212 protein-coding genes (1 of these 212 running past the window's edge) are annotated in these 223,702 nt (G+C 67.9%); 119 read left to right on the top strand and 93 right to left on the bottom strand.

The features are described 5' to 3' along the window. The first annotated feature begins 27 nt into the window (after positions 1 to 27). Positions 28 to 456 carry a PRC-barrel domain-containing protein gene (locus WT24_RS09110; RefSeq protein ID WP_059499544.1) on the top strand — a complete coding sequence of 143 codons (429 nt, stop codon included), beginning with the start codon at positions 28 to 30 and terminating at the stop codon, positions 454 to 456. A 56-nt stretch (positions 457 to 512) separates the two neighbouring features. On the opposite strand, the gene WT24_RS09115 is transcribed toward WT24_RS09110, so the two are convergent. From WT24_RS09115 to WT24_RS34255, 9 genes are all read right to left on the bottom strand, one after another. Continuing rightward, positions 513 to 1,265 carry an SDR family NAD(P)-dependent oxidoreductase gene (locus tag WT24_RS09115; RefSeq protein ID WP_060032854.1) on the bottom strand — a complete coding sequence of 251 codons (753 nt, stop codon included), beginning with the start codon at positions 1,263 to 1,265 and terminating at the stop codon, positions 513 to 515. Positions 1,266 to 1,305: 40 nt separating this feature from the next. After that, entirely contained in the window at positions 1,306 to 1,821 is a 516-nt protein-coding gene (locus tag WT24_RS09120) for an Ohr family peroxiredoxin (protein WP_060032857.1), read from the bottom strand. Between the two features lie 25 nt (positions 1,822 to 1,846). Next, entirely contained in the window at positions 1,847 to 2,602 is a 756-nt protein-coding gene (locus tag WT24_RS09125) for an SDR family oxidoreductase (RefSeq protein ID WP_060032860.1), read from the bottom strand. A 205-nt stretch (positions 2,603 to 2,807) separates the two neighbouring features. Further along, the gene (locus WT24_RS09130) at positions 2,808 to 3,812 is read right to left on the bottom strand and encodes a LysR family transcriptional regulator (RefSeq protein WP_060032863.1); all 1,005 of its coding nucleotides are present in this window, start codon (positions 3,810 to 3,812) and stop codon (positions 2,808 to 2,810) included. Between the two features lie 110 nt (positions 3,813 to 3,922). Beyond that, the gene (locus tag WT24_RS09135) at positions 3,923 to 4,327 is read right to left on the bottom strand and encodes a cupin domain-containing protein (RefSeq protein WP_059499539.1); all 405 of its coding nucleotides are present in this window, start codon (positions 4,325 to 4,327) and stop codon (positions 3,923 to 3,925) included. Between the two features lie 63 nt (positions 4,328 to 4,390). Next, positions 4,391 to 4,870 carry a carboxymuconolactone decarboxylase family protein gene (locus WT24_RS09140; RefSeq protein WP_059499538.1) on the bottom strand — a complete coding sequence of 160 codons (480 nt, stop codon included), beginning with the start codon at positions 4,868 to 4,870 and terminating at the stop codon, positions 4,391 to 4,393. 185 nt (positions 4,871 to 5,055) lie between these two features. After that, entirely contained in the window at positions 5,056 to 5,943 is an 888-nt protein-coding gene (locus WT24_RS09145; RefSeq protein ID WP_060032865.1) for an RNA polymerase sigma-70 factor, read from the bottom strand. Then, positions 5,940 to 6,749, bottom strand: coding sequence for a diaminopimelate epimerase (dapF, locus tag WT24_RS09150; RefSeq protein WP_060032869.1), 810 nt, complete (start codon positions 6,747 to 6,749; stop codon positions 5,940 to 5,942). The genes WT24_RS09145 and dapF overlap by 4 nt, the downstream gene beginning before the upstream one ends. 275 nt (positions 6,750 to 7,024) lie before the next feature. Next, the gene (locus WT24_RS34255) at positions 7,025 to 7,756 is read right to left on the bottom strand and encodes a lysozyme inhibitor LprI family protein (RefSeq protein WP_156440257.1); all 732 of its coding nucleotides are present in this window, start codon (positions 7,754 to 7,756) and stop codon (positions 7,025 to 7,027) included. Between the two features lie 412 nt (positions 7,757 to 8,168). Here WT24_RS34255 and WT24_RS09160 point away from each other — a divergent pair, with 412 nt between their 5' ends. The 3 genes from WT24_RS09160 (at position 8,169) to WT24_RS09170 (ending at position 11,295) form a co-directional block, all read left to right on the top strand. After that, the gene (locus tag WT24_RS09160) at positions 8,169 to 10,247 is read left to right on the top strand and encodes a carbon starvation CstA family protein (RefSeq protein ID WP_060032875.1); all 2,079 of its coding nucleotides are present in this window, start codon (positions 8,169 to 8,171) and stop codon (positions 10,245 to 10,247) included. Positions 10,248 to 10,259: 12 nt separating this feature from the next. Next, the gene (locus WT24_RS09165; RefSeq protein WP_011881067.1) at positions 10,260 to 10,466 is read left to right on the top strand and encodes a YbdD/YjiX family protein; all 207 of its coding nucleotides are present in this window, start codon (positions 10,260 to 10,262) and stop codon (positions 10,464 to 10,466) included. Between the two features lie 208 nt (positions 10,467 to 10,674). Then, positions 10,675 to 11,295 carry a hemolysin III family protein gene (locus tag WT24_RS09170; RefSeq protein WP_059499534.1) on the top strand — a complete coding sequence of 207 codons (621 nt, stop codon included), beginning with the start codon at positions 10,675 to 10,677 and terminating at the stop codon, positions 11,293 to 11,295. Positions 11,296 to 11,340: 45 nt separating this feature from the next. Here the strand turns inward: WT24_RS09170 and WT24_RS09175 are convergent, their stop codons facing one another. Together WT24_RS09175 and WT24_RS09180 are read right to left on the bottom strand one after the other, a co-directional pair. Continuing rightward, complete coding sequence (locus WT24_RS09175; RefSeq protein WP_060032879.1) at positions 11,341 to 11,775, bottom strand: nuclear transport factor 2 family protein; 435 nt, start codon at positions 11,773 to 11,775, stop codon at positions 11,341 to 11,343. Positions 11,776 to 11,929: 154 nt separating this feature from the next. After that, positions 11,930 to 12,283: a DOPA 4,5-dioxygenase family protein gene (locus WT24_RS09180; protein WP_060032882.1), complete on the bottom strand. Its 354-nt coding sequence runs from the start codon at positions 12,281 to 12,283 to the stop codon at positions 11,930 to 11,932. A gap of 119 nt (positions 12,284 to 12,402) precedes the next feature. Between WT24_RS09180 and WT24_RS34260 the strand changes: the two genes are divergently transcribed. The 4 genes from WT24_RS34260 (at position 12,403) to WT24_RS09195 (ending at position 14,281) form a co-directional block, all read left to right on the top strand. Beyond that, on the top strand, positions 12,403 to 12,717 hold the full coding sequence (locus WT24_RS34260; protein ID WP_156441777.1) for a hypothetical protein: 315 nt from the start codon (positions 12,403 to 12,405) through the stop codon (positions 12,715 to 12,717). A 52-nt stretch (positions 12,718 to 12,769) separates the two neighbouring features. Beyond that, complete coding sequence (locus WT24_RS09185) at positions 12,770 to 13,147, top strand: hypothetical protein (protein ID WP_059499531.1); 378 nt, start codon at positions 12,770 to 12,772, stop codon at positions 13,145 to 13,147. Between the two features lie 223 nt (positions 13,148 to 13,370). Continuing rightward, on the top strand, positions 13,371 to 13,850 hold the full coding sequence (locus WT24_RS09190; protein ID WP_060032885.1) for a hypothetical protein: 480 nt from the start codon (positions 13,371 to 13,373) through the stop codon (positions 13,848 to 13,850). Positions 13,851 to 14,020: 170 nt separating this feature from the next. Further along, complete coding sequence (locus WT24_RS09195) at positions 14,021 to 14,281, top strand: hypothetical protein (RefSeq protein ID WP_006485063.1); 261 nt, start codon at positions 14,021 to 14,023, stop codon at positions 14,279 to 14,281. Positions 14,282 to 14,432: 151 nt separating this feature from the next. Here the strand turns inward: WT24_RS09195 and hpnH are convergent, their stop codons facing one another. Continuing rightward, positions 14,433 to 15,593, bottom strand: coding sequence for an adenosyl-hopene transferase HpnH (gene hpnH / locus WT24_RS09200; RefSeq protein WP_006480287.1), 1,161 nt, complete (start codon positions 15,591 to 15,593; stop codon positions 14,433 to 14,435). 12 nt (positions 15,594 to 15,605) lie between these two features. Then, on the bottom strand, positions 15,606 to 16,547 hold the full coding sequence (ispH, locus tag WT24_RS09205; protein WP_034205903.1) for a 4-hydroxy-3-methylbut-2-enyl diphosphate reductase: 942 nt from the start codon (positions 16,545 to 16,547) through the stop codon (positions 15,606 to 15,608). Between the two features lie 401 nt (positions 16,548 to 16,948). Here ispH and WT24_RS09210 point away from each other — a divergent pair, with 401 nt between their 5' ends. Continuing rightward, positions 16,949 to 18,136, top strand: coding sequence for a glycosyltransferase (locus tag WT24_RS09210; protein ID WP_060032888.1), 1,188 nt, complete (start codon positions 16,949 to 16,951; stop codon positions 18,134 to 18,136). A gap of 120 nt (positions 18,137 to 18,256) precedes the next feature. Here WT24_RS09210 and WT24_RS09215 read toward each other — a convergent pair whose 3' ends face one another. Next, positions 18,257 to 19,624 carry a hypothetical protein gene (locus tag WT24_RS09215; protein ID WP_060032891.1) on the bottom strand — a complete coding sequence of 456 codons (1,368 nt, stop codon included), beginning with the start codon at positions 19,622 to 19,624 and terminating at the stop codon, positions 18,257 to 18,259. 108 nt (positions 19,625 to 19,732) lie between these two features. Continuing rightward, positions 19,733 to 20,740 (bottom strand): hopanoid-associated sugar epimerase, encoded by a 1,008-nt coding sequence (hpnA, locus tag WT24_RS09220; protein WP_060032893.1) that lies wholly within the window; start codon positions 20,738 to 20,740, stop codon positions 19,733 to 19,735. 152 nt (positions 20,741 to 20,892) lie between these two features. On the opposite strand from hpnA, the gene WT24_RS09225 reads away from it, so the two are divergent. The 3 genes from WT24_RS09225 to WT24_RS09235 all read left to right on the top strand — a co-directional run bounded on the left by WT24_RS09225 (position 20,893) and on the right by WT24_RS09235 (position 23,639). Continuing rightward, positions 20,893 to 21,189 (top strand): acylphosphatase, encoded by a 297-nt coding sequence (locus WT24_RS09225; protein WP_059499629.1) that lies wholly within the window; start codon positions 20,893 to 20,895, stop codon positions 21,187 to 21,189. Between the two features lie 16 nt (positions 21,190 to 21,205). Then, positions 21,206 to 22,105: an EamA family transporter RarD gene (gene rarD, locus WT24_RS09230; RefSeq protein ID WP_060032896.1), complete on the top strand. Its 900-nt coding sequence runs from the start codon at positions 21,206 to 21,208 to the stop codon at positions 22,103 to 22,105. Positions 22,106 to 22,514: 409 nt separating this feature from the next. Further along, positions 22,515 to 23,639, top strand: a complete 1,125-nt coding sequence (locus WT24_RS09235; protein ID WP_060032899.1) for an OpgC domain-containing protein — start codon at positions 22,515 to 22,517, stop codon at positions 23,637 to 23,639. A gap of 42 nt (positions 23,640 to 23,681) precedes the next feature. Here the strand turns inward: WT24_RS09235 and WT24_RS09240 are convergent, their stop codons facing one another. Continuing rightward, a complete protein-coding gene (locus WT24_RS09240) occupies positions 23,682 to 23,888 on the bottom strand; it encodes a hypothetical protein (RefSeq protein ID WP_059499525.1) in 207 nt (68 codons plus the stop codon). A gap of 120 nt (positions 23,889 to 24,008) precedes the next feature. Continuing rightward, on the bottom strand, positions 24,009 to 25,526 hold the full coding sequence (locus WT24_RS09245) for a peptide MFS transporter (RefSeq protein ID WP_059793025.1): 1,518 nt from the start codon (positions 25,524 to 25,526) through the stop codon (positions 24,009 to 24,011). Positions 25,527 to 26,023: 497 nt separating this feature from the next. On the opposite strand from WT24_RS09245, the gene WT24_RS09250 reads away from it, so the two are divergent. The 7 genes from WT24_RS09250 to WT24_RS09280 all read left to right on the top strand — a co-directional run bounded on the left by WT24_RS09250 (position 26,024) and on the right by WT24_RS09280 (position 33,908). Then, on the top strand, positions 26,024 to 26,602 hold the full coding sequence (locus tag WT24_RS09250) for a cupin domain-containing protein (RefSeq protein WP_011548888.1): 579 nt from the start codon (positions 26,024 to 26,026) through the stop codon (positions 26,600 to 26,602). A gap of 178 nt (positions 26,603 to 26,780) precedes the next feature. Continuing rightward, positions 26,781 to 28,391: a peptide ABC transporter substrate-binding protein gene (locus WT24_RS09255; RefSeq protein ID WP_060032902.1), complete on the top strand. Its 1,611-nt coding sequence runs from the start codon at positions 26,781 to 26,783 to the stop codon at positions 28,389 to 28,391. Between the two features lie 11 nt (positions 28,392 to 28,402). Then, positions 28,403 to 29,341, top strand: a complete 939-nt coding sequence (locus WT24_RS09260; RefSeq protein WP_060032905.1) for an ABC transporter permease subunit — start codon at positions 28,403 to 28,405, stop codon at positions 29,339 to 29,341. A 13-nt stretch (positions 29,342 to 29,354) separates the two neighbouring features. After that, entirely contained in the window at positions 29,355 to 30,257 is a 903-nt protein-coding gene (locus WT24_RS09265; RefSeq protein WP_059499523.1) for an ABC transporter permease, read from the top strand. Position 30,258: 1 nt separating this feature from the next. After that, entirely contained in the window at positions 30,259 to 31,251 is a 993-nt protein-coding gene (locus tag WT24_RS09270; RefSeq protein ID WP_059499522.1) for an ABC transporter ATP-binding protein, read from the top strand. Further along, positions 31,248 to 32,267 (top strand): ABC transporter ATP-binding protein, encoded by a 1,020-nt coding sequence (locus tag WT24_RS09275; protein WP_060032908.1) that lies wholly within the window; start codon positions 31,248 to 31,250, stop codon positions 32,265 to 32,267. Before WT24_RS09270 ends, WT24_RS09275 begins: the two co-directional genes overlap by 4 nt. A gap of 168 nt (positions 32,268 to 32,435) precedes the next feature. Beyond that, positions 32,436 to 33,908, top strand: coding sequence for an OprD family outer membrane porin (locus WT24_RS09280; RefSeq protein WP_060032912.1), 1,473 nt, complete (start codon positions 32,436 to 32,438; stop codon positions 33,906 to 33,908). A 54-nt stretch (positions 33,909 to 33,962) separates the two neighbouring features. On the opposite strand, the gene WT24_RS09285 is transcribed toward WT24_RS09280, so the two are convergent. From WT24_RS09285 to WT24_RS09295, 3 genes are all read right to left on the bottom strand, one after another. Further along, positions 33,963 to 34,958 carry a DedA family protein/thiosulfate sulfurtransferase GlpE gene (locus tag WT24_RS09285; protein WP_059499519.1) on the bottom strand — a complete coding sequence of 332 codons (996 nt, stop codon included), beginning with the start codon at positions 34,956 to 34,958 and terminating at the stop codon, positions 33,963 to 33,965. Between the two features lie 153 nt (positions 34,959 to 35,111). Further along, the gene (locus WT24_RS09290) at positions 35,112 to 35,381 is read right to left on the bottom strand and encodes a hypothetical protein (protein ID WP_006480304.1); all 270 of its coding nucleotides are present in this window, start codon (positions 35,379 to 35,381) and stop codon (positions 35,112 to 35,114) included. A gap of 271 nt (positions 35,382 to 35,652) precedes the next feature. Next, the gene (locus WT24_RS09295; RefSeq protein WP_060032915.1) at positions 35,653 to 38,004 is read right to left on the bottom strand and encodes a phosphocholine-specific phospholipase C; all 2,352 of its coding nucleotides are present in this window, start codon (positions 38,002 to 38,004) and stop codon (positions 35,653 to 35,655) included. A 587-nt stretch (positions 38,005 to 38,591) separates the two neighbouring features. Here WT24_RS09295 and WT24_RS09300 point away from each other — a divergent pair. Both WT24_RS09300 and WT24_RS09305 read left to right on the top strand, forming a co-directional pair. Continuing rightward, positions 38,592 to 39,092 (top strand): GNAT family N-acetyltransferase, encoded by a 501-nt coding sequence (locus WT24_RS09300; protein ID WP_034205918.1) that lies wholly within the window; start codon positions 38,592 to 38,594, stop codon positions 39,090 to 39,092. 257 nt (positions 39,093 to 39,349) lie between these two features. Further along, positions 39,350 to 40,945: a thioredoxin family protein gene (locus WT24_RS09305; RefSeq protein ID WP_060032918.1), complete on the top strand. Its 1,596-nt coding sequence runs from the start codon at positions 39,350 to 39,352 to the stop codon at positions 40,943 to 40,945. A gap of 34 nt (positions 40,946 to 40,979) precedes the next feature. Here the strand turns inward: WT24_RS09305 and WT24_RS09310 are convergent, their stop codons facing one another. Both WT24_RS09310 and WT24_RS09315 read right to left on the bottom strand, forming a co-directional pair. Continuing rightward, complete coding sequence (locus WT24_RS09310; protein ID WP_027781686.1) at positions 40,980 to 41,231, bottom strand: DUF4148 domain-containing protein; 252 nt, start codon at positions 41,229 to 41,231, stop codon at positions 40,980 to 40,982. Between the two features lie 299 nt (positions 41,232 to 41,530). After that, positions 41,531 to 42,934 (bottom strand): GntP family permease, encoded by a 1,404-nt coding sequence (locus WT24_RS09315; protein WP_059499514.1) that lies wholly within the window; start codon positions 42,932 to 42,934, stop codon positions 41,531 to 41,533. 316 nt (positions 42,935 to 43,250) lie between these two features. On the opposite strand from WT24_RS09315, the gene WT24_RS09320 reads away from it, so the two are divergent. From WT24_RS09320 to WT24_RS09340, 5 genes are all read left to right on the top strand, one after another. After that, the gene (locus WT24_RS09320) at positions 43,251 to 44,738 is read left to right on the top strand and encodes a sigma-54-dependent Fis family transcriptional regulator (protein ID WP_059499513.1); all 1,488 of its coding nucleotides are present in this window, start codon (positions 43,251 to 43,253) and stop codon (positions 44,736 to 44,738) included. A gap of 54 nt (positions 44,739 to 44,792) precedes the next feature. Beyond that, on the top strand, positions 44,793 to 45,320 hold the full coding sequence (locus WT24_RS09325; RefSeq protein WP_059792779.1) for a BON domain-containing protein: 528 nt from the start codon (positions 44,793 to 44,795) through the stop codon (positions 45,318 to 45,320). Between the two features lie 61 nt (positions 45,321 to 45,381). Continuing rightward, positions 45,382 to 45,654, top strand: coding sequence for a hypothetical protein (locus tag WT24_RS09330; RefSeq protein ID WP_082742140.1), 273 nt, complete (start codon positions 45,382 to 45,384; stop codon positions 45,652 to 45,654). A gap of 103 nt (positions 45,655 to 45,757) precedes the next feature. Continuing rightward, positions 45,758 to 46,063 carry an H-NS family nucleoid-associated regulatory protein gene (locus WT24_RS09335; RefSeq protein ID WP_059792781.1) on the top strand — a complete coding sequence of 102 codons (306 nt, stop codon included), beginning with the start codon at positions 45,758 to 45,760 and terminating at the stop codon, positions 46,061 to 46,063. 582 nt (positions 46,064 to 46,645) lie between these two features. Further along, the gene (locus WT24_RS09340) at positions 46,646 to 49,003 is read left to right on the top strand and encodes a GNAT family N-acetyltransferase (RefSeq protein WP_060032921.1); all 2,358 of its coding nucleotides are present in this window, start codon (positions 46,646 to 46,648) and stop codon (positions 49,001 to 49,003) included. Between the two features lie 651 nt (positions 49,004 to 49,654). Here the strand turns inward: WT24_RS09340 and WT24_RS09345 are convergent. Both WT24_RS09345 and WT24_RS09350 read right to left on the bottom strand, forming a co-directional pair. Then, the gene (locus tag WT24_RS09345) at positions 49,655 to 50,206 is read right to left on the bottom strand and encodes a hypothetical protein (RefSeq protein WP_059499509.1); all 552 of its coding nucleotides are present in this window, start codon (positions 50,204 to 50,206) and stop codon (positions 49,655 to 49,657) included. A 176-nt stretch (positions 50,207 to 50,382) separates the two neighbouring features. Further along, positions 50,383 to 51,204, bottom strand: a complete 822-nt coding sequence (locus WT24_RS09350; protein WP_059499508.1) for an IclR family transcriptional regulator — start codon at positions 51,202 to 51,204, stop codon at positions 50,383 to 50,385. Between the two features lie 663 nt (positions 51,205 to 51,867). Between WT24_RS09350 and WT24_RS09360 the strand changes: the two genes are divergently transcribed. Next, positions 51,868 to 52,716 carry an ureidoglycolate lyase gene (locus tag WT24_RS09360; RefSeq protein ID WP_059499507.1) on the top strand — a complete coding sequence of 283 codons (849 nt, stop codon included), beginning with the start codon at positions 51,868 to 51,870 and terminating at the stop codon, positions 52,714 to 52,716. A 186-nt stretch (positions 52,717 to 52,902) separates the two neighbouring features. On the opposite strand, the gene WT24_RS09365 is transcribed toward WT24_RS09360, so the two are convergent. Further along, a complete protein-coding gene (locus WT24_RS09365; protein ID WP_027781675.1) occupies positions 52,903 to 53,286 on the bottom strand; it encodes a VOC family protein in 384 nt (127 codons plus the stop codon). Between the two features lie 276 nt (positions 53,287 to 53,562). On the opposite strand from WT24_RS09365, the gene WT24_RS09370 reads away from it, so the two are divergent. Continuing rightward, positions 53,563 to 54,189, top strand: a complete 627-nt coding sequence (locus WT24_RS09370) for an ABATE domain-containing protein (RefSeq protein ID WP_257127460.1) — start codon at positions 53,563 to 53,565, stop codon at positions 54,187 to 54,189. 15 nt (positions 54,190 to 54,204) lie between these two features. Here the strand turns inward: WT24_RS09370 and prpR are convergent, their stop codons facing one another. Then, the gene (prpR, locus tag WT24_RS09375; RefSeq protein WP_060032929.1) at positions 54,205 to 56,178 is read right to left on the bottom strand and encodes a propionate catabolism operon regulatory protein PrpR; all 1,974 of its coding nucleotides are present in this window, start codon (positions 56,176 to 56,178) and stop codon (positions 54,205 to 54,207) included. Positions 56,179 to 56,348: 170 nt separating this feature from the next. Between prpR and prpB the strand changes: the two genes are divergently transcribed. The 7 genes from prpB (at position 56,349) to WT24_RS09410 (ending at position 64,233) form a co-directional block, all read left to right on the top strand. Continuing rightward, a complete protein-coding gene (gene prpB, locus WT24_RS09380) occupies positions 56,349 to 57,242 on the top strand; it encodes a methylisocitrate lyase (protein ID WP_059499503.1) in 894 nt (297 codons plus the stop codon). 40 nt (positions 57,243 to 57,282) lie between these two features. Then, positions 57,283 to 58,455 carry a 2-methylcitrate synthase gene (gene prpC / locus WT24_RS09385; RefSeq protein WP_034205934.1) on the top strand — a complete coding sequence of 391 codons (1,173 nt, stop codon included), beginning with the start codon at positions 57,283 to 57,285 and terminating at the stop codon, positions 58,453 to 58,455. A gap of 83 nt (positions 58,456 to 58,538) precedes the next feature. Further along, complete coding sequence (gene acnD / locus WT24_RS09390; RefSeq protein ID WP_060032932.1) at positions 58,539 to 61,133, top strand: Fe/S-dependent 2-methylisocitrate dehydratase AcnD; 2,595 nt, start codon at positions 58,539 to 58,541, stop codon at positions 61,131 to 61,133. A 24-nt stretch (positions 61,134 to 61,157) separates the two neighbouring features. Continuing rightward, positions 61,158 to 62,348 (top strand): 2-methylaconitate cis-trans isomerase PrpF, encoded by a 1,191-nt coding sequence (gene prpF, locus WT24_RS09395; RefSeq protein WP_060032935.1) that lies wholly within the window; start codon positions 61,158 to 61,160, stop codon positions 62,346 to 62,348. 194 nt (positions 62,349 to 62,542) lie between these two features. Further along, positions 62,543 to 63,595 carry a CaiB/BaiF CoA-transferase family protein gene (locus WT24_RS09400; protein ID WP_060032938.1) on the top strand — a complete coding sequence of 351 codons (1,053 nt, stop codon included), beginning with the start codon at positions 62,543 to 62,545 and terminating at the stop codon, positions 63,593 to 63,595. A 118-nt stretch (positions 63,596 to 63,713) separates the two neighbouring features. Beyond that, entirely contained in the window at positions 63,714 to 63,962 is a 249-nt protein-coding gene (locus WT24_RS09405; protein WP_034205945.1) for a type II toxin-antitoxin system Phd/YefM family antitoxin, read from the top strand. Beyond that, positions 63,952 to 64,233: a type II toxin-antitoxin system RelE/ParE family toxin gene (locus WT24_RS09410; protein WP_059780124.1), complete on the top strand. Its 282-nt coding sequence runs from the start codon at positions 63,952 to 63,954 to the stop codon at positions 64,231 to 64,233. Before WT24_RS09405 ends, WT24_RS09410 begins: the two co-directional genes overlap by 11 nt. 56 nt (positions 64,234 to 64,289) lie before the next feature. On the opposite strand, the gene WT24_RS09415 is transcribed toward WT24_RS09410, so the two are convergent. After that, a complete protein-coding gene (locus tag WT24_RS09415) occupies positions 64,290 to 64,733 on the bottom strand; it encodes a PaaI family thioesterase (RefSeq protein WP_059499490.1) in 444 nt (147 codons plus the stop codon). 277 nt (positions 64,734 to 65,010) lie between these two features. On the opposite strand from WT24_RS09415, the gene WT24_RS09420 reads away from it, so the two are divergent. After that, a complete protein-coding gene (locus WT24_RS09420) occupies positions 65,011 to 66,630 on the top strand; it encodes a methyl-accepting chemotaxis protein (RefSeq protein WP_060032941.1) in 1,620 nt (539 codons plus the stop codon). Here the strand turns inward: WT24_RS09420 and WT24_RS09425 are convergent. Further along, positions 66,603 to 67,712 (bottom strand): AGE family epimerase/isomerase, encoded by a 1,110-nt coding sequence (locus tag WT24_RS09425; protein WP_059499488.1) that lies wholly within the window; start codon positions 67,710 to 67,712, stop codon positions 66,603 to 66,605. The genes WT24_RS09420 and WT24_RS09425 overlap by 28 nt on opposite strands. 114 nt (positions 67,713 to 67,826) lie before the next feature. Between WT24_RS09425 and WT24_RS09430 the strand changes: the two genes are divergently transcribed. The 4 genes from WT24_RS09430 to WT24_RS09440 all read left to right on the top strand — a co-directional run bounded on the left by WT24_RS09430 (position 67,827) and on the right by WT24_RS09440 (position 70,927). Beyond that, positions 67,827 to 68,525, top strand: coding sequence for an MgtC/SapB family protein (locus tag WT24_RS09430; protein WP_060032944.1), 699 nt, complete (start codon positions 67,827 to 67,829; stop codon positions 68,523 to 68,525). Between the two features lie 92 nt (positions 68,526 to 68,617). Then, entirely contained in the window at positions 68,618 to 69,985 is a 1,368-nt protein-coding gene (locus WT24_RS09435; protein WP_060032947.1) for a hypothetical protein, read from the top strand. 175 nt (positions 69,986 to 70,160) lie between these two features. Further along, positions 70,161 to 70,316: a hypothetical protein gene (locus WT24_RS34845; protein ID WP_011548928.1), complete on the top strand. Its 156-nt coding sequence runs from the start codon at positions 70,161 to 70,163 to the stop codon at positions 70,314 to 70,316. A 131-nt stretch (positions 70,317 to 70,447) separates the two neighbouring features. Further along, positions 70,448 to 70,927, top strand: a complete 480-nt coding sequence (locus WT24_RS09440; RefSeq protein ID WP_060032950.1) for a GNAT family N-acetyltransferase — start codon at positions 70,448 to 70,450, stop codon at positions 70,925 to 70,927. A 143-nt stretch (positions 70,928 to 71,070) separates the two neighbouring features. Here the strand turns inward: WT24_RS09440 and WT24_RS09445 are convergent, their stop codons facing one another. Then, positions 71,071 to 74,124, bottom strand: coding sequence for a heavy metal translocating P-type ATPase (locus WT24_RS09445; RefSeq protein WP_082742141.1), 3,054 nt, complete (start codon positions 74,122 to 74,124; stop codon positions 71,071 to 71,073). A gap of 468 nt (positions 74,125 to 74,592) precedes the next feature. Between WT24_RS09445 and WT24_RS09450 the strand changes: the two genes are divergently transcribed. Next, positions 74,593 to 76,029, top strand: coding sequence for a DUF1254 domain-containing protein (locus WT24_RS09450; protein ID WP_059499484.1), 1,437 nt, complete (start codon positions 74,593 to 74,595; stop codon positions 76,027 to 76,029). Between the two features lie 151 nt (positions 76,030 to 76,180). Further along, positions 76,181 to 80,008, top strand: a complete 3,828-nt coding sequence (locus tag WT24_RS09455) for a DUF748 domain-containing protein (RefSeq protein ID WP_060032953.1) — start codon at positions 76,181 to 76,183, stop codon at positions 80,006 to 80,008. Positions 80,009 to 80,060: 52 nt separating this feature from the next. Here WT24_RS09455 and WT24_RS09460 read toward each other — a convergent pair whose 3' ends face one another. Further along, positions 80,061 to 80,282, bottom strand: a complete 222-nt coding sequence (locus WT24_RS09460; protein ID WP_011548933.1) for a hypothetical protein — start codon at positions 80,280 to 80,282, stop codon at positions 80,061 to 80,063. A gap of 251 nt (positions 80,283 to 80,533) precedes the next feature. Between WT24_RS09460 and WT24_RS09465 the strand changes: the two genes are divergently transcribed. Then, a complete protein-coding gene (locus tag WT24_RS09465) occupies positions 80,534 to 82,210 on the top strand; it encodes an alkaline phosphatase family protein (protein ID WP_060032956.1) in 1,677 nt (558 codons plus the stop codon). Positions 82,211 to 82,287: 77 nt separating this feature from the next. Here WT24_RS09465 and WT24_RS09470 read toward each other — a convergent pair whose 3' ends face one another. Then, positions 82,288 to 83,205 (bottom strand): LysR substrate-binding domain-containing protein, encoded by a 918-nt coding sequence (locus WT24_RS09470; protein WP_060032959.1) that lies wholly within the window; start codon positions 83,203 to 83,205, stop codon positions 82,288 to 82,290. Positions 83,206 to 83,367: 162 nt separating this feature from the next. Here WT24_RS09470 and WT24_RS09475 point away from each other — a divergent pair, with 162 nt between their 5' ends. From WT24_RS09475 to WT24_RS09510, 8 genes are all read left to right on the top strand, one after another. Beyond that, positions 83,368 to 84,219 carry an ABC transporter permease gene (locus tag WT24_RS09475; protein WP_060032962.1) on the top strand — a complete coding sequence of 284 codons (852 nt, stop codon included), beginning with the start codon at positions 83,368 to 83,370 and terminating at the stop codon, positions 84,217 to 84,219. 7 nt (positions 84,220 to 84,226) lie between these two features. Next, a complete protein-coding gene (locus WT24_RS09480) occupies positions 84,227 to 85,270 on the top strand; it encodes an ABC transporter ATP-binding protein (RefSeq protein WP_059499479.1) in 1,044 nt (347 codons plus the stop codon). 26 nt (positions 85,271 to 85,296) lie between these two features. Beyond that, on the top strand, positions 85,297 to 86,385 hold the full coding sequence (locus WT24_RS09485) for an extracellular solute-binding protein (protein WP_059792821.1): 1,089 nt from the start codon (positions 85,297 to 85,299) through the stop codon (positions 86,383 to 86,385). Between the two features lie 10 nt (positions 86,386 to 86,395). Continuing rightward, a complete protein-coding gene (locus tag WT24_RS09490) occupies positions 86,396 to 87,226 on the top strand; it encodes an ABC transporter permease (RefSeq protein ID WP_060032965.1) in 831 nt (276 codons plus the stop codon). 61 nt (positions 87,227 to 87,287) lie between these two features. Next, positions 87,288 to 87,758 (top strand): TIGR00725 family protein, encoded by a 471-nt coding sequence (locus tag WT24_RS09495; RefSeq protein ID WP_095211607.1) that lies wholly within the window; start codon positions 87,288 to 87,290, stop codon positions 87,756 to 87,758. A gap of 122 nt (positions 87,759 to 87,880) precedes the next feature. Continuing rightward, positions 87,881 to 88,075 carry a YqaE/Pmp3 family membrane protein gene (locus WT24_RS09500; RefSeq protein WP_059792823.1) on the top strand — a complete coding sequence of 65 codons (195 nt, stop codon included), beginning with the start codon at positions 87,881 to 87,883 and terminating at the stop codon, positions 88,073 to 88,075. Between the two features lie 113 nt (positions 88,076 to 88,188). Continuing rightward, positions 88,189 to 89,505 (top strand): type II toxin-antitoxin system HipA family toxin, encoded by a 1,317-nt coding sequence (locus WT24_RS09505; RefSeq protein WP_059792825.1) that lies wholly within the window; start codon positions 88,189 to 88,191, stop codon positions 89,503 to 89,505. Between the two features lie 15 nt (positions 89,506 to 89,520). Continuing rightward, positions 89,521 to 89,805 (top strand): helix-turn-helix domain-containing protein, encoded by a 285-nt coding sequence (locus WT24_RS09510; RefSeq protein WP_059499474.1) that lies wholly within the window; start codon positions 89,521 to 89,523, stop codon positions 89,803 to 89,805. A 125-nt stretch (positions 89,806 to 89,930) separates the two neighbouring features. Here WT24_RS09510 and WT24_RS09515 read toward each other — a convergent pair whose 3' ends face one another. From WT24_RS09515 to WT24_RS09525, 3 genes are read right to left on the bottom strand one after another with little or no spacing between them, the layout of a single operon-like run. Then, a complete protein-coding gene (locus WT24_RS09515; protein WP_059792827.1) occupies positions 89,931 to 90,110 on the bottom strand; it encodes a hypothetical protein in 180 nt (59 codons plus the stop codon). Further along, a complete protein-coding gene (gene cydB, locus WT24_RS09520; RefSeq protein WP_059499472.1) occupies positions 90,082 to 91,089 on the bottom strand; it encodes a cytochrome d ubiquinol oxidase subunit II in 1,008 nt (335 codons plus the stop codon). Before cydB ends, WT24_RS09515 begins: the two co-directional genes overlap by 29 nt. A gap of 29 nt (positions 91,090 to 91,118) precedes the next feature. Beyond that, positions 91,119 to 92,540: a cytochrome ubiquinol oxidase subunit I gene (locus WT24_RS09525; RefSeq protein ID WP_060032967.1), complete on the bottom strand. Its 1,422-nt coding sequence runs from the start codon at positions 92,538 to 92,540 to the stop codon at positions 91,119 to 91,121. Positions 92,541 to 93,009: 469 nt separating this feature from the next. Here WT24_RS09525 and WT24_RS09530 point away from each other — a divergent pair, with 469 nt between their 5' ends. The 3 genes from WT24_RS09530 (at position 93,010) to ltaE (ending at position 95,027) form a co-directional block, all read left to right on the top strand. Continuing rightward, complete coding sequence (locus WT24_RS09530; protein WP_060032970.1) at positions 93,010 to 93,333, top strand: hypothetical protein; 324 nt, start codon at positions 93,010 to 93,012, stop codon at positions 93,331 to 93,333. Positions 93,334 to 93,346: 13 nt separating this feature from the next. Continuing rightward, complete coding sequence (locus tag WT24_RS09535) at positions 93,347 to 93,898, top strand: YMGG-like glycine zipper-containing protein (protein ID WP_060032974.1); 552 nt, start codon at positions 93,347 to 93,349, stop codon at positions 93,896 to 93,898. A 115-nt stretch (positions 93,899 to 94,013) separates the two neighbouring features. Then, positions 94,014 to 95,027 carry a low-specificity L-threonine aldolase gene (ltaE, locus tag WT24_RS09540; RefSeq protein WP_060032976.1) on the top strand — a complete coding sequence of 338 codons (1,014 nt, stop codon included), beginning with the start codon at positions 94,014 to 94,016 and terminating at the stop codon, positions 95,025 to 95,027. Between the two features lie 110 nt (positions 95,028 to 95,137). Here ltaE and WT24_RS09545 read toward each other — a convergent pair whose 3' ends face one another. Together WT24_RS09545 and WT24_RS09550 are read right to left on the bottom strand one after the other, a co-directional pair. Beyond that, on the bottom strand, positions 95,138 to 95,350 hold the full coding sequence (locus WT24_RS09545) for a DUF1059 domain-containing protein (RefSeq protein WP_060032980.1): 213 nt from the start codon (positions 95,348 to 95,350) through the stop codon (positions 95,138 to 95,140). Positions 95,351 to 95,503: 153 nt separating this feature from the next. Continuing rightward, positions 95,504 to 96,409, bottom strand: coding sequence for an HTH-type transcriptional regulator ArgP (locus WT24_RS09550; protein WP_059821927.1), 906 nt, complete (start codon positions 96,407 to 96,409; stop codon positions 95,504 to 95,506). Between the two features lie 316 nt (positions 96,410 to 96,725). Between WT24_RS09550 and WT24_RS09560 the strand changes: the two genes are divergently transcribed. Beyond that, the gene (locus WT24_RS09560) at positions 96,726 to 97,796 is read left to right on the top strand and encodes a rhodanese-like domain-containing protein (protein WP_060032987.1); all 1,071 of its coding nucleotides are present in this window, start codon (positions 96,726 to 96,728) and stop codon (positions 97,794 to 97,796) included. 125 nt (positions 97,797 to 97,921) lie between these two features. After that, positions 97,922 to 98,581 (top strand): glutathione S-transferase family protein, encoded by a 660-nt coding sequence (locus WT24_RS09565; protein ID WP_059499464.1) that lies wholly within the window; start codon positions 97,922 to 97,924, stop codon positions 98,579 to 98,581. A gap of 97 nt (positions 98,582 to 98,678) precedes the next feature. On the opposite strand, the gene WT24_RS09570 is transcribed toward WT24_RS09565, so the two are convergent. Further along, positions 98,679 to 99,371, bottom strand: coding sequence for a phosphatase PAP2 family protein (locus tag WT24_RS09570; RefSeq protein WP_060033237.1), 693 nt, complete (start codon positions 99,369 to 99,371; stop codon positions 98,679 to 98,681). Between the two features lie 423 nt (positions 99,372 to 99,794). Further along, positions 99,795 to 101,027, bottom strand: coding sequence for an MFS transporter (locus tag WT24_RS09575; protein ID WP_059499623.1), 1,233 nt, complete (start codon positions 101,025 to 101,027; stop codon positions 99,795 to 99,797). A gap of 101 nt (positions 101,028 to 101,128) precedes the next feature. On the opposite strand from WT24_RS09575, the gene WT24_RS09580 reads away from it, so the two are divergent. Beyond that, the gene (locus WT24_RS09580) at positions 101,129 to 102,112 is read left to right on the top strand and encodes a LysR family transcriptional regulator (protein WP_082742142.1); all 984 of its coding nucleotides are present in this window, start codon (positions 101,129 to 101,131) and stop codon (positions 102,110 to 102,112) included. A 30-nt stretch (positions 102,113 to 102,142) separates the two neighbouring features. Here WT24_RS09580 and WT24_RS09585 read toward each other — a convergent pair whose 3' ends face one another. Both WT24_RS09585 and WT24_RS09590 read right to left on the bottom strand, forming a co-directional pair. Next, on the bottom strand, positions 102,143 to 102,781 hold the full coding sequence (locus WT24_RS09585; protein WP_060032990.1) for a 2-hydroxychromene-2-carboxylate isomerase: 639 nt from the start codon (positions 102,779 to 102,781) through the stop codon (positions 102,143 to 102,145). 144 nt (positions 102,782 to 102,925) lie between these two features. Next, positions 102,926 to 103,744, bottom strand: coding sequence for an IclR family transcriptional regulator (locus WT24_RS09590; protein WP_059499461.1), 819 nt, complete (start codon positions 103,742 to 103,744; stop codon positions 102,926 to 102,928). Between the two features lie 172 nt (positions 103,745 to 103,916). On the opposite strand from WT24_RS09590, the gene WT24_RS09595 reads away from it, so the two are divergent. The 4 genes from WT24_RS09595 to WT24_RS09610 all read left to right on the top strand — a co-directional run bounded on the left by WT24_RS09595 (position 103,917) and on the right by WT24_RS09610 (position 108,703). Beyond that, a complete protein-coding gene (locus tag WT24_RS09595; RefSeq protein ID WP_060032994.1) occupies positions 103,917 to 104,903 on the top strand; it encodes a hydroxymethylglutaryl-CoA lyase in 987 nt (328 codons plus the stop codon). Further along, positions 104,900 to 106,195 carry a CaiB/BaiF CoA-transferase family protein gene (locus tag WT24_RS09600; RefSeq protein WP_060032996.1) on the top strand — a complete coding sequence of 432 codons (1,296 nt, stop codon included), beginning with the start codon at positions 104,900 to 104,902 and terminating at the stop codon, positions 106,193 to 106,195. Before WT24_RS09595 ends, WT24_RS09600 begins: the two co-directional genes overlap by 4 nt. A gap of 83 nt (positions 106,196 to 106,278) precedes the next feature. Next, on the top strand, positions 106,279 to 107,586 hold the full coding sequence (locus WT24_RS09605; protein ID WP_060032999.1) for an MFS transporter: 1,308 nt from the start codon (positions 106,279 to 106,281) through the stop codon (positions 107,584 to 107,586). Between the two features lies 1 nt (position 107,587). Then, on the top strand, positions 107,588 to 108,703 hold the full coding sequence (locus tag WT24_RS09610; RefSeq protein WP_060033002.1) for an amidohydrolase: 1,116 nt from the start codon (positions 107,588 to 107,590) through the stop codon (positions 108,701 to 108,703). A 15-nt stretch (positions 108,704 to 108,718) separates the two neighbouring features. Here WT24_RS09610 and WT24_RS09615 read toward each other — a convergent pair whose 3' ends face one another. The 3 genes from WT24_RS09615 to WT24_RS09625 form a co-directional block, all read right to left on the bottom strand. After that, the gene (locus WT24_RS09615; RefSeq protein WP_059793031.1) at positions 108,719 to 109,195 is read right to left on the bottom strand and encodes an SRPBCC family protein; all 477 of its coding nucleotides are present in this window, start codon (positions 109,193 to 109,195) and stop codon (positions 108,719 to 108,721) included. 119 nt (positions 109,196 to 109,314) lie between these two features. After that, positions 109,315 to 109,800: an SRPBCC family protein gene (locus tag WT24_RS09620; protein WP_059499455.1), complete on the bottom strand. Its 486-nt coding sequence runs from the start codon at positions 109,798 to 109,800 to the stop codon at positions 109,315 to 109,317. Next, positions 109,772 to 110,137, bottom strand: a complete 366-nt coding sequence (locus WT24_RS09625) for a helix-turn-helix transcriptional regulator (RefSeq protein WP_060033004.1) — start codon at positions 110,135 to 110,137, stop codon at positions 109,772 to 109,774. The genes WT24_RS09620 and WT24_RS09625 overlap by 29 nt, the downstream gene beginning before the upstream one ends. 204 nt (positions 110,138 to 110,341) lie before the next feature. Between WT24_RS09625 and WT24_RS09630 the strand changes: the two genes are divergently transcribed. Both WT24_RS09630 and WT24_RS09635 read left to right on the top strand, forming a co-directional pair. Further along, positions 110,342 to 110,872, top strand: coding sequence for a GNAT family N-acetyltransferase (locus WT24_RS09630; protein ID WP_060033006.1), 531 nt, complete (start codon positions 110,342 to 110,344; stop codon positions 110,870 to 110,872). A 25-nt stretch (positions 110,873 to 110,897) separates the two neighbouring features. After that, positions 110,898 to 111,476 carry a hypothetical protein gene (locus tag WT24_RS09635; RefSeq protein WP_060033009.1) on the top strand — a complete coding sequence of 193 codons (579 nt, stop codon included), beginning with the start codon at positions 110,898 to 110,900 and terminating at the stop codon, positions 111,474 to 111,476. 39 nt (positions 111,477 to 111,515) lie between these two features. On the opposite strand, the gene WT24_RS09640 is transcribed toward WT24_RS09635, so the two are convergent. Further along, positions 111,516 to 112,100 carry a TetR/AcrR family transcriptional regulator gene (locus WT24_RS09640; protein ID WP_060033012.1) on the bottom strand — a complete coding sequence of 195 codons (585 nt, stop codon included), beginning with the start codon at positions 112,098 to 112,100 and terminating at the stop codon, positions 111,516 to 111,518. A 345-nt stretch (positions 112,101 to 112,445) separates the two neighbouring features. Here WT24_RS09640 and WT24_RS09645 point away from each other — a divergent pair, with 345 nt between their 5' ends. Continuing rightward, on the top strand, positions 112,446 to 113,150 hold the full coding sequence (locus tag WT24_RS09645) for an SDR family oxidoreductase (RefSeq protein WP_059793033.1): 705 nt from the start codon (positions 112,446 to 112,448) through the stop codon (positions 113,148 to 113,150). A 49-nt stretch (positions 113,151 to 113,199) separates the two neighbouring features. Here WT24_RS09645 and fabV read toward each other — a convergent pair whose 3' ends face one another. Continuing rightward, the gene (gene fabV, locus WT24_RS09650) at positions 113,200 to 114,402 is read right to left on the bottom strand and encodes an enoyl-ACP reductase FabV (RefSeq protein ID WP_060033015.1); all 1,203 of its coding nucleotides are present in this window, start codon (positions 114,400 to 114,402) and stop codon (positions 113,200 to 113,202) included. Positions 114,403 to 114,565: 163 nt separating this feature from the next. Here fabV and WT24_RS09655 point away from each other — a divergent pair, with 163 nt between their 5' ends. The 6 genes from WT24_RS09655 (at position 114,566) to WT24_RS09680 (ending at position 120,130) form a co-directional block, all read left to right on the top strand. Further along, positions 114,566 to 115,099, top strand: a complete 534-nt coding sequence (locus tag WT24_RS09655) for a GbsR/MarR family transcriptional regulator (protein WP_050012168.1) — start codon at positions 114,566 to 114,568, stop codon at positions 115,097 to 115,099. An 88-nt stretch (positions 115,100 to 115,187) separates the two neighbouring features. Beyond that, a complete protein-coding gene (locus WT24_RS09660; protein ID WP_060033240.1) occupies positions 115,188 to 116,507 on the top strand; it encodes an SDR family oxidoreductase in 1,320 nt (439 codons plus the stop codon). After that, positions 116,504 to 116,974 (top strand): DUF2269 domain-containing protein, encoded by a 471-nt coding sequence (locus tag WT24_RS09665; protein WP_060033017.1) that lies wholly within the window; start codon positions 116,504 to 116,506, stop codon positions 116,972 to 116,974. Before WT24_RS09660 ends, WT24_RS09665 begins: the two co-directional genes overlap by 4 nt. Positions 116,975 to 117,068: 94 nt before the next feature. Then, the gene (locus WT24_RS09670; protein ID WP_060033020.1) at positions 117,069 to 117,938 is read left to right on the top strand and encodes a thiol-disulfide oxidoreductase DCC family protein; all 870 of its coding nucleotides are present in this window, start codon (positions 117,069 to 117,071) and stop codon (positions 117,936 to 117,938) included. Then, positions 117,935 to 119,434: a TIGR01777 family oxidoreductase gene (locus tag WT24_RS09675; protein WP_060033024.1), complete on the top strand. Its 1,500-nt coding sequence runs from the start codon at positions 117,935 to 117,937 to the stop codon at positions 119,432 to 119,434. The genes WT24_RS09670 and WT24_RS09675 overlap by 4 nt, the downstream gene beginning before the upstream one ends. Before the next feature lie 72 nt (positions 119,435 to 119,506). Further along, entirely contained in the window at positions 119,507 to 120,130 is a 624-nt protein-coding gene (locus WT24_RS09680) for a glutathione S-transferase family protein (RefSeq protein ID WP_060033026.1), read from the top strand. 75 nt (positions 120,131 to 120,205) lie between these two features. Here WT24_RS09680 and WT24_RS09685 read toward each other — a convergent pair whose 3' ends face one another. Then, positions 120,206 to 121,627, bottom strand: a complete 1,422-nt coding sequence (locus tag WT24_RS09685) for a serine hydrolase (RefSeq protein WP_060033029.1) — start codon at positions 121,625 to 121,627, stop codon at positions 120,206 to 120,208. 242 nt (positions 121,628 to 121,869) lie between these two features. On the opposite strand from WT24_RS09685, the gene WT24_RS09690 reads away from it, so the two are divergent. From WT24_RS09690 to WT24_RS09710, 6 genes are all read left to right on the top strand, one after another. After that, positions 121,870 to 122,289 (top strand): HIT family protein, encoded by a 420-nt coding sequence (locus WT24_RS09690; RefSeq protein ID WP_011548975.1) that lies wholly within the window; start codon positions 121,870 to 121,872, stop codon positions 122,287 to 122,289. Between the two features lie 248 nt (positions 122,290 to 122,537). Further along, entirely contained in the window at positions 122,538 to 122,714 is a 177-nt protein-coding gene (locus WT24_RS34850; RefSeq protein ID WP_179949331.1) for a hypothetical protein, read from the top strand. Positions 122,715 to 122,874: 160 nt separating this feature from the next. After that, on the top strand, positions 122,875 to 123,534 hold the full coding sequence (locus WT24_RS09695) for an isoprenylcysteine carboxylmethyltransferase family protein (protein WP_059792870.1): 660 nt from the start codon (positions 122,875 to 122,877) through the stop codon (positions 123,532 to 123,534). A 375-nt stretch (positions 123,535 to 123,909) separates the two neighbouring features. Further along, on the top strand, positions 123,910 to 124,371 hold the full coding sequence (locus WT24_RS09700; protein ID WP_060033030.1) for a hypothetical protein: 462 nt from the start codon (positions 123,910 to 123,912) through the stop codon (positions 124,369 to 124,371). 16 nt (positions 124,372 to 124,387) lie between these two features. Next, a complete protein-coding gene (locus WT24_RS09705; RefSeq protein WP_060033031.1) occupies positions 124,388 to 124,678 on the top strand; it encodes a hypothetical protein in 291 nt (96 codons plus the stop codon). A gap of 558 nt (positions 124,679 to 125,236) precedes the next feature. Then, positions 125,237 to 126,073, top strand: a complete 837-nt coding sequence (locus WT24_RS09710; protein WP_034206005.1) for a bifunctional allantoicase/(S)-ureidoglycine aminohydrolase — start codon at positions 125,237 to 125,239, stop codon at positions 126,071 to 126,073. A gap of 80 nt (positions 126,074 to 126,153) precedes the next feature. On the opposite strand, the gene WT24_RS09715 is transcribed toward WT24_RS09710, so the two are convergent. Beyond that, positions 126,154 to 126,948, bottom strand: a complete 795-nt coding sequence (locus WT24_RS09715; protein WP_060033033.1) for an aminoglycoside phosphotransferase family protein — start codon at positions 126,946 to 126,948, stop codon at positions 126,154 to 126,156. A gap of 242 nt (positions 126,949 to 127,190) precedes the next feature. Here WT24_RS09715 and WT24_RS09720 point away from each other — a divergent pair, with 242 nt between their 5' ends. Together WT24_RS09720 and WT24_RS09725 are read left to right on the top strand one after the other, a co-directional pair. After that, positions 127,191 to 129,314 (top strand): penicillin-binding protein 1A, encoded by a 2,124-nt coding sequence (locus WT24_RS09720; protein ID WP_060033036.1) that lies wholly within the window; start codon positions 127,191 to 127,193, stop codon positions 129,312 to 129,314. Between the two features lie 8 nt (positions 129,315 to 129,322). Further along, positions 129,323 to 129,934, top strand: coding sequence for a trimeric intracellular cation channel family protein (locus tag WT24_RS09725; RefSeq protein ID WP_059499443.1), 612 nt, complete (start codon positions 129,323 to 129,325; stop codon positions 129,932 to 129,934). Between the two features lie 31 nt (positions 129,935 to 129,965). Here WT24_RS09725 and WT24_RS09730 read toward each other — a convergent pair whose 3' ends face one another. From WT24_RS09730 to WT24_RS09780, 10 genes are all read right to left on the bottom strand, one after another. After that, on the bottom strand, positions 129,966 to 130,355 hold the full coding sequence (locus WT24_RS09730) for a VOC family protein (protein ID WP_060033038.1): 390 nt from the start codon (positions 130,353 to 130,355) through the stop codon (positions 129,966 to 129,968). Positions 130,356 to 130,462: 107 nt separating this feature from the next. Beyond that, positions 130,463 to 131,293 carry a heme ABC transporter ATP-binding protein gene (locus WT24_RS09735; protein WP_060033041.1) on the bottom strand — a complete coding sequence of 277 codons (831 nt, stop codon included), beginning with the start codon at positions 131,291 to 131,293 and terminating at the stop codon, positions 130,463 to 130,465. Between the two features lie 19 nt (positions 131,294 to 131,312). Then, a complete protein-coding gene (locus tag WT24_RS09740; RefSeq protein ID WP_059792883.1) occupies positions 131,313 to 132,401 on the bottom strand; it encodes an iron ABC transporter permease in 1,089 nt (362 codons plus the stop codon). Positions 132,402 to 132,416: 15 nt separating this feature from the next. Next, positions 132,417 to 133,334 carry a hemin ABC transporter substrate-binding protein gene (locus tag WT24_RS09745; protein ID WP_060033044.1) on the bottom strand — a complete coding sequence of 306 codons (918 nt, stop codon included), beginning with the start codon at positions 133,332 to 133,334 and terminating at the stop codon, positions 132,417 to 132,419. Then, positions 133,331 to 134,422: a hemin-degrading factor gene (locus WT24_RS09750; RefSeq protein WP_060033047.1), complete on the bottom strand. Its 1,092-nt coding sequence runs from the start codon at positions 134,420 to 134,422 to the stop codon at positions 133,331 to 133,333. Before WT24_RS09750 ends, WT24_RS09745 begins: the two co-directional genes overlap by 4 nt. Before the next feature lie 49 nt (positions 134,423 to 134,471). Beyond that, a complete protein-coding gene (locus WT24_RS09755; RefSeq protein ID WP_060033050.1) occupies positions 134,472 to 136,745 on the bottom strand; it encodes a TonB-dependent hemoglobin/transferrin/lactoferrin family receptor in 2,274 nt (757 codons plus the stop codon). Between the two features lie 233 nt (positions 136,746 to 136,978). Further along, positions 136,979 to 137,206 carry a hypothetical protein gene (locus tag WT24_RS09760; protein ID WP_034206014.1) on the bottom strand — a complete coding sequence of 76 codons (228 nt, stop codon included), beginning with the start codon at positions 137,204 to 137,206 and terminating at the stop codon, positions 136,979 to 136,981. Between the two features lie 210 nt (positions 137,207 to 137,416). After that, positions 137,417 to 137,800, bottom strand: coding sequence for a DUF6232 family protein (locus WT24_RS09770; protein ID WP_059499434.1), 384 nt, complete (start codon positions 137,798 to 137,800; stop codon positions 137,417 to 137,419). 124 nt (positions 137,801 to 137,924) lie between these two features. Further along, on the bottom strand, positions 137,925 to 138,185 hold the full coding sequence (locus WT24_RS09775) for a DUF2866 domain-containing protein (RefSeq protein ID WP_011548992.1): 261 nt from the start codon (positions 138,183 to 138,185) through the stop codon (positions 137,925 to 137,927). 221 nt (positions 138,186 to 138,406) lie between these two features. Next, positions 138,407 to 139,564, bottom strand: a complete 1,158-nt coding sequence (locus WT24_RS09780; RefSeq protein WP_034206016.1) for a porin — start codon at positions 139,562 to 139,564, stop codon at positions 138,407 to 138,409. 306 nt (positions 139,565 to 139,870) lie between these two features. Between WT24_RS09780 and WT24_RS09785 the strand changes: the two genes are divergently transcribed. Continuing rightward, on the top strand, positions 139,871 to 140,677 hold the full coding sequence (locus tag WT24_RS09785) for a MetQ/NlpA family ABC transporter substrate-binding protein (protein ID WP_060033053.1): 807 nt from the start codon (positions 139,871 to 139,873) through the stop codon (positions 140,675 to 140,677). A 152-nt stretch (positions 140,678 to 140,829) separates the two neighbouring features. Here the strand turns inward: WT24_RS09785 and WT24_RS09790 are convergent, their stop codons facing one another. The 4 genes from WT24_RS09790 to WT24_RS09805 all read right to left on the bottom strand — a co-directional run bounded on the left by WT24_RS09790 (position 140,830) and on the right by WT24_RS09805 (position 145,114). After that, positions 140,830 to 141,945, bottom strand: coding sequence for a succinylglutamate desuccinylase/aspartoacylase family protein (locus tag WT24_RS09790; RefSeq protein ID WP_059499622.1), 1,116 nt, complete (start codon positions 141,943 to 141,945; stop codon positions 140,830 to 140,832). Positions 141,946 to 142,168: 223 nt separating this feature from the next. Beyond that, on the bottom strand, positions 142,169 to 142,951 hold the full coding sequence (locus WT24_RS09795; protein WP_059792892.1) for an ABC transporter substrate-binding protein: 783 nt from the start codon (positions 142,949 to 142,951) through the stop codon (positions 142,169 to 142,171). Positions 142,952 to 143,177: 226 nt separating this feature from the next. Beyond that, complete coding sequence (locus WT24_RS09800; RefSeq protein ID WP_060033058.1) at positions 143,178 to 144,098, bottom strand: LysR substrate-binding domain-containing protein; 921 nt, start codon at positions 144,096 to 144,098, stop codon at positions 143,178 to 143,180. A gap of 68 nt (positions 144,099 to 144,166) precedes the next feature. Next, positions 144,167 to 145,114 (bottom strand): GlxA family transcriptional regulator, encoded by a 948-nt coding sequence (locus WT24_RS09805; RefSeq protein ID WP_059499430.1) that lies wholly within the window; start codon positions 145,112 to 145,114, stop codon positions 144,167 to 144,169. 106 nt (positions 145,115 to 145,220) lie between these two features. Between WT24_RS09805 and WT24_RS09810 the strand changes: the two genes are divergently transcribed. Then, on the top strand, positions 145,221 to 145,529 hold the full coding sequence (locus tag WT24_RS09810) for a DUF3817 domain-containing protein (RefSeq protein WP_060033061.1): 309 nt from the start codon (positions 145,221 to 145,223) through the stop codon (positions 145,527 to 145,529). Continuing rightward, entirely contained in the window at positions 145,526 to 145,927 is a 402-nt protein-coding gene (locus WT24_RS09815) for a CopD family protein (RefSeq protein ID WP_060033064.1), read from the top strand. The genes WT24_RS09810 and WT24_RS09815 overlap by 4 nt, the downstream gene beginning before the upstream one ends. A 204-nt stretch (positions 145,928 to 146,131) precedes the next feature. Here WT24_RS09815 and WT24_RS09820 read toward each other — a convergent pair whose 3' ends face one another. Together WT24_RS09820 and WT24_RS09825 are read right to left on the bottom strand one after the other, a co-directional pair. Further along, positions 146,132 to 147,520 (bottom strand): NCS2 family permease, encoded by a 1,389-nt coding sequence (locus WT24_RS09820; protein ID WP_059792898.1) that lies wholly within the window; start codon positions 147,518 to 147,520, stop codon positions 146,132 to 146,134. Positions 147,521 to 148,044: 524 nt separating this feature from the next. Then, the gene (locus WT24_RS09825; RefSeq protein ID WP_059499426.1) at positions 148,045 to 148,722 is read right to left on the bottom strand and encodes a TetR family transcriptional regulator; all 678 of its coding nucleotides are present in this window, start codon (positions 148,720 to 148,722) and stop codon (positions 148,045 to 148,047) included. A 36-nt stretch (positions 148,723 to 148,758) separates the two neighbouring features. Between WT24_RS09825 and WT24_RS09830 the strand changes: the two genes are divergently transcribed. Then, a complete protein-coding gene (locus WT24_RS09830) occupies positions 148,759 to 149,424 on the top strand; it encodes an O-methyltransferase (RefSeq protein ID WP_060033067.1) in 666 nt (221 codons plus the stop codon). Between the two features lie 122 nt (positions 149,425 to 149,546). Here the strand turns inward: WT24_RS09830 and WT24_RS09835 are convergent, their stop codons facing one another. From WT24_RS09835 to WT24_RS09860, 6 genes are all read right to left on the bottom strand, one after another. Further along, positions 149,547 to 150,065, bottom strand: coding sequence for a DUF3455 domain-containing protein (locus WT24_RS09835; RefSeq protein WP_060033070.1), 519 nt, complete (start codon positions 150,063 to 150,065; stop codon positions 149,547 to 149,549). 219 nt (positions 150,066 to 150,284) lie between these two features. After that, positions 150,285 to 151,400, bottom strand: a complete 1,116-nt coding sequence (locus tag WT24_RS09840; RefSeq protein WP_060033073.1) for an alkene reductase — start codon at positions 151,398 to 151,400, stop codon at positions 150,285 to 150,287. 68 nt (positions 151,401 to 151,468) lie between these two features. After that, positions 151,469 to 152,275, bottom strand: coding sequence for a 2,5-didehydrogluconate reductase DkgB (gene dkgB, locus WT24_RS09845; protein WP_060033077.1), 807 nt, complete (start codon positions 152,273 to 152,275; stop codon positions 151,469 to 151,471). A 150-nt stretch (positions 152,276 to 152,425) separates the two neighbouring features. After that, a complete protein-coding gene (locus WT24_RS09850; RefSeq protein WP_059792908.1) occupies positions 152,426 to 153,376 on the bottom strand; it encodes an LLM class oxidoreductase in 951 nt (316 codons plus the stop codon). 14 nt (positions 153,377 to 153,390) lie between these two features. Then, positions 153,391 to 153,714 carry a hypothetical protein gene (locus WT24_RS09855; protein ID WP_060033081.1) on the bottom strand — a complete coding sequence of 108 codons (324 nt, stop codon included), beginning with the start codon at positions 153,712 to 153,714 and terminating at the stop codon, positions 153,391 to 153,393. A 28-nt stretch (positions 153,715 to 153,742) separates the two neighbouring features. Continuing rightward, positions 153,743 to 154,945 carry an MFS transporter gene (locus WT24_RS09860; protein WP_060033084.1) on the bottom strand — a complete coding sequence of 401 codons (1,203 nt, stop codon included), beginning with the start codon at positions 154,943 to 154,945 and terminating at the stop codon, positions 153,743 to 153,745. A gap of 101 nt (positions 154,946 to 155,046) precedes the next feature. On the opposite strand from WT24_RS09860, the gene WT24_RS09865 reads away from it, so the two are divergent. Continuing rightward, a complete protein-coding gene (locus WT24_RS09865; protein ID WP_060033087.1) occupies positions 155,047 to 155,988 on the top strand; it encodes a LysR family transcriptional regulator in 942 nt (313 codons plus the stop codon). 72 nt (positions 155,989 to 156,060) lie between these two features. On the opposite strand, the gene zwf is transcribed toward WT24_RS09865, so the two are convergent. Further along, entirely contained in the window at positions 156,061 to 157,536 is a 1,476-nt protein-coding gene (gene zwf, locus WT24_RS09870; protein WP_059499417.1) for a glucose-6-phosphate dehydrogenase, read from the bottom strand. A gap of 201 nt (positions 157,537 to 157,737) precedes the next feature. On the opposite strand from zwf, the gene WT24_RS09875 reads away from it, so the two are divergent. Next, positions 157,738 to 158,316 carry a TetR/AcrR family transcriptional regulator gene (locus tag WT24_RS09875; RefSeq protein ID WP_060033090.1) on the top strand — a complete coding sequence of 193 codons (579 nt, stop codon included), beginning with the start codon at positions 157,738 to 157,740 and terminating at the stop codon, positions 158,314 to 158,316. 152 nt (positions 158,317 to 158,468) lie between these two features. Next, a complete protein-coding gene (locus tag WT24_RS09880) occupies positions 158,469 to 159,344 on the top strand; it encodes an SDR family NAD(P)-dependent oxidoreductase (protein ID WP_060033093.1) in 876 nt (291 codons plus the stop codon). Between the two features lie 295 nt (positions 159,345 to 159,639). On the opposite strand, the gene WT24_RS09885 is transcribed toward WT24_RS09880, so the two are convergent. The 3 genes from WT24_RS09885 to WT24_RS09895 are packed head-to-tail and all read right to left on the bottom strand — an operon-like array spanning position 159,640 to position 162,067. Next, entirely contained in the window at positions 159,640 to 160,434 is a 795-nt protein-coding gene (locus WT24_RS09885) for an SDR family NAD(P)-dependent oxidoreductase (RefSeq protein ID WP_060033097.1), read from the bottom strand. A 55-nt stretch (positions 160,435 to 160,489) separates the two neighbouring features. Continuing rightward, positions 160,490 to 161,323, bottom strand: a complete 834-nt coding sequence (locus tag WT24_RS09890) for a type 1 glutamine amidotransferase domain-containing protein (RefSeq protein WP_257127461.1) — start codon at positions 161,321 to 161,323, stop codon at positions 160,490 to 160,492. A 30-nt stretch (positions 161,324 to 161,353) separates the two neighbouring features. Then, complete coding sequence (locus tag WT24_RS09895; protein WP_060033100.1) at positions 161,354 to 162,067, bottom strand: type 1 glutamine amidotransferase domain-containing protein; 714 nt, start codon at positions 162,065 to 162,067, stop codon at positions 161,354 to 161,356. A 121-nt stretch (positions 162,068 to 162,188) separates the two neighbouring features. Between WT24_RS09895 and WT24_RS09900 the strand changes: the two genes are divergently transcribed. From WT24_RS09900 to WT24_RS09910, 3 genes are all read left to right on the top strand, one after another. Further along, positions 162,189 to 163,097 carry a LysR family transcriptional regulator gene (locus tag WT24_RS09900; RefSeq protein WP_060033104.1) on the top strand — a complete coding sequence of 303 codons (909 nt, stop codon included), beginning with the start codon at positions 162,189 to 162,191 and terminating at the stop codon, positions 163,095 to 163,097. 301 nt (positions 163,098 to 163,398) lie between these two features. Next, complete coding sequence (locus WT24_RS09905) at positions 163,399 to 164,589, top strand: M20 aminoacylase family protein (RefSeq protein ID WP_060033108.1); 1,191 nt, start codon at positions 163,399 to 163,401, stop codon at positions 164,587 to 164,589. Positions 164,590 to 164,645: 56 nt separating this feature from the next. Continuing rightward, the gene (locus tag WT24_RS09910; RefSeq protein WP_059499410.1) at positions 164,646 to 165,977 is read left to right on the top strand and encodes an MFS transporter; all 1,332 of its coding nucleotides are present in this window, start codon (positions 164,646 to 164,648) and stop codon (positions 165,975 to 165,977) included. Between the two features lie 42 nt (positions 165,978 to 166,019). On the opposite strand, the gene WT24_RS09915 is transcribed toward WT24_RS09910, so the two are convergent. Then, positions 166,020 to 166,940 (bottom strand): LysR family transcriptional regulator, encoded by a 921-nt coding sequence (locus WT24_RS09915; RefSeq protein WP_060033111.1) that lies wholly within the window; start codon positions 166,938 to 166,940, stop codon positions 166,020 to 166,022. Positions 166,941 to 167,076: 136 nt separating this feature from the next. On the opposite strand from WT24_RS09915, the gene WT24_RS09920 reads away from it, so the two are divergent. Both WT24_RS09920 and WT24_RS09925 read left to right on the top strand, forming a co-directional pair. Further along, positions 167,077 to 167,850: a transporter substrate-binding domain-containing protein gene (locus WT24_RS09920; RefSeq protein ID WP_060033114.1), complete on the top strand. Its 774-nt coding sequence runs from the start codon at positions 167,077 to 167,079 to the stop codon at positions 167,848 to 167,850. Between the two features lie 55 nt (positions 167,851 to 167,905). Beyond that, positions 167,906 to 169,021 carry a succinylglutamate desuccinylase/aspartoacylase family protein gene (locus WT24_RS09925; RefSeq protein WP_060033117.1) on the top strand — a complete coding sequence of 372 codons (1,116 nt, stop codon included), beginning with the start codon at positions 167,906 to 167,908 and terminating at the stop codon, positions 169,019 to 169,021. Between the two features lie 241 nt (positions 169,022 to 169,262). Here WT24_RS09925 and WT24_RS09930 read toward each other — a convergent pair whose 3' ends face one another. Then, the gene (locus tag WT24_RS09930; protein ID WP_059499406.1) at positions 169,263 to 170,051 is read right to left on the bottom strand and encodes an IclR family transcriptional regulator; all 789 of its coding nucleotides are present in this window, start codon (positions 170,049 to 170,051) and stop codon (positions 169,263 to 169,265) included. A 226-nt stretch (positions 170,052 to 170,277) separates the two neighbouring features. On the opposite strand from WT24_RS09930, the gene pcaF reads away from it, so the two are divergent. Continuing rightward, positions 170,278 to 171,480 (top strand): 3-oxoadipyl-CoA thiolase, encoded by a 1,203-nt coding sequence (pcaF, locus tag WT24_RS09935; protein WP_059499405.1) that lies wholly within the window; start codon positions 170,278 to 170,280, stop codon positions 171,478 to 171,480. 100 nt (positions 171,481 to 171,580) lie between these two features. On the opposite strand, the gene WT24_RS09940 is transcribed toward pcaF, so the two are convergent. The 4 genes from WT24_RS09940 to WT24_RS34265 form a co-directional block, all read right to left on the bottom strand. Then, positions 171,581 to 172,108, bottom strand: a complete 528-nt coding sequence (locus tag WT24_RS09940) for a DUF523 domain-containing protein (RefSeq protein WP_082742145.1) — start codon at positions 172,106 to 172,108, stop codon at positions 171,581 to 171,583. Between the two features lie 84 nt (positions 172,109 to 172,192). Next, a complete protein-coding gene (locus WT24_RS09945; protein WP_059499403.1) occupies positions 172,193 to 172,753 on the bottom strand; it encodes a GNAT family N-acetyltransferase in 561 nt (186 codons plus the stop codon). Next, the gene (locus WT24_RS09950; protein WP_060033120.1) at positions 172,750 to 173,607 is read right to left on the bottom strand and encodes a bifunctional 2-polyprenyl-6-hydroxyphenol methylase/3-demethylubiquinol 3-O-methyltransferase UbiG; all 858 of its coding nucleotides are present in this window, start codon (positions 173,605 to 173,607) and stop codon (positions 172,750 to 172,752) included. Before WT24_RS09950 ends, WT24_RS09945 begins: the two co-directional genes overlap by 4 nt. A 35-nt stretch (positions 173,608 to 173,642) precedes the next feature. Continuing rightward, complete coding sequence (locus tag WT24_RS34265) at positions 173,643 to 173,918, bottom strand: hypothetical protein (RefSeq protein WP_156440575.1); 276 nt, start codon at positions 173,916 to 173,918, stop codon at positions 173,643 to 173,645. Here WT24_RS34265 and WT24_RS09955 point away from each other — a divergent pair. After that, positions 173,917 to 175,461 (top strand): PAS domain-containing methyl-accepting chemotaxis protein, encoded by a 1,545-nt coding sequence (locus WT24_RS09955; protein ID WP_060033123.1) that lies wholly within the window; start codon positions 173,917 to 173,919, stop codon positions 175,459 to 175,461. The two genes, WT24_RS34265 and WT24_RS09955, sit on opposite strands and share 2 nt — an antisense overlap. A gap of 116 nt (positions 175,462 to 175,577) precedes the next feature. Here the strand turns inward: WT24_RS09955 and gabD are convergent, their stop codons facing one another. Together gabD and WT24_RS09965 are read right to left on the bottom strand one after the other, a co-directional pair. After that, on the bottom strand, positions 175,578 to 177,047 hold the full coding sequence (gene gabD, locus WT24_RS09960) for an NADP-dependent succinate-semialdehyde dehydrogenase (RefSeq protein WP_060033125.1): 1,470 nt from the start codon (positions 177,045 to 177,047) through the stop codon (positions 175,578 to 175,580). 87 nt (positions 177,048 to 177,134) lie between these two features. Further along, entirely contained in the window at positions 177,135 to 178,418 is a 1,284-nt protein-coding gene (locus tag WT24_RS09965) for a 4-aminobutyrate--2-oxoglutarate transaminase (RefSeq protein ID WP_095211605.1), read from the bottom strand. 126 nt (positions 178,419 to 178,544) lie between these two features. Between WT24_RS09965 and WT24_RS09970 the strand changes: the two genes are divergently transcribed. Continuing rightward, positions 178,545 to 180,053, top strand: coding sequence for a PLP-dependent aminotransferase family protein (locus WT24_RS09970; RefSeq protein WP_060033128.1), 1,509 nt, complete (start codon positions 178,545 to 178,547; stop codon positions 180,051 to 180,053). Between the two features lie 251 nt (positions 180,054 to 180,304). Here the strand turns inward: WT24_RS09970 and WT24_RS09975 are convergent, their stop codons facing one another. Next, positions 180,305 to 181,141, bottom strand: coding sequence for a DMT family transporter (locus WT24_RS09975; RefSeq protein ID WP_060033131.1), 837 nt, complete (start codon positions 181,139 to 181,141; stop codon positions 180,305 to 180,307). Positions 181,142 to 181,269: 128 nt separating this feature from the next. Here WT24_RS09975 and selD point away from each other — a divergent pair, with 128 nt between their 5' ends. From selD to WT24_RS09990, 3 genes are all read left to right on the top strand, one after another. Continuing rightward, a complete protein-coding gene (gene selD, locus WT24_RS09980) occupies positions 181,270 to 182,334 on the top strand; it encodes a selenide, water dikinase SelD (protein ID WP_082742150.1) in 1,065 nt (354 codons plus the stop codon). Positions 182,335 to 182,420: 86 nt separating this feature from the next. Next, positions 182,421 to 183,014: a LysE family translocator gene (locus tag WT24_RS09985; protein ID WP_060033137.1), complete on the top strand. Its 594-nt coding sequence runs from the start codon at positions 182,421 to 182,423 to the stop codon at positions 183,012 to 183,014. A 231-nt stretch (positions 183,015 to 183,245) separates the two neighbouring features. Further along, positions 183,246 to 184,325, top strand: a complete 1,080-nt coding sequence (locus tag WT24_RS09990) for a purine nucleoside permease (protein WP_059499394.1) — start codon at positions 183,246 to 183,248, stop codon at positions 184,323 to 184,325. A gap of 213 nt (positions 184,326 to 184,538) precedes the next feature. Here the strand turns inward: WT24_RS09990 and WT24_RS09995 are convergent, their stop codons facing one another. Both WT24_RS09995 and ceoR read right to left on the bottom strand, forming a co-directional pair. Next, positions 184,539 to 184,832, bottom strand: a complete 294-nt coding sequence (locus WT24_RS09995) for a DUF4148 domain-containing protein (RefSeq protein ID WP_060033139.1) — start codon at positions 184,830 to 184,832, stop codon at positions 184,539 to 184,541. Positions 184,833 to 185,248: 416 nt separating this feature from the next. Further along, positions 185,249 to 186,253: a putative multidrug efflux transcriptional regulator CeoR gene (gene ceoR / locus WT24_RS10000; RefSeq protein ID WP_059499392.1), complete on the bottom strand. Its 1,005-nt coding sequence runs from the start codon at positions 186,251 to 186,253 to the stop codon at positions 185,249 to 185,251. A gap of 173 nt (positions 186,254 to 186,426) precedes the next feature. Here ceoR and WT24_RS10005 point away from each other — a divergent pair, with 173 nt between their 5' ends. The 4 genes from WT24_RS10005 to opcM are packed head-to-tail and all read left to right on the top strand — an operon-like array spanning position 186,427 to position 193,314. Then, entirely contained in the window at positions 186,427 to 187,287 is an 861-nt protein-coding gene (locus tag WT24_RS10005) for an alpha/beta hydrolase (RefSeq protein WP_034206051.1), read from the top strand. A 31-nt stretch (positions 187,288 to 187,318) separates the two neighbouring features. Beyond that, the gene (gene ceoA / locus WT24_RS10010; protein ID WP_060033142.1) at positions 187,319 to 188,536 is read left to right on the top strand and encodes a multidrug efflux RND transporter periplasmic adaptor subunit CeoA; all 1,218 of its coding nucleotides are present in this window, start codon (positions 187,319 to 187,321) and stop codon (positions 188,534 to 188,536) included. Between the two features lie 46 nt (positions 188,537 to 188,582). Further along, entirely contained in the window at positions 188,583 to 191,768 is a 3,186-nt protein-coding gene (gene ceoB / locus WT24_RS10015) for a multidrug efflux RND transporter permease subunit CeoB (protein ID WP_060033145.1), read from the top strand. A 10-nt stretch (positions 191,769 to 191,778) separates the two neighbouring features. Further along, positions 191,779 to 193,314: a multidrug efflux transporter outer membrane subunit OpcM gene (gene opcM, locus WT24_RS10020; protein WP_060033250.1), complete on the top strand. Its 1,536-nt coding sequence runs from the start codon at positions 191,779 to 191,781 to the stop codon at positions 193,312 to 193,314. A gap of 339 nt (positions 193,315 to 193,653) precedes the next feature. On the opposite strand, the gene WT24_RS10025 is transcribed toward opcM, so the two are convergent. After that, complete coding sequence (locus WT24_RS10025) at positions 193,654 to 194,505, bottom strand: alpha/beta fold hydrolase (RefSeq protein ID WP_060033148.1); 852 nt, start codon at positions 194,503 to 194,505, stop codon at positions 193,654 to 193,656. A gap of 414 nt (positions 194,506 to 194,919) precedes the next feature. Between WT24_RS10025 and WT24_RS10030 the strand changes: the two genes are divergently transcribed. Both WT24_RS10030 and WT24_RS10035 read left to right on the top strand, forming a co-directional pair. After that, positions 194,920 to 195,501 (top strand): PAAR domain-containing protein, encoded by a 582-nt coding sequence (locus tag WT24_RS10030; protein ID WP_060033152.1) that lies wholly within the window; start codon positions 194,920 to 194,922, stop codon positions 195,499 to 195,501. Then, positions 195,494 to 196,129, top strand: coding sequence for a type VI secretion system amidase effector protein Tae4 (locus tag WT24_RS10035; protein WP_060033157.1), 636 nt, complete (start codon positions 195,494 to 195,496; stop codon positions 196,127 to 196,129). The genes WT24_RS10030 and WT24_RS10035 overlap by 8 nt, the downstream gene beginning before the upstream one ends. A 368-nt stretch (positions 196,130 to 196,497) precedes the next feature. Here the strand turns inward: WT24_RS10035 and WT24_RS10040 are convergent, their stop codons facing one another. The 4 genes from WT24_RS10040 to WT24_RS10055 all read right to left on the bottom strand — a co-directional run bounded on the left by WT24_RS10040 (position 196,498) and on the right by WT24_RS10055 (position 201,615). After that, on the bottom strand, positions 196,498 to 196,827 hold the full coding sequence (locus WT24_RS10040) for a DUF3579 domain-containing protein (protein WP_060033160.1): 330 nt from the start codon (positions 196,825 to 196,827) through the stop codon (positions 196,498 to 196,500). Positions 196,828 to 196,854: 27 nt separating this feature from the next. Then, the gene (locus WT24_RS10045; RefSeq protein WP_060033163.1) at positions 196,855 to 198,216 is read right to left on the bottom strand and encodes a sigma-54 dependent transcriptional regulator; all 1,362 of its coding nucleotides are present in this window, start codon (positions 198,214 to 198,216) and stop codon (positions 196,855 to 196,857) included. Next, positions 198,206 to 200,092 (bottom strand): ATP-binding protein, encoded by a 1,887-nt coding sequence (locus WT24_RS10050; protein ID WP_060033166.1) that lies wholly within the window; start codon positions 200,090 to 200,092, stop codon positions 198,206 to 198,208. The genes WT24_RS10045 and WT24_RS10050 overlap by 11 nt, the downstream gene beginning before the upstream one ends. Positions 200,093 to 200,250: 158 nt before the next feature. Then, the gene (locus WT24_RS10055; RefSeq protein ID WP_059499385.1) at positions 200,251 to 201,615 is read right to left on the bottom strand and encodes a 2-hydroxycarboxylate transporter family protein; all 1,365 of its coding nucleotides are present in this window, start codon (positions 201,613 to 201,615) and stop codon (positions 200,251 to 200,253) included. 492 nt (positions 201,616 to 202,107) lie between these two features. Here WT24_RS10055 and WT24_RS10060 point away from each other — a divergent pair, with 492 nt between their 5' ends. The 11 genes from WT24_RS10060 (at position 202,108) to WT24_RS10110 (ending at position 213,173) form a co-directional block, all read left to right on the top strand. Further along, a complete protein-coding gene (locus tag WT24_RS10060; protein ID WP_059834448.1) occupies positions 202,108 to 202,950 on the top strand; it encodes a MetQ/NlpA family ABC transporter substrate-binding protein in 843 nt (280 codons plus the stop codon). A gap of 11 nt (positions 202,951 to 202,961) precedes the next feature. Continuing rightward, positions 202,962 to 204,374 (top strand): LLM class flavin-dependent oxidoreductase, encoded by a 1,413-nt coding sequence (locus tag WT24_RS10065; protein WP_060033168.1) that lies wholly within the window; start codon positions 202,962 to 202,964, stop codon positions 204,372 to 204,374. Between the two features lie 17 nt (positions 204,375 to 204,391). Continuing rightward, the gene (locus tag WT24_RS10070) at positions 204,392 to 205,570 is read left to right on the top strand and encodes a methionine ABC transporter ATP-binding protein (RefSeq protein WP_060033172.1); all 1,179 of its coding nucleotides are present in this window, start codon (positions 204,392 to 204,394) and stop codon (positions 205,568 to 205,570) included. Next, on the top strand, positions 205,563 to 206,219 hold the full coding sequence (locus WT24_RS10075; protein ID WP_027781522.1) for a methionine ABC transporter permease: 657 nt from the start codon (positions 205,563 to 205,565) through the stop codon (positions 206,217 to 206,219). Before WT24_RS10070 ends, WT24_RS10075 begins: the two co-directional genes overlap by 8 nt. Positions 206,220 to 206,272: 53 nt before the next feature. Continuing rightward, positions 206,273 to 207,115, top strand: a complete 843-nt coding sequence (locus WT24_RS10080; RefSeq protein ID WP_060033175.1) for a hypothetical protein — start codon at positions 206,273 to 206,275, stop codon at positions 207,113 to 207,115. Further along, positions 207,112 to 208,323 (top strand): acyl-CoA dehydrogenase family protein, encoded by a 1,212-nt coding sequence (locus WT24_RS10085; protein ID WP_060033178.1) that lies wholly within the window; start codon positions 207,112 to 207,114, stop codon positions 208,321 to 208,323. The genes WT24_RS10080 and WT24_RS10085 overlap by 4 nt, the downstream gene beginning before the upstream one ends. A 154-nt stretch (positions 208,324 to 208,477) precedes the next feature. Next, positions 208,478 to 209,686, top strand: a complete 1,209-nt coding sequence (gene zigA / locus WT24_RS10090) for a zinc metallochaperone GTPase ZigA (RefSeq protein WP_059499378.1) — start codon at positions 208,478 to 208,480, stop codon at positions 209,684 to 209,686. 60 nt (positions 209,687 to 209,746) lie between these two features. Further along, positions 209,747 to 210,667, top strand: coding sequence for a GTP cyclohydrolase FolE2 (gene folE2, locus WT24_RS10095; protein ID WP_179949332.1), 921 nt, complete (start codon positions 209,747 to 209,749; stop codon positions 210,665 to 210,667). Next, entirely contained in the window at positions 210,661 to 211,242 is a 582-nt protein-coding gene (locus tag WT24_RS10100) for a 6-carboxytetrahydropterin synthase (RefSeq protein WP_060033184.1), read from the top strand. The genes folE2 and WT24_RS10100 overlap by 7 nt, the downstream gene beginning before the upstream one ends. Continuing rightward, positions 211,239 to 211,799, top strand: a complete 561-nt coding sequence (locus tag WT24_RS10105; RefSeq protein ID WP_034206075.1) for a carbonate dehydratase — start codon at positions 211,239 to 211,241, stop codon at positions 211,797 to 211,799. Before WT24_RS10100 ends, WT24_RS10105 begins: the two co-directional genes overlap by 4 nt. 3 nt (positions 211,800 to 211,802) lie before the next feature. Continuing rightward, positions 211,803 to 213,173: a dihydroorotase gene (locus tag WT24_RS10110; RefSeq protein ID WP_060033187.1), complete on the top strand. Its 1,371-nt coding sequence runs from the start codon at positions 211,803 to 211,805 to the stop codon at positions 213,171 to 213,173. On the opposite strand, the gene WT24_RS10115 is transcribed toward WT24_RS10110, so the two are convergent. Beyond that, on the bottom strand, positions 213,170 to 213,634 hold the full coding sequence (locus tag WT24_RS10115; protein WP_059780030.1) for an Lrp/AsnC family transcriptional regulator: 465 nt from the start codon (positions 213,632 to 213,634) through the stop codon (positions 213,170 to 213,172). The genes WT24_RS10110 and WT24_RS10115 overlap by 4 nt on opposite strands. Positions 213,635 to 213,800: 166 nt before the next feature. Here WT24_RS10115 and WT24_RS10120 point away from each other — a divergent pair, with 166 nt between their 5' ends. Next, positions 213,801 to 214,427: a LysE family translocator gene (locus WT24_RS10120; protein WP_060033190.1), complete on the top strand. Its 627-nt coding sequence runs from the start codon at positions 213,801 to 213,803 to the stop codon at positions 214,425 to 214,427. Between the two features lie 30 nt (positions 214,428 to 214,457). Here WT24_RS10120 and WT24_RS10125 read toward each other — a convergent pair whose 3' ends face one another. Next, positions 214,458 to 215,306: a helix-turn-helix domain-containing protein gene (locus tag WT24_RS10125; protein ID WP_059499373.1), complete on the bottom strand. Its 849-nt coding sequence runs from the start codon at positions 215,304 to 215,306 to the stop codon at positions 214,458 to 214,460. A 199-nt stretch (positions 215,307 to 215,505) separates the two neighbouring features. On the opposite strand from WT24_RS10125, the gene WT24_RS10130 reads away from it, so the two are divergent. Then, positions 215,506 to 216,459, top strand: a complete 954-nt coding sequence (locus WT24_RS10130) for a DUF2167 domain-containing protein (RefSeq protein ID WP_060033193.1) — start codon at positions 215,506 to 215,508, stop codon at positions 216,457 to 216,459. After that, positions 216,456 to 217,181 carry a site-2 protease family protein gene (locus WT24_RS10135; RefSeq protein ID WP_060033196.1) on the top strand — a complete coding sequence of 242 codons (726 nt, stop codon included), beginning with the start codon at positions 216,456 to 216,458 and terminating at the stop codon, positions 217,179 to 217,181. The genes WT24_RS10130 and WT24_RS10135 overlap by 4 nt, the downstream gene beginning before the upstream one ends. Positions 217,182 to 217,245: 64 nt before the next feature. Here WT24_RS10135 and WT24_RS10140 read toward each other — a convergent pair whose 3' ends face one another. Beyond that, entirely contained in the window at positions 217,246 to 218,637 is a 1,392-nt protein-coding gene (locus tag WT24_RS10140) for an MFS transporter (protein ID WP_060033199.1), read from the bottom strand. A gap of 238 nt (positions 218,638 to 218,875) precedes the next feature. On the opposite strand from WT24_RS10140, the gene WT24_RS10145 reads away from it, so the two are divergent. Beyond that, positions 218,876 to 220,453 (top strand): aldehyde dehydrogenase (NADP(+)), encoded by a 1,578-nt coding sequence (locus WT24_RS10145; protein WP_060033203.1) that lies wholly within the window; start codon positions 218,876 to 218,878, stop codon positions 220,451 to 220,453. A 374-nt stretch (positions 220,454 to 220,827) separates the two neighbouring features. Then, positions 220,828 to 221,382 carry a hypothetical protein gene (locus WT24_RS10150; RefSeq protein ID WP_059792997.1) on the top strand — a complete coding sequence of 185 codons (555 nt, stop codon included), beginning with the start codon at positions 220,828 to 220,830 and terminating at the stop codon, positions 221,380 to 221,382. Between the two features lie 116 nt (positions 221,383 to 221,498). Here the strand turns inward: WT24_RS10150 and kdgD are convergent, their stop codons facing one another. After that, positions 221,499 to 222,413 (bottom strand): 5-dehydro-4-deoxyglucarate dehydratase, encoded by a 915-nt coding sequence (gene kdgD / locus WT24_RS10155; protein WP_059499367.1) that lies wholly within the window; start codon positions 222,411 to 222,413, stop codon positions 221,499 to 221,501. 226 nt (positions 222,414 to 222,639) lie between these two features. On the opposite strand from kdgD, the gene garD reads away from it, so the two are divergent. After that, positions 222,640 to 223,702, top strand: partial view of a galactarate dehydratase gene (garD, locus tag WT24_RS10160; protein ID WP_034206086.1) — the 5' portion only. 491 nt of this gene lie beyond the right edge of the window; only the first 1,063 of its 1,554 coding nucleotides appear in the window; its start codon is at positions 222,640 to 222,642; the stop codon falls past the right edge of the window.

A 223,702-nucleotide genomic window follows, 5' to 3' on the forward strand; every position in this document is an offset into this window, starting at 1 on the left:
CAACAACCGAACCGGAGTGCAACGCATATGAAGTTCTACAAGACCCTCCTCGCAGCAACCGTCCTCGCCTCGAGCGTCGGCGCGCACGCGCAGATCGCGGGCGCGCAGCCGATCAGCGTGACCGTCGAGCAATCGCAGGCGCTGCTCGAAGGCTGGAGCGTGAAGAAGAGCGTGCTCGGCAAGACCGTGTACAACGACGAGAACCAGAAGGTCGGCAAGGTCCGCGACCTGATCGTCGCGCCGGACGGCTCGGTGTCGGCCGCGATCGTGTCGGCCGGCGGCTTCCTCGGCGTGGCCGCGCACGACGTCGCGGTGCCGATCGCGTCGCTCGACGTGCGCAACGGCAACATCTATCTGCCCGGTGCGACCAAGGATGCGCTGAAGGCCACGCCGGCGTTCCAGTACGCGAAGGTGCCGTCGCCGCCGAAGCCGAAGAAGCTCGACGAAAAGCACTGATTGGCCATCTCGCGCGGCACGCGTCGTACGTCGCGTGCCGCGCGTCCTCGCGACGGTCAGGTTGCGTCGAGTCCGCCGTCGACCGTGATCACCTGCCCCGTCATCCATGCCGCCTGTGGCGACGCAAGCGACACGATCCAGTTTGCGACGTCCGCGGGCTCGCCGCGCCGGCCAAGCGGAATGCGCGTGCGCTCCTGCGCCTTGATCGCTTCGATCTCGGGTGCCGACAGCTTCATCCGTTCCGACAGGAAGTCCGTTTCCGTCGGGCCTGCCGCGACGGCGTTCACGCGTACACCCGCCGATGCGAGCTCGAGCGCCCAGCAGCGCGTCAGATGCTCGAGCGCGGCCTTGCTCGCTGCATAGTGCGACAACAGCGCCGCGGCCTTGTGTCCGAACGTGCTCGACACGTTGACGATGCTGCCGCGGGCTGCTTTCAGGTGCGGCAACGCGGCGGTCGCGAGCATCGACGGTCCGAGCGTATTGACCGAAAAAATCGCGCTGATCGTTTCGAAGGTAGCCTGCTCGAGCGGCAGGATTGCACCCGCGCCCGCATTGTTGACCAGCACATCGAGCCGCCCCGCCAGTGCGACCGCTTCGTCGATCGTGCGCGCGGCGTCGGCCGGATCACCGGCATCCGCGACCACGTAGTCGATGCCTGGCGCGCTGCGCGCGGCTGCGGACAGCGCATCTTCGCGGCGGCCCGTGATGACGACGCGCGCGCCTTCGCGTGCGAACGCGACGGCCGCTGCCAGCCCGATGCCGGCACCGCCGCCGGTAATGAGGACCACCTTGTTGTCGAATGACTGCATGACTTTCCCGTGAAGACGATGGGTTGAATGTGCGTGCCGTTTAGCGTTCGGGCGCATCGTCCGCTGGCGCGAGCGCCACGACGTGGCTGATTCCCTCGTGCGCCATCTTCGTGTACGGACAGAAACGCTCCGTATTGCGGACGAGTTCTTCTGCCACCGCGCGTTCGACGCCCGGCAACTGCACGCGAATGGTCGCGTTCAGCATGAACAGCCCGTCCATCGGATCGCGACAGAAGTCGATCGATGCGGATACCGATGCGCCGGCGATCGACACGCCCGCCCGTGCAGCCAGCAGGCTCAGCGCGCCGTGAAAGCACGCCGCATAGCTGGCGGCGAACAACTGCTCCGGGTTCGGGCCGTCGCCGGGCCCGCCCAGCGCGGACGGCAGGCGCAGCTCGATGTCCAGGCGTCCGTCGTCGGAACGGGCGACGCCCGATGCGCGGCCGTGCTCGGCCGCCCCGCCCGTGACGGTCACCGTCGTCGAGTACAGCGTCTGCGGTTCCCGTCCGCGATACCGGTCGAGCAGCGACAGCGGCGGCGGGCGCAGCGGCGTCATGGCGTGCGTGATCCGGCTGCGGCGTTCAGCGCACGAGCGCGTTCTGCCGGAACCATGCGTCGAAGGTCGTCGCGCCGAGGCGTGCACCGGGCGCCGGCACGAGGGTGTCGTCCTGCAGCAGCGCGCCGAAGTAGTCGGCCTCCGCATCGCGCGTCACCGTCCGCGCATCGTGCGTGGCCGCCAGGAAACGCTCGACCAGATCCGCGATCCGCACGCGCTCGGGGCCGCCGATCTCGGCGATGCCGTTGCGCGGCGCGTCGAGCGCGAAGTCGGTCACGGCGGCCGCGACGTCGTCCGATGCGATCGGCTGGAAGTGCGCGGTGGTCAACCGAACCGTGTCGCCTTGCGTGCCAGCCTGCGCGATCGCCCCGACGAATTCGAAGAACTGCGTCGAGCGCACGATCGTGTACGGCACGCCTGCGTCGCGGATCAGGTTTTCCTGAATGATCTTGCCGCGGAAATACGCGCTCTGCTGCAGCCGGTCGGTGCCGACCACCGACAGCGCGACGTGATGGCGTACGCCGGCCGCGCGCTCCGCGGCGAACAGGTTGCGCCCCGACGCCTCGAAGAAGGCCTTCACGGCCGCTTCCTCGAACGACGGCGAATTCGCGAGATCGACGACGACTTCCGCGCCGGCGAGCGCGTCGTCCAGCCCCGTACCCGTGATCGTATCGACGCCGGTCGACGGCGCGGCCGCCACCGCGTCGTGGCCACGTGCGATGAGGTTCCTGACGACCTTGCTGCCGATGAGGCCGGTACCGCCAATCACGACGATTTTCACGATTGCTCTCCTTGAACGGGCGCGCGACATGCGCGCCGCTTGAACCTGCCGAAACCGGCGTCCGTCGCGCTCGCGCGATCGGGCCGGTGTCTTGCCGAACGGCGCAGCGCCGTACTCGCGTGCGTGTCGAACAGCCCGCATCGTAGGCATGCGCCGCGTGATCCGGTAGAGGCCTGCAAGCCCTCACCGTGTTGCTGCGAATGCATCAATCGACCGTCTCCAGCGGCACCATCGTCGTCATCGTGGTCGGGCACTGCAGGTCGCGCGCACGCGTCTGTTCGATCATGTAGTCGATGAATACGCGGATGCGCGTGGGCAGGTGCTTGCGGCTCAGGTAGCAGAGGTAGTGGCCGCCGTCGTCCGGCGCATGCTGGCCGAGACAGCTCACCAGCCGGCCGTCGGCGAGCAGGTCGCACACCTGGTACGCAGGCAGTTGCGCGATGCCGAGCCCGTCGAGCGCCGCGCGCACGACGAGATCGATGTCGTTGAACGTGTGATGCGCGGCGATCTGGCGCTGTTGCGTCAGTCCGTCGATCCTGAATTCCCATTCCGTCACGCGGCCCGACGCGGTGCACAGGTTGATGCAGCGATGCCGAGCGAGGTCGTCGACGTGGCGCGGCAAGCCGTGCCGGTGCGCATACGACGGCGACGCACAGACGATCATCTGCATCGGAATCAGCCGGCGCGCGACGATCGCGCTGTCCTCCATGCGGCCGTCGCGAAACGCGACGTCGATGCGGTCGGCCGAGAAATCGGCCGGCCGGTCGTTCAACAGCAGGTCGAGCGTGATGTCCGGATACCGCGCATGGAAATCGCGCAGCAGCGGCGCGACGACTTTGCGGCCGAAACCCGGCGTCGAGCCGATGCGCAGGTGCCCGCTCGGCGGCCCGCTGCGCAGCTCGCGCATGTCCTCGAGCGCCTGCGCCAGATGCTCGATGCCGGGCCGGCAGTTTTCGTAGAAGAGCTCGCCTTCGCGCGTCAGCGACACGCTGCGGGTCGTGCGCTGGAACAGGCGTGCGTCGAGCCGGTCCTCGAGCCGTTGCACGTGGCGGCTGACGGACGAGCGGCCGACGCCGAGGCGATCGGCGGCGCGCGCGAAGCTGCCTTCGGTGACGACGGCCAGAAAGGTGACCACGCCGGCATAGCAGGTCGAGAAACTGCGCGCGAACGGATCGTCGGCATCGGGGCGGCGAATGGAGGTGTCGGGCATGGAGGCGCTGGAATCGTGGTGTCCGTATGCGACTAGACGTTTCAGCGTTGCCGCCTGTGACACCGCCCGCCGCATTTTTTCGAAAAGGGTGCGGGCGACGTGCGAGCCGGCTATTTTTCCGGCACGAGCACGGGTGCGCCCTTGTCCTTCAACAGCAGCACGATGAACTTCGCGGGCCGGGTCCGGCTCGCGTTGCGTCCGACCGTGTGCAAGTCGTTCCGGCCCTCGTAGAAGGTCTCGCCCGGCTTCAGCGTGACGGGCTCGCCGCCCTTCACCTGCATCACGATCGAACCCTCGACCACATAGACGAACGCGTCGGCGTGGTGGCGGTGGACGGGATCGACCGCGCCGGGCGGGTACTCGACCGAGATCATCAGCGCTTCCTTGCCCGGGTACGCGTCGAGCGGCTTCGTCATCAGCGGCGTGACGATGGCCGAGGGCGCCGCGCGAACGGCGCCGGTCGCGGCGCCCGCGACGACGAGCGCGGACGCGATCACGTGTTTCATGCGAATCATGGTGGTGGCTTCCGGTGGGCCGCCGGCCGACGGCCGGCAGCGAAGGAGGGCGGCGGGAGGCCGTTAAGCGAGATTCGCCTTGTCGAGGCCGAACGCCTTGTCGGACGACCCCGGCACGGTCCGGAACGCGACGTTCGCGCGGTTCCAGCCGTTGATCGCCATCACTTCGAACGTCAGGTCCGACAATTCCTTTTCGGAGAGCTGGCCGCGCACACGATCGTAGAGATCGTCCGGCACGCCGTGCTCGGGCAGTTTCGTCAGCACTTCGGTCCATGCGAGCGCGGCCCGCTCGCGCGGCGAGAAGAGCGTCGATTCGCGCCACGTCGCCAGATGGTGCAGGCGCAGTTCGCGCTCGCCGTGGATGCGCGCTTCCTTCACGTGCATGTCGACGCAGAACGCGCAGCCGTTGATCTGGGATGCGCGGAGCGACACGAGATCCCGGATCGATTCCTCGATCGCGCTGTTGCGCAGCTGGTTGCTGAGTTCGAGGAATGTCCTGAACAGCTCGGGCGACTGTTGAATGTAGTTGATACGCTGCGTCATGATTTCTCCTGGCGACGAAGAGGCTGGCCCGCGCTGCGCGGGTGTCGTGGGCGGCAGGGCGCCGCGCGAAATCATCTTAGGAGTGTGCGCCGGTGCGCGGTAGCCACGCACGGGGACGCATCGTGTTGCGCGCGCTGCACCAATCCGCGCTCGACCGTGGCCGCGGCCGGCGCGCGATGCACGCGTCAGCCGGCGGCGGAGGCAGCCGCGATTCGGGCGAGCTTGTCGGGGTTGCGTTGCACGAGAATCCGGCCGATGCGCGTACCGTCGGTCTCGAACGACATCGCCGCTTCGAGTCGTCCGTCGATGAAGCGCAGCAGCGCCCACTGGCTGTTGAGCACGACCGGCCGCATCTCGACACCGCTGCCGCAGCGCAACCACGTCGCATAGAACAGTTGAGCGATCCGCCGGCCGCCGACCATCGGCTTCGGGAAGCTCTGGACGTGACCGCCGCCGTCGCCGATCAGCATCGCATCTTCGGCGAGCAGCGCCTGGATCGACGGGAAGTCGCCTTGCGCGAGCGCCTGCGTGAACGTCTGCAGCAGCCGGCGATGCGTTTCGTGCGGCACCGCATGCCGCGGCAGGGTATCGTCGCGCAGCCGCGCCCGGGCCCGGCTGACGAGCTGCCGGCACGCGGCTTCGGTCTTGCCGACCGCCTCGGCGATCCGGTCGTAGTCGAACTCGAAGATTTCATGCAGCAGGAACGCCGCGCGCGCTTCCGGCGTCAGCCGTTCGAGCAACAGCAGGTACGCCACCGACACGTCGTTCGCGCGCTCCGCCATTTCCTCGGGCGTCGCGGGCGATTCGCCGAGTTCCGGTTCGGGCAGCCAGATACCCGTGTAGTGCTCGCGCCGGAGCTTCGCCGCGCGCAGGCGATCGATCGACGTCCGCGTCGTGACCGCGACGAGCCATGCCTCGGCGTTCTCGATGCTGTCGCGCGCCGCGTCGTGCCAGCGCAGCCATACGTCCTGCACGATGTCCTCGGCGTCCGCGACGGAGCCGAGCATCCGGTACGCGATCTTCTGCAGGCGTGGGCGCAGCGCGTGGAAAGTTCGTGCGTCGTCGGGCGTCACAGCCACACTCCGTCGAACCCGAACGTCACGGGCCCGCTCAGGAACGCGCTGCCTGCGCCGTCCCATCGAACCGTGACGTCGCCGCCGTCGCACGTCACTCGCACGGTGTCGTCGAGCAGCCCGCGCCGGATCCCGTTGACCACCGCGCCGCACGAACACGAGCCGGAGCCGAGCGGCACGCCGCCGCCGCGTTCCCAGATGCGTAGACGGATATGCGTGCGGCTGACGATCTGCACGAAATGGACGTTGGTCTTCAGCGGAAACAGCGGATGGGCTTCGATCGGCGGGCCGAGCGCTTCGATGTCGAGCGCGGCGACGTCGTCGACGAAGAACGTGCAGTGCGGATTGCCCATGCTGCATGCGGCCGGCGCACCGGGCAGCGGCAGCGCGAGCGTGTCGACGGCTTCCGAGAGCGGCACGTCCTGCCAGCCGAGCCGGGGCGCGCCCATTTCGACCGCGATCAGCCCGTCCGCCTCCTGCGCACAGTGCAGGCGCCCGCGATTCGTGCGCAGCACGACCGATGCCGCGCCGGTTTCCCGCATCAGCTTCCATGCGACGCCGCGCGTCGCGCTGCCGCAGGTATCGAGCGCCGAGCCGTCGGGATTCCAGAATGCGACGCGCGCGGCTGCGTCGTCGCCGTCCGAGATCACCGCGAGCTGGTTGAAACCGATGCCGCGACGCCGATCGCCCATGCGCCGCACGAGGTCGCGATCAATGCGCTGCGCGGGATCGTGTTCCCGGCCGCGCAGGTCGACGATGACGAAGTCATCGCCATTCGCGTTCATCTTCTGAAATCCGATCGGCATGGCGGTTCCGGAATGGAGGCAGGTGAACACTGTACGGGGTGCGCGGGCCGCGATCAATGCCGTTCGGGCACGGCGCGGCGCCGGAAGATTCGATGCGCCCGACGTCCGGCGGGCTGCCCGATTGGCGGTCACGTCGTTGCATCGACGACCCGGTTTGACACGCGCTCGGTTCCGCGACGCGGGATACATTCGATTCGCGCTGGCGGCCGGCATATCCGATGCCCGCCGTTTTGCCTCATGCCGCGTGCGGAAGCCTTGGCGTGACGATGAATTGGCTACTTGTCGTCGCCTTCGAGAATATCGAGCCGATCTTCAGTCGCCAGCCAGCGGCAACGTTCGGGCTCGCCATCATCGCGACACTCCTCCTCCTTGTGGTCTACCCAGACCCGCTCCGAGAGGCGCAAACCGCGAGCCTGAGCCTCATCGCTGTTTTTTGCATAGCGGGAAAGAATGCGGCGGTAGGTATCGTTGAGCGCCCGATCGGCCCGTTGATAGAGCCAGTCGTGGGGACGTGCGGGATCGAATGACGGGAAATTGCCGAACGGGAAAGCTTCTTCCGGATTGTTGGAATACCAGCCGTTGGCTACGCCGACGATCATTTTGACCGACCGCTGCGAACGTGGAACCGCAAATTCGGAATTCCACGTCAAGACCATCCAGTTATGGTCGCCGTGTGTATCCAGAACGCGCACGTTGACCGTCTTGACAGGGTTCCCGTTTTCCCGGATGTGCACTGCGGCACACGGCCCCACCCGGTGCTGTTCGTCACCGTCGAACCGCGCAATGCAAGTACCCGGCGGGGGAAGCGACGTTCCGGTAACCTGACCGAAGTTGTCCTTGCTGGCGTCAGTATCCGTGACCTTCACAAGCAGCGACACGCGCGGTGAATTTTCGTCCACATGGGCTGCTTCGACATCAAGATGCAGCGTGCCCTCCGCCAGCGCGTTCGTAGAGAAAAGAGCACAGAAACCGGCGAGCGTCGTAACGGCAAGTCGAGTGAAGTGCATGACCGATGATCGAAGGTTGAAAAAAGTGCGGCACCAAGCGCCACGATCTTAAGTCGCGTGAGCGGGACTTTCAAAGTATCGTGCGCCCGGCACCGGTCCTTGCGCGTGCGCCGCCCTCGCGGGATTCGCCGAGACGGACTGATCGTTTCGACGAAAACATGAACGTTTGTGAACGTCGCTGGCAAGGCACGCGTCCATGCAAACCGACGCTTCCCGAATGCTTCGCGCGCATCTACGTAATTCTACGTAGATCCTCATACGTAGTTATCCGCTTGTAAGGGGCCCCCGTCGCGCGGAATACTACGGCCCATCGCCGCGGTCTCTGCGAGGCCGCGGCACGACGCATCGACGTCACGCGGGTTCGGCCCCTCGCCGCATCCACTCAAAAACACATTGGAGACCAGGAGACGCCATGAATCGGGCTTCCAGTACCCTGCTCTGGATCGCGGTCGCGCTGCTCGGCGCGTTCGCATTCGGCACGATCGCGCTTGCACACGGCGAGCGCGTCAGTGCCCTCTGGATCGTGATCGCCGCAGTCTGCGTGTATCTGATCGCGTATCGCTTCTACAGCCGTTTCATCGCCAGCAAGGTCATGCAGCTCGACGGGCTGCGGATGACGCCGGCGGTCAAGTACAACGACGGCCTCGACTACGTGCCGACCAACAAGTACGTGCTGTTCGGCCATCACTTCGCCGCGATCGCCGGCGCCGGGCCGCTGGTCGGCCCCGTGCTCGCCGCGCAGATGGGCTACACGCCCGGCATGCTGTGGATCCTGGCCGGCGTCGTGTTCGCCGGCGCGGTGCAGGACTTCATCGTGCTGTTCATCTCGACGCGCCGCGACGGCCGTTCGCTCGGCGACCTCGTCAAGATGGAGCTCGGCACGGTGCCCGGCGTGATCGCGCTGTTCGGCGCGTTCCTGATCATGGTGATCATCCTCGCGGTGCTCGCGCTGATCGTCGTGAAGGCGCTGACCAATTCGCCGTGGGGCACGTTCACCGTCGCCGCGACGATTCCGATCGCGCTGTTCATGGGCGTCTATACGCGCTACATCCGCCCGGGCCGCATCGGCGAAGTATCGATCATCGGCTTCGTGCTGCTGATGGCGTCGATCGCGTTCGGCCAGACCGTGCACGACTCGCCGGCGCTTGCCGCGTGGTTCACGTTCAGCGGCACGCAGCTCACGTGGATCCTGATCGGCTACGGCTTCGTCGCGTCGGTGCTGCCGGTGTGGCTGCTGCTCGCGCCGCGCGACTATCTGTCGACGTTCCTGAAGATCGGCACGATCCTCGGCCTCGCGATCGGCATCCTCGTCGTCGCACCGGAACTGAAGATGCCCGCGCTGACGAAGTTCGTCGACGGCACGGGCCCGGTGTGGTCGGGCAATCTGTTCCCGTTCCTGTTCATCACGATCGCGTGTGGCGCGGTATCGGGCTTCCACGCGCTGATCTCGTCGGGCACGACGCCGAAGCTGATCGACAACGAAACCAACGCGCGCTTCATCGGCTACGGCGCGATGCTGATGGAATCGTTCGTCGCGATCATGGCGCTGGTGGCCGCGTGCGTGATCGAGCCGGGCATCTACTTCGCGATGAACGCACCGGCCGCCGTGCTCGGCTCGACGCCGGAAGCCGTCGCGAACACCGTCACGCAATGGGGCTTCGTGCTGACGCCCGACATGCTCACGCAGACCGCGAAGGCCGTCGGCGAAACGACGATCATCGCGCGCGCGGGCGGCGCGCCGACGCTGGCCGTCGGCATGGCGCACATCCTGCACCAGGTGATCGGCGGCGAGGCGATGATGGCGTTCTGGTATCACTTCGCGATCCTGTTCGAGGCGCTGTTCATCCTGACGGCCGTCGATGCGGGCACGCGCGCGGGCCGCTTCATGCTGCAGGATCTGCTCGGCACGTTCCACCCGGCGCTCAAGCGCACCGAGTCGTTGCCCGCGAACCTCGTCGCCACCGCGCTGTGCGTGGCCGCGTGGGGCTACTTCCTGTACCAGGGCGTGGTCGATCCGCTCGGCGGCATCAACACGCTGTGGCCGCTGTTCGGCATCTCGAACCAGATGCTCGCCGCGATCGCGCTGGTGCTCGGCACCGTCGTGCTGTTCAAGATGAAGCGCGAGCGCTATGCGTGGGTGACGATCGTGCCGACCGTGTGGCTGCTGATCTGCACGCTGACGGCCGGCTGGCAGAAGATTTTCGACGCGAACCCGAAGGTCAGCTTCCTCGCGCACGCCGCGAAGCTGCAGGCCGCGGTGGACGAAGGCAAGGTGCTCGCGCCGGCGAAGTCGATCGCGCAGATGAAGCGCATCATCTTCAACGACTACATCGATGCGGCGCTGGCCGGGCTGTTCATCTTCGTCGTGCTCAGCATCGCGGTGTACGGGCTGATCGCCGTGCTGCGCGCGCGCCGCGAGTCGAAGCCGACCGTGCGCGAGACGCCGTACGAAGCGATGCCGGCCGCGCAGGCGCTCGGCAGCGGACGTTGATGGGAGGCCGCGATGTTCACCGATCTCGGCAGCGACCTGCGCAGTGCGGGGCGTTACCTCGGGCAGGCGTTGCGGCTGATGGTCGGCCTGCCCGACTACGATACCTACGTCGCGCACATGCGCGACACCCACCCGGACCGCGAGCCGATGACGTACGAGGAATTCTTCCGCGAGCGTCAGAATGCGCGGTACGGGTCGGGAGCAGGGAAGTGTTGCTGAACCGGGCCGTTGCAATGCACTGACGAATCGGTTCGGTATCGAAACGGAAAGCGCCGCGATGGCTATCGCGGCGCTTTTTCTTTGGCGGGCCGGCGGCGCGCATCGCACGGCGCCCGCGCGCCGTTTGCCCGGCCGCAGCGCGGCGGCATCCAGCCGCCAGTATCATGAGGGCTCTTTCTTTTCCCGATGGACCGCAGGAGAACACGTCGTGCATGTCGGTGAGCGTTTCAACAGCATTTCCCATCTCGTCGGCGCGGTGCTGTCGGTGGCAGGTCTCGTCGCGCTCGTGACGATGGGCGCGCTCGAAGGCGATCCGTACAAGGTGGTGAGTTTCAGCGTGTACGGCGCGATGCTGATCCTGCTCTACGCGATCTCGACGGCGTATCACAGCGTGCGCAACCCGCGCCTGAAGGCGATCTTGCAGAAATGCGATCATTCGGCGATCTACCTGCTGATCGCCGGCAGCTACACGCCGTTTACGCTGGTCACGCTGCGCGGCCCGTGGGGCTGGTCGCTGTTCGGCGTGAGCTGGGGGCTCGCCGTGTTCGGCATCGTGCAGGAACTCACGCTCGGGCGCCGCACGCGCCTGCTGTCGATGATCCTGTACGTGCTGATGGGCTGGCTCGCGCTCGTCGCCGTGCGGCCGCTGATCCATGCGCTGCCCCCGATCGGCACCGCATGGCTCGTGGCTGGCGGCGTGATCTACAGCGCGGGGATCTACTTCTTCATCAACGACGAACGCATTCGCCACGGGCACGGCATCTGGCATCTGTTCGTGCTGGCCGGCAGCCTGTGCCAGTTCGTCAGTGTCGCAATGTATGTCGCGTGAGCGGCGCGCCGTGCCGCATGGACGAGCGCTTCGGCGCGATGGCGGTCATGCGCGCTCGGCCGTCGATGCTGCGCCGCGCAGCACGTTGAACCCGACCCATCCCCAGTAGACGCGATGATGAGCGATCAGCCCGTCGCGCAGATCCATCACCTCGACGAGATCGACCTGATCGCCTTCCGGCGTTTCGCGCGGATATTCCCACGTCAGTTGCCGTCCGTTCGAAAAGAACACGCCGGTGCGGTACCAGCGTCCGAGCCGGTTTCCCAGATTACGCAGGCCGGCCGCGAAGAATTCGCCGATCGCCGGCTTGCCGTGCAGCATGCCGGAGCCGTGGCCGGGCAGCGCGACGACGATCAGCGGTGTTTCGAGTATCGCGTCGTCCGCGTAGAGCGACATCAACGCGTCGAGATCGTGTGCGACGACGGCGGCGTGCCAGTTCTGATGAATGCGGTGCGCATCGGTATGGTCTGCGAGGGTCATGGCGATGGCGGCAAGCGTGGATAACGGAACCACTGTATCGACGCCCTGCCGCCGGACGTTTCAGCGTGGGCCGAAACGTGGATGCTGCATGTGCCGGACACGATCGTGCGGCCTGCGAGCCCCTCGCTCCGCAGACCTCTCGGTCCGGAGGCCCTCAGCCGCCCAGCGCGCCGAGGTTCAGCTCATGCGACTTGCCGATCCACACCGCGCAATCGCGATGGTCGCGCAGATCGTCGCCGGTATTCGGATGCAGGAAGATGTCGAGCGCGCCGTGATTCAGCACGAGCCACGGCACGATGTCGTCGAATCGCGCGGCGCCGAACGCGATCTGGTACGACCAGGCCGGATGCGGGCCGACGAGGCGTTCGTGAAAGCGCCCGAGTTCGATGGTCGTGCCGAACCGCGCGTCGACGACCTGGCGAAATGCCCAAGCCGCGTCGCGGCTCGCCGCATCGAAATAGACGTGCGCGTGCCAGCTGTCGATGGCGGTAGTGTCGAAGGCGGCCATGGAGAGACTCGATTAAAAAGGGGAATGCCAGAGATGCCGTGCGAAACGGCCGATGCGTGATTATCGCGCGTCCTCGCCGATTGCGTCGTGTCTCAATCCGGCAAGCCGATGCAGATGATTTGTCCTATATCGAAGAATCGGCTGATCCGATGAGGTCGTCTCGGCAGTATCCGCATGCGCGATATCACGCCGACGCCTTGTGGGCGGGCACAGCGACCGGAATCGCACAGGCAACACGTCATTTCCGAAATCGAAAGAGCGGAATGAGCACCCGTCGAATCGCCGATAAAAATCCGATCAGATCGTTGAATGAAATAAAGAAATTCCATTTCGACGGGATTCGCGAGCGGCGCCGTTCGTACGCCGAATGCGCGGCTGAAAATAACAATTTCGGATTCGGCTATTCAAGCGACATGCGCCCCGACATACGATGATTTCAACGCATCGATGATGGATCGATGCGGGGACAACCATCTGGAGGCCACTATGCGATCCCTCGTTCCCGTTGCCGTTCTTTCCTGCGCACTCGCTGCGCTGCCGGCCGTCGGCTTCGCGCAGTCGATCGGTGCCGGCGACACGCCGCATGCCGCGCCGTTGACTTGGTCGGCGGCGCGTGCCGAAACCGATGTGCAACTGATGCAGATGACGCGTGCCGGCTATCGCGCGACGGCGGCCGGCAACCAGAACTACCCGCTCGCGATGCAGCGGGCGCTCGAGCGCGTGAACAACCCGATGCCCGACCGGTGGCGCGACGAAAAGGCCGCGATGGAAGCGCGGGCGGCCCGCGACGCGCAGAGCGGCCATCCGGTGAAGGCGTTCTTCGTGAAAACCGCGTACTACCTGAAGGGCGAGAACACGTTTTGACGCAGGAGACGAATATGGCATGCTCCGACCGATGGTGCGGCGTGTTGCGTGTGTCGGCGATACGCAGGCTGCCGCAAGCGTGCGCGACGCGACGGCGCGCCGATGTGCACGGCATGCGACATCGGGCGAACACCCTGCGCGACGCGGGCCGCAGCGCTGTCGTGTGCCGCAGTGTGTGGCCCGGGTCGGCGGAGGGCGGCGCATCCGCGAGCGAGGGCGAATCATGAAGGCTGCCCGGAAAGGCCGTCGCCATTCGCCGTTGACGCGCGAATGGCTGCTGCCGCTGCCGCCCGCGCATGCACGCGACATCTCGCTGAAATGCCATATGGCGCTGGTCGCGCTGCGCGGCGAGCACGGTAGCGAAGCGTTGCTGATGCGGCTGCGCACGAGCGTGTATCTGGTGTTCCTCGCGCTCGACGATGCGGTCTCGCCCGACGCGACCATCGACCTGTGCGTCGACGCGGAGCGCGTGCTGGACGCGAGCGTGGCGCGCGCTGCGCAAAGCGGTGCCTGGACGTTGCACGACGACGAATGCGCGGTGCTCGAACGTGTGCTCGCGGCGAACGACGCATGCGTCGCGACGCTCACGCGCCATCGGCTGGCGGAGCTGTGGCGTCATGTCTGCACTTTCGCTTCAGCCGAACAGCCGGGGCTGGTCGCGCAGGCCGCGGCGAAGATGCGGGCGCCGGCCGTTCTGCATTGAGTGGCGGCCCGCGGGCCGTGTTTCATACGCGTCTCATTTCATCGCGCGGCCGCGTGCCGTCTAATGACATGACTGGAACCCCGGCGAGCCGGGCGACGACGATTCATCCTCGCGTTGACGACGAACGTGCGTGTCGACGCGAACGTATTCGTTTCAGTCAGGGAGGAGCGATGGCGCTATACAGGAGCGGCGGCTACTTCACGTGCGGAAGTGGCCGCGCATTCAGCGAGAACCTGCCGCCGGGCAGCAAGGTGACGGTGGCGGGCATCTATCGATGCACCGTGTGCGGCGACGAAATCGGTATTGCGAAAGCGCAGACGTTGCCGTCCGAGGAAGCGCATCCGCACGATCTCGATCCGCCGTCCGACCCGCTGCTCGATCCGGGGCCGACCGCCTGGCAACTGATCGCCGCGGCGGAGTCGCGAAGCTAGGCAATCGACGGCGCGCTTCTGCGCGCAGGCGCGCAAGCGCAATGCGTGACTCGGCGCCCGCCAAAACAAAAAGCGCCACGGAGCGAACTCCGTGGCGCTTTTCGATGCGTGGCCGCTGCGAAGGCGCGAACCTTCGCACGGCGCAACGCGCTTAAGCGGCCGTCGCCGACTTCGCCGGCTTCTGCAGCTTGCCCTTGCCGGCGCGCTGGATTTCCTCGAGCTTGATCTCGACATGGCGTGAGAACACGTACTCGGCCGGACGCTGCTTCGCGATCGAGATGTCCGGTGCGAACGGGCCGTCGGTCTTGATGCCCTTGCGGCTCACGCGCAGCGCCTTCAGCGGGTTGGAGATCGTGTCCATCACGGCCGTGGCCTCGAAGCCGCAGTGGACCATGCAGTCCGCGCACTTCTCGTAGTTGCCGACGCCGTAGTTGTCCCACTCGGTCGTTTCCATCAGTTCCTTGAAGGTCTTCACGTAACCTTCGCCGACCAGATAGCACGGCTTCTGCCAGCCGAACACCGTACGCGCCGGGTTGCCCCACGGCGTGCACTTGTACGTCTGGTTGCCGGCCAGGAAGTCGAGGAACAGCGACGACTGGCTGAACGACCAGCGCTTGCCGCCTTCGCCGCGCTTCAGGATTTCGCGGAACAGGTTCTTCGTCTTGTCGCGGTTCAGGAAGTGCTGCTGATCCGGCGCGCGCTCGTATGCATAGCCCGGCGACACGGTGATGCCGTCGACGCCGATCGGGCCCAGCGTGTCGAAGAACTTCGCGACGCGCTCGGGGATCGCATCGTTGAACAGCGTGCAGTTGATGTTCACGCGGAAGCCGCGGCGCTTCGCTTCCTTGATCGCCGCGACCGCCTTGTCGTACACGCCTTCCTGCGACACGGAATGGTCGTGCATGTCCTTGTCGCCGTCGAGGTGGACCGACCAGACGAAATACGGGCTCGGCTGGTAGTCGTCCATCTTCTTTTCCATCAGGAGCGCGTTCGTGCACAGGTACACGAACTTCTTGCGCTTCATGATGCCCTTGACGATTTCCGGCATCTCCTTGTGGAGCAGCGGCTCGCCGCCGGCGATCGACACGACGGGCGCGCCGCACTCGTCGACGGCCTGCAGGCATTCCTCGACCGAAAGACGCTGGTTCAGGATCGGATCCGGATAGTCGATCTTGCCGCAGCCGTTGCACGCGAGGTTGCAGCGGAACAGCGGCTCGAGCATCAGCGCGAGCGGATAGCGTTTGTTGCCGGACAGGTGCTGGCGCACGATGTAGGCGCCGACACGGACTTGCTGGAGCAGCGGAATAGACAAGGGATGTCCTCCTTAAACTTCGCGGGCGACAGCTTGCGTGAGCTTCGCCGGCAACTTGAATTCGACTTTTTCTTCACGGCCCGCCATCGTCGCGACATCGACGGGCCCCAGCGCGCGCAGCGCGCCGATTACATCCTCGACCATTTCCTCGGGCGCCGACGCACCGGCGGTCAGGCCGACCGTCTGCACGCCCGCGAACCATTCGGGCTTCACTTCCGAGCCGTCGGCGACGAGATAGCTCGGCACGCCGCTTTCGGTGCCGATCTCGCGCAGGCGGTTCGAGTTCGAGCTGTTCGTCGCACCGACGACGAGCAGCACGTCGACCTGTTCGCTCAGCTCGCGCACGGCGGCCTGGCGATTCTGCGTGGCATAGCAGATGTCGCGCGTGTCCGGGCCGACGAGGTCGGTGAACCGGCGCTGCAGCGCTTCGATGATGCCGCGCGTGTCGTCGACCGACAGCGTGGTCTGCGTGATGTACGCGACCGGCGTATCGACGGGCAGCGTCAGCGTATCGACTTCGGCTTCGCTCTGCACGAGGATCACCTCGGCCGGAATCTGGCCGATCGTACCCTCGACTTCCGGGTGGCCCGCGTGGCCGATCAGGATCAGCCGGCGGCCCGCCGCGACGTACTGGCGGCCCTGCACGTGCACTTTCGTGACAAGCGGGCAGGTCGCGTCGAGCACGTCGAGCCCGCGCGCTTGCGCGTCGTGCTCGACCGTCTGGGCGACACCGTGCGCGCTGAAGATCGCGACGGCGCCGTGCGGCACCTCGTCGAGTTCCTCAACGAATCGTGCCCCTTTATTACGCAGATTTTCGACGACATGCCGGTTATGCACGATCTCGTGACGCACATAGACCGGCGCACCGTGCTGTTGCAGCGCGCGATCGACGATCTCGATCGCACGGACAACCCCCGCACAGAAGCCGCGGGGCTGGGCAAGGATGACTCGCATAAGTGAGCGAACTCCGACGACAGACGCCGGGGTTCGAGGCGCTGGCACACGCTTGCTCGCCCCGGCTTGATGTTATGAAGGCAGGAACGAACCGGCCGGCCAGGCCCCGGAACCCCGAATTAATCGCGCATTTTAACCCTATCGCGCCGTCCTTGCTTCGGTGCCGTGTCGAACCGTTGCAATTGCGGGAGAGCTGCGTCGGCGCTGGCGCGCGCGGAACCCGGTAAACTGCGCGGTTTCGCGGTCGGCCGCTCCGGCTGCCCGCCATCGCGCTCATTTCAAGGCCATTCGATGACCGTCGATTCTTACGCGTATTGCCCGTCCGCCCGTGCGGGTTTGGATGTTTCGTTTCCGACCCTTATTCGTGCCGTCGAAGCCGTCGCCCGGCGGGAGGCAGGCCGATGATGCTGGCGATCGCTTTCCTGGTGTCCGGCCTGTCGCTGGTGATCTGGATCGTGCTGCTCGTCGCGCGCGGCGGCTTCTGGCGCGCGCAGCCCGCGCGGCCGCTGCCGCCCGACGCCCGCGGCGCCGCGGCCGAAGCCGGCTGGCCGGCCGTCGTGGCGGTCGTGCCGGCGCGCAACGAAGCCGACGTGATCGCCCGTGCGGCGACTTCGCTGCTCGAGCAGGATTATCCGGGCGAGTTCCATCTGATCATCGTCGACGACCACAGCGACGACGGCACCGCCGATGCGGCCCGCGCGGCCGCGCTCGCGATCAACCGCGCCGACCGGCTGACGGTGCTGAGCGCGAAGCCGCTGCCGGCCGGCTGGTCGGGCAAGGTGTGGGCGCAGTCGCAGGGGATCACGGCGGTGCAGACGCTCGGCCTGCCGGCCGACTACCTGCTGCTGACGGATGCCGACATCGGCCATCCGCCCGACGCCGTCGCGCAGCTCGTCACGCGCGCACAGGCCGAGAATCGCGATCTCGTGTCGCTGATGGTGCGGCTGCGCTGCGACTCGTTCTGGGAAAAGGCGCTGATCCCGGCGTTCGTGTTCTTCTTCGCGAAGCTGTACCCGTTCTCGTGGATCAACGACCCGCGCAACCGGACGGCCGGCGCGGCCGGCGGCTGCATGCTCGTGAAGCGCACGGCGCTCGAGGAAGCGGGCGGCATCGAATCGATTCGCGGCGCGCTGATCGACGACTGCAGCCTCGCCGCGCAGATCAAGCATCGCGGCAGCGGCCGCCATCCGATCCGGCTCGATCTCGCCGATCGCAGCGTGTCGCTGCGCCCGTACGACAGCTGGCGCGACATCTGGAACATGATCGCGCGCACCGCGTTCACGCAACTTCACTATTCGCCGCTGCTGCTGGCAGGCACGCTGCTCGGGATGACGATCATCTACCTGGTGCCGCCCGTCGCCGCGCTCGCCTACGGCGCGCGCGCGTGGCCGGCGTGGCTCGCGTGGGCGTCGATGTGCGCCGCGTATGCGCCGATGCTGCGCTACTACCGTCGCTCGCCGCTGTGGGCGCCCGCGCTGCCGCTCGTCGCGCTGTTCTACGTCGGCGCGACGTTCGCGTCCGCGTGGCGTTACTGGCGCGGCAAGGGCGGCCAGTGGAAGGCGCGCGTGCAGGCGCCGGTGGAGCGCTGACCATCAACGGCGGATACCGGCCGTCCCGATAAACCGGAACGCTGAAAACACACAGCCCGGATCGACGCAAGCCGATTCGGGCTGTTTGCTTTCCGGCCGGTTTCAGGCCGACGCGCGCGCTTACCGCTGCGTCAGCATCATGTACATCTGGATCACGACGTCCGGCGAGAACGTGAACGGCACCCAGCCGTAGCCCGTATGGCGGGCGACCAGCAGGCGGTCGCCGTTCGACTGCTTCTGCACGGCCATCATCGGGTTCTTCGTCGTCACGAAACGCCAGCCGGCCGGAATGCCGGGCGGCGGCTCCGGCTGCATCGACGCGCGCGCGTGCGCGAGTTCCTCGATCAACTGGCCCAGTTGCTCCGGATGCAGCGTGATCGATTCGCCGTTGATGGTCAGCGTGAGTTCATTCTGGGACGGGCGCGCGACGTGCAGCGTCGCCTTGTCGGCCGGCGCGGCAGCGGTGCCGGCTTCAACCGCGATTTCGGCTTGTGCTGCCGGGACCGGTGCGGTCTCGGTATCGGCCGGGGCGGCGGCTGCTTCGACCGCTTCGACCGTTTCGGCCGCTTCGGTCACCGCTGGTGCGGCCTCGTTTACGGGCGCTTGCGCCGCCGCTGCCGGCTCGACGACGTCGGCTGTCGCGGCCGAGGCGGTAACCGCACTCGTCGCGGCTTCCTTGACGACGGCCTCGACCAGCGCTTCGGCGTCGGCGACAGCCTTCGCGTGGTGCTGCGCGGCCGCTTCGGCCTGGGCGATCGCTTCGGTATGACGCCGCGTAATGGCTTCGGCTTCGGCGGTGGCTTCGGCGTGGCGTTGCGCGGCGGCTTCGGCCTGGGCGATCGCTTCGGCGTGACGCCGCGTGATGGCTTCGGCCTCGGCGGTGGCTTCGGCGTGACGCTGGGCGGCCGCCTGCGTGTCGGCGAGCGCCTGCGTGTGACGCTGAGCGAGCGCCTCGGCCTCGGCGATCGCGGCCGCGTGGCGTTGTGCGGCGGCTTCGGCTTCGGCGGTCGCCGCGGCATGGCGTTGCGCGGCCGCTTCGGCTTCGGTCGCGGCGGCGTGATGACGCTGCGCGGCGGCCTCGGCTTCGGCGATCGCGGCCGCGTGGCGCTGCGACGCGGCTTCGGCATCCGCGTGACGTTGCGCGAGCGCCTCGGTCAGCGCGGTGGCTTCCGCATGGCGCTGGGAAGCGGCTTCGGCTTGCGCGGCTGCATCCGTATGACGTTGGGCGGCCGCTTCGGCGGCGGCGGTGGCGTCGGCGTGGCGCCGCTGCGCGGCTTCGGCATCGGCGGCAGCGGCCGTGTGGCGCTGCGCGGCGGCCTGCGCTTCGGCTTCCGCCGCCGCGTGACGCTCGGCCGCGGCCCGGGCTTCCGCCGCCGCGGCGCGCGCGAAGGCTTCCGCGCTGCGGGCCGCCTGCTGGGCGGCGTGGTGATCGTGGAGGAGCTGATCGACGCCCGTGGCGAGCGAAGCGATCTGATCGTTCAGGTTCATGCGTGTCTTCTCTGCGTAAGACCCGCGATTTTAACCGCTGCGCCGATACCGGTCCGCGCGCGACGTGTAACAAAGTGCGCGAAGCGGCGCGAGATGCGCCGCTTTGTGTTACTTCAGGTAGCCCGCCGAGCCGAACCAGTCCAGCGCATCGCGCAGCCCCTCGCGGTACGGGCGCGCACGGTAGCCGAGCTCGCGCTCGGCCTTCGCGGACGTGAAATACATCTTGTTCTTCGACATCCGCAGCCCGTCCACGGTGACGAACGGCTCCTTCTTCGTGAACTTCGCGACCGCTTCGGCGCCGACCGCGAGCGGGTACAGCGGCCAGCGCGGCAGCGCGATCGTCGGCGCCTTGCGGCCCGTCATCTGCGCGATGTCCGCGAGCATCTGCTGCAGCGGCAGGTTCTCGCCGCCGAGGATGTAGCGCTCGCCGATCCGGCCGCGCTCGAGCGCGAGGAAATGGCCGTGCGCGACGTCGTCGACGTGCACGAGGTTCAGCCCCGTGTCGACGAACGCGGGAATCTTGCCGAGCGCGGCCTCGACGATGATGCGGCCGGTCGGCGTCGGCTTGATGTCGCGCGGGCCGATCGGCGTCGACGGATTGACGATCACGGCGGGCAGCCCTTCGTCGGCGATCATCCGCTCGACCGCGCGCTCCGCGAGCACCTTGCTGCGCTTGTAGACGCCGATCGCTTGCTCGGCCGTGAGCGGCCGGTTCTCGTCGGACGGGTCGCCGGCGCTCGTCACCTTCAGCGTCGCGACGCTGCTCGTGTAGACGATCCGCTCGACGCCTTCCGCGCGGGCGGCGCGCATCGTCGCGACCGCGCCTTCGAGGTTCGCGCGCTCGATCTCGTCGGGGTCGGGCGCCCACAGCCGGTAGTCGGCCGCCACGTGCAGCAGGTAGCGCACGCCGCGCAGCGCGGCGCGCATCGACGCCTCGTCGCGCATGTCGCCGGTGACGATCTCGGCATCGAGATCCGCGACGTTCGTGCGCGGGCTGGTCGGGCGCACGAGCACGCGCACCGCATAGCCTTTCTGCTGCGCGATGCGCGCGACGGCCGAGCCGACGAAACCGGACGCGCCGGTGACGAGAACGAGATCGCGGGAAGTATCAGTCATGCGTTTCCTTCAGGGCCGCGCGCGCGGCGCGGCGGTTGGGCATCGGCGAGATTGTACGTGGTCGGCGTGCGCGGCGACGCCCGGCCGGCGCGTGTGCGAAGCGGCCGACGCGACTACAATGCCGGGCTTGAATGCAACGGGAGGGCGACGCGATGAGCCGCAATGAACTGGACGAACGGATCGAGACCTACTACGTGCGGGTGCGCGGCGTCGTGCAGGGCGTCGGCTTTCGTCATGCGACGGTGCGCGAGGCGCATGCGCTGAAGCTGCGCGGCTGGGTCGCGAATCTCGAGGACGGCACCGTCGAGGCGATGATCCAGGGGCCCGGCGCGCAGATCGACCGGATGCTCGCATGGCTGCGTCACGGGCCGCCCGCCGCGCGCGTGACCGAGGTGACGTTCGAGGAACGCCCGACCGAGCGGCGCTTCGAGCGCTTTCAGCAGCAGTAAGCGGCACGGCACGATCGTGACGGGGTATCCGGAAGCCGGGCGCGGCCTCACGCTGTCGGTGATGGCGTCGACGCTGTTCGCGTTGATGTCGGTTTACGCGAAACTGCTCGCGCCGCTCACGGGGCTCGACATCTTCGCGTGGCGCGTGGTGTGGACCGCGCCGGGCGCGCTCGCGCTGCTCGCGCTGCGCGGCCGCTGGCCGGCGCTCGTCGAGCTTGCGCGGCGCGGTGCGCGCGACTGGCGCTTGCTGATCGCGCTGCCGGCGAGCGCGGCGCTGCTCGGCGTGCAGCTGTGGCTGTTCCTGTGGGCGCCGCTGCACGGCCGCATGCTCGAAGTGTCGCTCGGCTATTTCCTGCTGCCGCTGACGATGGTGCTCGTCGGCCGCTTCTACTATCACGAACGGCTCGACCCGCTGCAATGGGCGGCGGTCGCGTGCGCGGCGCTCGGCGTCGCGCACGAGGTGTGGGCGACGCGCGCGTTCGCGTGGCCGACGCTGGTCGTCGCGCTCGGCTATCCGCCGTATTTCGTGCTGCGCCGGCGCATCAACGCCGATTCGCTGGCCGCCTTCGCGATCGAGATCGTGTTGCTGTGCCCGATCGCGCTGGCGATGGTCGCGACGAGCGCGACGCGCGTCGACGGCCATCCGCTGCTGTGGGCCGCGTTGCTGCCGGGGCTCGGCATCCTCAGCACGCTCGCGCTCGCGAGCTATCTGAAGGCGAGCCGGATGCTGCCGATGGCGCTGTTCGGCATTCTCGGCTACGTCGAGCCCGTGCTGCTCGTCGTGGTGTCGCTGCTGCTGCTCGGCGAGACGCTCAGCGTCGCGCAGCTCGCGACGTACGGGCCGATCTGGGTCGCCGTCGCGCTGACCGCGTGGCACAGCGCGATGCTGATGCGGCGCCTGCCCGCGTGCGGCTAACCGCATCGTCGCGATGTGCCGGCCGTGCGGAACGTGCCGGGCATCGCGTGCATCGTCGACCATCGAAAAGCGCTCGTTTCCCTGCCGAATCCGTCGATACTGACCGTCAACTGGCGCCTCGCTGACGCGAATCTGGCGATGCTGCCTGCTTCGCCGCGCAACGCGCGCGCTTGTAATCGAAGAGAAGATTCGGTTGCATTTTGTTACTTAGGGTCTCCCCCGATCGGTCATTAAACTGATCTGACCGACTTCCCTTCGTATGCAGCTTTTCAATGAACGGTCACCTCCGTGCCGGGCCGGCCGGGTTGGCGCGATGCGAGCATACGCGTATCGCCGCCGATCGCGCTCGCCTGCTTTTTCCCGATCCCTTCTCCGGTGCGCGGCGCACCGCCGCCGCACAGGTGCGCTCATGTCGTTGAGCCCGCTGCACTCCGCCACGGTGCAGTCGTCGCGCAGCGGCCGCCTGATCGAAGTCGATTTCTTCCGCGGGCTCGTGCTGTTGATGATCGTCGTCGATCACATCGGCGCGAGCGTGCTGTCGCGCGTGACGCTGCATGCGTTCGCACTGTGCGATGCGGCCGAGGTGTTCGTGTTCCTCGGCGGCTTCGCGACCGCGAGCGCGTACGGCGCGATCGCCGAGCGGCACGGCGCGCGCGCCGCGCAACGGCGTTTCGTGCGGCGCGCGATGCAGATCTACCGGGCGTTTCTCGCGACGTCGACGCTGATGCTCGTCGTGTCGGCCGTGCTCGACCACTACGGCATCGATGCGCCGAACCTCGCGCTCGACGACGTCAGCGTGATGCTCGCGTCGCCGCTCACGGGCGCAGCCGAGCTGCTGACGTTCCAGCGCCAGCCGTATCTCGCGTCGGTGCTGCCGATGTACGTGCTGTTCGCGCTCGCGTCGCCGGTGCTGGTGCCGTTCGCGCGGCGCCAGCCGTGGCTGCTCGTCGCGATCAGCGCCGCGTCGTGGCTCGCGGCGGGCTGGCTCGGCCCGGAGCTGCTCGATACCGACGGCTTCCGCTGGAGCTTCAACCCGTTTGCATGGCAACTGATGTTCGTCGCCGGCGTGCTCGCGCGCTGCCAGCCGTTCTACCGGCACATCGCGCTCGGCCGCTGGGGCGCCGCGGCGACCGGGCTCGCGTGCGCGATCGTGCTCGGCTGCGCGAGCTACAAGCTGTTCTCGGGGCTGCCGGTGCCCGAAGGCGTGCTCAAGCGCGATCTCGCGCTGCCGCGCGTCGTGAGCTTCGCGGCCGTCGCGTGGCTGATGGCCGATTGCGTGCGCTTCGGCTGGATCGCGCGGATCGCGCAGGGCGTGCGGCCCGTCGTCGCGGTCGGCCAGCGCGGGCTGATCTGCTTCGTCGCGGGCGCGGCGATCTCGCTCGTGATCGATTCGATGCTGCATCCGGTTGTGCGCAGCGCCGATCTGCGGCATGTCGGCGTGGGCCTCGTGGCCGACGCGTGCGCGCTTGGGCTGATGATGGCGGTGGCCGGTTCGGGAACGTGGATCGCGCGATGGCGTGGCGCGGTGGCGTAGGCGCGAGCGAGGGGCATGCGGCGCGGCAGGCGCCGCGCGGCGTTAGTGAGGTGAGCCGATACGGGAGCGGGGCGGGGCGGTTGCGTCGTCGGCTTCGGCGTCGTCGCGTTGGTCCTGCGCCGGGTCGTCGCGCTCCGCGAGGACCGCGTCGGCTTCGGCCGCGGCCCGGGCGGCGCGCATCGCGGTGCAGCGCTGCGCGTGCCGGATGTCCGACAGGATCCGCAAAAGCCGCGTCGTCTTGCTTTTCATCGTGCTCTCCCACCAGTGCGCATCTCGCGAAGCGGATGCATTGCCTGCAACCAGTGTAGGACGCGTTCGCGCACTTGGCGGGAGAATGTGGCGTGCAAGCCGCACGCCGAGGGATAGTACTTACTGCGCGGCGGCGACCTGCGCCTGCAGCGCTTCCTCGCGGCGCTCTTCCGCGCAGCGCTGATGCTGGCGCGACAGGCGGTTCATCAGCGGCAGCAGCAGCAGCGCGAGCAGCATGCCGATCGCGGCGAGCCAGCCGAGCTTCTCGAACAGCGACAGGTAGAGCGGCAGCGATTCGGTGGCCGGCAGTTCGTGCGACGGCATCTGCGCGAAGTTCGCGACGACGCTGCCCAGATACTGCGACACGCCCGTCGCGACGAAATACGCACCCATCATGAAGCCGCTCATGCGCGCCGGCACGTAGCGGGCGATCATCGCGAGGCCGAGGCCGCTCACCAGCAGCTCGCCGAGCGAGTACAGGCCGTAGCCCCACACCATGAACCACGACGACACGCGGCCGTCGACCGCATAGCGGCCGCTGATCGTGAACACCAGGTAGCCCGCGGCGACCGCGCCGAAACCGAGCGCGTACTTCGCGGCGACCGGCAGGTCGCGGCCGCCCTTCGCGACGGCGTTGTAGACCCACACGAGCACCGGGCTCAGCAGCATGATCCAGATCGGGTTCAGCGCCTGGAACTGCGCGGCGCTCCACGTGAACAGCGTCGTGCCGAACAGCATGAAGCGCGGGTCGACGTTGCGCAGCGCGAACAGCGTCAGCGACGTCGACATCTGCACGTAGAAGATGAAGAACAGGATCACCTGGCCGATCAGCACGAGCGCCGCGATCAGGCCCGCGCGCTCCGAGCGCTCCGACTTCGCGATCATGTACGCGAAGATCGCGAGGATCGCGAACGCGGCCGTCCACACGCTCGCGACCGCGAGCTGCTTGTGCTGCAGCACGTACAGCGTGATCAGCGCGAGCGCGACGCCGCCGGCCGCGACCGCGCCGAGGCGCTTCCAGCGGATCGGTTCGTCGTCCGGCTGCGAGCCGATGTGCGCGAGCGTACGGTGCATCAGCATGAAGTTGAGGATCGCGAGCAGCATGCCGCCGCAGCAGACCGCGAACGCGGTGTGCCAGCCCCAGTGATCCTTGATCCACGGCGTCGCGAGCATCGACACCGTCGAGCCGATGTTGACCGCCATGTAATAGATCGTGAACGCGCTGTCGATGCGCGCGTCGTCGCCTTCGTAGATGCGGCGCACGAGGTTTGCCGCGTTGGCCTTGAACAGGCCGTTGCCGACGACGATCACGCCGAGCGATGCGTACATGTACGCCAGGTGATCGTTCGGCACCGCGAGCATCAGATAGCCGGCGCACAGCACGGACGCGCCGATGATCATCGTGCGGCGCGCGCCGAGCACCTTGTCGCCGATCCAGCCGCCGATCGACGGCGCGGCGTAGACGAGTGCGGTGAACGCCCCCCAGGTCAGGTTCGCGTGGCTGTCGGTGAAGCCGAGGCGGTCGACCATGAAGAGGACCAGAAGCGCGGCCATGCCGTAGTAGCCGAAGCGCTCCCACATTTCGATGAGGAAGACCGTCGTAAACGATCGGGTCTGTGAAACAGGTGCGTGCATCATCAATCTCGTTTGAAACGGACGGCGCGGATCGCGCGTCGCCATGGGGGTCGAACTGGCGCCGGAGCACTGTGGCCGGGTAGGCTTGCGTCGGCGATGGAGCAGTCGGGCGGTTGGCCCGGGCCGGGGTCGGACTCCGCCCGACAAGGCGGAGCGCGGCCCCGACCGGCGCGCGAATGGTAACGTTTGCCGGTCCGGTGCGTCAGGTCCGCGCCACTTAGGGAAACTCCCGATGTGGCAGCAGCTTTCAGGAACATTTGTCTCATCATCTACTTGTAAGCTTGACGCCCGTTCTCCGCAGATTCCCGGAGAGCCGCTTGCAGCTTGCCTGTGAAGCCGGCGAGTCTGGCAAGATAGCGCGTCGTTTCGCTCGCTTCGGGCCCTGTTTAGTGCACCGGGCTCAACGCCGAAGGCGTGTGCGAACCCGAAGATTAAGCTATCTCGTATTAACTTAGTTACTTTCCATCAAACATTTTTTGACGACCACTTTTCGGCCTGCTATGGTTCCCCCCACTGAAAACTCGCGATCGGCAGACGCTGTCGCACTCGGCAGCAAGATTCGCGCGTTGCGCCAACGTCTGAAGCGCACGCTCGACGACACGGCTACCGCCGCGGGGATTTCGAAGCCGTTTCTGTCTCAAGTCGAGCGCGGGCTCGCGTCGCCGTCGCTGACGTCGCTGGCCGGTATCGCGCACGCGCTCGGTGTGACGGTGCAGTACTTCGTGGATACGCCGAGCGAGGAACGCTCGGTTTGCCGAGGCGATCAGTTGCGCTTCTTCGGGTTTGCCGATTCGGCGAACCTGTTCGCGAGGCTGACCAACGTGTCCGAAGGGCGCCAGCTGGAGGCGATCCTCGTGAGGATGCCGCCGGGGCAGAAACGGTCGGAGGTGACGACACATGCAGGAGAGGAGTTCCTGTACGTGATTGAAGGGGAAGTGTCGCTGACGCTGGAAGGCAAGACGTTCGTCCTGCAGGCCGGCGACAGTTCGCACTATCAGTCGACGGTCCCGCACAGCTGGGTCAACACCGCGAAGATCGAGTCGGTGGTGGTCTGGGTCGGTACGCCGCGACTGTTCTAACGCACGGGTATTCCTTCGTTTCTTCGACGGAATGCCCGTCGAAAGAAATGTAAGGAATACTAACATGCAATACGAGAACCACGGGCCTCCTCGATCGCTGCACCCGTCAGCGTCTCACGCGTAATCCGCGGCATCCGCCGCGCGACGCTCACCGAACAACCTTCTCAAGACTGCCACGATGAAATCCTTGCATGCCATGTCGGCCGTGCTGGCCGCGCTCGCCCTGACGCCCGTCGCCCACGCCGTAACCGTTCCGTCGAACGTCGCGCTCGCTCCCCAACAGGACCTGACGCGCCAGGTGCCGGCCGAAGTCGAGTCGCTCGACCCGGCGCACATCGAATCGTGGACCGGCAACACGATCGGCCTCGACCTGTTCGAAGGGCTCGCGCGCATCGATGCGGCCGGCCAGGTCGTGCCGGGTGTCGCGCTGTCGTGGGAACGCAAGACGCCGCAGACGTGGATCTTCAAGCTTCGCCACGACGCGAAGTGGAGCAACGGGCAGCCGGTGACGGCCGCCGATTTCGTCTATTCGTGGCAGCGCCTCGTCGATCCGAAGACGGGCTCGAAATACACGATCCTCGTCGAGTTCATCAAGAACTCGAAGGACATCATCGCCGGCAAGGCCGCGCCGTCGACGCTCGGCGTGCGCGCCGTCGATCCGTACACGCTCGAGGTAACGACCGACGTGCCGGTCGCGTTCTTCCCCGAACTGACCGCGATGGCGCCGCTCGCGCCGGTGAACAAGGACGTGGTCGCGAAATTCGGCGACGCATGGACGCGCCCGGGCAACATCGTCAGCAACGGCGCGTACCAGCTCGTCGACTGGCAGCCGAACAACCGCATCGTGGCGACGAAGGACGCGAAGTACTGGAACGCGTCGAAGGTCGTGATCAACAAGGTCACTTATCTGCCGATCGAAAGCGACGAAACCGCGATGCGCATGTACCAGGCCGGCCAGATCGACTACAGCTACTCAATTCCGTCGGGCATCTTCCAGCAGGTGAGCAAGCAGTTCGGCGGCGAACTGCGCCCGGGCCTGCAGCTCGCGACCTACTACTACTACCTGAACAACAGCGACGCGGCGCTGAAGGACAAGCGCGTGCGCCAGGCGCTGTCGATGGTGATCGATCGCGACGTGCTGACGTCGAAGCTCACGCAGGCCGGCGAGAAGCCGATGTACGGGCTGATGCCGAACGGCACGAAGGGCGTGCAGCCGTTTACGCCGGAATGGGCGTCGTGGCCGATGGCCAAGCGCATCGCGACCGCGAAGGACCTGCTGAAGCAGGCCGGCTATTCGGACGCGAAGCCGCTGTCGTTCACGCTCACGTACAACACCAACGACCTGCACAAGAAGGTCGCGCTGTTCACCGCATCGGAATGGCGCACGAAGCTCGGCATCACCACGAAGCTCGAGAACGTCGAGTTCAAGGTGCTGATGAAGCAGCGGCACGACGGCAAGGTGCAGATCGCGCGCGACGGCTGGTTCGCCGACTACAACGACGCGATGACCTTCTTCGACCTGATCCGCTGCGGCAGCTCGCAGAACACCGTCGGCTATTGCAACAAGCAGATGGACGCGCTCGTCGACGAAGGCAACCAGAAGCTCGACGACAAGGCGCGCGCCGCGCTGCTCACGCAGGCGCACGACATGGCGATGAACGACACGCCGATGGTGCCGCTGTTCCAGTATTCGGCCGACCGTCTCGTGAAGCCCTACGTGGGCGGCTATTCGCTGAAGAACGTGATCGACATGCGTGCTTCGCAGGACATGTACCTGATCAAGCACTGAGCGGAGCGATCATGCTGGCCTACGCATTGAGGCGCACGTTGTGGGCGGTGCCGACGATCCTCGCGGTTATCACCGTCTGCTACCTGCTGCTGCATTTCACGCCCGGCGGCCCGTTCGATACGGAGAAGCAGCTGTCCGCCGCGACGCTCGCGAACCTGAACGCGAAGTATCACCTCGACGAGCCGCTGTGGAAGCAGTACCTGCTGTATCTCGGCTCGCTGCTGCACGGCGATCTCGGCCCGTCGTTCCGCTACGTCGACTGGTCGGTGAACGATCTCGTGAAAAAGGCGCTGCCCGTGAGCCTCGGCGTGGGCGGCGTGTCGATCCCGATCTCGATCGTGGTCGGCGTGCTGCTCGGCACCGTCGCGGCCGTGCGCTGCGACAGCGTGATCGATCGCTTCGTGATGCTGATCGGCAACTTCGGCAACGTCGTGCCGCCGTTCGTGCTCGGCCCGGTGCTGGTGTGGATCTTCGCGATCCTGCTGAAGACGTCGGCCGGCAACGGCTGGCTGCCGGCGGGCGGCTGGGGCGACGGCGGCTGGCAGTACCGGCTGCTGCCGATCGTGCTGCTCACCTTCATCAACGTGTCGCTGCTCGCGCGCGTGATGCGCGGCTCGATGATCGAGACGCTGTCGAGCAACTACATCCGCACCGCGCGCGCGAAGGGCCTGCCGGGCTCGACGATCGTGCTGCGCCACGCGCTCAAGCCCGCGCTGATGCCGGTCGTGTCGCTGTTCGGCACGGTCTGCATCACGTCGATCACGGCGGCCGTCGTCACCGAATCGGTGTTCGCACTGCCGGGCCTCGGGCAGCTCGTCGTGAACGGCGCCATCAACCGCGACTACACGCTGGTGCTCGGCCTCGTCGTGCTGACGACCGTTTTCGCGGTGCTGTTCAACCTGCTGGTCGACCTCGCGTACGCGTGGCTCGATCCGCGCATCCGTTATTGAGCGAGGCACAGCGATGACTCCGACCACTCCCGTCGTCGGCCTGCCCGTGCAGACCGATTCGCCGCCGCGTTCGCGCTCGCCGCTCGAGCTCGCGTTCGCGCGCTTCCTTCACAACCGCGCGGCCGTGTTCAGCCTCGTGCTGCTCGCGTTGATCGCGCTCGCCTGTTTCGTCGGCCCGTGGCTGCTCGCAGCCGATCCCGCCGCGAGCGACTGGGCCTCGATCAGCCTGCCGCCGACCTGGGCGAACCAGCACTGGTTCGGCACCGACGAACTCGGCCGCGACCTGCTCGTGCGCACGCTGATTGGCGGCCGCGTATCGATCGAGGTCGGCCTGCTCGGCACGCTCGTGTCGGGCCTGTTCGGCGTCGCGTGGGGCGCAACCGCGGGCTTCGCGGGCGGCCGCGTCGACTCCGTGATGATGCGCATCGTCGACATGATGTACGCGATCCCGTACCTGCTGATCGCGATCCTGATGATGACCCTGTTCGGCCGCTCGTTCATGCTGGTCGTGCTGACCATCAGCGCGTTCTCGTGGATCGACATGGCGCGCGTCGTGCGTGGCCAGACGCTGTCGCTGCGCAACCGCGAGTTCGTCGATGCGGCGCGCGCGATCGGCGTGTCGCCGGCGTCGATCGTGCTGCGTCACGTCGTGCCGAACCTGCTCGGCGTGGTCGTCGTGTACGCGACGGTCTCGGTGCCCAATATCGTGCTGACCGAATCGGTGCTGTCGTTCCTCGGCCTTGGCGTGCAGGAACCGATGACGAGCTGGGGCGTGCTGATCCAGGACGGCGCGCAGAAACTGGAATCGATGCCGTGGCTGCTGCTGGCCCCGGCCGTCATGCTGTGCGTGACGCTCTACTGCGTGAACTTCGTCGGCGACGGCCTGCGTGACGCGCTCGACCCGAAGGATCGCTGAGATGACTGCACTACTCGAAGTCGACAACCTCGGCGTGCGCTTCACGCGCAAGGACGCGCCGCCGATCGACGCCGTGAATGGCGTGTCGTTCTCGCTCGAAGCCGGCAAGACGCTCGGCATCGTCGGCGAATCGGGCTCGGGCAAGAGCCAGACCGTGATGGCGCTGCTCGGCCTCCTGGCCGGCAACGGCACGACGACCGGCACCGCACGCTACCGCGGCGACAACCTGCTCGACATGGATACGCGCGCGCTGAACGCGGTGCGCGGCGACCGGATCGCGATGATCTTCCAGGATCCGATGACGTCGCTCAACCCGTTCCTGACGATCGAGCGGCAGATGACGGAGACGCTGCAGCTGCATCGCAAGCTGTCGCGCAAGGCAGCGATCAAGCGCGCGATCGAGGCGCTCGAATCGGTGCGCATTCCCGATGCGGCGCGCCGCATCCGCATGTATCCGCACGAGTTCTCGGGCGGCATGCGGCAGCGCGTGATGATCGCGATGGCGCTCTTGTCCGAACCGGAAATCCTGATCGCGGACGAGCCGACCACCGCGCTCGACGTGACCGTGCAGGCGCAGATCATCGACCTGCTGCGTGAGCTGAACCGCGAGCGCGGCACCGCGATCGTGCTGATCACGCACGACATGGGCGTGGTCGCCGGCCTCGCCGACGACGTGATGGTCATGTACGCGGGCCGCACCGTCGAATACGCGCCGGCCGAATCGATCTTCGCGGCGCCGTCGCATCCGTACACGATCGGGCTGCTCAACGCGCTGCCGCGCCTGACCGACGCGGACGATGCGCCGCTCGTCGCGATTCCCGGCAACCCGCCGATGCCCGGCGCCGCGCCGGCCGGCTGTGCGTTCGCGAAGCGCTGCACGTATGCGGAAGAACGCTGCGCCGCTGCGCGCCCGGCGCTCGAAACCTATGGCGCCATGGGCGCGGTGCGCGCGTGCCACCGCCCGGTGGCCGATCTGACGGGAGGTCTGCGATGAGCGTCGATGAACGCCGCCAAGCCGGCGCGACGGACGACACGCTGCTGTCCGTCGAGAATCTGAAGGTGCATTTTCGCGTGCCGCTCGGCGGCTATCCGTGGTCGCCGAAGGGCACGCTGCGCGCGGTCGACGGCGTGTCGTTCGACGTCAGGCGCGGCGAGACGGTCGGGCTCGTCGGCGAATCGGGCTGCGGGAAATCGACGCTCGCGCGCGCGTTGATCGGCCTCGTGCCGATGACGGCCGGCACCGTGAAATGGCGCGGCCAGACCATGGCGCCCGATCACCTGCGCGGCACCGCGATGCGGCGCGAAGTGCAGATGATCTTCCAGGATCCGCTCGCGTCGCTCGACCCGCGCATGACGATCGAGCAGGTCGTCGCGGAGCCGCTCGTCACGCACCAGCCTGGCCTCGGCCGCACCGAAGTGCGCCGCCGCGTGATCGCGATGCTCGAACGCGTCGGCCTGAACGCGCATCACCTGCTGCGTTATCCGCATGAATTTTCCGGCGGGCAGTGCCAGCGCGTCGGCATTGCGCGCGCGCTGATCGGCGAGCCGCAGCTCGTGATCTGCGACGAACCCGTCTCGGCGCTCGACGTGTCGATCCAGGCGCAGATCGTGAACCTACTGCGCGATCTGCAGCGCGAACTGTCGTTGTCCTATCTGTTCGTCGCGCACGACCTGGCGGTGGTGAAGGCCATCAGCCAGCGCGTGCTCGTGATGTATCTCGGCCGCGTGATGGAGTTCGGCACGCGGCATGACGTGTACGGCGTGCCGCAACACCCGTACACGAAGGCGCTGCTCGATGCGGCGCCGACGCCGGAGCCGGCGCGCGAGCGTGCTCGCCGTCCGATGCTGCTGGCGGGCGAGATGCCCTCGCCGCTCAACCCGCCGTCCGGCTGCGCGTTCCGCACGCGCTGCCCGGTCGCGATCGACGCGTGCGCGCAGGACGTGCCGCTGCCGGAAGTGCGGCAGGGATCGGCGGCGCGCGTCGCGTGCATCCGCGCGGGCGCGGCGTGATGTGAAGTGACGCAGCAAACATAACCAAGGCAGGTCAACAGGGGTAGGTGCGGCGCGAACGATCTTCGCGCCGCGGGTACAGGCGCGCCCTTAGCCGGGCTCGCCGGGGGGCCGGGAGCGGATCGCAACCGGTGTGGACGATATCAACACAAGACGAGAATTATTACGATGAAAAAGCAGAAGACGATCGGGACGGCATCGAAGATGCTGCTCGCATGGGGACTGCCGGCGCTCGCAGGCGTCTCGCTGACGGGCGTCGCGCACGCCGACGACGCGGCGAGCGCGCCGCTGACGGTCGCGCAGGCCGCGCCCGCTGCCGGTACCGGCGCGACCGTTGCGCAGGAAACGACTCCGAACGCCGTTGTCAACGCCGAGGCGACCCAGGCCGTCACGCCGCCCGACGAGCCGTCGGCGCAGTCGAAATCGAACGGCTTCATTGCCGACAGCCATCTCGACTTCCTGTTCCGCAACTATGCGGACGTGCTCGACGCCAAGGGCGGGCCGCATCGCCATGCGTGGATCCAGGGCGCGATGGCGAACTTCGAGTCGGGCTATACGACCGGCCTGATCGGGATCGGCTTCGATGCGTCGTTGTATGCAGCGCTGAAGCTCGACGGCGGTCAGGGCGCCGGCAGCATGGTGCACATCGCGAAGGGTGGCGGCGGCGGCAACCAGCTCGCGTGGGCCTACCCGGGCATCTACGACGTCAAGGCGCGCATTTCGAACACGGTGGTCAAGTACGGTCTGCAGGCCGTCGACAATCCGTTCATGGAGCAGCACGACAACCGTGCGCTGCCGCCGACGTTCCTCGGCGCGACGCTCGTCAGCAACGAATTCAAGAACGTGATGCTCGAGGCCGGCAGCTTCACGAAGACCGACGCGCGCGGCCATACGACGCTCACCAACCTGACGACGCAATACGGCGGCACGCGCATCAATCGCCTGACCTATGTCGGCGGCACGTGGGACTACTCGCCGAACGGCGAAGTCGCGCTGTACGCGAACCAGGCCGACGACGTGTGGCACCAGTACTACGCGTCGGTGAAGCACAGCATCGGCAGCCCGCAGACGATCAAGTGGACCGGCTTCGGCAACGTCTATTCGACGCACGACACGGGCGATGCGCTGCAAGGCAAGATCAACAACAACGCGTACAGCCTGTCGCTGGCCGCGCAGCATGGCCCGCACGAGCTGCTGCTGGGCTTCCAGCAAGTGCTCGGCGACCAGTTCTTCGACTACCTGAACGAAACGAACGGCATCTTCCTGACCAACTCGATGGACGTCGACTACAACGCCCCGCACGAGAAATCGCTGCAGTTGCGTTACACGTTCTACGGCAAGGAAGCGGGCCTGCCGGGCTTCAAGGCGATGGTGTGGGGCGTGACGGGCTGGGGTGCGGACGGCAGCGCGGGCGCGGCGAACGACCCGAGCAAGTCGAGCATCTACTGGAGCAACGGTGCGCCGGTGCAGGGCCGTCACCACGAGTTCGGCTTCATCCCGTCGTACACGTTCCAGAGCGGCAAGCTGAAGAACACGAAGGTCACGTTCATCGCGATGTGGCACAACGGCTCGGCACACTACTCGGACGCGTCGAACACCGAGTACCGTCTGGTCGTGAACCTGCCGCTGCACGCGTTCTGACGGAAGGGGGCGCAAGGCCCCCAGTCTCGCACGGCCGGCCTGCGATCGGTGCGATCAGGCCGGCTTGTGCCATCCCGCGACAGGATCGCTCCCGGCGGGCGTTTCTTCCACGAGCGACGTGAGCTGGCGGCCCGTATCGCGCCATGCATCGAGGCCGCCGCGCAGCGCGAGCGCATCGGTGAAGCCTGCATCGAGCAGACGCTTCGCCATCAGCGCGGCCGTCACCTCGTTCGGGCATGAGCAATACACGACGAACTTCTGCGTAAGCGGATAGCGCGCAACGATGTCGGCGATCTGGCGCTCGTCGGCGAACTGCGCACCGGGAATCGCGAACGGGTCGAGCTTGCGGTGCTCGGGCGAGCGGACGTCGAGCACCACCGGGGCGGCGGTGTCGCGCAGCAGCACGTCGAGCTCGTCGACGCCGATCCGCGCGTTCGCGAGCTGGCGGATCAGCGCGCGGCGGCGCATCCACCGCACGGCCGCATAGATGGCGAGCAGTGCGACGATGACGAGCAGCACCGCACGGCCGAGACGGCTCGCGCCGGCGAACAGCCAGTCGATCTGCCGGTAGAACACGAGGCCGGCTACCAGCCCGACGATCGTCCACAGTGCGGCGCCGAGCGCGTCGTAGCCGGCGAACGTGCGATAGCGCGTGCCGAGCGCACCGGCCATCGGTACCGACACCAGCGACAATCCGGGAATGAAGCGCGCGACCGCGAGCACGCGCACGCCGTAGCGGCCGAAGAAGCGTTCGGTCTTTTTCACGCAGGTATCGCGCGACAGCGACAGCCGACAGATCGTCTTCAGCGTCGTGCCGCCGTACCGCCGCCCGGCGACGTACCAGACCGTGTCGCCGATCAGCGCGCCGAGCACCGACAGCACCACGACCGTCACGAGCTGCGAGCCGATCATCGCCGGATGCATCGCCGACATCGCGCCGAACAGCACGAGCGTCGGCATCGCGGGCACCGGCAGGCCGATGGCCGCCGCGAGCACGTTGGCGAACACGAGAAGCGGCCCGTACTGGGCGACGAGGTCACGTAGGAGCATGACGGCTGGCCGAAAAGGAAACGCGTGGCGGGAAATGCAGATGGGCCGATTATCGGCCTTTTTCAACGCAGCGGCGGGAATGATGCAAAGCGCCTGACGGCGGCAGGGGGATGTGGGTGAGCCAGCGCATTGCGCGCGGCTCACCGTTCGGAATCAGGAGGGCGTGCGGGCGAGCGATGCGGCGCCGTGGTTTTCGCCGGGCAGCTCGGCGCCGTGCGAGCGGATCGCCGCGATCAGTTCGGCCGGGGTGATCTCGTAGCGGACTTCGCGGTGGATGCCGGGCTTGCGTTCGTCGATCTCGATCAGCAGCACGCTCTTGCCGTCGCCGGTCGCTTCGAGCCGGAGCGAGCGCAGTTCGCGGCCATCGGCCGCGTCGTGTTCGGTGAGCAGGGTCATTGCCCCGGATGAGCCGGTAGTGCGCATCGAACCTATCCTCGTGTCGTGGATGCCTTGGCGGCAAAGATGTCTTTGTTGAATACGGCTTGACGCAGTTTAACGCGAACGGGCCGCAACACGGAGCATTTTCGTGGCGGTGAAATGAGGGCTGAACCACCGATCCTTCTGATGTTTGAGCCGCGCCGGGCGGGCGTCTGCACCGGATCGGGCGCCGGCCGAAACCGGTGCCCGAGCGGCGTTCTCGGCCGTGCCGACACGGGCGGCGACGCGCGCTGCGCCGCGCGTCGCCGCGGCGGCGTCAGAAGCGGTCGGCGAGCCCCATCGCCGGGTCGCTGACCGAGTGCCGGCCGGTTTCCACGCGGCCGGCCAGGCGGCGCGAGAAGCTCGCGTCGCTGTCGGCGGTGACGATGAAGTCGTACCAGTAGCCGGTCGAGTCGAGCTTCCAGTGCAGTTCGGACTGGTCGCCGGCGTGCACCGTGACGGTCCACGTGGTGCCGGCGCCATGGCCGTTGCCCCGGCCCTGGTCGTTACCGTTTTCGTTGTCGCGGCCATGACCGTGGTCGTCGTTTCCGCCGTGTCCGGACAGCGGCCCGTAGACCTGGTTCGACTTCACCGTGAAGCGCACCGTGCCGCCGCCGTCGTTGCGCAGGCGCAGGTGCAGGTTGCCGCTCGCGCCCGCATAGCCGACGCGTACTTCCGGATGCGGTGCGCGCGCGCCGGCCAGGCGGCTCAGGTCGCCGGTGAAGCGGCGGTGATAGCCGTTCGGGCCGAGCACCCACAGGTCATATTTACCGCCATCGTCGGCGCGCGCGGCCCAGTCGCCGTGCAGCGTCTTGCCGGGCTCGACGACGTAGCGCCGCGGCAGCCGGTCGAGGTGCAGCTTGTCATAGACGTGAAACACGGCGGCGGCGCGGCCGGTGTTCGCGAACTTCAGCGTGACCGTGCCGGCGCCGGCATCGGTGCGTGCGCTCGCGTGCAGTTCGTACGGCAACGCGCGCGACGGGCGCACGCCGGTCGCCTGTGCGGGCAGCGCGGGCGTCGCGGGCGGCACGATTTTCGGCGCGGTTTGCTGCGCGGCGCTCAGCGCGTCGACCTGGCTTTTCGTCGTACGGCCCGCGAGCGTCGGCAGCGGCTCGTTGTTCGGCGTGCGGAAATTGAATGCGCTCGTCAGGTCGCCGCACACCGCGCGGCGGTACGCGCCGATCTGCGGCTCCGCGACGCCGAAGCGCGCCTCGAGGAAGCGCAGCGTCGACGTATGGTCGAACACCTGCGAGTTGACCCAGCCGCCGCGGCTCCACGGCGACACGATCCACATCGGCACGCGCGGGCCCGGGCCGTATGGACGGCCGTCGGTTGCCGGCTGGCTCGACGTGGCCGGCGTGAAGTCGTGATACTCGACCGCGACGTCGGCGGCCGACAGCGTATGGCCGCCCGCGAGCGTGCCGTCGGCGTTGCGCGACGGCACGGCCGGCGACGGCATGTGGTCGAAGAAGCCGTCGTTCTCGTCGTAGTTGACCAGCAGCACGGTCTTGCTCCAGACCTCCGGGTTCGCCGTCAGCGCGTCGAGCACGGCCTGCACGTACCAGCCGCCCTGCGCGGGGCTCGACGGCCCCGGGTGCTCGCTGTACGCGGACGGCGGGATGATCCACGACACTTCCGGCAGCTTGCCGTTGCGGATGTCGTCGCGGAACGTTTCGAGAAAGCCGTACGGCATCGTGTTGCCGAAGCCCTTCGCGAGCGGGCTCAGCGGATCGTCGATCGCGGGGTCGTAGAACGCGCCGGCCGCCGTCACCGGCTGCGTGATATCGGTCGACGCGACGTACGCGGGCCGGCGCGCGGCCGGCATCTGCTCGATCGCCGCGCGCCAGTGGCGGAAGCTCATCATCTCGTTGCAGCCGAAGTTATCGATCAGGCTCTGGTAGACCTTCCAGCTCACGCCCGCCCCTTGCAGCCGGTCGGCATAGGTCGTCCAGGTCCAGCCCTGGCTTGACGGGCCGATGTCGTTGCCGCCGTTGAACTGGTTGTTCAGCGCGGCGATCTTCACGCGGCTGCCGTCGGCCGGGCTGATGCCGTTCGGGCCGTTGGTGCCGCTCCAGTAGAACAGGCGGTTCGCGATCGTGCCCGTGTGCATCCCGCAGTGATAGTGGTCGCACAGCGTGAACGCATCGGCGAGCGCGCGCTGGAACGGCACTTCGGCCGCGTCGTAATAGCCCATCGACAGCGGCGTCTTCGCGTCCGGCCAGCGGTTCATCCGGCCGTGATCCCACGCGGCCTGCGCGTCGGCCCACGTGTGCGGCGTGCCGCCCGCGCGCTGCGCGTTGCCTTGGCGCGCGTCGAGGTGATACGGCGTCACGGTCGCGGCGGGCGCCGCCTTCGTGTACGTCTGATAGAACACGTCGCGGCCGTTCGGCGACGGCACCGCGAAGCGGTCGCCATAGCCGCGCACGCCCTTGAACGTGCCGAAGTAGCTGTCGAACGCGCGGTTCTCCATCATCAGCAGCACGACGTGCTTGACGTCCTGGATGGTCCCCGTTTCATGGAAGGCGGGAATGGCGAGCGCGCGGCGAATGCTCGGCGGAAACGCGGACAGCGCGGCGGCGGCGAGGCCGGAGCCGGCGGTCTGCTGAAGGAATTTGCGGCGTGACGTCATGGCGTTCGGATCCTGTGAAGGTGGGAGCGTTCGTGAGTTCGTCCGGCGGTGCCCGCGCGTGGTCCCGCCCCGGGACGATCCGCGATGCGTGCGTGTTCGGGGCATCGGCCGTGCGTCGCGGCGGTGCGCGTATCGCGCCCGACGCGCGACGTTGCGCGAATACTGCGGCCTTGCCGTCGCGATCCTGTGCGCCGCACGCTCGTGATGCGCGGGGCAGGTGCCGGCACACACCGTCCCGGCGCATGGCCGGGCTGAGGCGGCGCCCAGTCTAGGGACACGACATGACGTCGACGTGATGAAGAAATGACATCGCGTGTCGCGTGCGTGACGTTGTGTGCGCAACGATTCGTTCAAGCGCGAATGCGAGGCCGAGTACGGTAAGAAATTACCGATCGTCGCAGGGGCGACCGGTCGGAATTTTCCGGATGTTGCGAGGACGGCACACGCGCGTTTCGTTGCGGATGCAACCTGACGTGCGCCGGTGTGACGCCCATGTTTCAAATGCGTGAAATCGGCTAAGCTCGACGCGTTGCTGCGCACGTGCGCAGTCCGCGCGTTCGGCGCGACTTTTCGGAACCGGCCCACCCATGACCGATATCAGGATCCGGCACAGCGAGACGCACGACGTCGACGCGATCCGGCAGATCGCCGCGCATCCCGCGGTGTACACGAATACGTTGCAGCAGCCATTTCCGTCGCTCGAGAAATGGCGGAAGCGGCTCGACGACGTGCGCGAGCACGGCGTGAGCCTCGTTGCCGAAATCGACGGTACGGTGGTCGGCCATCTCGGCCTGCATCCCGAGCCGAATCCCCGCCGGCGCCACGCGGCGGCGCTCGGCATGATGGTCGACGCGGCCCATCACGGGCGCGGCATCGGCGGCCGGCTGCTCGCGGCCGCGATCGATCTCGCGGAGAACTGGCTGAACATCACGCGTCTCGAGCTGACCGTGTTTACCGACAACCGAGCGGCGATCGCACTCTACGAGCAACACGGTTTCCGCATCGAAGGCGAATCGCCGGATTACGCGTTGCGCGACGGCGTGCATGCGTCCGTGTATCACATGGCCCGCATCAGGACGCGGCAATGAAGGGCCGGCCGTCGCGGACGTGACGGCACGCGGCCGCGGCGCCGCGCGTCATATTCAATCGAGAATTCGTTCGTTTTCCTTCGGCTATACCTGTCGTATCTTCAAACGATTTGCCGGTCGCTGCGGCCGGCTTCGTGTTTCCGTATCGATGCATGCGCGGCGCTGCATGGCGTTTGGCCTCATCGCCATCGCATCGCGGCCCTCGTTGCGCGCGCGGCATCCCCCTGAAACCGTCCTTTTCAACGGAATCTGCTTCGATGAAAACCGTTCTCCGCAATCTCACCGCCGCCTGCCTGTTCGCTGCCGCCGGTGCGGCGCTTGCCGCTGCCGCGCCCGGGGGCGTCCAGGCGGCGAACGCAGCGCCCGACGGCGCGCATCTGCCGCCCGGCATCGCGTGGCAACACGGCGACGTCGATGCCGCGTTCGCGCTCGCGAAGCGCGAGGGCAAGCCGCTGCTGCTGTACTGGGGCGCGGTATGGTGTCCGTCGTGCAACCAGGTGAAGTCGACGATCTTCAGCCAGCAGGCATTCAAGGCACGTTCGTCGTTCTTCGTGCCCGTGTATCTCGACGGCGATACCGAAAGCGCGCAGAAGCTCGGCGAGCGTTTCAAGGTGCACGGCTATCCGACGATGATCCTGTTCCGCCCCGACGGCACCGAAGTGACGCGGCTGCCGGGCGAAGCCGATCTCGACCGCTACATGCAGGCGCTGTCGCTCGGGATGACGGCCGCGCATCCGGTGCGGCAGACGCTCGCGACGGCGCTGAAGAACGGCGCGTCGCTGACGCCGGACGAATGGCGCCTGCTGGCCGACTATTCGTGGGATACCGACGGCGCGTTGCCGGTGCCGGCCGATCGCGTCGCCGAGACGCTGCAGTCGCTTGCGCAACGCGCCCGGGCGGCGGGTGCGAAAGCCGAATCGGCGCGCTTCGCGCTGAAGTCGGCGGTGGTCGCCGCGTCGGACGACCCGGCGCAGGCCGGTGCGCTCGACAAGGCCGCGCTTGCCGATTCGCTGCGCACGGTGCTGCACGATCCCGCGCTGTCGCGGGCCGATTCGGACGTGCTGGTCGCGGCGCCTGCGCGCGTGGTCGCGTATCTCGGCGGCGACGACGCGCAGCGCACGAAGTTGCGCGGCGCGTACGACACGGCGCTGGCGCGCCTGTCGACCGACGGCACGCTGTCGTCGATCGATCGGCTGATGGCATTGCACGGCCGCGTGCTGCTCGCGCGCGGCGACGCGCGCAAGGGCGCACCGCCCGCCGCACCGGCGCTCGCCGACACCGCGCGCAAACAGATCGCCGCGTCGGTGCAGCGCGCGGCGAACGCGTACGAGCGGCAGGCGCTCGTCAGCGAAGGCGCGGACACGCTGACCGACGCAGGGCTGTACGACGAATCGGATGCGTTGCTGAAGGCCGAGCTGCCGCGTTCGTCCACGCCGTACTACTTCATGTCGGGGCTGGCCGCGAACGCGAAGGCGCGCGGCGACAAGGCGGCCGCGCTCGACTGGTATCGCAAGGCGTACGACGCGGCGAGCGGGCCGGCGACGAAGCTGCGCTGGGGCGCGACTTATTTTGCGAATGCGGTCGAACTGGCGCCGAACGATTCGGCGCGCATCGAAGGGATTGCGGCCAGTGTGCTCGCGCAGGCCGACAAGACCCGGGACGCGTTCTACGGCGCGAACCTGCGCGCGCTGACCAAGGTCGTCACGCAACTGAACCGCTGGCGCGGCAGCGGCGCGCACGATGCGTCGGTCAGGTCGGTCGTGAAGCAGTTCGACGGCGTGTGCGGGAAGCTGCCGGCGGGAGATCCGCAGGCGGCGGCGTGCGCGAAGCTGATCCAGCCCGTGAAGGCGTAACGGCGCACGGAGGGATCGCCGGGCGAGCCGACGATTACCGGCCCGACTCCGACGACGCGCCGCGATCGCTGCCGTATCCGGCGTCGTGCTGACGGGCGATCTTCGCTTCGGCGGATACGATGCTGGCCGGATAGAACCAGTCGCTCGACTGGAAGCCGGCCTGCTTGAGCGCCTTGACTTCGGCGTGGACCTGCGCGCGCGTGAGCGGCGGGTTCGACTGGGCCTGCGCGGCGAACGGGGCCGAGACGGCCAGCGCGATGGCAATGGCTTGGATCAGGCGCTTCATGATGGGGACCTCCACGATTTCCGGTGAATCGCGGCGCTTCGTTCGTCGAAGCGCCGCGAGCGTTGAAACCAGTGTAGGCCGGGGCGGGCGCCTGAAAAATGCGATCGCGCCCAACGCAGTGTTTTGCTGCGGGTAACAATGGGTGGGTGATGGCTCGGACGACGGCCGGCGTGTCGATTTGGCGCAGGAAAAATGAAAATCGGACCGGATGCGCTTGCCGGAATCCGTTCCGGTGCGCATGCGGTCCGATCCTGAAAGGCGAGACGGCGGCGCACGAAACGCCGCCCCGATGCCAAGGCTTACACGAGCCCCGTCGCGTAGTACACGGCGATCACGAAGAATACCGCGAGCGTCTTGATGACGGTGACCGCGAAGATGTCGCGATACGACTCGCGGTGCGTGAGGCCCGTGACGGCGAGCAGCGTGATGACCGCGCCGTTGTGCGGGAGCGTGTCCATGCCGCCGCTCGCCATCGCGACGACCCGGTGCAGCACGTCCATCGGGATGTTGGCCGCCTGCGCGCCCTTGATGAACAGGTCCGACATCGCGGCGAGCGCGATGCTCATGCCGCCGGACGCGGAGCCAGTGATACCCGCGAGCGAGCTGACCGACACGGCTGCGTTGACGAGCGGGTTCGGGATGCTCTTCAGCGCATCGCTGACGACGAGGAAGCCCGGCAGCGCGGCGATCACGCCGCCGAAGCCGTATTCCGACGCGGTGTTCATCGCGGCGAGCAGCGCGCCGGCGACGGCGGCCTTCGAGCCGGCCGCGAAGCGATCGCTGACGCGCTTGAATGCGGTCAGCACGACCAGCACGATCCCGAGCAGCAGCGCGGCCTCGACCGACCAGATCGCGACGACCGTCTTGATCGACGTCGTGACCGGCGCGTGCACGCCCGGCAGCACTTCCGGCGCGACCGTGTAAGACGCGGCGCCGTACCACTGCGGGATCAGCTTCGTGAATGCGAAGTTCGACACGCCGACGAGGATCAGCGGCAGGATCGCCAGCGCGGGATGCGGCAGCGCCGTTGCCTCGACGCGCTCCGGCTCGTTGACGAGCGACGTGCCGTAGCCTTCGCCCTTCGCCATCGCCGAACGGCGGCGCCATTCGAGATACGCGAGGCCGACGACGATGATGAACAGCGAGCCGATCGTGCCGAGCGCGGGCGCGGCCCAGGCAGTCGTCTTGAAGAACGTGGTCGGGATGATGTTCTGGATCTGCGGCGTGCCGGGCAGCGAATCCATCGTGAACGAGAACGCGCCGAGTGCAATCGCGCCGGGCATCAGCCGTTTCGGGATGTTGCTCTGACGATAGAGTTCGGCCGCGAACGGATAGACCGCGAACACCACGACGAACAGCGATACGCCGCCATAGGTGAGCAGCGCGCACACCGCGACGATCACCGCATTCGCGCGCGAGCGGCCGATGTAGCGGATCGCCGCATGGACGATCGACTCGGAGAACCCGGACAGTTCGATCACCTTGCCGAACACGGCGCCGAGCATGAAGACCGGGAAATACAGTTTGACGAAGCCGACCATCTTCTCCATGAAGATGCCGGAGAAGACCGGTGCGACGGCGGCGGGTTCGGTCAGCAGCACCGCTCCGAGCGCGGCGATCGGCGCGAACAGGATCACGCTGTAGCCGCGATACGCGGCAAACATCAGGAACGCCAGCGCGGCGAGGACGATCACGAAAGACAAGGGAGTCTCCTAATGGCTTTGGTTGTTGTTCGATCGCGCGGTGCGCCGCGGACCGGCTCAGGTTCGTGCAGGTTTCGTGCCATCGGCCGGATTGCGCCGCCGGACATGGGTCCGCCTGCGGCCGGCGGCCTCGCGCCGGTGCAGGTCTGACGATTCTACATAAAACGTCTCCATCCGGAGACGTTTTAGCCATCCGGTCGACCGTCGAAATCGTGCAGGGCTTTCCCGGACAACGCATTGCGGCGTGTCTCCGGAGTGAGATAATCCGTCTCGTTCCGGAGACATCCGGCCGACGATAAACGGAGACGAAGACACGATGATGAACGACTGGGCCCGCCTGCCCGTCAACTACGGCGACGTGCTGCGGCGCGCTGCCGAGTCGCTGTTCCGGACCTTCGAGGATTCGAGTGCGGGCACGGTGGTGGTCGATCGCAACGCGCGCGTGGTGTGGATGAACGAGCGTTACGCCGCGCGCTTCGGGTTCGCCGATCCGCAGCAGGCCGTCGGCCTCGACTGCGAGGCCGTGATTCCGAACAGCCTGATGCGCGAGGTCGTGTCGACCGGGCAGCCGATCCTGCTCGACATCATGGAGACGGGCCGCGAGCCGCTCGTCGTCACGCGCCTGCCGTTGAAGAACGAGGCCGGCGAGACGGTTGGCGCGATCGGCTTCGCGCTGTTCGACCAGTTGAAGACGCTCACGCCGATTTTTTCCCGCTACGCGCAGCTTCAGCAGCAACTGATTGCGACGCAGCGCTCGCTCGCCCAGGCGCGCCGCGCGAAATACACGTTTGCGAGCTTCGTCGGCACGAGTGCCGCGAGCCTCGAGACCAAGCGCCAGGCGCGTCGCGCCGCGCAGGTCGATTCGCCGGTGCTGCTGCTCGGCGAGACGGGCACCGGCAAGGAACTGCTCGCCCACGCGATTCACGCGGCGTCGGCGCGTGCACTCCAGCCGCTCGTGACCGTCAACGTCGCCGCGATTCCCGACACGCTGCTCGAAACCGAATTCTTCGGCGCGGCGCCCGGTGCGTATACCGGTGCCGATCGCAAGGGGCGCGTCGGAAAATTCGAGCTGGCCGATCGCGGCACGCTATTTCTCGACGAGATCGGCGACATGCCGCTGCCGTTGCAGGGCAAGCTGCTGCGCGTGCTGCAGGACAAGGAGTTCGAGCCGGTCGGCTCGAACCGGATCGTGCGCGCGGACGTGCGCATCATTGCCGCCACGTCGGCCGACCTGCCGGCGCTCGTGGCAGCCGGGCGGTTTCGCGCGGATCTCTATTACCGGCTGAACGTGCTGACGATTCATGCGCCGCCGTTGCGCGAGCGCGCATCCGACATCGCGGCGCTCGTCTACGCGACGCTCGAGGAACTGGCGGCCCAGCACGGGCGCGCCGCGCACTGCGAGCTGACCGACGATGCGTTGCGGATGCTGTGCGCGTATCCATGGCCCGGCAACGTGCGCGAGTTGCGCAATACGCTCGAACGCGCGCTGATGCTGTCGGACCGTTCGGTGATCGACGCGCGTGCGCTCGCGCCGTTTCTGGGGCCGGTGCGCATCTCGCCGGAGGGCGCCGCGCCGGCGCAGCGGGTTGCCGCGGCACCGGCCGAGCAGCGCGCGGGCGATGCGTCGACGGCATCCGGTGCGCCGGCCGCCTCGTATGCCGATGCGCTGGCGGCGTGGGAGCGCCGGTTTCTGACCGATGCGCTGGCGGCCTGTGACGGGAAGGTCGTCGAAGCGGCCGCGCGTATCGGGATCGGCCGCGCGACGCTGTACAAGAAACTGGCGGCGCTCGGTATCGACCGGTAGGCCGATCGGCGATGCCGATGCGGCTCGACGTAACGCATCGAACGGGAGATCACGATGAAGCGGATCGGCATTGCAGGATGGCTGACCATGTTGCTCGCGAGCGCCGCACTCGCGCAGGCTGGCGACGCCGATGCGCCCGAGGCGCGGCGCAACTGGTACAACGATCCGTTCGTCGCGCTGTCGCAGGACGTGGCCGAATGCCCGTTGCCGCTCGGCCCGTGGATGACGCGCGCCGAGATGACGGACGATGCGCACTACCGCGCCGAACGCGGCACGACCTGTTGGCTCGCCCATCGCTGCACGAAGCCGAACTCGTATATGTATGACGCGTCGATCGCCGATGCCGCGAAGGCGCACTTCGCCGGCTCCGATCGTCTGCGCGGCACGAGCTTGTGGATCACCGTACAGCGACGTTTCATCTACGTCGAAGGATGCGCGGATACGACGTTCGATCGTCAGGCGCTGCAACGCGAATTCGAGGCGCTTCCGGACGTCGAGCAGGTTTTCGTTCGCATCACCGAGGATCCGCGCAAGCACTTGCCGTACAAGGCGCGCGGGCAACCCGAGCGCACGCCGGACTGACGGCCGAAGGGCTGCCCATGGCATACTCGCGACATTCAAAAAAAGGTTGACGGGAAGAACGATGAAACACATGCTTGCGTCGGTCTGTCGGTGGCCTCGGGCGGCCGTGATGTTGGCTCTGGTTGCAGGGCTCGGCGGGTGCGGCGGCAGTGCTCCGCTGTTCACTTCGGACGGGCGTCCGACCACTCAGGTGCAATGCATCGGCAGCGACTGGAGTAATTGCACCGACAATGCCCGGGCCATGTGCAACGGAGATTTCGACGTGATCCAGCAATCGACGGATGACGCCGTGCGAAATCTTCTCTTCGCATGCAAGAAGAAGAGCGGTTATTGATCCCGAAATGACCGGCTGAGGAGATCACGATCGGGCGACGTGCTTTTCTGTTTGCTTTGAGTCCCTTGTTTTTCACGAATAACACTCATGGAGTCCCATCCATATGGCGACCTACAGGCAACTGAGCGCGCAGCTCGAACGGCTTCAGCAAAAAATCGACAAGGAACGTGAAAAGGCGGTTGCCGACGCGATTGCGGAAATCCGCGCGAAAATCGACGAATACGACATTACGCCGGAAGAGCTCGGTTTTCTTCCGGCAAAATCGGCTGCCACCGCTACCGCCGCGAAGCCCAAGCGACCCTTGCCGCCGAAGTACCTGAACCCGAAGACGGGCGAAACCTGGAGCGGCCGCGGGCGGGCGCCCGCATGGCTGGGCAAGAATCGCGGACGTTTCCTGATCAAGGACTGACTCCCGAAAACCCTCACCTTTCGTGCGCCGACCGACGGTGCGAACGGCCATGCGGCCTTCGCACCGTTTTGTTTTGGCGCAATCGTCATGCGATTTTCCCGGGCGAATTGAAGTGCAACGTCGCGCAATCAACGGATCCCGTTTTGCGAATTCGCCGCGATCCGGCCGCATATTGCCGCGAATTCCCGTAAACAGCCGCGTAATGGCGCAATGCATGCGCATTGCCATTCGCGCTTTTCGCGGTGCATGCCTGACGCGGATTTTCATCACCTTTCGCATGCTGGCGCGGTGTGTCGTGCGATTCCCGAAGATACTCACCTTGGCTCCTGTAAATCCTCACCTTTGAGAAGCGGCTGCAGCGTCGTGCCGCGTTACGTGCATCGCGGGAAGAACTGGTGCTGCGACGCCGGCCGCGTGGGTTGCAGTCCATGGTGCGAGCATTGACGTCCGTCGAATAGCCGGCCGTTCGGCATATAGGCAGTCGCGGGCGCTTCGCCTATGCTTGGGATTCGCGTCGATCGGCGCACGGCCTGCGTGGCCGCATGCCGATCGTGTCGTCTTTCGTCACCGCAGGGAGCCGATGTGACCGTTCGCCATCTCGATGCGTTGTTCCAGCCCAAGTCCGTGGCGGTCGTCGGCGCGTCGTCGCGCGCCGGCAGTATCGGCGCGATGGTGTGGTCCCGTGTGCTCGACGGCGCGTTCCGGGGGCCCGTGTGGCCGGTCAATCCGAAATATCGCGAGCTGGACGGGCATGCGGTCGTCTCCGATGTCGACCGGCTGCCCACGCCGCCGTCGGTTGCAGTGATCTGCACGCCGCCCGCGACCTGGGCCGGCATCGTGCGCAAGCTCGGCGAGCTCGGCACGCGCGTCGCGGTGATCGTCGGCGAGGCGCGCACCGAGGCCGATCGCGCCGCGGTCGATCGCACGCTGAAGGCGGCGAAGCCGTTCGTGCTCCGTATCGTCGGGCCCGGCAGTCTCGGCGTGTCGTCGCCCGCGCGGCATGCGCATTTCGGCGCGCCTGCCTATACGGCGCGATCGGGCGGCGTCGCGTGGGTGTCGCAATCGAATGCGCTGACGAACGCGGTGCTTGGCTGGGCCGATGCGCGGGGCCTCGGCTTTTCGCATGTCGTCGCGCTCGGCAGCGAATCCGATGTCGATGCGGGCGACGTCCTCGACTATCTGGCGAGCGATCCCGGCACGCGCGCGATCCTGCTCGAGCTCGATACCGTGCGCGCGGCGCGCAAGTTCATGTCGGCGGCGCGCGCGGCCGCACGCAACAAGCCGGTGCTCGCGTTGCGCACCGGCCGTGCCGATCCCGGCGATGCGCTCTATACGGCGGCGTTCCAGCGCGCGGGCATGGTGCGCGTCGACGCGCTCGACGATCTGCTCGACGAAATCGAGACGCTCGGCGTCGGCCGCGTCACCGCGCGGGGCGCGGCGACGCTCGTGACGAGCGATGCGGGCGTGGCGAAACTCGCGGTCGATGCGGTTGCCGAAGTGCGCGACGTGCTGGCCGCCTGGTCGCCCGCGGCAACGTCGGCCGTCGCGGCCGCGCTGCCGCACCTCGCGGCGCCCGGCAATCCGCTCACGCTGGGCGACGACGCGCGCCCCGAGCACTTTGCCGCGGCAATCAAGGCGCTCGCCCCGTTTCCGCAGACGGGCACGCTGTTCGTCGTTCATTCCACTTCGCACAGCGCGCCGGCCGATTCGGTCGCGCGCACGCTGATCGACGCGCGGCAGCATGCGCATCGCGGCATCCTCGCGTGTTTCTTCGGCGCGGTGGACGCGGCGACGCGCGATGCGCTGCACGCGAACGGCATTCCGGTGCACACGACGCCGCAGCGGCTCGCCCGCGCGTATGCGCGTCTCGTCGACTACAACCTCGGGCGCCAATTGCTGATGCAGACGCCGGAGGGTACGCCGCCGCAGCCGGCCGAGTGCGTGGCGTCTGCCCAAGCCGACGCACGTCGCATGGTCGAAGCCGGTCAGCATGAGCTGGCCGGCGAAGCCGCGCTGCGCTGGCTGTCCCGTTTCGGTCTGCAGGGCGAGCAGCCCAACGAACCGGCCGGCAAGAACGTCGTCGACATCACGGTCGACATGTACGACGATTCGAACTTCGGTCCGGTGTTTCGCTATGCCGTGCCACCGGCCGACGGTGTATCGGCGCCGCTCGTCGTCTACGGCCTGCCGCCGCTGAACACGGTGCTCGCCCGCGCAGTGATGGAGCGTTCGCCGTATGCGCGCAGCACGTCCGTCGAGCCGACGCTCGACGCGCTGACGGCGCTGTCGCAGGTCGTGTGCGACGTGCGCGAAGTCGTTGCGATGTCGATCACGCTGCGCGTGCTGTCCGACCGAACATGGGTGGTCGCGCCACGCATCACGCTGGCTTCGGGGCGTAGCCGGCTCGCGATCATGCCGTATCCGCGGCACCTCGAGCAGACGCTCGAATGGCGTGGCGAGACGGTGACGATCCGTCCGATCCGTCCGGAAGACGAGGCCGCACACAACGAGCTGCTCGGTGCGATGACGCCGGAAGATCTGCGGATGCGTTTCTTCGGCGCGGTGCGCAGTTTCGATCACTCGCAGGTGGCGCGCATGACGCAGATCGACTACGACCGTGAGATGGCTTTCATCGTGTCGTTCACCGATGTGTCGGGGCGCGACCACACGCTCGCGGTCGCGCGTGCGGTCGCCGATCCCGACAACGAGACGGCGGAGTTCGCGATCGCGGTACGGCCCGATCAAAAGGGCAAGGGGCTCGGCCGGCTGATGATGACCCGCATCATCGACTACGCGCGCTCGCGCGGCACCACCTGGATGGTCGGCGAGGCGCTGCGCGAGAATTCGGCGATGATCTCGCTCGCGAAATCGTGCGGGTTTGCGGTGTCGACGACGGAGGAGCCCGGCGTCGTGGGTTTCAGGATGAAGTTGCAGCCGTAGGCGTCAGTTTCAGGTCCGGCGCTTGGGGCAGCGCATGGCGCCGACGCGTCCGAACATCTCGCCATGTCGCACGCTAAATAAGGAATGCAAAGCATTCGGGGCGGCCTTGAAGCAAAGCGTTCGGCAACGTGTCGGAGCTGCCGGTCGAAGCGATACCGCAACGCACGCATGGTGTCCGGCGATGCTCGCAGCGTGCTGCGATATTGGCCCGCCGCAGCCGTTTCCACCGATGTGCCTGCAAGCATTCGCTGCCGTGTTCCGGCCTCGCGTTTTCAAAGCCGTCGCCAAGGTGAGACTTTTCGGGAGCGGCGAGTGAGCTTTTCCGGGGCAGCATGGTGAGCCGATACGGGAGGGTTCGGTGAGCTCTCCCGGGAACGGCCGGTGAGTACCTGCGGGAGACGCCGGTGAGCCTTTCCGGGAGGCTTCGGTGAGCACCTGCGGGAGCGATTGGTGAGGACGTTCGGGAGCCGTCAGTGAGCGTCTCCGGAGTCTCGGGTGAGGCTTTTCGGGAGACCATGGTGAGCGCTTGCAGGATGCCGAGGTGAGCTTTTTCGGGAGCATGCTGACGCACGGCTCCCGTGGGCGCGACGCCGGCCCGTGCCGGCGTGAAGCGCGAGTGCGGGCACGCAGGAACCGTGCCCGCGATTACATTCACGCAGCGAGTTTCGACGCCGCGTCGTTCACCTGGTCGCGCGAAATCGCGAGTTCCTCGAGGTGTGCATCGGCATAGACTGCACCGGTTTCGCGTTCGAGGCGGGCGATCGTGAGCGCACAACGCGCGGTGTCTTTCGGCATCGCGATGAAGCGCCTGACCGACTCGCCGGACGTGAACGCGTCGAACAGTGCGCCGCGCACGTCGTCGGGAAGCGTCTTGGTCCACTGGTACGGCTTGCCGTTGAACGTGATCGACGGCGGCAGCGTGCGTTCCTTCTTGGTCGCCGTGATGAGTCCGTAGGTGCGCGCCGCGTCGCCGATCTGCTCGGGCGAGAAGAGTTCGTCGGGCGTGATGTCGAACTGCTCGATGTAGTTTTCGATCGCCTGCATTGCGGCGGCACGATCGTCGCGCTTTTTCTGCGCGCGCGCGACGATATCGCGCAACTCGTCCGCTTCCTCGGGCGTGATCGTGAAGCTTGCCTGCTTCTGCTGAAGTTCGGAGAAACGCTGGAATTCTTGATCGTTCAGAAGTTTGGCCATGACATCCATCGAATACGACGGCCGTGACAACCGGCCGCCGTAGTTTTTGAGAGGGCCGCTATTCTAGCGTAGCGCCGCGGGTGCCCGATGCGACGCCGCGCATCGGGCACCGCACGGGCGTCGCGCATACCCGGAGCCGGCGCCGCTGCGCCGTGCCTCGTGCATTTTGCCGGGTAACCCGCGCGTCAGCAGGTCTCGGTGCGGCACATCGACAGATGGGCGGCCGTATCGCGCAGTGCGCCGACGACCACGTCGACGGACGGCGCCATGTGCGCATCGATCCGGCGCATGTACGGGCAGGTCAGCACCGCGATCGCGTGGCCAGCCGGCCCGAGGATCGGCACGGTCAGGTCGGTCACGCCGTACGCTTGCCGGCTGTCCTGGCGCAGATAGCCGGACTGCCGGATCGACTGACACGCATTCGCGAGTTCCTGCTCGTTCAGCGGCGCCTCGCCCTTGACCTTGCAGTGCTCGGCCAGCATGTGCGCGCGTTGCTCGGCGCTTTGGTACGCCAGCATCATGCAGCCCGACGCCGTATCGGCGAGGCCGACGCGCGAGCCGAGCCGGACCGACACGCCCCACGGGCCGGGCCCGTCCACCTGCGCGATCACGAGCAGGTTGCCGCGATCGTAGACGGACAGGTGGCACGACTGCTCGGCGGCATCGGCGAAGCGCTGCATCGGCGGCAGCGCCTCGGCGATCAGCCGGTTCATCGGCGGATGCCGGTGCGCAAGTGCGAACAGCTTGAGGCTGAGCGTGTAGCGGTCGCCGCCGGTCGAACGCATCACGTAGCGGCGCGCGACGAGGCGTTCGAGCATCCGGTAGATCTCGCTCGCGTTACGGCCGAGCTCCTTCGTGATTTCGGTGCGGGTGAGTCCTTCCTTCTGCTCGGACAGGAGTTCGAGAATGTCGAGGCCCTTGTCGAGCGCGGGTGCGCGATAGCGGTCGATTGCGGCCATCGATTCCCGTGCGTCGCAGCCGGGAAGCGGGTCGTTGGTTGTCTGCATTGTCGGTGTGAGGTTGGGGGATTACCGTCGATCGGTCGGCGACGCACGCTGGCCGGTTCTGCACGCGTATAGGGCGGCCCCGCGGATGGCCATGGAAACCATCCGTGCGAGCTTAGCAATAAACATACAGTGTGCAATGCAGCGTCTTTTTACCGATCGTTACCGAACAAGAACGGATGGGCAAACGTTTTCGATGACAGGGGCACCCCGAATTGCCAGTATTCATGCACCGATGGCAGGCGCCGCCGCGAATGACGGCCGAGCGATCGACGTGGGTGCAGCGGGTGCTGCGCCGCAGCGTCGGCAGGCGCACCAATAGTCGGTATCCGTCGCGCGTCATTTCACGGCGCGTGGCCGATGGTACAAAGGCTTGCGGGCCAGCGACGGCGCGGCCGCGCGTGCAGCCGGCCGGCATAGGCCGGCACGCGTCGCGGATGCCGGGCCGTCGTCGCCGATGCGCAGACCGGCGGCCGCCCGTTCGATGCGCGCCGTACCGTCGTACGGCGCCGCGATCGCTGCGCCCGCGCAACTCTCGCGCGTCGACGGCACGCCGCATACGGCGCCGACGTGTGCACTCGACGATCGACAACCCGTCCGGCGCGCGGCCGCGAAAGGCCGCGTCGGCCGGTATCCTGTCCCATTCGACAACAGAGGTTAAGCACGATGAAACTGCTTCGCTATGGCCCGTCCGGCCAGGAAAAGCCCGGCATCCTCGACGCGGCCGGCCGGATTCGCGACTTGTCCGCGCATGTGCCGGACCTTGCCGGCGATGTGCTGTCCGACGCGGGTCTCGCGCGGCTGCGCGCGATCGATCCTGCCACGCTGCCGCTCGTGTCCGGGGAGCCGCGTATCGGCGCGTGCGTCGGTCGCGTCGGCAAGTTCATCGGCATCGGCCTGAACTATGCCGACCACGCGGCCGAAGCCGGCATGGCGGTGCCGAAGGAGCCGGTCGTGTTCGGCAAGTGGACGAGTTCGATCTGCGGCCCGAACGACGGCATCGACATCCCGAAGGGTTCGGTCAAGACCGACTGGGAAGTGGAGCTGGGTGTCGTGATCGGCGCGACGTGCAAGGACGTCGACGAAGCGCGCGCGCTCGATTACGTCGCGGGCTACTGCGTCGTCAACGACGTGTCCGAGCGCGAATGGCAGATCGAGCGCGGCGGCCAGTGGGACAAGGGCAAGGGCTTCGACACGTTCGGCCCGCTCGGCCCGTGGCTCGTCACGCGCGACGAAGTGCCGGATCCGCAGCGTCTCGACCTGTGGCTCGAAGTCGACGGCCACCGCTATCAGAACGGCAACACGCGCACGATGGTGTTCACGGTCGCGCAACTGATCGCGTATCTGTCGACCTGCATGACGCTGCAGCCGGGCGACGTGATCACGACCGGTACGCCGCCGGGCGTCGGCATGGGCATCAAGCCGTCGCCGGTGTTCCTGAGGGCCGGCCAGACGGTGCGCCTCGGGATCGAAGGGCTCGGCGAGCAGTTGCAGAGCACGCGTAACGCGCAATGAGCGCGTGAACGGCGCGGGCCGGCGGGAGCATGTAGCCGCGCGCGCGGGCCATGCTGCCCGACCCGTGGGCACGACCGCCGCCGCGACCGGCGCGCACCGAACGACGATGTAGCCGAAACCATGGGCCCGATTCCGCGCGATGCGGAATCGGGCCTTTGTCGTTCGTCGGCGTCCGCACGCAGCGGATCAGACGACGTTGTCGAGCTCGCAATGCGCTTCGAGCCGATACCCGTCGGGATCGACGACGAACGCCGCGTAATAGCCGGGGCCGTAGTGCTCGCGCTTGCCGGGCCCGCCGTTGTCCTTGCCGCCGTGCTCGAGCGCGGCGCGGTAGAACGCATCGACCTCGACCGGCGACGCGGCCTTGAACGACAGGTGCAATCCCGAATCGGGATCGGCGACGACGGGGCGAGCCGCGTGCTGCAACCACAGCTCGGGCTCGGTCGTGCCGTACCCGATGGCGCCGTCGTCGCTATACAGACGCTTGTAGCCGAGTGCGCCGAGCGCGCTGTCGTAGAAGGTGCGGCTGCGGCCGATGTGTGCAACGCCGAACGAAAGGTGATCGATCATCTGTAGCTCCTTTGGACTGAGGGGGACTTCAGTGCGGCGAACCTGCTTATAGACACCATGCCAGCCGCTTGTAGCGAAGCGCGCCGAGCGTGATGTCGTCGTACGTGCGGCCGGCGGCGATGTGGATAACGTTGAACGAAAGACGATCGATCATCTGTGTCTCCTTGGATCGAAGGGAAGGGCAGTGCAGCCCCCTGTTTTTAACCACCATGGCGGTTATGTTAGAAATCGCTCGGACGCTTGTCAACCGGCATGGTGGTTAGATACGATCGCACCATGAGAAAAACGCAACCTTCCGTCACGACGGACTGCCTGATCCCGGCGCCGTCCGAAACGCTGAGCCTCGATTTCGCGAACACGCTGTACTGGCGCGGCAGCGACCCGCCGACGGAAACCTTCGGCACGCTGGACGACCTGCTGGCGTGGTGCCGCGAACAGGCGGGCGTACCGGCCGAGCTGGCCGACGCATGTCGCGTGCCTGACGAAGAGAAAAAGGGCGACGCGCCGACGATGCTCGCGCGGGCGCTCGCGTTGCGCGAGGCGCTATACCGGCTGTTTCACGCCCAGGCGGAGCAGCGCGAGCCGCGGGATGCCGATCTCGCGCTGCTCGGCGGCTTTCTGGCGGAAGCGTCGCCGCGCGTTGCGCCGGTGCGCGTCGATGGCCGCTATGCGTGGCGGATCGACGCGCCGGGCGCCACGCTCGCGGGGCTGCTGAGCCCGGTGCTGTGGTCGGCGATCGACCTGCTCGGCGGCACGCGGCTCGCGAAGGTCAAGCGCTGTGCGAACGATGCATGCCAGTGGCTGTTCATCGACGACAGCAAGAACGGCAGCCGACGCTGGTGCTCGATGTCGTCGTGCGGCAATCGCGCGAAGGCGTATCGCCACTATCACAAGGCCGAATGACCGGGCGGCCCGAACCTATTTCGCCGACAGCTTCCGCCACAGCGTCGTCTTGCTGATGCCGAGCATCGCGCACGCGCGGTCGCGGTCGCCGCCGCACGCGTCGAGCACCGCACGGATCTCGTCGGCTTCCGCGCGACGGCGGCGCGCATGCAGTGTTTGCGTGTCGTCGGCGTCGGGCGGCGCGGCGAACAGTTCGGGCGCGATCGCCTGCAGCGCGCCGGGGGCGAGCGCCGCGCACGCGGCGCCCGGATCGCTTTCGTCGGCTTCCTCCGCCAGCTCCACCGCGATCCGCTCGACCACGTTCTGCAGTTCGCGGACGTTGCCGGGCCAGCGGTAGCGCGCGAGCGCCGCTTGCGTCGCGTCGAGCACACGCAGCGCGTCGTCGGTGTCGCGCACGCGTTCGGCGAGACGCGGCTCGCGCCGCGCAGCCTGCACGAGCAACGTCGCCGCGAGCGCGGGAATGTCGGCCGCGCGCTCGCGCAGCGGCGGCAGGCCGACGTTCAGGATGTTGAGCCGGTAATAGAGATCCGCGCGGAACGTGCCGGCCTCGACGGCCGCGAGCAGCGGCCGGTGCGTCGCGGCGATCACGCGCACGTCGATGCGGATCGGCTCGGTCGAGCCGAGGCGGATCACCTCGCGCTCCTGCAGCGCGCGAAGCAGCCGGCTCTGCAGCGACGGCGGCATCTCGCCGATCTCGTCGAGAAACAGCGTGCCGCGGTGCGCGGCCTCGAACAGGCCGGTCTTGCCGCCGCGCCGCGCGCCGGTGAACGCGCCTTCTTCATAGCCGAACAGTTCGCTCTCGAGCAGCGCTTCCGGAAACGCGCCGCAGTTGACCGCGACGAACGGATAGTTGCGCCGCGCGGACAGCGCGTGCAGGCTCTGCGCGATCATTTCCTTGCCGGTGCCGCTTTCGCCGAGCACGAGCACGGTCGCGTCGGATTTCGCGTAGCGGCGCACGAGATCGCGCACGCGCGTCATCGGCGCCGATGCGCCGACCACGTCGTCGAGCGCGTAGCGTGCGGCGAACTGCTGCGTGGTCGGTTGCGACCGCAACGCGCGATCGAGCCGTTCGACCGCGCGCGATTCCTGGAACGTCAGCACGCTGCCCGACGTGACGCCGCGATCGACCAGCGGCCCGCGATGCACGACGTAGCGCACGCCGCGTATCGTCGCGAGCGCGTCGCCGTCTTCGCCGCGCAGTGTGCGCAGCTCGGGCCGCAGGTCGACGAGCGCACGGCCGACGGCCGCCGCGGGTTCGACCCCGAGCGCCGACGCGAGCCGTTCGTTGATCGCCTCGACGCGGCCGTGCGCGTCGAGCGCGACCACGCCGTCGCGCAGGTGCTGCAGCAGCGTGTCGAGCCGCTGGCGGCGGAATGCCTCGGCGTGCGTCGCATACGCGACTTCGAGCGCCGTCTCGACCGCCTTGCGCACCGACGCATGCGAATACAGGAACACCGCGCCCATGCCGGCGCTCGCCGCGAGATCGGTGACGAGGCCCGGGCCGACGATCGTCTCGATGCCGCGATCGCGCAGGTCGTGCACGCAGGCTTCCGCTTCCTGCGCGGACTGATATGACGCAAACTGCACGTCGAGGCCGTACGCGGCGACGAAGCGGCGCACCTCGGGCGGCGTTTCGCCGGCGCTGACGAGCGCGATCCGCGCTGCATCGCGCCGCGCGCGCGCGAGCGCCTGCATCACGTCGAAGCCGGTCGGCGACACGACCACCACCGGCACCTGCGCGCGCGTTTTCAGGAAGCCGCCGTTCGAGCCGGCCGCGACGATCACGTCGGGCCGCGCGGCGCCGGCCTCGGCGATCGCGCTCAGCGCGTCCTCGTACGCGCGCGTCACGATGCGCACGTCGGCGCGTTCGTCGAATTCGCCGGCGATCTCGCGAAACAGGTCGCGCAGGCGGCTGATACCCATCGCCCAGATGCGCGGGCGCACCGTGCGGTCGGCAGGGCCGACGGGCTTGGTCGAAGAGAGGTCCATGACGGCCGATTATGCGCGCGCGATTTCATTTTTGAAACATGAGATTGCCGAATTGAAATGAGCGACCGATGCAACGCCCTCGGCGGTTGCTTAAGAATCAGTGGGTTAGCGGCGTTTCGCAAGCTGGCCCGGTCCTTGCTGTTATCGGGCATTCCATCAGGAGGCCGTTCATGAGCAATACGCATCTTCAGAGCGCCGGCGCGAAGTTCCGCGCGGCAGTCGCGGCCGAGCAGCCGCTGCAGGTGGTCGGCGCGATCACCGCGTACGCGGCCAAGATGGCGCAGGCCGTCGGCTTCAAGGCCGTGTACCTGTCGGGCGGCGGCGTCGCGGCGAACTCGCTCGGCATCCCCGACCTCGGCATCAGCACGATGGAAGACGTGCTGATCGACGCGACCCGGATCACCAACGCGACCGACCTGCCGCTGCTGGTCGACATCGACACGGGCTGGGGCGGCGCATTCAACATCGCGCGCACGATCCGCTCGTTCATCAACGCCGGCGTCGCGGCCGTGCACCTCGAGGACCAGGTCGGCCAGAAGCGCTGCGGCCATCGCCCGGGCAAGGAGGTCGTGCCGACCGACGAAATGGTCGATCGCGTGAAGGCCGCGGTCGATGCGCGCACCGACGACCAGTTCGTGATCATGGCGCGCACCGATGCGGCCGCCGCCGAAGGGATCGACTCGGCGATCGAGCGCGCGGTCGCGTACGTCGAAGCCGGCGCGGACATGATCTTCCCGGAAGCGATGAAGACGCTCGACGACTATCGTCGCTTCAAGGCGGCCGTGAAGGTGCCGATCCTCGCGAACCTGACCGAATTCGGCTCGACGCCGCTGTTTACGGTCGAAGAGCTGCGCGAGGCGAACGTCGACATCGCGCTGTACTGCTGCGGCGCGTATCGCGCGATGAACAAGGCTGCGCTGAACTTCTACGAAACGCTGCGCCGCGACGGCACGCAGAAGGCAGCCGTGCCGACGATGCAGACGCGCGCCGAGCTGTACGACTTCCTCGGCTATCACGAATACGAGCGCAAGCTCGACGAACTGTTCGCGCAGGGCAAGAAGTAACACGGCCCGCACCCCCCGATACCCATTGGAGAAGGAAAACATGAGCGAGACGAAAGACGCAGCAGCACCGGCCGCCGCAGGCGCATTCAAGCCGAAGAAGTCGGTGGCGCTGTCGGGCGTGACGGCCGGCAACACCGCGCTGTGCACGGTCGGCAAGACCGGCAACGACCTGCACTATCGCGGCTACGACATTCTCGACGTCGCCGAATCGTGCGAGTTCGAGGAAATCGCGCACCTGCTCGTGCACGGCACGCTGCCGAACCTGACCGAACTGGCCGCCTACAAGGCCAAGCTGCGCGCGCTGCGCGGCCTGCCGAGCGCGCTGAAGGCCGCACTCGAACAGATTCCGGCGTCGGCCCACCCGATGGACGTGATGCGCACGGGCGTGTCGGTGCTCGGCACCGTGCTGCCGGAGAAGGACGACCACAATCTGCCGGGCGCGCGCGACATCGCCGACCGCCTGATGGCGTCGCTCGGCTCGATGCTGCTGTACTGGTATCACTTCTCGCACAACGGCAAGCGCATCGAGACCGAAACCGACGACGACTCGATCGGCGGCCACTTCCTGCACCTGCTGCACGGCAAGACGCCGTCGAAGTCATGGGTCGAGGCGATGCACACGTCGCTGATCCTGTACGCGGAGCACGAATTCAACGCGTCGACGTTCACCGGCCGCGTGATCGCGGGCACGGGCTCGGACATCTACTCGGCGATCACCGGCGCGATCGGCGCGCTGCGCGGGCCGAAGCACGGCGGCGCGAACGAAGTCGCGTACGAGATCCAGAGCCGCTACAGCTCGCCGGACGACGCCGAAGCCGACATCCGCCGCCGCGTCGAGAACAAGGAAGTCGTGATCGGCTTCGGCCACCCGGTCTACACGATCTCCGATCCGCGCAACAAGGTGATCAAGGGCGTGGCGCACAAGCTGTCGAAGGAAGCGGGCGACCTGAAGCTGTACGACATCGCCGAGCGCCTGGAATCGGTGATGTGGGACGCGAAGAAGATGTTCCCGAACCTCGACTGGTTCAGCGCGGTGTCGTATCACATGATGGGCGTGCCGACCGCGATGTTCACGCCGCTGTTCGTGATCTCGCGCACGTCGGGCTGGAGCGCGCACATCATCGAGCAGCGCATCGACAACAAGATCATCCGCCCGAGCGCGAACTACACGGGCCCGGAAGACCTGCAGTTCGTGCCGATCGAGAAGCGCTGACACGCCCGCCGCGCGCACCGGCGCCCGCGAGGCGGGCGGCCGGCGCGCGCGGCGCGTCATACCCCGAATTCCCGCCCCACATCATGAATACCGCCAACCGCAAACCCCTGCCCGGCACGTCGCTGGACTATTTCGACGCGCGTGCCGCGGTCGACGCGATCGCGCCCGGCGCCTACGACACGCTGCCGTACACGTCGCGCGTGCTCGCCGAAAACCTCGTGCGCCGCTGCGATCCGGCGATCCTCGCCGAGTCGCTGAAGCAGATCGTCGAGCGCAAGCGCGAACGCGATTTCCCGTGGTTCCCGGCGCGCGTGGTGTGCCACGACATCCTCGGGCAGACGGCGCTCGTCGATCTCGCCGGCCTGCGCGACGCGATCGCGGACGGCGGCGGCGACCCGGCGAAGGTGAACCCGGTCGTGCCGGTGCAACTGATCGTCGACCACTCGCTCGCCGTCGAATGCGGCGGCTTCGATCCGGACGCGTTCGCGAAGAACCGCGCGATCGAGGATCGCCGCAACGAGGATCGCTTCCACTTCATCGAGTGGACGAAGAGGGCGTTCGAGAACGTCGACGTGATCCCGCCGGGCAACGGCATCATGCACCAGATCAATCTCGAGAAGATGTCGCCGGTGATCCAGGCGCAGGATGGCGTCGCGTTCCCGGATACCTGCGTCGGCACCGACAGCCACACGCCGCACGTGGACGCACTCGGCGTGATCGCGATCGGCGTCGGCGGCCTCGAAGCCGAGAACGTGATGCTCGGCCGCGCGTCGTGGATGCGGCTGCCCGACATCGTCGGCGTCGAGTTGACCGGCAAGCGCCAGCCCGGCATCACCGCGACCGACGTGGTGCTCGCGCTGACCGAGTTCCTGCGCAAGGAAAAGGTGGTCGGCGCGTACCTGGAGTTCCGCGGCGAAGGCGCGGCGAGCCTGACGCTCGGCGATCGCGCGACGATCTCGAACATGGCGCCCGAATACGGCGCGACGGCCGCGATGTTCTTCATCGACGGCCAGACGATCGACTACCTGCGCCTCACCGGCCGTAGCGACGAGCAGGTGAAGCTCGTCGAGACGTACGCGAAGGCTGCCGGCCTGTGGGCCGACACGCTGGCCGACGCGCAATACGAGCGCACGCTGACGTTCGACCTGTCGAGCGTCGTGCGCAACATGGCCGGCCCGTCGAACCCGCACAAGCGGCTGCCGACGTCCGATCTCGCCGCGCGCGGCATCGCCGGCCAGTGGGAAGACAAGCCGGGCCAGATGCCCGACGGCGCGGTGATCATCGCCGCGATCACGAGCTGCACGAACACCAGCAACCCGCGCAACGTGATCGCCGCGGGCCTGCTCGCACGCAACGCGAATGCGAAGGGCCTCACGCGCAAGCCGTGGGTGAAGAGCTCGCTCGCGCCCGGCTCGAAGGCGGTTCAGCTGTATCTCGAAGAAGCGAACCTGCTGCCGGAGCTCGAGAAGCTCGGCTTCGGCATCGTCGCGTTCGCGTGCACGACCTGCAACGGAATGTCGGGCGCGCTCGACCCGAAGATCCAGCAGGAGATCGTCGATCGCGACCTGTACGCGACGGCCGTGCTGTCCGGCAACCGCAATTTCGACGGCCGCATTCACCCGTATGCGAAGCAGGCGTTCCTCGCGTCGCCGCCGCTCGTGGTCGCGTATGCGATCGCCGGCACGATCCGCTTCGACATCGAGCGGGACGTGCTCGGCCACGGCCCCGACGGCCAGCCCGTCACGCTGAAGGACATCTGGCCGACCGACGAGGAGATCGATGCGATCGTCGCGTCGAGCGTGAAGCCCGAGCAGTTCCGCAAGGTCTACGAGCCGATGTTCGCGCGCAGCGCCGACGCCGGCGAGCGCGCGGCGCCGCTGTACGACTGGCGCGCGCAGAGCACCTACATCCGCCGCCCGCCGTACTGGGAAGGGGCGCTGGCCGGCGAGCGCATGTTGAAGGGCATGCGCCCGCTCGCGGTGCTCGGCGACAACATCACGACCGACCACCTGTCGCCGTCGAACGCGATTCTGCCGAACAGCGCGGCCGGCGAGTACCTCGCGAAGATGGGCCTGCCGGAAGAGGACTTCAACTCGTACGCGACGCACCGGGGAGACCACCTGACCGCGCAGCGCGCGACCTTCGCGAACCCGACGCTGATCAACGAGATGGCGGTCGTCGACGGCGCGGTGAAGAAGGGCTCGCTCGCGCGCGTCGAGCCGGAAGGCAAGGTCATGCGGATGTGGGAAGCGATCGAGACGTACATGAATCGCAAGCAGCCGCTGATCGTGATCGCCGGCGCCGACTACGGCCAGGGCTCGTCGCGCGACTGGGCCGCGAAGGGCGTGCGGCTCGCGGGCGTCGAGGCGATCGCCGCCGAAGGCTTCGAGCGGATCCACCGCACCAACCTGATCGGGATGGGCGTGCTGCCGCTCGAGTTCAAGCCGGGCACCAACCGGACGACGCTCGGTATCGACGGCACCGAGACCTTCGACGTGATCGGCGAGCGCACGCCGCGCGCCGACCTGACGCTCGTGATTCACCGCAGCAACGGCGAGCGCGTCGAGGTGCCGATGACGTGCCGGCTCGATACGGCCGAGGAAGTGTCGATCTACGAGGCCGGCGGCGTGCTGCAGCGTTTCGCGCAGGACTTCCTCGAATCGTCGCAGGCCGCCTGAACGGCGCACATTGGGAACACAGACATGGCTCATATTCCTCAAATCAGGATTCCCGCCACCTACATGCGCGGCGGCACCAGCAAGGGCGTGTTCTTCCGACTGCAGGATCTGCCGGATGCCGCGCAGGCGCCCGGCGCCGCGCGCGACGCGCTGCTGTTGCGCGTGATCGGCAGCCCCGATCCGTACGGCAAGCAGATCGACGGGATGGGCGGCGCGACGTCGTCCACCAGCAAGACGGTGATCGTGTCGAAGAGCACGCGGCCGGGCCACGACGTCGACTACCTGTTCGGGCAGGTCGCGATCGATCGCGCGTTCGTCGACTGGACCGGCAACTGCGGCAACCTGTCGGCGGCCGTCGGCCCGTTCGCGATCGCCGGCGGCCTCGTGGATCCGGCGCGCGTGCCGCGCGACGGCGTCGCGACCGTGCGGATCTGGCAGGCGAACATCGGCAAGACGATCGTCGCTCACGTGCCGATCGTGAACGGCGCGGTGCAGGAGACGGGCGACTTCGAGCTGGACGGCGTCACGTTCCCGGCCGCCGAGGTGCAGCTCGAATTCATGGATCCGGCCGCCGAGGAAGAAGGCGCGGGCGGCTCGATGTTCCCGACCGGCAACCTCGTCGACGATCTGGCCGTGCCGGGCGTCGGCACGCTGAAGGCGACGATGATCAACGCGGGCATCCCGACGATCTTCGTCGAGGCCGAGGCGATCGGCTATACGGGCACCGAGCTGCAGGACGCGATCAACGGCGACGCGAAGGCGCTCGAGAAGTTCGAGACGATCCGCGCGCACGGCGCGTTGCGGATGGGTTTGATCGACACGCTCGACGAAATCGCGACGCGGCAGCACACGCCGAAGATCGCGTTCGTCGCGAAGCCGGCCGATTACGTCGCATCGAGCGGCAAGCGCGTGAATGCGGGCGACGTCGACCTGCTGGTACGCGCGATGTCGATGGGCAAGCTGCATCACGCGATGATGGGCACCGCGGCGGTCGCGATCGGCACGGCTGCGGCGATTCCCGGCACGCTCGTCAATCTCGCGGCGGGCGGCGGCGAACGCAACGCGGTCCGCTTCGGGCATCCGTCGGGTACGTTGCGCGTCGGTGCGGAAGCGCGGCGCGAGAACGGCGAGTGGACCGTCACGAAGGCGATCATGAGCCGCAGCGCGCGCGTGCTGATGGAAGGCTGGGTGCGCGTGCCGGGCGACGCGTTCTGATGCCTGGCGGTTCGTGCGTGCGGCGTGGCGCAACAGAACCTTGAAGCGATCCCTGCGAAGCGAATCCGCTGCGCAGGGATTTTTTGTTGGCTGGGTGCGTGGAGGAGGCAATTCGATGAACAGGGCATCGGACCGACGCGCTCGCGCAGGTCGACCGCGAATCATGGGCCCGCGTCCGTCGAGAGGAGAATCGCATGTCGCTTGATGCCCCGCTTTCCGGCATCCACATCGTCGAGTTCGAGGGGCTCGGCCCCGGCCCGCTCGCGGGCTGGATGCTCGCCGGTATGGGTGCACGCATCACGCTGGTCGCACGACCGTCCGGCCGCACGAGCGCGCCGGACGCACTGCGGGCCCGCGATGGCGACCTGCTGCGCGAAGGCAAGACGATCGTCGAACTCGACCTGAAGGCGCCGGCCGGGCGCGACGCCGCGCTCGATCTGGTCGCGCAGGCCGATGCGCTGATCGAGGGGCTGCGGCCCGGTGTGATGGAGCGGCTCGGCCTCGGGCCCGACGCTTGCGCGCGCCGCAATCCGAAACTCGTCTACGGACGCATGACGGGCTGGGGCCAGCGCGGCCCGCTCGCGGCCGCGGCCGGGCACGACCTGAATTACGTCGCGCTGACCGGGCTGCTGTCGCTGTCCGCGCCGCGCGACGGCCGGCCGGGCGTGCCGCCGACCGTCGTCGGCGATGCGGGCGGCGCGCTCGGGCTCGCGTTCGGGATCGTCTGTGCGTTGCTCGACGTGCGCGGCGGCGGGCCGGGGCGCGTGGTCGACGGCGCGATCGTCGATATCGTGTCGATGCTCGGGTCGCTCGCATTGTGGGCACGCGCGAACGGGCAGCTCGACGGCGCGCAGCCGAGCCTGTTCCACGACGCGCCGTTCTACGACGTGTATCGCTGCGCGGACGGCGAATGCGTGACGATTGGCGCCCTCGAGCCGCCGTTCTATGCGCTGCTGGTCGAACGGCTCGGGCTGACCGACGTCGATCCCGCGTCGCAGTACGACCGGGCGCGCTGGCCCGCGCTGAAGGCGCGTTTCGCGCAGGCGTTCGCCGGGCAGCCGTCCGCGCACTGGCGCGCGCTGCTCGAAGGCACCGACGCGTGTTTCGCGCCGGTGCTGAGCGTGGCCGACGCGGCCGTGCATCCGCACAACACGGCGCGCGGGATTTATCGGACGGACGAGTACGGGAACGTCCGGGCGCGGGTGGCGCCGCGGTTTATGCCGCTGGCGGGCGGCGGGGCCGAGTAGGGATATCGAACTTCACGGGTCGAGAGCGAATTCGGTACCGCCTGTTTGGCACCAGAAATCGCACTAAATATAGTGTCAAATAAAGTACAATGTAAATTCGATCGAAAAAGGAGCAGGCATGCCCCATACCATCCTGGCTAGCGTGACGGCGAGCGTCTCGGAGCTGAAGCGGAACCCGATGGGAACCGTGGCGGCGGGAGAGGGGTTCCCGGTCGCGATCCTGAATCACAACGAACCCGCGTTCTATTGCATTCCGGCGAAGACATGGGAGGCGATGGTCGAACGTCTCGAAGATATCGAAGACAACGTGCTGGCCGACTCGCGCGCCAAGGAGAAAGCCGTCAAGGTCAAGTTGAATGACCTTTGAGCTCGCCTTTCTCGAACCTGCGTTGAAGGAGTGGAGGAAGCTCGATCGCACCATTCGCGATCAGTTCAAGGCCAGACTCGTCGAACGGCTCGAGAACCCTCGCATTCCTTCGGCGAAGCTGCACGGTCATCCGGACCGCTACAAGATCAAGCTGCGCAGTATCGGTTATCGCCTCGTGTACGAAGTGCGCGATGCGGAAGTCGTCGTACTGGTAGTCGCGGTGGGGCGTCGCGAGCGCGATGCGGTCTATCTCGCCGCGATGAAGCGCTAGCGCGACACGCGCTGCGTGTTCGGCGTTCTTTCATTGACCTCGCGACGGGCGTCGTCTCACGCCGTTTCCTCCGGCCTGTCCGGCACCTTTCCGTCGCCGACGCGATTGATCGTGCCTTGCGCGATCGCGACGAGCCGCTCGTGATCGCCGTCGATGACGAACACGTGACACTGACAGGTCGCCTGGTGCCGGCCCGCGTAGACGAGCTTCGCGCGGGCGACGAGCGTGCCGTTCACGGCCGGCCGCAGGTAGTTGATCTTGTATTCGGCGGTGATCACGCGCGGGCCGAGCACGAGCGCGCCGGCGAACGTCAGCGCGTTGTCCGCGAGATAGCTGATGACGCCGCCGTGCACGAAGCCGTGCTGTTGCCGCAGTTCCTCGCGCACGGGCAGACACAGCGACACTTCGTTGTCGCCGATATGCATCAGCTCCGTGCCCAGCAGCATGCTGAACGGTTGCGCGCGCAATGCGCCGCGCGCGTGGTCCGTGATGTCGGTCATCGAACTTCCTTAATGAGTGCCCGCTTGCGCTGAACTCTAGGAAGGGGGCTGCCGATAAGCAAGGAAATTCGTTCGCGTTTCGGGCAAATTCCGGTGCGATGCGACGCGATTATTGCGCCGAATACCCAAAATCTCCGCGTTTGGGGGCGATTCGACGCGAATGCGCGCGCGAAGCGCACGATCGACCTGCGCAGCCGGCAATCGGCCTAAAGTCCGACGAAGAAATGCCGCTAATGCCGGGGCATTGCCTCATCGTCCGCTCTCCAGGAACTTCTCCATGTTCGGAAAAATCAAGCTCGCGTCGGGTCTGCTCGGCGTGTTGGCCGTGTTCTGTCTCTTCCTGTTCGCGATCGAAGCGCTCGGCTTCTGGACGCTCGCGTCGACGCGCAGCGGCGTCGACGATCTGTCGAACGTCGCGATCGCGCAGGTCGACGCGGCCAGCCGGGCGACCGAGCAACTGCTCGACGCACGCATCAACCTGTCGCGTGCCGGCACGCGGATGGTGCGCGGCGGCCCGAAGCCCGAAGACATCATCCGCCACGCGGGCGCGTCGCTCGCGGAAGCGGACAAGGCATTCGCCGTGCTGACGGCCGCGCAGCCGGTCGACGACATTAACCGCGCACGCGTCGCGGCGCTTGCCGAACGCTATCGCGCGTTGCGCGGCGCGCTGGGCGAGCTCGTGCAGTTCCTCGACGCCGACAACATCCAGGCGTTCCTCGACCAGCCGACCCAGGGCTTCCAGGACGCGTACATCGCCGAACTGCATCGCTTCACCGACTATGGCGGCACCTCGAGCCGCGCGGCGCTCGACACCATCGACGGCGGCATGCTGTGGTTCAAGTCGGTCGGCATCGTGCTGCTGGTGGCGATGCTTGCGGCGAGCGCCGCGATCTACGCGGCCGCGCGGCGTGCGGTCGTCGCGCCGCTGGAGCAGGCCGGCCGTCATTTCGAGCGGATCGCGCAGGGCCGTCTCGACGAAGCCGTGCAGGCGGGCGGCGTGTTCGAGATCGACCGGATGCTGCGCGGCCTCGCCACGATGCAGACGAGCATCGCGGACACCGTGCGCACGGTGCGCCACGCGTCCGATGCGATCCACCTCGGCGCGGGCGAGATCGCGGGCGGCAACGCCGACCTGTCGGCGCGCACGGGCACGCAGGCCGCATCGCTCGAGGAAACCGCCGCGAGCATGGAGGAACTGACCGCGACCGTCCGGCAGAACACCGACAGCGCCCGTGCGGCGAGCGCGCTGGCCGACGCGGCGCTCGAAGCGACGAGCCAAGGCGGCGGCGTGGTCGACAGCGTGATCGACCGGATGCGCGGCATCGCGCAGAGCTCGGGGCGGATCGCGGAAATCATCTCGGTGATCGACGGCATCGCGTTCCAGACCAACATCCTCGCGCTGAACGCGGCGGTCGAGGCCGCGCGGGCCGGCGAACAGGGGCGCGGCTTCGCGGTGGTCGCGGGCGAAGTGCGCTCGCTCGCGCAGCGCAGCGCGCAATCGGCGAAGGAGATCAAGGCGCTGATCGAGGAGTCGGTCGCGCAGATCGACGGCGGAGCGGAGCTCGTCGAGCGCGCCGGCGATGCGATGCGCACGGTGTCGGCGTCGATCACGCGGGTCGTGCAGACGATGGCGGAGATCACGGCGGCGTCGGTCGAGCAGAGCGTCGGGATCGAGCAGGTGAACCAGGCCGTCACGCAGATGGATCAGCTCACGCAGCAAAACGCGGCGCTGGTCGAGGAAGTCGCGGCCGCGGCCGCATCGCTGAACGACCAGACCGCATATCTGATGCAGGCGGTGTCGGTGTTCGAGCTGGGCGACGGACGCGGCGCCGCACCGGGCGGCCGCGCGGCGCCGTCGTTCGCCGCGGGTTACGAACCGGCCGGCAGCGCCGCGTAGGCGGTCGCGAGGTGGTAGGGCGTGGTCGACGGCATGTCGGCGCGCGACACCTGGCCGTCCGCCGTCTTGCACTCGAACCAGCCGCGCGGATGCAGGAAGCGCGCGGCGAACCGCTCGATCTGGCGCGCGAGCGGCGCCGAGGCCGGCGTGCCGCCGTGGGTCGCGAGCGCGCGCAGGTATTCGGTCTGCGCCCAGATCCGCTGCGTGCCGTCGATGCACGCGCCTTGCGCGTCGAGCGCCGCGCACACGCCGCCCGTCTGCGGATCGACGCCGTATTGCTCGGCGAACGCGAACGCGCGCGACAGCGCGGCGGGAAGCCCGGTCTGCGCGAGCCGCGCGCCGGCTGCATCGACCAGATAGAACCACTCGAACTGATGGCCGGGCTCGAAACGGTTGTCGGCCGCCCCGAGCGGCAACTCGGCCACGCAGCCGGTCGCCGCATCGACGAACGTGCGCTCGACGGCCTGCGCGGTGCGCGCGAGCGCATCGTCGAACGCCGGGTCGCCGAACGCATCGGCGGCCGCGAGCCACGCTTCGGTCAGATGCATCAGCGGATTCTGCAGCGGGCCGCTGCCGGATGACGAGAAATCGGCGTGGCGTGCGGCATCGAGCAACGCGTCGCCGTGGCGCGGCGCGAAGCGGTCCTGGATCAGCGCGGCGGTTTCTTCCGCCGCCGTGCGCGCGGCGGCGTCGCGCGACGCCGCATACCATGCGGCGCACGCGAACACGACGAACGCGTGCGTATAGAGATCCTTGGTCGTATCGAGCGGCGCGCCCTGAGCGTCGACGCTGTAGATCCACCCGCCATGACGCGGGTCGCGAAAGTGCCGGCGCAGCGCGTCGAACAGCGTGGCCGCGTGCGCGGAGTCGCCGGCCTGCGCGAACACGAACAGTTGCCGTGCGCACGCCATTGCGCGATAACGCGTCACGGGCAGCGGCGCGTGGGCGGCCGGATCGACGGCCTCGAACGGCAGGTGCAACGCCGGGTCGAACCCTGAACCCCGCCAGATCGGCAAGACGACGTGCGCGAAATGATGGCGCAGTTGGGCGGCCTGGGCGGAAGCGGAGTCGGAAACGGACATGGCGGGGTTGAGCGCTTGGATCGAAACGTGTCGGCGCGGCCCGGAAATCGGCGCGGCCGGGGCCAAGGATAAAACATTCCGCGCGGCCGGCACCAAAAAAAGGAGAGAAATCGGATGCTCAGCAATCTGGAACTCGTGATGCGGCTCGTGCTCGCGGCGGCGCTCGGCAGCGTCATCGGCTTCGAGCGCGAGCGCCTGTCGTGGGCGGCCGGCCTGCGCACGCACATGCTGGTGTGCGTCGGCTCGGCGCTGATCATGATCGTGTCGGCGTTCGGTTTCGCCGACGTGCTCGGCACCAGCGACCACGTCGTGCTCGATCCGTCGCGGATCGCCGCGCAGGTCGTGTCGGGCATCGGCTTCCTCGGCGCGGGCTCGATCCTGCTGCGCGGGGAGATCGTGCGCGGGTTGACGACGGCCGCGAGCCTGTGGTCGGTCGCCGCGATCGGCCTTGCGGTGGGCGGCGGGCTCTATGTCGCGTCGATTTCGGCGACGATCATCATCCTGATCATCCTGGCCGGCATCAAGCCGCTGGAGCGGCGTTACTTCACGGTGCGCCAGCGGCGCCAGCTTGCGTTGACGGTTGCGAGCGGCACGCTGACGTTCGATTCGCTGCACGCGGCGCTCGGCCCCGACAGTGCGCGCGTGAAGCAGTTCATCGTGCAGCGTGCCGACGACTCGGGCGAGCAGGACGAGGTGCGCATCGCGCTGGCGCGGGTGTCGGAACTCGAATACAAGGCGATCTGCGACAAGTTGCGTGCGCTGCCGGGCGTTACGCGCTTCGACGACGGGAACGGGCTCGCGGGGAATGAATAGCGTGAATTGGTGGCGGGGCGTGCGACAATGGCCGACCACCGATTCCGTTCGACATCCGGGTCTGCGCGTGTGGGCCCCGCTATCCGATTTCCATGACCGAATCCGTTTCCACGCCACGCTCCCGTTCCACCCGCTCGTCGGCCCGTTCGCGCCCGCGCTCGGCCGCTGCCGCAGGCAGCACGTCCGCAAGAGCGACGGCACGATCCGGCGGCGCACCGGCCGGCGACGCGCTGCGCGACGAACGGACGCTTGACCTGTTCGGCGATCCGGTGCCGGAGCCGGGCGAGCGCATGCCGGTTGCGCCGCGCGATGAAGCGATCGTGGAAGCTGATGCGACGGCCGGTGCCGACGACGGGCGACAAGCCACGCTCGACGGTTTCATCCCGCCTGCGGATGCGGCAACGCATGCGGAAACCGAAGGGACGGCGACGACGGCTGGGGAGATCGCAGTCGTTCCGACGGTTGAAGGCGATATGGCCGCGAGCGTCGACGGCGCATCCGCAGCAGGTCTTGCAACGAAGGCAGCCGAATCGCCTGTGGGCGATGGCGGGGTAACGACGATCGATGTGCTCGCGGCCGACGGCGCCGCGAGTGTGGAGACGAAGCGGCTAGCCGCCGATGGCGCCGCGGCGCAGGCGGCCGAATCGCAAGCGGCAGATGGCGAAGTCGCGCAACCTGTCGTCGAGGCGGCGGTCGTCAAATCCCGAGAAGGGAAATCTTCGGGCGACACCGCGAAGGAGCGCCGCGCGTCGTCGAGCGGCAAGCGCCGGGCGGCTGCCGGGGCCAACGAAGCAACGGCGACGCAAACCGCACCGGTTGCGACGAGCGTCGACTCGAAGCCGGAAGCGGTTGAATCGGCCCCGCCGCCCGTCGCCGCCGCGCCGGTCGAGCTGCAGACGCCGGCACAACCGGCACAACCGGCACAACCGGCACGTCCGCCCGGGCCGGCGATCGCCCCGCATTCCGCGAAGCCTCACGACACGGCCCGGCAGCCGGATGCTTCGCCGCCGATTGCGCAGCCGGTGGCTTCCGCCGCGTCGTTCGTGACCCGGCCATCATCGGAGCGTACGCAGCCGGCCGCGCCAGCCTTCGATCCGGACACGCACCTGCGCCCGCTGACCGACCGGCTCGCCGCGCTGCAGTCCGACGTGGACGGCCTGACGCGCTCGGCCGATCGCGAGATGCGCCGCGTCAACCGCTTGCTGCTCGCGCTGGCCGTCGTCGTGCTGGCGGGGCTCGTCGCGCTGGTGCTGCAAACGCGGCAGATCGCGCACCTGAAGCAGGACGTGGCCGCCAAGCAGCAACGGATCGATCGCCTCGCGGCCGATCTGTCGACGCAGCAGGCCACGCTGATGACGCTCGAGGAGCACCACGAAGCGCTCCTGTCGCAAGTCGACCGGCTTCAGCGCAACGCGAACCGTGACGCGGCCGTCGCGAAGCGGGTTCGTCGCACGCGTTAATCGTTTCGCCCCTATCCTGGAGACCTGACGGGGCAAGGATCGCCGTTCTGAGGCGGCGATCGACTGTCGCGCACGTGCGGCAAACCGATGCAGCCCACTGGCAGAGTTTAGGGAAAACCCTTAGAATGGTGTTCATCTAAGGGAAAACCCTATCCATATCTGTCAGGAGTCTCACATGAGCTTCATCTTCGCCCTGCTGCAAAAAATCGACGACCTGTTCGTATCCCCGCACCTGCCGCTCGACGCCGAATACTCGTACGCCGCACGTCACGCCGAGGCCGAGCGCGTGCGCCGTGCGAACCTGGTGCCGATCGTTCTGTATCGTCGCTGATTCGCTGATTCGCTGATTCGGCGCGGCGTCCGCCGCACCAACCTGTCTGCCCGTTTCCCACCGCCGCGTCGCGCGCCGGTGCGCCCGTCCCGCTACACTGGAAGCTCGATTCCGTTCACGGCGACCGGGCCATGCTGCAGATGCGGCCGATGACGGCCGGCGAATTCCACGCGTACCGCACGCGAGCCATCGACGGCTACGCGGGCGATCTCGTTTCCTCCGGGCAAAATACTGTCGAAGACGCGGCCGATCGTGCGCGCGCCTGTTTCGACACGCTGCTGCCGGACGGCTTGCTGACCGCCGGCCAGACCCTCGTCACGCTCATCGACGGCGCCAGCGGCGATCCGGTGGGCGACCTCTGGTACGCGATCGTCCCCGAAGGGCCGAACCGTACACTGTTCATCTACGACCTCGACATCGTCCCGTCCCGGCGTCGCCAGGGCTGGGCCACGCGCGCGCTGGATGCGCTCGACGCCGAGGCACGCCGGTACGGCGTCACCGAGATCGGATTGTCGGTGTTCAATCACAACGCGGCGGCGCGTGCGCTGTATCGCGCGTGCGGCTTCGCGCCGATCACCACGACGTTGATCAAACCGGTCGTGTCGGACTGAATCCGCCAGCGCGCGATGCGTCGTGACATGCTGCCGGTTCCGCACGCCGTGTAGCCGGCCAACGTCGGCACGCTTCCCGCCCCTTCCTGCTGGCCGAGCGCCGACCGGCCTGTTCGATCGTCCGGCATTCACCGTCTGCCGCATCAACGCGCGTGGCCTTTCCATCTCCGCAGCAGCAACGCATTGGTCACGACGCTGACGCTGGAAAACGCCATCGCCGCGCCCGCGATCACCGGGTTCAGCCACCCGAGCGCCGCGAGCGGCACGCCGACCAGGTTGTACACGAACGCCCAGAACAGGTTCTGCTGGATCTTGCGGTACGTGCGCCTGGAGATATCGATCGCGTCGGCGACGAGCGCCGGGTCGCCGCGCATCAGCGTGATGCCGGCCGTGTGCATCGCGACGTCCGTGCCCGTCGCCATCGCGATGCCGACGTCCGCCGCGGCGAGCGCGGGCGCGTCGTTGATCCCGTCGCCGACCATCGCGACGACGCCGCCGTGCGTGCGCTTCAGCTCGGCGACGACGCGCGCCTTGTCGTCGGGCAATACCTGCGCGTGCACTTCGCCGATGCCGAGCGTCGCCGCGACGGCCGCCGCGCTGCCGCGGTTGTCGCCCGTCACGAGCGCGCTCGCGACGCCGCGCGCCGACAACGCCGCGATCGCGTCGCGGGCGCCCGGCTTCACGGTGTCGCCGAATGCGATCAGCGCGAGCACCGCGCGCGGCGCATCGGCACGCATCAGCCACGAGATCGTGTTGCCGGCGCCCTCGAGTTCCGCCGCACGGGCGTCGAGCGCCGGCGGTACCGCGATGTCGAATTCGTCGCGCCAGCGCGTGCTGCCGAGCGCGAGCCGCTGCCCGCCGACGTGGGCTTCCACGCCGCGTCCGGCCACGGCGCGCGCGTCGGTCGCGACGACCGACCCGGCGGCGCCGCCCCGTGCGGCCACGTCCGCGTCATGCGCGGCAACCACCGCACGTGCGAGCGGATGATCGCTCTGGCGCTGCACGGCCGCCGCGAGCACGAGGGCTTCGTCGCGCGGCACGCCGACGGCGTCGAAGGCCGTCACGGACGGTTTGCCTTCGGTCAGCGTGCCGGTCTTGTCGAACGCGATCACGGTCGTGCGCTGCGCGAGCTCGAGCGCCTGCGCATCCTTGATCAGCACGCCGTGCCGGGCTGCGACGCCCGTGCCGGCCATGATCGCGGCGGGCGTCGCGAGACCGAGCGCGCACGGGCACGCGATCACGAGCACCGCGACCGCGTTGAGGATCGCGGTTTCCATCCCCGCGCCGGCGATCAGCCAGCCCACCAGCGTCAGCACGGCGATGCCGAGAATTGCCGGCACGAACACCTCGCTGACGCGATCGACGAGCCGCTGGATCGGCGCCTTCTCGGCCTGCGCGGATTCGACGAGCCGGATGATGCGCGCGAGCGTCGTTTCCGCACCGATCGCGGTGGTTTCGACGACGAGCGCGCCTTCGCCGTTGATCGAGCCGGCGGTGACGGCGTCGCCGTCGTCCTTCGGCACGGGCAGGCTTTCGCCGGTGATCAGCGATTCGTCGATGTGCGAGCGGCCGGACACGATCCGCCCGTCGACGGGCACGCGCTCGCCGGGCCGAATCCCGACGTGCGTGCCGACGCGCACCTGCGACAGCGGCACGTCGCGTTCGATGCCGTGCTCGACGACGCGCGCGCGATCGGGGCGCAGCGCGTTCAGCGCGCGGATCGCCTCGGTGGTCTGGCGCTTCGCGCGCGATTCGAGCCACTTGCCGAAGCGCACGAGCGTGACGATGACGGCCGACGCTTCGAAATACAGATGGCCGGGATGCGCGGGATCGCGCAGCAGCATCCACAGGCTCAGCCCGTACGCGGCCGACGTGCCGAGCGCGACGAGCAGGTCCATGTTGCCGGTGAGCGCCTTCACCGCATGCCAGGCCGCGCGGTAGAAGCGCGCGCCGAAGCCGAACTGCACGATCGACGCGAGCACGAGCTGGAGCCACCCGGGCAGCATCAGGTCGATGCCGAACGGCGCGGCGAGCATCGGCGCGACGAGCGGCGCGCTCAGCACGGCGGCCCCGATCACTAGGTTGCGTTCGCGGATCGCTTCGCGGCGCTTGCGTGCGTCGGGGTCCTGCGCGGAGCTGGCCGGTCGTAAGTCGGCGCCGGTCGTTTCACCTGCGGGTGAGGCGGCGGGAAGCGACGCACGGTAGCCGGCCGTGGTGACTGCCGCGATCAACGTGGCGGGATCGAGTGCGCCGGCGCCGTGTACCGACGCGCGTTCGGTCGCGAGATTGACCGTCGCGCGCGCCACGCCCGGCACGGCGGCCAGCGCTTTTTCGACGCGGCCGGCGCAGGACGCGCAGGTCATGCCGCCGATGTCGAGTTCGACGTCTGCGACCGGGGAGGTGGCGGGAGGCGTGGAAACGGCAGCCGGCGTCGCGTCATAGCCGGCCTGTTTCACCGCTTCGGCAAGCTGCGCGGCGGAGACGTCGGCCGACGCATCGACCGTCGCGCGCTCGGTCGCGAGATTGACCGATGCGCGCGTGACGCCCGGCACCTTCGCGAGCGCCTTCTCGACGCGCGACACGCAGGACGCGCAGGTCATGCCGTCGATGTCGAGTTCGATGCTTGCGGGTGCGGCGGGCAAGGCAGTGGCAGCGGCTGGGACGGCGATGTCCGGCCCCGTCGGCGTTGCGTCATAGCCGGCCTGCTTCACGGCATCCGCCAATTGCGCGACGGACACGCCGGCCGTGGCATCGACCGTCGCACGCTCGGTCGCGAGATTGACCGATGCGCGCGTGACGCCCGGCACCTTCGCGAGCGCCTTTTCGACGCGCGACACGCAGGATGCGCAAGTCATGCCGTCGATGTCGAGTTCGATCGTCGCGGCGGCAGCCGGCGTCGGCGGCGTTGCGGGGAGGGGCGCGTGCGCCGAATGCGCGGCCGCGACGGTTTCAACCGCCGCTTCGCGTACCGCTGCGCGGTAGCCGGCCTCGCGGACGGCGTCCACGAGCCGATCGGGCTCGACCGTCTCCTGCGCGGTGACGGTTGCCGCATGCGCATCGAGATCGACCGCCACGCCGATGACGCCCGGCACGGCGGCCAGCGCGCGCTGCACGCGGCCGGTGCAGCCGCCGCAATGCATGCCGTCGACGCTCAGTTCGATCGTGTGCAGCGCTGCGGAGGCAAGTGGTTCAGTCATGTCGGATTCCCCAAAGGCGCGGTTCGTGCCGCGAATGGTTCCAGTATCAACATTCCCATGATGGTAAGGTCAAGCGTCGGCGACGATGCGACGCATGTCGATGCACACAGATTGTCACAATGCGGAAAAAGGCGATCGCCCCGGCTTCCGAACGGACAGCCGGTGCGCGCTGAGGCGCCAGGCTTGGCGCTCGCGAGGCGTTGACGGGTTGATACTCCCGGCGCAGTTCCAGATTTTTGCCGAATCCCGTGGACTATTTCGGATTTTTTGACGGTTCGGCTAGCGTTCTACCCGTTATTCGGCATATTGGGGGATGCCCTTAGGCGCTATGATACCGGCCTGACATCAGCGCCCACCGTTACGAATCGTAGCGAAACGGTCATCCGGGCACGCTGGGGTGCCTTGTTTTCGCCGTTCGCGAGGCGAACAGGGCGTTGACTGAAAAGAATGATATTCGGCCAGTAATCGATGATTGAAAACCAGCGAGAATCAGTTTCTCTGCGACGCGCGTGCGCGTCGCTGGCCATTGCGGCGTTGCTTGCAGGGTGCGCGTCGCAACCGGACGCGATCCAGCGGAAAACCGGCTGGATGCGTGCGGAAGTCGCCGACTCCTATATCTATGCGTATCCGCTCGTGTTGATGGACGTCGCGAAGGAAGCGGCGACGGGCGGCGACGGCGCGCAACCGGGGCAGGCCCCGCTCAACACGCTGCGCCACGCGCAGGCGCTGCCGCCCGTCGGCGCGGTCAATCCGCCGTTGCCGGGCGTGGACACGCTCGACTCGACCGGCTGGCTCGACGTCGCCGCCGAACCCGTGATCGTCACGCTGCCCGACACGCGCGGCCGCTACTGGGACGCGCGCGCGCTCGACATGTGGACGAACGTGCTGTGGTCGTCGTCGAGCGTGGCGGCGCGCGGCGCCCGTGGCGCCGGACGGTCGCAAACGATTGCTTTCGCCGCCAAGGACTGGCAGGGCACGCTGCCGAAGGGCGCGCTGCGCGTCGACGTGCCGTCCGCCAACGCGTGGCTCGAAGTGCGGCTGCAGACGAGCGGCGGGCGCGACCTGACGAACGTGAAGAAGCTGCAGCGCGCGATCCGCGTGGTGCCGCTGTCGGTTTACACGGGCGCCGAGCGAGGTGCGTCGGTCGCGGTCCATGCGGGCAGCGCGCCGTCCGAGGCGGTGGGCGGCGGCACGCCGGCCGAGCAGGTGGCCGCGCTCGACCCGAAGGCGTTCTTCACGCGCTTCGCGCAGGCGCTGCAGGACAATCCGGCGCCGGCCGACGACGCGCACGCCCAGGAATCGCTCGCCGACATCGGCGTGAAGGCCGGCTACCCGGTACTGTGGACGGGCGACCGTCTCACGGCCGCGACGGCCGGCATTGCCGAGGCGCGCGCGCGGCTCGCGACGCCGCCGTCGAACCTGCTGAGCGCGAACGGCTGGAACTGGATCGGCGACACGGCCGGCAAGTACGGCCAGGACTACGCGCTGCGCGCGTACGCGGCCTACACGCAGTTCGGCACCGCGACGCGCGACGACGAGACGCTCGCGATCACCCGCGTCGACAGCGACGGCCATCCGCTGAACGGCGCGAACCGCTACGTGCTGCATTTCGCGCCGGGCGCACTGCCGCCGGTGCGCGCGTTCTGGACGCTCACGCCGTACACGACCAACGGCGCGCTGCCCGACGTCGGGTCGGCGCGCCGCTCGCTCGGCGATCGCGACCGGCTGCGCCGCAACCACGACGGCTCGATCGACATCGTCGTGTCGGCGTCGCCGGGCGGCACGCATGCGGCCAACTGGCTGCCGGCGCCGCGTACCGATTTCGCGCTCGCGTTGCGCCTGTACGCGCCGAAGCCGCAGGCGAGCGACGGGTCGTGGATGCCGCCCGTCGTCGTCCGGAAATGAACGGTTGACTGCCGCCGTTGTCCGACCGGCGGGCGCGGCGGTGGCGCCCGACCTCCGTACCGTCACCTCCTGAGCCTATACTTTCGGGATAGCGTGCGCGGCCGCCCGGTTCTCCGGTGCGGCCCGTCATCCATTTCCGAGACATTCAAGCATGGCAAGCGCAGACAAAGAAACCATACCCTCGACCCTCCATGCCCTCGGTGGCGTTGCACGCTCGCGCCGGACCCGGCGTATCGGCATCGGCGTGCTGATCTTCGTCGTTTTATTCGGACTGCTCGGCTTCTTCGCGGCGCCGCCGCTGATCCGCCATGTCGCCGAACAGCAACTGAGCAAGCAGCTCGACCGTCCGGCCACGATCCAGCGCATCGCACTGAACCCGTACACGCTGAACCTCGAAGCCGACGGCATCCACCTCGGCGAGCGCGGCGGCCAGGGCGACTTCATCGACATCGGCAAGCTCGTCGTGAGGCCGTCGTGGTCGTCGCTGTTCCGCGGCGCGCCGATCGTCAACGAAATCCGGCTCGATTCGCCGCGCTTTCATATCGTCCGCTACGACGCGCAGCGCTTTAACTTCACCGACCTGATCGAGAAGTTCTCGTCGCCGTCGCCGCAACCCGACAGCAAGCCGACGCAGTTCTCGGTGTCGAACATCCAGGTCAACGACGGCCGGATCGACTTCGACGATCGCCTGCTGAACGAAAAGCACGTGGTCGACAACTGGACGCTCGGTATTCCGTACATCGCGACGCTGGCATCGAAGACCGACATCTTCGTCGAGCCGAAGCTGCGCGCGCGCTTCGACGGCAGCCCGCTCTCGATCGACGGCAAGACCAAGCCGTTCGCGCAGTCGCGCGAATCGGAGATCGCGCTGAAGTTCGACCGCCTCGACGTGCCGAAGCTGATCTCGTACGTGCCGGCGAAGCTGCCGGTGGCCGTGACGAGCGGCCTGCTGAGCAGCGACCTCACGGTCAATTTCGTGATGAGCGGCGAGACGCCCGCGCTGCGCGTGTCGGGTACCGTCGACCTGAACGACGCGAAGGTGACCGACCGCGCGTCGGCGCCGCTGTTCGCCGCGCGCGGCGTGCACGTCGCGGCGGCTGGCCTCGAGCCGCTGCGCAACGCGATGCACTTCGACGAGATCCGGATCGACCAGCCGGTGGTCGACCTGTCGCGCGACAAGCAGGGCGTGCTGAACGTCGAGAAGCTCGTCGCGCAGCCGGCCGCCGCACCGAAATCCGAAGCCGCCAAGCCGGCCGCGTCGGCCGTCGCCGTTTCCGGCGCTTCCGGCGCCACCGTCGCCGCGGCCAGCGCCGCCAGCGCCGCGAAGGCCGAAGGCAGCGCCGCCGCAAAGGAAGCGCCGCCGCTCGACCTGACGATCCGTCATTTCGCGATCGACGGCGGCACGATCAACGTCGACGACCGCGTGCCGGCGACGCCGACCGCGCTGTCGCTGACGAAGCTCGCCGCGACGCTCGACGGCTTCTCGCTGCAGGGCAAGACACCCGCGAAATACACGCTGTCGACGTCGCTGTCGCGCGGCGGAGACGTGACGGCCGAAGGCGCGTTCAATCTCGCCGCGAAGCAGGCCGACACGAAGCTGACGGTCGCCGCGCTCGCGCTGCCGGCGCTGCAGCCGTACCTGGGCGAGGCGACGCGCGCGCGCGTGCTCGACGGCACGCTCGGCGCGACCGTCAACGCGAAGACCGACTGGGGCAAGACGCCGCTCGCCGCGGAAGTCGCGGACAGCACGGTCAGCCTGAAGTCGCTGAAGATCGCCGCGCCGAACGACAAGGCGCCCGCGATCGCGCTGCCCGACGCGAGCGCGAAGATCGCGAAGGTCGACGTCGCCGCACGCACCGCCGAGATCGCGAGCGTCGACGCGAGCGGGCTCGCGCTCGACGTGAAGCGCCTGAAGGACGGCAAGATCGACCTCGCGGCGCTGGCCGAACCCGCGCAGGCGGCGGTGCCGCAGCGCACGGTCGCGCGCAAGGCCCAGGCCGCCGCGCCGTCGTGGCACTACCGGATCGATGCGCTGAACGTGAAGGACGCGTCCGCGAACTTCACCGACCTGTCGACGCCGCGCCCGGTGAAGCTGGCGATCAAGCCGCTGGAGCTGTCGGTGCAGAAGGTGAGCGACGATCTGACGAAGCCGCTGCCCGTGCAACTGAAGGCGACGCTGAACCGCAAGGGCTCGCTGAACGTGTCGGGCGATGTGACCGCGCAGCCACTGAAACTTGGCCTGAAGATCAACGGCAACCGCCTCGACGCGGCCGCGTTCGAGCCGTACTTCGGCAGCGCGCTGAACGCGACGATCGCGAGCGCGCTGCTCAACGCGCAAGGCAACCTGACGTTCGCGCAGGTGAAGGACACGCCGCGCGCGACCTATCGCGGCGACGTCGCGCTGGTCGACGTGCGGATGCTTGACAAGGCGACCTCCGACCCGTTTGCAGGGTGGCGCTCGCTCGCGCTGTCGAACCTGAAGGCGAACTACGACGAGAAGGGCACCGACGTCGACGCCGCGCGCGTGACGTTCTCGAACTTCTACGGACGCGTGCTGCTCGACGCGCAGGGGCGCCTGAACCTGAAGGACGTGGTCGCGAAGGAGTCGGGCCCCGCGCAGTCGCTCACGCGCGACGCGAGCAAGGGCGAGCCGGTGCCGCTGTCGCCGGGCGTGACGCCGCCGGCCGCCGCGCAGGCCGCCTCGGCCGCGGCCGCGCAGCAGGCGTCCATGCCGGCCGCCGCGTCGGCGACGGTGGTCGTGAAGGCCGCGCCGCAGCCGCAGAATCCGGTGCGGATGCACTTCGGCGAACTGCTGCTGCAGAACGGTCGCGTCACGTACACGGACAACTTCATCAAGCCGAACTACACGGCGAACCTCGTCGCGATCAAGGGCACGATCGGCGCGTTCGGCACGGATTCGACGACGTCCGCGCCGGTCGACGTCGCCGCGAACCTCGCGGGCAACGGGCCGATCTCGATCAAGGGCTCGGTGAACCCGCTGATCGAGAAACCGGCGCTCGACCTCACGGCGACCGCGCACGACATCGAGCTGACCAACCTGACGCCATATTCAGCGAAGTACGCGGGCTACCCGATCACGAAGGGCAAGCTCAACGTCGATCTGCACTACCAGCTCGCGAACGACCAGCTGTCGGCGAACAACCACATCTTCATCGATCAGCTCACGTTCGGCGATCGTGTCGAGAACGACACGGCGACGAAGCTGCCGGTGAAGCTCGCGATCTCGCTGCTGAAGAACACGCGCGGCCAGATCGACGTGAACCTGCCGGTGTCGGGCTCGCTGTCGAATCCGGAGTTCAGCGTCGGCGGGCTGATCTGGCACGCGGTGTTGAACCTGATCGCGAAAGCCGTCACGTCGCCGTTCACGCTGCTCGCGAATGCGTTCGGCGGCAGCGGCGGCGAGGATCTCGGCTACGTCGAGTTCGCGCCGGGTTCGTACGAGCTGACCGACGCGCAGCAGAAGAAGCTCGACACCGTCGTGAAGATGCTGACCGAGAAGCCGTCGATCCGCCTCGACCTGATCGGCCGCGTCGATCCGGCGCAGGACATGCCGGGGCTGCGCGACGCGTACGTCGAGCGGCTGGTGCGCCAGCAGAAGCTGAAGGACGTGGTCGGCCAGGGCGAGAGCGTCGATCCGATGTCGGTGAAGGTCGACAAGGCCGAATACTCGAAGTACCTGACGCGCGCGTACAAGGCCGCCGATTTCAAGAAGCCGCGCAACCTCGTCGGCTTGCAGAAGACGCTGCCCGATGCGGACATGAAGCAGGCGCTCGCCGATCACGCGCCGGCCGACGACAACGCGCTGCGTGCGCTCGCGCAGCAGCGCGCGCAGGTCGTGCGCCAGTATCTCGACGGCAAGATCGACTCGAGCCGCATGTTCGTCGTCGCGCCGAAGCTCGACGCGAAGGGCATCTCGGACAAGGGCGCGACGACCCGCGTCGACTTCGGGCTGCAGTAAGCGTTGTCGCCCTCCGCCGCCGCGCCCGCACCCGCCGGGCGCGGCGGTTTTGTCAGCGCCCGGCGATCGCCGGTTCGCGCTTGTCCAGTTCCTTCCTCGCGGCCAGCGGCAGACGCGCGTCGTCCCACTGCGTCAGCCATTCGACTTCCTTGGCGGTGAACACCTGTCCGTAGTTGCGCAATGCGTACTGCAGCGCGTCGACGACGTGATGGCGAATGATTTCGGGGGTACGTGCATCGTCCAGCACGAACCGGAGAGCTTCCAGGGTTGACATAGTCGTGCTCCGGGTCAGGGAAAACCCTTTATCACACGCCAATAGTCGCGGGCCAAGCCGAAAAAAAATCCGGCCGCGCGGGCCGGCGCACGCCAAGGCCGCGTATTGCGACTGCTTCGTGTCATTTGCGATTGGTTACGTTTGACAGAGAACAGAAAGCCCCGCTTCATCCGACCGCCGCACGACCCGGCGATATTTTGCGCGCCTGACGGCAAGTCGCGTAGTTCAACATCAATCGGTGAGGTGGGGTGATGATTTCCAGGTTCATCAAGCAACGGAAAGTGGCGGTGATGGTGGCGGCTGCGCTGGCGCTCGCCAGCGCGGGCGCGCATGCGGCGCAACAGGACGGCAACGCTCACGGCGAGGGCAACGGGCGGGCGAGCCGCGTCGTGAAGCACGTGCTGCTGCTGAGCATCGACGGCCTGCACGAACAGGATCTCGCCCGCTGCATCGGTGCGAATACGTGCCCGAACATCGCGGTGCTGGCGAAGAGCGGCGTGACGTACGCGAATGCGTACACGCCGGGCCTGTCGGATTCGTTCCCGGGCCTCGCCGCGCTCGTGACGGGCGGCTCGCCGAAGACGGCCGGCCTGTTCTACGACGTGTCGTACGACCGCAACCTGTACGCGCCGAGCGACACGACGTGCTCGGGCAAGCAGGGCTGGAACGTCGTGTTCGACGAGACGGCCGGCATCGATGCGTTCAACGGCGGCGCGCTCGTGCACCTCGACGGCGGCGGCGCGTTCAATCCGCAGGCGATCCCGCATGCGAAGGTCAACGGCCAGTGCGTGCCGGTCTACCCGCACAACTACGTGAAGACCAACACGGTGTTCGAGGCCGTGAAGGCCGGCGTGCCGAATGCGCACACCGCATGGGCCGACAAGCATGCATGGGGCTACGACTGGCTGAACGGCCCGTCGGGCACTGGCGTCGACGACCTGATGCGCACCGAGATCAATTCGATCGACCCGGCGACCAACACCGCCTATACCGACGTCTACTCGCACACCGCGCGCTTCGACAACCTGCACGTGCAGGCGCTGATCAACCAGATCGGCGGCCGCGATTCGACCGGCACGAAGAACGCGCCGGTGCCGACGCTGTTCGGCGCGAACTTCCAGACGCTGAGCGTCGCGCAGAAGGCGCCGGTCGCGAAGGGCGGCGGCTATCTCGATGCCGATTTCACGCCGAACGGGCAGGTCGCGAACGCGATCACGTACGTCGACGACGCGATCGGCCATGTCGTCGCGGCGCTGAAGCAGGCCAACCTGTACACGTCGACGGCCGTGATCGTCACGGCGAAGCACGGCCAGTCGCCGACCGATCACACGAAGCTCGTGAAGAACGGCGACACGCTGACGAAGCTGCTCGAAGCGAACAACTTCATCGACCCGAACGGCAACTTCGGCCAGAACAATACGGCGACGGGCAACCTGAACGACGGTTCGGGCCTGGTCGGCACGGGCTTCGTGCAGACCGACGACGTCGGGCTGATCTGGCTGCGCGATCGCAGCCAGCGCACGGCGGTCGTCCAGACGCTGAAGGCGAACCTCGGCTGCAACGCGCCGGGGATCTGCGCGGACGGCCCGCAGGCGTACGTGTTGTACGGCGCGGCGCTGGCCGACCGCTTCGGCGATCCGGCCAACGGCCGCACGCCGGACATCGTCGTCCAGCCGAATCCGGGCGTGATCTACACGTCGAGCACGAAGAAGGACGAGGAGCACGGCGGCAACGCGCCGGACGACAGCCACCTCGGCCTGCTCGTGTCGTATCCGGGCCTGCATCGTGCGCGCACGGTGAACGATCTCGTCGGCACGAAGCAGGTCGCGCCGACGATCCTCGCGCTGCTCGGCGCCGACCCGCGCCTGCTGCAGGCGGTCGTGGCCGAGAACACGCGCGTGCTGCCGGGGCTCGGTATCGGGCGTTGACGGTGTGCCGGATGCCGACGTCGCGCGGTGTCCGGCAACGGGCGCGTGCCGCCGTGCGGCGGTGCGCGCCGTTCGTTTCAGGGCGACGGCGTGCCGTCTTGCGCGCACCCGGCTTCGTCCAGCATCCATGCCCTGAAACGCCGCAATGCATCGCTCGTGTCGAGCCGCTCCGGCGCGTAGCACAGGTAGTGTCCCTGGGCGTCCACGTCGACCGGCGCGTCGAACGGCTCGACCAGCGTGCCCGCAACGAGATTGTCGAGAATCAGGAAGCGCGGCACGAGGGCGATCCCGAGGCCGGCCTGGGCCGCCTGAATCAGCACCGAATATTGCTCGAAGCGTGGCCCGGCCAGCGCGTTCATTTGCGACGCGCGATGACGTTCCGCCCAGGCGGACCACGCGATCTCCGCCTGTTCGTGCACGAGGCGCGGCGCCGCCGCGGCATCGGCAGGCCCATGCAGCGCATGCCGGTCAGCGAATTCGCGCGAGCAGACCGGCACGAAAGTCCTCCCGCCGAGATAGTCGCTTCGCACGCCTTCCCATCCGCCGTCGCCGTAGCGGATCGCCGCGTCGAGCCCGAACGGAAACACGTCGCCGGGCGCGAGATGACGGCGAAAGCTCAGCGTGACGCCCGGCGCGGCGGCGAGAAAGCGCGTGAGCCGCGGCAACAGCCACTTCGTCGTGAAGGTCGGCACGCTCGCGATCGTCAGCAGGTCGCTGTTCTCGCGGGCGCTCAGCAGCTCGATCGACGCGTTGCCGATTTCGCGCAGCGGGCCGACGACGCGCGCGTGATACACCTGGCCGGCACGGGTGAGCGCGAGGCCGCGCCCCTCGCGCACGAACAGCTTCACGCCGAACAGCGCCTCGAGGTTCGCGATCTGCCGGCTGACCGCGCTCGGCGTCAGGCCCAGTTCGCGGGCCGCGTAGGAGAAGTTCAGGTACTTCGCGGACGTGGCGAATGCATGCAGTTCCGCCACGTTCGGATACAGGTGCTTCATGGCGAGCTGTTCCGTCCTTGCACAGGTCGATGCGCGCTTTTTACGTTTTTTTCATGACGATGCCATGTCGGAACCGCACACTGCGCCGGCTTCGACAACGCATGCGGGCCTCGTCCGGCGGGCGTTGCGCGAGGATTTTTCCGATCGTCAGCGAGTGTGTTCATGCCTGCGTCAACCGCCCCGGCCGTGGCCGACGGTATTCCGATTCGTCGTAACAAACCGGCCCGGCCGCCCGTCGGGCGCCTGCTGCTGCAGGCGCTGCTCGCGGCGTTCGCGCTCTACCTGCTGTTGCCGATCGCCTTGCTGCTGATCGGCGCGGTGGGCGAATCGTGGACGAACACGTTGCTGCCCGCCGGCGTCACCGGGCACTGGTTCGCCGACCTGGCTGCGAACCGTAGCTTCACCCGCGCGTTCGGCGTGAGCTTCATCGTCGCGCTGGCGTGCTGCGCGCTCAACGCGGTGATCGGCCTGCCGCTCGCGTATGCGCTGCATCATCGCGCGCAGGCCGGCGGCGGGTTCGCGACGCGCGTCGTGATGCTGATGCCGGTCGCGGTGCCGGCGCTGACGCTCGGCTTCGGCTACATCGCGATCTTCAGCGGCGACGCGCTGCCGTGGCTCGGCACGTTGCCGCTGATGATCGCGGCGCACGCGGTGCTGACGCTGCCGTATCTGCTGCAGACGCTGCTCGGCGACCTGCGCCATCTCGGCCTCGCGCGGCTCGAGGCCTGCGCGGCGACGCTCGGTGCGGCGCCGCTGCGCCAGTTCGTCACGATCGTGCTGCCGAACCTGCGCCATAGCCTGTTTTCCGGGCTCGTGATGGTGGCCGCACTGTCGATCGGCGAATTCCAGATCTCGAACCTGATCGCCGGCTTCCGCTACCGGAACTATCCGATCGTGTTGCTGCAGGCGTTCTACGGCGCGACGGGGATGGCGTGCGCCGCCACCGTCGTGCTGCTCGTGCTCGCCGTGCTGGCGACGCTCGTGTCCGTCGGCACCGTGCAACGTCTGAAGTGAGTCATCCATGAGCCTCGAATTCGAACACGTCAGCTTCCAGTATCCGGGCGCCCGCCATGGCGTCGAGGACATCACGCTGTCCGCCGCGCAGGGCGAACTGCTCGCGGTGATGGGGCGCAGCGGGTCCGGCAAATCCACGCTGCTGCGGCTCGCGGCCGGACTGCTCGACGGCTGGCGCGGCCGCATCGCGATCGGCGGCGACGACGTGGCCGGCGTGCCCGTGTGGCGGCGCGAAGTGGGGATGGTGTTTCAGCACTACGCGCTGTTCCCGAACCTGTCGGTGGTCGACAACGTCGCGTACGGGCTGCGGATGCGCGGCGTCGCGGCCGACGTCCGGCGCCGCCGCGCGCTCGACATGCTCGAGCGGGTCGGGTTGTCGGCGCACGCGACGCGCGGCATCGCGATGCTGTCCGGCGGACAGCAGCAGCGCGTCGCGCTTGCGCGGGCGCTCGTGATCGAGCCGAAGTTGCTGCTGCTCGACGAGCCGCTGGCGGCGCTCGATGCAGGCATCCGTCATCAGCTGCGCGACGAGATCCGGGCACTGCAGCGCGCATGCGGCGCGACGACGCTGTTCGTCACGCACGACCAGGACGAAGCGTTGAGCATGGCCGACCGCGTCGCGATCGTCGACGGCGGTCGCGTGCTTCAGTCCGGCACGCCGCGCGACCTGTACGAACGTCCGGCGACCGCCCAGGTCGCGCGCTTCGTCGGGCATTCGACGCTGCTGCGCGGCCGCGTGCTCGCGCACGGCGAAATCGACGTGCGCTTCGCGACGCTGCGCGCGGAAACGGGCGCGCATCGGCCGGGGACGGAGATCGCGGTGCTGGTGCGGCCCGAGCACGTGCAGGCCGATCCGCCGGCGCAGAGCGCGAATCGCATCGAAGGCCGTCGCGGGGACGTGCGTTACTTCGGCGCAACGCAGCGCTACGACTTCATTCCGGACGGCTCGGCCGACGTGCTGCTGTGCGAAGGGCGAGAGCCCGCCGCGCGCAGCATCGCGATCGACCCGCGCCATCTGCTCGTGCTGCCGGCATCGCCGGATGCGCGCTGATTTCTTTCGTTCAACGGAGATTCACGATGTTTGCAGGCTCCTCTCTTGTGAAGGCCATGCGCGCCCGCGTGCTGGCGCTGGGCGCGCTGGTGGCGCTTTCCTGCGCGGCGGCGCAGGCCGCGCCGCTGTATCCGGGCGAAGACGCGCTGTACGCGAAGGCGGCCGACGAAGGGCTCGTCGTGTCGTTCGATACCGGCCCCGAATGGGCGAACTGGAAGGCGCTGTTCGCCGAGTTCCGCAAGCGCTACCCGAAGGTCGAGATCACCTACAACGACATCGGCTCGGCCGCGACCGTCGTCGCGCTCGACAAGTCGCGCCGCCGCCCGCAGGCCGATACCGCGTACTACTTTGCCGCGTCGGCGCTCGATGCCGCAGGCAAGGACGTCGTCGCGCCGTTCAAGCCCATCAACTTCGACAGGCTGCCGGGCGTGTTCCGCGCGACCGACGCTCGCTGGTTCGCCGTGCATTCGCTGAACATCGCGTTCCTCGTCAACCGGAAGCTCGTCAAGAACGTACCGCAGCGCTGGTCCGACCTGCTGAAGCCCGAGTACCGCAACGCGGTGGTCTATCTCGACCCGCGCTCGACCGGACAAGGCCAGGTCGCGGTGTTCGCGGCCGCATATGCGAACGGCGGCGGCGTCGAGAATCCGAAGCCGGGCGCCGACTTCTTCGGCAAGCTGAAGCAGGCCGGCAACGTGCTGCGCGTGGAGGGCACGACGCCGTACGCGAAGTTCGTGAAGGGCGAGATTCCGATCCTGATCGGCTACGAGAACGACGGCCTCAAGGCGAAGTACGCGGACGGCATGGGCGACGCGGCCGACGTCGTGATTCCGCAGGACGGCAGCGTGTCGGCGCCCTACGCGATGAGTCTCGTGAAGAACGGCCCGAATCCGTCCGCCGCGCAGCTCTGGCTCAACCTCGTGATGAGCGACGTCGGGCAGGCGCTGTTCGCGCAAGGCTACGTGCGTCCGGCGGTGCCGGGCACGCCGGTCGCGCCGGAAGTCGCGGCGAAGCTGCCGAACGCGCCGCAGGTGCGCCCGCTCGATGTCGCGAAGGCGGCGGCGCGCAAGGCCGAGGTCGACCAGCTCTGGTCGCAGGCCACGCTCGGCCAGTAAGGGGCGAGGGATGCAGGCTTCCTTACCCGAACGCGGCGTGCTGCGCCGCTTCGGCGCGCTTCCTGCGGTGGCATTGCTTGCCGTGTGCTTCGTGCTGCCGCTGGCCGCGCTCGTCGACGCGGCATGCGCGGGCGGCGGCCGCGCGTTCGCGGCGGTGTGGCGCGATCCGCTCGTCGCCGATGCGATCGTGCGCTCGCTGGCGCTGGCTGCAGGTGCCGGCACGCTGTCGGTCGCCGTCGGCGTGCCGGTCGCGTTCGCGCTGGCCGGACAGTCGCCGGCCCGTCGTCACTGGTCGCTCGCGTTGCTCGGCGTGCCGCTGGCGTTTTCCGGGCTGGTGATCGCGTACGGCTTCATCCTCGCGTTCGGCCGCTCAGGCTTCGTGACCACGCTGCTGGCCGCGCTGGGCGCCGATCCGACCGTGATCGGCGGCGCGATCTACACGATGCCGGGACTCGCGGTCGCCTATGCGTATTACCTGATCCCGCGCGTCGCGCTGATGATCTACCCCACGCTCGCGAATCTCGACCGGCGGCCGCTCGAGGCGGCGCTTACGCTCGGCGCGCGGCCCTGGCGCGCGTGGCTCGACGTCGCGTGGCGCGAGCTGTGGCCGTCGGTCGCATCCGCATGGTGCCTCGTGACCGCGATCGCGCTCGGCACGTACGGCACGGCGCTGGCGCTGGCCGGCACGCAGATCAACATCCTGCCGCTGCTGATGTATTTGAAGCTGTCGGACGGGCAAACCGATTTCTCGCAGGCGGCTGTGCTGTCGATCGGGCTGACGGCCATCTGTACCTGCGTTCTGGCACTGGGGGAAGGCCTTGTTCGCCAACGACGTCATTGAATGCGCGTGGTCCGAACCGGCCCGCGACGCGCTCGCGCGACTGGCGCAACGGCAACGCGGCATGCACCGGCACCGGATGCCGGTCGGTGTGATCGGCCCGCGCGACGCGACCGATGAACAGATGCGGGTCGCGGAACGGATCGCGCACGCGGTGGCGGCCACGGGTATCGCGCTCGTCGGCGGCGGCAAGCAGGGCGTGATGGAGGCCGCCGCGCGAGGCGCGCATGCGGCCGGCGGCTGCGCGATCGGGCTGTTGCCCGAAGACGACGCCGCGCTGGCGAATCCGTACCTGAGCGTCGCGTTGCCGACGGGGCTCGGCATCACGCGCAATGCGCTGGTCGCACGCGCGTCGGTGTGCCTGATCGCGGTCGGCGGCGGGCTCGGCACGCTGTCCGAAATCGCGCTCGGGTTGCAGTGGGGCAAGCCGGTGTTCACGATTTGCGGTGCACCGCAGGTCGCGGGCGTCGAGTGCTTCGACGACGCGGATCCGCTCGTCCTGCGCGTCGCGCAGTGGCTGGCCGATTCGGCGTAGCGCGGGCGCATCGGTACGACGCTTCGCCCGGTGCGCGTCGCGCCCGGGCTTGAAACGGCGTGCGCAACCCGCCATATTGGCCGGGTATCGCCCGTTCAACGACGTACTCAAAAGGACCGCTCATGCGCCTTCTGCTTGCCCTGCTGCTCCCGTGGTTCCAGTTCTTCACGATCGGCCGCCCGATCGCCGGGGTGATCTGCCTGCTCCTGCAACTCACGATCATCGGCTGGCTGCCGGCCGCGATCTGGTCGGTGTACGCGCTGAGCCAGTACAAGACCGATCGCAAGATCGAGGCGGCGCTGACCCGCAGAAGCTGATTCAAGATTGCGCCTGCCCAGGCGTGCTCGACAAAGAAGGTTGGCATTTCGGTAGAAAAATATATACTTTACTTGCTGGTCGTCTAGTAATTTATATATATTTCTTCCAGAAAATGAGCGCGTCCTGCACGATCCAACTCCATGCCGACGGTGCCTGGCACGATATCGGCGTCGTCACCCTGTTCGGCGACCCCGGGGAAGGTTGGCGCGCGCGTGCTTATACCGGGTACGACGTCGAGTGGGCCATTCGGCATCGGCCTGCCCGCGACGCGCATGCGATGACGTGCCGTTTTCCGGTTGGCCTCGAGCCACTGGAGACACCGCATTGGCCTGTTTTCCTGATCGATCTGTTGCCGCAAGGCTTCGGCCGCGAGGAACTGTTGCGCCGCCTCGGTTTGCCGGAAACGGCAGAGCAGCATGCCGACTGGCCGCTGCTGCTCGCGGGGGCCGGTAATTCGATCGGAAATCTGCGTGTCAGGGAGGCGGCGCAATGGCTTGCCGAGCATCAGGGGCCGCGGCAAGGCTTTACCGACGAGGAGGTGGTCGCGCGAGGCGACGCGTTCAGCGAATATCTTGCCGCGCACGGATTCTTCGTTGCGGGCTCTTCGGGTGTGCAGGGCGAGTGGCCGAAGCTGCTGCTGACCCGCGCGGACGACGGGCTGCTCTATCTCGATCACACGCTGCCGGACGAGCGCGCGGTCGAGCATTACATCGTCAAGTTCGGACGCGGCACGAACGCACGCCTTGCGCAGATCCTGCGTCACGAAGCGCCCTACATGTCATTGGCCCAGCGTCTCGGCTTGCGCGTGCATGCACCGCTGGTGCTGCGCGACCGCTCGCTCTTCATTCGGCGTTTCGATCGTGCGCGTGTGGGCGGTCGCGTTGTCCGGCTCGCTCAGGAAAGCGTTGCTTCGTTGACGGGCAACGCCGGCTTCGGTGTCGTGCCGAGCCATGACGAGGTATGCCGGCATCTCGTGCGTCAATGCACGAATCCCCAGGCCGAGGTGGCTGAATACCTGTGCCGCGACGTCGCGAATCTCGCGTTGGGCAACAAGGATAACCATGCGCGAAACACCGCGTTACAGCGCGATTTCGACGGCCGCATCGCGCTGACACCGCTCTACGACTTTGCACCGATGTATCTGCATCCGGACGGCATTGCGAGGCGTATTCGTTGGGAAGGAAATGACGGCGGCCGGCCGGACTGGGCGCGCGTGCTTGATGCGGTCGTTCGGTCTAGCGAGCCGCGGGCGGGCGAGACGCATGTCGCGCTGGACCGTGCTGCATTGCAGGCGCGGCTGAGTGCGATGGCGCCGCGTTTGCAGGAAATCGCCGATCATGGCGCCGGGCTCGGATTGGAGGACGATGTGCATGCGTTCCTGAGGCCTGGACTCGAGCGGCTCGCCGGTGAACTGGATGCGCTGGGTTAGGCGGAGGACGACACGATGGACAAACGCTACAACGCGCTGCCGCTTCCCGAACAGCTTTTGCTCCGGCGGCAAGCGATCGAGGGCGTTCTCGCGCATCCCGAATGGTCGCTGCGCGAATCCGTGCGGTACCTGAAGAAGACGATGCGGCTGACGAGTGCGGAAATGGCAACGCTTGCCGGCGTGTCGACCAAGACGATTCAGGATATCGAACAGGGGCGCAGCGAAGGGACGGTGCAGACGATGAACCGCATATTCGGCATGCTGGGGCTCAAACTGGGCGTGGTGCGGCAGGACGCGTAGCCGGTCGCGCATTCGCCGCCGTCCTGCGCCGCCGATTGCCGACCCGATGTCACAAGGCGCTACGGCAGCGTGCAATACGGCGAGACGGGCGAGGGCCGGATGCGGGGCGTTGCACCCCGCTTCGCCTACTTCACCGCAAACAGCGTGAGGTTCATGAAGATCTTGAACGCATAGCCGAGCGTGACGGCGCCGATCACGCCGCCCGCCCACAGAACGACGAACCACATCCAGCCGCGCATCCGCGGCCGCGGCGCCGCAGGCAGGCGATCGGCGGAATCAGTGGTGGTAGTAATGCTGGTCTTCATGGCGCACCTTGCCTCGGAATACCCAGTAACCCATCGTCGTGTAGGCGATGATGATCGGGAGGATAACCGCTGCGCCGACCAGCGTGAAGGTCTGGCTCGAACGCGGTGCCGCCGCTTCCCAGATCGTCATCGTCTGGGGAATCGCATACGGGAACAGCGTGACGAGCAGGCCGACGTAGCCGAGCAGCACCAGCGCCAGCGCGAGCACGAACGGCGTCATGTCGTGCCGGTCGCGTACCGCGCGACGCATCCACACCGCGCACGCGGCCACCAGAAACGGCACCGGCAGCAGGCGCCAGAACAGCCCCGAATCGAACCAGCGCTGCGCGACGGCCGGATCCTGCAGCGGCGTCCACAGGCTGACGATCGCGATGAAGCCGAGCAGCACGACGGTCAGCGGCCACACGACGCGATGCAGGCGCCGCTGCAGGTCGCCTTCGGTCTTCGCGACGAGCCAGCAGCAGCCGAGCAGCGCGTACGTGACGATCAGGCCGAGGCCCGTCAGCAGGCTGAACGGCGTGAGCCAGTCGAACGCGCCGCCGGCATACACGCCGTCCTTCACGTCGATGCCCTGCAGGAACGCGCCAAGCGCGATGCCCTGGAACAGCGTCGCGCCGGCCGAGCCGCCGATGAACGCGAGATCCCACAGCTGCTTCGTGCGCCGCGCCTTCGCGCGGATCTCGAACGACACGCCGCGGAAGATCAGGCACACCAGCATGAAGATCAGCGGCAGGTACAGCGCCGACAGCACCGTCGAATAGACGATCGGAAATACCGCGAACAGCCCGGCACCGCCGAGCACGAGCCAGGTCTCGTTGCCGTCCCATACGGGCGCGACCGTGTTCATCATCAGGTCGCGTTCCCGCTCGTCCGGGAAGAACGGGAAGACGATGCCGATGCCGAGGTCGAAGCCGTCGAGCACGACGTACATGAAGAGCCCCAATGCGATGATCGCGGCCCAGATTACGGTGACGTCCATAGGTTTTCTCGTATGCGAAAGGAATGGGCTCAGACGGTCTCGATCAGCTCGTCGACGGCCGACATCGGGCGGCGCGCGGTGTGATCGGGGCGCGTGTCCGGCAGGTCGTGCGTCGCGTCGTGCTCGACGGCGGGCAGCGCGGGGCCGGCCTTCATCAGCTTCAGCATGTAGTACACGCCGGTGCCGAACACGAGGAAGTACACGATCACGAACGTCATCATCGACAGGCTGACCTGCTGCACCGACAGCGGCGACACGGCCTGCGCGGTGCGCATCACGCCATACACGACCCACGGCTGGCGGCCGGCTTCGGTCGTCACCCAGCCCGCGAGCAGCGACACGAAACCGGTCGGGCCCATCGCGAGCGCGAAGCGCTGGAACCCCTTCGATTCATACAGGCGGCCGCGGCGGCGCAGCAGCCATGCGAGCGCGGCGAGGCCGATCATCGCGAAGCCGAGGCCGACCATGATCCGGAAGCTCCAGAACACGACCGTCGAATTCGGGCGGTCTTGCGGCGGGAAGTCTTTCAGCCCGCGGATCTCGCCGTCCCAGCTGTGCGTGAGGATCAGGCTGCCGAGGTGCGGCACCTTCACCGCGTAGCGGGTCGTCTCCGCTTTCATGTCGGGGATGCCGAACAGGTTGAGCGGCGTGCCGCCCTTTTCGGTTTCCCACAGCCCTTCGATCGCGGCGATCTTCGCGGGCTGGTGCTTCAGCGTGTTGATGCCGTGCTGGTCGCCGATCACGGCCTGCAGCGGCGCGAGCACCAGCAGCAGCCACAGCGCCATCGAGAACATCTTCTTCACGCCCTTGTCGCGGCGGCCCTTCAGCAGGTGCCACGCGCCCGTCGCGGCCACCACCAGCGCGGCGACGATGAACGCGGCGATCGCCATGTGGAACAGGCGGTACGGGAACGACGGGTTGAAGACGATCGCGAACCAGTCGGTCGGCACGACGCGGCCGTCGACGATCTCGAAGCCCTGCGGCGTCTGCATCCAGCTGTTCGACGCGAGAATCCAGAACGTCGAGATCAGCGTGCCGATCGCGACCATCAGCGTCGCGCCGAAGTGCGCGCGCGGGCTCACGCGGTTCCAGCCGAACAGCATGATGCCGAGGAAGCCGGCTTCGAGGAAGAACGCGGTCATGACCTCGTACATCAGCAGCGGGCCGGTGACGGCGCCGGCGAAGCTCGAGAAGCCGGACCAGTTGGTGCCGAACTGATAGCTCATCACGACGCCGGACACGACGCCCATCCCGAACGCGACCGCGAAGATCTTCGACCAGAACAGGCAGAGCGTCTTGTAGTACTGCTTGCCGGTCCTGAGCCAGCGATATTCGAGCACGGCGATGAAGCTGGCGAGGCCGATGCTCAGCGCCGGAAAGACGATGTGAAAGGAGACGGTGAACGCGAATTGCAGGCGGGCCAGATCGAGGGCCGAAAGTGCGGTGTCCATACCAGTTGACCGAGACTTGACGATACCCGCCGGCGGGTGCCGGCGGACCCCGGCGCACGGCGTCGGGGTTGGCTGGAGTATGGGCCGCGATGTTGCACCGCGAAATGCGCCAACTCGTCGCAGATGTCCAGCCCGTCGCGCGCCCTTTCGGGTTAAATCGTTGATTCGTATCAAGAAGGCCGTTCGCGGCGCGCGTGGCCGCGGCGTGGCGGTCTGACGCACGTGCGTCAATATGGCGCGTCGCGTCATCGGAACGGTTTTGCGCGGACGACAACCGTGTGCCGGGACGGCAATCGGTTTCGATGCGTTAAACGCGTAACGCGCGCGTCCGAACGGGCGGGGCGTCCGTCACACGGGTAACGTCGCGCAACATTCGCGCGCCCGCCCGTAATGGATACCGGATCGCGTGCGGCGTAGCGTTCGGGATGTCCGGTTCGGATCGACGAACCGGCCTGCCGGAGAACGTGACGTGAATGGATTGAAGCTCGCACTGGGCGCGGCGGTCGCGGTGGCGGTCGCGACGGGCGGCGTGGCGCATGCCGCCCGGGTCGGGGTCTATATCGGCCCCGGCTACCCGTACTACGCCCCTGTCGTACCTGCGCCGTACTACTACCCGCCGCCCGTCGTCGCGGTGCCGGTCGCTCCGCCGCCGCCCGAGTATGTCGAGAAGGGGCAGCCGCAGGACGACGGCGACGCGAACCTCTGGTACTACTGCGACGCGTCGAAGCATTACTACCCGTATGTGAAGACCTGCAAGTCGGGCTGGCGCACGGTGCCGGCGCGGCCGCAGTGACGGAGGCGCGACGATGAAGACGGTATTTCGACCACTGCGCCTGCCGGCCGCGCTGGCGCTGGCCGCGCTGCTCGGCGCATGCGCATACATGCCGACCGGCCCGAGCGTGATGGCGCTGCCGGGTACCGGCAAGTCGTTCGACCAGTTCCGAGCGGACGACGGCAGTTGTCGCCAGTATGCGTTCCAGCAATCGGGCGGCGTGAGCGCCGGGCAGGCGTCGACCGCGAGCGCGGTCGGCAGCGCGGCCGTCGGCACCGCGCTCGGCGCGGCGGCCGGCGCCGCGTTCAACGGCGGCACCGGCGCGGCGGTCGGCGCGGGCGCGGGGTTGCTCGCGGGCAGCGTCGTCGGCGCGGGCGCCGCGCAGGGCTCGGCCTACGATGTCCAGCGCCGCTACGACTACGCGTATCTGCAGTGCATGTATGCGACCGGCAACCGTGTGCCGGTGCCGGGCGGCATGAGTGGCGGTAGCGGCGGCGGGTATGGCGGGGGCGGCTACGGCACCGCGCCGCGCGCGGCGCCCCCGATGCCGCCGGCGGGCGTCCAGCCGCCGCCGCCGCGATATTGATCCGCGCGATCGCGTGCCTTCATCGGCACGCGCTGCGTGAATTGCGTACACTCTGAGTCTCGTTTTCGGCAGGGCCGGACGCAGGGATGCCGGCTCGTTTACTCAGGGCACAGCGATGATCGATTTACGCAGCGATACCGTGACACGTCCGAGCCAGGCGATGCTGGCTGCAATGACCGCCGCCGAAACCGGCGACGACGTCTGGGGCGACGACCCGACCGTCCTGCGCCTGCAGGCGGTGACGGCCGAGCGCGCCGGCAAGGAGGCCGGCCTGTTCTTCCCGAGCGGCACGCAGAGCAACCTGGCCGCGCTGATGTCGCATTGCGAGCGCGGCGACGAGTACATCGTCGGCCAGCTCGCGCACACCTACAAGTACGAGGGCGGCGGCGCGGCCGTGCTCGGCAGCATCCAGCCGCAGCCGATCGAGAACGCGCCGGACGGCACGCTGCCGCTCGCGAAGATCGCCGCGGCGATCAAGCCGCTCGACAATCACTTTGCCCGCACGCGGCTGCTCGCGCTCGAAAACACGATCGGCGGCCAGGTCTTGCCGGAAGGCTATGTGCAGGAAGCCGTCGCGTTCGCGCGCAGCCGCGGGCTGTCCACGCACCTCGACGGCGCACGCGTATGCAATGCGGCCGTCGCATCGGGTCGCCCGATCGCCGAGCTGTGCGCGCCGTTCGACACCGTGTCGATCTGTTTCTCGAAAGGGCTCGGTGCGCCGGTCGGCTCGGTGCTGGTCGGCAGCCGTGCGCTGATCGAGCGCGCGCAGCGCTGGCGCAAGGTGCTGGGCGGCGGGATGCGGCAGTCGGGCATTCTCGCGGCGGCGTGCCTGTATGCGCTCGATCACAACGTCGAGCGGCTCGCGGACGATCACGCGAATGCCGCGCATCTCGCGGCCGGCCTCGCGCGCATCGACGAAGTGAAGGTGCTGTCGCATGCGACGAACATGGTGTTCGCGCAATTCCCCGAAGCCGATTGCGCGCCGCTCGAGGCGTGGCTCAAGGCGCGCGGGATCCTCACGCAGATGCTGTATGCGTCGCGCTTCGTCACGCATTGCGACGTGTCGCGCGCGGACATCGACACGTTCGTCGGCGCGGTCGGCGCGTATTTCGCGCAGCGTCGCGCGTGAAGCGGAACGCGCCGGCCGGCGGACGGGCCGGCGCGGTGTCGTACGACATGACGTCACGCACGAAGGGGTGACGCGGCGCGTGGTCGATCGAGCGTTGCCGTGCCGGCGGATTACCCTTGCCGCGGCATGTCGGCGGGCGGTGTGCCGTCGTGGAATAGCGATTTCAGCTGCGTGCGCAGTTCGGCGCTGTCGGTGTGCTGGTGGACCGAGACCGCGTGTTGCACGGCGGCCTCCAGCAGTTCGTTGTCGGAGTCGGCGGAGATGGCGACCGAGCAATGCGTCGCGCTGGGAAACTCGCGGCAATCGATATAGCGGCGGGACATGATGTTCTCCTCACACGAAAGGGAACGGCCGGACCTGGATGGTCGGCCGCGCGGCGCGTTCGCGAGGCCGATGGAAAAAGTATAGGCGGCGCGGCGGACTTTCCTGTCGCCGTGCATCCCGCGCCGGCAACGTCGATCGCCCGCGCCGGCGCGTTACGGCAACGGCGCGAGCAGCCGGCGCGCCGCTTCGACGACCCGCGCGGACAGCGACGCCATCGTCGGCGACTGCACGGTCCACGCGTGCCAGTACAGCGTGACGTCGGTCGGATGCGCGGGCGCGAGATCGACGAGCCCCTGCGCGTCGAGCGGCGCGGCGCCGATCAGCGGCTCCGGCACCATCGCGTAGCCGAGCCCGTGCCGCACCGCGGCGAAGTGCGAATGGGTGCCCGGCACGTAGTGGCACGGGTACGCGCCTTCGGGCAAGCCGAACTTCTCCTTCAGGAACGACGATTGCAGCGTGTCGCGCCGCGAATACGCGACGACGGGCGCGTGGCGCGCGCTCGTGCGGTTCAGGCCGCGCGGGAACCAGCGACCGGCGAACGCGGCCGCGGCGAGCAGCCGGTAGCGCATCGTGCCGAGCGGCGTCGCGATGCAGCCGCGCATCGGCTTCGGCTCGGTCGTCACGCAGCCGACCGCCATCCCGCTTTCGAGCAGCGCGAACGTGTGATCCTGATCCTCGACGATCAGCTCGAACAGGATCCGCTCGCCCGCCAGCACGGACGTCAGCGCGGGCAGGAACCACGTGCCGAGACTGTCGGCATTCAGCGCGATCGTCACCGAGATCGGCGATTCGCGCTCGGCCGCGAGCATGCTCTGCAGGTCGGCCTGCAGCAGCGCGACGCGGCGTAGGTGCTGCAGCACGCGCTGCCCGGCGACCGTCGGGCGGCACGGCCGCGTGCGCAGCACGAGCGGCGTGCCGAGGCTCGCCTCCAGCGCGCGGACCCGCTGCGTGACGGCGGACGCGGTCACGTGCAGGCGCACGGCCGCCTGCTCGAAGCTGCCGGTGTCGGCGACGGCCAGCAGCGCGGCGGCCTGCTTCGGATCGATCGTCATCGACATGTCGGGGGCATTCCTGTGATCGGGGACGAGAACAGGCCGTAGTGTAAGGCAGCGTGCGCGGCGGCCCCGGTGCCGCGCAGCGTCCCGCCGTGCGCGATTCGTCGTCGGAATTGGTTGCCGCGCAGGGCGATGCCGGCGGCGCGGGCATTTTGATTTACGCTGTATGGATGTGCGAAACGCGGCGGGCGCGATGCCGCCCGCGCGGTCTCGATGTCGTCATGCCGACGCCGACGCCGGCGCCGGCGCCCGGCGACGCGAAGTAGCATTCCGATCAGGCTACACCCCACTGAAGCACCAGCAACGGAGCACCAGCGCCATGATCTTCCGGCAACTTTTCGACCCGCAATCGTCGACGTACACGTATCTGCTCGCCGACGGCGCATCGCGCGAGGCGCTGCTGATCGATCCCGTGTTCGAGCAGGTGCGCCGCGACGCGGCACTGCTCGACGAGCTCGGGCTGCGGCTCGTCGCGACCGTCGACACGCACGTGCATGCCGATCACGTGACGGGCGCGTGGCTCCTGAAGCAGCACACGGGCAGCGCGATCGCGATCTCGGCCGCGAGCGGCGCGCAGGGCGCCGACCGCTACCTGAACGACGGCGACCGCTGCGCGTTCGGCTCGCGCTACCTGACCGTGCGCGCGACGCCCGGTCACACGAGCGGGTGTATCAGCCTCGTGCTCGACGACGAATCGATGGCGTTCACCGGCGATTGCCTGTTGATCCGCGGCACCGGCCGCACCGACTTCCAGCAGGGCGACCCGCGCGCGCTATATCGCGCGGTGCACGGTCGGCTCTTCACGCTGCCGGCCGCGTGCCTGCTGTATCCGGCGCACGACTATCGCGGGCTCACGGTGACGAGCGTCGGCGAGGAGCGGCGCTTCAACCCGCGCCTCGGCGGCGATCTCAGCGAAGACGATTTCGCCGGCTACATGCGCAACCTCGGGCTCGCGCACCCGCGCCAGATCGACGTCGCGGTGCCGGCGAACCTCCAGTGCGGCGTCGCCGCGAACGCGCCCGATGCGCGGGCGGCAGCCAACTGGGCGCCGCTCGTCTATACGTTCGCCGGTTTCTGGGAAATCGATCCGCAATGGCTCGAGGATCATCTGCCGGCCGTGCAGGTCGTCGACGTGCGGGAACCGGACGAATTCGCGGGCCCGCTCGGCCATCTGCCCGGCGCGATGCCGATCCCGCTCGGCGAACTGGCCGCGCGCACCGGCGAGATCGCGCGCGAGCGGCCGGTCGTGACCGTGTGCCGGGCCGGCGGGCGCTCCGCGCAGGCGACGGTAATCCTGAAGAAGGCCGGCTTCGACGCGGTCGCGAATCTCGGCGGCGGGATGCTGCGCTGGCGTGCCGAAGGGCGTGTCGTGGCGGATGGCCGATCGTAGCGGCCCGGGCAGCCCCTCGAAAAAAATTCCGGATCGATGTCGAAACGGCCGGGCGCCGTTCGTCGTCAAGGTATCCGATCACGTGGCGGCGCATGACGCGGCGCCGAAACCCTGAGAGACCATCAATGATGCCGACGCTTTACGCCCATCCCTTTTCGTCTTACTGCCAGAAAGTACTGACCGCGCTGTACGAGAACGGCACGCCGTTCGACTATCGCGTGCTCGCGCACGACGATCCGAAGCCGATGCAGGAGCTGGCCGCGCTGTGGCCGCTGAAGCGTTTCCCGGTGCTCGTCGACGCGGGCCGCACGGTGATCGAGGCATCGATCATCATCGAGTATCTCGGCCTGAACCATCCGGGCCCCGTGCGCCTGCTGCCCGACGATCCGCGCGCGGCGCTCGAGGTGCGGACGATGGACCGTTTCTTCGACAACTACGTGGCGACGCCGCAGCAGAAGGTCGTGTTCGATGCGCTGCGGCCGGAAGCCGAACGCGATGCGCGTGGGGTGGCCGATGCGCGCGCGATGCTCGACACGTCGTATGCGTGGCTCGACAAGACGATGGCCGATCGCGAATGGGCGGCCGGCGACCGTTTCAGCCTCGCCGACTGCGGCGCGGCGCCGTTCCTGTTCTACGCGGACTGGACGCACCGGATCGACCCGGCGTTCGCGAACGTGATCGCGTACCGCAAGCGTCTGCTCGCGCGGCCGTCGTTCGCGCGCGCGGTCGACGAGGCGCGACCGTATCGTTCGTTCTTTCCGCTCGGCGCGCCCGATCGCGACTGACGGGCGCGGCCGTCGCACGGCGTGCCGCGGCCGCGCATGGCCGGCAGCGCGCGCCGGGGCGACGGAACAGCAGCAGCGGCAGCATCGCGGGGGCTCGTCACATCGTGCGCGTGGCCGACTGCGCGAGCGTCAGCAACTCGTCGAACTGCGTGATCAACTCGAAGCACAGCAGGAACGCGAGCGTATAGGCCGGCGCGGGAAAGCGCCGGATCAGCTCCAGCACCGGCGGCGCGAAGCGCGACCGGATCGCGTCGCGCGTCAGCAGCCATGCGATCGCGATGCCGATCGCCGCGCCCGCGATCAGGTCGGTCGGATAGTGAAAGCCGAGATACGCGCGCGGCAGGCAGATGAACACGACCGAATACAGCAGCGCGACGATGCCGATGCGGCGCGCGATGATGAAGATGCCGGTCGCGATCGCCATCCAGAGCATCGCGTGATCGCTCGGAAACGAACTCCATGTCTGCAGCGTCGCCGCGCGCAGCCCGGCCGACGGAAAGTGCAGGTGCAGGTCGGGGTTGTAGATCGGCCGCACGCGGAACGGCAGCACCTGCGCAAGCACGCGGCCGACGGCCAGCGCGATGAGCCCGCTCGCGACGGTGGCGACGACCAGCTCGCGTTGCCGTTCGCGGTTCGGGCCGGGCTGGAACCACAGCCAGCACAGCACGGGAACGAGCACGAAGCCCTTGAATGTGTAGAGACCCGCGACCACGCGGATCGCGTGATTCATCAACGGGCCGAACGTCACGTGGGTGAGGAAGATCTGGATCGTGGTGTCGAAATCGTTCATGTCCTGTGCGACCCGGGCGGACGCGCAGCGCATGACGGGCGGCCGGCTGGATCGGAAAGCGCGCTCGCACGGAGCGCAAGGGGGCAAGTATGTCACCCGTTATTTCGAAGAAAATGCGAAAAAATACCGGGAATCCCCTGATAAACCGGGGCCGTGTGGTGGGGCCGGATGGGAGCGCGCCGTGCGGTGCGGCGGGGACGATTCATCCGACGTTTGCGGGCGGGCGTGCACGTGCGTCGTAAAAAATAGTTGGGTGAACTGGACAATTCGGCAGGCCGCCGTCGTCCTTGCGCCGGATGAGCGATTGCCGTGCCGGGACGGCGCGAATCTGCCGCACGGCGCAGCGTCACGTGCGCGCCGATCGAAAATAAAAAAGCGGGCAAACCGCGTGGGCTTGCCCGCCGGCATGGCGCGATGCCGATTTCAGTTGCGCCACACCCGCACGGCGAGCGCGGCCAGCGACGTCGCGACGGCCAGCGCGGTCACCGCGTTCCAGCCCAGTTGCGCGAGCAACGAACTGCCGATCGCGGCGCCGGCTGCCATCCCGATGAACATGCCGACGAACAGCACCGCGTTGAGGCGGCTGCGCGATGCGGGATCGATCCGGTAGACGATCGCCTGGTGCGCGATCAGCGTGGCCTGCACGCCGAGATCGAAGCCGATCGTCGCGAGCGCGAGCAGGACGAGCTGCGCATGCGGCGACATCAGCGGCGCCGCGGCCATCGACGCGAACGACACCGTCGCGATGCCGATACCGATCCGCGTGACACGCTCGGGGCCGTGGTGGTCGGCGAGGCGTCCGGCGATCGGGGCGGCCAGCGCGCCCGCGGCGCCCGCGAGGCCGAAGGCGCCGGCGGCCGCGCTGCCGAGGTGGAACGGCGCGCCGTGCAGCATCACCGCGAGCGTCGACCAGAACGCGCTGAAACCGACGGCCAGCAGCCCCTGCGCGAGGGCGGCGCGGCGCAGTGCCGAATGGTCGCGCCACAGCGCGCCGAGCGAGCCGATCAGCGCACGATACGGCAGCCGCGTGGTCGGCGCGAAGCGCGGCAACCCGCGTGCGGCCACGGCGCCGATCGCGGCGACGCTGACGGCCGCGAGCGCGAACATCGCGCGCCAGCCGGCCGTCTCGGCGACGAATCCGGCCACGACGCGCGACAGCAGGATGCCGAGCAGCAGCCCCGTCATCACCGTGCCGACGATGCGGCCGCGATGCGCGTCGTGTGCGAGCGTCGCGGCGGCCGGCACGACGTCCTGCGCCATCGTCGCGGCGAGGCCGATCGCGAAGCTCGCCGCGAGCAGCAGCCCGAGCGACGGCGCGACGGCGGCCAGCAGCAGCGCGACGACCAGCGCGGCGGCCTTGGTCACGATCACGCGGCGCCGGTCGAAGCGGTCGCCGAGCGGCGCGAGCAGCAGGATGCCGAGCGCATAGCCGAGCTGCGTGAGCGTCGGCACGAAGCCGATTGCTCGCGCCGAGGCGCCGAGATCGGGCGCGAGCGCGCCGAGCATCGGCTGCGCGTAGTAGAGCGGGGCGACGCCAAGGCCGGCGGCCGCCGCGAGCAGCAGCACGAGCCGGCGATCGGGCATCGAATGGGCGGCCGGATGGGCCGGGGCATGCGCCACGCGGGGCGTGGTGTCGAGACGGGTCGGGGTGGACATCGCGTACATCCTCGGTTGAAGAATGGGATGGACGCGAGTGTGGCGGTACGCGGCCGGCGACGGTAGTGCCGGCTGGCGCAGATTTGTTATACGCTACACGCATGACCGAAAAATCCTCTCCCTCTCCCGCTGCTGGCGGGTCTCGGCGCATTCAGACGGTGCCGGTGGATGGCGCCGGCTATCGTTTCGAGCTGATGGAAACCTTCGTGCGCATAGTCGAGGCCGGCAGCCTGTCGGCCGCCGCCGTACAACTGCATACGACGCAGCCGACCGTCAGCCGGCGGTTGCAGGCGCTGGAAAATTCGCTCGGCATGCGGCTGCTGCAACGCACGACCCATACGATGCGGCTGACCGTCGACGGCGAGCGTTGCTTCAAGCGGGCGAAGGAGCTGCTGGCGAGCTGGGCGGCGTTCGAGGCCGATTTGCGCGGCGCGCAGGAGGAGCCGGACGGGCTGCTGCGCGTCGCGGTGCCGCACGCGTTCGGGCAGCAGCGTTTCGTCGCGCCGCTCGCGCAGTTCCTGCGCGACTATCCGCGCGTGTCGGTCGAGTGGCTGCTGCAGGACGAGGTGCGCGATTTCGTCGGCAGCGGCATCGATTGCGCGATCCAGGTCGGCGAGCCGACCGATCCGGGCGTGGTCGCGATCCGGCTGACGAAGGTGCCGCGCTTCGTGGTCGCCGCGCCATCCATACTGAACGGTGCCGACGTGCCGGCCGATCCGGATGCGCTCGCCGCGCTGCCGTGGCTTGCGTTGCGCACGTACTACCGTACCGAGCTCGTGCTCACGCATGCAGCGACCGGCGACACGCGGCGCATCGCGATCCGCCCGCGCATCACGACCGCGAACCTGTATGCGCTGCGCAGCGCGGCGCTGCTGGGCGTCGGCGCATGCGTCGGATCGTCATGGATGCTGGCCGACGATCTCGCGCGCGGCGATCTCGTGCACCTCGCGCCCGAATGGCAGGCCGCGCCGCTGCCCGTCTACCTGACTTATCCGCATGCACAGTTCTATCCGTCGCGGCTCGTGCGGTTCGCCGCGATGATGCGCGAGGCCGTGCCGGCGCTCGTCGAAGGGCGCGACGGCTGAAGCGGGCGGCACCCGGGGGGCGGCTCGCGGTCAGCCGCGCCGGATCCCTTCGGGCAGCGCGCTGATGCGGCGGACTTCGGGCGAGTCGAGCCACGCGCGCGACGTCGCGCAGTCGACGAACATGTCGGTCGCGTCCTCGCCCCAGAACAGGTCGCCGTCGAGTGCGAAGGTCGGCACGCCGAACACGCCGTCGGCGATCGCGCGATCCGTGTTCGCGCGCAACGCGTCCTTGACCGGCTGGGCCTCGACGGCCGTCACGCCTTCCGGAAAGCCGACGGCTTCGCACAGTGCGGCGAAGCCTGCCGGCGTCGAGACGTCCTGGCCGTCGCGCCAGATATGCCGGAAGATGCGCCGGATCGCGTCCGGCGAATTGCCCATCGCGATCGCGAGGCGCAGCGGCCTGATCGGATTGAACGGGTGCGCGGGCGGCATCCGGAACGCAATGCCGAGCTTGTCCGCGCGATATTGCGCATGCCGATAGGTGAACACACGCTTGGCCGCGATCTCCGCCGGCGCTTTCTGGCCCCAGTGCGCGAGCAGCGCGCCGAGCACGATCGGTCGCGGCTCGAACACGGCGGCGGGCGGCAACCGGTCGAACCGTTCCTGTTGCAGATAGGCGAACGGCGAAACGAAATCGAAATACCAGGTGGCGGTGCGCGCGGCGTTCATCGCGGTGTCTCCTCGTGCGGGTCCGGTTGACGGTTGCACGCGCGGTGCGTTGCCTGCGAACGGCGCGCTGCGTGCATCGGCGGCCAGTGTCGCATGCGGCTGCCTTTCGCGCTGCCGTGTCGCGTGCCGGATGCAACCGGTTCCCTACGACCGGGCGACGTCGTCCGCCGACGATGCGAGCCGCGCGAGACTGTCGCGCACGGCGGGCGCGTCGTAGCGCGCGCCCGCGCCGCCGAGTGCGACGGTCGCCTTCTGCGCGAGCGGCAGCAGCATCGCGAGCGCCGCCGTCATCGCCGGCGCGGCGGCGAGCCGCGATTTCGGGCCCGATACCGTCAGCGCGCCGACGCATTCGCCGGCCGCGCCGAACACGGGCACGGACGCCGAGGCCGTCTCCGGGTCGCGCTCGCCGTACGACGCGGCCCACAGCTGTTCGCGCACGTCGTTCCAGCGGGCGTCCTGCGTGTCGGTGAAAGCCAGCAGCACCTTCCCCGATGCGCCTTGGCCGACCGGAAACTCCTCGCCGACGCGAATCGATACGCGCACCGCCCGCGCGGGCTCGACGCGATAGAGCACGGAGCGCACGTCGCCCTGGCGCACATAGAACGATGCCGTTTCCCCGAGTTCGCGGCTCAGCGTCTCGAGGAGCGGCTCGACCACCGGGCCGACGCGGAACGAGCGCTGGTACAGCGCCGCAAGTCGCAACGGCTCGTGCCCGATCGCGTACTGGCCGTCGTCGAGCTTGCGCATGAAACCGCCATGTTCGAGCGCGGCGAGCAGGCGCAGGATCGTGCTCTTGTACAGCCCGGTGCGGCGCGACAGTTCGGCGAGCGACAGCCGGTCGTCGGTCTGGCCGAACGCACGGAGGATCGCGAACGCGCGGTCGAGCACGGCGACGCCGCTGGATGCTTCTTCGGTCGCCGGATCGGATGCGTCGCCGGCCTGATTTGCTGGATTCCTCGGCACTCCCTGGTTCCTTCGGATAACGGTGGGTCGACTATATCGTTCTATCTGACAGAACTCAAGTTCCAGAAAAACGCAATTTCCCGGGTATACCCCGCTTATCGTCCACTCGGCACACGCTTAAAGTTTCGTCAAACAGAACTATGTTCTTTCAGATAGAACGATGAGGTGTCGAATGAAGATTTCCAACAATCCGGCGGTGCTGGTCAGCGAGGTCGGGCCGCGCGACGGGCTGCAGAGCATCAAGACTGTGATGCCGACGGCCGGCAAGCTGCGCTGGATCACCGCGCTGGCCGCGGCCGGCCTGCGCGAGATCGAGGTCGGGTCGTTCGTGCCGGCCAGACTGTTGCCGCAGATGGCCGACGTACGTGAAGTCGTGGCGCACGCGCTCGCGATTCCCGGGCTGCATGTCGCCGCGCTCGCGCCGAACCTGCGCGGTGCCGAGGACGCATTCGGCGCGGGCGTGCATAAGCTGACGCTGCCGGTCTCGGTGACGGAAGCGCATTCGCTGGCGAACATTCGCAGGACGCCCGCGCAGATGATCGACGAGGTGCGCGCGATCGTCGCGCTGCGCGACGCGCGTTTCCCGTCGGTGCAGATCGAGGCGGGCGTGTCGGTTGCGTTCGGTTGCACGATTGCGGGCGCGGTCTCCGACGACGAAACGATCGCGATGGCTGTCGCGATGGCCGAATGCGGTGTCGACGAGATCGGCCTGTCCGATACCAGCGGTTATGCGAATCCCGTACAGGTGCGTCGGCTGTTCACGCGTCTGCGGCGCGAAGTCGGCGACAAGGCCGGCGGCGCGCATTTCCACAACACGCGCGGCCAAGGGCTCGCGAACGTCGTCGCGGCGCTCGATGCGGGCGTGACGACGATCGACGCCAGCCAGGGTGGCCTGGGCGGCTGCCCGTATGCGCCGGGCGCGACCGGCAACATCGTCACCGAGGATCTCGTGTTCCTGCTCGAAGCGATGGGATACGACACGGGTGTCGACGTCGACGCGCTGCTCGCCGCGCGCGCGATCCTGCATGCGGCGCTGCCGTCCGACGCGCTGTACGGCCACGTGCCCGACGCAGGGTTGCCGAAGGGCTTTCGCTATGCGGACGGCCGCGCGCCATCGGCCGTGCAACCGGAAGGTTGCGTGGCGGGAGTCGCACGATGAACGATCGGCAATCGGCTTCCACGCTGCCGTATGCGGGCGTGCGCGTGATCGAGATGACGCACATGGTGATGGGCCCGACGTGCGGGATGCTGCTCGCGGATCTCGGCGCGGAAGTGATCAAGATCGAGCCGATCGCGGGCGACGGCACGCGGGCGCTGCGGGGTTCCGGCGCGGGCTTCTTCGGGATGTTCAACCGCAACAAGAAGAGTGTCGCGGTCGACGTGAAGGATCCGCGCGGGCTGGAGATCGTGCTGCGGCTCGTCGCGACGGCGGACGTCTTCAGCGAGAACTTCAAGAGCGGCACGATGGACCGGCTCGGTCTCGGCTACCCGGCGCTGGAGTCGCTGAATCCGCGCCTCGTGTACGTATCGCACAAGGGTTTCCTGCCGGGGCCGTACGAGCATCGCACCGCGCTCGACGAGGTCGTGCAGATGATGGGCGGCCTGGCCTACATGACGGGCCCGGAAGGGCGACCGCTGCGCGCGGGCGCGAGCGTGAACGACATCATGGGCGGCATGTTCGGCGCGATCGGTGCGATGGCCGCGCTCGCGCAGCGCGAGCGCACCGGCCGCGGCCAGCAGGTGCAGAGTTCGCTGTTCGAGAACAACGTGTTCCTCGTCGCGCAGCACATGATGCAGTTCGCGGTGACCGGGCAGGCCGCGTCGCCGATGCCGAGCCGGATTTCCGCGTGGGCCGTCTACGACGTGTTCTCCGTCAAGGACGACGAACAGATTTTCCTCGCGGTCGTGTCGGACACGCAGTGGGCGCTGTTCTGCGATGCGTTCGGCCTGGCCGCGCTGAAGGACGATCCGCGCCTCGCGACCAACAACCTGCGCGTGCAGGCGCGCGACTGGCTGCTGCCCGAGCTGCGTTCGCGGCTTGCGCCGTACTCGGCCGCGGAGATCGGCGCGATCTTCGAATCGACCGGCCTGCCGTATGCGCCGATCACGAAGCCGCAGGATCTGTTCGACGATCCGCATCTGCTCGCCACGGGCGGCCTCGAAGCCGTGACGCTGCCGGCCGATGCGAGCAGCGCCGGGCGGCCGGTCGACACGCGCACCGCGCTGCTGCCGCTGACGCTCGCGGGCGAGCGCCTGCGGCTGCGCTCGGCGCCGCCCGCGCTCGGCCAGGACACGTGCGCGCTGCTCGGCGAACTCGGCTACACGCCGGACGATGCGCGTGCGCTGATCGATGCCGGCGTCGTAGCGGGGCCGTACGGCGCGGACGCTGCCGCGCACGGCGACGACGGGCCGGGCGGCGCGCCTTCGGCGAACGAAATGGCGAGCGCGTAGCGCGGCCGCGATTCATCGAACGAACAAAGGCGTCCCGGCCGCGCGTCGCGCGGGGGAGGATCGCCGCATCCACGGAGACAACCATGACATCCGCTTCCCCGGCGCTGGCCGCCGATCGCGAGACCGACGCGTCGATCGAGCAACGGGCCGTGCGCAAGGCCGCGTGGCGTTTCATCCCGCTGCTCGCGCTCGCGTATTTCTTCAACTATCTGGACCGCACGAGCGTCGGATTCGCGGCGCTCACGATGAACCGCGATCTCGCGCTGACCGCAACGCAGTTCGGCTGGGGCGCGGGGATCATGTTTGCCGGCTACTGCGTGTTCGAAGTGCCGAGCAATCTCGCGCTGTACCGCTTCGGTGCGCGCCGCTGGCTTGCCCGCATCATGATCACGTGGGGGTTGATGGCGGCCGCGACCGCGCTCGCGACGGGACCGACGAGTTTCTACGCGATCCGGCTGCTGCTCGGCATCGGCGAAGCCGGATTCTTTCCCGGCGTGATCTTCTTCCTCGCCGTGTGGTTTCCGGCGAGCTACCGCACGCGCGTGCTGGCGTGGTTCACCGTGTCGACGCCGCTGTCGTCGCTGATCGGCGGCCCGCTGTCGACGTGGCTGCTGCAGCTCGACGGCACGCTCGGGCTCGCCGGCTGGAAGTGGATGTTCATCGTCGAAGGGCTGCCTGCGTGTGCGCTCGGTTTCCTCGTGCTGAAGCTGCTGTCCGATTCGCCGGCGAATGCCGCGTGGCTGTCGGACGACGAGCGTGCCGCGCTGCAGCGTGCGTTCGAGCGCGACGGCGCGGCGGCCGGCCGCAAGAAGCGCTTCGGCGTCGCGTTGCGCGACGTGCGCGTGTACGTGCTCGCGCTGATTTCGTTCGGCTTCACGATGGGCTCGTACGGGATCGGCATCTGGTTGCCGCAAATGCTGAAGGCGCACGGGATGTCGACGATGCAGACCGGCTGGCTGTCCGCGGTGCCTTACTTTTTCGCAACGGTCGCGCTGCTGGGATGGGCGAAACGGGTGGACCGTCGCGGCCGCCCGATCGCGAACCTGGCGATCGGCTTGTGCATCGGCGCGGTGGCGCTCGGCGTGTCGACGCATTTCGTGACCCTCGGGCCGGCGCTCGTCGGCATCACGCTCGCGCTGATCGGCACGATTGCCGGCCGCACGATCTTCTACACGCTGCCGTCGCACTTCCTGTCCGGCCAGGCCGCGGCCGGCGGGCTGGCGTTGATCAATTCGATCGGCGCGCTCGGCGGCTTCGCGGGCCCCTATCTCGTCGGCTACCTGAAGGACAGCTTCGGCACTTTCACGGCCGGGATGCTCGGCCTCGCGATCGTCCTGGCGATCACGACACTGCTCACGCTGTCGCTGTACGCGTTCGAGCGGAGCGAATGACATGACCTTTTCGATCAAACGGCGCCGGTTGATCGGTGCGACCGCCGCATCGCTCGCGCTGCCCGCGTTCGCCGACACGCCGGCCCACGATGGAGCTCCCCGCATGACGCAAAGCAACTACCTCGCGGTCCGTCCCGACTGGCTCGCGTCGGCGCTCGAACCGGCGCTCGAGCCCGACCTGCCGATCGTCGACGCGCATCATCACTTCTACGAACGGCCGGGCTGGATCTACATGCTCGACGACTATCTGCAGGATGCACGCTCGGGCCACAACATCCAGGCGTCCGTCTACATGCAGGCGCAGACGCGCTATCGCGATTCAGGCCCGGCGGAACTGAAGCCGGTGGGCGAGACGGCCTATGTCGCCGGCGTGACCGAGCCGCTGCAGCACGGCCCCGTGGCCGTCGCGAAAGGCATCGTCGGCCATGCGGATCTACGGCTCGGCGCGCGTGTGCGCGACGTGCTGGAAGCGCATGTCGAAGCCGGGCGCGGGCGGTTTCGCGGCATTCGGCACCTGACGACGTGGGATGCCGATCCGACGCTCGCCAATCCGCTGTCGGCGGTGCCGCGCGGGCTGCTGTCCGATTCCGCGTACCGGGCCGGCGTCGCGCAACTTGCGCCGCTCGGGCTGTCGTACGACGCGTGGCTGTTCTTTCCGCAGTTGCCCGAATTGTTCGACCTCGCGAAAGCGAACCCCGACACGCGGATCGTCGTCAACCACTGCGGTGGCGTCGTGCGGATTGCCAGCTATGCGGACAAGCGGGCGGAGGTGTTCGCGCGCTGGTCGGCGTCGATGCGCACGCTCGCGCAATTGCCGAACGTGTACGTGAAGGTCGGCGGCCTCGGGATGCGCATCAACGGGTTCGATTTCGAGAAAGGCGAGAAGCCGCCGTCGTCTGCGCAGCTCGCCGACGCGTGGAAGCCGTGGATGATGACCTGCATCGACGCATTCGGCCCTGGCCGCTGCATGTTCGAAAGCAATTTCCCGGTCGACAAGGGTTCGTATGCGTTCGTGAACGGCTGGAACGCGTTCAAGCGACTGACCGCGCAGGCCGGCGCGGACGAGCGCGACGCGCTGTTCCGCGGCACGGCTACGCGGGTGTACCGGCTCGGCTGATGCGCTTGCGCGGCGTCATCCGGTTTCCACCAGCGCCGCGAGCCGCGCCAGCGCCATTTGCCAGCCGGTCTCGTTGTCGGCGGCCGGCACGCCGGGCGGGACGCCGTCATGGACGGCGTCCACGCGCGTGCCGCCCGCTTCGTCGGACAGCGTGATCGTGATCGTCATCGCGCCGCGCAGCATCGGGTCGTCGGTTTCGAATACATCGATCTCGACGATCTGCTGGTCGGGCACGAGCGTGACGAAGCGGCCGTGATAGGTGTCGGTGCGCGCGGCGGTCTTGCCGGTGCCGGCCGACGGCGTGTCGTAGCTCAGCGACACGCGCAGCGCGCCGCCTTCGCGCGCATCGTAAGCATGCACGCGGCAGGTCATGCCGTCGGGCACCTTCCACTGTTCGACCGCGTGCGGGTCGAGCAGCGCGCGATAGACGCGCCCGCGCGGGGCGTTCAGGTGTCGGCTGACCCGGGTCGAATGCGTGTGCGTATGCAACATGTCGCCTCCCGCCAAGCGCGCGCGACAGTGCACGCCGGCGCCCGGCGTGTCGTCGTGCTTCCTTCAGGAATCCTAGGCGCGGGCGCGGCGGCATGCAATGACCACGCGCGAAGCCGCGTTCAGCGCAAGGTGGCGGCGAAGGCGTCGAGCTGCGTGATGCAGGTGTTCCAGCCCTCGAAAAAACCGAGCGCTTCGTGGCGCTCGCGCGTCGCGGCGTCGGGATGCATCACGCGCGCCTCGTAGCGGCTGCCCGCGTCGTCGTCGGCCATCGTGACGATCGCCGTGAAGCCCAGCCACGGCGCCTGCGGCCGCCAGCCGCCCGCGAGCATCGACGTGAACGCGATGCGCGATTCCGGCACGATTTCGAGGAAGCAGCCGGGGTTGTCGCTCGTGCCGCCGTCGGGGCCGCGCATGAACGTATGGAAAGCGCCGCCCGGCCGCAGGTCGAACGCGCGTACCTCGGTGGTCCACGGCTTCGGGCACCACCATTCCTTCAGCAGTTCGGGGTCGGTCCATGCGCGCCACAGCGCGTGGCGCGGCGCGCGCAACGTACGCGTGATGACGAGATCGTTGGCTTCAGCGGGTTCGACGTGGCTTGCTGACATCTTGCTCCTCCTGGTGACGGCGTTCGACGAATTCGACGAGACGATCGGATCGCGCTTCCCACTGCGCGCGCTGTGCGGCGAGCCATGCCTCGGCCTCGGTCAGCCGGCTGCCCACCAGCGCGCAGGTGCGCGAGCGGCCGGTTTTCCGGGTTGCCACGAGGCCGCTGCGCTCGAGCACGGCGACATGCTTCATGAACGACGGCAGCGCCATGTCGAACGGCGCGGCCAGCGCGGAGACGGTCCGCTCGCCCTGGCCGAGCGCGCTGACGATCGCGCAGCGCGTCGGATCGGCGAGGGCATGGAACACGTCGCTGATGCCGGGTTTAAGGTTATCCATTTGGCTAAGTGTAGCCGATGTCGAAACCGGTGCAGCGAAAATTTCCATCGCGTACGATGATGGGGCGGTAACACGCGCCGATCGGGCGCCGCGTTACCGGACGCCTGCCGCCGTCGCGCGAGCCTCGATACCCGGCCGGCGTGCGTTCCGATTCCGGCCCATGCCGAACCCGCGCATGCGGCCCATCTGATTACCGGAGAGGGCATGACCGAACCTGTTACCGTCCGCCGCGTCGGCGCGAGCGAAGCGATGGCCTGTGTCGATGCGCTGGCCGACGTGCTGATCGATTGCGTCGAAGGCGGCGCATCCGTCAGTTTCATGCTGCCGATCGAGCGGCCGACCGCCGTCGCATTCTGGACGCGCGTGGCCGAGGGCGTCGCGAACGACGAGCGCATTCTGCTCGTCGCCGAGGATACGTCGGGCCGGATCGTCGGCACCGTGCAGCTCGTGACCGCGCAGCCCGAGAACCAGCCGCATCGCGCGGACGTCGCGAAGATGCTCGTGGCGCGGCACGCGCGCCGGCAGGGCATCGCCGCGCGGCTGATGGAGGCGGCCGACGCGGCCGCGCGCGACGCCGGCAAGACCGTGCTCGTGCTCGACACGGTGACGGGCGGCGACGCCGAGCGGCTGTACGAGCGGGCCGGCTGGCAACGCGTGGGCGTCGTGCCGAACTACGCGCTGATGCCCGACGGCGCACTCTGCGCGGCGACGTATTTCCACAAGCAGCTCGCGTGATGGCATCCGTCAAACCGACGCCTCGATGAAACGCACCCATATCGCTTTCGTTCTCGCGGGCCTGCTCGTCACGCTGCCGATTGCCGCGTATGCGCTCGTCAAGCCGCTGCGCGTCGTCGCGCCCGCGCTGGTTCCCGGCGTGTCGTGCCCGAGCGCCGACATCTGCACGGACGATGCCGCGGCGCTCGGCGCTGCGCAGCAGCTCTATCGCGACGGCGCCGCGCGCGCGGCGGCGGCCGTCGGCGCGTTCCGCGCCGCACCGCGCATCGTGTTCTGCGCGACGCGCACGTGCGCCGATGCATTCGGCCTCGGCACGCGCGCGGCGCTGACGCTCGGCGATTTCGGCATCGTGATCGCGCCGCGCGGCTGGCAGACCTACTTTCTCGCGCACGAGTTGATCCATCATCGCCAGGCCGAAGCGCTCGGCAACCTGGCCGTCTTGACCAAGCCGCGCTGGCTGATCGAAGGGATGGCGTATTCGCTCAGCGACGATCCGCGCCATCCGCTCGCGCAACCGTTCGAATCGTGGCGCACGCAGTTCGCCGCGTGGAATGCGGCGCGCGGCACGCAGCCGCTGTGGGATGCCGCGCGGGCAATCGAATAGCGCGACCAGGACGGCGGCGCCGCGCCGAAACGCGCGCCGTTACGCCGACGCGACTGGATCGCCGTGTCGGCCGGTCAGCGCGCCCCGCCCTGCGTCGAGAATCTCGTCGGCCAGCGCGGGATCGCTGCCGGCGATCGCGCGGGACAGCACGAGCGCACCGACCATCTGGCTGAAAACGGCAAGCGCGTCGCGACGCGTCTGCTCCGGCGTGGCGCCGTCGGTCGCCACCATCCGTTCCAGTCGATCGAGATACGCGGCGAGTCCGTGCGCGTAGCATCCGCGCGCCGTATCGGTCAGCCGCGGCGCATCGCCCGCGAAGCCGGACAGCGGACACCCGGCCTCGACGTTGTCGCGATGCGCGGGCGACAGATACGCCGCCACCTGCGCGTCGAGGCTGCCGGCGTTCGGCGAATCCGCGCGGTCGCGCATCGCCTTTTCCATGACTTCGGCGACCAGCGCGTCTTTCGACTTGAAGTGGTTGTAGAAGCCGCCCTGCGTGAAGCCGGCCTCCTTCATCAGCTCCGTCAATCCCACCGCATCGACGCCGCGCACGCGGAACAGCCGCTCGGCGGCCGCGACGATCGCGCTTCGGTTCTCGGCCGCCTGCTGTCTGGATACGCCCATCGATCTCTCCCTGATTGTTGCCGATCGCCTCGATTGAAAAACACAATGGTGATCGACATTGACACACTCACCTGGCGCGAACACAATGCATCGTAAAGACGATGGTGAGCGCCATTGACATCGAGTGTAGCCGACTTGGCAGGCAACGCAAAGCCAGGGCGGGGCAGGAATGGCAATCGGTCGACGTTTGCGACGTCGCGGGCCATGCCGGCAGCGGATGGACGGCTCGTCGTTCGCCACCGGCGGCGCAACGGCTCGGCTCGCGACGGCAGCCTCGTTTTTCTCCGGATCTCATGCGCGTGGCGAGCCGGCGCGCAGGCGATTCATCACGCGAAAGGAAAGATCATGAAGATCGAAGGTGCAGTCGTTTTCGTCACGGGCGCGAACCGCGGGCTGGGGCTCGAGTTTGCGAAGCAGGCGCTCGCCCGAGGGGCGCGCAAGGTCTATGCAGCGGCGCGTGATCCGGCCAGCGTGACGCTGCCGGGCGTCGTGCCCGTGAAGCTCGACGTGACGGATCCGGCGGCGGTCGCGGCGGCGGCCGATGCCGCACGCGACGTCACGCTGCTGATCAACAATGCCGGCATCGCGCGGCTCGGTAGCCTGACCGACGACGGTGCGGTCGACGCATTGCGCGCTCACCTGGAGACGAACGTGTTCGGGATGCTGGCGATGTCGCGGGCGTTTGCGGGAACCCTCGCGGCTCACGGCGGCGGCGCGATCCTGAACATCCTGTCGGTCGCGAGCTGGGTGAACCGGCCGATCCTGTCGGGCTACGGCGTATCGAAATCGGCCGCATGGGCGCTGACCAACGGGCTGCGCCATTCGCTGCGCGAGCAGCGTACGCAGGTGGTCGGGCTGCATGCCGGCTTCATCGATACCGACCTGACGGCCGGCCTCGACGTGCCGAAGGCCACGCCGGCCGACGTCGTGCGCCAGGCGTACGACGCCATCGAAGCGGGGGCGGAGGAAGTGTCGACCGACGAATTCACGCGGCAGGTGAAGGCCGCGCTGTCGTCGGGCGTCTATCTGGAAGAGCCGGCGCCGCGTTGACGCCGCCGGCAATGCGGGCCCGCCGCACTCGCGGCGGCGGGGCGTGCCGTCAGACCGTCGTGTCGATGATGCCCGGGATCTTCACGTCCGGGTTCACGTCCGCGTCGTAGTCGACACCGGCGATCTCGAAGCCGAACAGGCGCAGGAACTCGGTCTTGTAGCCGGCGAAGTCGGTCATCTCGTACAGGTTCTCGTTCGTCACCTTGTCCCACATCGCGACGACCTTGTTCTGTACTTGCGGATCGAGTTCCTTGTAGTCCGCGCGCAGGCGGCCTTCCTCGTCGACGTGCGGCGTCGCGCCGTACAGGCTGTCCTTCAGGAGCCCGTACACCTGCTCGATGCAGCCTTCGTGCGTACCGGTTTCCTTCATCACCTTGAACAGCAGCGACAGGTACAGCGGCATCATCGGGATTGCCGAGCTGGCCTGCGTGACGACGGCCTTCAGCACCGACACGCGGGCATCGCCGCCGTGCGCGGCCAGCTTGTCGCGGATCGACAGCACCTTCTTGTCGAGATCCTTCTTCGCTTCGCCGATCGAGCCGTTCCAGTAGATGTCGTGCGTGATCTGCTCGCCGAGGTACGTGAACGCGGTGGTCTTCGCGCCGTCGGCCAGCACGCCGGCGTCGGCCAGCGCGTCGATCCACATCTGCCAGTCCTCGCCGCCCATCACCGCGACGGTGCCGTCGATCTCTTCCTGCGTCGCCGGTTCGAGCGACACGTCGCGGATCACTTCCTTGTCGGTGTCGAGGCCGCGGAACGTGACGGCCTTGCCGACCGGCTTGAGCGTCGAGCTGATGGTTTCGCCCGTCTTCGGGTGCGTGCGGCGCGGCGCCGCGAGGCTGTAGACGACCAGGTCGACCTTGCCGAGATCCTGCTTGATGGTGTCGATCGTGACCTGCTTGACCTTGTCGGAGAAGGCGTCGCCGTTGATGCTGCGCGCATACAGCCCCTTTTCCGCGGCGAATTTCTCGAACGCGGCGCTGTTGTACCAGCCTGCCGTGCCCGGCTTCGTTTCGCTGCCGGCGCGCTCGAAGAACACGCCGAGCGTGTCCGCGCCCGAGCCGAATGCGGCCGAGATCCGGGCGGCGAGGCCGTAGCCGGTCGACGCGCCGATCACGAGCACCTTTTTCGGGCCATTGGCGATCGGGCCGTGCGAAGTCACGTAGTCGATCTGTTCCTTGACGTTGGCTTCGCAGCCGACGGGATGAGTCGTCACGCAGATGAAGCCACGCACGCGCGGTTTGATGATCATGGAAACCTCTGTCTATCAGAAAGGCGGGGACGGCCTGAAATCGGAAAAATCCCGCGCATTGTAAAGGAAGCGGCCGATCGCGGGCGGGCGCGGCCCGAAGGCGTCGGATCGCCCGGTTATTTCTCTCTTGACAGAAATAACTGAAATATCTAAATTCCCCACCATGGAACTCACACCGATTGCCGAACGATTCATTCTTCACTGGGGCGAAATGGGCTCGCGGTGGGGCGTCAACCGTACTGTCTCGCAGATTCACGCGCTGCTCTACCTGGCCGGACGGCCGGTTGCGGCCGACGAGATCGCCGAGACGCTCAACGTCGCACGCTCCAACGTCAGCACGAGCCTGAAGGAGCTGCAGGCGTGGCGGCTCGCGAAGGTCGTGCACGTGCTGGGCGATCGCCGCGACCACTTCGAGACGTCGACCGACATCTGGGAGTTGTTCAAGCTGATCGTCGAAGGGCGGCGGCAACGCGAGATCGAGCCGACACTCACGGTGCTGCGCGATTGCCTGACGAATCCGGACATCGCGAACGAGAGCCGCGAGACCGAACAGCGCATTCGCGACACGCTACAGTTCGTCGAGACGCTCACGACCTGGTCCGACGAAATGCTGCGGCTCAAGCCCGATACGCTGATGAAGGCGCTCGGCATCGGCGCGAAGATCAGCCAGACGGTCAGGCGCAAGCCGTCGAAGTAAGCGGTCACGGCAGAGCGGGCACGCAGCCCGCTTTTTTCGGGGTTTTTATTTCTGTCTATACAGAAATAACTGTAAATAGAGGATGAACATGAACGCAGCCTTGCCATCGACCTGTTTGCCCGATCGCACCGGCGCGCGCGGCATGACCGTGCTCGTGTGCGGCGCGAACGGTTTCATCGGGCAGGCGCTGTGCGCGCGGCTCGAAGGCGGCGGGCATCGCGTGCTGCGCGGCGTGCGCCGCGCGGCCGGCCCGCGCGACGTCGCGATCGACTTCGCGCGGGACGTCGATCCTCGAGCGTGGCGCGCGCGGCTGAAGGGCGTCGACGTGGTGATCAACGCGGTCGGCATGCTGGCCGATCGACGCGGCGCGACGCTCGACGCCGTGCATCGCGCCGCGCCGTGCGCGCTCTTTACCGCGTGCTGCCTTGCCGGCGTGGGGCGTGTGATCCAGATCTCGGCGCTCGGGGTCGAGCGCGGCGACACGCGGTACTTCGCGAGCAAGCACGCGGCCGACCGCTTCCTGCAGACGCTGCCGATCGACTTCCGCATCGTGCGCCCCGCGCTCGTCTACGGGGCGGCCGGCGCGTCCGCGCGGTTTTTCCGGATGCTCGCGAGCCTGCCCGTACATGTGCTGCCGGCGGGCGGCCGTCAGCGGCTGCGCCCGGTGCACGTCGACGATCTCGCCGAAGTCGTGGCGCGGCTCGTCGAGCACACGGGCGATTCGCGGGCGGCGGGCAGCCGCGTGATCGACGTGGTCGGCAGCGACGAGGTCGAATACCGCGAGATGCTGGCCGGCTACCGCGCCGCGCTCGGATTTCCGCCGGCGGCCAGCGTGACACTGCCGGGTCCGCTGGTCGGCGCGGCGGCCGCCCTGTTGGGCACGCTGCCGGGGGCGATGCTGACGCGCGATACGTGGACGATGCTGCGCGGCGGCAACACCGGCGATCCGGCGGCCGCCACCGCCGTGCTGGGCCGGCCGCCGCACGGCCTCGGCAGCTTCATCGGCGCGGACGCTGGCGCATTGCGCCGCGACGCGCTCGCGATGTGGCGGCGCCCGTTGCTGTTGGGCGCGCTCGCGATCGTGTGGATCTGGACGGCGATCGCGAGCGCCTTCATCCATCCGCTGCACGCGAGCCTCGCGCTGCTGGCGCCTGCGCACCTGACGGGCCTGCCCGCGCTGATCGCGCTTTACGCGGCCAGCGCGCTGGATTTCGCATTCGGCGTCGCGACCGTCGTCGCGCCGTCGCGGCGCCTGTGGGCCGCGCAAGCGGCGCTGATCGTCGCGTACTCGGCGGTCATCGCGGTCACGATGCCGGCCCTGCTGGCCGAACCGTTCGGCCCCGTGCTCAAGAACGTGCCGATTCTCGCCATCCTGTTGATCCTCTATTCAGAAGAAGAACACGCATGAATACCTATCTCGTCATCAAGGCGCTTCATATCCTGTCTTCGGTGCTGCTGGTCGGTACGGGTTTCGGCACCGCGTTCTATCTGTTCTTCGCGAACCGCACGCGGTCGGTGCCCGCGATCGCGGCCGTATCGCGGCTCGTGGTGCGCGCGGACTGGTGGTTCACGACACCGGCTGTGATTTTCCAGCCGGCGTCCGGGCTGTGGCTCGCGCACACGGCCGGCTGGCCGTGGCATACGCCGTGGCTGCTCGCGTCGATCGTGCTGTATGCGCTCGCCGGCGCGTGCTGGCTGCCGGTCGTGTGGCTGCAGCTCGAACTTGCATCGATGGCGAAGCTCGCGCACGCGAACGGCGACGCCGCGTTGCCCGAGCGCTACTGGCGCTATGCGAAGCGCTGGGAGCTGCTCGGTTATCCGGCGTTCTTCGCGATGCTGACCGTCTATTTCCTGATGGTGGTCAAGCCGATGTAAGCCCGGCGCCGTCGCGCGGGAGCGGCCGCGTGCGCGGAAAAGCAGTCGATCGACCGGTTCGTGATGCCAGCTATAACAAGAAGGAGTGCAAAGCATGGACGCAAGTGAATTGGTTCTCTACTTCGACGGGCGATGTCCGTTATGCGTCGCGGAAGTCCGGCGTCTCGGCGAGCGCGACGCGCGACATCGGCTGGCGTTCGTCGACATCGCCGAGCCGGGTTTCGATCCGGGGTCGCTGGGCGTCGACCTGCCCGCGCTGAATCGCGAGCTGCATGCGCGCCTGCCCGACGGACGCATGCTGACCGGCATCGACGGCATCGCGGTCGCTCATGCGCTGATTGGGCGTCGCTGGTTCGCCTCGCTGCTTCGCGTGCCGGCGATGCGTGCCGTGTTCGCGCCGCTGTATCGCCGCCTGGCCCGCAACCGGTATGCGGTATCGCACTGGCTCGGGTATCGCGCGGAAGCTTGCCGTGAAGGCGGCGCGTGCAGCCTCGGCAGGAACGCCGAAAGCGCGGCAGCGAATCGCCCGCCGCGCGACATCCCGCGCCGCACCGTCGTGCGCTGGATGTACGCAGCCGCGATCGCGCACCTGCTCGTCGGCGCGGCCATTCCGTGGATTGCCGGCGCATCGTGGCTCGACGCGTATCACCGCGGCATCGAGTGGCATTTCCGGTCGACCGCGGCGCCCGACGCCGCGCGCGCCCAGCAGGTCTGGTGGATGTCGCTGCTTGGCGCGACGGTGCAGTGCACCGCGGTCTGGATGCTCGCGCTCGTCCATCTCGGCAACCGGTTGCGGAAGCGGGAAGTGTGGGGCTGGCTGCTGGCCGGCCTGTTGATCTGGGCGCCGCAGGACATGCTGTTGTCGTGGCAGGCGCAGGTGTGGGGGCACGTGGCGATCGACGTGGCCGCACTCGTCGCGATGGTGCCGCCGCTGGTCTGGTTGTGGAGGAGGGATACCGCATGAACACGTTGCCCGCTTTCGACTGGGCGCTCGACCTGCTGATCGTGCAGGGCGCGATGGGCGCATTCGATACGCTTTACCACCATGAACTCACGCAGGACCTGCCGCACAGCCCGCGCGCGCGGCTCGAACTGGCAATTCACGCGGTGCGGTCCGTGCTGTACGGCCTCGTGTTCGCGTCGATCGCGAACGTCGCGTTTCACGGCGCGTGGGTCGCGGCGCTCGCGGCGGTCGTGCTCGTCGAAGTGGTGCTGACGCTGTGGGATTTCGTCGTCGAGGACCAGAGCCGCAAGCTGCCGGCGACCGAGCGCGTGCTGCATACGCTGCTGGCCGTCAACGGCGGCGCGCTGTTCGGCATGATCGCGATGCAGCTCGCCGTGTGGGTGCACGAACCCACCGCGCTGCACGCGATTGACCTCGGCTGGCGCGGCTGGCTGCTCGGCCTGTTCGCCGTCGGCGTGACGGTGTCCGGCGTGCGCGACGGGATCGCCGCGTGCCGTATCGCGCCACGCGCGCCGGCCGCCAACCCGTTCGCGGGGCAGCGGCCGGGCAACGTGCTCGTCACCGGCGGGACCGGCTTCATCGGCGAAACGCTCGTGAACCGGTTGCTCGATGCAGGGCATACGGTCACGTTGCTGGCACGCGATCCGCTGCGCGCGGCTTACCTGTTTCAAGGCCGCGTGCGCAGCGTGACGTCCGTCGACCAGTTGCAGCCGCACGAGCGCTTCGACACGGTCGTCAATCTCGCCGGCGCGCCAGTGCTGGGCGCACGCTGGAGCAAGCGCCGGCAGGCGCTGCTGCTCGCCAGCCGCGTCGGCGTCACGCAGGCACTGATGCGCTGGGTGGAAACCGCAGAGGTCAAGCCGCGTACGTGGATCCAGGCGTCGGCGATCGGCTACTACGGCGTGCGGCCGGGCGACGAACGGCTCGACGAAGGCAGCAGTATCGGCACCGGCTTCATGTCCGAGCTGTGCCGGCAGTGGGAGCAGTCCGTGCAACCGCTCGAGCGCCACGGCGTGCGCGCGGTGGTGCTGCGGCTGGGCATCGTGTTCGGCCCGGGCGGCGCGTTGCGCCCGATGCTGATGCCGCATTACTTCGGGCTGGGCGGCCGATTCGGCGACGGCGCGCAGGTGATGAGCTGGATTCACCGCGACGACGTGTTGCGGATCGTCGCGCGAGCGATGTCCAACGCGGGCATGCGCGGCGTCTACAACGCGGTCGCACCGGCGCCACTGACCCAGCGCGCATTCGTGCAGGTCGTGACGAAGGTACTGCGCCGCCCGGCGTTCCTGCACGTACCGGCCGCGCCGCTGCGCGCCGCGATGGGCGAGATGGCCGAGCTGCTGCTGGACGGGCAGCGCGTGGTGCCGGCACGGCTGCATCAGGACGGATTCATGTTCCGCTTCCCGACGGCCGAGCACGCGCTGCGCGACCTGACGAATCGGCCGCACGCCGATTTCGCGCCCGAGACCTGCCGTTTCCCGCGAGGTCGTGTATAAATTCCGCGTGAACGCGTTCGGAGCCTGCCGTGCGCCCCGAACGCCCCGCACCCGCCCCCACAAGGAGACCGCATGCTGCACATCCTCGGCAAGATTCCGTCCATCAACGTCCGCAAGGTGCTGTGGCTGTGCACCGAACTGAACCTGCCGTTCGAACAGGAAGACTGGGGCGCGGGCTTTCGCACCACCCACGATCCGGCCTATCTCGCGCTGAATCCGAACGCGCTCGTACCCGTCATCAAGGATGACGATTTCGTGCTCTGGGAATCGAACGCGATCATCCGCTACCTCGCGAACCGCTACGGCGGCGATGCGCTGTATCCGGCCGAGCCGCAGGCGCGTGCGCGGGTCGACCAGTGGATCGACTGGCAAGGCTCGGACCTGAACCGCTCGTGGGTCGGCGCATTCCTTGGCCTCGTGCGCAAATCGCCCGACCATCAGGATCCGGACGGCATCGCGCAGTCGATCGCGGGCTGGACGAAGCACATGCAGGTGCTGAATGCGCAGCTCGAAAAGACCGGTGCGTACGTGGCCGGCAACACGTTCACGCTCGCGGACATTCCGATCGGCCTGTCGGTGAACCGCTGGTTCGGCACGCCGTTCGAGCATCCGGACCTGCCGGCGGTGTCGCGCTATATCGAACGTCTCGCGACGCGCGAGGGTTTCAAGCAGTACGCGGGCAGCGCGAATCCGTAATGCAGCGCAGATAGCGCGTGAAGCGGCGGCGTCACTGCCGCCGCCTTGTCGCGTCCGGCGGACCACGGCCCGTCGTCACGCCCCAGACGCCGGCACCGCGTCGAGCACGCGCGCGAGAAACGCCTCGTGATTCCACGCGGCTTCCGGCCGCGACAGCCCGAGCCGCACGACCACCAACTGACGGCTCGGCACGACGCTCACGAACTGGCCTTCGTGGCCGACCGCGTGAAACGCGTCGGCCGGCATCGTCCGCGCATGCGGATCGAGATCGTTGAACGGCTCCGGCACCTTGACCCACAGGTGCGCGCCGAATTCCTGCCGCGACGACTGCGGCGTCGCGCGCGTCAGGTAGCGCATCCAGCCTTCCGGCAGCAGCCGCTGCCCGTTCCACACGCCGTCCTGCAGCAGAAGTTGCCCGAAGCGCGCCCAGTCGCGTGCGCTCGCATACATGTACGACGCGCTGACGAGCGTGCCGGACGCATCGGGCTCGAACACCGCGCTGTGCATCCCGAGCGGCGCGAACAGCGCACGGCGCGGAAACGCGAGGTAGTCGGCGTCGCTGCCGCCCAGCGCTTCGCGCATCACGCGCGCGACGATCGCGCTCGTGCCGCTCGAGTAGGACCATTGCGCGCCGGGCGTCGCGGCAAGCGGCTTCGCCGATGCGAACCGCGCGGTATCGGGCTGCGTGAACAGCATCACCGCGACGTCGGACAGCGGGTCGTCGTAGTCCTCGTTGAACTGCAGGCCGCTCGTCATCCGCAGCAGCTCGTCGAGCGTGATGGCCGCGCGCGGATCGCCGCTGCCGCGCCATTCGGGCAGCAACGCCGACGCGTCCGGCGACAGCTTGTGCCGCGCGACCAGCGTGCCGACCAGCGCGGCCGTGACGGTCTTCGTCATCGACCAGCCGGGCAGCGGCGTGTCGGCCGTGAAGCCGGGCGCATAGCGTTCGGCGATTACCTGGCCGCGCCACATCACGACCACCGCGCGCGTACGCCGCGGTCGAGCCGGATCGGGTTCGTCGAACGCGCGGTCGAGCGCGGTCTGCAGCTTGTGCGCGTCGATGCCGGCGGGCGGCGTGGCCGGTGCGGGCGGTGCGGGTGGCGCGGGCTGCGGATCGGGGAGGGGCGGCAATGCGGCGGGCAAGGTGGCCGCCGCCGCACCGGTCGGAGGCACGAGTGCGAGCGTGCACCCGAGTCCCGGCCGGAAGTCGGCTTCGCGTTCGGCGAAGCCGGCGAAGGTCGCCACCGCGCGATGACGGTCGGGGTCGATCGACGGGCGCACGAGTTTCAGCAACGGATGGACGCCGGCCATGATGTCGACGTCGATCACGGATGCGGCTGGGCGGCCCGACACGAACACGCCGGAGCACAGCGCCTTGGCCGCATAGCCGGTCGCGATCGGCGCAAGCCGGGACAGCATGTAGCCCGTGTAGCCGATCGCGGCAACGAGCGCGAACGCGATACCGCGCAGAATCAGCTTCTTGAGGGGGATCGTCATGCGCGAGCATCCTCGGTGGCGTGCCGGCCGGCAACGATCCGGCAGTGTCGCAGGTTCGGGCGAGGCGTTGCAATCGCAGCCGCGTGACGCGATGACGGCCGCGTGCGTTCGCACTGCCGCGTGCCCGACAGGCCGGCCGGCGTCGTGCGATCGGCGAGTTGATATCGGGCCGGCCATCGGCCGATAATCGTCCGGCATTGCTCTCTCCCCGTTCCACTGTCCAACCGAGATCGGAAAACGCCATGTCCTATGACAACAACAACCCGTTCGCCAGGATCCTGCGCGGCGAACTGCCCTGCGTGAAGGTCGCCGAAGACGACGCGACGCTCGCGATCATGGACCTGATGCCGCAGGCCGACGGCCACGTGCTCGTGATTCCGAAGGAGCCGGCCGCGCAGATCTTCGAGCTGTCCGGCGATGCGGCCGCGGCCGGCATCCGCATGACGCAGCGCGTCGCGGCGGCAGTGCGCGCGGCGCTCGAGCCGGACGGCGTGTTCATCGGCCAGTTCAACGGCGCGGCCGCTGGCCAGACGGTCCCGCACGTGCATTTCCACGTGATTCCGCGCTGGGAAGGCGCGGAGCTGCGGATGCATGCGCGCGACGTCGCCGACGCGGCGACGCTCGAAGCGCTCGCGCAGCGCATCCGCGCCCGCTTCGTGTAACGGCCCGACGCACCCGGTGCAGCCGCCGTCCACCGGCCGCCGTGCCGCCCGAGCCTGTTTCAGCGGTCACACCAGGTAACACGTGTAACCGGCCGGGAAACTCGGCCGGCCGGGCCCGGCGCTAGACTCCGCGCATTGTTTCATCGAGCGACAGGAAGGGCGGATCGCCTCTTCGTGCCGGCCGCCGCCCGTCGCGGCGGCACGGCCTTCGCGCGGTGCCATTCGTCTTTCGCGCCGGGAACCGAGCCATGTCCAGACTTCTCATTATGCTTGCCCTGATCGGCGGCCTGTCCGGCTGCTACGTCGCGCCGCCATACGGCTACGCGCCCGCGCCGGCTTACTACGGGTACGGCTACGGCTATGCGCCCGCGTACTACGCGCCGCCCGTCAGCGTCGGAATCGGCGGCCACTTCCGCATCCGCTGATCCGCCGCAGTGCGCCAGCCCGGGCCATACCGGCCCCGGTTGGCCGCGTGCGGCTTGACGATGCGCGCGAACGCGCGCGCCGCATGACGGCGGCGCACGGCACCGGGTGTGTGCAGTTCCTATACTTCACGGGAAAGCACGCCCCCGCGAGGCCGTCATCATGACAGTTACCCCCAAGGTCGTCGTCCTGTCGAGCGTCGCCACGCTCGTCTACCTCGGGCTCGCCGTGCTCGGCAGCGGCGGGTTCGCCGTGTTCTTCTCGCATCCGCCGTTGATCGTCGTCGTCGTCGCGACGTTCGCGATGGCCGTCGCCGCACTGTTCACCGAAGGCAACCTGAGCAGCGGCGAGCGCGAGAACCGCGACAATCGCTGGGTGCTCGCGGCGTTCGCGGCGAGCGGCTTCCTGCTCGCGTACTTGCCCGCGCTGACCGACCGGCTCGACGTCTGGGCCTTCGGCGGCGACACCGTGCGCTGGACCGGCGTCGTGCTGTACATCGCGGGCGGCGTGCTGCGCATCTGGCCCGTGTTCGTGCTCGGCAAGCGCTTCAGCGGGCTCGTCGCGATCCAGCCGGGCCATACGCTCGTGACGGGCGGCGTCTACAGCCGCATCCGCAATCCGAGCTATCTCGGTCTGCTCGTCAATTCGCTTGGCTGGGCGCTGGCGTTTCGCTCGGGCATCGGCGTGCTGCTGGTCGCCCTGATGCTGGTGCCGCTCGTCGCACGGATCCGTTCGGAGGAGGCATTGCTGCGTTCGCAATTCGGCGCCGAATACGACGCGTACTGCGCGCGGACGTGGCGGTTGCTGCCTGGCGTGTACTGACCCCGCCATCTTTTCTCCGCCCGCCGTTCGGAGGCCGCTTACGGCATGTGCAGATGTGTTGCCACGTGTGTCTCAAACGTGCGTTCGCGCGCATGAGCGGTCTGCGGCGGTGTGGGGCCGGACCCTTGCTTGAGTCAATACCAGCAAGGATTTCGAGCGATTTCCGGTACGCGTTCGACATGCGTGATTCGTAAACAACTTGTTACCAGAATGTCCACGGCAGGAATGCGGGACCGGTGCTATTCTTCGCCGCAAGCTCATTGAAATGAATTGGTCCGCGGTTCGGCACAATGCCTGGCCCGACGTCGATCGATTCAGATCGTCGTAACGAGCGGACTTCGATAACCAGAATTGCGAACAAGGAAGAATACGGGAATGTGGAAGAAAATCGCCCCCGCTCTCGTCGTCGCCGTGCTGACCGGCGCGACCGCACTGCCGGCAGTGGCCGGTGACTTGAACAACGCGCTCGGCGGCGCGCTCGGCGGGGTTGCCGGCGCAGCGGTCGGCGGCGCGGTCGGCGGCAGCACCGGCTCCGTCATCGGCGGCGCGATCGGCGGCGGCGCCGGCGGCGCGGTGACGTCGAACCGTCGCGAGCGCACCGGCGCGATCATCGGCGGCGCCCTTGGCGGCGGCGCAGGTACCGCCGCAGGCAACGCGATGGGCGGCCGCACGGGCGGCCTGCTGGGCGCGGCAGTCGGCGGCGGCGCCGGCGCGGCACTCGGCGGCGGCGCCGGCGCGGCACTCGGCGGCAACATGTCGCGCAGTTCGTACGATCGCGATCACGGCGACCGCGGCTACCGTCACCGCAAGCATCGTCACCACCGCGACTGGGACTGATCGCCGCTGGCGCGGCATGGTGCGCGAGCCGCGCACCGGCGCGCCGACGGCGTCGGCATCCCGACGCGAGCTTCAGCCCGGCGTCCTGCCGGGCTGCTTCGCCGGCCAGACCGGCGATTCTCCTCCGGCTGCATCAGCCGCTGCCATGTGCCCGATCGACGGGCCGGCCATTCTCCTCACGCCGTTTTGCCCGTTTCTCGACGACACCAGTCGCCGCGTCGTAACGCGTCCGAATGCGTCCGCACAGGATCTGCCGAACGACATCTGCTTTTCCTTCGACACGTCGACTCGTTCCAACCTGACTTGACCTGATCGTCTCCCGCGATCCTGCCGCAGCGATCCGCTGCCGCGCACGTAGCAACCGACTTCGATCCGCGTCACGAAATGCACCGAGACCGTCGCTTGCGCGCCGCGTTGCCGTGTATGGACGCATTGCACGAACGTCGCGACCGTCAGGATTTCCCTGATAGTCAGCGCGCCTCGCGACGCCTCCCGACCGCGCGTCGCAGGCGCCGACGGGTAGTGGTAAATCGAATGGATGTCATCGCAACATTTAATTGGTCGATCGCGATCGACTTCGCTATCGTCGGCGATGCTCGCGTACGGAGTCGAACCGTGCCGTCGTCCGCGCCTCGCCGCATGATCGCGAGTGCGGCGGCCCGGCCGCCGGCCCGACGACCCGGCCCGCCGCGTCCCCCGAACCGGACGGACCCGACGCGAAGCCTGGCCGACCGATCGAAGGCGCATGCGCTTTCAAGCCACCCCGGCAACGATGTCCCGCCGTCGCATGCGTGCCCCACGCGCATGCGAACCGCCCGATGCCGTTTGCGCCCGGGGCCGGACCAACCCATTGCCTGGATGCAATATGTCTAAGACAACGTATTACGCGCCGCACGGCGGCCACCCGCCGCAAACGGATCTGCTGACCGATCGCGCGATGTTCACCGAGGCGTACGCGGTGATTCCGAAGGGTGTGATGCGCGACATCGTCACGAGCTGGCTGCCGTTCTGGACCCACACGCGCCTGTGGGTGATCGCCCGTCCGCTGTCGGGTTTCGCGGAAACTTTCTCTCAGTACATCGTCGAAGTGAATCCGGGCGGCGGCAGCGACAAGCCCGAGCAGGACAAGAACGCCGAAGCCGTGCTGTTCGTCGTCGAAGGCGAAGCCGAGCTGACGCTGCAAGGCAAGCAGCACACGCTGAAGCCGGGCGGCTACGCGTTCATTCCGCCGGGCGCGGACTGGACGCTGCACAACGTCAGCGATGCGGCGGTGCGTTTCCACTGGATCCGCAAGCATTACCAGGCCGTCGACGGCATTCCGCTGCCCGAAGCGTTCGTGACCAACGAACAGGACGTCGAGCCGATCCCGATGCCGGGCACCAACGGCGCATGGGTGACGACGCGCTTCGTCGACATGAGCGACATGCGTCACGACATGCACGTGAACATCGTGACGTTCGAGCCGGGCGGCGTGATTCCGTTCGCCGAAACGCACGTGATGGAGCACGGCCTGTACGTGCTGGAAGGCAAGGCCGTTTATCGCCTGAACCAGGACTGGGTCGAGGTGGAAGCCGGCGACTTCATGTGGCTGCGCGCGTTCTGCCCGCAGGCGTGCTATTCGGGCGGGCCTGGGCGGTTCCGTTATCTGCTGTACAAGGATGTGAATCGTCACATGAACCTGACGCTGAACCCGGCGCGCTGAAGCGTCGCGCAAGTCGGACGCGAAAGCCCGCCGGTGTGAGCCGGTGGGCTTTTTTCATCGGCGATGCGCGCGGTGTGGGGTTACCGGTCAAGCGCGGCCGCAGCCAGCGCGGCGACCTGCAGCCGCGTATCGGGCGGCAGATCGTCTTCGATCAACCATATTGCCGACAGCCCCGACCACGCGAGTATCCATTGCAGCAACCGCCGCCGGTCGAGTTGCGCCGCGTCGGCCACGAGCACGACGCGCCGCTCGAAACGCACCGGATCGACCGCGATGTCGTGCGCGGGATTGCAGAACAGGTTCGCGTAGTCGAACGTGCGCTCGCCGCGCAGCCCTTTCGGGTCGATCGCGCGCCAGCCGCGATCGCCGAAATGAAGGATGTTGTCGTGATGGATGTCGCCGTGCAGCACGACTTCGTCGACGGATGGCTCGGCCAGCAATTGGCGTGCGCTCGTTGCGGAGCGGCGCAGCGTGTCGTTGTCGGCATCGCTCGACAGCAGCGCGTAGAACCAGTCGTGCAGCGGCACGACCGCAGGCACCTGCGGCGCACGATGCGCGTGCAGCCGCGCGACGACGTCGCAGGCGATGCGCATCGTGTCGTCGTCGTGGCCCGCCGCCGACAACGCGGCCAGCGACGGCGCCGGCTGCGCGCGTTCGAGCAGGATCGCGTCGCCGTCGTGCCGCCACACCTGCGCGGTGCCTTGCCCGTTCCACCAGGCCATCAGCGCATTGCCGCGGCGCTCTTCGTCGCAGGTGGCGACTTTCAGCATCGCGGGCCGCGCGTGCCAGACGACCGGCAATAGGCCGCCGCTCGCGGTCAGGATCGGGCCGCCGTCGGGGGCGAGGCCCCACAGGTCGAGATATCGATCGAACATCCGACGATGGTACAAGCGAACCGGTTCATGCGCCCGGCGCGCTCGGTCGCGACGACGTGCCGCAGACCCGCATACACGGCGCGAGCCGGCCCCAAAGCGCTTTCCTAAATAAAATTTAGCCAGCCAAACTTTGGCTAAAGAATGTTCCGGTTTCACGTCATCCCTTCGACAATGCGCGCCTTTCGCGACCGATCGGCGCCGCTCGCGCGCCGGCCGTCGCGGTATTGAAGAAGGAGCCCGACATGACCGACCCCACCGCCAGTCCGCCGCCGCCCGCGCCGCCATCCGCACCGCCACGCCGCCGCGTATGGCGCACGCTCGCGGGCGCACTGCTCGGCCTGACGCTTGCGTGCGCAGGCATCGGCGCATGGACGATCGATCGCATCTGGACGCAGTTGCCGTCCGTCGAACACCTAGCCGTCTATCGTCCCGCGCTGCCGCTGCGGATCTTCTCGCGCGACGGCGACCTGCTGGCCGAATACGGCGTCGAGCGGCGCGAGTTCGTGCCGCTCGAACGCATCCCGCCGCTGATGCGGCATGCGCTGCTCGCGGCCGAGGACGCGAAATTCTACGAACACGGCCCGGTCGATGTCGGCGGCCTCGCGCGCGCGACGTTCGCGAACGTCGTCACCGGGCAGCCGGGGCAAGGCGGCAGCACGATCACGATGCAGGTCGCGCGCAACTTCTACCTGACGCGCGACAAGGTGCTGAGCCGCAAGCTCGCCGAGATCCTGATGGCGGCCAAGCTCGAACGCGAATACAGCAAGGACAAGCTGCTCGAGCTGTACATGAACGAGATCTATCTGGGCGAGCGCGCGTACGGCTTCGCGGCGGCCGCGCACGTGTACTTCGGCAAGCCGCTCGATGCGCTGAGCGCGGGCGAGGCGGCTGTGCTCGCCGGGTTGCCGAAGGCGCCGTCCGCGTTCAATCCGGTCGTCAATCCGGCGCGCGCGACCGCGCGGCGCAACTACGTGCTCGGCCGGATGCATGCGCTCGGCCAGCTCGACGACGCGGCGTATCGCACGGCCGTCGACGCGCCGATCGTGCTGGCGACCACGCCGCCGCCGGGGATCGTCGCGGCCCCGTACGTTGCCGAGCGCGCGCGCCGCATGATGGTCGAGCGGTTTCACGACGACGCGTACACGCTGGGCCTCGACGTGACGACGACGATCTCGATGCGCGACCAGCGCGCGGCCGAAGCCGCGCTCGAGCGCACGCTGAGCCGGCAGCCGCGCGCGAAGCGCGACATGCGCAACGGGCTCGAAGGCGCGCTCGTGTCGCTCGATGCGGCCACCGGCGACATGCTCGCGCTGGTCGGCGGCGCGGATTTCGAGCGCAACGTGTTCGACCATGCACTGCAGGCGTATCGCCAGCCGGGCTCGAGCTTCAAGCCGTTCGTCTATTCGGCCGCGCTGGAGAAGGGCTACTTCCCCGGCGTGCTCGTCGACGATACGCAGCGCACGCTCACGCACGCGGAAACCGGCGCGCGGCCGTGGCGTCCGCGTAATTTCGGCAATCGCTACGAAGGCTTCATCCCGGTGCGGCGCGGGCTCGTGCGCTCGAAGAACCTGGTCGCGGTCAGCCTGATGCAGGCCGCCGACGCGCGCTACGTGCAGCAGCACGCGGTGCGTTTTGGCTTCGACGCGCAGCGCAATCCGGCGTCGCTGCCGCTCGCGCTCGGCGCGGGCGCCGTGACGCCGCTCGAACTCGCGAGCGCATACGGCGTGTTCGCGAACGGCGGGACGCGGATGGAGCCGCGCCTGATCCTGTCGGTGAAGCAGCGCCACGGCGGCGCGATGTACGAGGCGACCGTGCCGGCGGGCGAGCGGGTCGTGTCGGCGCGCAATGCGTTCGTGATGGACAGCATGCTGCGCGACGTCGTGCGGGCCGGCACCGCGCGCGGCGCGCTCGCGCTGCGGCGTGACGACACGGCGGGCAAGACGGGCACGTCGAACGGGTCGAAGGACGTATGGTTCGCCGGCTACTCGTCGGGCATCGTCGCGGTCGCGTGGCTCGGCTACGACACGCCGCGCCCGATGGGGCGCGCGACCGGCGCGACGCTGGCGCTGCCGGTCTGGCTCGACTACATGAAGGCGGCCGTCGACGGGCGCACGCCGGTCGCTGCGACGCCGCCGCAGGACGTCGCGCTCGTCGACGGCGATTTCGTCTACGCCGAATACACGCACGGCACGTGCACGGCCGACGTGCCGCCGTATATCCGCAGCCGCTTTGCATGCGGCGGCGCGGCAGCCGCCGATGCGCCGGATGCGCCGGCCGACCACGGCAAGCGCGACGCACCGATGCCTGCCGCCGTCGATGCGGCCGAGCGCGAACGCGTGCTCGACCTGTTCCGGACCGACGACTGACGCGCGCCATGCATACGCTCTATCTGATTGCGATCGTCGCGGAAGCGATGTCGGGGGCGCTGATGGGCATGCGCCGCGGGATGGACCGCTTCGGGCTCGCGCTCGTGGGCGCGGTGACGGCGCTCGGCGGCGGCACCGTGCGCGACGTGCTGCTCGGCCACTATCCGCTCGGCTGGATCGCGCATCCCGAATACCTGGTGATCACGCTCGTCGCGGCGACCGTCGCGTCGTGGGCGGCGCGGCACGTCGCGCGGATGAAGACGCTGTTCGTCACCGTCGATGCGATCGGCCTCGCGGCGTTCACGATCATCGGCTGCGACGTCGGCGCGTCGACCGGCACGGCGCCGATCATCGTCGTGCTGGCCGGCGCGATCACGGGCGTGTGCGGCGGGATGCTGCGCGACCTGCTGTGCAACGAGATGCCGCTGATCCTGCGCGAGGAACTGTATGCGAGCGTCGCGTTCGTTACGGGCGCGCTGTATGTCGGGATGCAGCATCTCGGCATCGACGCGGGATTCGCGACGCTCGTCGCTCTGGCGGCCGGTTTCTCGATGCGGATGCTCGCCGTGCGGCTCGGCTGGAAGATGCGCAGCTTCGGCGCGGCGGACGTCGAGCATTGAGTGCTCGCGCCCGTGCCTGCCGGGCCGGCATTCAGTCTGGCTGCATCACCTGAAAGACGTTCCCTTCCGGATCGATGCCGTCGACGATCCGGTACGGGAAGCCGTCGTAGCGCTTCAGCCCGCGCACGGTCACGCCGTCGCGGGCGAGCCGGTCGCGATACGCGTCGATATCGGCGTCGATCGTGAATACGAGCTTCACGTTGCCGGCGGCCGCGTTCGCGTTCGTGCTTGCCGATGCGGCCGCATGGCGGAACGCCGGGCCGGCCCGATGCAGCGCGAGTTCGATCGCGCCCGCGTCGAGTACGGCCCATTCGCCGTCGATTTCCTCGATGACGGGCAGCGCGAAATGCCGTCGATAGAACGCCTTCAGCAACGCGACGTTGCGGACGTACAGGATGATGCGGGTCATCGGAAGCGGCACGGGAATTTCCTCGAAGGAGCAAAACGATCGATCTGGAGAGAACACACCGCCACCCAAGGCAACGAACTGCATCGAGCGACGCAACGATCGTGCGACACACGCCCGCGCTACGCGGGCACCATCACCGGCGGCGTCCCGTCGCCGGTTTCCACCATCCTCACCGCGAAGCCATAGCACCGCGCGATATGGGCGGGCGTCATCACGTCGCGCGGTGCGCCATGCGCGACGATCGTGCCGTCGACGAGCATCGCGATCGCATCCGCATGCCGCGCGGCGAGGTTCGGATCGTGGACGATCGCGAGCACGCCGAGCTGCCATTCGCGCGCGACGGCGCGCACGGTATCGAGCAGGCGGTGCTGGTGCGCGAGATCGAGCGCGGCGGTCGGCTCGTCGAGCAGCAGGTAACGCGGGCCGGGTTCCGTCGTGTCGTGGTCGGGCCACAGCTGCGCGAGGACGCGGGCGAACTGCACGCGCGCGAGTTCGCCGCCCGACAGCGTCGTGACGTCGCGGCCGACGAGCGCATCGGCGCCCGCGCGTTCGAGCGCGCGCCACGCGATGTCGCGATCGCGGTGTGCGATTACGTGCCGCACACCGCCGCGCCGCGCATGCGGATAGCGGCCGAGCAGCACGATTTCGTCGACGCTGAACGGGAAGGCCGGCTGCGCGGCCTGCGGCAGCACCGCGCGCAGGCACGCGAGCCGCCGCGCGTCGATGCGCGCGAGCGGTTCGCCGTTCAGCGTGACGTCGCCCCTCACGCGCACGCCGTTCGGTGCGACGCTGCCGGTCAGCTCGCCGGCGAAGGTTTTCAGCAGCGTGCTCTTGCCCGCGCCGTTGCGGCCGAGCAGCGCCGTCACGCGGCCGGGTTCGATCGACAGCGACAGGTCGCGCAGGATCGTGCCGTGCCGGCGAGTGACGTCGAGGTGGTGGGCGGTCAGCATGGTCGTCGTGAAGAAGGGATTACCCGCCGAGCGCGCCGCGGTTCTTCCACAGCAGCGCGAGGAAGAACGGTGCGCCGAGCAGCGCGGTCAGCACGCCGAGCGGAATGTCGGCGGGCGCGGCGACGGTGCGCGCGGCGAGATCGGCAGCGAGCGTCAGCAACGCGCCGAGCAATGCGGCGCCGGGCAGCACGATGCGCTGGTCGGGACCGCACGCGAGGCGCACGCAATGCGGCGCGACGAGCCCGATGAAGCCGACGATGCCCGCGCACGACACGAGCGCGCCCACGGCGAGCGCGACCGCGACGAGCACGCGCCGCTTCAGTTGCTGCACGGGTACGCCGAGATGCAGCGCTTCGGTTTCGCCGAGCTGCAGCGCATTCAGCGCATCGCGTTCGCGCACGAGCAGCATGCAGCCGAGCGCGACGCACGGCGCGACGGCCGCCAGCGTCGACCATTGCGCGCCGCCGAGGCTGCCGAGGCTCCAGAAGGTCAGCGAACGCAGCTGTGCATCGTCGGCGACGAACGTGAGCAGCCCGATCGCCGCGCCGGCCAGCGCATTAATCGCGATGCCGGCGAGCAGCAGCAGCGGCAGCGCAAGCCGGCCGCGCGACGCGGCCAGCCGGTAGACGAGCGCCGCGACCGCGAGGCCGCCCGCGAACGCGGCAACCGGCAGCGCGGCCGCGCTCGCGTGTGCGGCGAAGAGCGCGGGACCGAGCACGATCAGCACGGTCGCGCCGAGCGCGGCGCCGCTCGACACGCCGACGAGTCCCGGATCGGCGAGCGGATTGCGGAACAGCGCCTGCATTGCGGCGCCGGTTGCGCCGAAGCCGCCGCCGACCAGCAGCGCGAGCGCGACGCGCGGTGCGCGGATGTCGAACAGCACGGCGCGCGCCTGTTGCGCGGCTGCGTCGCCGCTCAGTGCGGCCCAGGCTTGCGCCAGCGGAATGCGGTACGCGCCGACGCACAGCGCGACGACGGACATCGCGCCCACCAGAACGGCGAGCGCGGCCAGGACGAACGGCGCGAAGCGGCGTGACGTGCCGATGCGCGCGGCGCCGGCGCGCGAGGCGGACGATGGCGCGTTGAAGGGCGAAACGTGAGCGGGCATCGGGTCGATCCGGAATCAGGCGAGCGCATCCGACAGGCGTCGATGCAGGGTCGTGACGGCGAGCGGCAGGCGCGGGCCGAAGCCGAGCAGGAACAGCGCGTCGAGCGAGACGACGCGCCGCGCGCGGCCGGCCGGCGTCGCGCCGAAGCCGGGTGTCGCGAGCAGCGCGGCGTGACCGCCGACGGCCGCCAGCCCTTCGTCGGAGATCAGCACGACGTCGGGTGCGGCCGCCGCGAGCGCCTCGGTCGTCAGCGGCTTGTAGTGATCGAAGCCCTGCATCGCGTTGCGCGCGCCCGCATAGCGGATCATCGCGTCGGCGGCGGTGCGCTGGCCGGCGACGAGCGCCTGGGTGCCGGTATGGTTCAGCACGAACAGCACGCGTGGCGGCTGCGCGCCGCCGGGCGCGCGCGCGGCGACCGCGTCGCGCGCGGCCTGCCAGTCGCGATCGAAACGCCGCAGCAGCGCGGCGCCGGCGTCGCGCACGTCGAGCGCCTGCGCGACACCGGCGATCTTCGCGCGCACCGATTCGACGTCGTGGTGTTCGTCGAACGTCGTCACCGTCACGCCGGCGCCTTTCACCTGCGCGATCGCCGTCGGCGGGCCGGCTTCCGCCGATGCCAGCACGAGATCGGGCCGCAGCGACAGCAGCCCTTCGGCCGACAGCGCGCGCTGGTAGCCGACCTTCGGCAGGCGCTTCGCGGCGTCGGGATACGTGCAGGTCGTGTCGGCGCCGACGAGCCGGTAACGCGGCGTCTCGGCGCCGCCGAGCGCGAACGCCGTTTCCGCGAGCGCGCCGCCGATCACGATCACGCGCTTCGGTGCGGCGGGCGCAACTTGTGCGAGCACGCTACCGGGCAGCCCCGCCGCGAGCGCGCCGGCCGTCGCGCCGGCCAGCAGCGTACGGCGGCGCGGATCGAATGGCCGCGCGCTCACCGCGCGGCTCCGCGTGCGGCCGGCGGCAGCGTCGCGACGAGCGCGCGCCAGTCGTCGCGTTCGACCTTTCCCGGCTTGCGTTCGCCGAACAGCAGCGCGACATGGTCGCCCTGCCGGTCGAACAGCTCGAGCGACGTGACGATGCCGTCGCTCGTCGGCTTCTTCACGACCCAGGCGGCGGCGATCAGGTCTTCACGCACATGCAGGTTGAAACCCGGATCGAGCACGTTGATCCACGCGCCGACCTCGCGCACGTTCGCGACGGGGCCCGTATGGATCTGGATCATCCCCGCGTTGCCGACGAACACCATGATCGGCTGGCCGCTTTTGGCCGCCTGTTCGAGCACGTGGCGCAACGCATGCGCGGTTTCGACCGGATACGCGTATTGCGGATCGGCGAGGCGCAGCGCCTGCATGCGGCTCACGCCGAAGCGCTGCGTGATGCCGAAGAACTGGTGCGTGTCGGTCATCGCGTCCCACGCGGCGCGAAAGCCCGCGACGTCGATCTCGGTGTCCGCGCGCTCGGGCGTTTTCGGCGCGGCGGGCGCGACCTCGAGGCCCGGCTCCTGCGACGGCGCGCGCCAGCGTTCGACGAACGCGTCGTATGCGGCATGATCGCTGTGCGCGCGCAGGTAGACCTTGTGGATCGCATGACCCTGCGCATCGAAGAACTGCAGGCTCTTCAGCGGGCCGTGCGCGGTTTCGTCGCGCACCGCGAACGCCGACACCCAGTGACGATAGAAGATGCGCAGGTCGATGTCGCCGAGCGCGAGGCCGACGGGGCCGTCGTGGCTCATCTGCGCGTATTCGCCGTCCTTTTCGTGGACGGCCGTGTCGTTGCGCGTGAGCGCCATCACGCGGCCGAGACGCGGCATTTCCTCGAACATCGTCGGAAAGCGCGCGTCGAGCCGCACGACGTGCTCGCCGACGAATGCGGCGAGCGCCTCGGCTTCGCTGACGCCGAGCGCCTGCGCGACGTCGCGGTTGCGCAGTTGGCGCTCGGTCTTGAGCTTGATGAACGCGTCGCGCAGCGCGGTGGCCGCGCGGGCCGGCGTGGCCGATTGACCGGGAAGGGCGGATGGCATCATGTCGGACTCCTTCAAGTAACGGTTGGGGTGGCAGCGCGGGCACCGCGCATCAGAAATCCACTTTCATGCTGACGGCGACCGTGCGGCCGGGCGACGAATACGCATCGAGCACCTGTGAATCGGCCGCGATGCCGCGCACGTCCGACCAGTTCCAGTACTTGCGGTCGAACAGGTTGCGGATGCCGATCGTCGCGCTCACGTGCTTGTTGAAGCGGTAGCCGCCGCGCAGGTCGACGACGAACGACGACGGCGGCGTGAAGCACGCCTTGTTCGAACAGTCGGACTTGTCGATGTCCTTGTCGCGTTTGGCGGCCTGGAACAGCAGGTCGGTCTGCACGAACCAGCGTTCGCCCGGTTCGTACCGCACGCCGAACACGGCCGAGAACGGGTTCACGGTGTTGAGCGGCTGGCTGGCCGCGCCGTCGTTCTGCGTCGAGCCTTTCGTGAACGCCATCGCCGTCTTCAGCGTGATGCCGTTCGGCATCACCCATTCGGCGCGGCCTTCGAGGCCGTGGATGCGCGCGTCGGCGAAGTTCACGTACTGGAACACGAACGGGTCGACCGGGCGGCCGCTGCCGGCGATCGTCGTGCGCGAGATGAAGTTGCGGTAGCGGCCGGTGAACGCGGCCGCGCTGTAGCGCACGACGCCGTAGCCGGTGCCGGCCTTGCCGCGCAGGCCGGCTTCGAACGTGTCGCTGGTTTCGGGCTTCAGGTTCGGATTGCCGATCGACGTGTAGCCGTACACCGGATTCGAGAAGCTGCTGTTCACCTGGTCGGGCGTCGGCGCGCGGAAGCCGTGCGCGTACTGCACGTACGGAATGACCGCGGGCGTGATCTCGTAGAGCACGGCGACGCGCGGCGATAGTTCGTTCGCGCTCGTCGACACGGCCTTGCCGGTGAACAGCGGATCGTTTTCGGTCGGGCTCAGCCGGTACGTGTCGAAGCGCAGGCCCGGCGTGACGAGCAGGCGGCCGTAGCCGATCTGGTCCTGCACGAACGCGCCGAACAGCGTGTAGTCGGTGTCGGGGAACGCCTTGTTCGGGAACGCTTCGCCGACGCCCGGCACCGTGCCGTCGCGCATGTTCGTCACGCGCGACAGGCTGCCGTCCACGCCGTACAGCAGCTTGTGCGCGAGCGGGCCGGTCGCGAAGCCGCTTTCGGCGAACGCGGCGCCGCCGAACGTGCGTTCCTTGTACTGGTTGTCGCGCGAGCGCGATTTCAGCGGCGCACTGCGCGTCTCGAACGCGTACTGGTCCTGCTTCGCGTCCTGGTAGTAGAACTGCACGTGCGCGGTCTGGAACCAGCGGAATGCGTCGTCGCGGAAGTCGTAGTCGACGCTGAAGCGATTGCGCTCGAGCCGGTCGTGAGTCGTGAGGCCGAGCGTCGCCGGCGCATTGATCGCGGAGAGCACGTCCGTGCTCACGCGCCGCTGCACCGTTTCGGCGGTGAACTTGACCGTGTCGCGCGCAGTCGGCGTCAGCACGAGCTTGCCGAGCAGCGATTCCGAATAGACGTCCTGCGGGTTCGACGTCGTGCGCAGCGTGCTCGCCGAGTTGTTGCCGCCGCGCGTGTCGACCTCGTGGCCGCGCCGGCCGTCGGCGATGATCATCCCCTGGATGCGGTCGTTGCCGCCCGCTGCCGACACGGTCGCGCCGATGCTGCGGTCGGTCGAGTCGTAGCTCGGCCGGAACGAGAAGTAATAGGGTTTGTCGTGGATCGACAGCAGGTCGCGCGGGTCTTTCGTGATGAAGTTCACCGCGCCGGTCAGGCCGTCGCTGCCGTAGAGCGCCGACGCCGGCCCGCGCAGGATCTCGATGCGCTTGAGCGTGTCGAGATCGGCGTAGTCGCCGCGACCCGCTTCGAGCGGCCCGAACGAGAACGCGTTCGGCAGGCGGATGCCGTCTTCCATCAGCAGCACGCGATTGCCTTCGAGGCCGCGGATGTTGATGCTCGAATCGCCGTCGCGGCCGCCGCCGAGCGCGGCGCTGCCGGGCCGGTACGCGGTGCGGCGCACCGTGATGCCGGGCTCGTAGCGCAGCGCGTCCTTGATGTTGGTGGCCTGCTGCGCTTCGAGATCCTCGTCGGTGATCACCGACACGGACGCCGCCGTGCGGCTCGCCGCGGTGGCGGTGCGGGTGGCCGTGACGGTGACGGGGTCGAGCAGCGCCGCATCGCCGCGCGTGGACGCGGCGGCGGTCAGGACGGCGGCAGGCGGGGTGGCGCCTTGCGGCGACGAATCGGCGTGAGCCGTGGCGGCGGACAGGCCGAACGCGCCGAACAGCGCGGCACAGATCGGCCGCCGCGCCAGCGTATAGCAATGCACAGGTGGTCTCCCATTGACGATAACAAGCCCGAAGGCTGGCTGGGTGACGCGTTCACCTGGCTGGCCCGTTTGCGCGCGGCATGCGGCAAACGGCGATTTGAAAGGCAACTGACAATTTTGTCAGTGTAAATGAGAATTATTATCAATACAAGGACACGAAGCGACCCACGCGAGTGAGTGCTCGCATGCGCGGCTCGCGCGAGCCGGGACGGAAATTCCGGGGAAATGGGGCCTTAAGCGAGCGCTTCGATGCGAATCAGCAGGTTGCGCGCATGCGCGATGAACGCATCGTGTGTCGCGCGATCGCCGTGGCCTTCGATACCGGCCTGTTCGGCGAACGCGATCTGTTCGGTGTAGAGATCGACGAGCGCACGGCGTTCGTCAAGGGGAAGCGCGCGGATCATCGACACGATCAGCAGTTCCTGTGCGCGAAGCATGCCGGACAGCGATTGGGCGTTCATGCTGGCCTCCTCGGACGATGCGGCGGCGGGCCGCTCTTTCCATACTAGGCGGTCGACAGTCGCCGCGCACGCGCGGCACGCGAGACGGTGACGCGGGAAGCCGATTCGACGACGATGCCTCGGCCCGAAACGACGAGGTGCCGCGCGAGCCGATACGCGCCGCGTGCATCCGCGGATCGCGAACCGAAGCGTGCCGCGACGCGAATGGAATCAGCCGGCCGCCGTCGCGGCCTGTGCATCGCGCACGACCTGCGCGACGCGTTCGACGAACGCGGCGTCGACGCTCGACAGCGCTTCGCGCTTGCCGTCGGGCATCTCGACCATCAGGCGATACGTGATGTCCTGCGTGGCCCAGGCGAGATAGCCGACGACGACGAGCATCACGCCGACCACCAGCGCGGCGCTCGACGCGCCGATGCCGCCGGCGACGGCGATGGCCGCGCCGATCAGCGAGATCAGCGACGGCACGAGCCGGTTCTTCGGAATCTTGACGACGTCGACATGGCGAATGTCACGCAGTGCGAATACCTGCCCGGCGGCCGACAGGCCGTTGCGCGTGACCATGACGCCACGTTCGTTGAATGCGTTTTCCATCGTGTGTTGCGTGGACGAAAACGCGCAGCGTAGCAGGTTTCGTTGCCGCGTCAAACGAGACCGACTGCCGCACGATGCGTGCGGCGCGGCCGAAAGACGGGAGGCGGGTGGAGCGCAAACGCGCTCAGAACTGCAGCCGGCCGTCGCCGTAAAGCCGGCCCGGCACGTGCGACGCGACGACCTCGGCGATCTCTTCGTCGGTCGATTCGGCCGGCACGATCTGGCGCCGCGCGGGTGCGTCGAGATGCATCGTCCACTCGACGAGGCGATACGGACGGCCCCAGGGGCGCTGCATTTCCACCGAGACCCGGCAACTCTGGACCGGCAGCGAGTGTTGGCACGTCAGAATCGCGTGCAGATGGCTGAAAACGGTATCTTCGATCATCGTGGCCTCCGATCCTGTCTTATGGGCAGTTGATGGCGGTGCCGTAGGGGTGTCTCAAAAAAAAAGCCGCCGATGCTCAGGCGGCCAACAGGGGGGGTGAGAGCATCCTCTCAGCCCAGAATTAAGCGAAACTTAAAAGCCCATAAAAAAGCGCCCCGCGTGAAGCGGGGCGCTGCTTGCCGTCGTGATCCACGCGTGGCGCGGACAGTTAAGCGGATGCTTTAGAACTTGTGACGGATACCGATACGTGCGGCGATCTGGTTCTTCGAACCCGTGCCCGACGTGTTGAAGTAGCTCGTGCTCGAGCCGATCTGCGCTTGCACGCCCTTGCCCGACGCTTGCTGGTACACGACCAGGCCGTACACGTCCGTACGCTTGCTGAGTGCGTAGTCGGCGATACCGTTGACCTGGTTCCAGTGCCACGAGTTGCCGTTCTGCGTGGCGTTCGTGTACGTGTAGCCGAGGCCGCCCGACAGTGCCGGCGTGAACGCGTACTTCGCGCCTGCTTCATATGCGTTGTAGAACGTGCCGCCCGCGCCCGACACGGTCGAGAACTGCGTACGCGTCCACAGCAGCCATGCCGTCGCCGGGCCCCAGACGTAGCGGCCACCCACGCCGTACGTGCGCAGGTCGCGGACGTTGCCGGTGCTCAGGTTCGCGATCGTCGTCGAGAAGGCCGGCGTCGACTGGCTCGGGAAGCGGATGTCCGTGTAGGCAGCGCCGAGCGAGAACGGGCCGTTCGCGTAGTTCAGGCCGAAGCTGTATGCGCGCGACGAGCCTGCCGTCGTCGTCGTGCCCGTCGTCGTCGCCGGTGCGCCAGCGAAGTCGGTCGAGTTCGAGAAGCCGTACAACGCGCCGAACGTGAAGCCCGAGTAGTTCGCGCTCTGGAACTTCACGGCGTTGTTGATGCGGCTCGACGTGAGTTGGTCGATGTCGTTCACGTGGTACGCGTAGTTACCCGCGACCGTGTTGCCGCCCGTCGAGTAGTTCGAGCCGAGGATGTCGGTCGAGAACGAGTACTGGCGGCCGAACGTGACCGTGCCGTATTGCGACTGGCTCAGGCCGACGTAAGCCTGGCGACCGAAGATCGCGCCACCCTGGCCGATCGTGCCGTTGCCGCTGTTGAAGCCGTTTTCGAGCACGAAGATCGCCTTCAGGCCGCCACCGAGGTCTTCGGTGCCGCGCAGGCCCCAACGGCTGCCCTGGGCCACGCCGTCGTCGTACTTGAACAGCTTGCCCGTGCCGCCGTTGGCGGTCTTGCTGTGGTTCACATAGCTGATACCGGCATCGATGACGCCGTACAGGGTCACGCTGCTTTGTGCGTGTGCCGTGCCGGCCGTTGCTGCCAGGGCGGCGAGGGTCAACAGTTTCTTGTTCAAAGGATTCTCCGAGCGAATGAATGGCGTGTCCAGTTGCGGTTCCGGCGCACTCTATGGGCGCTTTCACGGACCGGCGCAACTTTATCGGCGGGCCACGTAATGAATATGACAGCGACTGTCATATGAAGAATGTGTGGTGCCGATGCGACACTGGATTTTGCCCGGTTGTACAGCAGGGAGTTATACCGATTCCGCCTGAGATTCGATGAGGGCCAGGAATATGCACATGAAATAAGCTTGGTTGGTGCCGTTCCGGCCCCGTGCCACGATGCGCGCTTCAACAACGACACGGGACAAGAGGACACCATGCGACGTTCGATCCTGACCGGCCTCGGCGCACTCGCCGCCGCGCTGGCATTCGCCGCCCCCGGCGCGCACGCCGACCCGCAAACGCTGAAAGTCGGCACGATGAGCGGCCCCGACGCGCAGATCTGGACCGAAGTGACGAAGGTCGCCGCGCGCGAAGGTCTCGCGATCAAGGTCATCGAATTCAACGACTACGTGCAGCCGAACGCGGCGCTCGATGCCGGCGATCTCGATGCGAACGGCTTCCAGCACCAGCCGTTCCTCGACAGCCAGATCAAGCAGCGCGGCTACAAGATCGTCAACGTCGGGCTCACCTATACCGCGCCGATGGGCTTCTATTCGAAGAAGCTCAAGTCGCTGAAGGATTTGCCGGTCGGCGCGAAGGTCGGGATCCAGAACGATCCGTCGAACGGCAACCGCGCGCTCTTGCTGCTGCAGAAGTACGGGGTAATCAAGCTGAAGGCCGGCGTCGGCACGAACGGCGTGAACGCGACGCCGCTCGACGTCGCCGAGAACCCGAAGAAGATCAGGATCGTCGAGCTCGACGCCGCGCAACTGCCGCGCGCGCTGCCCGACGTCGATGCCGCGTCGATCAACACCGACTACGCGGTCAAGGCCGGGCTCACGCCGGTGAAGGATGCGATCGCGATCGAGGATCTGCGCGGGCCGTACGCGAACCTGATCGCGGTGCGCGCGCAGGACAAGGACAAGCCGTGGGTGAAGAAGCTCGTCGCGGCCTATGAATCGGACGACGTGCGCAAGTTCATCGACCGGAAGTTCGGCGGCGCGATCGTGCCGGCGTTCTGAACGGCGTTCGCGCACGGCCGCCGGCGGACGATCGCCAGCCGCCGACGCGCGCTCCGGAAAGCCAATCGCCCGCGCTAGCGGGCGATTGCGTTGGTGCATGCGAGTGCATGCGCAGTGCGGGACGGCCCGGCGCGCGGGCCGCGCACCCAGGCTCAGGCGGACAGCAGCGAGCCGGTGCGGATCGCGGTGGCGCCGGCGATGCGCGCGACTTCCATGCCGGCCGTCGCGAAGCGCACGACCTGACGCGCGTACAGCACGCCCGACACGCTGCTCTTCAGCGTGACGACGCGATCGGTCAGCGGATCGACGATGTCGGCCACGGCTTGGCCTGCCTCGATCATCGCGCCGACCGGCGTACGGAACACGATCACGCCCGACACGGGCGCGACGAGCGGATCGGTGCCCGCGAGCGGCGTGGCCGGGTGCGCGAGCGGCGGCAGCGGCGCCGGCGTGCCTTCGACGATGCCGCGCTCGGTCAGGTATTCGACGATCGCCTGCGCGTCCTTTTCCGCGAACTCGTACGACACGTCGCGTTCGCTGCGCAGCTCCACCGTGACGGAAATCGCGCCGTTCGGGATCGGGAAGCGGTCGCCGAAGCGGCTGCGCAGGTCGGACCAGCAGAAGCTGTGGATTTCGTCGAACGGGTTGCCGACCGAATTCAGCGCGAGCAGCGACGCTTTCGCATCGAGATAGCGCGCCAGCGGCTCGACGTCCGGCCACAGATCGGGATTCGTGTAGAGATGCATTACCGCATCGCTGTCGCAGTGCAGGTCGAGCACGATATCGGCGTCGAACGACAACTTCTGCAGCGCGAGGCGCTGCGAGTCGAGTTCGGTGCGCGGCTTCTGCTCGTCGAGCGCTTCGCGCATCGCGGTGCGCACGACGGCCAGATTGCGCTGCGCGTCGTTCGTGAGGCGGTCTTCGACACGCGGCAGCACGAGCGCCGCGAGATCGTAGAAATTGCGGTTGAAGTTCTGCATCGAGCCGAGCTCGAAGCGGCCGAGGTGATCGCCGAACACGTGTTGCGACAGGCCGATCGGATTGGGCACGGGCACGACGACGATTTCGCCGCGCAGCTTGCCGGCTGCTTCGAGCGCGGCGATCTTGCGGCGCAGCAGCGTGGCGACCAGCATGCCGGGCAGCTCGTCCGCGTGCAGCGACGACTGGATATAGACTTTCTTGCCGCCGCGCGGGCCGTAATGGAAGCTGGTGATCTGGCGTTCGGTACCGACGGCGGGGGAAATCAGCGGATGGGTCTGCGTTTGCATGATGAGGGGAGTGCGGCGCAGCCGCGAATGATCCATGTGCGTGGAAGATCGATTGTACGTTGCCTTTCTCGCCGCCATCAAACCGGCGCCAGAACGCGCGGTTTTCCGTTGCGAATCATCGGGTTGATGCGGAAAAAATAACGTCGCCGGCGCCGCGCGCAAAAAAACGGGCTCCTCGCGGAGCCCGTTTCCATCGCGCCGATTCGCGCGTGCGTCGGCCGGATTACTTGCCGTAGACGTCGAAATCGAAGTACTTCTTCGCGATCTTGTCGTACGTGCCGTCCTTGCGCATGCCGGCGATCGCGCCGTCGATCTTCGCCTTCAGGTCGGTGTCTTCCTTGCGCAGGCCGATACCGGCGCCGTTGCCGAGCGTCTTCGGATCGTCGAGATCCTTGCCGGCGAAGTCGAAGTTCGCGCCGCGCGGCGTCTTCAGGAAGCCGATCTCGGCTTGCACCGCGTCCTGCAGCGCGCCGTCCAGACGGCCGGAGATCAGGTCGGCGTAGACCTGGTCCTGGTTCTGGTAAGGCACGACGTTCACGCCCTTCGACGCCCAGTACGTCTTCGCGTAGGTTTCCTGGATCGTGCCCTGCTCGACGCCGACCGACTTGCCCTTCAGCGATTCGGCCGTCGGCATCAGGCCGGCGCCCTTCTTCGTGACGAGGCGCGTCGGCGTGTTGAACAGCTTCGCCGAGAACGCGATCTGTTCCTGACGCGCCGGCGTCATCGACATCGACGACAGCACGCCGTCGAACTTGCGGGCCTTCAGCGCCGGGATCATCCCGTCGAAGTCGTTTTCGATCCACACGCACTTCGCGTTCAAGCGGCGGCAGATTTCGTTGCCCAGATCGACGTCGAAGCCGACCACCTTGCCGTCGGCGCCTTTCGATTCGAAAGGCGGGTAGCTTGCGTCGACGCCGAACCGCACGGTCGTCCAGTCTTTCGCGTACGCGCTGCCGGCCGATACGGCGAGCAGGGCCACGGTCACAGCCGCAAGAATCTTTTTCACTCGGTGACTCCTCGTTTTGTTCGATGGGTGCGCGGTTGTGCCGCGCCGTAAGCCTTCGGCCCGCCGCGGCTTCGCGTCGGACAGTCCGTTTCGCCCGCCCGATGGGGGCGCGCGACGTGCGCAAGATTATCAAGACAAAATACCGGCAGGGCGCCTAGGACAAGCCCCGATACCGGGCCCGGCGGCGGCGCGTCGGACGCGCCGCCGTTTCACACACAGGAACGATTCAGCCGAGCGTTTCGTTGACCGCGCGCTGCAGGCACGTGACGAAGTGCGAGACGGCCGGCGTGGGCAGCAGGTCGCGCCGCGCGATGATCGACAGGTCGAAGCGCGGCATGCTTTCGTCGAGTTCGGCCGTGCGGATGCCGAGCGGGGCGACCATCGCGGCGAGCTGGCGCGTGAAGCAGCCGATCACGTCCGAGCGCGCGACGAGCCCCAGCGTCACCGCGAACGACATCGGCGAGCGCAGCAAACGTTTCGGCAGCGGCAACCCGTGCGCCTCGAACATCCCGACCATCACGCTGTGCGGAAACTGCTCGGCGCCGACGGTGACGATCCATTCGGCGTCGAGCAGTTCCTCTAACCGGCGCGCATGCGCGAGCGGATGACCGTCGCGCATCACGATCGTGAATTCGGTCGACAGCAGCGGCAATTGCGTGAAATCGCGGTCGAGCGCGGGCACATGGTGCATCGCAGCGATGTCGAGCGTGCCGTTGCGCAACTGCGCGAGCGCGTCGGGCACCGTCACTTCCTCCAGATGCAGGCTGACGTTCGGCATCGACCCGCGGAATGCCGTCACCGCGTGCGGCAACGCGGTCAGCGCGATCGACGGCATCGTGCCGACCGCGACGCGGCCCGACATCTCGCCTTTCACCTGCTCGACCGCCTCGACCGTGCGGCGGATGTCGCCGAGCAATTGCTCGGCGCGCGGCAGCAGCGCCTCGCCGCAGGCGGTCAGCTCGACGCCGCGCACGCTGCGGGCGAGCAGCTCCGCGTTGAGCGCGGTTTCGAGCTCGCGGATCGTGTGCGTGATCGCCGGCTGCGTGACGCCGAGCTCGCGGGCGGCGGCGCGCAGGCTCTTGTGGTGCGCGGCGGAGACGAACGCCTGGAGCTGCGCGATGTTCAAGGGGTTACGGATGCGGGTCATGGATCGAGTCCGGTGGGCGCGAAAGGGGGCGGCGGATTCATGCTTCGGCGGGGCGATCCCGATGCGCGTTACGCATCGGCGCGCGCGCGGAACGCCTGCCGATAACGCTGCGGCGAGGTGCCGACGATGCGCGCGAAGCGTTCGCGAAACGCGGTGACCGAACCGAACCCGGCTTCCGTCGCCACATGTTCGATCGACAGCTCGGTCACCTCCAGCAACTGCTGCGCATGCCGCACGCGCGCGATCTGCAGCCATTGCCCCGGCGACGTGCCCGTCTGCTCCCGGAAGCGCCGCGTCAGCGTGCGCACGCTCGTCGACGCCTTGCGCGCGATCGCGTCGAGCGTCAGCGGCTTGCGCAGGTTGGCCTGCAGCCAGTCCATCAGGTCGTGCAGGCCGTCGCCGCCGGCCGGCCATTCGGGCGCGATGAACTGCGCCTGCCCGCCTTCGCGCACGCGCGGCGCCACCGCGCTGCGGGCGGCGTCGACGGCGACCGCTGCGCCATAGTCGGCCTGGATCATGTGCAGGCACAGATCGAGGCCGGCCGCTGCACCGGCCGACGTCAGGATCTGGCCGTTGTCGACGAACAGCACGTTCGGGTCGACGTCGACGGTCGGATAGCGGCGCGCGAGTTCGGCGGCTGCGAGCCAGTGCGTCGTCGCGCGCAGGCCGTCGAGCAGCCCCGCTTCCGCGAGCACGAACGCGCCGCTGCAGATCGATGCGATCCGGCATCCGCGCGCGGCCGCCGCGCGCAGCGCGTCGAGCACGCGGCGCGACGTGGGTGCGAGCGGCGCCGACGTGCCGGGCACCATGATCGTATCGGCGTCGGCCAGCGCATCGAGACGAAACGGCGGACGCAGCTCGAACAGCTCGCCGCCGACGCGCGGCTGCTCGCTGCACACGCGCACGCGGTACGCGGGCGCGACGTCGGGCGCCCGCACGCGCGCGAACGTGTCGCAGGCGACGCCCAGATCGAACGGGACGACATCGGGCAACGCAAGAACGGCGACCGTGTGCATGGCGTGTGCGGCCGTGGCCGGAATCCGTTGAAAGATGTCATTCTAGCCAATGGCTCGGACCCGCACCACACGCGACAATCGCGGCGAACCTACCTGGAGCCCGCCGATGAAACAAGACGATCGCAACGCGTTGCGGAACCTGCAATACCTGTCGCTGCTGGAGGCGACCACACTCGTCGTGCTGGTGTGCGTGGCCGTGCCGCTCAAGCATCTGGCCGGCTATCCGGTCGCGGTATCGATCATGGGCCCGGTTCACGGCATCGCGTTCGTCATGTATGGATGGGCGGTGGTCGGCACCGCGTCGAGCGGGCTGTGGAGCAAGGGCGAGGTCGCGCGGCTCGTGCTGTCGGCCGTCGTGCCGTTCGCGGGGCTGGCGAGCGCGGGCTGGATCGCGCGCAGGCGGCACGCACGATGATCTACCTGGTGCTGAAGGCCGTGCATCTGGTCGCCGTCGTCACGTTCGTCGGCGGGTTGCTGTTGTCGTCCGTCGGGGTCCGGATTGCGAACCTCGCCGTGCATCGCGCGGTGCGGCGCTGGGATCGCACGGTGACGGCGCCCGCACTCGCGCTCGTCTGGATCGCCGGCATCGCGCTCGCGCTGAGCGGTCACTGGTTCGGCGCCGCGTGGCTGTCGGGGAAGCTTGCGCTCGTCGCCGCGCTGTCGGTGCTGCACGGGATCCTGGCCGGCACGCTGCGGCGCATGGAGCGCGACGATCTCGTCGTCATGCCGGCGCCGTGGCTCGGGCAAGCGGCGGGCGCGGCGATCGTCGCGATCGCGCTCGTCGTCGGGCTGGCCGTGATCAAGCCGTTCTGACGGCGCGACGCCGCGAACGTGGCGCCGGGCGCGAACGGGTATCGCGCCGTTGTCGCGAAGCGCGTCACGCGGCGCCGTACGGGCAAAAAAGGCCTGGAAACTCGCGTTCCCAGGCCTGGAGACCATCGACGACGATGGTGGAGGAGACGATCTCGTCCCGATGCGCGTCGCCCTTGTGCAGGCGACGTCGCGCAGGTGTCGCGCTCAGATTGCCCAGCCGCCGAGATAGAACGTGACGAGCACGGCCGCGATGAGCACGGTGCCGACGTTGAGCTTGCGGAATTCGCCGCTGGCGATGCGGCCGATCACGAGCGTCGAGAAGCCGAGCATGATGCCCGTCACGATGTTCGCGGTCAGCACGATGAACACCGCGCACACGAGGCCCGACATCGCGTCGACCATGTCGTCCATGTGCAGCTTGCTCACGCTGCCGAGCATCAACAGGCCGACGTACATCAGCGCCGGTGCGGTGGCGTACGACGGCACGAGTCCCGCGAGCGGCGAGAAGAACATCACGACGAGGAACAGCAAGCCGACCACGGCTGCCGCGAGCCCCGTCTTCGCGCCGGCGGCCACGCCGACGCTCGACTCGATGTAGGCCGCCGCCGGCGCGCCGCCGAGGAAGCCGGAGAAGATCGAGCTGATCGAATCGGCGGTCAGTGCGCGGCCGCCATTGACGATGCGGCCGTTTTCGTCGAGCTGGCCGGCCTGCCCGGCGACCGCGCGGATGGTGCCGGTCGCGTCGAACACGGCGGTCATCACCAGCGCGAGCACGCTCGGCAGTACGGCCATCGACAGCGCGCCCTTGATGTCCATCGCGCCGATCAGCGATGCGTGGCCCGGCGCGCTGAGCGACGGCAGCGCGAAGATGCCGCGGTATTTCACGCCCGGATCGAAGATCAGGCCGAATACCGAGATCGCGATCACGACCAGCAGGATGCCGCCCGGCACGCGACGCTTTTCGAGGCCGAAGATCGCGGCGAGGCCGACGATCGACATGATGACCGGGAACGCGGTGATCTGGCCGAGCGAGACCGGCAGGCCGGCGCCCGGGTTCTTGATCACGAGGCCGACGTCGTTCGATGCGATCAGCAGCAGGAATAGTCCGATGCCGATCCCCGTGCCGTGCGCGACGCCCGCGGGCAGATTGCGCAGGATCCACGAACGCACGCCGGTGACCGAGATGCCGGTAAACACGAGGCCCATCAGGAACACGGCGCCGAGCGCGACCGTCGGAGGCAGCCCCTTGCCGAGCACGAGGCCGAACGCGGTGAACGCGGTCAGCGAGATCGCGCAGCCGATCGCGATCGGCAGCTTCGCCCACAGGCCCATCAGCAGCGAGCCGAACGCGGTGGTGAGACAGACCGCTACGAACACGGCGCTCGTGTCGAAACCGGCCTTGCCGAACATGCCGGGCACGACGAACACGGAATAGACCATCGCGAGGAAGGTGGTCACGCCGGCAATGATCTCGCGGCGCTGCGTGCTGCCGCGCGACGAAATGCCGAAGTACCGGTCGATGACTCCCTGGGCGCCAAAGTCAGTTTCTTCCGCGCCGACGCCGACCGTCGGCTGCACCGGGGTATCGCTCATGAGCTTGCTCCTTTATCAGCATGCTGAAACGGTCCGTAGCGAACCGTCGTCAGGGTGTCTCGTATCTGGTTGGGATTGTTCGGCAACGTCGTGGAGACGAATGACGCGCGATGCGCGTCGTGACGTGCGAATCGAAACGATCGCGAGGGTGTCGCGTCGGACGACGCGTGGTGTGGTCGACCCCGTCACGTGTGCTTTGCCGTAGCGAAGGTTAGGCGAGCCGCCGATCACGTCCCATCGGGGGACGAGCATGCAGCGCATGTCGCAGCGCTTATATCGGCGTGCGACGGGGCTCCGTCGTGCCGACACGCGTGTATACGCCTAGTTCGAATCCGTTAAGGCGACTATTTGAATGCAGGGTCGGCGGGCGAGGAAGCGGGCGACGCATTGAATATTACGAACGACTTTCAATATGGCCGGGAGCGCCGGTGCGAACAGGGGCGGGCGGCGGAATTCGCGGCCGCGCAACCTGCATGCGGGCGATACGGCTGGCGCGCGTGCGCGGCCTCCGTGCCGGCGCGGGCTCAATCGTGCGCGAGATGTGCGAGATATGCGCAGAACATGTCGGCCATCGCGGCGGAATAGGCATCGATTTCCGCTGGCGTGCGCGCCGTTTCGGAGAACGCCTTGCCGCCGGCCGTGAGCGTCGTCATGATCAGCTCGCACGCGAGCGCATGCGTGGCGTCGGATACGTCGGGCAGCGCTTCGCGCATGAACGCGTTGAACACCCGGTGGCTCTCCGCCTTCACTGCCTGCGCCTCGGGGGCGTCTCGATAGAGCGGCGCGGCATCGTCGAGGGCGACGCGCATCGGCGCCTCGTCGCATTCCGAACGGATGAACGCGTGGACGGCGGTGCGCAGCCGTTCGGGCGGCGTCTTCCGCGTGTCCTGCAGCATCCCGCACAGCATGTCGTGCGTCTGCCGCCACTCGTCGTGCTGGAGCCGGAACAGCACGGACGCCTTGTTCGGGAAGTACTGGTACAGCGAGCCCACGCTCACGCCGGCCCGCTCGGCGACGCGCGCCATCGTGAAGCGCTGCGCGCCTTCGCTCGCCAAAACCTGAATAGCCGCCTCGAGGACGTCCTCGACGAGACGGGTCGAACGCGCCTGCCGAGGCTGCTTGCGCGTGGCAATCGGGGTGTTTCGGCGGTCGGCCATGAGCGGTCTGCCAATGCGAATAGTAAAACCTGAATAGTTCGTCATATTCTAGTCGCACTCAACCCGATACAGGAGATTCGCATGACCACCCTGATGCTCGACCCGCTGGCTTCGCTGCTGGCGCGCCTGTTCGACGAAGCCGACGCGTCGTCGCCCGCGACGAGCCCGGACTTCGCCAACGTGTCGCGCGACGAGCAAGCGCGGCTGATGCGCAGCAAGACGGACTACGCCGATCTGTATGCGCGCCTGAAGGACTATCCGCTCGCCGTGTCGCGCGAGACGGGCACACTGCTGTACATGCTCGCGCGCGGCGTCGGTGCGAAGGTAATTGTCGAATTCGGCACGTCGTTCGGCATTTCGACGCTGCATCTCGCGGCCGCGCTGCGCGACAACGGCGGCGGGCGGCTGATCACGAGCGAGTTCGAGCCGTCGAAGGTCGTGCGTGCGCACGCGAACCTGGCGGCGGGCGGATTGGCCGATCTCGTGGAGATTCGCGAAGGCGATGCGCTGCGCACGCTGGCCGCCGGTCTTCCGGATTCGGTCGACCTGCTGCTGCTCGACGGGGCGAAGGCGCTGTACCCGGAGATTCTCGCGCTGGTCGAGCCGCGGCTCAGGGCGGGGGCGTTCGTCGTGGCAGACAACGCGGAATACAGCCCCGACTATCTTGCTTACGTGCGTGCGGCGGAAAACGGCTATCTGTCGGTGCCGTTCGGTGGCGACGTCGAAGTGTCGATGCGGCTACGCTGACCAGAGGGAACGAGGGGGCTGGCGATTTCACGGTTCCCCGCATCAAATATAGGAAAACTGATTGAATGGAAGCGTGGCGGAAGGCGACGGGATGACACCCGTCGCTTGCGACGCCGTGCGCGTCACTTCAGGAACACGTAGCGCGCGAAGTACGGGAAGCGGCCGACCGCATGCTCGGTCGTGCACGTCGCGGCCGGCGGCGTGCCGCCCGCCGTGTCGAGCCGCTGCACGAAACGCACGCCGGCGAGCGTGCCGGTTGCGGCCGGCGTCGCCGCGAGCAGCAGTTGCGGAATACTGGCCGGGCTTGCGCTCGGCGCTTCCGCGAGCTTCTTGCCGGTAATGCGGCTACCGTCGAGTGCTTCCCACGACGGCCCCGCACCGTGCCGGACGACGAGCGTGCCGCCGCCGTCGAACAGCATCGCCTCCGGGCGCTTGAAGGTCCACGCGAGCCGGTGGTCGGCATCGTATTCGCACGAATAGATCTGCACGCCGGTCGCGGTGGTCGTCAGCACCGGCGTGGCCGGCGCTGGCGCCGTGAGGCCGGCGGCCTCGTCGGCTTGTGCGGGCGAGGTAAAGGCCGCCAGGGAAAAACCGGCCGCAAGGGCCAGCAGCATGTCGCGTGTCGGGGAGAGGCTTGGCATGACGGAGCGTCCTTTCAGGTCGGGTGACGGTCGTACGGCGTCGATCCCGTCAACGTTAGACGTCGATCGCACAGGCTGCAATGCGGAAATGGCAATCGCGGCGATAGTCGCCGCGATTGCCGAAGGACGGATGTGCGATCAGCGGATCGCGACCGGGTTGATGTTGACCTGCGTGGAGTCGACGGACAGCGGCTGACCGGGCACGAACGGGAGAATCGTTCAGGCCGCGGCTTGCGCGAGCGTCGGGTAGTCGGTCAGGCCGTGGGCGCCGCCGCCGAACAGCGTGTTGCGGTCGTGCGGCGCGAGCGCGGCACCGGTGCGCAGCCGCTCGGGCAGGTCGGGGTTCGCGACGAACGGGCGGCCGAATGCGATGAGGTCGGCCCAGCCGGCGGCGATCGCTTCGCGTGCGCGCTCGGCGGTGTACGCGCCGGCATAGATCAGCACGCCCGGGAACGCGGCGCGCAATTGCTGCTTGAAGGCGACCGGCATCAGCGGTGCGTCGTCCCAGTCGGCTTCCGCGATGTGCAGGTAGCCGACGCCGAGTTCGCCGAGCAGCTTCGCAGCGGCGACGTAGGTCGTTTCCGGATCGTCGTCGACGCAGCCGTTCAGCGTGGTCAGCGGCGCCAGGCGGATGCCGACGCGCGACGCGTCGCCGGCGCCTTCGATCAGCGCCTGCGCGACTTCGCGCAGGAAGCGCAGCCGGTTTTCCAGCGAGCCGCCGTACGCGTCGGTGCGCGTGTTCGCGTTCGAGTCGATGAACTGGTTCACGAGGTAGCCGTTCGCGCCGTGCAGCTCGACGCCGTCGAAGCCGGCTTCGATCGCGTGGCGGGCGGCGGCGCGGTATTGATCGACGATCTCGCGGATCTCGTCGATCGACAGCGCGCGCGGCTCGGACGCCTGCACGAAACCCGGCGTGCTGCCGTCTTCGCCGGCGATGAACACGTTCACGCCCTTCGCCTGAAGCGGCGACGACGACACGGGTTGCGCGCCGCCGAGCAGGCTCGTGTGGCTCAGCCGGCCGACGTGCCACAGCTGCGCGAAGATGCGGCCGTGCGCGGCATGCACGGCGTCCGTCACCTTGCGCCAGCCGGCGACTTGCGATGGCGTGTGGATGCCGGGCGTCCATGCGTAACCTTTGCCGAGCGGCGCGATGTAGGTGCCTTCGCTGACGATCAGCCCCGCACTCGCGCGCTGCGCGTAATACGCGGCCATCAGTTCGTTGGCTTCGTCGCCGGGCTGGCTCGCGCGCGAACGCGTCATCGGCGGCATCACGATGCGGTTCGGCAGCGTCAGCGGGCCGAGTCGCAGCGGTTGGAAAAGCGGGTCCTGGGTCATGGTGGTGTCCTGTCGGTGCCGCGGCCGGCGGGCCGCGACGGGTCATGTCGGATGAGGGCGCGGCGCGCTCAGTCCCACTTCGGCGCGAGGCCGGCCGGGTCGACTTCGCGACCGTTGCGTTCGAGCGCGGCGATCTGCGCCATGTCTTCGTCGGTCAGGCGCAGCGTCTGCGCGAGCAGGTTGCTCGCGAGGTTCTCGCGCCTGGTCGACGAAGGAATCACCGAGTAGCCGAGCTGCAGCGCCCATGCGAGTGCGACTTGCGCCGGCGTCGCGTCGTGGCGCTGCGCGATTGCGCCGAGCACCGGATCGCCGAGCACCTTGCCGTACGCGAGCGTCATGTACGACGTCACGTGGATGCCTTCGGCGTTCAGGAACTCGACCAGCTTGCGGTTCTGCAGGTACGGGCTCAGCTCGATCTGGTTCGTCGCGATCGCGTCCTTGCCGACGGCCGCGATCGCTTCCTTCGTCAGTTCGATGTTGAAGTTCGAGATGCCGATCCGGCGCGTGAGGCCCTTCGCCTTCGCGTCGGCCAGCGCGGTCATGAACGCGTCGATCGACACGCCGTTGCCCGGCGCCGGCCAATGGATCAGCGTCAGGTCGACGTAGTCGGTGCGCAGCTTGCGCAGGCTTTCCTCGAGGCTGGCCGCCAGCTTGTCCGGCGCGTAGTTGTCGACCCAGATCTTCGTCGTGAGAAACAGGTCTTCGCGGCGCACGCCCGACGCGGCGATCGCTTCGCCGACTTCGGCTTCGTTGCCGTAGATCTGCGCGGTGTCGATCGCGCGGTAGCCGACTTCGAGGCCGTTGCGCACCGAGTCGATGACCACGTGGCCTTGCAGGCGGAACGTACCGAGGCCGAAGGCGGGAATCTTGCTCATCTGTGCTCCTGAAAGAGGGGGAACGATTGCGGTATCGGAATCATTCTGGCGCTTGAAACTGATGAAATAAACGCCTTTAGATATCAAAAATATTTGATTTGAAATCAAATATTGGTCGGCGCTTCGCCTATGGGAAGACGCTCGTCGGCCTTATGCGGCCCGCGTCTGCGGATTCGTTTGCGGATGGAATGCGGGCAGCACGTCCGCCGCGATCTCGGCCATCGTTTCGTCGAGCGGCCGCCGGTTGCGGCGGAAATGCAGGCCGATGTGCTGCACGCCCGCGTCGCGCATCGCCGCGAGTTCCTCCGTCAGCGCGACGCGTCCCGCGCGGGCGCCGAAGCGATGCCGCTGCAGCGGCGCGTGCGGATCTTCCGCGAGGTCGAGATGGATGAAGCTCACGTACGGCTTGTCGCCGGCCACCGCACGCCAGCTCGCGGCGCGCTGCAGATGATCGGCAGGCGTGCCCGGATACGCGAGGCAGCCGTCCATGTGCTCGCCGATCCACGCGGGCGTCTGCTGCGCGAGGCCCGCGACGAGCAGCGGCACCGGCGAACGGGCCGCGGGAAGCACGTCCAGGCCGGGCGGCAGATGCCCGCGCGCGCCGTCGCGCAGCAGCGCGACCTGGTCGCGGAAGGTCGCGCCGCGCGTGGAAAAGTCGCGGCCGAACAGCGGATATTCGACCGGCCGGTCGCCGCTCGCGACGCCGAGCAGCAGGCGCCCGCCGCTCAATTCCTGGATCGTCGCCGCCGATTTCAGCGTCAGCAGCGGTTCGCGCAGCGGCAGCACGACGGCCGCGGTGCCGAGCAGGATGTCGCGCGTGATCCCGGCGAGGTAGCCGAGATACGAGAACGTCTCGAACACCTGCGCGGCGTCGCCGAACGACGGGTCGTACACCGGCACGTCGCGCACCCAGAGCGCGCGGAAGCCGAGCGTGTCGGCCAGTTGCGCGAGTTCCGCGTGGATCTCCATATCGGGCACGCCGGGGCGGCGGCCGTCATGCTGGCGCTTCGCGTCGCCGGCCGGCGACCAGTCGTTGTCGATCGGCAGTTCGATGCCGATGCTGAAGCCGCCGTCTGCGAGCTTGTCGAGCGACGTGGACATGATGGCGCCTCCGTTCAGACCGCGCGCAGGCTGCCGTCGAGCCGGTAGAAATCGAGCGACGACGCGGTGAAGAACGAGCGCGACGTGCCGGCGGCGAAATCGTCGATATGCACGACGGTGGCGCGATCGGCTTCCTGCCACGAGATCGCGTAGATCTCGCCGGCGACGCGCTGCCACGTGTATTCGACTTCGCCCTTCGCGCCCGCGTACGGGCCTTCGGTGATCTCGTAGCGCATGTGACGGCCGTCTTCGTCGTATGCGTTGAGCGCGGTGAGGCCGTCGTAACGGACTTCGAAAGTCTTGCCGGCGAACGGCGGGCGTGAGGTCGATGCGTTCATGCTGGTGGCTCCTGTAAAAAAGTGGCGTTCAATGGGCGAGTTCGATGGGGCCGGCCGTGCGCTCGGGCAGCCCGTGGCGGCGGTCGAGACGGCCGCTCAGCGCGGTGAGTGCGAATGCGCCGAGCGTGACGACGGCGGCGATCCACGGCGTGTGGCCGAGGCCGACGTTCGCGACGATCAGGCCGCCGAGCGACGAGCCGCCGGCCACGCCGAGGTTGAAGGCGGCGATGTTGAAGCCCGATGCGACGTCGGTGGCGTCCGGCGCGAAGTGGCGTGCCTGCTTGACGACGTACACCTGCAGCCCCGGCACGTTGCCGAACGCCACGGCACCCCACGCGAGCATCGTCAGGACTGCGAGCCATTTCGCGTGGATCGTGAAGGTCAACGCGAGCAGCACGATCGCGAGCAGCAGGAAGATCCGCTTGAGCGCCTTCACGGGGCCGACGGCGTCCGCGAGCTTGCCTCCCCACACGTTGCCGACCGCGACCGATACGCCGTAGCCGACGAGCACGAGGCTGACCTGCGACGGCGTGAAGCCGGCGATCCGTTCGAGCAGCGGCGCCATATAGGTGAACGCGATCAGCGAGCCGCCATAACCGACGGCCGTCATCGCATAGACGAGCAGCAGGCGCGGCTGGGCCAGCACGCGCAACTGGCGGGCGAGGGGCGCCGGCGGCGTCTGCGGCAGCCCGCGCGGCACGAATGCGACCGCGCCGACGAACGCGACGAGGCCGAACATCGCGACGATCAGGAACGTCGCACGCCAGCCGAAGTGCTGGCCGATGAAGGTGCCGAGCGGAATGCCGGCGACGAACGCGACGGTCATGCCGCTGAACATCGTCGCGATCGCGCTGGCGGCCTTGTCCTTCGGCACGAGCGTGGTCGCGATGATCGAGCCGACCGAGAAGAACACGCCATGCGCGAGGCCGGTGAGGATGCGCGCGACGATCAGCGATTCGTAGCCGGGCGCCTGCCACGCGACGAGGTTGCCGACGGTGAAGAGCGCCATCAGCCCGGCGAGCAGCGCCTTGCGCGGCACGCGGCCGGTGAGCGCGGTGAGCAGCGGCGCGCCGATCGCGACGCTCAGCGCATACAGGCTGACGAGCAGGCCGGCGGACGGCAGGCTGACACCGAGGTCCGCACCGATCGTCGGGATCAGCCCGACGATCACGAATTCGGTGGTGCCGATGGCAAAGGCGCTGATGGTCAACGCAAGCAACGCGAGTGGCATGACGGGATCCGGGTTTCAGTAGGAATGGATCGCAGTGTGCCGGCTTTACTTTTGCTGAAAAACTGGTCTATAAACCAAATTGTTTTGATTTCAAATCAACAATGAAGACCACCCTCGACGAACTCCAGGCCTTTATCGCCGTGGTCGACACCGGTTCGATCACGGCCGCCGCCCAGCACCTCGACCTCACCGTGTCGGCGACGAGCCGCACGCTCGCGCGGCTCGAGGAGAAGCTGAAGACCACGCTGCTGCGCCGGACCACGCGGCGGCTCGAACTGACCGAGGAAGGGCGCGCATTCCTGCAGGACGCGCGCGCGATCATCGAATCGGTCGAGAGTGCGGAAGAACAGATGCTCGCGCGGCGCGAGATGCCGTCCGGACGCCTGCGCGTCGACGCCGCGACGCCGTTCATGCTGCACGTGATCGTGCCGCTCGTGCGCGGCTACCGCGAACGCTTTCCGAAGGTCGAGCTGGAATTGAACAGCAACGAGGGCATCACCGACCTGCTGGAGCGGCGCACCGACGTCGCGATCCGGATCGGCCGGTTGAAGGATTCGACGCTGCATAGCCGACGCATCGGCAACAGCCGGGTGCGCATGCTCGCGAGCCCCGCCTACATCGAAGCGCACGGCCAGCCACGCAAGGTCGAGGATCTCGCGAAGCACACGCTGCTCGGCTTCACGCAGCCCGAATCGCTGAACGTATGGCCGATTCTCGGCACGGACGGCGAGCCTTACCGCATCGAGCCCGACGTCTGGTCGTCGAGCGGCGAGACGCTGCGGCAGCTCGCGCTGGAGGGCACGGGCGTCGTGTGCCTGTCGGATTTCGTGACCGCGCAGGATCGCGAGGCCGGGCGGCTCGTGCAGGTGCTCGCGCGGCAGACGCTCGAGGTCGAGCAGCCGATCAACGCGGTGTATTACCGGAACACCGCGATCTCGTCGCGGATCGCGTCGTTCGTCGATTACATGATCGAGATGCTCGGCGCCGGCAGCGGGCGCGATGCGCCGGCTCGGCGCAAGGCCACGTGGCTGCTGCCGCCGTAGCGACGCGGCCCAGGCGGCGCGGCCCCGGCCGGCAACGGGCGTGCCGCGCGGCGGCGCGCCGTCGGGCTGCGCCTACGCCTCTTCGGCCCACGACATCCCGTCGCGCGCGAGCAGCGCCGACGAGGCCGCGGGCCCGAACGTGCCGGCCGTGTACAGGCGCGGCCGGTCGCCGAGCTGCTTCCAGCCGTCGAGGATCGGCTCGACCCACGACCACGCCGCTTCGAGCTCGTCGCGGCGCATGAAGTGCGTGAGGCGGCCGCGGATCACGTCGATCAGCAGCCGTTCGTACGCTTCCGCGCGCCGCTCCGGGATCGCCTGCTGCAGGTCGAGGTTCAGGCTCACCGGCACCATGTTCATCCCGCTACCCGGCTCCTTCGCGAGCATCTGCAACTGGATCGACTCTTCCGGCTGAAGCTGGATCACGAGGCGGTTGCTGTAGTGCCGCGGGCCGGTCGGGATGATCGAGAACGGCATGTCCGCGAACTCGATCACGATTTCCGACTGGCGGCGCTGCAGCCGCTTGCCGGTGCGCAGGAAGAACGGCACGTTCGCCCAGCGCCAGTTGTTGATGTACGCGCGCAGCGCGACGAAGGTTTCCGCGCGGCTGTCCGCCGGCACGTTGTCTTCCTCGAGATAGCCCTTGACCGGCTGGCCGTCGACCGCGCCGGCCGTGTACTGGCCGCGCACCGTGTCGCGCGCGACGTCCGACAGCGACATCGGCCGCAGCGAGCGCAGCACCTTCAGCTTCTCGTCGCGCACCGCGTCCGGGTCGAGCGACACGGGCGGCTCCATCGCGACGATGCACAGCAGTTGCAGCAGGTGGTTCTGCACCATGTCGCGCAGCGCGCCGGTGTGGTCGTAGAAGCCCGCGCGACTGCCGACGCCGACCGTTTCCGCGACCGTGATCTGCACGCTGCGGATGCTCGGCGCTTGCCACAGCGGCCCGAAGATCGGGTTGCCGAAGCGCAGCACCATCAGGTTCTGCACGGTTTCCTTGCCGAGGTAATGGTCGATCCGGTAGATCTGCGATTCCTCGAAGTGCTTGCCGACCGCGTCGTTGATCGCCTTCGCGGACGCGAGATCGTGGCCCAGCGGCTTTTCGAGGACGACGCGCGAATGCGCGTCGACGAGGTGCGCGGCCGACAGGTTGTCGCAGATCGTCGTGAACAGCTCCGGCGACGTCGACAGGTAGAACACGCGGATCGCGTCGCTACGTGCCGCTTCGGCGAGCCGCCGGTAGTCGTCCGGCGCGTTCACGTCGATCAGCACGTACTTGAACAGGTCGAGGAAGCGGCTCCACGCGTCGGCGTCGAACGCCTTCTCGTCGATGAACGGGCGCGACTGCTCGTCCATGAACTTGCGGTAGCCGTCGATGCCCCAGTCGCGGCGGCCGACGGCGATGATGCGCGTCTCGGGCGGAAGATTGCAGTGCAGGTGCGCCATGTACAGCGCGGGCAACAGCTTGCGGGCGGCGAGGTCGCCGCCGCCGCCGAAGATGATCATGTCGACGGGCCGGTCGGCCGCGGTCTGGGAAGGCTGATTCGTCATGGGAGGTTCGCGGTTTGAAACGGTGAACGTGAAACGAACGTCGAGGGCATCGGGCGCCGGATGGCCGGCGCCGGTACGGCAAAACGCTAATAGTGCACCGTTTTGATGGATTGCGTATGCGTTCCCCCGGATGTAACAGGGCTTGCATTCTCGACGTCGGGTTGATTATGATTGAGCGCTCACTCATTAAAGGAATCGAACGTGGCCCGACCGCGCAGTCCCGACAAGCACGAAGCCATCCTCGCCGCGGCCGCGCGCGCGCTCGCCGAGGACGGCGCAACCGCGACGACCGCACGCATCGCGCGGCTCGCCGGCGTGGCGGAAGGCACGGTGTTCACGTACTTCGAGACCAAGGATGCGTTGCTGAACGCACTGTATCTGAGCCTGAAGGCCGACTTGCGCGAAGCGATGATGGCCGGGTTTCCGGAGCGCGCGCCGGCCGAGCAGGCCGTGCGACATGCGTGGAACGGCTATGTGTCGTGGGGCATCGCGAATCCGGACGGCCGGCGCGCGCTGCAGCAACTGGGCGTGAGCGGGCGCATCGACCACGCGCATCGCGCGGCCGGCGCGGAAGGCTTCGGCGCGATCGGCACGCTGCTGCGCGAGCAGGTCGCCGCGTCGGGCGCGCTGAACCGGGACGAAGCGCATGCGTTCTGCTCGGCGTTGTTTACGTCGATCGCGGAAACCGCGATGGAGTCCATCGCACGCGATCCGGCGCGGGCCGATGCCTACCGGGAAGCGGGGTTTCGCGCGTTGTGGGCCGTGTTGCGCGCGGTGTGAGTCGAGGATCGCCGTCGTGGCGTCGCGTGCTGCGACGACCGGCAGAGCGTTTCAGGGAGGGCGATGTAGTCCGCAAGGGCTGCTACGTCGCCCATATTAATGAGTGAGTAATCATTCATTTTCGTCGTTTCATCACGATCAAGGAGCGGAAAATGTCGAAAGTCTGGTTGGTAACGGGGGCCGCACGCGGCCTGGGGCGAGCGATTGCGGAAGCGGTGCTGGCAGCCGGCGACCGGCTGGTGGCCGGCGCGCGCGATCCGGCGCGACTGGCCGATCTGGCCGAGCGTCATGGCGACCGGCTGCTGCCGGTCGAACTCGACGTCACCGACGAAGCGGCAGCCGCGCAAGCCGTCGCCGCGGCACGCGCCGCGTTCGGGCGCATCGACGTGCTGGTGAACAACGCGGGCTACGGCCACACGGCGCCGTTCGAGCAGACGGGCGCCGACGTCTTTCGCGACCAGATCGAAACGAACCTGTTCGGCGTGATCAATCTGACGCGCGCGGTGTTGCCGACGATGCGTGCGCAGCGCGCGGGGCACATCTTCCAGGTGTCGTCGGTCGGCGGGCGGACGTCGACGCCGGGATTGTCCGCGTACCAGGCCGCGAAGTGGGCGGTCGGCGGGTTCAGCGACGTGCTCGCGAAGGAAGTCGCGCCGTTCGGCGTGCGCGTGTGCACGCTCGAACCGGGCGGGATGCGTACCGAATGGGCCGCGCGGGCGAAGCGCGGGATCGACGATCTGCTGCCGGACTATCGGCCGTCGGTCGGAAAGATTCTCGACCTGCTCGGCGCGTATGGCGGCCACGAGGTCGGCGATCCCGCCCGGATCGCGGCGCTGATCGTCGAGCTGTCCCGTCGCGACGACGTGCCGATGCGCCTGCTGCTCGGCGGCGATGCGCTGTTCGTCTGCGAGCAGGCGGAGCGGCAGCGCGCGGAAGAGGCGGCGCGGTGGCGCGATGCGACGCTGTCCACGCAGTTTCCGGATGCGATGCTGCCGGACGGGCTGCAAGCGTTGAAGCAGGTCGAGTAGGGGCGAGGTGGCCGCGGCGTCGGCGGCGGCGGCGGGTGTGCCGCGCCGCCGTTGCGCCGGGGCGCGCGGCGGCCGATCGAAGACGGACGCGTGCACGTCAGGATCGCCAGGCAGTCGCCGCGGCCATCGACGCAGCGCCCGCTTCCTGTCACTCGCCGAAGCAAGTCGCGCACGAGAGGGTGAGCTTGACGAGGCCGCCGCGTTGCGCGCCTATCCGGGAGACCTTGTCTTTTACACGAATGTCCGGGCTGTCCTTCGATGGTATCGGCGGGCGTAGATGCGCTTCGCGACTATCTCAGAGAATCGAGCGGTAGGTGCCGCCCTCGACGCGCACCGCGGCGCCATTGGATGCCGCGCCAAGAGGACTGGCCAGCAACGCCACCATCGCGGCAATCTCGTCGGCCTCGATCATGCGGGCAATCAGCGAGCTTGGACGATACGTGTCGAAGAAGTGCGATTCGATTTCCGCATCGGTCATATCGGGCCGTGGCGCGGTTTGCCGAAGATAGGCGACGATGCCTTCGGATCGCGTGGCGGATGGCAGTACGCTGTTGACGGTCACGCCGGTTCCCTTCGTCAGTTCGGCCATTCCGCGCGAGACCGCGAGTTGAGCCGATTTGCTGACACCGTAGTGCACCATGTCCGGCGGTGTGAATGCGCCGACTTCGCTGGACATGAAGATCACACGCCCCCAGTTCTTCGCAAGCATGCGAGGAAAGTAATGACGTGACAGCCTGACACCCGACATCACGTTGACGTCGATCATTCGCAGCCAGTCGTCATCGGTGATCTCCGCGAACGGCTTCGCTTCGTAGTAGCCGAGATTGTTCACGAGAATATCCGTGTCCGGCTGGGCATCGATCAGTTCCGCGACACCTCGGTCGTTGCTCACGTCGGCGACGATGCCGCGGACGTTGCCACGCTGCGCGCTAGCGGAAAGCTCGGCCACGGCCGCGTCGAGCTTGTCACGTTGCCGCCCCGTGATCGTGACCGCGACGCCTTCCGCGGCCAGCGTTCGCGCAATCGCCATGCCGATGCCGGCAGTGGCGCCGGTGACGATCGCGGTTTTTCCTTCAAGTTGCAGATCCACGGTTTGCTTCTCCTTGACTCATCGACGAACCGGCATTGCCGGTCGATTGCACGGCTTACTTGAGCCGCTTCAGTATTTCGCCGGCGACGTCCAGCGCCGACGCCGGATTCTGTCCGGTGATCAATTCGCGGTCGGTCACCACGTGCGCGGTAAACGGCACCTCGTTACTGCTATAAATGCCGCCCGCGCGTTGCAATGCAGTCTGCGGATAGAACTTCATCGCGCCGCCGCCGAGCAGCCCTTTGGCTTGCTCTTCTTCCGCGTTGCTGATCACCGTCATCCGGTAACCGGCGTAGATCCATTTCGTGTCGCCGTCGCCTGCGTTTCCCGCCGCGAGCTTTCGTGCAAAGCCGGGCGCATCGGGCAGGGTCGACAGCAGCGCGATCGGGCCATGGCAAACGAGCGCCGTGGTCTTGCCGCGCGCGTGAAAGTCGGCCAGCAATCTGCCCACGGCGGGGCTGGTCGACAGGTCCTGCATCGGCGCATGGCCGCCGGGAACATAGACGGCGTCGAAGTGCCCGTAACCGATCTGCTCCACCCGAGCCAGGCTGATCACCGGCGAATGCTCGCGCGACGTGATGTGTAGCCGGTCGAGCAAGGCCCGGTAGTCGCGCATCGCGTGGTCGTCGCCGCCGAAGTACATCTTGTCGGCCGACGTGACGTCCAGCGTCGGCGCCTTGCCCTGCGGCGTGGCGAAGGTCACCTGATGGCCGGCATCGAGCAGCGCCTTCACGGGCTGCATCAGTTCGTTCAGGTAGAAGCCCGTCGCGAAGACCTTGTCATCCTTCAGGTCGAGGTGATCGGAATCCGACAACACCACGAGCACGTTGGCCGCGTGAGCGCCGTACGCGGCCATGGCGAGCAGTGCCGCCACGGCGAGCTTGCGCATCGAATACATCGTTTTCTCCATCGGGAAGTTTCAGGCTTGTCGTGAACGGGTGAGCAACAGATGACGCATCGCGGCGCCTACGCCGGAAGCCGACTGCGGGTTCTGGCCAGTCACGAGCCGTCCGTCGACGACGACCTTCGCGGTCCAGTTCGGCGCGGGATCGTGAAGTGCGCCACGCTGCTTCAAGGTGCTCGCGAGCAGGAAGGGGACGACGCGATCGAGCTGGACCGCCCGTTCTTCTTCGTCCGTGAATGCGCTCAGATTCTTGCCGGCGACGAGATATGTCCCGTCGTCGAGCTTCACGTCGACCAGTGCGGCCGGGCCGTGACAGACGGCGCCGACCACGCCACCCGCTTCATGGATCGTGCGCGTCACCTTTTCCACGTCGGCATTGCCGGGAAAATCCCACATTGCGCCATGACCGCCGGCAAAGAAGACCGCCGCATATTTCGACGCATCGACCTCGCCCAGCCGCTGCGTATGGCGCAATGCATCGCGGAAAGCGGCATCGCGCCAATAGCGCGCGTTGATTTCGTCGTCGAGATCCAGCCCGTCGACCGGCGGTTCGCCGCCCTGAATGGACGCGAATTCGACGGGAATGCCGGCGGCGTCCAATTCGGCCAGCGGATGCGTCACTTCGCCGAGATAGAAACCGGTCGGCTCGCCGGTCGAGCCTTTCTTCGCGTGGCTCGTGAGTACGAATAGAACCGACAGATCCTGCCGGTCGCGATGTTGGCCATTCATGCTGTGCTCCTGGATTTCAATGGGTGACTCGGCGATGCAGTCACGACGCACGCACTTTATTTGGCTCGCCAGCGGAGATAAACTCGCGCGAAAGTAAATCTTTTGTTCTTTGGAGGACAAGATGGCGCGCAAATTCGACCATCTCGGTGACGTGGAAGCGTTCGTGACGGTGGTCGAAAAAGGCTCGATGACGGCCGGCGCGGTGGCATTGGGCAGCACGCCGTCCGTGTTGAGCCGGGCCATCACCCGTCTGGAAGCCCGGCTGGGCACGCAGTTGCTGCGTCGTTCCACGCGGCGGTTGAGCCTGACGGAGCACGGCAGGCTCTATCTGGAGCAATCGCGCGCGGCGTTTTTGCTGATCGATGACGCCGAGCGGGCCATTCAGGGGCACGGCGGTACCTTGACCGGCCATGTCCGGCTGAGCGTACCGACGACGTACGGGCACTATCGTCTGCCGCCGCTGCTTCGACGGTTCACGCGGGAACACCCGCACGTTCGCGTGGAGTTGAACATCGCGAACCGGAACGTGGATCTCGTGGCCGAAGGTTTCGACCTGGCGATTCGTCTGGGCGAATTACCGGACAGCGGTCTGGTCGCGCGCAAGCTCGAGGATGCGGCGCTGTGCCTTGTCGCGTCGCCCGAGTACGTCGCCCACGCCGGCACGCCCGCAAACGTGGCCGACCTGGAGCACCATCTTTGTTTGCCGTTCATGCTGCCCAGCAGCGGCCGTATCGCGCCCTGGGTATTCCGTGACGGCGATCGGGACATCGATTGGCTGCCGGCTTCGAACGTCGCGGTGTCCGACGATGTGCTCGGTGTCGTGTCGATGGCGCAGAGTGGCGGCGGTATCTGCCAGACCTACGACTTCATCGTTGAGGATCGGATCCGGGCCGGAAATCTCGTCGAAGTGTTACCCCATCTGCGCGGGCGCACACGGCCGTTTTCGGTCGTCTACGCGCCGCATCGCCGCTTGTCGGCCGCGTCCCGCAATTTGATCGACATGTTGGTCACGTCGGCGGCCGAGGCTTGAAGCGATTGCGATACATCCTTCGCCGCGGCACGCGATGAAAGGGCGGCGCCACTTGCCGGGTCGGGCTTCCGGTCAGGGTGGAAAGCCGTTTTCGACTGGGTGTACGGGCTATCCATCGTGAGCCTGTATCCCTATCCGATCGAAAGCCACACCGGACCGACGCCCCCGTATTAACCCTGATTAAAAAACCTTATCGCGGTGAAAAATTCCGCATCTTATTGCGCGGATATCGGCTCGCTATAGTGGCTCGCTTTCCCGCACGCATCCCCCGCGTGCGCAGACGAACGGCAGGAGCCCCTTGATGACCACCGCTACCCGATTCACCGAAGTCGAGGATCTGATGCCCGCCGCAGGCGGGCTGCGCGAGATCCGTCACCACATCCATCACCATCCCGAACTCGCGTACGAAGAGCACGACACGGCCGCGCTCGTCGCGGACAAGCTCGAGCAATGGGGCTGGCAGGTGACGCGCGGGGTCGGCAAGACGGGCGTCGTCGGCACGCTGCGGGTGGGCGACGGCGCGCGCAGCATCGGCATTCGCGCGGACATGGATGCGCTGCCGATCGTCGAGGCGACCGGCCTGCCGTATGCGAGCGGCACGCACGGCAAGATGCACGCATGCGGCCACGACGGCCACACGACGATGCTGCTCGGCGCCGCGCAGCATCTCGCGAAGACGCGCAACTTCTCGGGCACCGTGCACCTGTATTTCCAGCCGGCGGAAGAGCACGGCGTCGACAGCGGCGCGAAGAAGATGATCGACGACGGCCTGTTCGAGCGTTTCCCGTGCGACGCCGTGTTCGGCATGCACAACCATCCGGGCGCGGCGCCCGGCGTCTTCCTCACGCGGCGCGGCCCGTTCATGTCGGCGGGCGACAAGGCGATCGTCACGATCGAAGGCGTCGGCGGCCACGCGGCGCGGCCGCATCTGACCGTCGACCCGGTGGTGGTCGCGGCGAGCATCGTGATGGCGCTGCAGACGATAGTCGCGCGCAACGTCGACCCGTCGCAGCCGGCGGTGGTCACGGTCGGCTCGATGCACGCGGGCACCGCGAACAACGTGATTCCGAACGGCGCGCGCCTCGAACTCAGCGTGCGTTCGTTCAGCCCCGACGTGCGCGCGCTGCTCAAGCGCCGCATCACCGAGCTGGCCGAAACGCAGGCTGCGAGCTACGGCGCGACCGCGAACGTCGAGTACATCGAAGGCTATCCGGTCGTCGTCAATACGGATGCCGAAACGGATTTCGCCGCGCAGGTCGCGCGCGAACTCGTCGGGGATGCGCACGTGGTCGAGCAGGCCGACCTGCTGATGGGCAGCGAGGATTTCGCATTCATGCTGCAGCAGCGGCCCGGCTCGTTCGTGCGGCTCGGCAACGGCGAAGGCGAGGACGGCTGCATGGTGCACAACCCGAAATACGACTTCAACGATCGCAACCTGCCGATCGGCGCCGCGTTCTGGACGCGCCTCGTCGAGCGTTACCTCGGGCAGTGATCGCAACGGCGGCGCGCAGCCGGCGCTTCCGGCCGCATTGAGAGGAGAGGAGAGCGATGCAGAAAGACCATCTCGCGCTGCACCCCGCGTCGCCGGGCGCCGCTGAAGCCGGGGCGCCCGGCGCGCCTGCCGTCACGCGGCGCGGCGCGATCGCCGCGGCCGTGATCGGCAACTGGCTGGAATTCTTCGATTTCACCGTGTACGGCTTCTTCGCGGTGCTGATCGGCAAGCTGTTCTTCCCGTCGAGCGACCCGACCACGTCGCTGCTGCTGTCGGTCGCGACGTTCGCCGCCGGCTTCTTCACGCGGCCGCTCGGCAGCGTCGTGCTGGGCGTCTATGCCGACCGCAAGGGGCGCAAGGCCGCGCTGAACCTGACGATCATGCTGATGGCGCTCGGCACCGGCCTGATCGCGATCGCGCCGACCTATGCGCAGGTGGGCGTGGCCGCGCCGCTGCTCGTGGTGTTCGCGCGGTTGCTGCAGGGCTTCTCGCAAGGCGGCGAATTCGGCGCGGCGACGTCGACGCTGCTCGAACAGGGCGGCACGTCGCGCCGCGGGTTCCGCGCGAGCTGGCAGCTCGCGACGCAAGGCGGTGCCGCGCTGATGGGCTCGGGGTTCGCGGCGCTGCTGTCGAACACGATGACGAAGGACGCGCTGGAAGGCTGGGGCTGGCGGCTGCCGTTCCTCGTCGGCGTGCTGATCGCGCCGGTCGGGATGTTTTTGCGTCGCCGGCTCGCGGACGACGCGCCCGGCGACCGCCATCACGGCATCGAGCGCGGCGTGCTGCACGAGCTGTTCTCGAAGCACGCGCGCACGGTGCTGCTGCTGATGCTCACGGTGATGGGCGGCACGGTGTCGACCTACATCCTGACGTTCTACATGCCGACCTACGCGATCCACACGCTCGGCCTGCCGATGAAGCTGTCGATGTTCGTCGGGGTCGCGTCGGGCTGCGTGATGCTGGTCACGTGCCCGCTGTTCGGCTGGCTGTCGGACAAGCTCGGCAGCCGGCGCCTGCCGATCTTCGTCGGCCGCGGCGTGCTGGTCGCGCTGCTGTTTCCCGCGTTCTGGCTGATGAACCATCATCCGACGCTGTCGGTGATCCTGCCGCTGACCGCGCTGATGCTGCTGTTCTATTCGCTCGGCTCCGCATCGGAAATGGCGCTGATGTGCGAGTCGCTGCCGCGCCACGTGCGGGCGACGGGCATCTCGATCGCGTATGCGCTCGCGGTGACGATCTTCGGCGGCACCGCGCAGTTGATCGCGACCTGGCTCGTGAAGACGACCGGCAGCAAGCTCGCACCGGCGGGCTACGTGGCCGCGTGCGTGGTGCTGTCGCTGATCGCGGTCGCGATGCTGCGCGAGACCGCGCGCGAATCGCTGGACTGACGCGCGAGGCGCGATGCGGGCGGCGCGCGCGGCCGTATGCGCTTACCGTCCGCTCACCACCCTCAGATACGACGCGAGCATCGTCGCGAGTTCCTGCGCGGCCGGCGTCAGCGGTACGGCCGCGCGCTGCAGCAGGCAGACGTCCTGCGCTTCGGCCCGTTCGCGCACCGGCACTTTCACGAGCGCGCCGGCGAACGGCCCGTGCCGCGTGATCGCTTCGGTTTCGAGCGCGAGGGAATCGGTCTGCGTGACGATCTGCAGCGTCTCGAACATCCCTTCGACGGTCGCGAGAATCTTCGGCGGCGGCTGGCCGTGCGCGTCGAAGTACGCGAGCAGCCGGTTGACGACCGGGTCGGCGCTCAGGTTCGGCGAGCGCGTGGACACCCACGCGTGGCCGGCCAGCTCGGCGAGCGATCGCGCATGCATCGCCGGGTGCCCGTTGCGGCAGACGACCACCGGCGCCGACGTGCGCAGCGGCGTGACCGCGAGATCGGTCGTGTCGGTCTGCTTCGCGACCAGCGCGATCGCGAAATCGACCGCGCTTTCGCGCAGCCAGCCGATCATCATCCGCGACGTGCCGGTGCGCAGGTGCACGTCCACCTTGTCGAAGCGCGCGCGGAACGCGGTCAGCACCGGCGCGAACGCGTCGATCAGCGGCTCGGTCACGAGGCCGAGCGTGACGGTGCCTTCGTAGGCGCCGCTCAACTGACGAATTTCCCGCTCGACCTGGTCGCATTCGCCGAGGATCGAACCGGAGCGCGCGAGCAGCCGCTGGCCGACGGCCGTCGGCACGATCCCGCGATTGGTGCGCGTGAACAGCGTCGCGCCGAGCGTCGCCTCGAGGCCCTGCAGTTGCTGCGAGACGCCGCTTTGCGCGAGACCGAGCGCGCGTGCGGCCGCGCGCAGGCTGCCGTGCTCGACGACGGCCTGGAAGATGCGGAGCTGGGACAGCGTGAACGCCATGGGAAGCTGCGAGGCCGGTGATCGGAAATACCGATCATGATAAGTCAGCCGATGGTTCCGGCGGCAGCCGGCGGCCCCTACGATCGCAGGCAGTCCGGCGCATGCCGTTCGTCCCGCTACCTGCCCATCGTCGACCATGAAACGTCTCCTCGTCCCGCTCGTTTCCCTGTGCATTGGCCTGACGGCCACGTCCGCGTTTGCGCTCGACGCGCACGTGGTGCGGCTCGGCATCGACCCGACCTATCCGCCGATGGATGCGAAAGCGCCCGACGGCAGCCTGAAAGGCTTCGACGTCGATCTCGGCAACGAGATCTGCCGCCGCGCGCAGTTGCGCTGCCAGTGGGTCGAGCTCGAATTCTCCGGGATGATCCCCGCGTTGCAGGCGCGCAAGATCGACGCGATCCTGTCGTCGATGGCGATCACCGCGAAGCGCGAGAAACAGATCCTGTTCTCGTCGAAGCTGTTCCGCTTCAAGTCGCGGCTCGTCGCGCGGCCCGGCAGCGGGCTCGACGGCACGGCGGCGTCGCTGGCCGGCAAGCGCGTCGGCGTGCAGTCGGGCACGCAGTTCGAATCGTGGGCGCTTGCGCACTGGGCGCCGACCGGCGTCGGCGTGGTGCCGTACAAGAGCCAGGACGACGTGTTCGCCGATCTCGTGAACGGCCGCCTCGACGCGGCGCTGCTCGGCACCGTGGAAGTCGACTACGGGTTCCTGCGCCAGCCGCGCGGCAAGGGCTTCGCATTCGTCGGCGCGCCGCTCGACATGGGCGATCGCGGCGTCGGCATCGGCGTGCGGCAGTCGGATACCGCGCTCAAGGCGTCGATCGACGGCGCGATCGCGTCGATGCTGAAGGACAGTACGTACGACCGGATCGCGAAGCAGTATTTCGATTTCAATCCGTACGGCGACTGAGCGCCGTGCAGGCCCGTCGTTCCGATTCCCCGTTTTCATCCGTTCGAGACCATCGATGCAGATTCGCACCACGCCGCTCCTGTCGCCGTCGATCGGCACGCAGCGCACGCTGACGAGCTTCCATTTCGGGCCGGCCGGCAGCGGCCGCAAGATCTACCTGCAGGCCGCGTTGCACGCGGACGAGACGCCGGCGATGCTCGCGGCGGTCGTGCTGAAGCAGCGCCTCGCGCAGCTCGACGCCGCAGGCCGGCTCGCGGCCGAAGTCGTGCTCGTGCCGGTGTCGAACCCGGTCGGTCTCAATCATCATCTGCTCGGGCAGTTCATCGGCCGTTTCGACCTCGCGAGCGGCCGCAACTTCAATCGCGGCTTCCTGCCGCTCGCGGAGATCGCCGCGCGGGCGCGCAACCGGCTGGGCGGCGACGGCGCGCGCAATCGCGCGATCGTGCGCGAATGCGTCGGCGCGGCGCTCGACGACATCGCGCCGCGCACCGAATTCGATGCGCTGCAGCTTGCGCTGCTGAAGCTGTCGCACGACGCCGACGTCGTGATCGACCTGCATTGCTCGCTCGAAGCGGTGATGCACGTATACACGAGCGATACCGCGTGGCCGGACGTCGAGCCGCTCGCGCGTTATCTCGGTGCGGAGGTGTCGCTGCTCGCCGAGGATTCGGGCGGCCATGCGTTCGACGACGCGCATCACCTGCTGTGGTCGCGATTGCGCGCGCATTTGCCGGAGGGCACGCCGATGGCCGCCGGCACCGTGGCCGTGACCGTCGAGTGCCGCGGCCAGCGCGACGTGACGTACGACTATGCGCAACGCGACGCCGACGCGCTCGTCGACTATCTCGTGTGGTGCGGCGCGGTGCGCGGCGAACGTGCGCCGCTGCCACCGCTGGCCGCGCCGGCCACGCCGCTTGCGGGCAGCGAGCAGTTTTACGCGCCGGTGAGCGGGATTCTCGTGCACCGTGCGGCGATCGGCGCGACGATCCGTGCGGGCGATCCGCTGTTCGACATCGTCGATCCGCTGACGGATGCGGTCACGACGATCTCGAGCGCGACCGATGGCGTGTTCTACATGCGGCGCGCGATCCGTTTCGTGACGGCCGGTGCGCCGCTCGGGCGCGTGACCGGCACGGTGCCGGTGCGAACGGGGATGCTGCTGGGTGCGTGAGCGGTGCCGGTTGCGCGCGGTGTCCGAAATGCGCCGTGCAATTTCGTTCTCGTCAAATTGACCGGGCGTTGCCGCGCTCCTAAATTGGGCGATGCGGAGCGCGCTCCGTGTTCCGTGAGAAGGACGTTGCAAACAGAGTCAGAGAGTTGAGCGGGCGGCGCATGCCGCCCGTCTTTTTATCCGCTTCGCGCCACGCGATCCCTCCATCCCCGTCTTGCCGGTTCGCCGGGCGAACGATCGCTCAGCCGCGCCGCGCCACCAGCTCCGATACCGTCTGCGCGGCCTGCTGCAGCGGCCCGAGAAACTCCTTCACCATCTGCTTCGCGGTATGCCGCTGTGCGTTGCCGCTGATGTTCATCGCGGCGATCACCTGCCCGCGCCGGTTGCGGATCGGCGCGGAGATCGACATCAAGCCCACCTCGAGTTCCTGGTCGACCACGGCCCAGCCTTGCTGGCGCACCTGCGCGATTGTCGCCTTGAGTTCGCCGATGTCGGTGATCGTGCGCGGCGTATGCGCGCGGATCCCGCTTTGCGCGAGCGTTTCGTCGAGCGTCGCGTCGTCGAGCGCGGACAGCAGCACGCGGCCCATCGACGTGCAGTACGCGGGCAGCCGGCTGCCGATCGACAGGTTGATCGTCATGATCTTGCGGGTCGGCACGCGCAGCACGTAGACGATCTCGGTGCGGTCGAGCACCGCGGCCGAGCAGCTTTCGTGGATCTGCGCGGACAACTGCTCCATCACCGGATCGGCGAGATTCCAGAACGGCATCGACGTCAGGTACGCGAAGCCGAGCTCGAGGATCTTCGGCGTGAGCCGGAACAGCCGGCCGTCGGCCTCGACGTAGCCGAGCGTCTGCAGCGTGAGCAGGATCCGGCGCGCGCCCGCGCGCGTGAGGCCGGTGGCCGACGCGACCTCGGTGAGCGTCTGCTCCGGGCGCGCCGCGTCGAATGCGCGGATCACCGCGAGGCCGCGCGCGAACGACTGCACATAGGAGTCGCCGGGTTTCGTTTGAATATCGTCGGTTGTCATGAGCGCCTGGAATGTCGTGCAGCCGAGAAGATAGCGCAAGGGGCCCGACACGCCAACCGCACGGCGGACCGCGCCCTTGACAGGTCGTCCCTGCACTCCCTATGATGCGTTGAACGTTCGATACACGATCTTATGTTCGTATATAGAACATTTAAGCGCATCCCGGCGGGCAATGCAAGGGGGCGCCCCGTTCATTTCCCAGCCTTTCACGGGACCGGAGACACTGATGACCGAAGCTTTTCTGTGTGATGCGATTCGTACGCCGATCGGGCGTTACGGCGGTGCACTGTCCGGCGTGCGCGCCGACGATCTGGGCGCGGTGCCGCTCAAGGCGCTCGTCGAGCGCAACCGCGACGTCGACTGGACGGCGATCGACGACGTGATCTACGGCTGCGCGAACCAGGCCGGCGAGGACAACCGCAACGTCGCGCGCATGTCGGCGCTGCTGGCGGGCCTGCCGGAGGGCGTACCCGGTTCGACGATCAACCGCCTGTGCGGCTCCGGAATGGATGCGGTCGGCGTGGCCGCGCGCGCGATCAAGTCGGGCGAAGCCGCGCTGATGGTGGCGGGCGGCGTCGAGAGCATGACGCGTGCGCCGTTCGTGATGGGCAAGGCCGCGAGCGCATTCGCGCGCCAGGCCGACATCTACGATACGACGATCGGCTGGCGTTTCGTCAATCCGCTGATGAAGCAGCTGTATGGCGTCGATTCGATGCCGGAGACGGCCGAGAACGTCGCAGTCGATTACCACGTCAGCCGCGCGGATCAGGACCTGTTCGCGCTGCGCAGCCAGCAGAAGGCCGCGCGTGCGCAGCAGGACGGTACGCTCGCCGAGGAAATCGTGTCGGTCACGATTGCGCAGAAGAAGGGCGATCCCGTGGTCGTGTCGCGTGACGAGCATCCGCGCGAAACGTCGCTCGAAGCGCTCGCGAAGCTGAAGGGCGTCGTGCGCCCGGACGGCTCGGTCACGGCCGGCAACGCGTCGGGCGTCAACGACGGCGCCGCCGCGCTGCTGCTGGCGAACGAGGCAACCGCGAAGCGCTTCGGCCTGACGCCGCGCGCCCGCGTGCTGGGGATCGCGACGGCCGGCGTCGCGCCGCGCGTGATGGGCATCGGCCCCGCGCCGGCCACGCAGAAGCTGCTCGCGCGGCTCGGGATGACGATCGACCAGTTCGACGTGATCGAGCTAAACGAAGCGTTCGCGTCGCAGGGTCTCGCGGTGCTGCGCATGCTCGGCGTCGCCGACGACGATCCCCGCGTGAACCCGAACGGCGGTGCGATTGCGCTCGGTCACCCGCTCGGCGCATCGGGTGCGCGCCTCGTGACGACAGCGATGTACCAGTTGCATCGCACGAACGGCCGCTTTGCGCTGTGCACGATGTGCATCGGCGTCGGTCAGGGCATCGCGATCGCGATCGAACGCGTCTGACCGGCGCGATGGGGTGAAGCGGCCGGATACGCGCCGCTTTACCGCCGCGCCGTTTCCGCCACGATGGGCGGCACGAGATGTCTCGTGCCGCCCATCGTCGTTAACCGGCTGGCGACAGCTGCCTGAGCCGCGCGTCGAGCGCGTCGATCTCGGTGTCCGCGAACACCTCGATGCCATGCGCGCGCAGCAGCGCCGCCGTGACGCCGGCGCCCGCGTGCCGCCGGCTCTCGAAACTTCCGTCGTAAATGAACGTGCTGCCGCACGAGGGACTGCCATCGGCGAGGATCGCGAAGCGGCAGCCGTGTGCCTGCGCGAGGGCCAGCGCGGTCTGCGCGCCGGCCACGAACGGGGCCGTCACGTCGGTGCCGTCCACGTCGACGATGCGTGCGTGACCCGAGAGCACCTGCTGCCCCGATGCGCCGCCGGCGATCTCGGCAGGCGGGCGCGGCACGCCGAGGTCGCCCGCCAGCTCCGGGCAGACGGCCACGAGACGCCCTTCGCGTTGCCACCGTTCGAGCGCCTCGTGCGCGGCGGTTTTCGCCGAGCCGTTGTAACGGACCGGATGGCCGACCACGCACATGCTGACGAGGATCTTCGGCGTGGCGGGCTGTGGCGGGTCGTCGTTCAATGTCGCGCTCCGTGACGTGCTGACGGCAACTGATGGGGCTGTGGCGGCGCGCAAAATTCTACGCTTCATCCGCATGCCGGGCGGTCACGCCGTCGGCCCTTCGAGGTGAATGTCTTCGGGCTCGAGTGCGTAAAGCTCGGGATCGGGCGCCGCGCTGACCGTGAAGCCGAGCCGCAGGTAGAAGTCGATCGTGCGCTGCGACGGCGTGGCCGACACGTACAGACGCTCGGCGCCCATCGTGCGTGCCTGCGCCTGCGCCGCGCGATAGAGCTGTTCGCCGAGCCCGCAACCGCGCCAATCGTGGCTCACGTGCAGGAACTTCAACTGCAGCATGTCGCGCCGCGGGCCGAGCGGCCGGCTGTCGACGACGACGGCCGCAACGAGCCGCGTGCCGTCGAACCGCCCGAGAAACCAGCCGCCGCGGTCGTGACAGTCGAGCAGGATCGGCGTGTAGTGCTCGGCTTCGCCGTCGGGCCAGCCGGCCACGTCGTAGAACTCGGGCACGAGATGCAGCGCGCCGTCGCGCAGCACGTACAGGTGTTCGATGATTTCACGCCGGTCGATGGTCCACACGAGCGGCACGTCGTCGCGGGCCAGCAGGCGGGCCGACAGCGCGTCGCGCGCGGCGGCAGTGCGGCGCGTCATGCGGCCACCCGGTGCGCGGCGATTGCGTACATCAACGGCAACCGCGGCATGCCTTCGGGCGGCACCATCCGGCGGCCGTCCAGCTCGCGCATGCCGTCGAAGCCCTTCCAGCCGTTCGCGTACGGATATTCGGTCAAGCGATCGATCGCGAGACCGGCCGATATCAGTGCATTCACCACGTCGCCGATGCCCCACATGAACTCGTAGCTCGGATGCGGGTTCGCGAAATCGACGATGCCCGGGCGGTCGTGTTGCGCGCCGAGCCCCGTGCCGGACGCCGCGACGTAATCGCCGACGCCTGCGGGTTCCTCGGTCGCGTCGTCCTTGAAGTAGTCGTAGTGCGGCTGCCAGTGTTCGTCGAAATACAGCGAGAACGGATGGAACTCGACCATCGCGAAGCGGCCGCCCGGTGCGAGCAGCGAGGCGATCCCGTGCGCCCATGCGGTCAGGTCCGACAGCCAGTAGATCGCTCCGTACGACGTGAACACGCGATCGAAGCGCTCGCCGCGCGCGGCGGCTTCGGGCATCCAGTCGAGTACGTCGGCGCGCTCGAATCGCGCGGGAAGGCCCGCGTCGGCCGACAGTTGCCGCGCGAAGTCGATCGCCTCGTCGGAGATGTCGACGCCGGTTGCGTCCGCGCCCTCGCGCACGAGGCTCAGCGTGTCCTGCCCCGCGTTGCATTGCAGGTGCAAGAGCCGCAGACCCGCGAGATCGCCGAGCAGTTCGCGTTCTTCCGGAAACAGCGTCGAGCCGCCATTGCGGAAAAATGCAGCCTGATCGCCTTTATGGCTGTTATGCGCGACCGTCGCCTTATTCCAGGACAACCGATTCAGTTCGTGCAATGCCTTTTTCATCGAATTCGAATTCCGGTGGAATGGAGCAGGATAAGTCAAATCGTTTCGCCGCGCGCAACGGATGCCGGCATCGGCACGCCGGGCGGCGCGTTGTGACAAGTCGATAAACACGTGCCGCGATTATCGCCGGAATATTTGATCGAAATCATGGTAATGGCGGAATTGCATGCATGATGCGCGACAGGATTAAGGTTTCCCGGTGCATTGCCGACAAAGGACGAGAGTGTCGTAAAGCGATCAACCGTTTTTCGGCTACTGAGCGCGATTTCAGCGCGATGCGGACGACAGATCCGCCTTTCGGAGCCTTGCATGCGCAACAACCAGCCCGTTACTCAACAGGAATTCGATTTTCCCGACGACGTCACACTGATGTCGACGACCGATGCCGACAGCGTCATCACCTACGCGAACACGACGTTCGCGCAGGTGAGCGGGTTCTCGAACGAGGACCTCGTCGGCCAGCCGCACAACGTGGTGCGTCATCCGGACATGCCGAAGGAGGCGTTCGCCGACATGTGGGCGACGCTCAGGCGCGGCGAGCCGTGGACCGCGCTCGTGAAGAACCGCCGCAAGAACGGCGACCATTACTGGGTGCGCGCGAACGCGATTCCGGTGATGCGCAACGGGCAGCCGAAGGGCTACATGTCGGTGCGCACGAAGGCGACGCGCGACGAGACCCAGGCCGCGGACGCGCTGTATCGCGCGTTTCGCGAAGGCAAGAACGGTCGGCGCCGGTTCCACAAGGGGCTCGTCATCCGCACCGGGCTGCTGCGGATCGCGTCGCTGCCGCAGACGATGTCGGTGCGTGCGCGCGTTCATTCGGCATCGTGTGTGCTGGCGCCGGCGATCGTCGGCGCGGGCTGGGCCTGCGGGCTGACCGGCAACGGGCTCGCGGCGTTTGCCGGTGTGACGATCGGCGTGGCGGCCGCCGCCGGCTGGTGGCTCGATGCGCAGATCGTGCAACCGCTGAAGCGGCTGCACGAGCAGGCGCTGAACGTCGCGACCGGCGAGAGCCGGCGCGGCGTGCGGATGAATCGCGTCGACGAGATCGGCATGACGCTGCGCACGATCAACCAGCTCGGGCTGATGTTCCGCTGGCTCGTCGACGACGTCAGCGAGCAGGTGCACAACGTGCAGCGCGCGAGCAACGAGATCGCGCAAGGCAACAACGACCTCAGCGCGCGTACCGAGCAGGCCGCGTCCAGCGTGCAGCAGACCGCCGCGTCGATGGCGGAAATGACGGCCACCGTGTCGAGCAATGCGGAAACGGCGCTGCAGGCGAATCGGTTGTCCGTTTCCGCGAGCGACGCGGCCGAGCGTGGCGGGCAGGCGGTGAGCGAGGTCGTCGCGACGATGAGCGAGATCACCGAGAGTTCGCGCAAGATTGCCGACATCATCGGCGTGATCGACGGCATCGCGTTCCAGACCAACATCCTCGCGCTGAATGCGGCGGTCGAGGCCGCACGCGCGGGCGAGCAGGGTCGTGGTTTCGCGGTGGTCGCAGGCGAGGTGCGCGCGCTCGCGCAGCGCAGCGCGAACGCGGCGAAGGAGATCAAGACGCTGATCGGCGCGAGCGTCGAGCGGGTGGAGTCGGGCGCGCGGCGCGTGGACGAGGCGGGCCGGACGATGGAGGACATCGTCACGCAGGTGAAGCGCGTGTCCGGTCTGATCGCGGAAATCAGCTCGTCGACGGCCGAGCAGAGCACGGGCGTCGCGCAGGTCGACCAGGCGGTCGTGCATCTGGACAACATCACGCAGCAGAACGCGGCGCTCGTCGAGCAGAGCACGGCGGCGTCGGAGAGCCTGAAGCAGCAGGCGACGCGGTTGGTGGAGGCGGTGAACGTATTCCGCTGATTGCGGATAAGGCAGGTGACGCGGGCACGGCGGAGAGGGATACCGGCCCGCGTCGTGACCGCCCGGTTCCGGCCGGGCGGCCGGGGCCTGCCGCTCGCGCGCCAGGCCCGGAACCGTCAGACGGCCAGGCAGAGGTACTTGATCACGACGTAGTCGTCGATGCCGTAGTGCGAACCTTCGCGGCCGAGGCCCGACTGCTTCACGCCGCCGAACGGCGCGACTTCGTTCGAGATCAGGCCCGTGTTCACGCCGACCATCCCGTATTCGAGCGCTTCGGCGACCTTCCACACGCGGCCGATGTCGCGGCTGTAGAAGTACGCGGCGAGGCCGAATTCGGTGTCGTTCGCGAGGCGGATCACCTCGTCGTCGCTGCCGAACTTGAACAGCGGCGCGAGCGGCCCGAACGTCTCTTCCTTCGCGACCTTCATCGCCGGCGTGACGCCGGTCAGCACCGTCGGCTCGAAGAAGCCGTGACCGAGCGCGTGACGCTTGCCGCCCGTCACGACGGTCGCGCCCTTCGCGAGCGCGTCCTCGATGTGCGCCTCGACCTTCAGCACGGCTGCTTCGTTGATCAGCGGGCCTTGCGTGACGCCCGGCTCCGTGCCGCGGCCGACCTTCAACTGGCCGACGGCCGCCGCGAGCTTCTGCGCGAACTGGTCGTACACGGCTTCATGCACGTAGAAGCGGTTCGTGCACACGCAGGTCTGGCCGCTGTTGCGGTACTTCGACGCGATCGCCCCCTGCACGGCCGCGTCGAGGTCGGCGTCGTCGAACACGATGAACGGCGCGTTGCCGCCGAGCTCCAGCGACACCTTCTTGACCGTCGCCGCGCACTGCGCCATCAACAGGCGGCCGACCGGCGTCGAGCCCGTGAACGACAGCTTGCGCACGATCGGGTTCGACGTCAGTTCGCCGCCGATCGCCTTCGGGTCGCCCGTGACGACGCTGAACACGCCCGCCGGCACGCCCGCGCGCTCGGCCAGCACGGCCATCGCAAGCGCGGAGAACGGCGTCGCCTCGGCCGGCTTCACGACGATCGGGCAGCCTGCCGCGAGCGCCGGGCCGACCTTGCGGGTGATCATCGCCGCCGGGAAGTTCCACGGCGTGATCGCCGCGCACACGCCGATCGCTTCCTTCGTCACGACGATGCGCTTGTCGCTCGCCGGCGTCGGGATCGTGTCGCCGTACACGCGCTTGCCCTCTTCCGCGAACCACTCGAGGAACGATGCCGCGTAGCCGATCTCGCCCTTCGCTTCGGCCAGCGACTTGCCCTGCTCGGTGGTGAGGATCAGCGCGAGGTCGTCGGCGTTCTCCATCATCAGGTCGTGCCACTTGCGCAGGATGACCGCGCGTTCCTTCGCGGTCTTCTTGCGCCACGCCGGCCATGCGGCATTCGCGGCGTCGATCGCGTGACGCGTTTCCGCCGCGCCCATCGCCGGCACGGTGCCGAGCAGGCCACCCGTCGCCGGGTTGCGGACGTCGAACGTCTCGCCGTTCGTTGCGCGTTGCCATTCGCCGTTGACGTACGCCTCTTGGCGGAACAGCGACGGATCTTTCAGTGCCAGGGTTTCCTGAACCGTGCTCATATGAATCACCTGCTTTGAAAAGGACGGATGCAAACGGCCGCCGCCGTCTTCACGACGGCGGCGGCGCATTCAGTCGGGGGCGGGCGCTCAGGCCGGCACGCCGACCGTTTCCTTCAGCACTTCCTCGAGGATCGCGAGCGCTTCGTCGAACACGGCTTGCGGGATCGTCAGCGGGAACAGGAAGCGCACGACGTTCGAGTACACGCCGCACACGAGCAGCAGCAGCCCGCGCTCGAGCGCACGCGCCTGCACGCGCTTCGTGAACTCGGCATCCGGCTCGCCCGAACCCGGCTTCAGGAATTCGACCGCGATCATCGCGCCCGGGCCGCGCACGTCGGCGATCTGCGGCACGTCCGCCTGCAGCGCATTCAGCTTCGCCTTCAGCACGTCGCCGAGCTGCGTCGCGCGCTCGCACAGCTTCTCTTCGTCGATGATCTCGAGCACCGCGTGCGCCGACGCGACGGCCAGCGGGTTGCCCGCGTAGGTGCCGCCGAGGCCGCCGGGCGCGGCCGCGTCCATCACGTCCGCACGGCCGACGACGCCCGACAGCGGCATGCCGCCGGCAAGGCTCTTCGCCATCGTGATCAGGTCGGCCAGCACGTCGTAGTGCTGCATCGCGAACAGCTTGCCGGTGCGCGCGAAGCCCGTCTGCACTTCGTCGGCGATCAGCAGAATGCCGTGTTCGTTACAGATCTTGCGCAGCGCGCGCACGAACTCGGCCGGCGCCGGGTTGAAGCCGCCTTCGCCCTGGACCGGTTCGAAGATGATCGCGGCGACGCGCTTCGGATCGATGTCGGCCTTGAACAGCATCTCGATCGCCTTGATCGAGTCGGCCGTCGTCACGCCGTGCAGCGCGTTCGGGTACGGCGCGTGGAACACGTCGCCCGGGAACGGGCCGAAGTTCAGCTTGTACGGGGCGACCTTGCCGGTCAGCGCCATGCCCATCATCGTGCGGCCGTGGAAGCCGCCCGAGAATGCGATGACGCCCGGACGGCCGGTCGCCGCACGCGCGATCTTGATCGCGTTTTCGACGGCTTCGGCGCCGGTCGTGAAGAACGCCGTCTTCTTCGGGAAGTCGCCCGGCGCGCGTGCGTTGATCTTTTCCGCCAGCTCGACGTACGACGCGTACGGGACGATCTGGTAAGCGGTGTGCGTGAAGCTGTTCAACTGATCCGCGATCGCCTTGACGATCTTCGGGTGGCGGTGGCCCGTGTTCAGCACCGCGATGCCGGCGGCGAAATCGATGAAGCGGCGGCCTTCGACATCCCACAGCTCCGCGTTCTCGGCGCGGGCTGCGTAGAAATCGCACATCACGCCGACGCCGCGCGGGGTGGCGGCGTTCTTGCGGGCCTGCAGGTCGGCATTCTTCACGGTCATCTCCTTGATGTTCGGTCCGGTGGGTAGAAAATCGGGCGCCTTGGCAGCCCATGGACGCGACTATAATCACATTTGGCTCCGGCAATCAGAGCCATTTCAATAAATATTCAGGAGCCAATCATGCGCGCAAGCGTGTTGTCGGACTGGCTGGCGCAGCGCCTCGTGCGCGGCGGCGAACAGCCGATCTACCGCCAGCTTCACCGGCTGCTGCAACAGGCGATCCTGTCGCGCGAACTGCCGGCCGGCACGCGCGTGCCGTCGTCGCGGCTGCTGGCCGCCGAGCTCGGGATCGCGCGCAACACGGTCACGCAGGTATACGAACAGCTTGTGCTCGAAGGCTATGTGCACTCGGCGACGGGTCGCGGCACGTTCGTCGCCGACAGCGCGCCGGACGAGATCGTCGGCGCGCCCCCCGACGCGGCGGCCGGGCCGGCCGTCGTGACGCCGTCCGTGCGGCGCCTGTCCGCGCGCGGCACGCGGCTCGTCGAAGGCGCCGGCGTGTCGAAGCGTCAGGGCGGCGCGTTCATGCCGGGCGTGCCCGATGTGTCGCGATTTCCGGCGCGCGTATGGACGCGGCTGCACAACAAGTACTGGCGGCGCTTGCGCCCGGACCTGCTGACCTATGCGCCCGGCGGCGGCCTCGCGCTGCTGCGCGAGGCGCTGGCCGACTACCTGCGCACGTCGCGCTCGGTGCGCTGCACGCCCGAGCAGATCGTGATCACGACCGGCATCCACCAGTCGATCGACCTCGCGGTGCGGCTGCTGACCGATCCGGGCGATGCGATCTGGACCGAGGATCCGTGCTATTGGGGCGTGCGCAGCGTGCTGAACGTGTCGGGGCTCACCACGCGGCCGATTCCGGTCGACGACGAAGGCATCGCGCCGTCGGCCGCCGATCTCGCCGCGCCGCCGAAGCTGATGCTCGTCACGCCGTCGCATCAGTATCCGCTCGGGATGGTGATGAGCCTCGCGCGCCGCCGGATGTTGCTCGAATACGCGCGCCAGCACGGCTGCTGGATCATCGAGGACGACTACGACAGCGAATTCCGCTACGGCAGCCGGCCGCTCGCGTCGCTGCAGGGGCTCGACACGGCCGGGCAGGTGATCTACGTCGGGAGTTTCGGCAAGACGCTGTTCCCGGGGCTGCGGGTCGGCTATCTGGTCGCGCCGGAGCCGCTCGCGGAGAGTTTCGCGACCGCGAGCGCCGAGCTGTATCGCGAAGGCCAGTTGCTGCAGCAGGCCGTGCTCGCCGAATTCATCGCGGAAGGGCACTTCGTGTCGCATATCCGCAAGATGCGCACGCTGTACGGACAACGCCGCGAGGTGCTGCTCGACGCGGTCGCGCGCCGCTACGGCGATACGCTGCACGCGCTCGGCAGCGACGCGGGGCTGCATCTCGTCACACGGCTGCCGGACGGTGCCGACGATCGAGCCGTCGCGCAGGCCGCGCTCGAGCGCAACATCGTCGTGCGGCCGTTGTCCGGCTACTATGCGCACCGCGAGCGCGCGGCGTCGGGCTTGCTGCTCGGCTACGCGTGCGTGCCGGAGGACGAGATCGCGACGGCGTTCGCGACGCTGGCCGAGGCGATCGACGAGCGGGCGTTCGGCGGGGCCGTTGCGGTGGCGTGACGTGCGAGCACGGCGATATCGACTCGTTGCGATTCCGTCGAAGCTCGATACGCTCCGCAACGAGGCGCGTGTTTTTCGCGCGCTGCCAGCCCGCCTGCTTCCGCGTCGTTGAACGGGAGTCGCAAACCGGTTCATGCGGCTTCCCCTCGGGCAAGAGCGGCGGGCAATATTGCAAGGCGCAGCGGCGCGGAGAGGGCATCTCGCGGAATCGGTCGTGAAGGCCGGCACCGGCTATGGGCCCGGTGCGGGCGTTACAGCCGGATCAACGCCGCGCCCGTCACCACCAGCGCGCATGCGACGAGCCGCTGCGGACCAGGCCGCTCGCGCATCGCGAACCAGCCGATCGCGACCGCGAAGATCGAGCTCGTTTCGCGCAGCGCCGACACGGTCGCGACCGGCAGGTGCCGGTACGCGAGGATCACGATCCCGTACGCGGCAAGCGAGATCGTGCCGGCGATCGCGCCCTGCGCAAGGGCGGTGCGCGAGCCGAGCACCGCGCGCGGGCCGCCGCGCCATGCGCAGACGAGCACGAGCTGCGGCACGCTCCACAGCAGGTACACCCATGCGATGTAGCCGAGCGCGCTGCCGGACACGCGCGAGCCGATGCCGTCGCAGAGCGAATACGCGGCGATGAACACGCCCGTGAGCAACGCGTACGGCACGCCTTCTCCGGAGAACCTGAAGCCGCGCCGCAGCGCGAGCGACATGATCCCGAACGATACGAGTGCGATGCCCGCGAAGCCGAGCGGCGTCGGTCGTTCGTGCAGCACGGCGAACGCGAGCACCGACACCAGCAGCGGCGACATCCCGCGCGCGATCGGATAGATCTGCCCGAATTCGCCGTTGCGGTATGCGCGCGCGAGCGTGAAGCAGTACGCGACCTCGAGCACCGCGGACGCGGCGACGTACGGCCATGCGGCGGGCGCCGGCGCGGGCAGCAGCACGGCGCCGGCGATGCCGAACGCGAGATACGGCAGCGACATCGTGCCGAGTTGCACCAACCGGTCTTCGCTGACGTGGAGGAACGCGTTCCAGATCGCGTGCAGCAGAGCCGAGCACAGCACGAGGGCGACGAAGAGGTGATCCATCGATCAATGAGGAAGCGAGCAAGGGCGGGAGCCGGCAAGGGCCGTCAATTATGTGGGTATCGGGCGCGCTCGCGCGGAATTGTCGATAATGGAGCGTTGTTATTCACCGTATTTACCGGATGCCGACGATGACCGAAGCCACTCAAGCCCAGCCTGCCGTTCCGCGCCTCACGAGCCTGTCGCACGGGGGCGGCTGCGGCTGCAAGATCGCGCCGGGCGTGCTGTCCGAGCTGCTCAAGCGCGCGACGCCGCCCGCGCTGTTCCCTGACCTGCTGGTCGGCACCGAAACCTCCGACGACGCGGCCGTCTACCGGCTCAACGACGAGCAGGCGATCGTCGCGACCACCGATTTCTTCATGCCGATCGTCGACGATCCGTTCGACTTCGGCCGCATCGCGGCCACCAACGCGCTGTCCGACGTCTACGCGATGGGCGGCAAGCCGATCCTCGCCCTTGCGCTGGTCGGCATGCCGATCAACGTGCTGCCGCACGAGACGATCGCCGCCGTGCTGCGCGGCGGCGAATCGGTGTGCGCGGATGCCGGCATTCCGGTCGCGGGCGGCCATTCGATCGATTCGGTCGAGCCGATCTACGGGCTCGCGGCGATCGGCGTCGTGCATCCGTCGCGCGTGAAGCGCAACGCGGCCGCGCGCGCGGGCGACGTGCTCGTGCTCGGCAAGCCGCTCGGCGTCGGCGTGTTGTCGGCCGCGCTGAAGAAGAATCAGCTCGATGCCGACGGTTACGCGCAAATGGTCGCGACCACCACCAAGCTGAACCGGCCGGGCGCCGAGCTCGCCGCGCTGCCGGGCGTGCATGCGCTGACCGACGTCACGGGCTTCGGGCTGCTCGGCCATACGCTCGAACTGGCGCGCGGCGCGCAGCTCACCGCGCGCGTGCACTATGCGTCGCTGCCGTGGCTCGCGGGCGTCGAGGCGTTCGTGGCCGATGGGGTGTTCACCGGCGCGTCGGGCCGCAACTGGGCCGCGTACGGCGCCGATGTGCGGCTCGCCGACGGGCTGCCGCCCGTCGCGCAGGCGCTGCTGACCGATCCGCAGACCTCGGGCGGGTTGCTGGTGGCGTGCGCGCCGGAAGCGGTCGACGACGTGCTCGCGTGCTTCCGTGCCGACGGGTTCGACCGCGCGGCCGTGATCGGCGAGATGGTGGACGGGCCCGCACGCGTCGACGTCGCCTGAGTGCCGATTCACACACCGAATCGTTTCGACGTCGCTGGAATCGATGTCTTCCATCGATGGTATTGAATTGATGCGCTGGACGACCGATGAGCGACTTCCTGTTCGGGCTGACGATCGCGCTGTCAGTCGGGCCCGTCGCGCTGATGATCGCGAATTACGGCATGCGCGCCGGCACGGCGACCGGCGTGCGCGCGGCGATCGGGGTAGCCGCCGCCGATGGCTGCTATGCAATCGTCGCGTTCACGATCGGTGCGATGCTCGCGAACACGCTTGCGTCGCATCTGGCGCTGTTCCGTATGGTCGGTGCGCTCGTGTTGCTCGCGATGGGCGCGCGGATGCCGTGGGAGGCGCTGCGTGACCGGCGCCGCTCGCTCGACGGCGACGGAGCGCCGCCTCCGGGCGATCGCCCGTTCATGTCGATGTTCTTCGTCACGCTCGCGAACCCGCTGACCATTCTGTTGTTCTACGGCTATGCGACGGCTGCCGCCGGTGCGCATCGGCACTGGTTGTTCGGCGCCGCGTGCGTGTTTGCGGGTAGCCTGGCGGGGCAGCTCGTGTTCGCGTTCGGCGGCAGCGCGATCGGGCGCTTCGTGAAATCGCCGGGGTGGCTCGCCGCGAGCCATGTAGTCGCCGCACTCGTCGTGCTCGGTTACGGCGTGGCTGGGCTGATGCGCGTGTAGCGCGGCGCGAAGCAGCCGACGTCGCACGCGGCGACGAACCCGATAGCATTCCTGATGTTTTTCGACGCCGCGACGAACGCGCGATTTTCCGTCACGCAACACGCATCCGTTCGCACGAAACATCGCCGGCCGTTTCGTAGTCGGGTTCCGCATCGCGTACGCCCGTTCTATACTCGTCGCGCAGTCTCCGACAGCCGTTCTCACCCAACGTCACCGAAACAAGGAACGCCGATGCTGACTCGCTCCATTCTTTCCGCCGCCGCATTCTCGCTTGCCGCCTGTGCGACCGCGCCGTCGATCGCGCAGGACAACCAGGGCAACGATGCCGGCAACGCGGCATTCGCCGAGACCGGCTCGCATGGCCGCCCGGTCAAGGTCATGATCATCACGATGTTCGGGCCGGAGGGCCAGGCGTGGCTCGACCGGCTCGGCCCGTGGCGCGACATCGCCGTGCCCGGCCTGTCGCCCGACTATCCGGCCGTCCACTGCAACAAGCAGGACGTGTGCGTGGTCACGACCGGCATGGGCTATGCGAATGCGTCGGCGACGATCATGGCGCTCACGTTCTCGCAACGCTTCGATTTGCGCCGCACGTATTTCCTGGTCTCGGGCATCGCGGGCGTCGACCCCGCGCAAGGTACGGTCGGATCGGCCGCGTGGTCGAAATACCTCGTCGATTTCAGCCTGCAGTGGGAACTCGATGCGCGCGAGATTCCGGCCGGCTGGAACACCGGGTATCTCGGCATCAACACGAAGAGCCCGAACGACAAGCCGCCGCTCGACTATCGCACCGAAGTGTTCCAGCTCAACCCGCAACTGACCGATGCCGCCTACGCGCTGTCGCGCAACGTCGTGCTGGCAGACAGCGCGCAGGCGCAGGCCGCGCGTGCGAAGTTCACGTATGCGCCGGCGAACCGGCCGCCGACGGTGATCCAGTGCGACACGTCATCGGGCAACACGTGGTTCTCGGGCACGCTGATCGGCGAGCGCGCACGCCAGTGGACCAAGATCCTGACGGACGGCAAGGGCACCTACTGCATGACCGCGCAGGAAGACAACGCGACGTACGAAGCGCTCAAGCGCGCGGCGAGCGTGAAGCGGGTCGACCTGTCGCGCGTGGCCGTGCTGCGCACGGGGTCCGATTTCGATCGGCCGTACGCGGGGCAGACGAGCGCCGACAACCTGCTGAACTACGCGGACCAGGGCGGTTTCGCCCCGGCGACCGAAAACCTGTACCGCGCGGGCAATCCGCTGGTTCAGGACATCGTCACGCACTGGGGCGAATGGCGCGACGGCGTGCCGCGCCGTTGACGGCCGGACGATGATTCAGCCGGCGGTCAATGCGATTGCGGGGCCGAACGGAACGGCGTCCACACCGGAGTCGTGTCGTCCCAGTGATCGAGCGGCGAAGGAAGTGGGTCGTTCATCATGTACTCCTGCAACTAACTGACTGACTCGGCAAGTTGTCGACGAGGTGATCCGGGACGCCGCGCACGGGGCAATCCGCTGCGCGGCGTCACGCGTTTACCGGCCCGCGCCGGCGAGCTGGTTGCCTTCCGGTGTCGGGCGATACGGGCCTTGCGCGAGTTCGAGCCCTTGCGGATACGAAGTCGCCTTGCGCAGGTACGCGAGCGTGCCGTCCTTGCGTGCCTGCTCGACTTCCGCGCTCACTTCGGCGCGCGTACGCGGGCCGTTGTGCTGCGTGTACCACGACGTGTTGCCGTAGTTGCCGGCGTGCGGGGTGTCCGAATCGGCGAAGGCCGGTGCGGACACGGCGAGCGTGAGCGCAAGGGCCGAGAGAAGATGGCGGCGGTTCATGGCGTAACTCCTGGAGATGTCGGAGCGCGCGCCTGAGCGCTGACTCCGGTCCCGCGGGCGGGATCTGTTCGATGCGCAACGAGGTGCGCGACAGGGTTTACTCTAGGTTGCCGTTCCGTCGCGATAAATGCAGCAGGCGCGAATTGAATTGTCGTGTCAGTGGAACAATCGCCATCCGCACCGCCGGCAGGGTTATGCGGAAATGGCCGGGAGTTCCGCGGCACGGGCTTCGCAGGGAGGGGCGGCGGCGACGCGCAACGACACGCAACGACGCACGCGGTCGATTGCCGCACACCGCGCAAGGATTTACTGCGGATTCGGGAAGGATCGCGGCGCCGCGCGCGAAAGGCGTGCCCAGGCCGCGCTCAGGCAGGATGGCGCGCGGGCGCTGCGGCCCGCGCGTGGAGGTCGGTCGATTACGCGACCCACTCGTTGATGACCGGCGTATCGAGCACCGGCGCGCGCTCGGCTTCCTCGAACGTGCGCTTGCTGCACGTCGCGTCGAGGCTGCCCTTGCCGCTCAACAGCGGGCACCGGTCGAACACTTCGGCAATCCAGTCGACGAACACGCGCACCTTCGGCGACAGATGACGGCTGTGCGGATACACGACCGAGATCGGCATCGGCAGCGGCTTGACGCCGGGCAGGACTTCCTTGAGCCGGCCCTCGCGCAGGTGCGGCAGCACCATGAACAGCGGCGGCTGGATCAGGCCGAAGCCCTCGATTCCGCACGTCACGTACGCATCCGCGTCGTTCACCGACACGATGCCCTCCATCTTCATCTCGACTTCCTTGCCTTCGATCAGGAACGTCCAGTCGATCGTGCGGCCGGTGCGGCTCGAGAAGTAGTTGACGGCCTTGTGCTGGCTCAGGTCGTCGATCGTCTGCGGCTCGCCGTGGCGCTCGAGATAGTCGGGCGATGCGACCGTCACGCATTCGAACAGGCCGACGCGGCGTGCGACGAGCGACGAATCCTGCAGCGCCCCGACGCGGATCACGCAGTCGACGCCTTCCTGCAGCAGGTCGACCGGCCGATCGGACAGGCCGAGTTGCAGGTCGATGTCCGGATAGCGCGTATGAAACTCGCACAGCGACGGAATCACGAGCAGCCGCCCGATCGAGCCCGGCATGTCGATACGCAACTTTCCGTGCGGCTTCCGGTTGTTGGCCTGGAAGCTTGCTTCGGTTTCCTCGACGTCCGCGAGGATCCGCACGCAACGTTCGTAGTAGGCGGCGCCGTCCGGCGTGAGGGAGAGCCGGCGCGTGGTCCGGTGCATCAGCCGTACGCCGAGGAATGCTTCGAGATTCTGGATGATCGTCGTGACGGACGCTCGCGGCAAGCCGAGCGTTTCTGCTGCCTTGGTGAAGCTGCTTGTATCGACGACGCGAGTAAACACCTGCATGGCCTGAAGCCGGTCCATCACAACCTCCGCAATCTAATGAGCCCGCGAACGACAAGGCTGCGCTACCTCGTGGGTAAACGCAGCCTCGGATTGTTCGGGGGCGTTGAATTGTGTTGCCGGATTATAGGCATTTATCCCAATGTCTGCCGGACCCAGAATTCGTTCCATCTCGAAATGGATGCTGCATCGTCATGGACGCTTCTGAATTCAGCAAATTCCTGAAAGCCGCATTGCCCGCGCAAGCCATGGCGGGCGCGGCACTGACGGTGGCCGAAGTCGAAATTCCCGGCTACGCACAGGACATCGTGCTGCGCCTCTACCGCCGCCCGGACAAGACCGGGTTGCCAGTAGTGCTTTATTTCCACGGCGGCGGCTTCGTCCGCGGTTCGCTCGAAGACGCGGACTTCGCCGCGCGCTTTTTAGCAGAACGCTTACCAGCTCTCGTAGTGTCGGTCGATTATTCGCTCGCGCCGGCCTTTCCTTTTCCGGCCGCGCCGGAGGATGCGTATCGCGCCGCCGTCTGGGCCGCGACGCGCGCCCGCGCGTTCGGCGGCAATCCGAAGAAGATCGGGGTCGCCGGGCACGACGCGGGCGGCCAGCTCGCGAACTGCCTGGCCTTCATCGCACGCGACCGCGGCGAAGTGTCGATCGTCGCGCAGGCGCTGTTCGGGCCGATGCTCGACCCGAGCATGACGCGCATCGGCGACGCCGAGCGCCTCGCGTCCGACATCACCGCGCGCGAATGCGCGGCCTGCTATCGCGCGTACTTGCCGCAGGCGGCGCAGCGGATGCACCCGTACGCGGCGCCGATCGAATCGGTGCGCCTCGCGGGGCTGCCGCCGACGCTCGTCGTCACCGCGCAGAACGACGTGCTGCACGTCGAAGCGGAGAAATATGCGGGCTGCCTGATTTCGTCGGGTGTGCTCACGCAGGTGATCCGCTATCCGGACATCACGCACGCCGCGCTCGCCACGCACGAAGCCGCGTTCGAGGAAGCCGTGCGCTTCTTCCAGTGCCGCTTCCAGGCGCGCCAGCCGAACCGTTCCGAATAACCAGACCAATCCACGCTTACTGGAGATCCACATGGCCATCCTACGCACCACCCGTTCCCGAATCGCGACCGCGGCGATCGTCACGCTCGCCGTCGTCGGCCTCGGCACGTTCGGCGCGATGCGCGTCAACGCGAACGCACCCGAAAAAGCGGCGGCGCCGCTGCCCGAAGTCGACGTCGCGACCGTCGTGCCGCAGACCGTGACCGACTGGCAAAGCTACTCGGGCCGTCTCGAAGCGGTCGAGAAAGTCGACGTGCGCCCGCAGGTGTCGGGCACGATCGTCGCGGTGAACTTCAAGGACGGCGCGCTCGTGAAGAAGGGCGACGTCCTGTTCGTGATCGACCCGCGCCCGTATCAGGCGGAAGTCGACCGCGCGGCCGCGCAGCTCGCGGCCGCGCAGGCACGCAACGGCTACGCGCAGACGGACTGGCAGCGCGCGCAGCGGCTGATCGGCGACAACGCGATCGCGAAGCGCGACTACGACGAAAAGCAGAACGCGGCACGCGAAGCGAGCGCGAACCTGAAGGCTGCCGAAGCCGCGCTGGAAACGGCACGCATCAACCTCGGCTATACGCGCATCACCGCGCCGGTATCGGGCCGCGTGTCGCGCGCGGAAATCACGCTTGGCAACGTCGTGTCGGCCGGCGCATCGGCCGCGCCGCTGACGACGCTGGTGTCGGTGTCGCCGATCTACGCATCGTTCGACGCGGACGAGCAGACCTACCTGCAATACATCAACGGCGCGCGCAGCGGCCGCAAGGTGCCGGTCGAGCTCGGCCTTGCCAACGAAACCGGCTACTCGCGCAGCGGCGAGATCGATTCGGTCGACAACCGGCTCGACACGTCGTCCGGCACGATCCGCGTGCGCGCACGCTTCGACAACGCGGACGGCACGCTCGTCCCGGGCCTCTATGCGCGCGTGAAGGTGGGCGGCAGCGCGCCGCACGAGGCGCTGCTCGTCGACGACGCGGCGATCAACACCGACCAGGACAAGAAGTTCGTGTTCGTCGTCGACCAGCAGGGCCGCGTGTCGTATCGCGAAGTGCAGCCGGGGATGCAGCACGGCAACCGGCGCGTGATCGTCAGCGGTCTCGCCGCCGGCGATCGCGTGATCGTGAACGGCACGCAGCGCGTGCGCCCCGGCGAGCAGGTGAAGCCGCACATGGTCCCGATGACGGGCGGCGACGAGCCGTCCGCGCCGCTCGCGAGCACCGCGAAGCCGGCCGCACCGGCGAAGGCGGATTCGTAAGCGGCGCGCCCGCTTCGCATCCGCGTTCAACCAGACAGAGCCACACATGAACATTTCCAAATTCTTTATCGACCGGCCGATCTTTGCAGGAGTCCTATCGGTGGTCATCCTGCTCGGCGGGGTGATCGCGATGTTCCTGCTGCCGATTTCGGAATATCCGGAAGTCGTGCCGCCTTCCGTGATCGTGAAGGCGCAGTACCCGGGCGCGAACCCGAAAGTGATCGCCGAGACGGTCGCGTCGCCGCTGGAAGAACAGATCAACGGCGTCGAGGACATGCTCTACATGCAGTCGCAGGCGAACAGCGACGGCAACATGACGATCACCGTCACGTTCAAGCTCGGCACCGATCCGGACAAGGCCACGCAGCTCGTGCAGAACCGCGTGAACCAGGCGCTGCCGCGCCTGCCGGAAGACGTGCAGCGGCTCGGCATCACCACGGTGAAAAGCTCGCCGACGCTGACGATGGTGGTCCACCTGATCTCGCCGGACAACCGCTACGACATGACCTACCTGCGCAACTACGCGCTGATCAACGTGAAGGATCGCCTGTCGCGGATCCAGGGCGTCGGCCAGGTGCAGCTGTGGGGTTCGGGCGACTACGCAATGCGCGTGTGGCTCGATCCGCAGAAGGTCGCGCAGCGCGGGCTGTCGGCCGAGGACGTCGTGCAGGCGATCCGCGAGCAGAACGTGCAGGTCGCGGCCGGCGTGATCGGCGCATCGCCGTCGCTGCCCGGCACGCCGCTGCAGCTGTCGGTGAATGCGCGCGGCCGTCTGCAGACGGAAGAAGAGTTCGGCGACATCGTCGTGAAGACGACGCCGGACGGCGGCGTCACGCACTTGCGCGACATCGCGCGGATCGAGCTCGACGCGTCCGAATACGGGCTGCGCTCGCTGCTCGACAACAAGCCGGCCGTCGCGATGGCGATCAACCAGTCGCCGGGCGCGAACTCGCTGCAGATCTCCGACGAAGTGCGCAAGACGATGGCCGAGCTGAAGCAGGACATGCCGGCGGGCGTCGACTACAAGATCGTCTACGACCCGACGCAGTTCGTGCGTTCGTCGATCAAGGCCGTCGTGCACACGCTGCTCGAGGCGATCGCGCTGGTCGTGATCGTCGTGATCGTGTTCCTGCAGACGTGGCGCGCGTCGATCATTCCGCTGATCGCGGTGCCGGTGTCGATCGTCGGCACGTTCTCGTTGCTGCTGGCGTTCGGGTATTCGATCAACGCGTTGTCGTTGTTCGGGATGGTGCTCGCGATCGGTATCGTGGTCGACGATGCGATCGTGGTCGTCGAGAACGTCGAGCGCAACATCGAGAACGGGATGACCGCGCGGCAGGCGACCTACAAGGCGATGCAGGAAGTGAGCGGGCCGATCATCGCGATCGCGCTGACGCTCGTCGCCGTGTTCGTGCCGCTCGCGTTCATGTCGGGCCTGACCGGCCAGTTCTACAAGCAGTTCGCGATGACGATCGCGATCTCGACGGTGATCTCGGCGTTCAACTCGCTGACGCTGTCGCCGGCGCTGTCCGCGATCCTGCTCAAGGGCCACGGCGACAAGGAAGACTGGCTCACGCGCGTGATGAGCCGCGTGCTCGGCGGCTTCTTCCGCCGTTTCAACAAGGTGTTCCATCGCGGCGCGGAGAACTACGGCCGCGGCGTGCGCGGCGTGCTGTCGCGCAAGACGCTGATGCTCGGCGTGTACCTCGTGCTGGTGGGGGCGACGGTGCTGGTGTCGAAGGTCGTGCCGGGCGGCTTCGTGCCCGCGCAGGACAAGGAATACCTGATCGCGTTCGCGCAACTGCCGAACGGTGCGTCGCTCGACCGCACCGAGAAGGTGATCCGCGACATGGGTTCGATCGCGCTGAAGCAGCCAGGCGTCGAGAGCGCGGTCGCGTTCCCGGGGCTGTCGGTGAACGGCTTCACCAACAGCTCGAGCGCGGGCATCGTGTTCGTCACGCTGAAGCCGTTCTCGGAACGGCACGGCAAAGCGCTGTCGGCCGGCGCGATCGCCGGTGCGCTGAATCAGAAATACGGCGCGATCAAGGATTCGTTCGTCGCGGTGTTCCCGCCGCCGCCGGTGCTTGGCCTCGGCACGCTCGGCGGCTTCAAGATGCAGATCGAGGATCGCGGCGCGGTCGGTTACGCGAAGCTGTCGGATGCGACCAACGACTTCATCAAGCGTGCGCAGCAGGCACCTGAGCTCGGCCCGTTGTTCACGAGCTACCAGATCAACGTGCCGCAGCTCAACGTCGATCTCGATCGCGTGAAGGCGAAGCAGCTCGGCGTGCCGGTGACCGACGTGTTCAACACGATGCAGGTGTATCTCGGTTCGCTGTACGTGAACGACTTCAACCGCTTCGGGCGCGTGTACCAGGTGCGCGTGCAGGCCGATGCGCCGTTCCGCCAGCGCGCGGACGACATCCTGCAACTGAAGACACGCAACGACCGTGGCGAGATGGTGCCGCTGTCGTCGCTCGTCACGGTGACACCGACGTTCGGCCCGGAAATGGTCGTGCGCTACAACGGCTACACGGCGGCCGACATCAACGGCGGCCCGGCGCCGGGCTTCTCGTCGGGGCAGGCGCAGGCCGCGGTCGAACGCATCGCGCACGAAACGCTGCCGCGCGGCGTGCGCTTCGAGTGGACCGACCTCACGTACCAGCAGATCCTCGCGGGCGATTCGGCGATGTACGTGTTCCCGATCAGCGTGCTGCTCGTGTTTCTCGTGCTTGCCGCGCTGTACGAAAGCCTGACGCTGCCGCTCGCGGTGATCCTGATCGTGCCGATGAGCATTCTGTCGGCGCTGACGGGCGTGTGGCTCACGCAGGGCGACAACAACATCTTCACGCAGATCGGCCTGATGGTGCTGGTGGGGCTGTCGGCGAAGAACGCGATCCTGATCGTCGAATTCGCGCGCGAGCTCGAACACGACGGCAGAACGCCGCTCGAGGCCGCGATCGAGGCGAGCCGGCTGCGGCTGCGCCCGATCCTGATGACGTCGATCGCCTTCATCATGGGCGTGGTGCCGCTCGTCACGTCGACGGGCGCCGGTTCGGAAATGCGCCATGCGATGGGGGTCGCGGTGTTCTTCGGGATGCTCGGCGTGACGCTGTTCGGGCTGATGCTGACGCCGGTGTTCTACGTCGTGCTGCGTACGCTCGCGGGCGGCAAGATCCACGTCGCCGGCAAGGATTCGACGGGGTACGGCGTACCGGCGCCCGATGCTTGAGGACCAGAAAATGAATAACTTGCACAACACGAATGGCCTGATTCGTTTCGCGAAGGTGGCGGCCGCGAGCACCCTGCTCGCGACGCTGCTCGCCGCGTGCGCGGTCGGCCCAGACTACAAGCGTCCGGATGCGGCGGCGCCCGCCGCGTTCAAGGAAGCGCCGACCCTCGCTGCCGGCGAGCAGGCCGGCACGTGGAAGACGGCCGAGCCGTCGGACGGCGAACATCGCGGCGAATGGTGGAAGGTGTTCGGCGATCCGGTGCTCGATTCGCTCGAGACGCAGGCGCTCGCCGCGAACCAGAACCTCAAGGCCGCGGCCGCGCGGGTCGAGGAAGCGCGTGCGGCAACCCGTTCGGCGCGCTCGCAATGGTTCCCGCAGATCGGCGCCGGGTTCGGGCCGACGCGCGAGGGGCTGTCGTCGGCATCGCAGTTCCAACCGCAGGGCACGGGCCCGACCAACGCGACGCTGTGGCGCGCGCAGGGCACGGTGTCGTACGAGGCCGACCTGTTCGGCCGCGTCGGCCGCAACGTCGAGGCCTCGCGTGCCGACCAGGCGCAGAGCGAAGCGCTGTTCCGCTCGGTGCAGCTCGCCCTGCAGGCCGACGTCGCGCAGAACTACTTCGAGCTGCGTCAGCTCGACTCGGACCAGGATTTGTACCGCCGCACGGTGGAGCTGCGTCAGCAGGCGCTGAATCTCGTGCAACGCCGCTTCAACGAAGGCGACATCAGCGAGCTCGACGTGTCGCGCGCGAAGAACGAACTGGCCAGCGCGCAGGCCGATGCGGTCGGCGTCGCGCGCCGGCGCGCGGCGTCCGAGCATGCGCTCGCGATCCTGCTCGGCAAGGCGCCCGCGGATTTCGCGTTCAAGGAAACGCCGATCGTGCCGGTCGCGGTGAAGATTCCGCCGGGCCTGCCGTCCGCGCTGCTGGAACGCCGCCCGGACGTGGCGGCGGCCGAGCGCGCGATGGCGGCCGCGAACGCACGGATCGGGCTCGCGAAGTCGGCGTACTTCCCGAAGCTCGATATCACCGGATCGTTCGGCTATGAGGCGTCGACGCTCGGCAACCTGTTCCTGTGGTCGAGCCGCACGTTTCTGCTCGGGCCGTTCGCCGGCACCGCGCTGACGTTGCCGCTGTTCGACGGTGGGCGACGGGCGGCCGGCGTGCAGCAGGCGCGCGCGCAGTACGACGAACAGGTCGCGAACTACCGGCAGCAGGTGCTCGTTGCGTTCCGCGAGGTCGAGGACAATCTCGCCGATCTGCGCCTGCTCGACGACCAGATCCGCGCGCAGGATGCCGCCGTCAACGCGTCGCGCCGGGCGGCGAAGCTGTCGCGTACGCAGTACCAAGAGGGCGAAGTCGCGTATCTCGACGTGATCGACAGCGAGCGCTCGGTGTTGCAGTCGCAATTGCAGGCGAACCAGTTGACGGGGGCGCAGGCGGTGTCGACCGTCAACCTGATCCGTGCGTTGGGTGGCGGGTGGGGTGCGGCGCCGACGGCGGTCGGCGGTGCGGCGACCGGCAAGGAGGATGTGGCTGCGCGTTGAGTATCAGTGGCGCGCAGCGCCATGCGACGGCGGCCGATACGGCCGCATGTCGAAAAGGAAAACCCGATCCGTGGCGACGCGGATCGGGTTTTTTTACGGGGAGCGCGCCTGCGTGCGGTTGCACGGCTACGCACCGATGCAATTCGTGATCGGTCGCGGATGGCGATTCAGACTGCCGCAGCGACAGTGCGGTGGTTGCAACTAACGGTCGAGTCGGCGAGCATCGACCACCGGTACCGCGGCTACGCGCGGCGGCTGGTGGTGAAGCGCAATGCGTGCATTGCTGAGGGACTTCAGGAAAGAAGGGGAGACGGGCGGAACGAACCCCGCCCGATCGCGTTACGTCGCGACGAACTCGTGCACGTAACGATTGAACACCGCGGGGCTTGCCGCGTTCATCCCATGCGATGCGCCGGCGACGGTCTGCCGTTGTGCATTGCCGATCCACTGCGACAGCGTGTCGACGTTGTGGCGGAACATCTTCGGGCTGCGCTGGCCGTCGATCAACAGCGTGCGGCAGGCGATATCGCCTGCGGTTTCGGCCGAATAGGCGGGCAGCGGATCGCGCAGCTGCTTCGGCAGTGTGCTCGCGTTGTCGATCGCCATCGTGCGAAAGCGCGACGTGCTCTTCTTCCATGCACCGGGCAGGCTCACGGAATCGACGAACATCTCGAGGCCGGCCTCGACATCGCCTTGCTCGATCAGGTTCACGGCTTTCGTGCGCAGCGCGAGCGCGGCGGCCGGCAGCGCGGCTTCGCGCACGCCGGGTTGCTGGAGCGGGCCGCCCGGATCGGCGAGCGTCAGCGATTCGACGAGGTGCGGATGTTGACGTGCGACGTTGAACGCGACGCTGCCGCCGCGCGAATGACCGACGAGATGCACGGGGCCGAAATCGAGCGCGTCGATGAATTCGGCAAGCTCGTCGACATGGTTCTGCCAACTGAACTCGTCCTGGATGCCCGCTTCGACGGCCGGCCAGTAATGACTCAGGCTCGGCGCGATGCAGCGGTAATGAGCCGACAGCGATGCGAGCTGCGGATCCCAGTAACGGTAGTCGCACAGCGAACCGTGAACGAACACCATCGGCGCGCCGCTGCCCCGCTCGACATACGGCAGGCTGATGCCCGACGAAAGCGTCGCAAATTGCAGGTCGGGGTTCGCGAGCACCGAAGGCTCGATTCGCATGTTCATGACTGAAAGACTCAAAGGTGCGTCAACACGACGCAACTATGCATCACGGCGAGCTGCAAGCAAAACGCATAATTTTCATCGTGACGATCAATTTTTTTGATGGCTCGGCCAGAAACCCTTGTCGGACCGAGAGGGCAGAACGATCTGCTCGCGGTATCGGCGTCCGATGTTCAGGCTCTATATGCGAAGGCATCCGGTTGGATGCCTGTCGGTAACGGTGTCAGTGTGGAAGTGACACTTGGTCGGGCGAGGCTCGTGGCGCGCTGGAGATCTGCACAAGCACCGAACGTTGATGAAGGAGAAGATGGCTTCTCGCAGGAAAATTGCGTTCGTTTAATTGAGATATCCAAACAATATCGAGATATATAGTTGCGTCGCGAAGCTACGATTACGGCTTTCCGAGGAGGCCGGTCAATGAATAGAAGAATTGCGGTTGTTGGCGATAGTCTTTCAAGTGGCGGAACAATCAGCTCATTTAACGGACCACGATTTCTGGTCCACGAGCATCAGGCAGCCTTGATCGGCGGTCGTGCGTTCTGCACCGCCTGCCAAAGCACCGGCATCATCGCAAAAGCTGGCGGCCCCTATCGACTCAAGTTTCAAGGCGAGGTTGCACTCGACCGCGATATCGTCCTTTGCGGCTGTTCGACTCCACCGAGCATCGTCGCCGAACTTGCGGGTGAAGTGTGGTGCGACGATCGACTTCAGGGGCTCGGTGAAGTTGTTTCGAGCCGCACAGCAACGGGCGGAGTCATGTCGCTCAAGAAAGGCACGTTTGATGAACAGATCGAGGCGGTGACCCTTGGCTGTGCTGCCACCGGTCAGGAGGGCTATCCCTATTACATCGAGACGGCAGACGGCCGCATTCATTCCGGCGTACTCGATGCAAGCGGCGAGCTACCGCGCGTCAACACCGGCGACGGATCAGGAAATTACACCGTCTTTTGGGGTGACGAAGCCATCGCAAAAAAACACGACGGGGTAAGCCATGCCTAATCCCCCGGCGAAGGTCCGCACGAACGACACCCCGAATTCGAAGAAGTCCGTGCAACTGCGAGCATTGTCCTTTCAAGCGCTTTGGAACGCGTACCCGAAGAATGACCCCTACGACGACCCCACTGGCGAATATGAGAATCAATGCGCCATTCGCATGAGCGTCGCGTTTCACGCCATCGGAAGCGACATGAAGTCGTTTTCTCAAAACGTGCTGAAGCCGATGCCCGGCAAGAAGACGCTGGGTCGCCTGATACTCGGCGGGAAAGCGACGGCGACACGCGCTTACGAGCTCGCTGGGTGGTTGAAGCTTCGCCCGTTCCTGGGGCTTGGCAAACCCGAAAACATCACCGGTCCGAATTGGCAGGACAAGATAAAAAACCGAACCGGTATCATCTACTTCTTCGGATATTGGCGTCAGGATGGCGACTCAGCCGATTCACTGAGCGGCGGTCATATCGACCTATGGAACAAAGACACGCTTACGCCGTCCTTTGCATCGTTCTGGCGGTTTCGCCTGGGTCGACGGACGATGCCGGACCTACGATCCTGGTTCCGTCCCGGCAGGAACGAGAACTGGATATCAGACCTGGCGGAATCCAAAGAGATTTTATTTTGGGAAGTGAAATGAAGCGTATAGCTGTCGTTGTTCTAGGCTTCGTGTGGGGACTTCTGGTGACGGGGGCATCATTCTATGTATTCAACCGCACGGATTGGGCCAAGCCGTCACTCCCGGCAGTCGGTTGCGGAGAGTCCTGCGCATCTCACGTTGGCTCGGTCGCGACGATGCTCTTCATTCTTCTATGGCCATCGATCGCTTGTGCTGTGCTCAATGCTATTGCATATAGACGTTGGTCGTTACGCAAATGGTGTATCGCGTTCGTCATCGTGACCTTGTTGGAGATTCTGTTTCATCTCGCTACCTACGTGGTCTGATCGATGGGTCGCATGGGTAACAGATGAAATGACTCGCGATCGTTATTCGAGGTTTCGCACGCATCAGCGCACCGCCAACACCGGCGCGCTCCGAACCTCGACCGGCAGATCATTGTCCGCCGCAAACCGCATCGCGAAGTCGAACGCATCCGCGCACACGTCGCGCAACTCGTCGGACACGAACAGGCATTTGACGCCGCCGTCGACGACCGGCATCGCGAGCCGTGACAGCGTGCACGGATAGCCGGGCCGCCGTTCACCGACGATCAGCGTGATGACGCCCGCGAGCCGCTCGGGCCAATCGCTCGGGCGAAAGGTTTTCCGCGCGTGCGTGACGCCGCGGATCAGGTGGCCGGCGAGACGGCCCCGTTCGGTGATGTCGATGCGATCCATGCCGATGTGCGTATCCTCTCGTTCGCGTCATTCGCCGCCGTCGGCCGCCGCGTCGCCGCGCGCGGGAATCCGCAGGTGACGCAGCTTGTGATAGAGCGTTTTCTTCGGCATGCCGAGCGCCTCGCTCGCATCCGCGACGTTGCCACCGTGACGCCGCAGCATGTCCTCGATCAGCATCCGCTCGAAATACGCGAGCTGTTCCGCGAGCGTGCTGCCGGCCGTCGGCGCGCCGCCGGACGACAGCAGGCTGTCGCCGGTCAGCCCGAGCACGAAGCGGTCGGCCACGTTCTGCAGCTCGCGCACGTTGCCGGGCCACGCGTGCGTCATCAGTTCGGACATCTGCGCGGCGGTGACGACCGGCGCCGGCTGCCCGAAGCGGCGCGCGGCCGCGAGCACGAAATGCTCGAACAGCAGCGGCACGTCCTCGCGCCGCTCGCGTAGCGGCGGCAGCTCGATCTGCGCGACGTTCAGGCGATACAGCAAATCCGCACGAAAGCGGCCGTCGGCCGCGAGTTCGGCGAGATCGGCCTTCGACGCGGCGATGACGCGGCAGTCGACCGGAATCAGTTCGTTCGCGCCGAGCCGCTCGATCACGCGCTCCTGCAGCACGCGCAGCATCTTGATCTGCAGCGCAATCGGCATCGTCTCGATCTCGTCGAGGAACAGCGTGCCGCCGTTCGCCCATTCGATCTTGCCGATGCGTTTCTTGATCGCGCCGGTGAACGCGCCGGCTTCATGGCCGAACAGCTCGCTCTCGAACACCTGCTCGGGCAGGCCGCCGCAGTTCAGCGCGACGAAATGCGCATCGCGCCGGCCGCCGAAGTCGTGCAGGCTGCGCGCGATCAGCTCCTTGCCGGTGCCCGTCTCGCCGGTGATCAGCACCGACACCGACGTATCCGCGAGGCGCAGGATCTTCTTGCGCACGTCGGCCATCGCGGGCGACTTGCCGAGCACGAACGCCTCGATGCCTTGCCAGTTGTTCAGCGCCGCACGCAGCCCCTGCACCTCGAGCGTGAGCCGGCGCTTCTCGACGGCGCGCGCGACGCGGCCGGCGATCAGGTCCGACGAGAACGGCTTCTCGATGAAGTCGTACGCGCCGACCTGCATCGCGCCGACGGCCGTCGAGATGTCCGCGTGGCCGCTGATCAGCACGACCGGGATCTGCGCATCGACGGCCATCACGCGGTCGAGCAACTGCAGCCCGTCGATGCCCGGCATCCGCACGTCCGACACGATCACCACCCGCGCGCCGGGCGCGACGTGGGCGAGCGCGTCGGCGGCGGACGCGAACGCGTCGACCGGGAACCCGGCGAGCGCGACGGCCTGCTCGACGCCGATCCGGACGTTCTCATCGTCCTCGACGACCAGCACCCGAATCTCATGTTCCATGCTCTGTCCTTTGTTGCGGCGTCGCCGCCGCGAATTCGATGGTGAACTGCGCGCCGCCTTCGTCGCGGTTCGTCGCGGCGATCTTCGCGCCGAACGCCTCGACGATGCGCGACGTGATCGCGAGACCGAGCCCGAGGCCCTGGCCGCGCGGCTTGGTCGTGACGAACGGCTCGAACAGGTGCGGCAGCACGTCGGGCGCGATGCCGGCGCCGCTGTCGGCCACCGTGAAGCGCACGCGGCCGGCATCGTCCGCTTCGGCCGCCTCGATGACGATGCGGCGCACCGGCGCGTCGTGCACCGCGTCGAGCGCGTTGCCGAGCAGGTTCACGATCACCTGCTGCAACTGGCTCGATTCGGCCGAGACCGTCGTGCCGGGCGCGATGTTCACGTCGAGCCGCACGCCTTCGTCGCGAATGCGCGCGTCGTAGATGAGCCGCGCATGCGCGACGGCCTCGTTCAGCGACACCGCGACGCGCTCGACGTCGGGCTTGCGCGCGAAGGTTTTCAACTCGCCGGTGAGCACGGCCATGCCGTCGACCAGCTTGCCGACACGTTCGAGATTCGCGAGCGCCGGCGCCGGCTGGCCGCGTTCGAAGAACGTGCGCGCGTTGTCGCACAGCGTGCGGATCGCGACGAGCGGCTGGTTCAGCTCGTGCGTGAGGCCGGCGGCCATCTGACCGAGCACCGCGAGCTTGCCCGCGTGCACGACCTCCTGCTGCGACGCGCGCAGGCGCTGCTCGGTGCGTTCGCGCTCGTCGATCTCGCGCTGCATCCGCTCGTTCGCGGCCGTGAGCGCGGCCGTACGCTGCGCGACCGTCAGCTCGAGCTGGTCGTTCGCGCGGCGCAGCGCGTCCTGCGCGCTCAGCCGCGCGATGATCGCCCGGCGCCGCTGGATTGCATAGCCGACGAGCAGCGCGACGATCAGGAACGCGCCGGTGACGAACACGAACGCGGTTTGCTGCTGGCGCCGCGCGCCCGCGATGTCGAGCAGCACCATCAGCGAATCGCCGGCCTGCGGCGCGGGGCGCGACATCACGAGATAGCGCGCGGTGCGGCCGGCGCGGTGCGGATCGGGAAAGGTGCCGAACCAGGCGGCCGAGCTGCGGTCGCCGATGCGGCGATAGGGCAGCGCGTCGACGGTGCGGCCCGCGTACTGGCGCGACGCCTGGATGTCGCGCTGCTGCTGCGCGGTGATCGGGCGCAGCGCGGTGAATTTCCACGAAGGCTCGGTCGAGATCACGACCACGCCGTTGCCGTCGACCACCAGCGCGGCGACGCCCGGCGCGCGCCACGCCGATTCGAGCGGGTCGACGCTGATCTTCACGGCGGCCACGCCGATCGGCACGCCGTCGCTGCGCACCGCGCTCGCGAAGTAGACGCCCGGCACGCCGGTGTTGGTGCCGATGCCGAAGAAGCGGCCGCTGCCGCGCGCGAGCGCGTCCTTGAAATACGGCCGGTACGACACGTTGGTGCCGACGAAACTGATCGTCTCGTTCCAGTTGCTGGCGGCGATCACGTCGCCTTGCAGATCGATCACGTCGACCGCGCCGCTGCCCGCGTCGCGATTCACGGCTTCGAGGTAGGTGTTCACCGCATGCACGAGTTCGGGCGCATCGTTCGGCGCGGCTTTCAGCATCGCCCGCACGCCGTCCTGCCGCGCGACCAGGCCGGGCAGGATCTCGAAGCGGCCGAGCTCGCTTTTCAGGCTCGACGCGTACAGGTCGAGCCGGTGCGCGCCGGCCTCCTCGAGCGCGTCGATCGCGCGTTCCCACGCGAAATCGACGGCCGCGCCGGCCACGCCGACATACAGCACCGCGGCCGATGCCCAGCCCCACCACGGGATTCCCTTGAAGCTCTTCTGCACGTTCGCCCTCATCAAGCCCGCTACCGGTCGTCCGCTACCGGTCGTCCGCTACCGGCCCTCCGCAACCGGCCCTCCGCAACCGCACGCTCGGAACGACGCGCGCCGCGCGCCGGCAGGGCCGGCGGCGGCGCGTGCGAAGCAGCCGGCGCGACGATGCGCGCGGCCGCGCGTTATCCGAAGTGCGCGACCAGGATCAGCGTCACCGTGACGACGATCGCGCCGCCGATCCGCGTGGCGATCTGCGCGAACGGCATCAACTGCATCCGGTTCGCGGCGGTCAGGATCGCGACGTCGCCGGTGCCGCCTTGCCCGCTGTGGCAGGCGTTCACGATTGCGGTGTCGATAGGGTACATCTTCAGCAGGCGGCCGACCACGAAACCGGTGCCCATCAGCGTCGCGACGGTCGACACGATCGTGACCACGTTGACGATCGTGAAGGCGGCGGTCAGCTTGTCCCACGGCGTCATCGCGACGCCGATCGCGAACAGCAGCGGATACGTGACGGCGGTCGAGAAGAACTTGTAGACGACGAACGCGCCTTCCTGCAGCGGCGGCGACACCGCACGCGCGAGCTTCACCAGCACCGCGAGGAACAGCATCGCGACCGGCGCGGGCAGGCCGAACAGCTTGTGCGCCATCAGGCCGACGAGGTACAGCGTGATCGCCGTGATGCCGGCGCCCGCGATGTGCGTGACGTCGACGTGGCCGCGGATCTCCTCGCTTTCCGGCGTCATGTCGCCGCTTTCGCCGACTTGCAGGCGGCCGTTGCCGGTCAGGTGCGGCAGGCGCTTGCCGAGCATGTCGAGCGCGCCCGACAGGATGATCGCGGTCAGGCTGCCGAGCATCACCGACGGCAGCACCATCGCGAACATCTCGCCTTGCGGCAGGTGCATCAGTTCCGAATAGCCGATCGACAGCGGAATCGCGCCTTCGCCGACGCCGCCCGCCATGATCGGCACGACGATGTACAGCAGCGTGTGGCGCGCGCCGAGGCCGAGCGCGGTGCCGACCGCCGTGCCGACGATCGCGGCCGCGATGGAGCCGACGGCGAGCGGGACGAAGATCTTCACGAAGCCCTGGATCAGCACGCGCCGGTCCATGCTCAAGATGCTGCCGACGATGATCGACGCGATGAACAGGTACAGGAAGTTGGTCGACTTCGTGAATTCGACCGTCAGGTTCAGCACCGGCTTCGGCAGCACGTGGTAATAGGTGAGCGCCGACGGCACGAAGGTCGCGAAGATCGCGGCCGCGCCGATGTTGCGCAGCAGCGGCAGGCGCTTGCCCAGTTCCGCGCAGGTGAAGCCGAAGAACGCGAGGACGGCGATCGCCATCGAGATTTCGCCGGGCACCTTGCCCGTCACCGCGAAGCCGACGATCAGTCCGAACAGGATCACGTAGACCGGCAGCGGGATGATGCCGATGCGGATTTCCATCAGCTTCCACCAGCCTTGCGGCCAGAAGCGTTCGCGCGTGGCGGGACCGGCTGCGGCAATCGGCTCGGGATGGGACGGGGTTTGGATAGAGGTCTGCAAGACGTGTCTCCTGATGTTTGGAATGCCTGCATTCGCTTCGCGGCATCGTGTGCCGTCTATTACGCAACCCCCGTGCCAGCATCGCAGCCCGCCGGAATATTTTTAATGCATTGATTCATAAGGGATTTGTTTCGTCTGCGGAAAGGGTTCTCCACGCCGGCTGGCCGAGATTTCGGAATCGGCGCGGCGGGCAGGCCGAGATTTCGGCCTGGCGGCGCCCGGGCAGCCGGCCGTTGCTTCGCTACGGCGCGCGCCGGCGATCGGCGCGGCATGGCCGGTATTCGGTCTGCCGGGCAGCGCAGCGCGCCCGACGCCGCCATATCGCCGCGCGCGATTTTCTTCGCACAATCGCTTCGTAGACCGCCCTCCCGCCGCTCTCTATCATCGGCTGATCCTTTTCCGATGCAACGACGACTGTCCGGAGAACGCCCGTGCGTTCGCCGCGGCGTCGCTCATCCGTCGATACCGTCTTTGGACAGGAGAGTGGTTTCCATGCTGCATCCCGTTTTTTCCGCCCGCTTTTCCGCCGGCCGCCTGGCCCGCCTGCTGACGGCCGCGCTGCTCGCGGCATGGCTTGGCCTCGTGCTGCCGAACGGCGCGCGCGCCGACACCGCGCCGCTGAAGGTCGGCATCTCGACCAGTCCGCAGATCGAGGCGCTGAAGATCGCCGCGAAGGAGGCGAAGGCGCAGGGCCTCGACGTGAAGATCGTCGAATTCACCGACTGGAATACGCCGAACGCGGCGCTCGCGAACAAGGACATCGACGTCAACTACTTCCAGCACATCCCGTTTCTCGAGAACGCGAAGAAGCAGGGCGGCTACGACTTCATCGCGATCGCGCCCGGCACGATCATGAAGATCGGCCTCTATTCGAAGAAGGTGAAAAGCTTCGCCGAGCTGAAGGACGGTGCGCGCGTCGCGATCGCGAACGATCCGGTCAACGGCGGGCGCGGGCTGTTGCTGTTGCAGCGCGCGGGGCTGATCACGCTGAAGCCGGGCGCCGACTACCGTGCGACGACGCACGACATCGTCGCCAATCCGAAGCACCTGAAGATCATCCCGCTCGAAGCGTCGCAGCTCGCGCGCTCGCTCGACGACGTCGACCTCGCGCAGGGCTACCCGAGCTTCATCAAGCTCGCGGGCACGGCCGACCCGAACAGCGCGCTGCTGTTCGACGGCACCGAGAACAAGAACTTCGCGATCCAGTGGGTCGTGCGGCCCGAGAGCGCGAACGACCCGCGCATCCGCAAGTTCATCGCGATCTACCAGCACTCGCCGGCCGTGCGCCGGGCACTCGACAACGCGTTCGGCTCGCTGTACGCGATCGCGTGGTGACGGAGCCAGACATGACGACGGCGAATCGCAAGAAGATCCTGCTCAACGCGTTCAACATGAACTGCGTCGGGCACATCAACCACGGGCTGTGGACGCATCCGCGCGACCGCTCCGCGCACTACACCGATCTCGACTACTGGGCCGATCTCGCGAAGACGCTCGAACGCGGCAAATTCGACGGGATCTTTCTCGCGGACATCGTCGGCGTGTACGACGTGTTCGGCGGCGGGCCCGACGCCGCGCTGCGCGAATCGGTGCAGGTGCCCGTCAACGATCCGCTGCTGCTCGTGCCGGCGATGGCGCAGGTCACGCGGCATCTCGGCTTCGGCGTGACCGCGAACCTGACCTACGAGCCGCCGTACCTGTTCGCGCGCCGCATGTCGACGCTCGATCATCTGACGAAAGGGCGCGTGGGCTGGAACATCGTGACCGGCTATCTCGACAGCGCCGCGCGCGGGATGGGTCTCGCGCAGCAGATCGGCCACGACGACCGCTACGAGCGCGCCGACGATTACATGGACGTCGTCTACAAGCTGTGGGAACGGAGCTGGGACGACGACGCGGTGATCCGCGACGCGCAGGCGCGGGTGTTCACGCAGCCGGGCAAGGTGCGGCGCGTGAAGCACGACGGCCCGTTCTATTCGATCGATGCGATTCACCTGAGCGAACCGTCGCTGCAGCGCACGCCGGTGCTGTACCAGGCCGGCTCGTCCGCGCGCGGCGTCGAGTTCGCGGGCCGCCACGCGGAATGCGTGTTCGTGAACGGGCAGAGCAAGGCCGCGGCGCGCGCGGCGGCGCTCGACATCCGCGCGGCCGCCGCGCGGCAGGGGCGCGACCCGACGTCGATCAGGATTTTCGCCGGGGTGAGCGTCGTGACCGCCGAGACCGAGCGGCTCGCGCGCGAGAAATTCGACGAGTACCGGCGCTACGCGAGCCCGGAAGCCGGCCTCGCGCACTTCGCGAGCTCGACCGGCATCGACTTCGCGAAATACGGCCTCGACGAGCCGATCTCGTACGTGAAGACCGATTCGATCCAGTCGGCGGTCGACGCGATCTCGCGCAAGAGCACGACGGGCACGTGGACGGTGCGCCGGATGCTCGTGCAGATGTCGCTCGGCGGCCGTTATGCGCCGATCGTCGGTTCGCCGTCGCAGGTCGCGGACGAACTGCAGTCGTGGATCGACGAGACGGGCATCGACGGTTTCAACCTGACGCGCACCGTGATGCCGGAATCGTTCGAGGATTTCGTCGATTGGGTCGTGCCCGAGCTGCAGAACCGCGGCGTCTACAAGGAAGACTACGATCCCGCGCCGACGCTGCGCGAGAAGCTGTTCGGCGCGGGCCCGCGCCTGCCTGCCTGGCACACCGGCGCGCAGCACCGGCCGACGGCCGTATCCGAACCCGCGCATCCCGCGCATGCCTAACGTGACGGAGCGAAGCGATGACGCAATTGTTCGATACGCTGGGTTTCATCGAGGCATCGGCCGTACGCGCCGGCGCCGCTGCGACGGCGCATGAGGAAACGGCCGCGCCGGCCGACGGCGCGGCCGTGTCGCTGGAGCAGGTCGGCAAGGTGTTCGCGACGCCGCGCGGCCACGCCGCCGCGCTGCGCGACGTGACGCTCGACGTGCGGCGCGGCGAGGTGTTCGGGATCATCGGCCGCAGCGGGGCCGGCAAGTCGACGCTGCTGCGGCTCGTGAACGGCCTCGAACGGCCGAGCTCGGGCCGCGTGCGCGTGCAGGGCGTCGACGTCGGCGCGCTCGACGAGGATGGCCTCGTCGCGTTGCGGCGCCGCACCGGCATGGTGTTCCAGCATTTCAACCTGCTGTCCGCGAAGACGGTGTTCGAGAACGTCGCGCTGCCGCTGAAGATCGCCGGCGTGCCGAAGGCCGAACGCGTGCGCAAGGTCGAGGCGCTGCTCGATCTCGTCGGGCTCGCCGCGAAGCGCGATGCGTATCCGGCGAGCCTGTCGGGCGGACAGAAGCAGCGTGTCGGCATTGCGCGGGCGCTCGTGCACGATCCCGAGGTGCTGCTGTGCGACGAGGCGACGTCGGCGCTCGATCCGGAAACCACGCAATCGATTCTTGCGCTGCTCGCGGACATCAACCGCCGCCTCGGGCTGACGATCGTGTTGATCACGCACGAGATGGAGGTGATTCGCGCGGTGTGCGACACCGTGGCGGTCATCGAACAGGGCGAGGTCGTCGAAACGGGGCCGGTATGGCGCGTGTTCGGCGATCCGCGCCACGGTGCGACGCGTGCGTTGCTGAGCACGCTCGGGTACGACCTGCCGGCCGAGCTGGCCGCGCGCGTGCGGCCGCTGCCCGAGCCGGCCGCGCTGCCCGACGGCGCGCAGGTCGTGCTCGACGTCCGCTATACGGGCGAGAGCGGCGGCGAGCCGGACGTCGGCGCGCTAGCAGCGGCGCTCGGCGGCTCCGTGCGGTTCCTGCACGGCGGCATCGAAAGCATTCGCGGGCATGCGCAGGGGCGGCTCGTGATCGCCGCGACGCCGCGTGCGGACGACGCCGGCCAGTCGGCGGCGCGCGGCGGTGCGGTCGCCGCGCTGCTCGAACGCGCGCGCCGCCATGCGAATCGCGCGGAGGTGCTCGGCTATGTTTGAGCTCTGGTGGCCCGAACTGCTCGACGCGATCCGCGACACGCTGTCGATGGTCGCCGCGTCGGCCGCGATCGCCGCGCTGATCGGCATCCCGCTCGCGGTGATTCTCGTGACCACCGCGCCCGGCGGCATCTACGCGCGGCGCGGCGTGAACGCGGTGCTCGGCGCGCTCGTCAACGTGTTCCGCTCGACGCCGTTCATCATCCTGCTGGTCGCACTGCTGCCGTTCACGCGCGTGCTGATCGGCACGACGATCGGTGTCTGGGCGGCCGTCGTGCCGCTGTCGATCGCCGCGATCCCGTTCTTCGCGCGGATCGCCGAAGTGAGCCTGCGCGAAGTCGATCGCGGGCTGATCGAGGCCGCGCTCGCGATGGGCGCGAAGCGCCGCCACATCGTGTGGCACGTGCTGCTGCCCGAAGCGCTGCCCGGCATGCTCGGCGGGTTCACGATCACCGTCGTCGCGCTGATCGGCTCGACCGCGATGGCGGGCGCCGTCGGCGCGGGCGGGCTCGGCGATCTCGCGATCCGCTACGGCTATCAACGTTTCGACACCACCGTCATGGCGACCGTGATCGTGATCCTGATCGCGCTCGTCTCGGCCGTGCAAATCACGGGCGACCGCCTGGTCCGACGCGTGACCCGGCGCACCTGAGCGACGCCACGAGCGTCCGCTTGCTTCCTTCACGATCCTGAGAGAGAAAAACGATGACCTTGCCCCTCGGCGCGCCGCGCGAATGGAACGGACAATTCGAGGAAGCGCTGTTTCTCGACGTGGCGCGACGCCATCGTCCGGACTTCCCCGACAAATTGGCGACGCCGCCGCGCGAGCCGCGCAACGACGATGAGCTGGCCGCCGTCGCCGACTACTACACGAAGATGGCGTCGCACGACCTGTTCATCGTACAGGTCGTCGCGAAGGCGATCGACACGCTGTTCCGCGACGATCCGCATTTCCAGCTGATCCTGTCGCGCCAGCTCGGCGACGACGGCGCGCATGCGGTGATCGGCCGCGAGCGCGTGACCGCACTCACCGGGCGCGACCCGCTGCCGGAAGTCGACCGGCTCGTCGCCGCGCACTGGGCACGCATCGGCGACATCGCGGTGCGCGACGTCGCGGGGTTTCTCGCGTTCGAATGGCATTACGAGCTGCACATCCTCGCGAAGCTGTGGATTCAGCGCAAGACCGGCCGCATCGGCGACAGTGCGATGCGCGAGCACGGCGAGAACCGGATTCGCCCGGACGAGGAGTGGCATCGCGTGCAGATCGTCCAATGGTGGTTCGACACGCTGCAGGCGCTGCCGGCCGCCGAGCGCGACGCGCTGATCGATCGTGTGATCGCGGCCGACGAGGAAACCCAGGCGCGGCTCGACGGCTACCTGCACGACGAGTACGCGCACACGGCGCTGGTGTTCGGCGCGGATATCGCGGAATATCGTGCGATCTACGACGACTGGCGGCGCGAGATCCTGTCGCGGCTGACCGGCCGCCGGCTTGGCGCACTCGTACCGCTGTCGGGCGAAACCGCTGAACAGGAAGCCGTCGCATGAACGATCCACGCCGCCCGGCGACCCTCGAGCCGGATACCGATACGCCGGCCGTCGACCGCGCTGCGCTGGCGCGCGCGATCGACGCACTGCGCGCGAGCGCCGCGGAGCGCGACCGCGCGGGCGGTCATGCGGCGCAGGAGAAGCAGTGGCTCGCCGATGCGGGCCTGCTGACGCTTGCGGTGCCGCGCGCATTCGGCGGTCAGGAAGCGGCGTGGCCCGCGATCTACGACGTCATCCGGCAGGTCGCGCGGGTCGACAGCGCGCTCGCGCATCTCGTCGGGTTCCAGTGCCTGCAAGTGGTGAGCGTCGACGTGTGGGGCAGCGCCGCGCAGCGCGAGCGCTACCTGCGCGGCACGGTCGACGAGCGCTGGTGGTGGGGCAACGCGGTCAATCCGCTCGACACGCGGCTCGTGGCCACGGCGACGGCCGACGGCGGCTACCGGCTCGACGGCGTGAAGGGCTTCTGTTCCGGCACGCGCGGCTCGCAGCGGATGACGGTGTCCGCGCACGATCCCGCCACCGGCCGGACCGTGTTCGGCGTGGTGCCGACCGATCGGGTGGGGATCACCGTCAACGAGGATTGGGACCCGATCGGCCAGCGCCAGACCGACAGCGGCAGCGTGCGCTTCGACGGCGTGGCGCTCGCGGCGGACGAGGTGCTGCATCGTTCCGAGACTCCGCCGACGCCGCGCGCGACGCTGCGCACGCTCGTGTCGCAGCTCGTGCTGACGAACCTGTTCGTCGGCCTGGCGGAAGGCGCGCTGGCCGAGGCGCGCGATTACGTGCGACGGCATGGCCGCCCGTGGATTCACTCGGGCGTCGAGCGGGCCGAAGACGATCCGTACACGCTCCAGCGCTTCGGCGACATGCGCGTGCGCGCGATCGCCGCGGCGGCGCTGGCCGATCGCGCGGCCGGCATGTTGCAGCACGCGTGGGCGCGGCAGGATGCGCTGACGGCCGACGAACGCGCCGAAGTCGCGCTCGCGGTATCGGAAGCGAAGATCGTCGCGCAGCGCGCGGCGCTCGACAACGGCGAGGCGCTGTTCGATGCGTGCGGCGCGCGCGCGACGGCCGCATCGCTCGGCCTCGACCGCTTCTGGCGGAATGCGCGCACCCATACGCTGCACGATCCGCTCGACTACCGGCTGCGCGACGTGGGCCGGTTCGCGCTCACCGCGGAATTGCCGCCGGCGTCGCTCTATACGTGATACGCAGCGCGGCGGCACCGGCAAGGCGCCGCGTGCTGCTGCCTTCGCCGTTGCCACATCGATGAGCCGACCTGCTGGACGTCTGGAATGATATGTTATATCGTAGCGATACAATATATCATTTCATTCTCAACGCCCTGTTCCGGAATCGCCGATGAGCCCCGCCCTTCACCCGTCCACGCGGCTTCCCGTGACCGTCCTGTCCGGCTTTCTCGGCGCCGGCAAGACGACGCTGCTCAACCACATCCTCAACAATCGCGAGGGCCGGCGCGTCGCGGTCATCGTCAACGACATGTCGGAGGTCAACATCGATGCGGCGCTCGTGCGCGACGGCGGCGCGGGGCTGTCGCGCACCGACGAGAAGCTGGTCGAGATGAGCAACGGCTGCATCTGCTGCACGCTGCGCGAGGATCTGCTGATCGAAGTCGACCGGCTTGCGCGCGAAGGGCGCTTCGATCAGCTCGTGATCGAATCGACCGGCATCTCGGAGCCGCTGCCGGTGGCCGAGACGTTCACGTTCGAAGGCGAGGACGGCCGCAGTCTCGGCGAAGTCGCGCGGCTCGACACGATGGTGACGGTGGTCGACGCGTTCAATTTCCTGCGCGACTACGCGTCGCGCGACAGCCTGCAATCGCGCGGCGAATCGATGGGCGACGAGGACGCACGCACGGTCGTCGATCTGCTGATCGACCAGATCGAGTTCTGCGACGTGCTCGTGATCAACAAGATCGACCTGATCGACGGCAGCGCGCGCGAGCGGCTGGTCGCGCTGCTGCGCGGGCTGAACCCGCGTGCGCGGATCGAGATCGCCGAATTCGGCAAGGTGCCGCTCGAGCGTGTGCTCGACACGGGCCTGTTCGACTTCGACGCGGCGTCGCGCGCGCCGGGCTGGCTGCAGGAGCTGCGCGGCACGCACACGCCGGAGACCGACGAATACGGCATTCGCAGCTTCGTCTATCGCGCGCGGCGGCCGTTCCATCCGCAGCGCTTCCTCGATCTCGTCGAAAGCGAATGGCCGGGCGTCGTCCGCTCGAAGGGGTTCTTCTGGCTGGCCACGCATCCGACCGTCGCCGGTTCGTGGTCGCAGGCGGGCGCGGTTGCGCGGCACGGGCCGGCCGGCCACTGGTGGGCGGCCGTGCCGCCCGAGCGCTGGCCGCAGGATCCGGAAGCCGTCGCGCAGATCCGCGCACGCTGGGACGAGCACGTCGGCGACGCACGGCAGGAGCTCGTGCTGATCGGCATGGACATGGACGAGCCGGCGCTGCGCGCGCGTTTCGACGCGTGCCTGCTGACCGATGCCGAGATGGCGACCGGCCCCGAACACTGGACCACGTGGGACAACCCGTTTCGCGACTGGCCCTGACCTGAACGCGCGCTGCCTGCATCGATCCGGATGGAGAAGGCGCTCCACCGGATTCCAGACATGAATGCAGCGCTTCCCGATATTTCCCTGATCGATGCCGCGCCGGGCCTTGGCCCGCTCGAATGGGTCGGCATGCAGGGCATCGATCTGCCCGTCGTCGTGGCGGAGCCCGGCTGCCGGCGCGACGCGCATGCGCGTGCCGACGTCCAGGTCGATCTGCCTGCGCCGCGGGTGAAAGGCATCCACATGTCGCGGCTGTACGGGCTGCTCGACCGGCTGGCCGATGGCGAAGCGCTGTCGCCGGCAGGCTTGCAGCGCATGCTGCGCGCGATGATCGACAGCCACCGCGACTGCGACACGCGCAGCGCGCGCGTGCGGCTGCGCTTCGACCTGCTGGCCCGTCGCGCCGCGCTCGTGACCGACGGGCTGGCCGGCTGGAAGGCTTATCCGGTGCAGATCGACGCGACGCTGGCCGGGGATGCGTTCGCGCTGCGTGCGCAGGCGACGATCGTCTATTCGTCGACGTGCCCGTGCTCGGCGGCGCTGTCGCGGCACTGGGTCGAACAGGCGTTTCTGACGGCATTCGGCCGCGACGATCGCGTGGAGCCGGCGGCGGTCGCCGCGTGGCTGAAACGGCATGCGACGGCCGCCACGCCGCACAGCCAGCGCAGCGAAGCCGTCGTCGGCGTGGCGCTACCGGCCGATGGCGCGACACTGGGGCTGATCGACCTCATCGATCGCGTCGAGCATGCGCTGGGCACGCCGGTGCAGACGGCCGTCAAGCGTGCGGACGAGCAGGCGTTCGCGGTGCTGAACGGCGAGAACCTGATGTTCGTCGAGGATGCCGCGCGCCGCGTGCAGGCCGCGCTGGAAGATCGCCATGCGAGCCCGCGCGTGCACGTGCGCCATCTCGAAAGCCTGCATCCGCACGATGCAGTGGCGTGGGCCGCACCGGTACGCGAAGGAGGCGACGCATGCTGATCCGCAAGCTGTTCCGGTTCGAGAACGCACACGTCGTACGCGGCTGCAGCACGCGGCGTTGCTCGCATTCGATCCATGGCCACTCGTACCGCGTCGAGTTGCTGCTCGAGGCGCATGCGCTGGATCACGGGCAGATGATCTACGACTTCGGGCTGCTCAAGGGCGACGTGCGCGACCTGATCGACGCGTTCGACCATGCGGTGACGCTGTGGTCGGACGACGATCCGCACTACGTCGAAAGCATGAGCCGGCATTCGGAGCGCTGGGTGCGGCTGCCGGTGTCGCCGAGCGCCGAGCAATTCTCGCGCGTGCTGTTCCGGCTCGTCGATGCCGCGTTGTCGGGCACGCCGATGTCGAACGGCGAAGCCGACGTGCGACTGTATTCGGTGATTGTTCACGAAACCGAGACCGGCTACGCACAGTGCTTCCGCGGCGATGCATTCAACCCGCGCATGGGCCGCATCGACCTCGACGCGATCGTCTTCGCGCCCGCCATCGTCGCGCAGTGGCGCGATCCGGGCCTGTTCGAGCGGCTCAAGCGCGGCCAGGTCCTTTCCATACAGGAATCCTCATGATCAGGAAGAACCCGCGCGGCGACCTGCCGCAGATTCATCCGAACGCGTTCGTCGACCCGACCGCCATCCTGTGCGGGCGTGTGATCGTCGAGGAGAACGTGTTCATCGGCCCGTACGCGGTGATCCGCGCCGACGAAACGGATGCGGACGGCCAGATCGCGCCGATCGTGATCGGTGCGCATTCGAACATCCAGGACGGCGTCGTGATCCATTCGAAATCAGGCGCGAGCGTGACGATCGGCCGGCACACGTCGATCGCGCATCGCGCGATCGTCCACGGGCCGTGCACGGTCGGCGACGGCGTGTTCGTCGGATTCAACAGCGTGCTGTTCAATTGCACGATCGACGACGGCTGCGTGGTGCGCTACAACGCGGTCGTCGACGGCTGCCGCCTGCCGCCAGGCTTCTACGTGCGCTCGACCGAACGCATCGGGCCGGAAACCGACCTCGCCGCGTTGCCGCAGGTGACGCCCGACGCGAGCGATTTCTCCGAGGACGTCGCGCGGACGAACAATGCGCTGGTGCGCGGTTACAAGCACATCCAGAACGAGTTCTGATTCATGGGCGAGCGGGTGCGACGGGAACGCTGCGACCGGGTGGAACGACGCCACGTCGATCTGCTCGTGTACGGCGGCACGGTGATGACGCCCAACGGCGCCGAGCGGATCGACGTCGCGTGCGTGGATGGCCGCGTCGTCGCGCTGGGCGTGTTGCGCGGTACGTGGAGCGCCGACGTGCTGCTCGATGCGCGCGGATTGCACGTGCTGCCCGGCGTGGTCGACAGTCAGGTGCATTTCCGCGAACCGGGGCTCACGCACAAGGAGACCATCGAGGCCGGCACGCGCGGCGCGGTGCTCGGCGGCGTCACGACGATCTTCGAGATGCCCAATACTCATCCGCTGACGTTGAGCGAGCAGGATCTGAACGCCAAGCGGGATCTTGCGCGCGGTCGTGCGTGGTGCGACTACGCGTTCTACATCGGCGGCTCGGCCGCCAATGCCGAACGGTTGCCGGTGCTCGAACGTTTACCCGGCTGCGCGGGGGTGAAGGTCTTCATGGGCAGTTCGTTCGGCGATCTGCTGGCCGACGACGAAACCGTGTTGCGCCGGATCCTGCGCAACGGGCAACGACGCATGGCCGTGCATGCGGAGGACGAGGCGCGGCTACGCGAACGCAAGGCGATCGCCGAGGCCAGCGGCGACGTGCGCGACCATCCGCGCTGGCGCGACGCGCAAAGCGCGCTGGCCGCGACGCGGCGCATCGTCGGACTGGCCGCGCAAGCGGGGCGCCGGCTGCATGTGCTGCACGTGTCCACGGCGGATGAAATGGCGTTTCTCGCGCGGCACCGGCGGCGCGTGACGGTCGAAGTCACGCCGCATCACCTGAGCCTGCATGCGCCGGATTGCTACGAGCGGCTCGGCACGTTCGCGCAGATGAATCCTCCGGTGCGCGAACGGCATCATCGGGACGCGCTGTGGCAGGCCGTCCGCGACGGCGTGGTCGACGTCATCGGCAGCGATCACGCGCCGCATACGCGCGACGAAAAGCGCCGCCCGTATCCGCGCTCGCCGAGCGGGATGACCGGCGTGCAGACGCTGCTGCCGCTGATGCTCGATCACGTGAATGCCGGCCGCCTGAGCCTGGAACGGCTGGTCGACCTGACCAGCGCCGGGCCGGCGCGCATCTTTGGCATCGAAGGAAAGGGGCGCATTGCGGCCGGCTACGACGCCGATTTCAGCATCGTCGACTTGCGCGCGCGGCGGGTCATCCGCGACGAATGGATCGCGAGCGTGAGCGGCTGGACGCCGTACGACGGATGCGCGGTCGCGGGCTGGCCCGTGCATACGGTCGTGCGCGGGCAGGTCGTCGTGCGTGACGGCGAGTTGAACGGGCAGCCGGCCGGGGAGGCCGTGACGTTTCTCGACACCTAGATCGGCAGCCGTACCGTCTGCTTGATGCGCTTCAGCGGAATCTCGGTTTCGACGTTGCGTACGCCCTCGATCTGCGTGAGCGTTTCCATCTGAAAGCGCTGATAGTCGTCGAGATCCTTCGCGATCACGCGCAGCAGATAGTCGTAGCTGCCGGCCATCAGATGGCATTCGAGCACTTCCGGCGCCCGTTCCATCTCGCGCGCGAAGCGTTCGACCGTCGTCTTGTCCTGGCGCTCCAGCGTGACGCGCACGAATGCCGTGAAGCGCAGCTCGACGGCCGCCGGGTTCAGCAACGCGACATAGGCGTCGATTACGCCCTGTTCCTCGAGCAGGTGAACGCGGCGCAGGCACGGCGTGGGCGACAGTCCGGCCTGCTGCGCGATGTCGGCGTTCGTCTGGTTCGAATTCTGCTGCAATGCACGCAAAATGCGTCGATCGATCGCATCCAGTTTGATTGGCATTTTTGGCTACCCGCAATACGAGTATTGGAGAATAACTCCAAATACATAGCGGAAAGTAGCCGAGTTTGCATCCAATCTCCAACGGAAGTTGCCGATAATCTGACGACTGTCCGGCCCCGGGCGCGCGATCCCCGCCCGCCGCGGCGCCACTTTCAGGAGCTTCCCGATGCTGCACGTCGCCTGGTTGCCGTTCATGGCCACTTCCCTTCTGATCATTCTGACGCCGGGCCAGGACATGGTGCTCGTGATGTCGCGCACGCTGTCCGGCGGCACGCGCGCGGGCCTCGTGACCGCCGCGGGCGTCAGCGTCGGGCTGCTCGTCCATACGATGCTCGCGACGCTCGGGCTGGGTGCGCTGCTTCAGGCATCCGAATGGCTGTTCACCGCGCTGAAGGCGATCGGCGCGCTGTACCTGTTGTACCTCGGCATCACGCTGCTGCGTTCGTCGGGCGAATTGACGCTCGCGGGCAACGGCAATGCGCCGGCATCGCGGCTCCGGACGTTCGCGCAAGGCGCGCTGTCCAACGTGTCGAACCCGAAAGTCGCGCTTTTCTATCTGGCATTCCTGCCGCAATTCGTTCCGGCGGGCGCCCCGCATCCGATGCTGTCGCTGTTCGTGCTCGGCGCGACGTTCGCCGGGCTGACGTTTCTCGTCAAGGGGCCGGTCGCGTTGTTCGCCGGCCTGCTGTCGGCGTCGATCCGCCGCAACCCGCGCATCCTGACGCGCATGCATCGCGTCAGCGGCGTCGTCTTGCTGGCGCTGGGCGTGAAGCTGGCGCTCGAGCGCCGCTGATCGGGCGCGATGCCGGCGCGCCGGCCGGCGCTACGCCGCCGGCAACGCGTCCGCCAGCGCCCGCATCGCATCCACCGTTTCCGGATTCGCCGGAAAGAACGCCTCGATCGCCAGTTCCGACAGCGTCACGTCGACCGGCGTGCCGAACACCGTCGTCGTACTGAAGAACGTCAGCTCGCCGCTCGCCGTGCGCAACCGCAGCGGCACGGCGATATCCGCGAAATCGGTGCGCGCGGGCGCGTCGTCGGGCTGGCCGGCCGGCGCCGGATACGCGGCGAGTTCGTCGCGCAGCGTATGCAGCGTGCGATCGCCGCTCGCATCGATCTGTCGCTGCAACCGATGCAGGATGTGCGCGCGCCATTCGTGCCAGTTGACGATCTGCGACGCGAGACCGTCCGGATGCAGGCTCAACCGCAGCACGTTGACGGGCGGCTGCAGCAGCGCCGGATCGGCCTGCGCGACCAGCGCGCCGAGCATCCGGTTCGCCGCGAGCAGCGTCCAGTGGCGGTCCACCGCAAGCGCCGGGTACGGCTCGTGCCCGCGCAGCACGGCCTCGACCGCATGACGCGCCGCATCCAGTTCCGGGTCCGAAAACGGCCGTTCGCGAAACAGCGGCGCAAAGCCGGCCGCGACGAGCAGCGCATTGCGTTCGCGCAGCGGCACGTCGAGGCGTTCGGCCAGATGCAGCACCATCTCGCGGCTCGGCTGCGCGCGGCCCGATTCGACGAAGCTCAGGTGGCGCGCGGAAACCTCCGCGTCGAGCGCGAGCGCCATCTGGCTCAGGCGCCGGCGTTGCCGCCACGTGCGCAGCAGCGGACCGATGCCGGACGCGCGGCCGGCGGACGGGGAGGGCGAATGGAGGGCGGCGGTCGGGTTCATGGCGCAGATGATAGGCAATCCCGCGCCGCTTTGGCATTACCTGCGAGGTAAGCGCCGCGCCACGCCCACCCCGGCGCGCGCAGCCGCTGCGTTACCATAGCCCCCGTGCCACCTGAGAGGCGGCGCCGGACCCGCGACGACAACGCATGGGCCGGCCGCCGCGCACATCGACAACAAGGCATTCCAGGGGAATCCAACAATGAAAAAACTCGCCGTCCGGCTCGCCTGCGTGGCGACGCTCGCACTCGCCGCGACCAGCGGCCACGCGCAGACCGAAGCTGCGCAGGTGGAAATGAGGGCCGCCGCCGCGGCCGCCAACGAAGCGGTCGTGAAGGGGCCGACCGACATCGACGTGAAACACGAAGCCGTACTGAAGCTGAAGGCCGGCGAATCGTTCGTGCCGGCCGCCGAAGCCGGCCGCTACCTGCGTTCGATGGGCAACGCGATCGACGAATCGAAGCTGGTCGGCCTCGTGCTGCCCGACGATCCCGACGCCGACTGGATCTCTGTCGTGTCGTTCGAGCCGAGCGGCTACATCCGCGACGACGACGCGAAGGACTGGAAGCCCGACGAACTGCTGAAAAGCCTGCAGGCCGGCACCGAGGCGAACAACCCGGCGCGCAAGGAGCGCGGCCTGCCCGAAACCGAGGTGGTCGGCTGGGCGAAGGCGCCCGCATACGACGCGGCCACGCACCGGCTCGTGTGGTCGGCGATCATCCGCGACAAGGGCGCGGCGCCGAATGCCGGGAACGACGGCGTGAACTATCGGACGCTCGTGCTCGGCCGCGACGGCTACCTGTCGCTGACGATGGCGTCGACGCTCGCCGATCTGCCCAAGTACAAGGCATCGGCCGACGCGCTGCTGGCGAACATCAGCTTCAACGACGGCAAGCGCTATGCCGATTTCAACAAGTCGACGGACCACGTCGCCGAGTACGGGCTCGCGGCGCTGATCGTCGGCGTCGGCGCGAAAAAGCTCGGGCTGCTCGCGCTGATCGGCGCGTTCGCGGCGAAGTTCTTCAAGATCGGCGCGGTCGCGCTGCTGGCCGGCGGAGCGGCGCTCAAGCGCTTCTTCGGGCGCAAGCCGAAGGCGGCCGCGGTGCCGGTCGTCGCCGACGCATCCGACGCATCCGCCACGGAGCGCAAGGAATGACCAAGCTGTTGCTGCTGATCTTCGGCGGCCTGAAGCTCGGCAAGGTGCTCGTATCGGCCGGCACGATGCTCGCGTCGATCGCGGTCTATGCGCTGTTCTACGGCTGGCGTTTCGCGGCCGGTTTCGTCGCATTGCTGCTGGTGCACGAAGCCGGCCATTACCTCGCCGCGCAGCGGCGCGGGCTCGACGTCGGGCTGCCGACCTTCATCCCGTTCGTCGGCGCATGGATCCAGTTGAAGGAAATGCCGCACGACGCGGAAACGGAGGCATACGTCGGGCTCGCCGGGCCGTTCGTCGGCACGCTCGGCGCACTGGCCTGCTATGCGGCCGCGCGCCACTACGACAGCAACCTGCTGCTCGCGCTGTCGTACACGGGTTTCTTCCTGAATCTCTTCAACATGATTCCGCTGTCGCCGTTCGACGGCGGGCGGATCACCGCGGTGCTGTCGCCGCGCATCTGGTTCGCGGGCGTGCCGGTGCTGATCGCGCTGTTCGTGTATCGGCCGAGCCCGCTGCTGATCGTGATGGCGATCCTCGCGCTGCCGCAACTGAAGCGCGCGTGGCGCTACGATCCCGACGCGCCGGAGAATCGGGTGTACTACGCGACGTCGATCGAGACGAAGACGACCTACGCACTCTGCTACGTCGGCCTGCTTGCGTTCCTCGCGCTGATGACGTCCGGCGTGCACGACATGCTGCGCGTCGTGCACGCGTCGGCCTGACGTCGATTCGATGCAAAAAACGGCGGCCGCTGCTACGCGGCCGCCGTTTCTCTAAGGTCGAACTTCATGCGTCGCGATGACGCAGTTCGACGCGCTTGATGTCCTTCACGATCACGAGATAGCTGAACACGGTGACGAGCGCGTTCAACCCGACGAACACGAGCGCGCCGTTGAACGAGCCGCTCGCGCCGACGAGGTAGCCGATCGCGATCGGCGCGACGATGCCCGCCGTATTGCCGAACATGTTGAACAGGCTGCCCGACAGGCCGATCGCCTCTTTCGGCGCGGTATCCGCGACGACGGCCCAGCCGAGCGAGCCGATCCCCTTGCCGAAGAACGACACGGCCATCAGCGTGATGACCAGCGCTTCGCTGTCGACGTAGTTGCAGCCGATGATCGCCATCGACAGCGCCATCCCGCCGACGATCGGAATCTTGCGTGCGAGCGTCAGCGACACGCCGCGGCGGATCAGCGCGTCCGACAGCATCCCGCCGAGCACGCCGCCGAGGAACCCGCAGATCGCCGGCAGCGACGTCATGAAGCCGGCCTTCAGCAGGGACATCCCGCGCGCCTGCACGAGGTAGATCGGGAACCACGTGAGGAAGAAGTACGTCAGCACGTTCACGCAGTACTGGCCGAGATAGACGCCGAGCAGCATCCGGTTCGACAGTAGCTGGCGCACGTAGTACCAACCCGCCACGCGGCTGCCTTCGGAGGCGCCGCCGCTGCCGCGTGCGCCGGTCGGCCGGCCCGTCGACCGCACCAGGCCGCCGCCCTGTTCGATATGCTCGAGCTCCGCGCGATTCACGCCCGGATGGTCGACCGGATCCTTCATCACGCGCAGCCACAGGCAGGCAAGCGCGATGCCGGCGAGACCGAGCCACAGATACACGTGGTGCCAGCCGTATGCATGCGTGAGCCACGCCATCAGCGGCGAGAACACGACGGCCGCGAAATACTGCGCGGCGTTGAAGATCGCCGATGCCGTGCCGCGCTCGGCGGTCGGGAACCAGCTCGCGACGACCTTCGCGTTCGCCGGAAACGCGGGCGCTTCCGCGATGCCGACCGCGAAGCGCATCGCGAACAGCGCGGCGACCGCGAACGCGGCGCTGCCGCCGAGGCCGATCGTGCTCTGCAGCAGCGTGAACGCCGACCACAAGAAGATGCTCGCCGCATACACGCGCCGCGCGCCGAAGCGGTCGAGCAGCCAGCCGCTCGGCAGTTGCGCGAGCACGTACGCCCAGCTGAATGCCGAGAAGATGTAGCCCATCGTCACCGGATCGATGCCGAATGCCTTGCGGATCGGCGTGCCCGTGATCGACAGCGTCGCGCGGTCCGCGTAGTTGAGCGTCGTGACGACGAACAGCATCGCCAGGATCCGGTAGCGCACGGCGGTTCGACGCGCGGTGCGCGCGAGGTCGAGCGGGAGATCGCGAGGGGAGGTCTGATTGCTCACTTTAAATGTACGTCGTCGTATGACATGAGTGAAAGTTTATTGACGATAGACGAATCCAGAAACCTCGGGTTTTCCCTCGGAAATCGTCGTCACAATATGGGAAGAACGGGATTCGCTGGCCGCGCGAGGCTGGCGGGTGTATCGTCGGCGCCTTCGCGGGCGGCGCGATGCCGTCGGCAGACATCGTATCTGTTGAGCTACAATGAGCAATCCATTCCCGAACCACGGAGCACACCCCATGCAACTGACAGGAGAGATGCTGATCGGCGCCGAAGCGGTGGTCGGCTCGGCCGGAACCTTGCACGCGTTCGACCCGACGAAGGGTGCGCCGATCGACGTTCCGGCGTTCGGCGTCGCGACGCAGGCCGACGTCGACCGCGCGTGCGAACTCGCACGCGACGCGTTCGACGCGTACCGCACGCAGCCGCTCGCGGCCCGTGCGGCGTTTCTCGACGCGATCGCCGATGAAATCGTCGCGCTCGGCGATGCGCTGATCGAGCGCGCGCATGCCGAAACGGGCCTGCCGGTCGCGCGGCTGCAGGGCGAGCGCGGCCGCACCGTCGGCCAGCTTCGGCTGTTCGCGCGCGTCGTGCGCGACGGGCGCTTCCTTGCCGCGTCGATCGATCCCGCGCAGCCGGCCCGCACGCCGCTGCCGCGTTCGGACCTGCGGCTGCAGAAAATCGCGCTCGGGCCCGTCGCCGTGTTCGGCGCGAGCAATTTCCCGCTCGCGTTCTCGGTGGCCGGCGGCGATACCGCGTCGGCACTCGCGGCCGGCTGCCCGGTGATCGTGAAGGCGCATGAAGCGCACCTCGGCACGTCCGAGCTGGTCGGCCGTGCGATCCGCGCCGCGGTCGCGAAAACCGGCATGCCGGCCGGCGTGTTCTCGCTGCTGGTCGGCCCCGGCCGCGTGACCGGCGCGGCGCTGGTCAGCCACCCGGCGATCCAGGCCGTCGGTTTCACCGGTTCCCGGCAGGGCGGGATGGCGCTCGTGCAGCTCGCGAACGCGCGCCCGCAGCCGATTCCCGTCTATGCGGAAATGAGCAGCATCAACCCCGTCGTGCTGTTCCCGGCCGCGCTGGCCGCGCGCGGCGACGCGATCGCGACGGGCTTCGTCGATTCGCTGACGCTCGGCGTCGGCCAGTTCTGTACCAATCCGGGCCTCGTGCTCGCGATCGACGGTCCCGATCTCGACCGCTTCGAGACGGTCGCCGCGCAGGCGCTCGCGAAGAAGCCGGCCGGCGTGATGCTCACGCGCGGCATCGCCGATGCGTACCGCAACGGTCGCGGCAAGCTCGCCGAGCTGCCCGGCGTGCGCGAAATCGGCGCGGGCGAGGCTGCGCAGACCGACTGCCAGGCGGGCGGCGCGCTGTACGAAGTCGGCGCGCAGGCGTTCCTGGCCGAGCCGGCGTTCAGTCACGAGGTGTTCGGGCCGGCGTCGCTGATCGTGCGCTGCCGCGATCTCGACGAAGTCGCGCGCGTGCTCGATGCGCTCGAAGGTCAGTTGACGGCCACGCTGCAGATCGATGCCGACGACAAGCCGCTCGCGCGCCGGCTGCTGCCGATCCTCGAACGCAAGGCCGGGCGCCTGCTCGTCAACGGCTACCCGACCGGCGTCGAAGTGTGCGATGCGATGGTGCACGGCGGCCCGTTCCCCGCCACGTCGAACCCGTCCGTCACGTCGGTCGGGGCGACCGCGATCGAGCGATTCCTGCGGCCGGTGTGCTATCAGGACTTCCCGGACGACCTCTTGCCCGAAGGGCTGCAGGAAAGCAATCCGCTGGCGATTCCGCGGCTGCGCGACGGCAAGGCGGAGTGACGTGGCGTAACCGCTGAGCGCAGCGTCCCGGAAGGGACGCGTTCCGGCACGTCGAAACACGGCGGCGGGGCCCACGGGCCCCGCCGCCTTTTTTATTCAATGCGGGCTTTCGTGCCGGTTTTGCCCGGTCAGTGAGCGGGGCGGGCGACGAGTTCCAGGCGCTCCGCTGCAGCCAGCAGGCGCCGGTCGCGCGTCCATAGCTTGCTGCCGCTGGTTTCAATAACGACATCAAATGGTGCTCTTGGTGATGCGCAGACGGGGGGTGAGATGTCGGCTTTCCTGTTGCCCGCGTTTCTCTTACAGTAGCGAAGCCGCGGGCCATCCGGTTCGCAGGCGAGCCTGAGAGATCACAAGACCAACAAGGAACCATCCCGATGAATATCAGCAAGCGTGGCGACCACCTGTTCGCGGCCGGATTGTGGAAAGCGATCGGCGACGTCGCGAAATCGGTTCGCACCCAGATCGGCGAATACAGCGAAGGGCGCGTGCTGGCCGACGCGCTGTTCGCGCTGCAGCGCGAGCTGGGCGGCAGCGAATTCGACGTGACGATCAACCAGGGGCGGCCCGTCGCGGGCTCCGATCCGCATTCGTTGATCTTCGGCAGAGCCGTCGAGCGCTTCAAGTACGACATGCAGGCGGTGGTGTTCGCGCTGAAGCATCGTCGCAGTATCGATGGGCCGAACGGTGCGCAGCGCGCCGACGCGCTCACGCAGGCCAATACGCATCTCGCCACCGCGAAGCAGTACGCGATGTTCACCGTCGGGCGGTTCTTCGATGCGGTCGTCGACCGCGACGTGCTGGAACAGATCATGAGCGCCGAGTCGCCGGCGCGCGGCCGGCCGCTTGCGGCGCGCAAAGGGATCGACGAGACGCAGCGTACGCTCGCGAGCGTGCGGCAGCGGATCATCGGCGCGATCGCACAGATGTAATGAAGTGGCCGCGTCGGCTCGTCGAGCCGCGCGGCCATCGCGTGATACGGATACGGACGAGTGCGGGAGCCGGCGCGCCGTGCCGATGAAGGCCCCGCGCCGCCGGCGAATCCCGCTTACTGCGGGCCCATCTTCTTGATCAGCACGTCGAGCTCGGCCGCTTCGGCGTCGGTCAGGTCGACGAGCGGCGCGCGCACCGGGCCCGCATCGTGGCCGACGAGCTTCGCGCCCGCCTTCACGATGCTGACCGCGTAGCCTGCACGGCGATTGCGGATCTTCAGGTACGGCAGGAAGAACGCGTCGATCAGGCGGCCGACCGTCGCGTGGTCGTCCTTCGCGATCGCTTCGTAGAATTCCATCGCCGTCTTCGGGATGAAGTTGAACACCGCCGACGAGTACACCGGCACGCCGAGCGCCTTGTACGCGGCCGCATAGACTTCGGCCGTCGGCAGGCCGCCGAGGTACGCGAAACGATCGCCGAGGCGGCGGCGGATCGTGACCATGCTTTCGATTTCGCCGACGCCGTCCTTGAAGCCGATCAGGTTCGGGCAACGGTCGGCGAGGCGCTCGAGCATGTCGGCATTCAGCTTCGAATTCGCGCGGTTGTACACCACGACGCCGATCTTCAGCGCGCGGCAGACCTGCTCGACGTGCTCGGCGATCCCTTCCTGGCTCGCTTCGGTCAGGTAGTGCGGCATCAGCAGCACGCCGCTCGCGCCGAGGCGCTCGGCTTCCTGCGCATATTCGATCGCCACGCGCGTCGCGCCGCCCGCGCCGGCGAGGATCGGCACCTTGCCCTTGCAGGTTTCCGTCGCGACGCGGATCACGTCCGAATACTCGCGCTGCGTGAGCGAGAAGAATTCGCCGGTGCCGCCGGCCGCGAACAGTGCGCTCGCGCCATACGGCGCCAGCCATTCCAGGCGCTCGGCATAGGTGGACGGGCGGAAGCTGCCGTCGGCGTCGAAATCCGTCAGCGGAAACGACAGCAGGCCGTGGGAGATGATCTGTTTGAGTTCTTGCGGTGAAGTCATGGTTGGGTCGTCCGTCTAGCGCGAGTGCGGGGTTCGTCGGTACGGCATCCGAGCCATATTGGCGATGTCGTTGTATGTCATCGTACAACGCACGAATGAGCGGCGCAAGCGATTTGCTGGCCAGTCAAGGGTAGGGTCTTTCCGGATAAGGGTTTACGCAGCATCGTCGATTGAGGTTGAATGTCGTATGATGACTAACGATATCGCAGATAGCACCAGGAATTCCATGACTGCTTCCCCTCTCTACATCCGCGTGCATCCGGACGACAACGTCGCGATCGTCGTCAACGACGGCGGTCTGCCCGCAGGCGCGACGTTCGCCGACGGGCTGACGCTGTGCGAAGGCGTGCCGCAGGGGCACAAGGTCGCGCTCGTCGACCTCGCGGCCGGCGACCCGGTCGTTCGCTACAACGTGGTGATTGGCTATGCGCTGACCGACCTGCGGCGCGGCAGCTGGGTCAACGAGCGCACGATGCGCATGCCCGAGCCGCCGGGCCTCGACGACCTGCCGCTCGCCACGCGTGCCGCGCCGCCGCTCGAGCCGCTCGAAGGCTATACGTTCGAGGGCTTTCGCAATGCCGACGGTTCGGTCGGCACGCGCAACATCCTCGCGATCACGACGACCGTGCAGTGCGTGTCGGGCGTCGTCGAGCATGCGGTGAAGCGGATCAAGGACGAACTGCTGCCGCGCTACCCGAACGTCGACGACGTGGTCGGGCTCGAACACACGTACGGCTGCGGCGTCGCGATCGACGCGCCCGACGCCGACATCCCGATCCGCACGCTGCGCAACATCAGCCTGAATCCGAACTTCGGCGGCGAAGTGATGACCGTGAGCCTCGGCTGCGAGAAGCTGCAGCCCGAGCGCCTGCTGCCGCCGGGCGCGATTCCGGTGGCGGCCGACGGCGCGACGGACAACGGCGGCGTGGTGTGCCTGCAGGACGCCGCGCACGTCGGCTTCAACTCGATGATCGACTCGATCATGAAGATGGCCGAATCGCATCTCGAGCGGCTGAACCGCCGCCGTCGCGAAACCTGCCCGGCGTCGGATCTCGTCGTCGGCGTGCAGTGCGGCGGCAGCGACGCGTTCTCCGGGCTCACCGCGAATCCGGCGGTCGGCTTCGCGGCCGACCTGCTCGTGCGCGCGGGCGCGACGATCATGTTCTCGGAGGTGACCGAAGTGCGCGACGGCGTCGCGCAGCTCACGTCGCGCGCGGCGAACGAGGACGTCGCGCGCGAGATCATCCGCGAGATGGACTGGTACGACCGTTACCTGCAGCGCGGCCGCG

This window comes from Burkholderia sp. MSMB1078WGS (assembly GCF_001528895.1).
GTDB lineage: Bacteria > Pseudomonadota > Gammaproteobacteria > Burkholderiales > Burkholderiaceae > Burkholderia.

Excerpts from the sequence above, each read along its gene's own strand:
- WT24_RS09270 (WP_059499522.1), top strand. The coding sequence starts at position 30,259 with ATGACTGCACTACTCGAAGTCGACAACCTCGGCGTGCGCTTCACGCGC.
- WT24_RS09450 (WP_059499484.1), top strand. The coding sequence starts at position 74,593 with ATGATTGAAAACCAGCGAGAATCAGTTTCTCTGCGACGCGCGTGCGCG.
- gabD (WP_060033125.1), bottom strand. The coding sequence starts at position 177,047 with ATGAGCACGGTTCAGGAAACCCTGGCACTGAAAGATCCGTCGCTGTTC.
- WT24_RS09550 (WP_059821927.1), bottom strand. The coding sequence starts at position 96,409 with ATGTCGATGACGATCGATCCGAAGCAGGCCGCCGCGCTGCTGGCCGTC.
- WT24_RS09605 (WP_060032999.1), top strand. The coding sequence starts at position 106,279 with ATGACATCCGCTTCCCCGGCGCTGGCCGCCGATCGCGAGACCGACGCG.
- WT24_RS09990 (WP_059499394.1), top strand. The coding sequence starts at position 183,246 with ATGCTGACTCGCTCCATTCTTTCCGCCGCCGCATTCTCGCTTGCCGCC.
- WT24_RS09865 (WP_060033087.1), top strand. The coding sequence starts at position 155,047 with ATGAAGACCACCCTCGACGAACTCCAGGCCTTTATCGCCGTGGTCGAC.
- WT24_RS09825 (WP_059499426.1), bottom strand. The coding sequence starts at position 148,722 with ATGACGAACTATTCAGGTTTTACTATTCGCATTGGCAGACCGCTCATG.
- WT24_RS09995 (WP_060033139.1), bottom strand. The coding sequence starts at position 184,832 with ATGAACCGCCGCCATCTTCTCTCGGCCCTTGCGCTCACGCTCGCCGTG.
- WT24_RS34845 (WP_011548928.1), top strand. The coding sequence starts at position 70,161 with ATGAGCTTCATCTTCGCCCTGCTGCAAAAAATCGACGACCTGTTCGTA.
- WT24_RS09250 (WP_011548888.1), top strand. The coding sequence starts at position 26,024 with ATGGTTCCCCCCACTGAAAACTCGCGATCGGCAGACGCTGTCGCACTC.
- WT24_RS09400 (WP_060032938.1), top strand. The coding sequence starts at position 62,543 with ATGTCGCTTGATGCCCCGCTTTCCGGCATCCACATCGTCGAGTTCGAG.
- opcM (WP_060033250.1), top strand. The coding sequence starts at position 191,779 with ATGAATAACTTGCACAACACGAATGGCCTGATTCGTTTCGCGAAGGTG.
- WT24_RS09505 (WP_059792825.1), top strand. The coding sequence starts at position 88,189 with ATGAGCGCGTCCTGCACGATCCAACTCCATGCCGACGGTGCCTGGCAC.
- WT24_RS09775 (WP_011548992.1), bottom strand. The coding sequence starts at position 138,185 with ATGATCGAAGATACCGTTTTCAGCCATCTGCACGCGATTCTGACGTGC.
- zigA (WP_059499378.1), top strand. The coding sequence starts at position 208,478 with ATGAGCCCCGCCCTTCACCCGTCCACGCGGCTTCCCGTGACCGTCCTG.
- WT24_RS10100 (WP_060033184.1), top strand. The coding sequence starts at position 210,661 with ATGCTGATCCGCAAGCTGTTCCGGTTCGAGAACGCACACGTCGTACGC.
- WT24_RS09720 (WP_060033036.1), top strand. The coding sequence starts at position 127,191 with ATGACCGACCCCACCGCCAGTCCGCCGCCGCCCGCGCCGCCATCCGCA.
- acnD (WP_060032932.1), top strand. The coding sequence starts at position 58,539 with ATGAATACCGCCAACCGCAAACCCCTGCCCGGCACGTCGCTGGACTAT.
- selD (WP_082742150.1), top strand. The coding sequence starts at position 181,270 with ATGACCGAAGCCACTCAAGCCCAGCCTGCCGTTCCGCGCCTCACGAGC.
- WT24_RS09735 (WP_060033041.1), bottom strand. The coding sequence starts at position 131,293 with ATGCTGACCGCCCACCACCTCGACGTCACTCGCCGGCACGGCACGATC.
- WT24_RS09920 (WP_060033114.1), top strand. The coding sequence starts at position 167,077 with ATGAAACGTCTCCTCGTCCCGCTCGTTTCCCTGTGCATTGGCCTGACG.
- WT24_RS10005 (WP_034206051.1), top strand. The coding sequence starts at position 186,427 with ATGGACGCTTCTGAATTCAGCAAATTCCTGAAAGCCGCATTGCCCGCG.
- WT24_RS09640 (WP_060033012.1), bottom strand. The coding sequence starts at position 112,100 with ATGGGCGTATCCAGACAGCAGGCGGCCGAGAACCGAAGCGCGATCGTC.
- WT24_RS09225 (WP_059499629.1), top strand. The coding sequence starts at position 20,893 with ATGAGCCGCAATGAACTGGACGAACGGATCGAGACCTACTACGTGCGG.
- WT24_RS09215 (WP_060032891.1), bottom strand. The coding sequence starts at position 19,624 with ATGAACCTGAACGATCAGATCGCTTCGCTCGCCACGGGCGTCGATCAG.
- WT24_RS09725 (WP_059499443.1), top strand. The coding sequence starts at position 129,323 with ATGCATACGCTCTATCTGATTGCGATCGTCGCGGAAGCGATGTCGGGG.
- WT24_RS09335 (WP_059792781.1), top strand. The coding sequence starts at position 45,758 with ATGGCGACCTACAGGCAACTGAGCGCGCAGCTCGAACGGCTTCAGCAA.
- WT24_RS09285 (WP_059499519.1), bottom strand. The coding sequence starts at position 34,958 with ATGCTCCTACGTGACCTCGTCGCCCAGTACGGGCCGCTTCTCGTGTTC.
- WT24_RS09445 (WP_082742141.1), bottom strand. The coding sequence starts at position 74,124 with ATGACTGAACCACTTGCCTCCGCAGCGCTGCACACGATCGAACTGAGC.
- WT24_RS09490 (WP_060032965.1), top strand. The coding sequence starts at position 86,396 with ATGCAGGCTTCCTTACCCGAACGCGGCGTGCTGCGCCGCTTCGGCGCG.
- WT24_RS09900 (WP_060033104.1), top strand. The coding sequence starts at position 162,189 with ATGGCGCGCAAATTCGACCATCTCGGTGACGTGGAAGCGTTCGTGACG.
- WT24_RS09440 (WP_060032950.1), top strand. The coding sequence starts at position 70,448 with ATGCTGCAGATGCGGCCGATGACGGCCGGCGAATTCCACGCGTACCGC.
- WT24_RS10070 (WP_060033172.1), top strand. The coding sequence starts at position 204,392 with ATGACGCAATTGTTCGATACGCTGGGTTTCATCGAGGCATCGGCCGTA.
- WT24_RS09185 (WP_059499531.1), top strand. The coding sequence starts at position 12,770 with ATGCGATCCCTCGTTCCCGTTGCCGTTCTTTCCTGCGCACTCGCTGCG.
- WT24_RS09710 (WP_034206005.1), top strand. The coding sequence starts at position 125,237 with ATGTCTAAGACAACGTATTACGCGCCGCACGGCGGCCACCCGCCGCAA.
- WT24_RS09405 (WP_034205945.1), top strand. The coding sequence starts at position 63,714 with ATGCCCCATACCATCCTGGCTAGCGTGACGGCGAGCGTCTCGGAGCTG.
- WT24_RS09625 (WP_060033004.1), bottom strand. The coding sequence starts at position 110,137 with ATGGATAACCTTAAACCCGGCATCAGCGACGTGTTCCATGCCCTCGCC.
- ceoA (WP_060033142.1), top strand. The coding sequence starts at position 187,319 with ATGGCCATCCTACGCACCACCCGTTCCCGAATCGCGACCGCGGCGATC.
- WT24_RS34255 (WP_156440257.1), bottom strand. The coding sequence starts at position 7,756 with ATGCACTTCACTCGACTTGCCGTTACGACGCTCGCCGGTTTCTGTGCT.
- WT24_RS09860 (WP_060033084.1), bottom strand. The coding sequence starts at position 154,945 with ATGCCACTCGCGTTGCTTGCGTTGACCATCAGCGCCTTTGCCATCGGC.
- WT24_RS09655 (WP_050012168.1), top strand. The coding sequence starts at position 114,566 with ATGGAACTCACACCGATTGCCGAACGATTCATTCTTCACTGGGGCGAA.
- WT24_RS09360 (WP_059499507.1), top strand. The coding sequence starts at position 51,868 with ATGAAACTGCTTCGCTATGGCCCGTCCGGCCAGGAAAAGCCCGGCATC.
- WT24_RS10075 (WP_027781522.1), top strand. The coding sequence starts at position 205,563 with ATGTTTGAGCTCTGGTGGCCCGAACTGCTCGACGCGATCCGCGACACG.
- WT24_RS09280 (WP_060032912.1), top strand. The coding sequence starts at position 32,436 with ATGAAAAAGCAGAAGACGATCGGGACGGCATCGAAGATGCTGCTCGCA.
- folE2 (WP_179949332.1), top strand. The coding sequence starts at position 209,747 with ATGAATGCAGCGCTTCCCGATATTTCCCTGATCGATGCCGCGCCGGGC.
- WT24_RS09580 (WP_082742142.1), top strand. The coding sequence starts at position 101,129 with ATGACCGAAAAATCCTCTCCCTCTCCCGCTGCTGGCGGGTCTCGGCGC.
- WT24_RS09260 (WP_060032905.1), top strand. The coding sequence starts at position 28,403 with ATGCTGGCCTACGCATTGAGGCGCACGTTGTGGGCGGTGCCGACGATC.
- WT24_RS10045 (WP_060033163.1), bottom strand. The coding sequence starts at position 198,216 with ATGGAACATGAGATTCGGGTGCTGGTCGTCGAGGACGATGAGAACGTC.
- WT24_RS09740 (WP_059792883.1), bottom strand. The coding sequence starts at position 132,401 with ATGCCCGCTCACGTTTCGCCCTTCAACGCGCCATCGTCCGCCTCGCGC.
- WT24_RS09255 (WP_060032902.1), top strand. The coding sequence starts at position 26,781 with ATGAAATCCTTGCATGCCATGTCGGCCGTGCTGGCCGCGCTCGCCCTG.
- WT24_RS09300 (WP_034205918.1), top strand. The coding sequence starts at position 38,592 with ATGACCGATATCAGGATCCGGCACAGCGAGACGCACGACGTCGACGCG.
- WT24_RS09880 (WP_060033093.1), top strand. The coding sequence starts at position 158,469 with ATGTCGAAAGTCTGGTTGGTAACGGGGGCCGCACGCGGCCTGGGGCGA.
- WT24_RS09535 (WP_060032974.1), top strand. The coding sequence starts at position 93,347 with ATGAAGACGGTATTTCGACCACTGCGCCTGCCGGCCGCGCTGGCGCTG.
- WT24_RS09470 (WP_060032959.1), bottom strand. The coding sequence starts at position 83,205 with ATGAAGCACCTGTATCCGAACGTGGCGGAACTGCATGCATTCGCCACG.
- WT24_RS09620 (WP_059499455.1), bottom strand. The coding sequence starts at position 109,800 with ATGTCAGCAAGCCACGTCGAACCCGCTGAAGCCAACGATCTCGTCATC.
- WT24_RS09630 (WP_060033006.1), top strand. The coding sequence starts at position 110,342 with ATGACCGAACCTGTTACCGTCCGCCGCGTCGGCGCGAGCGAAGCGATG.
- WT24_RS09515 (WP_059792827.1), bottom strand. The coding sequence starts at position 90,110 with ATGAAGACCAGCATTACTACCACCACTGATTCCGCCGATCGCCTGCCT.
- dkgB (WP_060033077.1), bottom strand. The coding sequence starts at position 152,275 with ATGAGCAAGATTCCCGCCTTCGGCCTCGGTACGTTCCGCCTGCAAGGC.
- WT24_RS09690 (WP_011548975.1), top strand. The coding sequence starts at position 121,870 with ATGTCCTATGACAACAACAACCCGTTCGCCAGGATCCTGCGCGGCGAA.
- WT24_RS10130 (WP_060033193.1), top strand. The coding sequence starts at position 215,506 with ATGAAAAAACTCGCCGTCCGGCTCGCCTGCGTGGCGACGCTCGCACTC.
- WT24_RS09110 (WP_059499544.1), top strand. The coding sequence starts at position 28 with ATGAAGTTCTACAAGACCCTCCTCGCAGCAACCGTCCTCGCCTCGAGC.
- WT24_RS09175 (WP_060032879.1), bottom strand. The coding sequence starts at position 11,775 with ATGACCCTCGCAGACCATACCGATGCGCACCGCATTCATCAGAACTGG.
- WT24_RS09680 (WP_060033026.1), top strand. The coding sequence starts at position 119,507 with ATGCTGCACATCCTCGGCAAGATTCCGTCCATCAACGTCCGCAAGGTG.
- WT24_RS09835 (WP_060033070.1), bottom strand. The coding sequence starts at position 150,065 with ATGCCAAGCCTCTCCCCGACACGCGACATGCTGCTGGCCCTTGCGGCC.
- WT24_RS09350 (WP_059499508.1), bottom strand. The coding sequence starts at position 51,204 with ATGCAGACAACCAACGACCCGCTTCCCGGCTGCGACGCACGGGAATCG.
- ltaE (WP_060032976.1), top strand. The coding sequence starts at position 94,014 with ATGATCGATTTACGCAGCGATACCGTGACACGTCCGAGCCAGGCGATG.
- WT24_RS09820 (WP_059792898.1), bottom strand. The coding sequence starts at position 147,520 with ATGAGCGATACCCCGGTGCAGCCGACGGTCGGCGTCGGCGCGGAAGAA.
- WT24_RS09700 (WP_060033030.1), top strand. The coding sequence starts at position 123,910 with ATGTGGAAGAAAATCGCCCCCGCTCTCGTCGTCGCCGTGCTGACCGGC.
- WT24_RS09945 (WP_059499403.1), bottom strand. The coding sequence starts at position 172,753 with ATGACGCGCCGCACTGCCGCCGCGCGCGACGCGCTGTCGGCCCGCCTG.
- WT24_RS10035 (WP_060033157.1), top strand. The coding sequence starts at position 195,494 with ATGCCTAATCCCCCGGCGAAGGTCCGCACGAACGACACCCCGAATTCG.
- WT24_RS10105 (WP_034206075.1), top strand. The coding sequence starts at position 211,239 with ATGATCAGGAAGAACCCGCGCGGCGACCTGCCGCAGATTCATCCGAAC.
- WT24_RS10150 (WP_059792997.1), top strand. The coding sequence starts at position 220,828 with ATGAATATCAGCAAGCGTGGCGACCACCTGTTCGCGGCCGGATTGTGG.
- WT24_RS09805 (WP_059499430.1), bottom strand. The coding sequence starts at position 145,114 with ATGCACACGGTCGCCGTTCTTGCGTTGCCCGATGTCGTCCCGTTCGAT.
- WT24_RS09180 (WP_060032882.1), bottom strand. The coding sequence starts at position 12,283 with ATGGCCGCCTTCGACACTACCGCCATCGACAGCTGGCACGCGCACGTC.
- WT24_RS09570 (WP_060033237.1), bottom strand. The coding sequence starts at position 99,371 with ATGAACGATTTCGACACCACGATCCAGATCTTCCTCACCCACGTGACG.
- WT24_RS09545 (WP_060032980.1), bottom strand. The coding sequence starts at position 95,350 with ATGTCCCGCCGCTATATCGATTGCCGCGAGTTTCCCAGCGCGACGCAT.
- WT24_RS09985 (WP_060033137.1), top strand. The coding sequence starts at position 182,421 with ATGAGCGACTTCCTGTTCGGGCTGACGATCGCGCTGTCAGTCGGGCCC.
- WT24_RS09770 (WP_059499434.1), bottom strand. The coding sequence starts at position 137,800 with ATGGAAAACGCATTCAACGAACGTGGCGTCATGGTCACGCGCAACGGC.
- WT24_RS09485 (WP_059792821.1), top strand. The coding sequence starts at position 85,297 with ATGTTTGCAGGCTCCTCTCTTGTGAAGGCCATGCGCGCCCGCGTGCTG.
- WT24_RS10030 (WP_060033152.1), top strand. The coding sequence starts at position 194,920 with ATGAATAGAAGAATTGCGGTTGTTGGCGATAGTCTTTCAAGTGGCGGA.
- ceoB (WP_060033145.1), top strand. The coding sequence starts at position 188,583 with ATGAACATTTCCAAATTCTTTATCGACCGGCCGATCTTTGCAGGAGTC.
- WT24_RS34850 (WP_179949331.1), top strand. The coding sequence starts at position 122,538 with ATGTCCAGACTTCTCATTATGCTTGCCCTGATCGGCGGCCTGTCCGGC.
- WT24_RS09790 (WP_059499622.1), bottom strand. The coding sequence starts at position 141,945 with ATGCAAACGCAGACCCATCCGCTGATTTCCCCCGCCGTCGGTACCGAA.
- WT24_RS09615 (WP_059793031.1), bottom strand. The coding sequence starts at position 109,195 with ATGTTGCATACGCACACGCATTCGACCCGGGTCAGCCGACACCTGAAC.
- WT24_RS10040 (WP_060033160.1), bottom strand. The coding sequence starts at position 196,827 with ATGGATCGCATCGACATCACCGAACGGGGCCGTCTCGCCGGCCACCTG.
- WT24_RS09115 (WP_060032854.1), bottom strand. The coding sequence starts at position 1,265 with ATGCAGTCATTCGACAACAAGGTGGTCCTCATTACCGGCGGCGGTGCC.
- WT24_RS09600 (WP_060032996.1), top strand. The coding sequence starts at position 104,900 with ATGAACGATCGGCAATCGGCTTCCACGCTGCCGTATGCGGGCGTGCGC.
- WT24_RS09815 (WP_060033064.1), top strand. The coding sequence starts at position 145,526 with ATGATCTACCTGGTGCTGAAGGCCGTGCATCTGGTCGCCGTCGTCACG.
- WT24_RS09890 (WP_257127461.1), bottom strand. The coding sequence starts at position 161,323 with ATGCGCAAGCTCGCCGTGGCGGCACTGCTCGCCATGGCCGCGTACGGC.
- WT24_RS09760 (WP_034206014.1), bottom strand. The coding sequence starts at position 137,206 with ATGAACGCCCAATCGCTGTCCGGCATGCTTCGCGCACAGGAACTGCTG.
- WT24_RS09830 (WP_060033067.1), top strand. The coding sequence starts at position 148,759 with ATGACCACCCTGATGCTCGACCCGCTGGCTTCGCTGCTGGCGCGCCTG.
- WT24_RS09695 (WP_059792870.1), top strand. The coding sequence starts at position 122,875 with ATGACAGTTACCCCCAAGGTCGTCGTCCTGTCGAGCGTCGCCACGCTC.
- WT24_RS09455 (WP_060032953.1), top strand. The coding sequence starts at position 76,181 with ATGGCAAGCGCAGACAAAGAAACCATACCCTCGACCCTCCATGCCCTC.
- WT24_RS09975 (WP_060033131.1), bottom strand. The coding sequence starts at position 181,141 with ATGGATCACCTCTTCGTCGCCCTCGTGCTGTGCTCGGCTCTGCTGCAC.
- WT24_RS09525 (WP_060032967.1), bottom strand. The coding sequence starts at position 92,540 with ATGGACACCGCACTTTCGGCCCTCGATCTGGCCCGCCTGCAATTCGCG.
- WT24_RS09425 (WP_059499488.1), bottom strand. The coding sequence starts at position 67,712 with ATGTCCGTTTCCGACTCCGCTTCCGCCCAGGCCGCCCAACTGCGCCAT.
- WT24_RS09565 (WP_059499464.1), top strand. The coding sequence starts at position 97,922 with ATGATGCCGACGCTTTACGCCCATCCCTTTTCGTCTTACTGCCAGAAA.
- WT24_RS09750 (WP_060033047.1), bottom strand. The coding sequence starts at position 134,422 with ATGATGCCATCCGCCCTTCCCGGTCAATCGGCCACGCCGGCCCGCGCG.
- WT24_RS09475 (WP_060032962.1), top strand. The coding sequence starts at position 83,368 with ATGCCTGCGTCAACCGCCCCGGCCGTGGCCGACGGTATTCCGATTCGT.
- WT24_RS09165 (WP_011881067.1), top strand. The coding sequence starts at position 10,260 with ATGTTCACCGATCTCGGCAGCGACCTGCGCAGTGCGGGGCGTTACCTC.
- WT24_RS10065 (WP_060033168.1), top strand. The coding sequence starts at position 202,962 with ATGACGACGGCGAATCGCAAGAAGATCCTGCTCAACGCGTTCAACATG.
- WT24_RS09905 (WP_060033108.1), top strand. The coding sequence starts at position 163,399 with ATGACCACCGCTACCCGATTCACCGAAGTCGAGGATCTGATGCCCGCC.
- WT24_RS09635 (WP_060033009.1), top strand. The coding sequence starts at position 110,898 with ATGAAACGCACCCATATCGCTTTCGTTCTCGCGGGCCTGCTCGTCACG.
- WT24_RS09370 (WP_257127460.1), top strand. The coding sequence starts at position 53,563 with ATGAGAAAAACGCAACCTTCCGTCACGACGGACTGCCTGATCCCGGCG.
- prpB (WP_059499503.1), top strand. The coding sequence starts at position 56,349 with ATGAGCAATACGCATCTTCAGAGCGCCGGCGCGAAGTTCCGCGCGGCA.
- WT24_RS09275 (WP_060032908.1), top strand. The coding sequence starts at position 31,248 with ATGAGCGTCGATGAACGCCGCCAAGCCGGCGCGACGGACGACACGCTG.
- prpR (WP_060032929.1), bottom strand. The coding sequence starts at position 56,178 with ATGGACCTCTCTTCGACCAAGCCCGTCGGCCCTGCCGACCGCACGGTG.
- WT24_RS10025 (WP_060033148.1), bottom strand. The coding sequence starts at position 194,505 with ATGAACATGCGAATCGAGCCTTCGGTGCTCGCGAACCCCGACCTGCAA.
- WT24_RS09120 (WP_060032857.1), bottom strand. The coding sequence starts at position 1,821 with ATGACGCCGCTGCGCCCGCCGCCGCTGTCGCTGCTCGACCGGTATCGC.
- WT24_RS09665 (WP_060033017.1), top strand. The coding sequence starts at position 116,504 with ATGAATACCTATCTCGTCATCAAGGCGCTTCATATCCTGTCTTCGGTG.
- WT24_RS10060 (WP_059834448.1), top strand. The coding sequence starts at position 202,108 with ATGCTGCATCCCGTTTTTTCCGCCCGCTTTTCCGCCGGCCGCCTGGCC.
- WT24_RS09610 (WP_060033002.1), top strand. The coding sequence starts at position 107,588 with ATGACCTTTTCGATCAAACGGCGCCGGTTGATCGGTGCGACCGCCGCA.
- WT24_RS09800 (WP_060033058.1), bottom strand. The coding sequence starts at position 144,098 with ATGACCCGCATCCGTAACCCCTTGAACATCGCGCAGCTCCAGGCGTTC.
- WT24_RS10135 (WP_060033196.1), top strand. The coding sequence starts at position 216,456 with ATGACCAAGCTGTTGCTGCTGATCTTCGGCGGCCTGAAGCTCGGCAAG.
- WT24_RS09560 (WP_060032987.1), top strand. The coding sequence starts at position 96,726 with ATGATCTTCCGGCAACTTTTCGACCCGCAATCGTCGACGTACACGTAT.
- WT24_RS09855 (WP_060033081.1), bottom strand. The coding sequence starts at position 153,714 with ATGAACGCATCGACCTCACGCCCGCCGTTCGCCGGCAAGACTTTCGAA.
- WT24_RS09495 (WP_095211607.1), top strand. The coding sequence starts at position 87,288 with ATGCACCGGCACCGGATGCCGGTCGGTGTGATCGGCCCGCGCGACGCG.
- WT24_RS10080 (WP_060033175.1), top strand. The coding sequence starts at position 206,273 with ATGACCTTGCCCCTCGGCGCGCCGCGCGAATGGAACGGACAATTCGAG.
- WT24_RS09850 (WP_059792908.1), bottom strand. The coding sequence starts at position 153,376 with ATGTCCACGTCGCTCGACAAGCTCGCAGACGGCGGCTTCAGCATCGGC.
- WT24_RS09970 (WP_060033128.1), top strand. The coding sequence starts at position 178,545 with ATGCGCGCAAGCGTGTTGTCGGACTGGCTGGCGCAGCGCCTCGTGCGC.
- WT24_RS09430 (WP_060032944.1), top strand. The coding sequence starts at position 67,827 with ATGCTCAGCAATCTGGAACTCGTGATGCGGCTCGTGCTCGCGGCGGCG.
- WT24_RS10125 (WP_059499373.1), bottom strand. The coding sequence starts at position 215,306 with ATGAACCCGACCGCCGCCCTCCATTCGCCCTCCCCGTCCGCCGGCCGC.
- WT24_RS09235 (WP_060032899.1), top strand. The coding sequence starts at position 22,515 with ATGTCGTTGAGCCCGCTGCACTCCGCCACGGTGCAGTCGTCGCGCAGC.
- WT24_RS10050 (WP_060033166.1), bottom strand. The coding sequence starts at position 200,092 with ATGAGGGCGAACGTGCAGAAGAGCTTCAAGGGAATCCCGTGGTGGGGC.
- WT24_RS10110 (WP_060033187.1), top strand. The coding sequence starts at position 211,803 with ATGGGCGAGCGGGTGCGACGGGAACGCTGCGACCGGGTGGAACGACGC.
- WT24_RS09415 (WP_059499490.1), bottom strand. The coding sequence starts at position 64,733 with ATGACCGACATCACGGACCACGCGCGCGGCGCATTGCGCGCGCAACCG.
- WT24_RS09785 (WP_060033053.1), top strand. The coding sequence starts at position 139,871 with ATGCGACGTTCGATCCTGACCGGCCTCGGCGCACTCGCCGCCGCGCTG.
- fabV (WP_060033015.1), bottom strand. The coding sequence starts at position 114,402 with ATGATCATCAAACCGCGCGTGCGTGGCTTCATCTGCGTGACGACTCAT.
- ceoR (WP_059499392.1), bottom strand. The coding sequence starts at position 186,253 with ATGGACCGGCTTCAGGCCATGCAGGTGTTTACTCGCGTCGTCGATACA.
- WT24_RS09410 (WP_059780124.1), top strand. The coding sequence starts at position 63,952 with ATGACCTTTGAGCTCGCCTTTCTCGAACCTGCGTTGAAGGAGTGGAGG.
- WT24_RS09135 (WP_059499539.1), bottom strand. The coding sequence starts at position 4,327 with ATGATTCGCATGAAACACGTGATCGCGTCCGCGCTCGTCGTCGCGGGC.
- WT24_RS09190 (WP_060032885.1), top strand. The coding sequence starts at position 13,371 with ATGAAGGCTGCCCGGAAAGGCCGTCGCCATTCGCCGTTGACGCGCGAA.
- WT24_RS09295 (WP_060032915.1), bottom strand. The coding sequence starts at position 38,004 with ATGACGTCACGCCGCAAATTCCTTCAGCAGACCGCCGGCTCCGGCCTC.
- WT24_RS09245 (WP_059793025.1), bottom strand. The coding sequence starts at position 25,526 with ATGATGCACGCACCTGTTTCACAGACCCGATCGTTTACGACGGTCTTC.
- WT24_RS09240 (WP_059499525.1), bottom strand. The coding sequence starts at position 23,888 with ATGAAAAGCAAGACGACGCGGCTTTTGCGGATCCTGTCGGACATCCGG.
- WT24_RS09685 (WP_060033029.1), bottom strand. The coding sequence starts at position 121,627 with ATGACGATCCCCCTCAAGAAGCTGATTCTGCGCGGTATCGCGTTCGCG.
- WT24_RS09460 (WP_011548933.1), bottom strand. The coding sequence starts at position 80,282 with ATGTCAACCCTGGAAGCTCTCCGGTTCGTGCTGGACGATGCACGTACC.
- WT24_RS09480 (WP_059499479.1), top strand. The coding sequence starts at position 84,227 with ATGAGCCTCGAATTCGAACACGTCAGCTTCCAGTATCCGGGCGCCCGC.
- pcaF (WP_059499405.1), top strand. The coding sequence starts at position 170,278 with ATGACCGAAGCTTTTCTGTGTGATGCGATTCGTACGCCGATCGGGCGT.
- WT24_RS10085 (WP_060033178.1), top strand. The coding sequence starts at position 207,112 with ATGAACGATCCACGCCGCCCGGCGACCCTCGAGCCGGATACCGATACG.
- WT24_RS09465 (WP_060032956.1), top strand. The coding sequence starts at position 80,534 with ATGATTTCCAGGTTCATCAAGCAACGGAAAGTGGCGGTGATGGTGGCG.
- WT24_RS09675 (WP_060033024.1), top strand. The coding sequence starts at position 117,935 with ATGAACACGTTGCCCGCTTTCGACTGGGCGCTCGACCTGCTGATCGTG.
- WT24_RS09325 (WP_059792779.1), top strand. The coding sequence starts at position 44,793 with ATGAAGCGGATCGGCATTGCAGGATGGCTGACCATGTTGCTCGCGAGC.
- WT24_RS09925 (WP_060033117.1), top strand. The coding sequence starts at position 167,906 with ATGCAGATTCGCACCACGCCGCTCCTGTCGCCGTCGATCGGCACGCAG.
- WT24_RS10120 (WP_060033190.1), top strand. The coding sequence starts at position 213,801 with ATGCTGCACGTCGCCTGGTTGCCGTTCATGGCCACTTCCCTTCTGATC.
- WT24_RS09930 (WP_059499406.1), bottom strand. The coding sequence starts at position 170,051 with ATGACAACCGACGATATTCAAACGAAACCCGGCGACTCCTATGTGCAG.
- cydB (WP_059499472.1), bottom strand. The coding sequence starts at position 91,089 with ATGGACGTCACCGTAATCTGGGCCGCGATCATCGCATTGGGGCTCTTC.
- dapF (WP_060032869.1), bottom strand. The coding sequence starts at position 6,749 with ATGCCGATCGGATTTCAGAAGATGAACGCGAATGGCGATGACTTCGTC.
- WT24_RS09130 (WP_060032863.1), bottom strand. The coding sequence starts at position 3,812 with ATGCCCGACACCTCCATTCGCCGCCCCGATGCCGACGATCCGTTCGCG.
- WT24_RS09345 (WP_059499509.1), bottom strand. The coding sequence starts at position 50,206 with ATGGATGTCATGGCCAAACTTCTGAACGATCAAGAATTCCAGCGTTTC.
- WT24_RS09310 (WP_027781686.1), bottom strand. The coding sequence starts at position 41,231 with ATGAAGCGCCTGATCCAAGCCATTGCCATCGCGCTGGCCGTCTCGGCC.
- WT24_RS09365 (WP_027781675.1), bottom strand. The coding sequence starts at position 53,286 with ATGATCGATCACCTTTCGTTCGGCGTTGCACACATCGGCCGCAGCCGC.
- WT24_RS09305 (WP_060032918.1), top strand. The coding sequence starts at position 39,350 with ATGAAAACCGTTCTCCGCAATCTCACCGCCGCCTGCCTGTTCGCTGCC.
- WT24_RS09290 (WP_006480304.1), bottom strand. The coding sequence starts at position 35,381 with ATGCGCACTACCGGCTCATCCGGGGCAATGACCCTGCTCACCGAACAC.
- WT24_RS09420 (WP_060032941.1), top strand. The coding sequence starts at position 65,011 with ATGTTCGGAAAAATCAAGCTCGCGTCGGGTCTGCTCGGCGTGTTGGCC.
- WT24_RS10115 (WP_059780030.1), bottom strand. The coding sequence starts at position 213,634 with ATGCCAATCAAACTGGATGCGATCGATCGACGCATTTTGCGTGCATTG.
- WT24_RS09705 (WP_060033031.1), top strand. The coding sequence starts at position 124,388 with ATGGTGCGCGAGCCGCGCACCGGCGCGCCGACGGCGTCGGCATCCCGA.
- WT24_RS09210 (WP_060032888.1), top strand. The coding sequence starts at position 16,949 with ATGATGCTGGCGATCGCTTTCCTGGTGTCCGGCCTGTCGCTGGTGATC.
- WT24_RS34265 (WP_156440575.1), bottom strand. The coding sequence starts at position 173,918 with ATGCAAGGCTCCGAAAGGCGGATCTGTCGTCCGCATCGCGCTGAAATC.
- WT24_RS09915 (WP_060033111.1), bottom strand. The coding sequence starts at position 166,940 with ATGGCGTTCACGCTGTCCCAGCTCCGCATCTTCCAGGCCGTCGTCGAG.
- prpF (WP_060032935.1), top strand. The coding sequence starts at position 61,158 with ATGGCTCATATTCCTCAAATCAGGATTCCCGCCACCTACATGCGCGGC.
- kdgD (WP_059499367.1), bottom strand. The coding sequence starts at position 222,413 with ATGACTTCACCGCAAGAACTCAAACAGATCATCTCCCACGGCCTGCTG.
- WT24_RS09575 (WP_059499623.1), bottom strand. The coding sequence starts at position 101,027 with ATGTCCACCCCGACCCGTCTCGACACCACGCCCCGCGTGGCGCATGCC.
- WT24_RS09160 (WP_060032875.1), top strand. The coding sequence starts at position 8,169 with ATGAATCGGGCTTCCAGTACCCTGCTCTGGATCGCGGTCGCGCTGCTC.
- WT24_RS09585 (WP_060032990.1), bottom strand. The coding sequence starts at position 102,781 with ATGAACGCCGCGCGCACCGCCACCTGGTATTTCGATTTCGTTTCGCCG.
- prpC (WP_034205934.1), top strand. The coding sequence starts at position 57,283 with ATGAGCGAGACGAAAGACGCAGCAGCACCGGCCGCCGCAGGCGCATTC.
- WT24_RS09670 (WP_060033020.1), top strand. The coding sequence starts at position 117,069 with ATGGACGCAAGTGAATTGGTTCTCTACTTCGACGGGCGATGTCCGTTA.
- WT24_RS09265 (WP_059499523.1), top strand. The coding sequence starts at position 29,355 with ATGACTCCGACCACTCCCGTCGTCGGCCTGCCCGTGCAGACCGATTCG.
- WT24_RS09320 (WP_059499513.1), top strand. The coding sequence starts at position 43,251 with ATGATGAACGACTGGGCCCGCCTGCCCGTCAACTACGGCGACGTGCTG.
- WT24_RS09510 (WP_059499474.1), top strand. The coding sequence starts at position 89,521 with ATGGACAAACGCTACAACGCGCTGCCGCTTCCCGAACAGCTTTTGCTC.
- WT24_RS09140 (WP_059499538.1), bottom strand. The coding sequence starts at position 4,870 with ATGACGCAGCGTATCAACTACATTCAACAGTCGCCCGAGCTGTTCAGG.
- WT24_RS09660 (WP_060033240.1), top strand. The coding sequence starts at position 115,188 with ATGAACGCAGCCTTGCCATCGACCTGTTTGCCCGATCGCACCGGCGCG.
- WT24_RS09330 (WP_082742140.1), top strand. The coding sequence starts at position 45,382 with ATGAAACACATGCTTGCGTCGGTCTGTCGGTGGCCTCGGGCGGCCGTG.
- WT24_RS09195 (WP_006485063.1), top strand. The coding sequence starts at position 14,021 with ATGGCGCTATACAGGAGCGGCGGCTACTTCACGTGCGGAAGTGGCCGC.
- hpnA (WP_060032893.1), bottom strand. The coding sequence starts at position 20,740 with ATGACTGATACTTCCCGCGATCTCGTTCTCGTCACCGGCGCGTCCGGT.
- WT24_RS09910 (WP_059499410.1), top strand. The coding sequence starts at position 164,646 with ATGCAGAAAGACCATCTCGCGCTGCACCCCGCGTCGCCGGGCGCCGCT.
- WT24_RS09435 (WP_060032947.1), top strand. The coding sequence starts at position 68,618 with ATGACCGAATCCGTTTCCACGCCACGCTCCCGTTCCACCCGCTCGTCG.
- WT24_RS09950 (WP_060033120.1), bottom strand. The coding sequence starts at position 173,607 with ATGAAAAAGGCATTGCACGAACTGAATCGGTTGTCCTGGAATAAGGCG.
- ispH (WP_034205903.1), bottom strand. The coding sequence starts at position 16,547 with ATGCGAGTCATCCTTGCCCAGCCCCGCGGCTTCTGTGCGGGGGTTGTC.
- WT24_RS09500 (WP_059792823.1), top strand. The coding sequence starts at position 87,881 with ATGCGCCTTCTGCTTGCCCTGCTGCTCCCGTGGTTCCAGTTCTTCACG.
- WT24_RS09595 (WP_060032994.1), top strand. The coding sequence starts at position 103,917 with ATGAAGATTTCCAACAATCCGGCGGTGCTGGTCAGCGAGGTCGGGCCG.
- WT24_RS10145 (WP_060033203.1), top strand. The coding sequence starts at position 218,876 with ATGCAACTGACAGGAGAGATGCTGATCGGCGCCGAAGCGGTGGTCGGC.
- WT24_RS09645 (WP_059793033.1), top strand. The coding sequence starts at position 112,446 with ATGAAGATCGAAGGTGCAGTCGTTTTCGTCACGGGCGCGAACCGCGGG.
- WT24_RS09955 (WP_060033123.1), top strand. The coding sequence starts at position 173,917 with ATGCGCAACAACCAGCCCGTTACTCAACAGGAATTCGATTTTCCCGAC.
- WT24_RS09840 (WP_060033073.1), bottom strand. The coding sequence starts at position 151,400 with ATGACCCAGGACCCGCTTTTCCAACCGCTGCGACTCGGCCCGCTGACG.
- WT24_RS09895 (WP_060033100.1), bottom strand. The coding sequence starts at position 162,067 with ATGAATGGCCAACATCGCGACCGGCAGGATCTGTCGGTTCTATTCGTA.
- WT24_RS09715 (WP_060033033.1), bottom strand. The coding sequence starts at position 126,948 with ATGTTCGATCGATATCTCGACCTGTGGGGCCTCGCCCCCGACGGCGGC.
- WT24_RS09810 (WP_060033061.1), top strand. The coding sequence starts at position 145,221 with ATGAAACAAGACGATCGCAACGCGTTGCGGAACCTGCAATACCTGTCG.
- zwf (WP_059499417.1), bottom strand. The coding sequence starts at position 157,536 with ATGACGAATCAGCCTTCCCAGACCGCGGCCGACCGGCCCGTCGACATG.